The sequence below is a fragment of the Nocardia transvalensis genome (genome assembly GCF_015477765.1).
GTDB lineage: Bacteria > Actinomycetota > Actinomycetes > Mycobacteriales > Mycobacteriaceae > Nocardia > Nocardia transvalensis_A.
In genome coordinates, this window is sequence record NZ_JADLQQ010000011.1 from 1 (window position 1) to 230,686 (window position 230,686).

Sequence of the window (230,686 nt, forward strand, 5' to 3'; positions counted from 1 at the left end):
TCCCTTGGCTCCGGCGGCCCCACATCCCTTGGCTCCGGCGGCCCCACATCCCTTGGCTCCGGCGGCCCCACATCCCTTGGCTCCGGCGGCCCCACATCCCTTGGCTCCGGCGGCCCCACATCCCTTGGCTCCGGCGGCCCCACATCCCTTGACGCGGCCCCCCAGGGCCGCGTCAAGGGTTGTAGTCATGGGATGATCTGTCGACAATTGACGGCTATGCCCGATCCTCTCCCTATCCCCTTCGGCCGGTGAGGCTGCTTGCGGACGTTGCTCCGCTGCGTCATACGGAATTCCGGAGGCTCTGGACGACGAACATCGTCACCGTTGTCGGTGCGCAATTGTCGGTGGTCGCCGTCCCGCAGCAGATCTTCGAGATCACCCGCAGTTCCGGATATGTGGGGCTGGCCGGGCTGTTCGGGCTGGTGCCGCTGGTGGTGTTCGGCCTGTGGGGTGGTGCGCTGGCCGATGTGATGGATCGGCGCAAGCTGCTGCTGATCACCAGTTCCGGCACCGGCCTGACCGCCCTGGCGTTCTGGGCGCAGGCCGCGGCGGGAGTGAACAACGTGTGGATCGTGTTCGCGCTGTTCGCGATTCAGCAGGCGTTCTTCGCCGTCAACCAGCCCACCCGCAGCGCCATCATTCCCCGGCTGCTGCCCGGCCACCTGCTTCCGGCCGCGAACTCGCTCAATTCCACGGTCATGCAGTTCGGCGCCATCGCGGGACCGGTCCTGGCCGGAACGCTGATCCCGGTCGCCGGTCTGTCCACGCTGTATCTCCTGGACGCCGTCGCCCTGCTGACCACGCTGTGGGCGCTGTGGCGGCTGCCGCCGGTCCCGCCCACGGGTGCGGCCCGCCGCGCCGGATTGCGCACGGTCGTCGAGGGTTTCGCCTATCTGGCCACCCAGCGCATCCTGCTGGCCTCGTTCGCCGTCGACATCATCGCGATGGTGTTCGGCATGCCGCGCGCCCTGTTCCCGCAGATCGCCCACGAGACCTTCGGCGACCCGATGGGCGGTGGCCGCGCGCTCGGCCTGCTGTTCGCCGCGATCTCGGCGGGCGCGGTGGTCGGCGGCATCTGCTCGGGCTGGCTGAGCCACGTGCGACGGCAGGGCCGGGCGGTCGTGATCTGCATCGTGCTGTGGGGCCTCGCGATGGTCGGATTCGGACTGGCCGTCGGCGTCACCGGCCATCAGCTGGGCCTGGGCGCGGGCCTGTGGATCGCGCTCGGATGTCTGGCCTTCGGCGGCGCGGTGGACATGTTCTCCGCCGCCCTGCGGACCACCATGCTGCAGCAGGTGGCGACCGACGAGATGCGCGGCCGGCTGCAGGGCGTATTCATCGTGGTCGTGGCGGGCGGCCCGCGCATCGGTGATGTTGCCCACGGTTTCGCCGCCGCGGCCCTGGGTACAGCTGTGGCATCGGCGGGCGGTGGCGTGCTCGTGGTGATCGGAGTCGTGATCGCCGCGGCCGTGTTCCCGGCGTTCGTGCGCTACCGGGTACCGCGGGTTCACGCCCAGATTCCGGTGTCTTGACGGTCGCGGCGCTAATACCACGCAGACCCCATCGCGCTCACCTCGTACGCAGGTGACTGTGAGGTAGGTAAGACAGACCCTCACTCATCGGCCCGGCCAGCCAGCGGCTAGCGTTGACAGCAGGCGCATCGGACGCCGACCGCGCTCGATGCCTATGGTTCTAGCCTGAGAGGGATCCTTCCGTGCCCGCTGAGAACATCATCAACGTCGACGACGACGCCAAGCCGGTACTGTCCTACCCTGGCGGCGAGTACGCCATGACGATCGCCAAGGCCGCCGAGGGTAACGACGGGATCGAACTGGGCAAGCTGCTGGCCAGCACCGGATACGTCACCTACGACCCGGGTTTCACGAACACCGCCCCCACCAAGTCGGCGATCACCTATATCGACGGCGAGGCCGGCATCCTGCGCTACCGCGGCTATCCGATCGAGCAGTTGGCCGCCAAGTCGACCTTCATCGAGGTCAGCTACCTGCTGATCTACGGCGAGCTGCCGACCCAGCAGCAGCTCGACGACTTCACCAACCGCATCCGCCGCCACACCCTGCTGCACGAGGACCTCAAGCGCTTCTTCGACGGGTTCCCGCGCAACGCCCACCCGATGCCGGTGCTGTCGTCCGCCGTGAACGCCCTGTCCGCCTACTACCAGGACTCGTTGGACCCGCGCGACCCGGAGCAGGTCGAACTGTCCACCATCCGGCTGCTGGCCAAGCTACCGACCATCGCGGCCTACTCCTACAAGAAGTCGGTCGGCCAGCCGTTCCTCTACCCGGACAACTCGCTGTCGCTGGTGGAGAACTTCCTGCGGATGACCTTCGGCTTCCCGGCCGAACCCTACGAGGTCGACCCCGAGGTCGCGGCCGCCCTGGACATGCTGCTGATCCTGCACGCCGACCACGAGCAGAACTGCTCCACCTCGACCGTGCGCCTGGTCGGCTCGTCGGACGCCAACCTGTTCACCTCGGTGTCCGGCGGCATCAACGCCCTGTGGGGCCCGCTGCACGGCGGCGCCAACCAGGCCGTGCTGGAGATGCTCGACGGCATCAAGGAGTCCGGCAGCGATGTCAAGGAGTTCATCCGCAAGGTCAAGAACAAGGAAGACGGGGTGAAGCTGATGGGCTTCGGTCACCGCGTCTACCGCAACTACGACCCCCGCGCCACCATCGTCAAGAAGACCGCCGACCAGATCCTCGGCAAGCTCGGCGTGGAGGACCCGCTACTCGACATCGCCAAGCAGCTCGAAGAGGTCGCCCTGTCCGACGACTACTTCATCGAGCGCCGCCTCTACCCGAACGTCGACTTCTACACCGGCGTCATCTACCGCGCCATGGGCTTCCCGACCCGCATGTTCACCGTCCTGTTCGCCATGGGCCGCCTCCCCGGCTGGATCGCCCACTGGCGCGAACTGCACCGCGAACCCCTCAAGATCGGCCGCCCCCGCCAGATCTACACCGGCTACGGCGAACGCAACTACGCGGACATCGACGGCCGCTGAATCCCTTCCTTCGAACCCGCTTCCGCTGCGCCGGAAGCGGGTTCGTCGTATGTGTCGGCGGATGTGTCGGCGGCTCTCAATCCTTCCTGGCCCCTTCCCGCTCCATCCGCTCCCGGATTGCCCTCACCGATCTGCGTCTCGGTATGCGCTGAGGCCAGAACGTCGCTATTGCGAAGACGGCCAGCGGGATACCGATCACGATGAACAAGCCGACAGGCCAACCGAACAGACTCATGATGCCGCCGCGGTGGTCGGGCGGTCCGTCTGCGCGTCCGCGTCACCACTGTGACCGAAGAGCTCGAGGTACACGCCTCGTTCATCCTCGGCATCGGATTCGTCGGCGTCCAATTCGAGAACCCCGCCGTCGAACGCGAAAAGCCTTGCATACCTGCACATATCTCGACCCCTCTCCGTAGGTGGTGAGCAGCTCGGGATCGGGAGCCATGCGGTCTGACCGAAGGACAGGGTGGCGTGGGTGTGCATCGAACCCGAACCGGCCCTTCGGGGAGCTTCGACCGATCCCGAGCGCCACCTATGACGGTAGAAGGCAGACCAGACAAGGATCCAGAGGTTTGCGCGAGCTTGCGAGTTGGGCGTTGTTCTGCCCAAATACCACGTTAAGGGCGCCATCATGAGAGATGTGTGACGAATGCTCACGCACATCTATCGGAAGGAATGATCATGTGGTTGCGGCTCTTGGGTGAAGGTGGCTCACCGTCGAACGGGTGCCCCGCGCTGTACGAGACCGGCCGAGATACGTACGTAGTGCGGGGGTGGCGGACCGACGTCTCCGGCACAGTCGAAATCCCCCATCTGCTACTCGGTTTAGTCCCGCCGGATATGTTCATCGGATCGGCATTGACTGATACGGGGCGCGGTACGTTCACCGTGAGCGGCGAGCCGGTTACCGACCCGGCAGCGTTGGCGCAGATGGGTCTACCGGCGCACGAGGCCGGTGTGGAGGTACCGAAGATGGAGAGGACGTTCTACGGTGCAGTTGTTGCGGAGTGACGCACTCGACAAGGTGATCCACGACTGCCGACGCGAAGCGTTTCATCTGGAGCTGCAGGACGAATACGGCACTTCCGAGGGAATCGAACCGTTTCGCAATTGGCTGGAAGGAGGACGGGACGAAGATTATGGATGGCTACGTAGCTGGCTGGATCTTGTCTCCGACATGACGATGCACGGTGCGACGATGCGCCGTGCTCGGGTGGTGACCGTCCCGCACACCGACTACACCCAGTGGTTACTGGAAGTATCACGGCAGAACATTGCGGCTGGAGAGGAGATCCGGTACATCCCACGAGATCGAGTCGACCCGAATCGACTGACCACTGATGATTGGTGGCTCCTGGACGACAGAACGGTAGCATTCACAGCGTTCGAGCCGGACGGTCGGCTGGGAGGCGGCGCGGTCACGAATGACCCGCGAATTGTGGCGTACTGCCGGGAGGTTCGCGATTACGTGTGGAAGGCTGCTATTCCCTATGCCGAATACACGGCACACCGTACACAGTGACTCGCGCGATACACGAAGCACGGGAAGCTCTCGGGGCACGGCTTCGAGAGCTTCGCCGCGATGCCGGATTGACCGGACGCAAACTGGCGGAACTCGCTGGGTGGCATGAGTCGAAAACCAGCAAGATCGAATATGGCAAGCAGACGCCTTCGGAGGCTGATCTTCGGATATGGTGCAGGCACACCGAAAGCCTTGACCAACTGCCGGATCTGATCGCCTCGCTGCGGAACATCGAGGCCGCATACATGGAGTTCCGGCGGGTTCTCGGTACCGGCACCCGTCGGCGCCAGCGTATGTTGGTGAAAACGGAGGGCGAGACCAAGCTGATTCGCTGGTACGAGCCATACGTAGTACCCGGACTTCTCCAGACTCCGGAATACATCGAATGGATCCTCGCCAAGGTGATCGGATTCTACGGGGTCCCGAACGATCTGGACGAAGGCGTAGCAGCTCGAATCGAACGTCAGAAGGTGCTCTACCAAGGAGACCATCGTTTTTCATTCCTGATCGCCGAACAGGTGCTACGGACAACGGCCAAGGACGACTCGGTCATGGTCGGACAACTCGATCGACTCCTCACCGTCATGTCACTGCCGCGCGTGCTGCTCGGAGTTGTTCCCGAGCGGGCAACCTACGAGGCTCCTGCCATCAACGGATTCGTTGTTTATGACAACCGGCTGGTTGATGTAGAGACCGTGAGCGCCGAGCTGTCGATCACTCAACCGCGCGAAATCGCACTCTATGAGCGAATGTTCGCTGTACTGACCGAACAAGCGGTTCACGGTGAGGCGGCTCGCAATCTGATCAAGGCCGAGTTGGACAGGCGGCGGCGGAGGGGACGGGACTGAACCGGCGACTACTCCCGTGGGAGGAGGGAGGGCTGGGATTTCGTTCGGTCGAAGGAAGTGGGTGGGGTGGTCTGCGGGCCACACTGCTGGCATGAGAATTGGAAAGTTCAGGGGGAGGCTGTTTTTCGTTGCGGCGCTAGCTGTTGGGACGGTCGTGTCGGGTGGGAACGCGCAGGCCATGACGAACGGGAGTCCGGTAAACGATCCTGCTGTCGCGCCCTGGGTAGCCACCCTTGCGCCGCTGGGGGATGACGAGTTGTTTCTGACCGCCACGTGTGGAGGTGCGCTAGTGGCGCCCGATCGGGTTGTCACGGCCGCGCACTGCGTCGACCAGATGGATCCCAGTCTGCTGCGGGTGCATATCAATGCGCGGCTGCTGTCTCGAGACCCGGGGATCGTTCGGGGGGTACGGGGGATTTCGGCGCTGCCAGGCTACGAGATACTGCCGACTCCGGCGACGCCGGGCAGTGCTGAGAACGGCAGTGCGCGGGACGATCTCGCCGTCATCGTCCTCGACGCACCCGTCGACAACGTTGCGGTGCTGCCGATCGCGGACCACCGGCCGGAACCGGGCCAGCCCGTGACTTTTTACGCACACGGAAATACCGGTAAGGAAGTCGCCTTCGACGATCCCGAATATCGCAGCGACGTGCTGCACGGCGGTGACCTGCAGGTGATCTCGCATTCGGACTGCGCTGCGGCCACGCCCGCGACCGTCGACGAGAATTCGGTGGTGTGCGCGCAAGATTTCTCCGACTCGCCGGTGACCGGGTGCTGGCGAGACAGCGGTAGCCCCATGGTGTCCTACACCGACGGTGAACCACGGCTGGTGGGGCTGTTCAGTTTCGGCGGCGAGACCGCCGACAAACAATGCGGCGAGCCCGCACCGCTGGCACTGGCCGATCCCACCGCGTTCCGAGATTGGATTTACGGACCACTCCCCGACCGCGAGCCGTATCCTGCGAACCGCCCCGCGGTCACCCGTGACGATCGATCGCTGCACTGCGAGGCGCCCGCATGGGATTCCGAGCACGGCGGACAGCCGTCGGAGGTGAGTTTCGAATGGGCAACCCGCAAATACTTCGCCGACGTGATCCCCGTGCTGACGCCGATACCCGGCGCGACCACACCGACCCTCTCCCTCGCCGATACGAGCGAACTGCCGAGTGACGATGTCGTCTGCGTCGTCAGCGCGAGCAACCGCGGCGGCAGCATTCAGGTCTGGTCCGACGGCGTCCGGATCGGGTGACGCGATGCCGACTCTGCTCCGGCGCGCACCGTGGACCGACCGCATTCTGGGCATCGTGGCACTGCTGTTCGCCTGCCTCGCATGGCTTCTCGCGATCGCCGAATCGGACGGCCAGCGGCTGTCCTATACGAGTTTCGCGGTGCTGTCCACGGGCGTGGCGCTGCTGGTTTTCGTGCGGCGGATCTGGGTTGTCCCCGCCTTTCTCGGCACCTATGCCCTATTCGCCGGTATGGCGCTGACAACCGCGCTGTCCTCGGTCTACCTGAGTATCCAGCCAATCCTGCTGTTCGCGCCGATCTCTCTGATGGCGGTCACGGAATACGCACGCTCATGGTGGTGGGGTCCGATCGCGTTCATCGTGGGAATCGTCGGCAGCTTCGGCAGCCCTGCCACCCGCGCGGAGTCGTTCTCGTGGTCGATCAAGTACCACATTCTCGTGCTGGCGGCCGCCTACCTGTGGGCGAGCCGACGCCGCGCGGTGCGGAAGGCCCATGAGCGCGCTCTCGCGGCGGCACGGGCGAACGAACGCGCATTGATCGCGGCCGAATTGCACGATGTCCTCGGCCACACGCTGGCGGCGGTGCGGGCTCAGGCCGGCGCCGGGCTGGTGGTGGCCGAGCGTCGCGGTGAATCGACGGCCGACGTGCTGCGCACCGTGGCCGAGATATCCAAGGAGGCACTCGGCGATATCCGTCATCTCGTCGGACTACTGCGCGACGGCCACGAGCCCGCCACCTCCGCCGACTCGTTCACCGACTTGCGAGACACGGTCCGCCGGGCTCGCGCGGCAGGAATCACCGTCGTCGACAACCTACCCTCCGACGACACGCTGACCGGCTGGCAGCGCCACTGGCCCGCCCCCACACGGCTGGCCGTGCTTCGGGTCGTACGGGAGGGGGTGACGAATGTCATCAAACATGGTGGCCCCCAGTCACATATGACGGTGACGGTGCGCGAGGAAGGCGGGCTCTGCCGCATCGTGGTCGAGAACGAGGGGACGGTGCCACACCATTTCGACCGCGGCAGCGGACTGACCGGCCTGCGGGAACGCATGTCCTCGGTGGGCGGCACCCTCGACGTCGTCGCGACGGACAAGGGCGTGCGGCTGCAAGCGCAACTGCCGATACCGGCTCAGAGCTACCGAACCAGTCCCGCCGCATGAGCGAACACGACCAGCGCCACCCGATCGCGGCACTCGAGTTTGGTGAGCAGATTACGCACGTGCGTCTTCACCGTGGTCTCGGCGATGCAGAGTTGTTCGGCCACTTCGGCGTTGGTCCGCCCGACGCCGATCAGCCCGAGCACATCCATCTCCCGCGGGCTCAACCGGGCCAGCGCCTGCGGGGCCCGGCCGCCCTGCGGTGACGGCACCTCGGTCGTCCGCCCCTGCCGATACGCGTCGAACAAATGCGTTGTCGCAGTGGGCGAGATGACCGCACCCCCGGCATGCACGGCCCGAATCGCCGCCACCAACTCCCCCGGCTCACAATCCTTCAGCAGAAACCCGGCCGCCCCGGCGGCCACCGCGTCCACGACATAGGAATCCACATTGAAGGTGGTCAGCACGATCACCCGGGGCCGCGGCCCGGCCCGGGTGATCCGCTCGGTCGTGGCCACACCGTCCATCCCCGGCATCCGGATATCGAGCAACAGCACATCGACCGGATGAACCCGGCACACCTCCACCGCATCTCGCCCGTTCCGCCCACCCGGAAGCACCCGAATATCCGGCTCCTCGGCCAGCAACAACTCGAACGCCGAGGCAACCAACGGCTGATCATCGACCACAGCCACGTTGATCGCAGTCATACCGGAACCCTAAGCCACGCCCAGAACCCGACAGCGCGTACGACCTGGGTTGTCGTTCGTCGGGAGGACGACCGGCGACGGTGAATCTCGCAGGATCGATGCATGGCCGAGATGATCGCCACCCACAACCTGACCAAGACATACGGTGACAAGACAGCCGTCGACGGCCTGAATCTGCGTGTACCGGAAGGCTCCGTCTACGGCTTCCTGGGACCCAATGGTTCGGGAAAGTCGACGACCATGAAAATGCTGTTGTCGTTGATCAAGCCCGCAGCAGGCGAGATTTTCATCGCCGGGCGCCCGATGCAGCGCGCGACGCGTCGTGATCTATTGGGCGACATCGGATCACTCATCGAAGCACCGCCCGGGTACGGGCACCTCACCGGCCGCGAGAACATGCGTCTGGTGCAGCGGCAGTTGGGTCTCGACGGCGCTCAGGTCGAACGGGCGGTCTGCACGATGCGCCTGCAGGACCATCTCGACAAGCGGGTACGCAATTACTCGCTGGGCATGAAGCAGCGGCTGGGCATCGCGATGGCGCTGGCGCGCGAGCCGCGACTGCTCATACTCGACGAGCCGACCAACGGTCTCGATCCTGCCGGTATCGAAGAAATTCGAGGTCTGCTCCGACGACTGGCCGACAACGGGCTCACGGTAATGGTCTCCAGCCATCTACTCGATGAGGTCGACCGCACGGCGGACATGCTCGGCATTCTTGCCAACGGTCGATTGCTGTTCCAGGGCACGCGAAATGAGCTGCTCACTCGATCCACGCCCGATGTCCTGATCGAAACGTCCGATCCGGAGCGCGCAGCCACCCTCACGGCTCCCCGGCATCCGACACGCGTAGGCGGCGCCGTCGTGCGCCTGTCCGGACTAGACCATATTGCGACCGCCGGTGTGGTGTCTCTCCTCGTTCACGAAGGCCTGGATGTCTACGGCGTTCGCCGCGAGTCACAGTCACTCGAAGATGTGTTCATGGACCTGACCCGGGGGCAGGGACTGTGATCGGCCGTGCCGTGGCGAACGAATTCGCCAAGATGCGTCACCTGCATGTGGTGCCGATCGCGATCGTGCTGGTGGTCGGAGTCGTAGGGCTGTCCAGCATCGAACTGACCTCAGCGGATTTCGCCGACTCGGTGAGAGATCCTTCCGGGCTGCCCTGGCACCGGCTGCTGGTCGGTATGACATTCGCCGTGCCGCTGGCCACGCCCATTCTGCTGGCCGTGCTGGCCAGCCGGCAGGTGGATATCGAGCACCAGGGCAACGGATGGTTGTGGTCCCACACCTCCGGTCTCACCCCTGGATATCTGTGTCGAGTCAAGTTCGTGGCTACCGGTGCCGTGCTCGTGGCGGCCACTCTGGTAGCAAGTTGCCTGATGGTCGCCATCGGCAGGCTGGCTGGTATCACCGCGGCATTTCCCGCCGGGCAGTGGCTCGGCTACACCGCCTCGATCGTGGTGGTGAACCTCGTATTGCTGGCCCTCCATCTGCTGCTGTCGGCATGGCTCGAAAACCAGTTGGTCGCAATGGGTATCGGGGTGGTGGGCGTGTTTCTGGCCGTGGTCAGCTCCGGAGCGCCCCCATGGCTGGCGCACCTTTCGCCTTGGGGCTACTACTCACTCGCCGCGCCCGTCGATTACCGCGACGGCGGCCTCGTCTCATTGACCCCGGCCCACCTCAGCGTGGTCGCTCTCGGACTCGCCGGAGCCGTTGTATTCACGATCATCACCCGCCGGTTCGACCGCCAGGAGGCCTGATCCCATGGGTTCCATTCGAGCAGAGTTGCTCAAGCTGAAGCGATCCCTGAGTTGGGCCGTGGTGATGCTGCTGCCGCTGCTCGCCGTCATCACGGGCGTAGTGAATACCGTCGTGTCCGGCCGACAGCTCGAGGATGGCTGGCACACCCTGTGGCTGCGGGCCGCGGTCTTCTACGGATTGTTCCCGCTGTCCATCGGAATCGCGGTGATGGCCTCACTCGTGTGGCGGGTCGAACATCGCGGCGGCAACTGGAATTCGCTGATGAGCGGTCCGGTCTCGAGCATGCACGTGGTGATCGGCAAAGTGACCGTCGTAGCCATGTTGGCGGCGGCGATGCAAGTGGTACTGCTGGCGACAGTCGTAGCGGCGGGAAAGCTCGTCTTCGACCTGCCCGGAATGCTTCCGGCACGATATTTCGTCATCAGCATCGTCATCATGCTGGCTTGCCTACCGGTGGCGGCCCTCCAGTCCGGATTGTCGATGCTCATGCGCTCTTTCGCCGCTCCTGTCGCCGTGGTGCTACCAGGAGCAGCCACGTCGGTCCTGCTGCTCACGGCGCGCCTCGACGCGGTACTGGTGGTGCCCTACGCCGTGGTCACCCGGGCCACTCAAATGGGCACCGGCACCTTCGCCGACAGCGGAGTCGTGACCATCGGTGGCGTCGCGACCGTCGTGGCTGTCGCGGTGGTTCTCACCGTAGTTGTCACCGTAGGAGCTGCCCGCATCTTGGATCGTCTCGATATCAGCTAGCGGCGTCCGGCCCGGACAATGAATTCGGCCGGAATCTTGTCCGGACCGGGCATCCTCCCCGCGCATTTGACCCGGCACTTTCGCCGTAATTCGTTCCGCTGGCAGCACTTCGGGTAGCCCGCTATGTCCTTATGATCCCGTCCACAGGCCGATAACATCTCTCGCGTGGGGCAAAGCGGATCATTCTTGGTTGTATTGCCGGATAGTGAAAGAGCGGCACCAGTGGCAGCGCAATTAGCCGGCGCTGTCGACATCACCCTCTCCCACTCCTCCGGGCGCCCATGGCTTCTCGCGCGAACCAACACCGGCCGGTTGGTAACGCACAATCGCGGTAATCTCCATATAGCGCTGGCGGGTGCAACATCGGCGACGTCGTCCGATCTCGAACAAGTTGGTAAATCAGTCAGGACACCCGGAGATCTGGCCGCGGTCTCTCGCCGGATCCCGGGGAGCTATTGCGTACTCGGCTCTGCCGATGGAATCGTCTATGCGGCCGGCCCCGCCATGGAGACTCGCAAAATCTTCTACGCAAGCATCAATGGCGTCTGCATAGCCGCCGACCGCGCCGATGTACTCGCGGAGCTGGGCGGGTTCGGCATCGACGCCGCCACACTGGCGCTGCGGCTGGTCAGGGCACTCCCCTATCCGTGCGGGGAAATCCCATTGTGGCGACAGGTCGAGTCGGTCGCCGGCGGGGACTATGTCACTATCCAGCGCGACGGCGTCAGCGTAAGCCGTCGTAGGTGGTGGCATCGCCCGGAACAGACAATGTCGCGAGCCGAAGGCGCCGAGGGTCTCCGCCACGCGATACAGCAGGCAGTCCGCTCGCGAGTGATTGCCGGAGAACCGATGGCGTGCGATTTGTCCGGCGGGTTGGACTCCACCCCATTGTGCTTTTTCGCCGCGCAGGAGCCAGGCGGAGTACTCGCCAGAACCCTGTACAACGACGATCCGGGCGGACGTGAAGATCTCGACTGGGCACTGCGCGCGTTGAAGAGTATGCCCGGTGTTCATACGCACATCACGTTCTCGACCGACGAAATGCCCGACTTCTACGAAGGGCTTGCCAATGTGCGGGTTCGCTTCGACGAGCCAACTCGGGCAGCCACTGCGGGTCCCAGGATTCAACAGCTGCTCACAGACGATGGCGCTCGCGGAATAAGGACTCATATCAACGGTCTGGGCGGTGACCACCTCCTGCGTGGGCTCCGAGGCTGGGAACACACCCTGATGCGCAGCCGCCCTCTGCTGGCTTGGCGCAGGGCCCGGGCGGAAGACGTACCCGGCGGAGTCGGACCGCTCACGACCTTGTCACGACTGTTGGATCGCCGTTCGTATAGCCAATGGTTCCGCGATACGTTGCACAACTCGATCAATGGAGTCCAACCACCGAGAGCACCTCGCACCAACGACTGGTCGGCACCACTCGGACTTCCGCCGTGGCTGACCGATGAGGCACGTGCGGCGGTGGTGCGGAAATTGCGCGACATCGCCGATCGCGCAGAACCTCTGGCTGCCGACCTTGCGGGACACCTCGATGTCTTCACCCTCCGAGACGCGGGCAGGCTCATTCGCAGTACCGGTCAGATAGGTCATCCCCTCGGCGTTGCCTACGAGGCTCCCCTCGTCGACGACCACGTGGTCGAAATCGCGTTGGCAGTTCGCCGTGAAGAACGCGATTCACCGCTGGAGTGGAAGCCATTGATGAAGGCGGCCATGAAAGACCTGCTGCCGGATGATTTTTTGCGACGTACCAGCAAAGTCGGCGGTGCACCACAATCCGTCCGCGGCTACGCCGCACACTACGACAGCCTCATGGCATTGTGCGAGGAATCCGGTCTCTCCGCATCGGGCCTGATTGATATGAAGCGCCTCTCCGAAGCCACGAAGCCGGATTCGAAATCGACTCCTTCGGATCATATTCACGAAACCATCGATGCCGCGATATTTCTGCGAAACTCGGAGAACCTAGTTCTTTCTCCAGCCTGACACCACGTCCGCAGTTCCGCCGAAGGAGAGCAATGAAACAGAACGATCAGACGGGTGCGACCCGATTCTCCCGAGCAAGCACAGAGTACGGCGACGTGGTACTCGACGAGAAGAAGGGGAAGTACTGGCATCTGAACGAAACCGCGACACTTGTCCTGACCATATTCCAGCAAGGCGGCAATCATGAGAGCGCTGTTTCGAAGCTGGTAGCAGAATACAACGTCGATGCGGCAACCGCACAGGTGGATGTGACCGTACTGTACGACCAGCTGCAAAAGGTGGGGCTGATATGAGCGTCATACTGCCCGATACCCCGACGAAGGTGAGCCTGCCCGTCAGGGCGCAGATACACTTCTTCGTGACGCTATCTCGAATTCTGAGCAGGATGCCTCCTGCACGCCTACGATCTCTGCTCGCGCAGCTGTCGACCGGTGCGCGCCCGGCCACCTACAGCGAATCGAAACGGGCGCGCGACGTGGTGCTGACGGCGAGCGCGCGTTGTCGGGGACAGTCGGCATGCCTGGTCAGGTCATTAACGATCGTGCTGCTGTGCCGGACCAGAGGAATCTGGCCCACCTGGTGCGTTGGGGTACTCGCCGCCCCGCCCTTTACCGCTCACGCCTGGGTCGAAGCAGACGGCGAAATTGTCGACGAACCGATGCGCAGCACCGATTTTCGGAAGTTCTTCTCCATACCCGCCAGACCGAAGACGATTTCGAACAAAGAAGGGAGGTGAGAGTGATGACGAAGATCTACGAGACTCCGGCCATCGTCGAGTTGGGCGAGTTCCACGCCGAGACCGGTTACGGGATCGGCGGCGTGGCCGAGGGCTGGAATCCCATTGCCGACCATAACTAGAAGCCCCACACAACGCCGAGACAAACACAAGGAGGTGAACCAATGACCAAGACCTACGAGGCTCCGGCCATCGTCGAGCTCGGTGACTTCCACCAGGAGACCGGCGAATTCATAGGCCCGCACCAGGAGCAGATCCTTCCCTTCGAGGACCACTCCAACGAAGGGTGATTCCGGGCGCGCTGTGGGGTGGGCACGTTACGCCCCACAGCGCGCTGGCGCCGATCAGAAGAGACGAAAACCATGATTCATAGCACACCCGCCCTGGAAACCAGTGGATTGTGGATGCGATACGGTTCGACAGACGTGCTCAAAGGTGTGGATCTACGTGTCGAGCCAGGCGAGGTTCTGGCTTTGTTGGGTCCCAATGGTGCCGGCAAGACGACCATGATTGAGATCCTGGCCGGATTTCGCAGGCGCTCGGCGGGACAGGTCAGGGTGCTGGGGATGGACCCGGACGACGGCGGCGAGCACTGGCGAGCCCGTATCGGTATCGTCCTGCAGTCGTGGGGAGATCACCGGCGGTGGCGGGTGCGCGACCTGCTCGAGAATATCGGCCGCTTTTACGAGCCATACGCCGGCGCAGACCGGAAGCGGCCGTATGACACGGATATGCTTCTAGCTCGAGTTGGCCTTACCGAACAGGCTTCGAAGGTCATCTCGAAACTGTCCGGCGGGCAGCGCCGGCGACTCGATGTCGCTATCGGACTGGTAGGAAATCCCGAGTTGTTGTTTCTCGACGAGCCCACCATGGGATTCGACCCACAGGCCCGCCTAGACTTTCATACTCTAATACAAAAATTGTCCCGGAACGACGGAACCAGCATCGTTCTGACCACCCATGATCTCCAGGAAGCCGAAAAACTTGCGCAAAAGATCGCCATATTGATATCGGGTCGGATCGTGGCTTACGGTTCCGCACGGGAGTTGTCAGTGAAGTTCCCGAAGAAGGCAAATATCCGGTTCACACTGAATGGCGAACAGCACAGCTACGACGTGGTCGACACTACAGACTTTGTCAAGAAACTTCTGAACCGACACGGAGCATCGGTTTCGGCGCTCGAGGTCCGCTCGGCCAGTCTGGAAGACACGTACCTGGGTATGGTGGGGGACTTCGAGTCCGCGAGGAACATCCGTCGCGACGAACTGGTTCCGGGAGATACCCGCTGATGCATGAGCGGATAGTTGCAGTGCAGGCGGGATTTTCGCGAGGCCGAATCGAGCTTCGACAGAATCTCCCCATGGTGTTCAATTACATATTCTTTCCTACCTTGGCACTGGTGGTGATGTACATCGTGCGAGATTCCGTTATTTCGGGAACACGCTTCTCCATCGGCGCATACGCGATACCGGGGATTCTGGCGATGAACGTCCTCTTCACTGGTTTGATGGGACTAGCCACAGGTCTCTTGCTCGAACGCGAGGACGGGACTCTATTGCGGGCCAAGGCCACCCCGAACGGCGTGCTGGGATACCTTGTCGGAAAAGTGACCTGTCAGGCGGCGATGGCGCTGACTACGTTGTTCGCGGTGTTGATCGTAGCGGCGGCGCTTTTCGATGGGTTGCACATGACCAACCCCATGGAACTGCTTCGGTTCATCTGGATTGTGCCCTTGGGACTGGCAGCGACCTTGCCCTTCGGTGCGGTACTAGGATCGATCCTTCCGAATCCACGGCAGCTGAGCTTCGTTTCTCTGTTCCTCATGGGGCTGACATCGGTTTCCGGAGTGTTCTACCCACTGGGGTTGCAACCGCTATGGATGCAGATCGTCGGTCAGGCGTTTCCGCTGTACTGGCTCGGCCTGGGTATGAGATCGGCGATGTTGCCAGACGAGATGGTAGTAGCGGAAATCGGCCAGACGTGGTGGTCAGTGGAAACCGTTGTGGTGTTGGGGTTGTGGAGCCTGCTGGGAGCGGTTGTCGCCTTGAGAGTGCTCCGTCGAGCCGCGAGACGCGAATCGGGTACGAGGCTGCGGAGTATGATCACCTGAGCAGCCCAGCACGGGCGCGCACGGTCCAGGGGAGGCGGGTGCAAGGCTGTCATGAACAGGGGAACAAGTTCTCGGCTGCGCAGGCACCCTCGTGTTGTCGACAGCGCCGTGGCGGCAGCAGCTTTCCTATTGACCATCCCGGTAGATATTGCCTATATACCTCGCGATTTACATCCTGCAGTCGGCGTCCTGATTGCCATCGGGCTCTGCGTACCATATGTCTTCCGGCGAGACGCTCCGTTTGCAGCATTCGGAGTCATGGCGGTCGTCTCCGGAATTCAGTTGGGAGTGGGCGTCATCCCGCTACCGGTGAACGCAATGTTGCTCCTCGGTCTATATAACGTCGCCTCGCGGTGCGACACTACGCGATCCGTGGTGGCGACGGCCGTGGTTGTGCTCGGTACTGTACTTGCGGCGGTCAGATGGGGAAGCGGACCCTCGTCGTCGGTTGCCTTCACGGCGATGATGGTGATCGTTCCGGCTGTCTCCGTGTGGGTTTGGGGGCGCGCGGTGGGGATCCGGCGGAGGTATGTGGAGGGTCTGCGTGAGCGGGCGGCGCAGCTCGAGCGGGAGCGGGAGCGGGAGGCGCGGTTGGCGGCTGCTGCGGAGCGGGCTCGGATCGCCAGGGAGATTCATGACATTGTGTCGCACAGTCTGAACGTGGTTGTTGTGCTGGCCGAGGGGGCTACGGCCTGTCTGCGTAACGATCCCGACCGTGCCGAGAAGGCTCTGCGGACTGCCACCGAGACCGGGCGCGGTGCCATGAACGAGATGCGGCGCATGTTGGGCGTTCTCCGTGTCGGGAGCGAGGATTCGCACGCTCCCCAACCCGGTGTCAGGCAGCTGGAGAAATTGATCCAGGAGACTCGCGCTGCCGGTTTACCTGTCGAACTCGGCGTTCAGGGGATGATCAAGGAGTTGCCCGCAGGCATCGATCTCGCGGCATACCGGATCGTTCAGGAGGCCCTCACCAACGCACGAAAGCATGCCGGTCCCACCGTTTCCCAAGTGCGGGTGGACCTGAAGTACGACGACGGAGAACTCGAGGTCCGCGTATGCGACGACGGCGAGGGATTGCGAAGGGGCGCAGGGGATCTCCCTGGTAGTGGGTACGGGTTGATCGGCATACACGAGCGCGTCTCCGCCTATGGCGGTTCAGCGTCAGCCGGTCCCCGCGCGGCCGGCGGTTTCGAGGTCGTCGCCACGTTGCCGATCGGAGACGGAGCATGACCATACGGGTGCTGCTGGTCGATGATCAGGAGCTGATTCGGGTCGGTTTTCGCATGATCCTCGATTCCCAGCAGGACATGGAAGTCGTCGGTGAGGCCAGCGATGGCCTCGACGCTTTGGAACAATTGAAAACCCTCACGGTCGATGTCGTTCTCATGGACGTCAGGATGGAGCCGATGGACGGCGTGGAGGCGACCCGGCGGATCTGTCGCAGCGGGGGCCCGCGGGTGGTCGTCCTGACCACATTCGACCTCGACGAATATGCGTACCAGGCTCTCGAGGCCGGTGCGAGCGGGTTTCTCCTCAAGAACGCACCGTTGGCCGAGATCACGTCGGCCATCCGTTATGTGCATTCCGGTGACGCGGTCGTTGCCCCCAGCACTACGAAGCGGTTGTTGGCGAGGTTCGTCCACAAGCCGGACGACTCGTCTCGGCCGGTACCCGGCATTCTCGGCGAACTCACGCCGCGCGAGCGCGAGGTCTTGGCCATGCTGGCGGATGGCTTGTCGAATGGGGAGATTGCGGAGAGGTTGTTCGTGGCCGAGACCACGGTCAAGACGCACGTGGGACGCATCCTGACGAAGCTCGGCCTGCGGGACAGGGTGCAGGCTGTGGTGTTCGCCTATAAGGCCGGGCTGATCTGAGATCGAGGGTGAGGGAACGGAAACGGCCTCGCCGGCGTCTAAGTCCCTAGAGAGATAACCGACCGGTCATCTTGGGCCGGTCTGCGAATCGGGGGCAACATATGAAGCTGGCAACCGGTAGTGGGATCGAGCGTGGAACTGGCTGTGCGCGGCACGAGTTCGCGCGCAGGCTTGCTGCGTTGCATCGGGCCGCGGGGGCGCCGTCGTTGCGGAATGTCGCCATGCTGGCGCAGCAGCGGGGGGCGATCGGTGAGGGGCAGGGGCGGTCGGCGCTGGCCAGTGCGCAGCGGGTCAGCGATTGGATGAGTGGGCGCAACGTCCCGGCGCGGTTCGAATCGCTGCTTCCGGTGTTGCAGGTGCTGGCCGCGCGGGCGCGGCGGCGGGCGGGAACACCCGGCGAGACATTGGATCTGCGGGCCTGGCGCGCATTGTGGCTGGCCGCGCGCAGCGCTCCGGCGGCCTTGCCCGAGACGATCGCGCGGCCGCCGTATCCGGATGCCGACGGGGGTTACGGCGACCACGAACCCGTCTTGTTCGGGCGGCGCCGCCAGGTCGTCTGCCTGCTGGAGATGATTCGGAAATCGGCCGATCCGGACCGGGCCGCCGACGTCATCGTCCTCACCGGAGCGTCCGGGGTCGGGAAGACCGCACTGCTGCGGGGCGGTGTGGTGCCTGCGCTGAACGCCGAGGCCGGGCGGTGGGCCGTCACGGTCGTCGCGCTCGGTCGCGACCCGCTGCGCGCGTTGCAGAAAATTACTGACGAGACAACCGATTCCGGTGGTTCCGAGCGCCTACTGCTGATCGTCGACCAGTTCGAGCAACTGTTCCGGCCCGAGGTCGATGCGGCGGATCGGGAGACATTCCTGCTGGGCCTCAAACGCCTGTCGGCGATCGGCTCGGTCCTGGTCTCGGTGCGCTGCACCCACCTGGTCGACTGTTCGCGATACTCCTGGCTGGCAAATGCCGTGCAGCACAACGGCTTCAGGCTGAATCCGATGCGGCGCCAGGAATTGGTCTCGGCCATTGCCGGGCCGCCGCGCAGCCGCGGCGTGACCGTCGACCCCGGGGTGGTCGAACTGATCGTCACGGCACTCGACATGAGCCGGCCCACGCTCACCAGATCCGCCGCCGAGGCCGGAGCCTTACCCGTACTGGCGGCCACGATGCGATCGTTGTGGACCCACCACAGCGGAAGCCGGCTCGATGTGGCCGGGTATCGCCGGGTCGGCGGCGTCGCCGGGGTGGTCACCCGGCTGGCCGAGCAGACCTGGGAGGGGTTGCGGGCGGGCGAGCAGGTCGATGCCCGGCGGCTGCTGCTGGCCCTGCTCACCGTGCACCGCGACGGCACCGTCGTCCGGCGCCGCCTCACCCTCGCCGATCTCGAACGCATCGCGGCGCGACCCGGTGCCGATCTGTTCGAGCGTCTGGTGAGTGCGCGGCTGATCACCGTGGAATCCCGGCATGCCTGTCTCGCCCACGACAGCCTGCTCGAATGGGATCGGCTGCGCGGCTGGGTGGCCGAGCACCGAGAGTTGCTGATCTGGCGCGACCGCATCGAAGCCGACGCCGCCGAATGGGAAACCGCCGACCGAGACCCCGGTCTGCTCTATCGCAGTATCCGGCTGACCACCGCGATCCACCATGCGGATCCCGCACTGAGCCCACTCGCCACCGAATTCCTGCGCGCCTGCGCCCGCGCCGAATTGGGAGCACAGTCGGCCGACTCGTGGCCCGGCAAGGATTACCAGGACGTGAGTTGAAAGCCACCCGGGTCGCAACCGGGCAATCGGGCCCGCGTCCAGGAGACTGGACGGGTGGTCGAGCACGCGTCAACCTCCGATTCGGGGGCCTCGAACCCCGGCGCCGGCGGTCCGGGATCCGATCGCATGCCGCGCTGGCTGCCGCGGGCGTTGCTGCTGGCGTTCGGATTCCTGGCCGTCTACCAGATCGGCGACTGGGCCTTCCACAAGCTGTTCGGGCTGATCACGATGATGCTAGTCGCCTTCTTCATCTCCCTGGCGATGGAGCCCGCGGTCGACATACTGACCAGACGACGGTTCCCGCGCGGGCTGGCCACCGGCATGGTGTTCGTGCTGTTGTTCGCCGCCGTGGCCGGATTCTTCGCCGCCTTGGCGACGCTGCTGGTGGAGACGGTGAGCGATCTGCTGAACCAACTGCCCGACCTGCTCAATCAGCTGGTCGACTGGGTCAACAACACCTTCCACCAGCACTTCACCATCGATCAGTTGCGCGATCGACTGCTGCACGACTCCAACATCATCAACAACTATGCCCAGACCGCGGCAAACAACGTCTGGGGCGTGTCCAGCACGATCCTGGGCGGGGTGGCCCAGTTCCTGACCATCGCGCTGTTCAGCATCTATCTCACCGCCGACGGTCCCAAGCTGCGACGCACACTCTGCTCGCTGCTGCCGCCGCGGCGACAGGACACCGTCCTGCACGCATGGGATCTGGCCATCGACAAGACCGGCGGCTACCTGTACTCCCGCGCGCTGCTCGCGGTGATCTCCGCGGTCACCCACGCCATCTTCCTGGCGATTCTCGACCTGCCCAATGCGATCGCGCTGGGCGTGTGGTTCGGTGTGGTCGCCTCCTTCGTGCCGACCATCGGCACCTACCTCGCGAGTGTGCTGCCGATTCTGGTGGCGCTCACCGTCGAGCCGATCGACGCGGTGTGGTTGGTCATCTTCGTGGTGCTCTACCAGTGGTTCCAGGACTATCTGCTGCAGCCGCGCATCACCGCGCGCACGGTCGACGTGAACGCCGCCGTCGCACTGCTGGCGGTACTGGCCGGCGCGGCGGCGCTCGGTGCGGTCGGAGCGCTGCTCGCGATTCCGGCCACCGCGACCGCGCAGGCGTTCCTGAGCGAATACGTGCCGCGCTACGCGGTGGCCGAGGATCCACGGATCGAGCGCACCGCGCCGAAGCGGGAGCGGCGGGCCATGCGCCGCCAACGCTCCGAGCGCCAACGGTCCGAGCGCGATTCCGAGCGCGATTCGCAGTGACGGCAAGCCGCCGTTAAGCCCCCACCAAGGCCCAGGCGGCATCGTCTGTAGCCGCGGGACGAGTTCCCGCGATCCACACCGGACTCGACCTGGCTCGGCGGGGAGGTCAGGTCGAGTCGGCCGTGGCGGCGGGCCCGAATCCGGGAGCGGGGCACCACTATTCGCAACGAGGCGGATACGACAGCGGCGTCCGGTGCCCTTCCGCACTCCGCCGCCACGGCCGATCGGCGGCGCAACGACGCTGTCGAGGTGACAGCCGAAATTGCCATGCGCCGAACCGGCCGTCCGTGCGAAGGTCGACAGTATGGCGCTCCCATCCGGAATCACCTTGCGACCGGCTACCGCGGCGGACGAGCCCGCGCTCGAGTTGCTGCTGGCGAACGCATTCGGCGGATCCCCGCGGGTGGACCCGGTCCTGGCCGCGCAGCGGCTGCAGGTCTTCCCGACCGAGCGGGCCCTCGTCGCGGTCGACGGCGAGCGGATCGTCGGCCACGTCAAGGACCGGGTGATGACGCTGACGGTGCCGGGCGAGCGGACCGTCGAGGCCTGCGGTATCGCCGGAGTGGCGGTGCTGCCGACCCATCGCCGCCGCGGCATCCTGCGCGCGATGTACACCGAACAGCACCGGCGCACCGAGGAGGCCGGGCTGCCGCTGACCATCTTCACCGCCAGCGAGGCCACCATCTACGGGCGTTTCGGGTACGGCCCGGCCGTGCTCGAGAACCGGGTGAAGATCGACCGCCGCTTCGCCGAATTCCGGCCCACCACACCGGATCCCGGCGGCGTCGAGTTGACACCGCTGGACACCGCACTGCCGCTGCTGCCGGACATCTACGACCGATGGCGGCGGCGCACCCCGGGCGCCCAGACCCGCCCCGCGGCGGCCTGGCAGACCAAACTGGCCGACTATCGCGGTGCCGACGGCCTGTTCGCGCTGGTCCATCCGGACGGCTACGCGCTCTACCGATTCGTGCGCCCCGACCACGGGCTCCATGCCGAGGTGGTGGAACTGCGGGCGGTCACCGACGAGGCCCACTGCGCGCTGTGGCGGGCCGTGCTCGGCCTGGATCTGGTCACCATCGTCGAGGCCACGATCAGCAGCGACGATCCGCTGCCCTATCTGATCACCGATCCGCGAGCGGTCCGTACCGTCGGACGCTCAGACGGTCTGTGGGCGCGGCTGATGGACGTGCCCGCCGCGCTGTCGGCGCGCGGCTATCAGCACGATCTGGACATCGTCCTCGCGGTGACCGATCCGTTCCGGGACGCGGGAGGCGACTTCGCCCTGCGCATCCGCGACGGCGTCGCCGACTGCGAGCCGACCACCCGGCCCGCTGATATCGAACTGGGTATCGACGTGCTGGCGAGCATGTACCTGGGCGCCCACCGCGCGCAGGCGTTCGCGGCGGCGAACCGGCTGCGGGCCAAGGACTCCGAACACCTGCGCAATCTGGACCTCGCCTTCTCGAGCGAACGCGAGGCCGTGCTGGGCTGGTTCTTCTGAGCGTCGGCCGTCGAGTGTGAGCCGCGGCTCGTCGACGCGGCTCGGCGGCCCTGGCATGCTGGTGACTGTGACGCTCATCCGGTTGATCCTGAACGTGCTGTGGCTGGTGTTCGCCGGGTTCTGGATGGCGGTCGGCTACGCCGTGGCGGGGCTGATCTGCTGCGTGCTCATCATCACCATCCCGTTCGGCATCGCGTCGTTCCGGATCGCGGCGTATGTCCTGTGGCCGTTCGGGCGGGAGGTGGTGGCACGACCGGACGCGGGAATGCCGTCACTGGTCGGCAATGTCATCTGGTTTCTGGTGGCGGGCTGGTGGTTGGCGCTGGGCCACCTGTTCACCAGCATCCCGCTGTTCGTTTCGATTGTCGGAATTCCGTTCGGATGGGCCAATCTGAAGCTCATCCCGGTATCGCTGATGCCGCTGGGTCGTGAAATCGTGCCCAGCGACCGGGCTTTCGGCCGCTGAAGCGCTACTCCGACTGATCCACAATCTGTTTCATGATCGCCACCGCCTCGCGCAGCACCTGCAGCTGATCGGGTCGCAGCACCGACAGCTGTTCGGTCATCCAGGCCTCGCGCGCGTTGTTCTCGTCCTGAATCAGGGCGCGACCGGCGTCCGACAGCGAGACGATGATCTGGCGGCCGTCGGTGGGATGCGGTTTGCGTTCCACCAGTTGCAGTTCCGACAGTGAGGCGATCACCCTGGTCATCGACGGCGGCTGGACCCGTTCCTTCGCCGCCAGGGCGCCGGGCGTCATGGCCCCTTCCCGATTCAGGGTCGCCAGAGCCGACAATTGCGTCAGCGAAATCTGAGCGTCGGCGCGGCGGCCCCGCAGATGCCGCGTCAAACGCACCACCGCCAGGGAGAGGTCGGCGGCCAGCGCGCGAAGGTCGGAAGGCGTTGTCACAGAGGCAAACGATACGGGACACGCCACGTGGGAGACGGCCGTTCCCGCCGCTAAGGTTGACATCGTGACGCAGAACGTGCCCGAGATTCCGCCGCGCCTGACCGATCCGCGCCCGGTGCTGGCGGTGGGGGTCGTGCTGTGGGCCATCGCGACGGTCGTGGTGTGGGTGACCGAAAGGTGGGCAGACGCACGACCGATCTGCCTGATGGGGCTGGTGGTCGGGCTGCTCGCCTACATCATCTTCGCCATCCAGCGGCGCGGCGCCCGCCGTGGCGACAAGGGCGCCCAGAAAGGGCTCGAGCAAGGGCTGTGAGGCGATTCGTCCCATCGTTGGTCGGCCGTCCACGGTGACTTTTACGGCCCGCGAATTGACTGTTCGCGTCCTTGCCGCTTAACTGCGTTGGGTGTCCTCCCGATTGAGCGTCGAAGAAAGACGAGCCCACCTTATCGAGGCGGCCATCGGCCTTGCCGAAAAAAAGGGTGTAGCCGGGGTTACCACGCGCGATGTGGCTCAGGCAGCCGGTGTTTCGCTCGGTGTGGTGCACTACTGTTTCGAAAACAAGGACGCGCTGATGACCGAACTGGTCAAGGCGCTGTCGATGGAATTACGCGATTCCGTGGAGACCAACGAAACGGTCTGGCAGGACGTCGGAAGTGGAAAAGATTCGCTTCAAAATTTGGTGCGGGCAAGCCTGGAACTGCTGTGGTTGAACATCGAAGCCACGCCCGAACGGCAGCTGCTCACCTACGAAACCACGACCTACGCGTTGCGCGAAAGTGAACAGACCCCAGCGAAACTCGCGATCGCGCGCGAGCAGTACACGTTCAACGACTCCACGGTCGCCGATGTCCTCGAGCACGCCCGCGATGCCACCGGCACGCAGTGGCGCGTGCCCGTCCAGACGCTGAGCCGTTTCACGCTCAATGTCATCGACGGAATCGTCTTGCGCTGGCTCGTCGACAACGACAGCGCCGCCGTCCGCAACCAGCTGGACGTCTTGGCCGAAATGATCGCTACGTACGCGAAGTAGGTTGCGCCTGAACATGTGTCGTGGAGCCCTCCCGCCACCACGGCACCTCCACCGTCGCCTCGTAGGCTCCGGTGAGGCTCACCCGTAGGCGTTCGTGCAGGACGAGATCGCCGTCGAGCGGGGGCAGTCCGAACTGCAGGCGCAGCAGGACGCCGAGAGGTTCGGCCGCCCAGGTGGTCGGCTCACCCTCGCCGAGCACCTCGGCGGTGACCGCATCGGTCACCACGGGCAGGTCGAGCAGGGTGGCCAGGGCGGGCGCGGTGTCGATATCGCCGACCACCAACCGGTCCGGCGGTATCGCCAGGCCGTACCAGGGGCGGTCCAGAACCAGCGCGTCGGCGGGATCGATCACCGCACCCGACAGGGCGCGCACCCGCTCGGGCGGGGGAAGCTCGTCGAGGTCCAAGCGGTCCACGGCCGCGGCGAGGCGCCGGTGAGTCTGCGAGATCGACTCCGGTGCCGGGGTTTTCGCCGGATCGGCCAGCGCGTCGAGCAGTGCCGCGGCCAACGGCTGGGTGACCACGTCCGGATCGGCCAACACGGCGTGCATTGCCTCGAGGTCGGTGGCGGAGAATCCGGCCAATTCCGGCAGCAGACCGGCGAAGACGGAGTCGGCGGGCGCACGGAACAGGCCGAGCGGCTGACCGTCGATGCGCGCGTGGCGGCGCAGCCACCAGCTCGTGTAGCCATCGCGGTCGGCGAGCAGGCGTCGGGTCGCGGGTTCGGACAGCAGCAGCCGCAACGCCTCCGGCCACGCGGCCTCGTCCACCAGATCCAGATCCCGCACGGCGGCCAGCTCAGGCGGATCCTCCGGCAGGCCCGACCACCAGCGTTCCTCGTCGTCGAGATGGTGATCCGGTCCGGTCGGATCGCTTTCGGTGACGAGGCTGAACCCCCAGCCGACACCGACGGCGCGCAGGGCTCGAGCGCCGTAGCGGTCGACGAGGGTGGTATCGACGGTGCCGAACGGTGAATCGGAGACCAGCACCCGGGCCAGCGGGGCATCCGGCAGCAGCAGTTCGTCGGCGGCGCGGACATCGCCGGTGTCGTCGGGCAATTCGAGCAGACCCAGCCAGGGCGGCAGTGCGGTGGTCTCGGGCAGGCGGGCGGCCAGGCGCAACACCGCGTCGACGGTGTCCGGTGCGGCCGGGTCGAGCTCCAGTTCCGCCTGCAGGGCCGGGTCGCCGAGCAGATCCTCGACCGTGGCGGGCCGGGCGCCGAGGCGACCCAGCAGTGGGTGCGCGGCCTCCGGGTGGACCAGACGCGCCCAGCGCACCGGCACCGGATCCTCGAGATGGTCGTCGAGGACGACCGTGCGCGGGCCGGTGACCAGGCGTCCGTCGGCCAGCGGCACCGCCAGTGCGCCCAACTCCTCCACGGCCAGCGGATCGGTGACGAACGGCTCCAGGGCGTCGTACAGCGAATACCACCACTGCGGCGGGCGTTCCAGGCTTGCCGAGAGTTCGGCAATCCGGGCCAATCCGATGCGGTGGACGTCGAGCACGGCCAGCAGGTCGGCGGCCGCGCGGCCGGACAGATCCGGGATCACCAGGGGGCCCAGCAGATCGGCGAGCAGTTCGGCCAGTTCCTCGGTGACGCCGGGGAATACGCTGCTGTGCTGCGGGGCGGCGTCGTCCCCGTCCACCACCGGCAGCCACGGGTGGCCGCGCAGCTCGGCCAGCAGCGCCTCGCGCAACAGGCTGTCGGCCTCGCTGCGGGCGAAGCCGGGCGCGGGGACCAGCACCAGGCGGTCACGGGGCGGCAGGGCGCGGGCGAAATCGGCATAGCCCTGGGCCAATTCGGCGACCCGGGCGCCGGGTAGCAGGCGGCGACGATCCGGTTGCATCGCGATATCGGCGATGAGCAGGGCGGGTAGCGACAGCTCCTCGTCGGAGCGGGTGGGTGCGCGCAGGACGTCGGGATGGGCGGGTACCGCTCGCCCGTCCCGGATCGGCAGCAGCCAGCGGGACCTCGCCGTGGTGAACTGCCACCAGACGCGTTCCTCTGCACCAGGACCGATCAGTCGCAGTTCCTGAAGTCCCTGCCGCCCGTGCGGCGGGGAAATCGGGTCGGACTGCGATAAGGAAGCGAGTTCGGTTGTTACGCTGGTGATCTCGTCTTCGCCGATCCGGATGGTCTGTAGGGCGGGAAGTTCCAGTAGTAGGTCGACGGCCTCCGCATGCATGGTGGCTATGAGGGCCGGGGCGTCGATGTTCTCGCGTAGCTGGAGCACGATCTCGGTGTCGAAACCGTCGGCAGGTTCGGTGGCGATCGGCCATGCCAGGCGTAGCGCCGGTGGTGTGAAGTCGGTGGCTGTCTCCGGGATGCGGATATTGCTGTCGCGCAGCGCTTCCCGGGTCCTGTTTCGGGAGAACGACAGCGAGCCGGTGCGGGAGCGGAATTCGATCTCGTCGGCGACGGACAGGACGGCGGTGAAACCGACGCCGAACCGGCCGACGGTGGAACCCCTGTCGGACTTCCCGGAGGCACGCAGGGCCGTCAGGGCATGCACCCCCGCAATATCCAGTGGTACACCGGTATTGGCCACATGCAGGGAACGTTCGGTCAGCCACACCGCCACCCGGCCGGGCACTCGCGCCTTGGCCGCGGCATCGGCCGCATTCTGCGCCAGCTCGGTCAGCACCCGATCGCGGTAGCCGGCGCGCACCAGATCGGATTCGGTGGCGGCGTCTTCGCGCAGCCGCGTCGGCGAATCCCGCCACGCCGCCAGCACCCCGGCGCGCAGCTCCGCCGTCGCGAACGGATCCTCCCGCTCCACGGCGGCGCTCACGTCCCCGCCGTTCAGTTCGGTTCCGATGCCCCGGACTCCCCGTGCTTCACCCGCACCGCCGACACGGCCCACGCATCGCTGTAATGCGCCCCGGCCTCCGGCTCTGCCTCGGAGACCCCGCGGTCGTCCGCGTCCTCGCCGGAGGCCGAATCGCTCGAAACCGTCTCGGCAGCGGCCGCATCCGATTCGGCCGAATCATCCCCGGCCGCCTCGGGCCTCACGACCACCTCACTGCCGTGCTCGGCCTCGGTGGTCACGCCTTCGCTGCCACCGTCCGCCGGTTCCGCGGCCTCGACCGACCCCGCGGTCTCGATCGGTGACCGACCGGACACGGTGTTCCCCGGCACGGTCTCGCCCGCCGTACCCGGCACGGCATCGGCGTCGGGATCCCGCGAATCGCCCACCTGCTCGGCCGCATCCGACTCGTTTGCCTCAGCGGTCTCGACGGTCTCACCGTGCGCATCGGACACCGAGGAACTCGCTCCCGAATCAACGGCCGCGGCGGATTCCGATGCATCGGCGGCCTGCTCCTCGGACTGCTCGGAAGCCACCTCGGCAACGGGCGCCCCAACACCCGAAACCTCCTGCGAGGCAGTATCGATGGCCGTCCCGTCTCGCTCGGCCTCGCCCGCCACCACGGTTTCAGCCGCAGCCTCCCCACTCTCCGCCGCCTGGTCACTGGCCGAGCCCACAGGCGACTCCGAACCAGAAGCAACGGCATCCGAATCGTCGGCCAACGCAGCACTCACCGAACCGGCAGGCGACTCCGACTCACGAGCAACAGCTTCCGACCCCTCGGCGGCGGGCTCGCCCACCTCCGCGGGCGTTTCGGCCGTAGCTGCTCCACTCTCCACCGCCTCGTCGGCCACCGCAGCGCTCACCGATCCGGCAGGCGACTCCGATTCACGAGCAACGGCTTCCGATCCTTCGGCGGCATTCTCGCCTGCCACTGCGGTGGTTTCGGCCGCAGTCGCCCCGCTCTCCACCGCCTCGTCGGCCACCGCAGCACTCTCCGATCCGGCAGGCGACTCCGATTCACGAGCAACGGCTTCCGATCCTTCGGCGGCATCCTTGCCTGCCACCGCGGGGGTTTCGGCCGCAGTCGCCTGGCTCTCCACCGCTTCGTCGGCCTCCGCGGCGCTCACCGAGTCCGCAGGCGAGTCCGAATCGGGAGCAGCGGTCTTCGGCTCGTCGGTGGTGGGCTCGGTTGCCGTCGCTGTCGTTTCGGTTGCGGCGGGCTCGGGCTCGGTTGGCGGGTTGTCGGCCTCCGGGTGGGGTTTGCGGAGGTCGGTGGTGGGGATCAGTTCGACGGCGGCGTCGTCGTAGGCCTCGTAGATGGGGGAGCCGCCGCCGGTGGGGACCACGGTGTCGGAGTGGGCGCCGCAGCCGTATTCGACGTGGACGACGTGGCCGTCGGCGCCCATGGCGTTGGCGCAGACGCCGAAGGCGGCGCGCAGGGAGCCGGCGAGCGGGACGAAGAAGCCGCAGACGCCGCAGGTCGAGGGGGCGGCGCGGGCCATATCGGTGTCGGGTCCGTATTCGGCGTACCAGCGTTCGGCGGCCTCCACGCGGCCCTCGCGGCTGAGCACCTGCGGGCGGCCCAGGCCGATCTCCTCGGCGACCTCGTCGACCACGGGGTCGCCGGTCATCAGGTAGCCGGGCACCAGCCGCGGATCGTCGGGCGCGGGCGCCAGCAGATCGCCGGGCGCGAGATCGCCGGGCCGGATCCGCCGCTCCCACGGCACGAATTCGGGGGCCACCAGGGCATCGGGGCCCGGCAGCAATGCCGACTCGCTGACCGTCGCGTACTCGGCCTCCGGCGGCGCCGCCACCACGACCGCCCACTGCCAGCCGCGATAGCCGGGCAGGGTGGCCTCGAAGTGGTGGGTGGCCGCGCAGTCGTCCTCGGCGGTCACCCCCAGATGGTCGCCCACGCCGCTCGGCTGCAACTCCAGGAGCGCACGGCGGGCCAGGTCGACCGCCTCCGCCAGGATCGGTCGCACGCCGGACTCCGAAACAGAAACTGCGCTCACGCCCTACATTTTGCCGTATGAAGCGCAAACGCCGTGCGTGGGCTGCGGCAGCACTGATCTTGCTGGCGACAGTCGCCTCCGCAACGGCGTCGGGCTGCGGCGACGCCGACGACACACCCCGGTGGCGGGTCGAGGTGGTGGCCACCCGGCCCCACGATCGCACCGCCTTCACCGAGGGACTCGAGGTCGACGGCACCGTCCTGTACGAGAGCACCGGCCTGGAGGGCCGATCCCACCTGCGCGCGACCGACCTCACCACCGGCGCCCAACTGGCCCGCGCCGACCTGCCCGAGCAGTATTTCGGCGAGGGCATCACCAAGGCGGGCGACACCGTGTGGCAGCTCACCTGGAAAGAGGGGGTGGCCTTCGCCCGCGACCCCCACACCCTCGCCGAACGCGGCCGTGCCCACTACGACGGCGAGGGGTGGGGCCTGTGCACCCGGCGCGGCCGCATCGTGATGAGCAACGGCACGTCCACCCTCACCTTCCGCGACCCGGCCACCTTCGCCGTGACCGGTTCGATCCGGCTCACCAGCCATCGCGGCGCTCGCCTCAACGAACTCGACTGCGCCGCAGACGGTTCGGTCTATGCCAATGTCTGGCCGACCGACCGCATCCTGCGCATCGACCCGGACAGCGGCACGGTGCTGGCCGAAATCGACGCCGACGGCCTGTTGACTCCGCCCGAGCGCATCGGGACCGACGTCCTCAACGGCATCGCCCAACTGCCCGGCACCGATCGCTTCCTGCTCACGGGCAAGTACTGGCCGACGATGTTCGAGGTCCGCTTCGTCGGGGCATAACAGCAGTGCGGGGATCACAGACCCCGCCTGCACCCACACTCCTGCACTGTGCGAGAGAATCGACATCGTGACTGCCTCCCGTGAGCCCTCCGGAACCGATCGTGGTCGGTGGGACGGCGAGGAGTACCCGGTCACCCCGCGGCATCCCGGCTACGACCGATATCCGCCGCCGAACTCCGCCGCGCTGCCGCGCCGCAGTCCCGAACCGGATGTTCCCGAATTCGTGACGCGGCGGCTGTCGGGCGGCGAACCACCGCCGTCCCTGCCGCCGACCACACCGGAGCCGGAACAGCCCGAACCCCCGGCCGACACCGCCGAAATCACCGGTCGCCAACGCGTCCCGCGCAAGCTCACGGTGACCAGGGTGGTGGCGATGCGCAGTATCGAACTCACCGAGAAGGGGTACCGGACCTTCCAGCGGGCGGCCAGGGCCGACGGCGCAGGCGAGTCCGGGCTGACCGCGCTGGTCTACGCGACGATGGCCAATTTCGCGGTCGACGCCGCCCTCGGTGTCGCCTTGGCCAATACGCTGTTCTTCGCCAGCGCCACCGCCGAATCGAAATCGAAGGTGGCGCTGTATCTGCTGATCACGATCGCCCCGTTCGCGGTGATCGCCCCGCTGATCGGCCCGCTGCTGGATCGCCTGCAGCGCGGGCGAAGGCTGGCGCTGGCCAGTTCGTTCGCCGCCCGCGTGGTGGTCGCGCTCTTGCTGATCTTCAATATGGACAGTTGGGCGTTGTACCCACTGGCGCTGTGCATGATGATCCTCAGCAAGTCGTTCGCGGTGCTGAAGAGCGCGGTGACACCCAGAGTGCTGCCGCCCGGCATCGATCTGGTCAGAACGAATTCCAGACTCACGGTGTTCGGTCTGGTCGGCGGCACGCTCGGAGCGGGTGCCGTGGCCGCCGGGGTGGCCGCGGTGGCCGGGTCGCCGGGGGCGTTGATCTTCCTCGCGCTGATCGCTGCCGCCGGGGCCTATCTGAGCCTGAAGATCCCGTCCTGGGTCGAGGTCACCGAGGGTGAGGTACCGGCCACCCTGGGCTATCACGGCAGCGACGCCCGCACCGAGGTGCTGGACGAGGCCGCGGTCAAGCCCGGTCGTCGGCGCCAGCCGCTGGGCCGGTCGGTCGTGACCGGTTTGTGGGGCAACAGCGCCATCCGGGTGCTGACCGGGTTCCTGACCTTCTATGTCGCCTTCGTCGCCAAGTCGACCGAGCACCGACCTGTGCAGCAGGCGGCGATGCTGGGCGTGGTGGGCGCGGCGGCGGCGGTCGGCAACTTCGCCGGTAACGCCACCGGCGCCCGCATGAAGCTGGGCCGCCCGGCGCTGATCGTGGTGATCTGCACCGCGGCCTGTACGGCGGTCGCGCTGTTCGCGACCTTCGCCGACAACCTGCTGGGTGCGGCCGTGGCGGCGCTGGTCGCGGCCGGAGCCAGCGCGCTGGCCAAGGTGTCGCTGGATGCCTCCATTCAGGACGATCTGCCGCCGGAGTCGATCGCGTCCGGATTCGGCCGGTCGGAGACGGTGCTGCAGCTGTCGTGGGTGATCGGCGGCGCGGGCGGGGTGCTGCTGCCGACCGTGTACTGGGAAGGGTTCGCGGTGGTCACCGGCGTGCTGGCGGTCGGATTGATCCAGACCGTGGTGAGCTACCGTGGTCATTCGCTGCTGCCCGGGCTGGGCGGCAACCGCCCGCAGCATGTGCAGCAGGAAGTGCCCGGCGCCCGACCGAGCGATCAGGATCCGGGCTTCGGTGACCCGACCCGACAAGCGACAGGAAACCCGCCGCAGTGACCAACTCCAGGACCCGCATCGTCGTCGCGCTGGCCTTGGCCGGTGTGCTCGTCGTGATCGCCGCCGTCGCCGGCATCGTGGCCGTGGCGGTGCACCGCGCGAATACGCCGGATCCGGAGATCACCGCCTATGCGCACGGGAAGGCCGTGACGGTCCCGCCGTATCGGTACTGCACGGTGACCCAGTCCGGCGATACCGGACAGCTCGGATTGGACTGCCGGGAAAGCGAACTCACCATCGCCCTCGACACACCGCCGGGCTATCCCGTGCAGCTGTCGCTGCCCCCGAAGATCGCCGACGCGCCGTGGATCATGCGGCTGGAATACGTGCACCCCGACGGCAGCGAAGCCACCCACCTGGCGACCTACCGTGACTACCCCGACGGAACGCTGGCGGTGACGGTCGACTCGCGCCCCGAACCCGATCTCCGCCTGGTCGGCATCGAGCTGCAACTGGTGGTCCCGGTCCGCGACGAGGCAGGCAACGAGGGCTTCGCCCCCTACCAGGCCTGGTCCATCAAGACGGCTTGAGTTCCCGGCGAAAAGCACGCCGGGAAAAGGAAAGTGGGCGCGCCGGGAAAAGGAAAGTGGGCGCGCCGGGAACGGGAGGGATTACCCACCAGGCCCGGCGCGCCCGAAAATGATTCCCCGGCATGCTCTTCGCCGGGGGGACGTCAGTGGTCGAGTTCGCGGGCGACCCCGCGGACCACCTCGGCGATGCGCTGCGCGGTCTTGCGGTCGGGATACTTGCCCTTGCGCAGGTCCGGCTGCACCTTCGCCTCCAGCAGGTTGATCATGTCCTCGATCATCCCGTGCAGGTCGTCGGGGGTCTTGCGGGGATGGGCGGGAGTTTCCTTGCGTGCCTGGGAACCTCGCACCGAGGGCAGCGGCTCCAGCAGCTTCAGGCTCAGCGCCTGCGGCCCGCGGCGGCCCGCAGCCATCCCGAATTCGACTCGTTGCCCGGGCTTCAGCGCCTCGACACCCTTGGGCAACGCGGACGACCGAACATAGACGTCCTCGCCCTCATCCTGGGAAAGGAAGCCGAAGCCCTTTTCGACGTCGTACCACTTCACCTTGCCGGTCGGCACTGCGCTCACCCGTTCGTCATCGATGCCCGGACCTCCCGGGCACAACCATGGATCCCGGACGTACCCGGAACCTTTACTGCTTGCGAAAAGAACGCGCCCCACAGAGGTATGCAGGACGCGACACCCCGAGTCTACCCCGGTGGCGATCCCCCGAGCACACCAGTTTTACGGTGCAGTAATGCCCGAATCCGCCCCCAACCGCCCGCCCCGCCGCTCCGGTGACCCACTGCTGTTCGTGGCCCTGGGCTTGTTCGCGGTCGGCCTGCTCGCCATCGTCGCCATATTCGCGACGCCCCTCGTGACCGACGGCAGGCCCGCCCTGTGGCTGTACCTGGTGGCGATGGTGGCGACCCCGCTGGGACTGCTGCTCGCGGTGGCCTTCGCGCTCTGGTCCGGACGCCGGACACGGTGATCAACAATCATTTGCCCAGTTCGTTATCCGACCATGCATGTGATCTTCGTCACATAACGAAGGGATAACGAGGGGGTCACGGCCCGTGCTCGTTCGTGACACGCCGCATCCACCTGCACAGACGCCCCTCCGGAAGCCGTTGCGCCAGACAGTGACCCGCTCATACACGCCGGTTACCAAATGGTGATTTTTCGCGGCGATCGTCGTACGGTCTAACGCAGCCGGGAGCAGTCCCGGAACCACCGGCCCGCCGCACCGAGCCTCGCCCCGCGGGTACGGACCCCGACGGAAGCAGGGGCGAGGGCGGGGAACCCAAGTCCCCACGCAGGGAGCGGGAAAGGTCGCAAGACCGATCCCTTGGGGTGAAGTCCCGGGCAACCGGGACCGGACGGCCTCTCAGTCCGAACCCGACAGCTCACCTCGCAGGTGCGTACGAGAGGAAGACACCCGATATGAGTGGACGCCATCGCAAGCCGACCAGTACCGGCCGCACCGTCGCCAAGGTCGCCGTCTCGACAGCGATCATGGGTGGCGCGGGTGTGGCTCTCGCCGGACATGCCGCCGCGGCTCCCGACTCCGATTGGGACAAGCTCGCGCAGTGTGAGTCCGGTGGTAACTGGGCCATCAACACGGGCAACGGTTACCAGGGCGGAGTGCAGTTCTCGCAGAGCACCTGGGCCTCCCACGGCGGTACCGAATACGCCCCTTCGGCCAACCAGGCCACCCGCGAACAGCAGATCGCGGTCGCCGAGCGCGTGCTCGCGACCCAGGGCTGGGGCGCCTGGCCGTCCTGCTCGTCTCGCCTCGGGCTGAGCAGCGCGCCGACCGAGCGCAGCGCACCCGCCCCCGCCACCCAGACCCCTCGCTGGAACCCGGGCCCGCAGGCCGGTGCCGCGCCGCAGGTCCAGGCCGACAGCACCCAGGAAGTGTTCCAGGCCGTGGACAAGGCCGTCGCCGCCGCGCAGTCGCAGGGCGTGCAGCTGCCGAAGGAGGCGCTCGACGCCTACAACGCCTTCAAGTCCAGCGGCGCCAAGCTCGATCCCTCGATCGTCAACTTCTACGAGGCGAACAAGAACGTCCTGCCCAACTGATCGTCCTTCTCTCCGCAGAAGTAAGGCCCCCACACCCGAAGGGTGCGGGGGCCTTATCCGTCGTGTCAGCGGTTGATGACCGTGTGCGGGTGCACGTAGGGCACCTCTTCCGCCGGCACCGGAAACTCGGTGTCCTCGCCGTAGGGCGACAGGCCACCGGAACGAGTCGACGAGAGCTCGGTGACCGCATGGTCGCCGTTGGCCAGCTTCGGCCAGCCGTTGTCGACGTAGGGTTTCTTCGATTTGTTCACCACGGCCTCATTCTGGCACGCCGGCAATCGCACGGCGCGATAGGTAGGCCACAGTCGGGCGCCCTTTTATCGTCCGCCGTAGGCTGGACGGGATGACCACGACCGACGACGCCACCCGGGCCGGGGACGACCGTCCCGCAGGGCAATCCGCCGGTGCCGGAGCGGCCGAAACCACCCTCGCCGACTGGCTCACCACCCGTTCCGACGACGAGCTGGTGACGCTGCTGGAGTTGCGGCCGGATCTGGCGGTCCCGCTGCCCGGATCGATGGCCGTGCTGGCCGCGCGCGCCGAACAGCGGGCCTCGGTCCTGCGCGCCACCGACGAGCTGGACACCCTCGACTTCGCGGTCATCGAAACCCTGGCCGTACACGGCGCGACCTTCCCCGGCCGACGGGCCACCCCGCTGCCGCGCCGACGATTGCACGAGCTGCTCGAGGACCGGGTGCCCACCGCCGCCGTCGACGCGGCCGTGGACCGGCTCACCGCCCGTGCCCTGGCGTGGGGCGAGGACGAGCTGTTCCTCGCCGCGGCGGCCAAGGACGCCCTGCCGTGGCCGCTGGGCAGCATCACCGAGATCCCCGATGCCCTCACCGAACCGGAAATCGTCGCCGCCCTGGCCGAAATCGGTTCCACCGAACGGGCACTGCTGGACAAGCTGGCCACCACCGGCCCGCGCGGGCGCACCCGCGACGCGGCACCCGGCACCTCGCCGGATCGTCCCGTCCAGCGGCTGCTGGCCCGGCGGCTGCTGAACTGGGTCGACGAGGAGACCGTCGAACTGCCGCCCTCGGTGGGCCAGGTGCTGCGCCGCGAACCGGTCACCGATCCGCATGCCCTGGTGCCCCCGCGGCCGGATCCGCAGCGCCACACCGCCACCGACGTCAACGCCGTCGCGGCGGGCGAAGTGGGCGAGCTGCTGCGGCACTGCACCGACATTCTCGAGGTGCTGGGCCAGTCGCCCGCTCCGGCGCTGCGCTCGGGCGGGCTGGGCGTGCGCGAGCTGCGCCGCATCGCCAAGCAGACCGGCATCGATGAGTCGCGAGTGGGGCTGCTCGTCGAGGTACTGGCGGCGGCGCGGCTGCTGGACAAGGGAATTCCCGAACCGCCGCCGGAGGCCGATACCGTCGACGACTTCTGGGCGCCCACCGGATCCACCGACGGCTGGCGGGAGGGCCCGCCCGCGCGACGCTGGACGGTGCTCGCGCACGCCTGGCTGGAACTGGACCGCTTCCCGTGGATGATCGGCCTGCGCGACGCCAACGACAAACCCCTGGCCGCACTGTCGATGGAACTGCGGAATATGCATGCCACCCGCGACCGCCGTGCCGTGCTGGCTCTGCTGGCGGAGTATCCGACCGGCACCGCGCTCTCCCCCGCCGATATCGCGCGCATCCTGGCCTGGCGGCAACCCCGCTGGCGCAGGCACTTTCGCACCGATGCGGTGGAGCAGACGCTGGCGGAGGCGGCCGCGCTCGGCCTCGTCGGCCGCGGCGCCCTCACCTCCGCGGGGCGCGCACTGTTGCACGACGGCGTTTCCGCGTCCGACGGCGAAACTCGCGGCTCCGAGACGAATCTCGGCAATGCCGAGGCCGAAATGGAGGCGGCGCTGCCGGAGCCGGTCGATCACGTACTCCTGCAAGCCGATCTGACCGTGATCGCCCCCGGCCCGCTGGTTCCAGAGCTGCAGAGCCGCATCGCCTTGGTCGCCGATATCGAATCCGCCGGGGCGGCAACGGTTTACCGCATCGGCGAGGCGTCGGTGCGGCGCGCCCTGGACGCCGGGCTGACGGCCGCGGAACTGCATCAGCTGTTCACCGCGCACTCGCGCACCCCGGTTCCGCAGTCGCTGACCTATCTGATCGACGATGTCGCCCGGCGGCACGGGCGGCTGCGCGCCGGGATGGCGCAGTCGTTCGTGCGCAGCGAGGATCCGGCGCTGTTGGCCGAGGTGCTGACCGCTCCGGTCGCCGACCGGCTGGCCCTGCGCGCGGTCGCCCCGACCGTCGCCATCTCGCAGGCCTCGCTCGGCGAGGTGCTCGACCAGCTGCGGGCCTCGGGATTCGCGCCCGCCGGGGAGGATTCCTCCGGCGCGATCGTCGACCTGCGTCCGCGCGGTGCCCGTATTCCGGCGCGTCCGAATGCCCGGCAGGCGTGGCGGCCCACCCCGCCCAGCACCGAGCAGTTGCGGCTGCTGGTCTCCGAGTTGCGGGCCGGGGAGAAGGCGGCGCGGGCACGTCCGGGGCAGGCGGTGCGGTCCGACGGAACCCGCACCGGCACCGCGGCCACCATGGCGCTGCTGCAGTTGGCCGTGCGCGTGCGCCGCCCGGTGCATATCGGCTACGTCGATGCGCAGGGCGTCGCCACCCAGCGCATTGTCGAACCCTTGAAGCTGGCCGGTGGTCAGCTCGACGCATTGGATCCGGTCACCGGGGCCGTCCGGCACTTCACGCTGCACCGCATCGCGTCGGTTGCCTTGGTGGATCAGTGATTCCGGCCAAGAGCGGGCCGGAAACAGAGAAGGGCCTGCCCGTGCTTTTCGCCGGGACCTTCAGGCACGGGGGTTCGCGAAACAGAAGGTGAGCTTGGGCTCGGAGAGGGTCAGGAAGGTCCCGCTCGGGTCGCAGAGGCCTTGATCGCTGGTGCCATCGATACGACGTACCACTCGGACGGTGGCCTCGGCGGAGGCGCAGTCGGCGTGGCTGAATCCGGTCACGGAATCTCGGCGATAGCAGTTGTCCTGCTCGAGATTCGGTGCCAGGCACAGGAAGGCGAGGGTCCGGCCGCCCCGGGTCTCCTCGTAGGAGGAGTACTCGGGGCCGCAGTCCCGCTTCCGGTCCGATGTCGACATCACGGTGTACACGGCCGCGCCGGACGAGCAGTCGACCGGCTCGGCCGCGAGGGTCGACGATTCCCGGCCGACGTCGATGCAGTCACCGACCTCGGCGCGAGCCGTATCGGACTTACCGGCGTCGGTGACGGCCGAACAGCCGGCAACCGTCGTGGCGGCCGCCAGCACGCCGATGAAAGCCCTTCCGGCCCAACCGTTCACGGGGATCAGAAATGCGTACCCCGGAGGGCCCACAGAGCCCACAGACTGTGCTGGACGATGCTCGGCACGAGGGTGTTCAAGAGCTGAATTCCGAGGTAGTTCACAAGCAACCTTTCGCAATTCTGGACGACCGTCCAGGCGTACATCGTGATCTCTGTCGGTATCGTCCGTCCGATCGTTACGCTCTGCAACATGAGGCTCGAAGAGGTCACCCAGCAGCTCTACGGGCTCGATCCCGCGGAGTTCATAGCGGCACGAGATGAGCAGGTCAAGGCGGCCCGCGCCGCCGGAGACAAGGAGTCGGCCACAGCGATCGGCAAGCTGCGCAAACCGACGGTCGCGGCCTGGGCGGTGAACCTGCTGGCCCGCGAGGCGGCCGAGGAGGTGGGCGCGCTGCTCGATCTGGGCGCCGCCCTGCAGGACGCCCAGCGCCGCCTGTCCGGCGACCAGCTGCGCGCCCTCACCACTCAGCGTCAGCAAGTGGTCAATGCCTTGTCGCACAAGGCCGCCCAGCTAGCCTCCGAGCGCGGCCGCGAACTCGGCGAGCCGGTGCTGCGCGAGGTGGGCCAGACGCTGCACGCCGCGTTGGCCGATCCCGATGTGGCCCAACAGGTTCGCGACGGCGTCCTCACCACCGCGGCCAACTACGAGGGTTTCGGCCCGGCGGGCCCGGCCCTGTCGGCCGTGCCGGAGCCGACCACCCGCCGCGAACCGAAGTCCGAACCGAAGCCGAAGCCCGACCGCGCGGCCGCGGCCCGCCAGGAACTCGACGACGCCCTGGAAGCCCTCGAAACCGCCCGCGAGGCAAAGGACTCCGCCCAATCGGACCTGGACCGCCACACCCAGGAGGTCGCCGAACTCGACTCCCGCATCGCCGAACTCCGCGCCGAACTCGACCGTACCGAGGACCGCCGCCGCTTCGCCGCCGCCGCGGAACGCTCCGCTCAGGAGGCCCTGCACAAGGCCGAGCGCCAGCTCGACCGAGTCCAGCGCTGGGTGGACAAGGCCCGTTCCCGCCTTCCGGAGCAGTGACCGGCCGATCAGAGGCGCAGCGAGCCGGGGTAGAGGTATTCGTCCGCCGGTACCGTCCCATGGTCCAGCCAGGCCGCGAAGAAGCCGGTCAGGTCGATTCCGGTTCGCGACTGCACGAACTGGCGGAACTCCGGCATGGAGGCATGGCCGTACGCGCGGGATTGCACGAAATCGCGGGTGGCGCCGAAGAATACGTCGTCGCCGATCAGTCGGCGCAGGGCGTGCAGGAACAGCGGGCCGCGGTAGTACACGCTGGTGAACTCGTCACCTGCGCCGGGATTCTGCAATGGGATCTGCCAGAATTCAGCATCGTCACGGTATTTCGCGACGGTCTCGCGGTACATCGCGTCGACGTCGGTGCCCTCCGTTCGTTCCGGCCACAGGTAGTCGGCGGTGTAGCTGGCGAAGCATTCGTTCAGGCAGATGTCCGACCACTGCTTCACCGACATCGAGTCGCCCCACCACTGGTGAGCGTTTTCGTGGACCACGGTATCGAGGTCGGTCCACGGAGCGTAGATCGGCCGGGTCTGAGTCTCCAGGGAGAACTTCAGATCGGTGTCCACATAGATGCCGCCGGCGCTCTCGAACGGGTAAGGGCCGTAGAGGGATTCGAGGAAGTCCAACACCTCGGGCAGACGCTGCTCGAGGGCCTTGTCCTTGGCGGCCTCGGGGGCGAAGGCACTGATCAACGGGGTGCCGTTGGCGCGGCGCTGTTCGAGGTAGTCGAAGTGATCGATGGCGACGGTGGTCAGATACCCCAGCGTCGGATGCTTCGACGCCCATTCGACGGTGCGGTTGGGCCCGTCGACGTCGTCAAGCACCTTCACGCCGTTCGAGACCACCTGCCACTCTTGGGGAACCGTGACGTGCAGATCGAAAGTCGCCTTGTCCGAGACGGTGTCGTTGAGCGGATACCAGGTGGTGGCCGAATGCGGTTCTCCCGCGGCGAAAGCCCCGCCGCTGGGTGAGTACGTCCAGCCTTCGCCCTGGCTGTCCGCTGCGATGCCCGCATACTCGACGGTCACCGTGAACGGCAGGCCGGGCAGCACCGGCAGCGCGGGGGTGACGCTCACCTTGTGCGCACCATGACGAACGAATCCGGCGGGAAGATTGTTCACCGTCACCTTCTGCACATCCGGTCCGGCGAAATCGAGATCGAACATGCGCAGGGCCTGCGTCGCCACCGCATTCAGTCGCGCGGTCCCGGCCAGATGATGGCTGGGCGGATCGTAAGTGATGGCCACGTCGTAGTGCTCGACCTGATAGCCGCCGTTGCCGTCGTCGGGATAGTAGGGGTCACCCAGACCCGAGGAGCCGACGAACGGATCGGCGAACGGCTGAGCCTGCGCGGGCAGGGCGACAGCGCCCGTGACGAGCACGGCGGCAACCAAGCCACGCGACCAGGTGCGAATACTCATGCGACGAGCCACCCCTTCCGGCGTCCGAACCAGGGCCGATGCTAACCCGGACATAACGCCCGGGCGGTGGCGGCTCGCCCGTCAGGAATTGTTGCCGGAGATGGCCACGCTCGCTCCGAGGCCGATGATCATCAGCCCACCGGCCCCGCCGACGGCCTCCAACCGCCGCGGCGACCGCGCGAACCAGTCGCGGGCGGTCCCGGCCAGCAGCCCCCACGCGCTGTCGGATACCAGCGCCATGGCCAGGAAGGTCCAGCCCAGGATCAGCAGCTGCACGGTCACCGCACCGTGCGCGGGCTCGATGAACTGAGGGAGGACCGCCGAGAAGAAGATGATCGCCTTCGGATTGCTCACCCCGACGATGAAGCCCTGCCGGAACACCCGCCGATGCTGGGCCGGGTCGGGGCGGGAATCCAGTGCCGACCGCAGCGACCGCCGCTCCCGGATGGCCTGCAGACCGATGTACATCAGATAGAGCGCACCGCCGAATTTGACGATGGTCAGCGCCGTCGACGAGGCCGCCACCAGCGCACCCAGTCCGGCCGCGACCAGGGTCAGCACCACCGAAACACCGAGACAGTGCCCGAGCACCGACACCAGCGCCGCCCGCTTACCGTCGGTGAGCGCGCGACCGATGGTGAACAGGACGCCGGGGCCCGGGATAACGATGATGATCGTCGCGGCCACCAGGAACGCCAGAAAGTCTGTGGCGGATATCACCGAATCAGTCTACGAGCGGTTCGATCTCGGACCGCCCCCGCAAAAGTCGGGGCTAGCCTCGCAGTCCCTCCGGCAACTGCTGCGGATCCAGCAGCAGCCGTTTGGAATCGGATCGCAGCACCTTCGAGGCCAGGGTCAGATTGTCGGCCAGCAGCTTCCATTCCCCCTCGCTGATGGCGGCGCGTGCGCGCTCGATCACGCTCGCGTCCTGCGTCCCCCAGGCGATCGGCATCGCGGTGACCGACTGGCGCAGGCCTCCCACCGAGGTCGGCGCCCGGTCGGCACGCACGGTGACCGACGGCACCTGCTCCCCCGGCCAGCTCTTGTGCCCGGGCAGCGCCCGCACCACCCGGGTGATCAGCGCATAGCGCGGATCGGCGCCCGGCTTGGCGAGGTTCACCAGCGCCAGCAGGGTCACCCCCTTCGGATGTTTGTCCGACACCACCGCCGGAACCAGCTCACCCTCGGCGTACAGCTTCTCGATGCGCGAGCGGTACGGCGTCCACAGCGCCACGAACAACGCGGTGATCGTGCCCAGGGCGAACGCGACGGCCATCAGGAACGAGTACGGATGGTTCAACCAGATCAGGCCCGCGGTGCCCAGCCCGAGCACGCTCGCCGCGACGAGGGCCAGCAAGCGCAGCCGCCGGATGTCGGCGACGACTTCGTTCACCGCCCGGGCATGCGCGCGGTCCACCGCGAATTCGAAGCGTCGCACGTCTCATTCCTAACACGTTTGTGGAGGCAATTCCTCCATTTACCCGATCGTCGGCCCGAGCAGGTCATCCGCATCGGTGATGCGATAGGCATACCCCTGCTCGGCGAGGAAACGCTGCCGGTGTGCGGCGTATTCGGCGTCCAGGGTGTCACGGGCGACGACGGAATAGAAGTGTGCTTGGCCGCCATCGTGTTTGGGCCGCAGCAGCCGGCCCAAGCGCTGTGCCTCCTCCTGACGCGACCCGAAGGTTCCCGAAACCTGGACCGCCACAGACGCTTCCGGCAGATCGATGGAGAAGTTGGCGACCTTGCTCACCACCAGGACCGGGATCTCACCGCGGCGGAAGGCGTCGAACAGCTCCTCGCGCTCCTTGGTCCGGGTCGAACCCTGGATGATCGGCGCGTTCAGATGCTCGCCCAACTCGTCGAGCTGGTCCAGATAGGCGCCGATCACCAGGCATTGGGAATCCTTGTGCCGGGCCAGGATCGACTCCACCACCGGCAGTTTGGTGCGGGCCGTGGAGCACAGCTTGTAGCGCTCGTCCGGTTCGGCGGTGGCGTAGGTCATGCGCTCGGCATCGGTGAGGGTCACCCGCACCTCGATGCAGTCGGCCGGGGCGATCCAGCCCTGCGCCTCGATGTCCTTCCACGGGGCGTCGTAGCGCTTCGGGCCGATCAGCGAGAACACGTCGCCCTCGCGGCCGTCCTCGCGCACCAGCGTCGCGGTCAGGCCCAGGCGGCGACGCGACTGCAGATCCGCGGTCATCCGGAAGACCGGGGCGGGCAGCAGATGCACCTCGTCGTAGATGACCAGGCCCCAATCCCGGCTGTCGAACAGTTCCAGATGCCGGTACTCGCCCTTGGTCTTGCGCGTGATCACCTGGTAGGTCGCGATGGTGACCGGGCGGATCTCCTTGCGCTCGCCGGAGTACTCGCCGATCTCGTCTTCGGTCAGCGACGTGCGCGCCAGCAGCTCGCGCTTCCACTGCCGGCCGGCGACGGTATTGGTGACCAGGATCAGCGTGGTCGCCTGTGCCTTGGCCATGGCCGCGGCGCCGACCATCGTCTTGCCCGCGCCACACGGCAGCACCACCACACCCGAACCACCGGCCCAGAACGAGTCGGTCGCCATCTCCTGGTAGTCGCGCAGATGCCATTCGTGGGTGGTGAAGTCCAGCTCGATCGGATGGGCCTCGCCGTCGACATAGCCCGCCAGGTCCTCGGCCGGCCAGCCGATCTTGAGCAGCATCTGCTTGATCCGGCCGCGCTCCGACGGGTGCACCACCACCGTGTCGTCGTCGATGCGCGCGCCCAGCATCGGCTGAATCTTCTTGTGCCGCAACACCTCTTCCAGCACGGCCCGATCCAGGCTGACCAGCACCAGCCCGTGCGCGGGATGTTTGACCAGTTGCAGGCGGCCATAGCGGGCCATGGTGTCGACGATGTCGACCAGCAGCGGCTGCGGCACCGCATACCGCGAGTAGGTGACCAGCGCATCGACCACCTGCTCGGCATCGTGCCCCGCCGCCCGCGCATTCCACAGCGCCAGCGGCGTCACCCGATACGTATGCACATGCTCGGGCGCCCGTTCCAACTCCGCGAACGGCGCAATGGCCTGCCGCGCCCCATCCGCCTGCTCATGCTCGACCTCGAGCAGCAGCGTCTTGTCACTTTGGACGATGAGCGGTCCGTCGGTCACGGCACCTCCTCCAGGTTGCGGGCCGCTGTCCATTGTTCCCGACGCCACCGACAGGCACCGTGTGAGCTGCGTCGTTGTTCGCTGCGAGCAGAGCCTACGAGGCGGATCGGCAGGTCAGAGGCCGGGGGGCCAGGTGGCCGGGCCGGGTGGGTCGGTGGCCAGGCGGGAGGCTATCCAGCAGTCGCGGCGGATGCCGCGCTGGAGGTTGCCCAGGCGCAGCAGGCCCTCGTAGTGGAAGCCGGCGCGGCGGGCCACGGCGGCGGAGGCGTGGTTGCCCACGATGGCGCGCCATTCGATGCGGATCAGGGCCAGGCCGTCGGGGCGGAAGCCGAAATCGCAGACGAGCCGCGTCGCGCGGGTCGCCAGGCCGCGGCCGCGGGCCTGCGAACTCACCCAGTAGCCGATTTCGGCGGCGGTGGGGTCGTCCTTGTCCCTCGACGACAGACCGACCATGCCGACGGCCGGACCGTCCTCGGCCGTGCGCACCGCCCAGGTCGGGCTGCGCCCGGCCCAGCCGACGACCACGAATTCGGCCATGAACATGTCGAACTGTTCGCGGTGATAGGGCACCGGGATCGTGGTCCATTCTCCGATGGAGGGCTCCTGACAGCACTCGATGATGCGGTCGGCGTCGGCCTCGGTCGGCCGCGACAGCCACACCGTGCCGTCGGTCAGCGCGCAGGAGTCCATGCGCGCCATGTTGTCACGGGGACTCCCGGTCGACCCAGCCGTTTTCCGGCGACCGTAGAATCCGGACAATGGTTGCCGCTCTGCTCGCCGATCTGTTCGAATCTCATCGGGCGCACCTGTTGTCGGTCGCCTATCGGCTGACCGGCAGCGTCACCGATGCCGAGGATGCGGTGCAGGAGAGCTGGCTGCGGCTGGCGACCGCCCGGCAGTCGGAGATCGAGGATCTGCGGGCCTGGCTGACCACGGTGGTGAGCCGGATCTGCCTGGACCGGTTGCGCAGTGCCGCGTCCCGGCGGGAAAGCTATGTCGGGCAATGGCTCCCGGAGCCGGTGGTGTCGGCCCGGACGCCGTCGAGCATGCCGGATCCGCTGGAGGCCGTGGTCCGCAAACAGGATTTCCGGCTCGCCGCGCTGGTGGTCCTGGACACCCTGACCCCACCGCAGCGGGTGGCGTTCGTGCTGCACGACGGATTCGGGGTGCCGTTCGACGAGATCGCCGAGATCCTCGGCGTCTCGGCCGAGGCGGCGCGGCAGTCGGCCGCCCGGGCCCGCAAGGCGGTGGCGCGCACCCCCGAACCGGCTCGCCACGAGGAGCATCTCGCCGCGGTGCAGCGCTTGATGGACGCGATGGCCACCGGCAGTGTCGAGGCCATCGTGGCCGCCCTGCACCCGGATGCCGTCTTCGTCTCCGACGCCGGTGGCACGACCCGCACCGTGCTCAACACCGTGGTGGGCGCCGAGCGCATCGGCCGCCTGGTGGTGGGCCTGCTGAACAAGTACCGCATGGACCTGTCCGAGCCCGGCGCCCTCGAGTACGAATTCGTCAGCGTGAACGGGGAACTCGGCCTGCTACTGCACGAGCGCGCGCCGCGCGACGGCGTCCCGGGGTCGCCCGCCCGCATCCTCGGATTCACCGTCCGCGACGGAGCGGTCTGGGCCGCTTACGATCTGGTGAATCCGGCGAAGCTGCGGGGCGTGCGGGTTCCGTACTGACGCCTACCCGCCGACCTTGCCGGACATGTCGTACTGCTGATACAGCTGCGCGGCATTCTCCTTGGTCACCTGCGTGGTGGGCAGGATCTGCTTCTTTTCCACCGGCTGTTTGCGCAGCAGCTTGACCAGCGTGTCGACCGCCTGTTCGGCGCAGGTCGGATAGACGAAGGTGGTCAGCAGCTGGCCGTTCTGGACCGCCCGGATACCGCCGGTCGGAATGGCCAGCCCGTCGATGCCGATGATCTGGATCGTCCCGGCCCTGCCCGCACCCTGAATGGCCAGGTGGGCGCCGAGGGCCATATCGTCGTTGTGGGCGTATACCAGGTCGATCGCGGTCCCCTTCGACAGCCACTGCTGCATGATCGCGGTGGCATTCGCCTTGAGCCACTTGGCTTCCTGCTGCTCGACGATGGTGATGTTGCGGCCGGCGATGGCGTCCCGGAAGCCCTGGGCCCGATCGATCTGGGGCTGCGAGGACAGGATGCCGCGCAGCTCGACGACATTGCCGCCGTTCGGAAGCGCCGCCACCGCCGCCTCACCCGCGAGCTTTCCGATGGTGTAGTTGTCACCGCCGATGAAGGCGGAATAGCAGTCGGTGTTGACCGTGCGATCCAGGATGATGACCGGGATGCCCGCGGCGCACGCCTGCTGCACCGCCGCCGTCAGCGGCGCGGGCTCGTTGGGCGAGACGATCAGCGCATCGACCTTCTGCTGCACGAAGTTCTGCACCTGGCTCACCTGGGTGGCGCTGTCCTGATGCGCATCGGTGATCGGCAGCAGCTTCAGGTCCGGGTGCTGTTTGGCGTAGTACTGCAGCTGCAGATTCAGTTGCGCCCGATAGGGTTCGGCATTGTTGGACTGGGAGTACCCGACGACGAACTGTTTACCGTCTCCGTCGGGACTCGGCGGATTGGCCGCACAGGCGGACCCGAGCACGGCCGCGGCGCACAACGCTGTCGCGGTAAGGGTGAAACGACGAAGTATCGACATTACTTGCTCCTGAACGAGATTCGGGCCAGCGGCTCGACGAGCCGGCGGAAGAATTCGGGTTGCTGCAGCACCACGGCGACCACCACGATCAGGCCCTTGATGATCAGCTGCGCGTTGGTGCTGACCGCGTTGAGCCCCAGGACGTTGTCGAGCAGCGTGAGAATCAGCGCGCCGACGAAGGTGCCGGTGATGGCGCCCCGCCCACCGGCCAGGCTGGCGCCGCCGATCACCGCGGCGGCAATGGCATCCAACTCGTATCCGGTGCCCGCCAAGGGATCCGCGGACGCGCTGTAGGCGGCATCGATCGAACCGGCGAACCCGGCGAGCATGCCGGACAGGGTGAACACCGCCACCACTACCAGCGTGACATTGACGCCGGACAGCCTTGCCGCCGTGGGGTTCCCGCCCACCGCGTAGATGTGCCTGCCGAACCGCGTCTTGGTCAGTATGAGTTGGAAGACGATACAGACCACGATGAAGGCCAGCACCGGATAGGCGATCCCGGCGGTGCCGACCAGCGGCAGCCACGTCCCCTGGAACAGGGTGTGTCCGGGGGTGCCGAGCAGCGCGAATTGTTCGGCGCGCGGCGTCAGCTGCCCGCTCTCGTCCAGGACCGCCGTGCCGACGGCGACATTGTCGGAGATCTGCCGGTCGATGCCGCGCACGATCGACAGCATGGCCAGCGTCATGACGAACGACTGGATCCGCAGCACCGTGGTGCCCAGGCCGTTGCACAGGCCGAAGAAGGCCCCCACCGCCGCGCAGGCCGGAACGATCAGCCAGGGACTCAGATCCTGATGTACCAGCAGCATCGCCGCCGTCATCGAGCCGATGCCCAGGATCGATCCCACCGACAGATCGATGCCCGCGGTCAGGATGACCAGGGTGACGCCCACGGCGAGGATGCCGCGCGAGGAGAACGCCGCGATGGCATTGGTGAGATTGGCCTGATTCCAGAAGTACTGGCCCTTGGTGGCGATGCCGACGGCGATCACCAGGAGCAGGCCGATATAGCCTTGGGTGGCACCGAGATACGGCAGCAATCGGCTCAGGCGGGTGCGTATCCCCGCGGGTACGGCTTCGTCGGTCATGGTCCGTCCTGGAGATCTGCCGCGGGGGTGGGTCGAGTGGTGGCGGCCCGTGCCATCGCCGCCGCGAGAATCGCTTCCTGTTCGAATGGAGCGCCACGGGCCGGATCGCGATGGAATTCACCGGTGATCCGCCCCTCGCACAGCACCAGAATGCGGTCGCACATGCCGATCAGCTCGGGTAGTTCCGACGACACCGCGACGATCGCGGCACCGGCCTCGGCCAACCGATCCATCAGGGCATGGATCTCCGCCTTGGCGCCGACGTCGATCCCGCGGGTCGGCTCGTCCACGAGCAAGACCGACGGACGAGTGAGCAGGCATTTGGCCAGGACCACCTTCTGCTGGTTCCCGCCCGAGAGGGTCCCGACCGCAGTCGACAGAGACGCGGCCTTCACCCGCAGATCGGTCAGCTGCTGCGCAACCTCGGTGCGTTCCCGGCGCGCATCCACCGTCCGCCACGGCCGCAGGAAACGGCGCAGCGCCGCCAGGGAGGCATTGAACCGAACAGTGTTGTCCAGCACCAGACTCTGCGCCTTGCGATCCTCGGCAACCAGTGCGAGGCCGCGGGTGATGGCGTGGCGCGGGCTGTGCGGCCGATAGGGTCGCCCGTTCAGCTCGATCGTGCCGGTCACGCCGGGACCGGCACCGTAGAGCGCCTCGAGGGCCTCGCTGCGCCCGGCGCCCATCAGACCGGCCAATCCGACGATCTCTCCGGCCGACACCTCGAACGAAATATCCTGCAGCGCGACGGCATCGCTCCCGGTCGGCGGCATGGTCGACAACCCGTCCACCCGCAGGCGGGTCCGACCGCCCGAATGTTGTTCGGGCCGACGTATATACAGCTCACCGAGCGGGCGGCCCACCATGAGCTGGATGAGTTCACCGCGAGCGGTCGATTTCATCGGGCGCTGTCCCACCCGTGCCCCATCGCGCAGCACCATCACCGTCTCGGCGATCTGCGCCAGTTCCTCGATGCGATGCGAGATGTAGACCACGCCTACCCCTCGGGCGCTGAGCGTGCGGATCACGGTGAACAGCCGCTGCGCCTCGGATTCGGTGAGTGCGGAGGTCGGCTCGTCCATCACCAGCACCTTCAGCCGGTGGTTGAGCGCCTTGGCGACCTCGATGAGCTGCTGTTCGGCCAACCGGCACAACCGCACCGGCCGCCGCGGCGGCAACCGCAGACCGACCCGGGCCAGCAGCTCGCGGGTCCGGGCATCCATGGCCTTGCGATCCAGGGTGCCGCGCGCGGTGCGTAACTCCTGGCCCAGGAACAGGTTGTCCGCGATGGACAGCTCCGGCACCAGGTTCAGTTCCTGATGAATCATCGCGACACCGTGCCGCGCGGCATCCTTGGGTGAGCGCAGATGCACTGCGCTGCCGTCGATCTCGATGTTGCCGTCGTCGGGCGGGAACACCCCGGCGAGAATGTTCATCAGCGTGGACTTGCCCGCGCCGTTCTCGCCGAGCAGCGCCAGCACCTCACCGCGGCGCAGTGTCAGGTCTACCCCTCGTAAGGCCTGAACACCCGGAAAGCCCTTGGTGATACCGCTCATGGTGAGCAGCACCGTGCGTTCCTCGGTCTCGGTGCCGGTCATCTCTTCCTCGCAAAGCCGCTGTGGTGCAGTCCCTTCCGTCAGGCGGCGTCGCCGAAGCCGTCGTAGTCGATATCGAGTAGCTCACAGACCGCCCGCAGCTCGGCCACGTGTTCACCGGGAATCGCGTGAATGTGGTTGGCGCCGAAGCGACTCAGGAATTCACCGGCATCGACGCGCAGCCGCGCGAAGGCGTGCGGCCACTCGAAGGTCGACATCCGCATCATGGCCTCGTTGGTGGCGGCGTCGTAGGTCTCGAATTCGCCGCGCATCACCTGCATGCGGTAGCGGCCGTCGAGGCGGGTCAGCCGGGCCAGCGTGAACGAACCCGGTGCGGCCAGGTGATGGACCGACGCGCCGCCCGCGGGGAAGAAGAACACCTCCGGATAGAAGTGGGTCCTGGCCAGGTTCTCCAGCGGGTCGTCGGACCGCGCGGCGAACCAGGTGGCGTGCTGGCCGGAATTACACAGATCCCAGACGTCCCGGTCGGCGTGATAATGCCGGACGTCGGCGAACAGGACCGGGGTTCCGGACAGGCCCTTGAGCAACTGCATGGTCAGCGCCGCATCCATATCGGATTCGGTGGCGGTGACGTGGGTGGGTTTGGGGCCCTCCCAGTCGTAGGGGTCGTTGAGGAATGCCTCGGCGATATCCATCGTGGCGAAGTGGGTGGTCAGCTCCGGCTGGCCCTTGATTCCGGAGAAGTCCAGATGCCAGTCGTCGATGAGTTCGCGCATCGCGTAGTAGGAGCGGAGCTGGCGCTCGAGCAGGTCGGGCGTGAGGCTCTTGCCGTCGTAGTGGACGCCCGCCGCGTTCTTCTCCAGCCACTCCCGCGCCAGCGTGACCCGCCCGGCGTCGACGAGTTCGCTGCGCCGCACGATCTCCCACTGGTCGATCTCCTCGACGTCCACGCCGAAGGTGCGCATCCACTGATCGGTATCGGCCACCGCCGTGTACATGCCCATCGGGCGTCCGCCGATCCGTCCGAATGTCGAGCCGCGCAACGCCTGTGTGGCCGCGGCCGCACGCACCCGGGTGAGCACGCGGTCGCGGGTCTCGGGGTCGTTGATATCGCCCCACGCCCGGGTGTGGCGGCGGCCGATCTGGTCCAGCGCGCCGCCCGCCGCGAGCATGCCGACCATGCCGGGCTGCACCGGATCCAGCCCGCCGAACAGCAGCAGCGGACCCGGGGTGGCCTCGGCCGCGAGCATGGTGAAGTGCGGGAAAGCCCAGACGGCGTAATGGAATACGGTCAGATCCACTCGGTGGTCGGCGAGGCGGCGAGCGGCGGAGGTGGCCAGCTGATTGGTCCAGACGATGTCGCCGACGACCACCTCGTGCCCGGCGTCGCGCAGGGCGGCGGCCAGCGCCGCGGCGCCCTCGGAGATGAATTCGGTGATGTCGCGGTGGACGTAGTCGCGTCCGTCGGACATGGACAGCAGCCCGATGCGAGCCATGGCGGCCTCCTCGTCCCAGCGGGTTTTCTCCCCGTGTGACGTCGATCTCAGAAATCGATTTCCGATACCATAGGTTCGCACAGACCAGCCGGTCGATGCGGGGTTTCGACGGATACTGGCAGTATCGACGACAGCGGTGAGGAATCGTTTTCTCGAGGCCCGGACAGAAGGCGGTGGTGGATGGCGGTGACGATCCGCGATGTCGCGGCGCTGGCCGGTGTCTCGCCCGCCACCGTGTCCAGAGTGCTGAACGGCGACCCTCGGGTTGCGCCGGAGCTGCGCGAGCAGGTGCGCGCCGCCGTCGCCAAACTGGGCTATCGGCCCAACAGTCAGGCCAGGTCGCTGCGCACCCGGGCCACCAAGGTGCTCGGCCTCATCATCGCCGATATCCAGAATCCCTTCTTCACCGCGCTCGCCCGCGGGGTCGAGGACGCCGCCAGCGAGCACGACTACTCGGTGGTGCTGGCCAATTCCGATGAAAGCCTGGACAAGGAGCTGCGGTATCTGGAGGTCGCGGCGGCGGAACGGATGGCGGGGGTCATCCTGTCCCCGTCGTCGACCAACGCCAGCCGCATCGACACCCTCACCGATCGTGGCATTCCGGTGGTCGCCATCGACCGGCGGCTGCGCTGGGCCGAGGTCGACAGCGTCACGGTGAACAACCAGAAGGCGGCCAAGGAGGCTGTCGATCATTTGATCGCCGCGGGGGCCCGGCGCATCGCGATGATCACCGGTCCTGTCGACGCGTCGACGGCCACCAGCCGGCTCGCCGGGTATCGGGCGGCCCTGCGCGAGGCCGGTCTCGACCCGGATCCGGCCCTCGAGGTGCGCGGCGACTATCGCATCGAGGGTGGTCGCGCGGCCGCGCGCGCTCTGCTCGCCCTGCCCGAGCGTCCGGACGGGCTGTTCGTCGGCAACAACCTGATGATGGTCGGCACCCTCGACGCCCTGGGCCAGGCCGGGGTGAGCTTCCCGAACGATCTGCTGCTGGCCGGTTTCGACGAGATGAGCTGGGCCGGTTTCGCCCCGCCCATCACCCTGGTCGAACAGCCCAGCTACGACATCGGCCGCCGCGCCACCGAACTGCTGCTGCGCCGCATCTCCGGCGAGGAGTTCCCGCCCCAGCGCGTCGTCCTGTCCGCCCACCTCCGCATCCGCGCAAGCACCCGCCGACCCGCCGTCGCCTGAGCCCAGTCCCATCCGGTCCCCAGCGATCCCTCACGGTCGGTCCCCGCGATCCCTCTCGTTCCCCCGCGTCAGCGGGGGCGGGCTACCGTGTCACCATGCAGCAGACGCCGACCGTTGCCCGCTTGCGGCCCTTCGCTTCGACGATCTTCGCCGAGATGACCGAGCTCGCCGTCCGCCACGGCGCGGTCAACCTCGGACAGGGTTTTCCGGACACCGACGGGCCCGCGGCCATGCTCGAGGTGGCCAGGCAGGCGATCGCCGACGGATTCAACCAGTACCCGCCCGGGCGGGGCGTGCCCGCGCTGCGGCGGGCCATCGCCGCGGACCGGGCGCGGCGCTACGGCACCCAGTACGACCCGGACAGCCAGGTGCTGGTGACGGTCGGTGCCACCGAGGCGATCGCCGCCTCCATCCTCGGGCTCGTCGAACCGGGCCAGGAGGTGGTGCTGATCGAACCGTATTACGACTCGTACGCGGCCGCCGTCGCGTTGGCGGGGACCACCCGGCGCACGGCGCGGTTGGTGCCCGACGGCGACGGGTTCGCCCTCGATCTGGACAGCCTGCGGGCCGCGATCGGGCCGAAAACCCGGATGCTGCTGTTGAATTCGCCGCACAATCCGACCGGCACGGTGCTGGGACGCGCCGATCTGCAGGCCGTCGCCGACCTCGCGCAGCAGCACGATCTGCTGGTCGTGGCCGACGAGGTGTACGAGCACCTCACCTTCGACGGGCACGAGCACATCAGCATCGCGACGCTGCCGGGGATGTTCGACCGCACCGTCGTGATATCCAGTGCCGCCAAGACTTTCAGCGTGACGGGGTGGAAGATCGGCTGGGCGTGCGGTCCGGCGCCGCTGATCGACGGGGTGATCGCGGCCAAGCAGTTCCTGACCTTCGTCGGCGGCGGGCCGTTCCAGCCGGCCGTGGCGCACGCCCTCGAACACGAGCAGCAGTGGGTGGCTGCGCTGCGGGACAGCCTGGCCGACAAGCGGATCCGGCTGTCGCAGGCGCTGGCCGACGCCGGTTTCGGCGTGAAGCGCAGCGACGGAACCTATTTCGTCTGCGCCGACATCGCCGGTCTCACCCCGGGCGACGCCCTGGCCTTCTGCCGCGAACTGCCCGAACGCCTGGGTGTGGTGGCCGTCCCGCTCAGCGTCTTCGCCGACGACAAGACCTCCTGGAATCGCCTGGTGCGCTTCGCCTTCTGCAAACAGGACAACACCCTCAAGGAGGCCATCCGCCGCCTCCACACCGCCCACCCGGTCCGTTCGACCCCCTAGTACGCCGCGCGGGAGCTAGGCCGGGCGGGCGCGGTCGGTGGCGAGCATGATCGCCACGCCGCCCAGCAGGGTTCCGGTGATCCAGCGCTGGGCGCGCACCCACTGCGGCCGTCCGCCCAGAAAGGCGGCGAACGCTCCCGCGCCGAGCACGATCAGCCCGTTCACGGCCAGCGCGACGGCGATCTGCACTGCGCCCAGGCCGAGACTCTGCAGCCACACGCGGCCGTGCGCGGGGTCCACGAACTGCGGGATGAGCGCCATGTACATGATCGCGATCTTCGGATTGAGCAGATTGGTGACCAGCCCCATGGCGAACAGTCGCCGCACCGAATCCGTGGGCAGCCGGGTGGGCGCGAATGCCGAAACCCCGCCCGGCCGCAACGTCTTCCACGCCAACCAGAGCAGATACGCCGCCCCGGCCAGCTTCATCGTCATATACAACCCCGGCACCACCGCGAAAACAGCGGTAATCCCCGCCGTCGCCGCAGCCAGATAAACCAGAAACCCCACCGCCACCCCCGCCAACGACACAAACCCGGCCCGCCGCCCCTGCGATACCGTCCGCGACACCAGATACATCATGTTGGGCCCCGGCGTCACCACCAGCCCCAACGCCGCCAGCCCAACCCCCACCACAGCACCGATCTCGATCATTCCCCCATGCTCACCCGCCCCTCCCCACCTGTCGCGATCCACTTCCCACCCAGTGGCCCTCCCATCAACAGCCGTCCCGAGTCACCGTCAGAGACCCCTGCCCCGGCGCTGGCGCGCCGGGGCAGGGAAACCAGAAGCCCACCGCGATAAGGGAAACCAAACGCCACCACGGCAATGACCAGAAACCCACCCGCAAAGACCCCAGACACCCACCCCAGCAAAGGACCCAGACACCGACTGCAACAAGGGAACCAGAGGCCGACCACGGCAGAATCAGAGGACGCGCCGGGCCGGGAACCAGAGGAGAAGCGCCTCCCGTACCCCAGCCAGAAGCGACCTCGGGTTCCCCAGTCGGAAGCGGCCTCTCGGTCCCCAGCCCGAAGCGCCCACTGGTTCCCCAACCCGAAGCGGCCTCCCGTTCCCCAGCCCGAAGCGCCCACTGGTTCCCCAACCCGAAACGGCCTCCCGTTCCCCAGCCCGAAGCGCCCACTGGTTCCCCAACCCGAAACGGCCTCCCGTTCCCCAGCCCGAAGCGCCCACTGGTTCCCCAACCCGAAGCGGCCTCCCGTTCCGGAAGCGGCCTCCCGTTCCACAGCCAGAAGCGGCCTCCCGTTCGACAGCCAGAAGCGGCCTCTCGCTCCACAGCCAGAAGCGGCCTCCCGCTCCACAGCCGGAAGCGGCCACTGGTTCCCCAGCCCGAAGCGGCCTCTGGCTTCCTGCCAGAAGCGATCACTGGTTCCCCTGCCTCGGCGCGCCAGCGCCGGGGCAGGGGTTAGCGGCGGCGGTGGGCTATGGCGGTGGCCAGGTGGTTCAGTTGGGTTTCGGTGGTGGGCCAGTCCAGGCAGGCGTCGGTGATGGATTGGCCGTAGACGAGGTCGGCGGAGCGGCCGAGGGTGAGGTCTTGGCGGCCCGCTACCAGGAAGCTTTCCATCATGATGCCGACGACGCCGGGCTCCGCGGCGGCCAGCCGCTCGGCGATGTCGGCCACCACGTCGGCCTGCTTGTTGTGGTCCTTGTTGCTGTTGCCGTGACTGGCGTCCACCACGACCCGCTGGGGCAGCGCGGCCTTCTCCAGCCGGATGCAGGCGTCGGCGACCGATGCGGCATCGTAATTGGGGCCGGTGCTGCCGCCCCGCAGAATCACGTGACAGTCCGGGTTGCCGGCCGTGCGGATCAGCGCGGCACGCCCATCCAGATCGGTGCCGGGGAAGACATGACTCGCCGCGGCCGCACGCACCCCGTCGACGGCCACTTGCACGTCTCCATCGGTGCCGTTCTTGATGCCGACCGGCATCGACAGCGCGCTCGACAACTGCCGGTGCACCTGGCTGGCCGCGGTCCGCGCGCCGATCGCACCGTAGGAGACCAGATCGGCGATGTACTGCGGGGTGATCGGGTCGAGGAATTCACAGGCCACCGGCAAGCCGAGCGCGGTGATGTCGGCCAGCAGCCGCCGCCCCAGACGCAGGCCGGTGTTCACATCGAAGCTTCCGTCCAGGTGCGGGTCGTTGATCAGGCCCTTCCACCCGAGCGTGGTGCGCGGCTTCTCGAAGTACACCCGCATCACCACGTGCAGGTGATCGGCCAGCTCGGCGGCCTTGACCGCGAGCCGGCGAGCGTAGTCGAGGGCGGCGTCGGGATCGTGCACCGAGCACGGGCCGACGATCACCATCAGGCGGTCGTCGTCACCGTTCAGCACATCGACGGTGGCTCGGCGACCGGCACGCACGGTTTCGGCCAGCGCGTCATCGATCGGGAAGGCCCGGCGCACGTCCGCGGGCGACAGCAGGGGGCTGATGCTCAGGGTGCGCTGATCGTCGAGGTCGGCGGCACTCGCGTCGACGGATGTCATCGTGTGGGTTCCTTTTCTCAAACCGACCCACCGAGACTGGATTCCCCGCAAGCCGGTTTGCTATCCGGCACGGGGTGGGGAGAAGGTCAGCGCGGTTCACCGACCGGCCCACCCAGGGCCGGCTTGATAAACCAGAAATACGCGCGCTGCACGAGGGCGACTGTACCAGGTACATCTGCCCGATTCGGAGAGCATCCTCCGTGATTCGGCAGACACTCGCTACAGTCGCCCTCGTCCACGACCCCACTCAGTCGAACATGCCCACCTCGTAGCTACCCGCAGGGGTGCGGGCAATCACATTCAGGCGGTTGTAGGTATTGATCAGGGCGATCGCACAGATCAGGGCGGAGATCTGGTCGTCGTTGTAGTGCTTGCGCACCTGCTCCCAGGTCTCGTCGCTGACTCCGTGGTGGGCATCGGCAATGCGGGTGCCCTCCTCGGTCAGGGCCAGCGCCGCCCGCTCGGCCTCGGTGAACACGGTCGCCTCGCGCCAGGCGGCGACGAGGTTGAGCCGCACCGAGGTCTCGCCGGCGGCCGCGGCGTCCTTGGTGTGCATATCGGTGCAGAAGCCGCAGCCGTTGATCTGGCTGGCGCGGATCTTGACCAGTTCGTACGTGGACTTGGGCAGCGGGGACTGCTCGATCGTCAGCCCCGCATTGCCGATGCGCTTGACGAACTTGGCAGCAATGTCGCTGGCGAACAGGTTGAATCGGGGTTCCATGACTGCGTCCTCAGGTGTCTCGAGCCGCATCACTCGCGGCGTCCGTACACAAAGAGGACGAGGGCGGCGGAGGAAGTGTGACAACGCCGGATTGTGACCTGCGCCACCGCGGATCCACGGCGCCGGGCCGCAGGTGTCGGCCTAGGTCTGACGGCGCACGAACGGGTAGCTGACCTTGGTCAGCTGCTCCGACAGTTCCCACAGGCGACGAGCGGTGACCTCATCGCGCGAGGCCGACGACGAACCGCAGCGCACCGGATACCCGCGCAGCCCGCGCCAGCCGGACGGGCCGTAGAACGCGCCGGGTTCCACGTCGGCGACCGACGCCGCGTACAGCGTTGGCAGCGCGCCCATTTCGGCGCTCTGCGCCAGCACACGGTTACCGAACGCCATGATCGTGTCGATGAACGATTCGGTATGCGACTGCAGTTCGGTGGCGGCGTAGCCCGGGTGGGCGGCAACCGAGATCTTCGACAAGCCCGCCGCGGTCAGCCGCCGCTGCAGCTCGTAGGCGAACATCAGATTGGCCAGCTTGGCCTGGCCGTAAGCCTGCCAGCGGTCGTAGCGGCGCCGCTCCCAGTTCAGATCGCCCAGGTCGATCTTGCCGATCACATGGGCACCGCTGGACACCGTCACGATGCGGTCGGAGATCTTGTCGAGCAGCAGGCCCGTGAGTGCGAAATGCCCGAAATGGTTTGTGCCGATCTGCATCTCGAAACCATCGGCGGTGCGGCGCAGCGGCACGGCCATCACGCCGGCATTGTTGATCAGCACGTCGGCGCGGTCGACGGAGTCGGCGAACTCGTGGACCGACGACAGGTCGGCCAGGTCGAGGCGGCGCACCACCGCCCGCTCGCCGATCGAATTCGCGACCGCCCGCGCCTTCACCTCGTCGCGGCACGCCATGATCACTCGCGCACCCGCCGCGACCAGCGATCGCGTTGTCGCCGCGCCGATCCCGCTATTGGCGCCGGTGACGATGACCGTGCGGCCGCTCTGATCGGGGATGCCGGAAGTGTCCCATCGGTTCACTTCCAAGAGTCTAGAGGTGCCGCAGGGCTACGTCTTCCGGCTCGACATCTACATCCGACCGACCAGTACTTGCCAGCTGTTTGCGACAGATTCAGAGACGGCCCGCGCGCGGCGTGTCCACGCGTCGATCCACCGGATGCCATCACCGCCGACGTACCGTCCGAGAGTATGGACACGATCATCTTTGCGGGTTTGCTCGCGGTTGTGGTGCTGCTGTATCAGCAACGTTCGCGACGCTGGGTGCTGGCCGGGTGGTGGATCGTGCTCGCCCTGACGCTCGTGCTGCTGCGCCACCACATCACCAGCGGCCTCGGCCTGGGACTGACGTGGTGAGCGCCATGACCGAACAGACCACCGCGCAATGGAGTTCGCGGCTCGGGCAGCTGCAGTATTGGCTCGCCGTCGTCTTCATCGTCGGGTGGTGCGGTGTCGTCTGCGGCGGACTCGGCGATCAGTTCATCGCCTGGGATTATCCGTGTCCGCTGTGCCTGGTGCAGCGCATGTTCATGCTGCTGGCGGCGATCGGCGGTGCCTACATCGTGCGCAAGGGTATGTCCGGCTTCATTGCGCCCCGCGATTACGCGACGGGGTGGGGGTTGGCCATAGTCGCCTGTGTGGCAGGGGGTTTCACCTCCTGGCGACAGACCATGCTGCACATCCTGCCCGGCGATCCGGGATACGGCGGACCGGTGCTGGGCCTGCACCTGTATGTCTGGGCGTGGATCCTGTTCGTCGCCGCGATCGCGACGATCGGCGTGGTCACCTGTTTCGCGAAAGAAACCGCGGCCCAGGTTATTCCGGACAAGCCGCACCGGATCGTCGGGATGCTCGCCATCGGATTCCTCGCCCTGGTGATCGGAATCAACTTGGTGGCGGTGTTTCTGGAAGAAGGGTTCCACTGGTTCCTGCCCGACGATCCGTCGCGCTACCAGTTCTTCTACGACGTACACATTTTGGGGTGAGGGAGATCCCGTCGTCTCGGCCCCAGGGGGCCGAGACGACGGGACTGTGAGGGGCCTACGGCCGACGACGGGGGCGGGCGGACCTGCCGTGGGGTGATTGAAGTCGCGGGTCCGACCGAGACGACGGGAGTTGTGGGTTGACGGGGTCTGGGCCCGGGTTGTCAGGCCTGGGCCAGGACTTCCTCGTCGGTCATGGCGGCGACCTCCATGTAGAGGCGGGCGACCGTGTCGAGGCGGTCGGGGGTGCCGTTGGCGGCTTCGCGGGTCGAGAGGCGTTGGGCCAGGCCCGCGATGGTTCGCGTGGCGAACAGGTCGGCTACCACGGTGTCGGGGGCGTCCAGCCACTCGCGGATGCGGGCGATGACGGTGGTGGCGAGTACCGAGTCGCCGCCGAGGGCGAAGAAATCGTCGTGGACGCCGACGCGATCGGTGCCCAGGACACCGGAGACGATGTCCACGAGCGCGGCTTCCAGATCCGTGCTCGGGGCGTTGTCCTGGGCCTCGGCGGCACCGGACCGCAGGGCCGCCAGCACCGCGCGCCGGTCCAGTTTCCCGTTGGCGGTCAACGGCATCGGGTCCAGGATCTCTAGCCGCGTGGGAACCATGTAGGCGGGCAACAGCTCTGCGGCCGTGGCCAGCACGTTCTCGGCCGAATCGACCGTTCCCGACACGGCCGCGACGAGTTTCGGAGCGCCGCCGTCCAGCACCGCGGCCACCGCGTGGCGGACACCGAATGCCCGGCGCAGCGCGCTCTCCACCTCGCCCAATTCCACGCGATACCCGCGGATCTGGACTTGGTGATCGGCACGGCCGAGGAATTCGATGGTGCCGTCGGGCCAGTACCGAGCCATATCACCGGTCTTGTACCAGCGCAGGCCGTCGAAGTCGACGAAGCGCTGGGCCGTGCGCTCCGGATCGTTGCGGTAGCCCGCGGCCACATTCGCGCCACCGACCCACAGCTCGCCCGGAACCCAGTCCGGACAGTCCCGCCCGGCGGGAGATACGATGCGGCACCGCACATTTCGCAGCGGCACACCGAACGGAACGCTCGTCCAGTCCGCCGGGGGATCGGACACCTCGCAGATCGTGTTGTGGATCGAGGTCTCGGTCGCACCGCCCAGGCCGGAGAACCGGCAGCCGGGCACCTGCCGCGCCAGCCGCCGCGCCAGCTCCGCACCCACCCAGTCCCCGCCCAGGGTGACCGCGCGCAGTGAATCGCCCAGCCGGTCGCCGCCGATCTCCAGAATCATGTCGAGCATGCTCGGCACACAGTTGAGGATCGAAACCCGATGCTGCCGCAGCAATTCCACCCAGCTGGTGGCCTCCGCGCGCTGCCGCGCATCGACCGCGACCAGCGAACCACCCACCGAGAACATGCCGAAGATGTCGTACACCGAGGCATCGAATTCCAAGGCCGACAGCGCGAGTACGCGATCGGCACCGCCCACATCGAACCAGTCGTTGACCGCATCGATGGTGTTCATCGCGCCGCGGTGCGGGACATCGACGCCCTTGGGCACACCGGTCGACCCGGAAGTGAAGATCACGTAGGCGATCTGCTCGGTAGCCGGGATGACAGCCTGCGCCAACGGCTTCGGATACTCACGGGCGTCCTCCAGCGCCAGGCACGGCACGGCCGGATCGCCCATTTCGGCGCCCGCGACACTCAGCGCCGCGGAAACCTCTGCGGTGCACAGGATCTCGGTCCGCCGCGCCACCGGCTGGTCGAAACCGATAGGCACATAGGCCGCCCCGGCCGCGAGCACGCCCAGCACGGCCACGATCTGCTCGCGTCCCTTGGGCAACTGCACGGCCACCGCATCGCCGGGGCGCACCCCGCTCGCCTGCAATGCCCCGGCCACGGCGAGGGCCTGTCGGGCCAGGTCACCGTAGGTCCAGGCACCGGCCTCGGCACCGAGACCCCACACCACCGCGACGTCATCGGGAGCGGTCGCGGCGTGGTCGAAGAACCCCTGATGCAGGCAGCGGCCGCTGACCGGTCCGTCGGTCGCGTTGACGCGGGCCCGCACCAATGCCTGCTCGACGGGCAGCCGCACCGCGGCCTCTGCCGACCAGCCCGCCTCATCGGCCAGGCGCCCGATCGCCGCGGTGTAGCAGGCGAACATGGCGTCGATCATGCCCTCCGGGAATGCGTCCCGGCGCACGTCCCAGTTGAGCAGCAGACCGCCGCGCACCTCGGTGACCTGGGCGTCGAGCAGGACCTGGGGCCCTTGCGAGATGATCCACGCCGGCTCGCCGAAGGTCTCGGTGACACGGTCGGCGAACAGTTCACCGAGATTGAGCGCACTGGTGTAGACCACCGGCGCCAGCACCGGTTCGCCACGAAACCGGCTCAGGTCGCGCAGCACGTCCAGCCCGGGATAGGCCGCGTGTGCACCGCTTTCGTGCATGGCGCGCTGCAGGCTCGCGGCCCGCTCGGTGACCGTCATGTTCTCGGTGACGTCGACCTCCAGCATGATCGAGGAGGTGAAATCGCCGATGATGCGGTCGATGTCGGGATGCACCGGTTCCCGGTGGAACAACGGCACATTCAGCAGGAAACGAGGCTGCGCCGACCAGCCGCCGATGGTCTCGGCGAAGACCGCCGCCAGCGCCATGGCCGGTGTCACGCCGCGCCGATGCGCCGCCGCGAGCAGCCGCTCCTTCGCCTCGGGAGCCAGCCAGTGGTTGTAGCGCACGGTGCGATGCGGCTCGGCCCGGCGGCCCGCGGGCACGGTCGGAAGTTCCGGCGCACCGGGGAGTTCCGGCAAGCGCTCCTGCCACCACTGCCGATCACGCTCGCGCGCAACGGAATCCCCCTGGCGTTCGGTCAGGTAACGCCGATAGCTGTAGTCCGGCCGCGGCAGCCGCGCACCGTGGTACAGCTCGGCGAGATCGGAGGTCAGCACGCGGTAGCTCATCGCGTCGCCGGCCAGCATGTCGACGTCCAGGTGCAGTCGGCTGCGCTCGTCGTCGAGCAGGGTGAGGGTGATGTCGATGACCTGGCCGTCCTCGATGGCCAGCCGCTGATGGGTCTTGGTGTCGCGCAACTGCTCCAGCGTCGCCTCGACCGTCTCGGGATCGCGACCACGCAGGTCGACGACGGAGAACACCGGGCGTCCGGGTTCTGGCAGAGTCTGCTGAGTGCCGTCCGGGAGGAATCGGGTGCGCAACATCGGATGCAGGGCCACCAGCTCGGCGACCGCCCGCTCCAAGCGCGCGGGATCGGTTGCGCCGCCGTCGAATTCGACGTAGAGGTGGGCGGCGACGCCGCCGAGTTCCTGCTCGTCCGAACGCCCGATCCAGTAGGCGTGCTGCATGGTGGCCAGGGGGAACGGCTCGTCCGCAGCCGGATCGGCGGTGCTCGCCGCCGGGGCGTCCCTGGTCGGCGCGGCCTGCGAACCGCCGAGCAGTTCGAACCAGGAATCGACGCTCGGGGCGGCCGCGAGCTGAGCGAAGTTGACGTCGATGCCACGCTTGCGCCAGCCTCCGGCCAATTTCATCGTGCGGATCGAGTCCAGGCCCAGCTGGATGAGATCGTCGTGATCCGCGATGTCGGACGCGGTGACGCCGAGCTGCTCGGCGATCGCGGCACGGATCTCGTCCCGATCGATGCTGCCCTGCTGCTGTCCTGACTCCATGTCCGCTGTCACTCCTTGTTCCGGCCGATCGGCCACAGCGTAACCTACTGAGATAGGGTTGCCTAACCTACCTAAGGTGACCCTGATAACTGCCGTGTGAACCGTGAGGCCAGACCCGTGACATCGACATCTCCCGTCCAGGACCATCGCGAGGGCTTCGTCTCGTTCCCCGCCGACGTCGCCGAGTCCTACCGTGCCGCCGGATATTGGGTGGGCCGATCTCTCGGGGAGCTGTTGCGGGAGGCCGCCCGGCAGTGGCCGGAGCGGCCGGCGCTGCACGAGGCGAACGGAAGCCGGACGTATGCGCAGCTCGACGGCGACGCCGATCGGCTGGCCCATGGGTTCCTGGCACTCGGTATCGCGCCCGGCGATCGCGTCGTGGTGCAGTTGCCGAATGTGCCCGCGTTCGTGCCGCTGCTGTTCGGGCTGCTGCGGGCCGGGGTGATTCCGGTGCTCGCGCTGCCCGCCCATCGGCGCGCCGAAATCGAACATTTGGCCGAATTGTCCGGGGCGGTGGCCTATCTCATTGCCGATCAGGTCGGTGCCTTCGACTATCGGGAGCTTGCGGCGGAGGTTCTGGAGCGGGTCGGCTCGCTGCGGCAGGTGTTCGTGCTGGGCGAGCCGGGGCCGTTCATCGGCGTGGATTCGATTCCGCGCGAGGGTGGTTCACTGCCGGAGATCGATCCGAGCGATATCGCGGTGATGCTGGTCTCGGGCGGTACGACCGGATTGCCGAAGCTGATCGCCCGCACGCACGACGACTACGCCTATAACGCGCAGGCCAGTGCCGAAGTCTGCGAACTCGGCCCGGACGACGTGTATCTCGCGACTCTGCCTGCCGCGCACAACTTCCCGCTCGCCTGCCCGGGCATTCTCGGCACCGTTGCGACCGGAGGATCGATCGCCCTCGTCGATGATCCGAGTCCGGAGAACGCCTTCGCCGCCGTCGAACGACACCGGGTGACGGTCACCGCCATGGTCCCGCCGCTGGCCCAGCTCTGGTGTGCGGCCACCGAATGGGAGGAGGCCGACCTGTCCTCGTTGCGGCTGGTCCAGGTCGGTGGCGCCAAACTGGCTGAAGTGAATGCCCGGCAGGTGGAGCCCGCGCTGGGGGCCCGGCTGCAGCAGGTGTTCGGGATGGCCGAGGGGTTGCTCAACTACACCCGCCTCGACGATTCCGACGACCTGATCTGCGGCACCCAGGGACGTCCGCTGTCACCCGCCGACGAGATTCGCATCGTCGATGGCGAAGGCAACGACGTGGCGCCCGGCGAAGAGGGTGAGCTGCTGACCCGCGGTCCGTACACCATCCGTGGCTATTACCGTGCGCCGGAACACAATTCCCGTGCGTTCACCCCGGACGGCTACTACCGCAGCGGGGATCTGGTGCGCCGCCTGCCCAGCGGGCACCTGATCGTCTCGGGACGCATCAAGGACGTGATCAACCGGGGCGGCGAGAACGTCTCCTGCGACGAACTCGAGGAGCACCTGCTCGCCCACCCCGCCGTCCGCCACGCCGCCGCCGTCGGCCTCCCCGATCCGGCCCTGGGCGAAAAGGTCTGCGCCGTCCTGGTAGTCGACGGCCCCATGCCAGCCCTCGCCGAAATCAAAACCTTCCTCACCGCGCGAGGCCTGGCCACCTACAAACTCCCCGACATCCTCCGCCAGGCCGACCACCTCCCCCTCACGGCCGTCGGCAAGATCGACAAGAAGGTCTTGCGCACCAGTTTGTGAAAACCCCGCACGCAACGCGCCAGGGCGCGTTGCGTGCGGGGATGCGAAACCGACCACTCCTACGGGGATGCGAAACCGACCACGCCTACGGGGACGCGAAACCGACCACGCCTGCGAGGACTCGAAACCGACCACGCGTGTGGGGATGCGGAACTGACCACTCATGCGGGGATGCGGAACCGGCCGCACGTGCGGGGATGCGGAACCCGGCCGCACGTGCGGGGATACGGACCCGGCCACGCATGCGGGGCTTTAGAGCCGGTGGCGGGTCCAGGGATTCGAAGCGGCGCGGGTGCACGGAGTGGAACCTGGCCGCACGTGCGCACTCTGTCATCTGCGCTTGGGCACCCTCGTCACCCGGCGTGCCTAGCCGCTCGTCACCCCGGCGTGCTCGACGGTTTGTCACCCCGGCGGGCGTTTGGCCGGGTCAGGCCTCGACTACGTAGGGGGCGATGCTGGTGAGTTTTTCGCAGGTTTCTTCGAATTCGCGGTCGGGGCGGGATTGGGCGACTATGCCGGCGCCTGCGCGGAGCCAGGCGCCCTCGGTGGTTTGGTAGACCGCGCGGAGGACCAGGGTGGCTTCCATGGCGCCGGTTGGGGAGATCGTCACCACGGCACCGGAGTACAGACCGCGGGGGTCGTGGTCGAGGCGGAAGACCGCGTCGACGCCGGAGGATTTGGGGATTCCCGAGGCGGTGACCGATGGGAACAGGATTTCCAGGGCGTCCCATGGGCTGCGGGTGGCGGCCAGGCGGCCGCGGACTGTGGAGGCGAGGTGCTGCACGCTGCCGCGCTCGCGGACCGCCATGAAGTCCGATACCGCCGCGGTGCCCGGCTCGGCGACCGCGGAGATCTCGGCGAAGGAGGTCTGCACCGAGATCGCGTGCTCCACGATCTCCTTGGGGTCGGCGACGAGGTCTGCCCGCGCCGCCTGGTCGGCATCGTCACCGCGGCCGAAAGCCCGTGTACCCGCCAGCGGTTCGGTGGTCACCACGCGGCCCTCGTCCACGGCGACCACCAGCTCCGGGCTGAAGCCGGCGGCCTCGAGACCGCCCAGCCGCAGCAGGAACGACCGCGCCGGGGTGTTGTAGGCCCGCCCGAGCCGATAGGTGGCCGGAACATCGACGACGAACGGCAGATCGACCTTCCGCGACAGGATCACCTTCTGATAGCGCCCGCTGCGGATCTCACCGACCGCCTCGGCCACCCGATCCCGGTAAGCCGTGGGATCGATGCTGATGTCGGCCGGACGCGGCTGCGGCAGTGCGGTGTCCTGTGCGGCGGCGATGATCTCGTGGATCTCACCGGCCTCGTGCAGGGTCGAGCCCGAGATCCGCACCCCGGTTGCGCCGATGTGCACCTCGATGCGCGGAACCATCAGATGCGCCAGCGCCGTTCGGGGACCCAGATGCGCGGTGGCGTCCAGCGCCCAGGCGCAGAACTCGAATCCGATCCAGCCGTAGGCGTGCCGTCCGTTGAGCGGCAGCTCGGCCAGCGCCCGGTCGATCACACCGGCCGGACTCCCCTCCCAGGGGCCCGCCGTGGTGCTGCCGTGCCAATCCACCCGTAGCTCGTGGGCGTCCAATTCGACGCTGCCGATAGGATCGGCCGCGAACACCCACTCACCCGGCCGCTCGTACACCACGTACTCGCCGAACCGATCGGCGGCCGCAAGCGCGGAAACCGCTGCGACGGGGTCGATTCCGCAGGCCGCGGTGAATGTCGCCCCCGGACCGTCCCCATACCCGATTCGCACCCGCTCGTCCGTGGTCGACACCATTCCTCCAAGGTTATGCTTACCTAACTCTGGGAGGTAAGGCTAGCATTACCTCTATTCGCTGTGCGTGTGCCGACGAGCACATCTGCCAGGGGTGGGTAATCCCGGCAAAAAGCACACCGGGAAATGAGGGGGTGGCACACCGGGAAATGAGGGGTGGCACGCCGGGAATTAGGAGGGGAGGCGTCGCTCTGGCGAACCTCCTGCGGGAAACCTGCCGTCCGGGCTTCAATGGGGAAGCGTCACCTGATGGAGGGTTTCATGATCGAGCACCGTGCCGATGTTGCCGCGGCGAGCACTCCGGACGCCGCGCCGCGGTCGGTTGTGGCGCTGGTGGACGCCTCCTCTCCGGTGGAGCGGGAATTGGTCGGCGGGTGGCTGGCCGAGGGCGGGATCGCCGCGGAGTACGGGGTGGACGTGCCGGTCACTCAGCTCGATCTCGATGCCGAAGCGGTGGCCGAGCGGCTGGTCGGGCGGCACGACGATCCACTCGTGGTGCCGGTGCGTGTGGTGTGGTTGCCACCCGAGCGAGACGGGGTGCGCCGCACCACCTTTGCCGATCTGGTCACCCTCAGCAATCCCCGCAAACCCCATCCGCTGATGCAGCGCCGGCTGGTCGCCAAGGCTCCGGACCGCCACCTCGTCCTCACCGGCCAGCCCGCGCGCCTGAGCGAGCTGCGCGCGAACAACCCGAATGTCGCGGGCAGCGTCGAACCGTTCGCGCGCGCCGTCGTCCGGGCCGGGATCGTCGCCCTGGAACGTGCCGAACGCGCCGTCATCGGCGACCGCTACAAGGTGCCGCGGCTGGTCGCCGAGGAGATCCTCGACTCCCCCGAATTCCTGCGCCGCCTCGACGCCATCGCCGCCCATATCGGCACCAACTCCCATGAGGTGTACCGCCGCGCGGAGAAGGCGCTGCGGGAATTGGTTGCGGCACAGAGCCGTCTGGTCTCCGACCTGTTCACCCAGGCCATGCGGCCGGTGCACGCCTCGACCTGGAAACTGGACTGCGACCCGTCCGGCCTGGCCGGGCTGCGCCGCCTCAACCGCCGCTATCCGCTGGTCTTCCTGCCCTCACACCGGTCCTACGTGGATGCGTTCGTGCTCGGAGACGTGCTGGCCCGCAACGACTTTCCCCCTAATCACGTGATCGGCGGGGCGAATCTGCGGTTCTGGCCGATGGGACCGATAGCCCGGCGCACCGGAACCGTCTTCATCCGCCGCAGTTTCGGCGACGACGAGGTGTACAAGGCGGTCGTCGAGGAGTACTTCGCCTATCTGCTGGCCAAACGATTCAACCTGGAGTGGTACTTCGAGGGCGGCCGCACCCGCACCGGAAAACTGCGCCCGCCGCGCTACGGCCTGCTGAACTACCTTGCGGCGGCGATCCGTTCGCGCCGCGTCGACGATGTGATGCTGGTGCCGGTATCGATCACCTACGAGCGACTCAACGAGTTGGGTGCGATCGCCACCGAACAGGTCGGCGGCGCCAAGAAGCCCGAGGGTCTGACCTGGCTGGCGCGTTATATTCGCAGCCAACAACATTCGGCGGGCCACGTGTATGTGCGCTTCGGCGAACCGCTCTCGGCGCGGGAACGACTGTCCGCACACGGCGATCCGCTGCTTCCCGACCCCGGTCCGGCCCAGCCACTGCCACCGGACGTCGACGAACAGGAGCGAAAAGCGATCCAGCGGTTGGCCTTCGAGGTCGCGGTCGGCATCAATAGGGTTACGCCCATCACCGTCAACGCCCTGGTCACCTTGGCATTGCTCGGCGTGCACGAGCGCGCGTTGACCCTCGGCGAGGTGCGGGCGGTCCTGCTGCCGGTGCTCGGCTACATCGAACGCCGCGAGCTGCCCAGCGGCGAACTCGCGGTGCTGCGCGACGATCAGGGCCTCGCGGTGGTGCTCGAACAGCTGTCGCTGGCGAAGGTCGTGACGGTCTATCGGGGTGGCCTGGAACCGGTCTACTCGATCGAGCCGGGCGCGCATCTGGAGGCCGCGTTCTACCGCAACAGCGCGGTGCACTGGTTCGTCGATCGCGCGATTCTCGAACTGGCCATCCTCACCGCGGTGGAGGCGCCGGAGGGCGACCAGCTGCGTGTCGGATGGGATGCCGCCTTCCGGCTGCGGGATTTGCTCAAGTTCGAATTCTTCTTTCCCGAACGCGCCGAGTTCGCCACTCAGTTGACCCGGGAAATGCTGCTGGTGGACCGGGATTGGCATCGCCGCACCGCCGACGGCACACTCGGCGCGGACCTGCTGGCCGAACTCGCCGGTTCCGGCTTCATCATGGCCCACCGCGTGCTGCGCTCGTTCTTCGACGCCCAGTTGGTGGTGGCCGAACGGCTGGCCGACCACGATGCCGGCGCACCGCCGGACCACAAGCAGTTCATCGACGAATGCCTGGCCGTCGGCAGGCAGATGCTGCTGCAGCAGCGGCTGCACAGCCCCGAATCGGTGTCCTCCGAACTGTTCTCCGGCGCACTGAAACTCGCCGACAATCACGGCCTGCTCAGGCCCGACGGCACCGACCTGTCGGCCCGCCGCCGGGCCTTCGCCGATGAGCTGCGCGCGATCGGGGCGCGGATCTCGCGGGCGGCCACCCTCGATCCGTCCCATCGGGCGGAGGTGTTATGAGCGTGCCGTGCGGGCCGGTGGGGGCGATCACCGAGGACGAGGCGGTCGCCGCCGTCCGCTCCGGCCCGCCGGGTCCCCACATCGCGGCGGTCTTCGATTTCGGCGGCACCGTGGTCCACGGCTTCACACCGCCGTCGGGCCCGCGGAGATTCCTGCTGCGCCGAGACCCTCGGCGCGCCCTCGCCGACAGCCTGCTGTCCAGCATCCGCGGTGCCCGCGGCGAGGGGGAGTACGAACGGTTCCTGCAGCGCACCATGCACACCTGGGCCGGTCGTACGGAGTCCGAACTCACCGAACTCGGCGAGGACCTGTTCCGCCACACCATCTACGGCCATCTGTATCCGGAGGCGTGGCGGCTGATCCGCGCCCATGAGGGCGCCGGGCACACGATTGTTCTGGCCACCTGCCTGACCCGTTTCCAAGTGCTGCCCGCCGCCAGGGAATTGGGTGTCGAGCATGTGCTCTGTACGCCGATGGCGGTGCAGGACGGGGTGCTCACCGGTCATGTCGACGGAAAACCGCTGTGGCGCACCGGCAAGGCCGAGGCGGTCCGCCGATTCGCCCGTGCGCATGGTCTCGATCTACCGAACAGCTACGCCTATGCCGACGCCGCGCCCGATCTGCCGCTGCTGGAGCTGGTCGGCCGTCCCACGGCGGTCAATCCGGATCCGCGCACGGCGATCGAGGCCACCGAACGCAATTGGCCGGTGCTGGCCTTCCGGCCGCGTCAGCCCGCGCGGCTGCGCGATGTCGCCCGCACCGCGGCCGGTTTCGCCGGGCTGCTCGGCGGGGCCGCGGCCGGGGTGGCCGCGAAATCCGGTACGCGCGATCAGCGGCGCATGGCCGATTCGATGATCACCGTCGCCGCCGGTGCCACCCTGCGCGCGACAGGCGTTCGGCTGCGGGTCGTCGGCGCCGAGTACGCCCGCTCCCCACGCCCGGCCGTGTTCATCTTCAATCATCAGAGCCAGTTCGACATGGTGGTACTGGCGGAGGTGCTGGGTGCGGGTTTCACCGGAATCGTCAAGAAGGAGGTCACCGGCAATCCGATCTTCGGGCCGCTGATGCGCTTCGCGGGGGCGACCTTCATCGACCGTTCCGATACCGCCGGTGCGAAGGCGGCCCTGGCTCCGGTCGTGGAGACGCTGCGGGGTGGTCTGTCGATCGTCATCGCGCCGGAGGGAACGCGCTCGCTGACGCCGCGCGTGGGGCGGTTCAAGAAGGGTGCGTTTCACATCGCCAGGCAGGCTGGGGTGCCGATCATCCCGGTGGTGATCCGCAATGCGGGCGAAATAGCCTGGCGCAATTCGGCAATCGTGCGCAAAGGAGTCGTCGATGTGGCGGTGCTGCCGCCGATCGATGTGGGCGGCTGGGATCCGCGGGCGATGGACGCGGAGATCGAGCGGGTGCGGCAGCTGTTCGTCGACACGCTGCTCGACTGGCCCGCCCCGGCCGCCGATGCCGCGCTGACCTCGTGACCTACAGCTGTCGGCCGAACAGCAGCTTCCACGGCATGAGGGCCGACTCGAGCTGCACCCTCAGGCTCATCTTGGAGGCGCCCTTGGTGCGCTCCTCGAACCGGATCGGGACCTCGGCGATGGTGAAGCCCTTCTTGATGGTCCGGTAGTTCATCTCGACCTGGAAGGAGTAACCGTTGCTGCGGATGGCGGCGACGTCGATCGCGCGCAACGTGTCGGCCTTCCATGCCTTGAAGCCGGCGGTGGCGTCCTTGACGCCCAGGCGCAGGATCAGGTTGACGTAGAAGTTGGCCCAGGCCGACAGGGCCTTGCGGTACCACTTCCACTCCGCGGCGGTCGAACCGCCCTCGACATAGCGGGAGCCGAGCACCACACCCGCGCCGGAGTTCTCGAGCTTGTCGAGCATGGCCGGGATGACCTCGGCCGGATGGGACAGGTCGGCGTCCATCTGGATGACGACGTCGGCGCCCTCGTCGAGGGCCTTGGTGATACCGGCGACGTAGGCGCGCCCGAGCCCGTCCTTCTCGGTGCGGTGCAGCACACCCACCGCATTCGGCAGTTCGGCGGCGAGCTTGTCGGCGACCTCGCCGGTGCCGTCCGGCGAGTTGTCGTCGACGACCAGCACGTGCAGGTCGGCGACCGGTAGCGCGGTCAGCCGCTCCACCGCCACCGGCAGGTTCTCCCGCTCGTTGTAGGTCGGCACCACCACGGTCACCTTCACAAGTCGCCCTCCCGCTCGAATGCGCGCGCTATCACTGCTGCACAGACGGTAGCTGATTCACCTTTGGAAATGCTGAGCCGGTCCAGCTCAGTCGCTGTCGCTCCAGCTCCGATCCCTGGCATCCTCGCGCGCATTGCGTTCCCGCGCGATGTCCAGGGCCCGCTCCGCGGTAGCCCGGTCGGGATAAGGCCCCATCCGGTCGGCAAACCAACACCGTTTCCCCTGCTCGGCCCGATGATGCTTCAAGCAGTAGTACCACCCGTTGTCCGACTCACCCATGTGATCATGCTCCCACCCCCACCGGCCTCTGTCACCGCCACCAGCTAACTTCCCTCAACCCCCACATCCGTGAATGTTTTGAAACGAATCCCTCGCAACGAATCACACAATTCCCAAACGGAACCAATCTTTCCCCCCATGTGATTTCACCCCACCCCGCCCCCATCGATCGCCAATCGCTATCGGAATGACGGAGATCACCGATTCACCGAAGCACTTAGCTTAGCCTTCCATGCCCGATATCCGAAGCCCCCCACCGTTTCCCCACCCAAAACCCGCACCCGCCCCCGATTACAGATACCCGTCAGCAAAAACCCCTACTACCCCCACCCCCAGGGATCCCACCGTCCACGAGAGAAGATCCCGGCCAAAGCACGCCGGGATGACGAGATTGACTGCCGGATGACGAGATTGGCATGCCGACGACGAGTTTGCCGCACCGGATGAAGAGATTGCCCACGAATCCCAAGAACCCACACAACCAGCCAAAACACAACCAAAGATCAAAGGAAGGCCCCACGAAAGCGCAACCACTGGAAGGGGGGTCCAGGGGGGCGAAGCCCCCTTGGGATGGGGGTGTGGGGGGCGCGCCCCCCACATATCACCCTCGAACAAGGCAAAGGCTCTCCCTGAGCAGGGGAGAGCCTGAGAGGGTGGCCAAGGCCGGGATCGAACCGGCGACCTTCCGCTTTTCAGGCGGACGCTCGTACCAACTGAGCTACCTGGCCGGGGCACCCGAACCGAATGCCTAAGCATAACTTGCGACCCTGACGGGACTCGAACCCGCGACCTCCGCCGTGACAGGGCGGCGCGCTAACCAACTGCGCCACAGGGCCTTGCTCTGCTCCAACGGTGTTGCCACCGTACCCCCTACGGGATTCGAACCCGCGCTACCGCCTTGAAAGGGCGGCGTCCTAGGCCGCTAGACGAAGGGGGCCCGCCGGATGTCTCCGGTCCGTTTCTCAACGGCTTCCGTTGGGAGCCCGGATAGCTTATGACAGCCCGAGCGGGATTCCCAAATCGGCTGGTCAGAGGCCCAACTGCGACCTGGACAGCCGATCACACACCGAGATCCTCCATCCGCGCGGACGCCCGCCAGCCGCTGTGCCGGAACTCGTCGAGCCACTCGGGGGTGGCCATGGACTCGACGATGACCTCGAGCGCCTCGGTGAATCGGGTCCGCAGATCGGACCCGCCACCGAGCAGGTCGATGATGTAGCGCTGCCCGGCCAGGGCGGCGGTGAGGGTGCGCGTGAACCGGTCCGGGTCGGCGTCGGGCCGCAGCTGCTTCTGCTCGATGGCCCGCACGGCCAGCAGCCGGGTCGACCTGCCCAGGATGCGCCCGCCGCCGGCCTGGACGTCCCGATAGAACTCCGGCTCGATGACGAGCCGGAATTCGGCCTGGATGATGATGTCGTTCTCGAGTCGCAGCGCGACCTCGTCGACCATCCCGTGCAGGACGTCCAGCGGCCCGAGATCGGTTCGAGCGAGCCACCTTTCGGTGGTCGCCCGGTACCGTTCGACGGCGGCGTCCAGTACCGCGCGTGCCAGGTCCTCCTTCGAGTCGAAGTGGAAGTACATCGCCCCCTTGGTGGCGCGCGATCCTTCCAATATGCGGTTCAGCGATGCCGCGGCATAGCCGCTCTTCCCGAATTCAACGGCGGCGGACCTGATGATCGCCGCACGTGTCCGGCGGGCCCGCTCTTGCTGCCGTGCCATGCTCGAAACGCCTCCGAAGCTACTTGCCGCCGGAGGACCCCCCATTGAGAACGGTCCTCGACGCGAAGTTATGAGATTTTCAATTACTTCAACTCGGGCTATCGCCCGGTTTTCAGACTTTGGGTACGAAAAATCGCGAGAAACTAGAAGCACACCAGGTGGTATAGTTTTCGACGCCCGGGTGCGCTGCAGGGGGTGCGCACCCGGGCGTTTTCTTCGTCTCGGATCAGCCTCCTGCGACGCGGTCTCCAGGGCATCGCGAACGGCCAGACCGGTCGCGACACGTTCGGGCACATCAACCATAGGCCGAATCCCATCTCGCCGGGGTACTCCCGGTTCTTGCGGAATTCACCAAGCGGTCACCGTACCTCGAAACGGCGCGCGACGTGCGGCGTACCGGCAAGTCAGTTCGCTGGATTGCCTTTCGTCCCTTATGGCAAATACTCCGCTACCGTTTGGGTGATTGGCGCCTTTCGCGAATTCCGCCGCGCCCCAGGACCGTTCACGGCCGGCCCGGCACTCCCCTGCCGCCCGGCCGCCGACCCCGTCCACCCACCCGCCCGGGCGCCGGCTCCCGGGTCGCTTCTCCGCCACTGCCAAACCTCCGATACCAATCGTGTTGCCACGCACCACGATTGGAAGATGTTTACATATTTCCGCTGTGAAACAAATTGGGAACCAAAGCGATTGCCCCCGGCTTCGGTCCGCCGCCGCGGGCACCCTGCTGCTTGCGGACGTATCGTCGGGCCGCCCGCACACGTATCACCCAAGTGCCATGGCGCGCCGAAGTTCCGGGCCGAGGCATACCGGGAGCCCGTGCGTCAGGGGATGCCGAGGCCTGGGCGGCGGGCCCGGCAAGACGCGGCACCGAGCCGGCGATGGTTGCCGGTCGCCGCGGGCCTACCAGGGCAAACGACCGCATCCCGAGAGACGAACGGATACCGGTTACCACTTGTGCGCGACGCACACTAGACTTGCCCACCGCGCCCCTATAGCTCAGTTGGTAGAGCTACGGACTTTTAATCCGCAGGTCCCAGGTTCGAGCCCTGGTGGGGGCACCCGTCACGTCGGGCCGGAGCGAGCAGTCGTTCCGGCCCGACGGCGTTACAGGCACAGCCTGGCAAATCCCGCTCCCCGGCGTCGACGGGATCGCTTACTGTGGGGCTCGACCGGTAGTTACCGGCTCACTCACGAGAGAGGCGGAGCTATGACTTCCTTCGATGACCTGCTCTCCCAAGTCCCGATCGGGCAGATCGCCACGAAGCTCGGCGTCGACGAGGCGACCGCGCAGAGCGTGGTGTCCAAGGCCCTGCCGGTGTTGCTCGGCGGGCTCCAGGCAAAAACCGGCAACCCCGCGCAGGAACAGAAGCTGCAGGGTCTGGTCGATCAGAATCAGGACGAGAATCTGCTCGCCGGTGGGGTCGACATCGATCAGGTCGACGTGAACACCGGCGAGCGAATCGTCGACGACGTCTTCGGCTCCGACAAGAACACCGTCATCAATGCCCTGGGCGCGACCGGTGACTCGGGCGGCAACGATCTGGTCGCCAAGGTGCTGCCGATCCTGGCCCCGATCGTGCTGGCGTATCTCGGCAAGCAGATGGGCGGCCAGGGCGGCGCGGCCGAACAGACCGGGGGTGGCAACGGAGCGCTCGCGGAGATCCTCGGCGGCCTGCTCGGCGGCGCCGCCGGTGGTAAGAGCGGCGGCCTGGGCGGTGCGCTCTCCGACGCGCTGGGCAAGAACGCCGGGGGCGTGCTGGGCAACGTGCTGGGTGGTTTGCTGAAGGGCAAGCGCTGAGAGCTCGATCACCTCGAGACACCTCTCGATTCGCGTCATGCAAACCGCCCGCCGCCCTTGCCGCGGGCGGTTTTTCAAGCCGCGGCTAACACCTCGGCGCGCAGGACGATAGTTACCGAGCGGCGGATGACACGCTTACACTCGGAAGTATCGGGAATGCGCCGACTAGGCCGTATGAGTTCGATCACGGACACTGTTAAGTCACTCTGATGCGTTTCGCATCACACCTACGGTGTCGTAAGGTATGAGGCCGCGACGGCACGACCTCAGGGGGTCGACGAGCAAGACGCACGACAACATCGAAGGGCGCACTTTATGGCAAGGGATCTGACTCAACTCGAACTGCTGACGGAGTTGGAGCCGGTTGCCGAGGAGAACGTCAACCGCCACCTCACGCTGGCAAAAGATTGGAATCCGCACGACTACGTGCCGTGGGACGATGGCCGCAACTTCGCGGCGCTCGGGGGCGTCGACTGGGATCCTTCACAGTCGAAGCTGAGTGAGGTCGCCAAGGCGGCCATGATCACCAACCTGCTCACCGAGGACAATCTGCCCTCCTACCACCGCGAGATCGCCGAGAACTTCTCTCAGGACGGCGCCTGGGGAACGTGGGTGGGCCGCTGGACCGCGGAAGAGAACCGCCACGGCATCGTCATGCGCGACTACCTGGTGGTGACCCGCGGCGTGGATCCTGTCGCCCTGGAAGAGGCGCGCATGGTGCACATGACCAACGGCTTCGCGTCGCCGGTCGATCAGCTGCCCGAGGGGCAGGCCGGATTCCTGTACTCGGTCGCGTACGTGACCTTCCAGGAGTTGGCCACCCGCGTCAGCCACCGCAACACCGGCAAGGTCTGCGACGACCCGATCGCCGACCGCATGCTGCAGCGCGTCGCCGCCGACGAGAACCTGCACATGATCTTCTACCGCAACATGTGCGGTGCGGCCCTGGATCTGGTGCCCGACCAGGCCATCGAGGCGATCGACCTGATCCTCGAGAACTTCCAGATGCCCGGCGCCGGAATGCCCAACTTCCGCCGCAACGGCGTGCTCATGGCCAAGCACGGCATCTACGACCTGCGCCAGCACCTGGAAGAGGTGGTGCAGCCGGTACTGAAGAAGTGGCGCATCTTCGAACGCGACGACTTCACCGCCCGTGGCGAGCAGACCCGCGAGCGCCTCGGCCTGTATCTGGAAAAGCTGAGCAAGGACGTGGTGAAGTTCGAGGAGCAGCGCGACCGCATGCTCGCCCGCGAGGCCGCCAAGCGCGAACGCGAACTGGCCGGCAGCGCCGCCCGCTGACGCCACCACCCCACCCCGCGTGACGCCCGCGCCCCGGCGCCACGCCGCCCCTTCAGATACTCGTCGCACCCCGCGGACCGGTGTCACCCGCCGCGGGGTGCGACGTCACCGTGCCCCGCGGGCCCGGCATCGCCGATCCACAGATCTGCCGTCATCCAACCCGCAGATCCCGGCATCGCTCGACCGCGGGTTTCGGCATTGCTCGACCCACAGGTCCCGGCATCGCTCAACTCGCACATCCCGGCATCGCTCGGCCCGCACAATCCCGACGTGCTGTTGGCCGGGACCTCCCCCGGGCGTGATCCGGGGCACTTCGGCTCGGATGGGAAACTGGGAATCATGACCGTGGCGCTCGAGACCGAGAACGACTTGCGGATCGGCCCCTATCCGGTCGATCCGCCGGTTGTGCTCGCACCGATGGCCGGGATCACCAATGTGGCGTTCCGGACGCTGTGCCGGGAGTTCGGCAGTGCCACCTCGATCTATGTGTGCGAGATGATCACCGCCCGGGCGGTGGTGGAGCGCAACGAGAAGACGCTGCACATGATGTCGTTCGGCCCGGACGAGCATCCCCGGTCGATGCAGCTGTACGGCGTGGACCCGGCCACCATCGGTGAGGCCGTGCGGATCATCGTCGGCGAGGGCTGGGCCGATCACGTCGATCTGAACCTGGGCTGCCCGGTCCCGAAGGTGACCCGGCTCGGTGGCGGGGCCGCGCTGCCGTACAAGCGGCGGCTGTTCGAGGCGATCGTGCGCGCGATGGTGAGCGCCGCCGAGCCCGCGGGCGTGCCGGTCACGGTGAAGTTCCGCATCGGCATCGACGACGACCACATCACCTACCTGGATGCCGGACGCATCGCGGAGGCCGAGGGAGCCGCGGCGGTGGCCCTGCATGCCCGCACCGCGGCGCAGCGGTATTCCGGGGAGGCCGACTGGTCGGCGATCGCCCGGCTCAAGGAGGCGGTCACCACCATTCCGGTGCTGGGCAACGGCGATATCTTCAGCGCCGACGATGCCGTGCGCATGATGGCCGAAACCGGTTGCGACGGTGTGGTGGTCGGCCGCGGCTGCCTCGGCCGTCCGTGGCTGTTCGCCGAACTGCAGGCCGCACTGCGCGGCGAACCGGTGCCGGCGGGCCCGAATCTGGGCCGCGTGAGCGAGATCCTGTACCGCCACGCCGCCCTGCTGGCCGACCATTTCGGCGAGGACAAGGGCATGCGTGATCTGCGCAAGCACATGGCCTGGTACCTGATGGGCTTCCCGGTGGGCGCCGAGCTGCGCCGCCGCTTCGCCACCGTCTCCACCCTCACCGAACTTCAGGACCTCATCGCCCAACTGGACCCCACCGCGCCCTTCCCGAAGGACGCCGAGGGCCCGCGCGGCCGCCAGGGCTCCCCCGGCAAGGTCAGCCTTCCCCACGGCTGGCTCGACGACCCCGAGGACGCGACCGTCCCCTGCGCCGCCGACGTGATGCACTCGGGCGGCTGATCGTCGGCCGTCGACAGCACGCCCGTTTTGGGACGGGATGGGTAGCTTGCGCCGTGTCCGGTGGCCGATCGTGGCTCAATCGTTATCATGGCGGAGGCCGGTGATCATGTTGTAGCAGCAAGTGGTCGCGGCGCCGGGTCGATTCACAGGGTTCGGCCTGCGGTGAAGAGTGAAGTGAGGTTCGTTGGTGGGTGACGACGATCGGCACGGGCAGCCGCCCGAGCCCGGAGGTCGCGTCCCCTGGGAGCGCTACTCCACAGGCGACCCTGCCCACGAGGCCGACCACTCCGGACGCCGCAACCGCTACGCCGACGAATCCCCGTCCGCCGAACCGCTCACGGTCCACGATCTCGTCCAGAAGGTCGACAACGAGCGAACCCGCCACCACGGCTCCAGCGGCCGCCACGGCGCTCACGCCGACCCCGTCCCCCCCGGTGTCGCCGACATGCCGACCGACACCGCCCTCCCGATAAACCCCACCCCCTCCCGCGCCCCCGCCGCCGACGACGCGCGCACACCCTTCCGCACGCCCTCTACCGACAACTCCCCCAACGCCTTCCGCGCACCGACCGCAGACGACTCCGGCGGCCCCTCGCGCGCCCCCGTTCCCGACAGTGCCTACGGCACGCGCGCGCACGCCGCCGACAACACCGTCGCAGGCTTGCGCGGACCGGCCGAGGACGACACACGACGTCCCTCCCGCGCCCCCGGCGCTGACGATGCCCGCCGAGCATCTCGTGCACCGGCCACGGGCGACGATGGCGGGCCTACGCGCGCACCGGCTTCCGGGGCCTCGCGAGCACCTGCTTCCGGTGAGGCTCCTACTGCCTTCCATGCACCGGCGGGTGATGACACTCGCGGCGGTCGGCAGGCGCCTCCGTCTGGCAAGGGGGCCAAGGGGTTTCGGGCGGCTGCGGGCGATGAGGCGCCCACGGCTCTGTATGCGCCTGCGGACGTCGAGACGGACCCGGAGGGTGCGTCGGCCATTGCCGATCATGTGACCGATGTCCTTCCCGCTCCGGATGTCGACGAGACTTCGGGGCGGCGGCGGTCGGCGAAACCGGAAGCCGTTGGGAAGCAGCAGTTGTCGCGGCTGGCGGCGAATCGGCAGCGGCGGGTTCGGCGGTTGCGGCTGATTTCGCGCAGTGCGACCGCGGCGTGCGCGGTGCTGACACTCGTGCTGACGGGGGCGGGGTGGAATTACCTGCGCGCCACCGATCATGGGTTCAATCGGGTGGCCGCGGTGGACGAGAACTCCGCCGATATCGTGAATCCGGGCGGGCAGCTCGGTGATGAGAACTTCCTGATCATCGGCAACGACACCCGGGCGGGCGCGGACGGCCAACTGGGCGCGGGCACCACCGACGACGCCGAGGGGGCGCGTGCGGACACCGTCATGCTGGTGAACATCCCGGAGAACCGGCAGCGGGTGGTCGTGGTCTCCTTCCCCCGCGACCTGGACATCTCCCGCCCCTCCTGCGAGGGCTGGGACAACGAGAACCGCCGCTACACCGGCACCACGTTCCCGGCGGCCATGGGCGACAAGCTCAATGCCGTCTACGCCCTCGGCGGCCCCAAATGCCTGACCGCGGTGATCACCAAGCTGTCCGGCCTGAAGATCAATCACTTCATCGGCTTGGACTTCAGCGGATTCCAGTCGATGGTGGACACCGTCGGCGGCGTCGAGGTCTGCACCAGCAAGCCACTTGTCGACGAGGAACTCGGCACCATCCTGCCCACGCCGGGCAAGCAGACCATCAACGGAACCACCGCGCTGGACTATGTGCGAGCCCGCCACGTGCAGGGTGAATTCCGCAGCGACTACGACCGCATCAACCGCCAGCAGCGCTTCATGTCATCGCTGCTGCGCAGTGCGCTGTCGAACAAGACGCTGTTCGATCCGGGCAAGATGAACGCCTTCATCAACGCCTTCACCGGACACGCGCTGATGGACAACGTCAAAACCAACGACCTGCTCACCCTGGGCCGTTCACTGCAGAAGGTGGACGCGGGTGCGATCACGTTCCTGACCGTGCCCACCGCCGGAACCACCTCCTACGGCAACGAGATTCCGCGCGAACAGGACATCAAGGCGATCTTCACCGCGGTCATCGACGACCAGCCGCTGCCCGGTGAGAAGAAGCCGGTCGCACCGCCCACCACCACCGCACCGCCCGCACCCCGTCAGCTGACCGCGGTCGACCCGAGCACGGTCTCGGTGCAGGTGTCCAACGGCTCCGGGATGACCGGGGTGGCGGCCACGGCCGCAAACAAGCTGTCCAATCAGGGTTTTCAGATCTACAACGTCGGAAACTACGCGGGCGGAAACATTTCCACCACCAAGGTGCGCTATGCGGCGGGCCACGAGGCCGAGGCGGCGACGGTGGCCTCCGCGATTCCGGGCGCGACACTGGAGGCCGCCTCGGGTCTCGGCAGCATCGTCGAGGTCGCCCTGGGCGCCGATTACACGGGCACGATCCGCACGCCGGTGGCCTTCGGCAGCACACTTCCGGCGGTGCCCACGACCACCGGCGGTGCACCGGAGACCCCTGTCACACTGCCGTCGGACCTCGAGCACGTCAACGCCGCCGACGACCTGTGCAAGTAACCGGCGCTCACCTGCGTCGATGTGGCTAGCCACGGGCAACACCAGTGGTTCACCCACCGTTCGTGACTTGGTCAGCGCCGGGAACTAATGTTTGGTTTCATGCGTGTCATCTACAACGAACAAATGGTCGACCTCGCCAATCTGCTGGGTGAGATGGTCGGCCTGGCGGGCTCCGCCATGGAGCGGGCGACCCAGTCGCTGCTGCAGGCCGATCTGACGCTGGCCGAGCAGGTGATCAGCGAGTACGACCGGATCGCCGAGATGAACACGCTGGCCGAGGAAAAGGCGTTCGCCCTGCTGGCGCTGCAGGCTCCGGTGGCCGGTGATCTGCGGCAGGTGGTCAGCGCGATCCAGATCGTCGGCGATGTGAACCGGATGGGCGCACTGGCCCTGCATGTGGCGAAGGTCGCGCGGCGGCGGCATCCGAATCACGCTCTGCCCGAAGCGGTCAACGGTTACTTCGCCGAGATGGGTCGCATCGCGGTGAATATGGGTGCGGCGGCCAGGGAGGTGCTCGAGACCCGCGATCCCGAGCGGGCCGCGCAACTCAACCAGGACGACGAGGCGATGGACGATCTGCATCGCCATCTGTTCACCCTGCTGATGGACCGGGAATGGAAGTACGGCGTAGCGGCCGCCGTGGACGTCACGCTGCTCGGCCGCTACTACGAACGTTTCGCCGACCACGCGGTGGAGATCGGCCGCCGGGTGGTGTTCCTGGTGACCGGCGTGCTGCCCCCGGACGAGGACGCGGAAACCGAGAAGATCTAGGGCGCGTCCGCGTTCGCCTCGTCTCGCCAGCCGAGCAGCACCGAATTTCCGTGTTCGGGTTTCCAGGGCAGCAGGAACGCGACCGCGACGGTGCAGACCAGCAGGGCTCCGACCGCGACGTAGGAGGCGAACTGGGCGCCCTCGAGGGCGGCTGCCTTCATGGCGTGGATGAGGTCCGCCTTGGGCTTGGCCAGGAACGGGGTGACCGGAGTCTTGATGATCTCGATGACGCTGATCGGGGTGTCGCGGGCGATGCTCTTCTGGTCGGGGTTCATGATCGCGTTCGGGATGGCGTCGATGCGCGAGCCGACTCGGTTGCTGTAGACCGAGGTCATGATCGAACCGAGGACCGCGACGCCGAGCGCGCCGCCGACCTCACGGGTGGTGTCGTTGACCGCCGATCCCGCACCCGCCGCCGCGAGCGGGACCGAACCCATGATCGATTCGGTGGCCGGTCCCTGCACGACGCCGAATCCGATGCCCAACAGCACCATCGAGACGACAACCGGTCCCAGATAAGGCGTTTCGACCTTCACCTGTCCCGCGATGTACATGCCGGCCGCCAGGAGCAGCAGACCGCCGATCATCGTCGCGGTGGTGCCGATGCGCTGCGCCACCAGCGTCGCGATGGGCGCGCCGAATCCGACCGCGGCGGCGAACGGCAGGGAGTGGATGCCGAATTCCAGTGCGCTGTACTCCTTCACGCCCTGGAAGTACTGGGTGATGAGGAACAGGAATCCGAAGGCGCAGAAATACGACACCGTGATCGCCACCGAGGGCACCGAGAACCGGCGGATGCGGAACAGCCGCACATCCAGCACCGGCGATTCCACCCGCAGCTCCCACGCCACATAGGCCACCAGCAACACCAGCGAGACGGCGTAGCCGGCCAGGCTGCGACCGGCCAGCCAGCCGTGCTTGGGCGCATCGATGATCGTCCACACCAGGGTGGTCACCGCGACGAGAGACAGCACGATCCCGACGACGTCGAGGCGGCCCGTGTGCTCGGCGCGCGACTCCGGCACCACCCACAGCACGGCCACGATCGCGATCAGAGCGATCGGCACGTTGATCCAGAACACCGCGTGCCAGCTGAAGTATTCGAGCAGCCACCCGCCGGTGATCGGTCCGATGGCCACTGCGATACCGGCCATCGCCGTCCACAGCGCGATGGCCGCGGCTCGGCCGCGGGCCTCGGGAAACAGATTGATGATCAGTGCGAGCGTGGCCGGGAAGACCGCCGCGGCGAAGACGCCCATCCCCGCCCGCGCGGCGATCACCTGACCGAGGCCGGTCGACAGCGCCCCCGCGCCCGACATGACCGCCACACCGGCCAGGCCGATGATCATGACCCGTCGGCGCCCGAAGCGGTCGCCCAGATGTCCCAGTGCCAGCAGCAGCCCGGAGAAGGCCAGCGTGAAGGCGTCCACGATCCACTGCAGCCCACTCATTCGCGCCTGCAACTGCACAGCGATCGATGGCAGCGCCACATTGACCAACGTGTTGTCCAGCACGACAAGCAATTCCGCGAGACAGATCGCGAGCAGAGCGATGATCCGCATCCGCATCGCGACCGGCATACGCTGCTCGGATCGCAGGCTCACCGTTGATACCGCCATCCGCCGCCTCCTGACTATAACGATCGGTGTAGTTGCCTGAGACCGTATCTGTTACGTCAGGTTGCATACAACCGCCCACGGTATGAGATGGCGTAGCTAACAGCGGGCGTTATGAGTGACGTCACCCACATCCTGTAGGAAAGGAAGTGGGGCACCGAGTCCCGGCATGCTTTCGGCCGGGACCTCCGGCTTATCCGAAGCGGCCGGAGATGTAGTCCTCGGTCTCCTTGCGGGAGGGGTTGGAGAAGATCTTCTCCGTCTCGTCGATCTCGACGAGCTTGCCGGGCTTGCCCTGGGCCTCGAGGTTGAAGAAGGCCGTCTGATCGCTCACGCGGGCGGCCTGCTGCATGTTGTGGGTGACGATGACGATGGTGAATTCCTTCTTCAGCTCCGAGATCAGATCCTCGATCGCGAGCGTGGAGATGGGGTCCAGCGCCGAACAGGGCTCGTCCATCAGCAGCACATCCGGCGACACCGCGATGGCGCGGGCGATGCACAGCCGCTGCTGCTGACCGCCGGACAGGCCACCACCGGGCTTGTCGAGGCGGTCCTTCACCTCGTTCCACAGGTTCGCACCGCGCAGCGACCGCTCGGCGACCTCGTCGAGCTCCTTCTTGTTGCGCACCCCCTGCAGCTTCAGCCCCGCCACCACGTTGTCGCGAATGGACATGGTGGGGAACGGGTTCGGCCGCTGGAACACCATGCCGATGGTGCGCCGCACACCCACCGGGTCCACGGTGGACCCGTAGATGTCCTCGCCGTCCAGCAGCACCGCACCCTCGACCCGCGCACCCGGAGTCACCTCATGCATCCGGTTGAGCGAGCGCAGCACCGTGGACTTACCGCACCCCGAGGGACCGATGAAGGCGGTGACGCTGCGGGGCAGCACGGTCAGCGACACATCGGCGACGGCGTGGAACTTGCCGTAGTAGATATTGAGGTCCTTGACGTCGAACCGCTTGGCCATGTCGATATTCCGTTCGCTTCTATCGGTTCCGCGTGAGCAGCTTGTTGACGACCGCGGCTCCGAGATACAGCAGCGCGATCATGAGAATCAGCGTCAGCGACGCACCCCACACCCGCATCCGGCCCGCGGGCTCCGGGTTGGCCAGCTCCTGGTAGATCAGCAGCGGCAGCGACGCCATATTGCCGTTGAAGATATCGAAGTTGATCGACTTCGAGTAGCCGACCAGCACCAGCACCGGGGCGGTCTCACCCATCACGCGGGCCAGCGCCAGCAGCATGCCGCTGATCATCCCCGGCAGTGCGGTCGGCACGACGACCCGCATGATGGTCTTCCACTTCGGGATTCCCAAAGCGTAAGAGGCCTCGCGCAATTCGTCGGGCACGAGCTTGAGCATCTCCTCGGTGCTGCGCACCACCACCGGCAACATCAGCAGCACCAATGCCAGCGATACCGCGAACGAACTCTGGGGAAAGCCGAAGGTGGCGATCCAGAACGCGAAGACGAACAGCGCCGCGACGATCGAGGGCACACCGGCCAGGATGTCGACCATGAAGGTGGTGGTCTTGGCCAGCCGGCCGCGGCCGTATTCGACCAGGTAGATGGCGGCCATGATGCCCAGCGGCACCGCGATCACGGCCGCGACGGCCGACTGCACGATGGTGCCGTAGATCGCGTGGTAGACACCGCCGGAGAACTGGTCGGGCAGCACGCCGCGCTGCGAGTAGGTCCACCAGCCGCTGTGGATGACGGCGCGAAAACCCTTGTTGAGCACCAGGATCAGCACCCAGCCGAGCGGAATCAACGCGATCGCGAAGCACAGCCACATGACTCCGGTGGCGAGGCCGTTGCGAATCTTGCGGCCCGCGCTGACCTGACGGAACGCCGGCGCCTTGACCGGACGATCGAGCGTCGTGGTGGCCATCAGCCGTTCACCTTCCCTCCGGCAGCGATCCGGGCCAGCGCGTTGACCACGAAGGTCAGCACGAACAGCACGAAACCGGCCGCGATATAGGCGCCGGTGGGCAGCGCCTGACTGAATTCCGAAGCGGCCGAGGCGATCTTGGACGCGAAGGTGTAGCCGCCGTCGAACAGTGACAGGTGCCCCGCCTGGGCCGAGGTCCGCAGCACCACCAACACGGCGATGGTCTCACCGAGTGCGCGGCCGAGTCCGAGCATGGAACCGGCGATCACACCGCTGCGGCCGTAGGGCAGCACCGTCATCCGCACCACCTCCCATTTGGTGGCGCCGAGCGCCTGCGCGGCCTCGATGTGGGTGCGCGGTGTGAGATGGAATACCTCGCGCGCGACCGAGGTGATGATCGGCAGGATCATCACCGCGAGCACGACGCCCGCCGTGAAGATCGTGCCGCCACCGCCGATCGAGACGTTGCCGGACTTGAACAGGAAGAACCAGCCCAGGTTCTCGTTCAGGAACCGCTGGAACGGCTCGAGCTTCTGGGCCAGCACCAGATAGCCCCACAGACCGAACACGATCGAAGGCACCGCCGCGAGGAGATCCACCAGGATCGAGAACGGCCGCGCCAGCACCTCCGGTGCGTACTGCGTCAGGAACAACGCGATTCCGACGCCGATCGGCACCGCGATCACCAGCGCGAACACCGAACTCAGCACCGTGACCGTGAACAGGTCCCGGATGCCGAACTGCAGGTGGTCGGCATCGGAGGTGCTGAAATCGGTGCTGGTGAAGAAGTTCGCCTCGTTCGCGCGGATCGAGGGCACCGCCCGGATCAACAGGAACAGCGCGATGAGCGCGATGGCGGCGACGATGGTCGCGCCCGCCGCGGTGGCCAGCGAGCGGAAGATCCATTCCGCACTCTTGTTGTGGCCCTTGCTGCCGCGGCTGCTACGAGCCGGTTCGGTGCTGGTTTCGCTCGGCATGGAGGCAGTATCTCCGCCCCTCCGCGGGCCGGTGGAGTCCGACCGACCCGCGGGAGTGACTTCGTCGTGAACGGTCATGGGTCGTTTCCGCGATCAGGAAATGGCGTTGATCGCGGTGGTCAGCTTGGTCTTGAACGCATCCGGAATCGGCACGTATCCGGCCTCGTCGAGACCCTTCTGACCGTTGTTGATCGCCGAGGTCAGGAACGCCTTGACCGCCTTGGCGGTGTCGGCGTCGCCGTACTTGGAGCAGACGATCTCGTAGGTCGGCAGGATGATCGGGTAGGCGCCCGGATCGGACGGCTTGTAGAACGAGCTGGTGTCGATGACCAGATCGTTGCCCTCCCCCACGATCTTCGCGGTGGCGATCGCCTTACCGGCGGACTCGACGTTCAGCTGGACCGGCTTGGCGGCACCCTCGGTGAGGATGTGCGCGACCGACAGGTTCTGCGCCTTGGCGAACGACCACTCGTTGTAGGTGATCGAACCCTTGGTGTTCTTGATCGCGGCCGAGGTGCCCTCGTTGCCCTTGGCGCCCTCACCGACACCACCGGCGAACGACTTGCCCGCGCCCTTACCCCACGCGCCGTTGGAGGCGGCATCCAGGTACTTCTGGAAGTTGTCGGTGGTGCCGGACTCGTCGCTGCGGAAGATCACGCGGATGTCCTGGTCCGGCAGCTTGCCGGCGATGGCAGTGTTCAGCTGCTGAATCTCCGGAGCGTTCCACTTGGTGATCTGGCCGCTGAAGATCTTGGCCAGGGTCGGGCCGTCGAGCGCGAGATCGGTGACGCCATCGATGTTGTAGGTGACGGCGATCGGGCCGAAAACGGTCGGGAGGTTCCATGCCGGGGAGTTGCCGCAGCGCGTAGCGGCCTTCTCCGGCTCGCCCTTCTTCGGGTCCAGCGGGGAGTCCGAACCACCGAAATCGGTCTGACGGCCGATGAATTCGTTCACGCCGGCACCGGAGCCGCTCGAGGTGTAGTCCAGCGAGTGGCCGTCACAGTTCGCCTCGTAGGCCGCGACGAAACGATCCATGGCGTTCTTCTGCGCCGACGAACCGCTGGCCTTCAGCGCCTTCTTGCCTCCGCAATCGACGTCGACCTTGGCGGCGGGCGCACCGTTCGTGGCGGCGGGGTCGTCGCCGCCACAGGCGGACAGGGTCAGGGCTGCGCTAGCGGCCAGCACGCCGACCATGGCGCTACTGCGCTTGAGATTCACCTATTCCTCCGGGAATCGCGTTGTACACGCCCGATCCCTCAACGACCGGACGGGTGCTGTGGTGGGCCGGTTCGCGGAGAACTTGCACACCAGGCAGCGGAAAGCCGCCCACAAGTAACCTAGGTTCGGCCGGTTGACAGTTGGACCTGGGTAAGTGAACGGAAGGTGAACAACCCGGCGCGATTCTGTCCGCTATGTGTGACATTTGCCCCAAAGTTACTGCTGTGCCGCGCCGGGGTTACTCACAACCATCGCCCGGCTGGCCGGGTGGTGTTAGGGAGTGGCGTAGGCCACGTCGACGTATGCGGGTTCGAAGCCCAGCCGGGTGTAGGTGTGCACGGCGGCGGAGTTGTCGGCCTCGGTGTAGAGCAGCACCTCGCTCAGGCTGCGATGGCGCAGGTAATGCAGGCCCGCGAGGGTGAGCAACCGGCCCAGTCCCCGGCCCTGCGCGGCGGGATCGATGGCGACGACGTAGACCTCGCCGACCGGCGGCTGTTCGTCCTCGTGCACCTTCGTCCAGTGGAAGCCGAGAATGCGGGAGGGGTCGGCGGCATCGGTCGCAATGAACAGGCCCTTGGGATCGAACCAGGACGAGTCGCGGCGCGCCGCGATCTCGGTTTCGCTCCAGCCGCCCTGTTCGGGATGCCAGGCGAAGGCGGCGTTGTTGACCCGGAGCAGTTCCGCGTCGTCCTCGGGTCCGGTGTAGGTGCGCAGGACGATGTCCGCGGGCACCTCCAGCTCGGGTAGCTCCGGCGTTGCCAGTGAGCGTCGCATCTGCCAGAGTTCGCGCGCCACCGTCAGGCCCAGCCGGCCGGCCACCGCCCGCGCGGGGGCCAGATTGCCGTGTGCCCAGACCCGCGCGCCCGGACCGCCCGCGTTCAGTGCGGCGGCGACCAGTGCGGCGCCGACACCGCGGCCGCGGGCGCGGGGATCCACCACGGCTTCCGCCATGGCGGGGTGTTCGCCGTGGGCGGCAACGAGATTCGCATACCCGGCGACCGCGCCGTCGCGCTCGATCAGCAGATGCCGGGCCGGGCTCGGCGTGGTCAGCGACAGGACGGCCTGTTCGGAGATGGGCGCGACACCGTCGGCGGCCGTGGCCCGGTCGATCAGTTCGGCGATCTCGGCGGCGAGGTCGGCGGGGACGTCGTCGGTCCAACCGGTCGATGGCTGCGTCACGACAGCGTTCCGTTGGCCGGGGTCAACTGCGAATCGTCGGTGCCTTCGGCGCCGCCCTCGTCGTCGGGAAAGGGGGTGACCGACTCGCCCTTGCCGGCCGAACGGGCCGGGCGCACCGCCTTGTATCCGACATTGCGCACGGTGCCGATCAGCGATTCGTATTCGCTGCCGAGCTTGGCGCGCAAACGCCGCACGTGCACGTCGACGGTGCGGGTGCCGCCGAAGAAGTCGTAGCCCCACACCTCCTGCAGCAGCTGGGCCCGGGTGAAGACCCGGCCCGCATGCTGGGCGAGGTATTTGAGCAGCTCGAACTCCTTGTAGGTGAGGTCGAGCGGGCGACCGCGCAGCCGGGCGGTGTAGGTGCCCTCGTCGATCACCAGCTCGCCGAGGGTGATCTTGCCGCTGTTCTCCGGGCTGGCGGCGCCGCCGTTGCGGGCCACCAGCAGACGCAGCCGGGCATCCAGTTCCGCGGGCCCGGTGCCGGGCAGCAGGATGTCGTCCAGACCCCAGTCCGCATTCACCGCCACCAGGCCGCCCTCGGTGAGCACGGCCACGACCGGCACCGACGATCCGGTACTGCCGAGCAATCGGCACAGGCCGCGCGCGGCGGCGAGATCGGTTCGCGCATCGACCAGGGCCACATCCGCGGTCCCGGCCTCGAGCAGCGAGGCGACCTCGGTGGGCGCGGGTCGCACGTTATGCGGCAGCAACGACAGCGACGGCAGCACCGACTCCGGATTCGGGTCGGAGGTCAGCAGGAGCAGCTCCACCAGCTCTCCTCCCAATCTGGCATGTCCGCGGCAACCTCGGTGTCTTTCGCGTTTCCATGCTCGTTCGCACAGGTAATCCGTGCCTACATTAGCGCGTTCGAGCCAGTGACCACGCAATCCGGGCAACCGACGCACCTCCCGACCCTGCATCCGGCGCCGGGGAGCCGGATGCAGGGAACCAAGGGGGCTGGCGCCGGATGCAGCAAAGTGGGCTCACGTCCGGCGCCAGCGTCCACCGGTTCCCTGCATCCGGCGCGCCAGCGGCGGATGCAGGGTCGATCCGCACTCTGTACCAACAGATATCGTGCGTATATGCGTTGTTCACCCGGAACCGAGGCCGATCCTGATGCGTAAGGTCATTGTCGGGCTGCTGTTGGTGGTGGGGCTTGCGGTGGTTGCCGACTTCACTGCGGCGGCCTATTCGGAGTACCGGGTGTCGCGGGCGCTGCGGGCCGGGGGTGAGCTCAGTGCCGATCCCGAGGTGACCATCCACGGGTTTCCCTTCGTGGCGCAGGCGTGGCGCGGGGACTATCGCAATGTCGAGATCCGGGCGCGGGTCAATCGTCCCGACATTCCGGGTGAGATCCTGGCCGAGGCGACGCTCAGCGGTGTCCACCTGCCCAGCCGAAATCTGATCGACGCCAAGATGCAGACGGTTCCGGTGAATCAGGTGAAGGGGCGCATGATCATCGACTCGATCGAACTCGGCCGCCTGATGAACATCCCCAACCTGTCGCTGGTCGGACCGCCCGCGGACAAGTCCGACGGCACCGGCGGTTCGGGTGGCACGGGAATGACCACCCAGGGCAATACCTATCTGCTGTCCGGCACCATCATGGTGAGCCCGGAGACGCGCAGCACCGCACGCGTGAGCGTCAAGGTGAACCTGCTGCTCGACGGCGACCAGGTGCGTATCGTGGCCACCGATATCTATCGTGGGGAAGGGGACGCCACCACCACGGCGGCCGCATACGAGCAAGACTTGGACAAGACCGCGATCCTGGCGCGATTCAGCCGCACCATCGACACCAAAGACCTGCCGTTCGGGGTGCATCCGACGAAGGTGCAAGCGATCGGCGGAGACATCATCGTCGAAGGCGAGGGCGAGGACATGACGATCGAAATGGACAGGTTTGCCCGACCATGACGCAAATCACGATTCTGGTCCTGGTGCTATTGGCCGCGCTGGCGGTGGGCGTGTGGGTCCGCCGACGCGAGGGCCGGCTTCGCACCACCTCGCAGCGGACCGCCATGACCGGTCACAGCAACCGCACCGAGTTGCTGGCCACCGTCGGCGTGCGGGGCGAAGTGCCTGCGGTCGTGCACTTCTCGGCCGAGTGGTGCGGCCCGTGTGATGCCGTGCGCCGGGTCGTGGCCGGGGTGGTCGCCGATCTCGCCGACACCCCGCAGCCCCCGCTGGACGTCGAGGTCGATATCGACGCCGAACCCGCACTGGCCCGCGAACTGAACGTGCTGTCGCTGCCGACGACCTTCGTTTTCGATGCCCGCGGCCGGGAACGATTCCGCATCTCGGGGGTGCCGAAAGCCGCTGACCTGCGCAGCGCCCTGAGCCCCCTGACCATGCCCGAAGCCGCTTAGTGACTCTGGTTACGAACCCCGGGTCCAATTCCCGTGCCGAAGCGGGTAAACTCCTTCTCGTGCAAACCCGCCGAGAGCTGATGCTCACCCGACGCCGCACAGTCGATCTGTGCCGCCTCGGCGGTTGTTGCTGCCTGTGCATCTAGCCGGGCGGCCTTTCGCACCCTTCTGACGCCGTCCGGTTCTTCCCACCGCGTGAGCGATCTCACCGATCCCCCGGTGATCTGCCATATCTTTGACAGCTAGACCAAAGCAGCGCAGGAGTACCCGATGTCAGAGCACATCCCTACCCCCAACTCCCAACCCGCACAGCGCATTCCGGCCGGACAGGTCGATGTTCGCGGGCCTCGTTTCGCGGCCTGGATCACGACCGGCGTCCTCGTTCTGGTCCTGGTCGCCGCCATCTTCTCCACTCCGGTGGCCGCCGTGCTGATCGGCCTGCAGACCATCGTGTTCGCGCTCGGCGCCCTCAACGGACCCCGCCGCAGCCCGTACGGCTGGCTCTACGCCACGTTCGTCGCACCCCGCATCGGACCGGCCCCCGAAACCGAACCTGTCGCGCCCGTGCGGTTCGCGCAGCTGGTCGGTTTCGTGTTCGCGGCGATCAGCTTCGTGGGCTTCGCCTTCGGCGCCACCGTCGTCGGCACCATCTTCGCCGCGTTCGCGCTGTTCGCGGCCTTCCTCAACGCCGCCTTCGGCATCTGCCTGGGCTGCAAGCTCTATCCCCTCGCCCAGCGGTTGATTCCGAAATCGGCCGCTCCGACCAACTCCCCCACCTAGCCCCGGCAAGTCACATCTGAAAGGAACAACATGGCTCGCTCCGATGTCCTGGTCTCCGCTGACTGGGTCGAAGAGAACCTCAACACCCCCGGCGTCGTGATCGTCGAGGTCGACGAGGACACCTCCGCCTACGACACGGGACATATCGAGGGTGCCGTCAAGCTCGACTGGAAGAAGGACCTGCAGGACGCGGTTCGGCGTGACTTCGTCAATCGTGAGCAGTTCTCGGATCTGCTGTCGGCCCGCGGTATCTCCAACGACGACACGGTGATCCTGTACGGCGGCAACAACAACTGGTTCGCCGCCTACGCCTACTGGTACTTCCGGCTCTACGGCCACCAGAACGTCAAGCTGCTCGACGGTGGCCGCAAGAAGTGGGAGCTGGACGGCCGCCCGCTGTCGAAAGAGGCCGTGAACCGCCCGGCGACCCAGTACAAGGCCGCCGAGCAGGACCTGTCCATCCGGGCGTTCCGCGACGAGGTCATCAACGCCATCGGCACCAAGAACCTGGTCGACGTGCGGTCGCCCGACGAGTTCTCCGGCAAGATCCTCGCCCCGGCCCACCTCCCGCAGGAGCAGAGCCAGCGTCCCGGCCACATCCCCGGCGCCATCAACGTCCCGTGGAGCAAGGCCGCGAACGAGGACGGCACCTTCAAGTCCGACGAGGAGCTGAAGGACCTCTACGCCGAGGCCGGCCTGAACGGCGACAAGGAGACCATCGCCTACTGCCGCATCGGCGAGCGGTCCTCGCACACCTGGTTCGTGCTGCGGGAACTGCTGGGCCACCAGAACGTCAAGAACTACGACGGGAGCTGGACCGAATACGGCTCCCTCGTCGGTGCACCGATCGAGTTGGGAGCGTGATACAGATGTGCGCAGCACCTACCCAGGGCCAGACCCTGCCCGCCAATGTCGATGTCGAGAAGGAGACCGTGCTGACCGGGCGCGTCCTCGACGGCGACGGCAACCCCGTCGGTGGCGCGTTCGTGCGGCTGCTGGACTCCAGCGACGAATTCACCGCCGAGGTGGTCGCCTCCGGCACCGGTGACTTCCGCTTCTTCGCCGCTCCGGGTGACTGGACCATCCGGGCGCTGTCGTCGGCCGGCAACGGTTCGGCGCAGGTGAAGCCGGAGGGCGCCGGAATCCACACCGTGGACGTCACCGTCGCCAAGTAAGAGCGAAATGGCCCCGGGCAAAAGCGGCCCGGGGCCATTTTCATATCCCGCAGGCCCCTATGCCCCGGAGCGCCGCAAGCCCCATGCCCCGGGGCGCCGCAAGCCCCCATGCCCCGGAGCGCTTTTCCTCCGGGGCCTTCGTTAGACTTCGATACGTGGTCCTTGCCTTCGAGATTCTGCTGGTTCTCGTCTCCGTACTGATCGCCTGGTTCGGTCTGTACGTCCTCTACCGGCTGTTCACCGAGTCGTGAGCGAGCCGGCGGGCGAGAACGTGGACAACGCAGCGACGAACGGGACGACGCAACAGTCGGCCGCTCGTCGAGACAACGGTGCCCGCAGCGAGGCTGCCGCGCGCCGTGGTAGTGGCGACCAGGCCGTCGCCGATGCCGCCGAGCGCGCGAAATCCACTGGTGCCCGCAATATTCCGCAGCTTCCGGGGCTGCCGCTGCCCGAGGACACCGCCAATCTGCGCCAGGGCCCGGACCTCAGTTCTTCCATGCTCGCCCTGCTGCCGCTGGTCGGCGTGTGGCGCGGCGAGGGCGAGGGCAACGATCCCGAACGCGGCGACTATCACTTCGGCCAGCAGATCGTCGTCTCCCACGACGGCGGCGACTACCTGTCCTGGGAGTCGCGGTCCTGGGTGATCGAGACCGACGGCAGCTACGGCGGCCCCGACCTGCGCGAGACGGGCTTCTGGCGGGTCGGTATCGACGGCGACGACGAGGTCATCGAGCTGCTGCTCACCCACAGCTCCGGCATCGTCGAACTGTTCTACGGCCAAGCCCTGACCCAGTCCTCCTGGGAGCTGGCGACCGACGTGGTGATCCGCAGCCAGTCCGGAGCGGTGGTCGGCGGCGCGAAACGTCTCTACGGCATCGTCGAAGGCGGCGACCTCGGCTATGTCGAGGAGCGCGTAAAAGCGGACGGGGCGCTCGAGCCGCGCCTGTCGGCCCGCCTGCAGCGCTACATCGGCTAACGCACCGGATTGCTGGTACCGACGGCGGTCAGGTCGATGTCGACCTCGAACGGGTCCAGCAGGTACAGCCGGTCGCGGAAGATGCCCGACGGCGCATAGCGATCCGAGCCCGGCATCAGCTCGAAGGTGTGGACGACGGCATCGGCGTGGCTGCGTTCGATCCGCCAGTAGTGCGGGATTCCGGCCTTCGCGTATTTCGCCGGTTTGGTGTCGCGGTCGCGGTCCTCGGAATCGGGTGAGACCGCCTCGACGATCACCATCACGTCCTCGGCGTGGTAGTAGCTGGTCGGCTCGTCCCGCAGATACGCCTCCTCGGTGACCACGACGACATCGGGCACCGGCATCTGGCGCTCCCCGAGCCGCACCGCCATACTCCAGTCCGCACGCAGGTGCTCGGGCGCCTGACTATCCAGTTCCTCCTCGAACAGAGTCACCACCCGGCTGTGCCACTTATCCTGCGGCGCAACGAAAATCAGGCTGCCGTCGATCAACTCGGTCCGCTTGGGCAACCCCCGCAACCGAAGAAAGTGCTCAACCGTGAACCCACCCGCAGGCGGAATCAACCACTGCGGCACCTCCAGACTCGTCATAGCCCGACTGTATCGGCCTGAACCGCATCGCTTCGGAGACTTCGGAAACGCGGCCGCAGATTTCGGGAGCACATGGGTAACTCGTCGGGAACGCCCGAAATCCAGCCCGCTCCGAACGCAGGACCTACGACCAACCCGAGCGGCACCCAACTAGTACGGCCTGAAGCACGGGGAGGCGGAAATGGTACAGCCCCCGAGTCGTACCGCGGAGGCCAAGTCCTCACGCGGTCCCGGTTGGACAAACCGGGGACTCGGGGGCCGGGTGGCTGCCTGGGATTAGCTCGGCGCTCGCGCGAACGAGAATCCGTCTGCAGCGGTGGCGCTCAGCTGGCAGCCACCTCACGTGTCCTCGAATTACTCATTCTTCGAACCACCTCCTTTCCCGTGTACAGACGAACTTAGTCGGCGTCCGAAAGGTCGGCAACGGAATTTCTCCGAGGGCGCAATCGCAGGTCAGGGCCGGTTGGCGGGGACCGCCGAGCGGATCGCGGCCCGGCCCCGGGCGTCGACGTGCACGACGGTGTCGGCGCGGTGGTCGGACGGGAGCTGGTGGGTCACGACCACGACGGTACGGTCGGGGGAGACCAGACCGCTGTGTTCATCGAGCAGGGCACGCAGCAGGTCGGCACCCGCCGCGGACTCCAGATGTTCGGTGGGCTCGTCGAGCAGGAGCACCCGGGCCGGCGAGATCAGCGCACGGGCCAGCAGGATGCGGCGGCGCTGTCCACCCGACACCGCGGCGGCACCGCCGACCAAGTCGGTGTTCACGCCGTCGGGCGCGCTGTCCAGCCATTCGCCCGAACCGACCGCGCGCAGGGCGGTTTCGGCTTCCGCCTCGGTCAGTTCCGGGCGCGCGACACGCAGATTCTCCAGCACCGTGGTGCCGAACAGGTGCGCATCCTCGGCGAAGAAGGTGATTCCGTCGCGCGGACGGTCGAACAGCCCCGCCCAGGCCATGAGCAATGTCGTCTTGCCCGCTCCGCTCGGCCCGACGACCGCGATCCGCTTCCCCGGGGGCAACTCGGGGAGATCGCGCAGCAATCGGCGGCGGAGATGCCACGCCTCGGCGGCCTCGTCGATCGAGTCCTTCCGTGTCGGGGCGACCGCATCGAGTGCGGTGATCCGGTGGAGCGCCGCGCGGGCCTTCGTCATGGCTTGCGCCGCGGCGGGGAGCACTCCCACCGCCTCGAAGGCCGACAGCGGCAGCAGCACCAGCACGGCCAATGCCATGGGCGTGATGCCGCCCGGCGAGGCGGGCTGCAGGGCCGCCGCCGGGGCGTCGGACCCGCTGCCGTACAGCAGGATTCCGATGAGCAGCGCGCCCAGCACGCTGGCACCGATCGACAGGGGTGTGGCGGCGGCCGCCCAGGCGCTGTGCGAGGCCGCCCGATCCTCGGCGGCGACGGCACGGCGACCGGCGGCCGCAGCGGTGGCCAGGGAATCGTCGAGTCGCCCGGCCACCCGCAGTTCGGCGGCGTGGTCGAGCACGGTGACCGCGGCCGCGGTGAATTCGGCACGATCCGCACGCACCGCCAGCTCCGCCTCGCGGGCCGCGCGCGCCGACAGCCACGGCGCGAAGATCCCCGCCACGGCCAACGCCAGGGCGAGCACCAGCGCCGCAACCGGCGAGATGGTGGCCAGCAAACCGACCGCGGCGAGGGACAACACGGCGGCCACCGCGACCGGCACCAGCGCACGAACCACCACGGCCCCGAGATCATCGATATCGCTGCCGATCCGGGTGAGCAGATCCCCGCGCCGCAACCGCGTCGGATCCGAGGCATCCGCCCGCCGCCCGGTCCAGATGTCGGCCCGCGCCAAGGCGGCGTACACCCCGGCGCGTGCCGTCGTCATCGCCCGCAGCGCCACATCATGAGTCGCCAACCGCTCCACATACCGGAACACCCCCCGCGAAATCCCCAGCGCCCGAACGGCAACCACGGCCACCGTGAGATCCAGTACCGGCGGCATCTGCCACGCCCGCGCAATCAACCACGCAGCCAACCCCGCCAGCCCCAACCCACTCCCCAACGCCACAACCCCCCAACACACCGAAACCACCACCCGCCACGGCGAAAGCTCCAACACCCCCCACATCCGCCGAAAGTCCACCAACGCCGCCTTCACTGCCCCCACCTCCGACCCACCCCCGCGCCTCCGGCGCGGGGAGACGAGCAAACCCAGCCTGCACGGGGAGACAGGCAAACCCGCCCGGCGCAGGGAGACGAACAGACCCACCCAGCACGAGGAGACGAACACGCCCGCCCAGCACAAGGAGACGAACACGCCCGCCCAGCACAAGGAGACGAACACGCCCGCCCAGCACAAGGAGACGAACACGCCCGCCCAGCACAGGGAGACGAACACACGCGACTCGCACGGGGAGACGAGCACTCCCGACCGGCTGGGGTACGTGACCTCCACCAGATGCGATGGGCGCCAGCGCCTCCACTTGGTCCCCGCACAGGGCGTCGGCGCCCCATCAGTTCCCTGCACCCGGCGCCCCAGCGCCGGGTGCGGGGATCGAGCTGCACTCTGTGCCAGCAGATGAGGAAAGCGGAGACGGTGGGGAATGAGGAAGGCCGACCCGCGCTCGACGAAGCGGATGCCAGGCCGGGGCTGAGGGGGTGCGCCGTTGGCGGGATGGGAGGAATTTGTTGTCTCATCGCTGCCCCATCGCTATCGGATCGATGTGCGGTGCATGAGATTCGGAGGTGGGGAGGGCGGAGGGGACGGTGATTATGCGGTCCGCTATGGCGAGGATCGATGGGCGGTGGGCTATGACGACGACGGTGGAGCCGGTGCGGGCTCGGGCGGCGAGGGCGGCGAGGACGGTGGCTTCGGTGGTGTCGTCGAGGTGGGCGGTGGGTTCGTCGAGGAGGAGGATGGGGCGGGGGGTGGCCAGGACGCGGGTCAGGGCCAGGCGTTGGCGTTGGCCGAGGGACAGGCCGAGGCCGCCGGTGCCGACGACGGTGTCCCAGCGGGCGGGGAGTTCGTCGAGGACGGTTTCGAAACCTGTTGCCGCGCAGGCGGCTTCCACATCGATCGGAGCGTGGGCCGGGTCGTCGGCGTGGGGTTCGGGGTGCGCGCCGAACAGTTCGAGATTCTCGCGGAGCGTGCCGGGCAGCAGCACCGGGCGCTGTGGGAGCCAGGCCAGTCGCGACCACCACCACTCGGGGTCGAGATCGGGGACCGCGATTCCGTCCACGGTCACGCTGCCGCTGTCGGGGGCGATGAGCCCCAGAATTGCCTGCAGGGCAGTGGATTTACCGCAGCCGTTGAAACCGGTGAGAACCGTGACAGCACCGGGGCGCAGGGTCGCCGACAGCCCGGCAGGCGCCCCGCCGCCGCGGGAGAGCACGGTGAGATCGCGAATCTCTATGACACCGTGGAAGTTCTCGACGCCGTGCGTCCCGGTAGCGGCTTCGCGCCGCTCCTCCTCCGGTTCGAGAACCGCGAAAGCCTTCTCGGCGGCGGCCATTCCGTCCTGCGCCGCATGGAACCGCTCCCCCACCGCACGCAGCGGCAGATAGACCTCCGGCGCCAGAATCAGCCCCAGCAGCCCGGCGTACAGGCTCATATGCCCGAACACCAGCCGCATGCCGATCGACACGGCCACCAGCGCCACACACAGAGTGGCCAGCATCTCCAGCACCATCGACGACAGGAATGCCACGCGCAACGCCGCCATCGTGCGCCGATGCAGGGATTCGCCGAGCTCCCGGACCCGATGCCGCATCGTCGGCGCCGAATCATCGTCCACCGCACCGGTTTCGCGGCCCAGCGCGCGCAGCGTCGGCATTCCCGCGAACAGATCCAGCAGCTGATCGGACAGCCGCGTGGTGGCCTCCAGCGTCGCCGCCGCACGCCCTTGCGTCATCAGCCCGATCAACACCATGAACACCGGAATCAACGGCAGCGTCACCAGAATGATCAGGCCCGCGGTGAGGTCGTGAATCGCGATGACAGCCAATACGATCGGCGGCACCAGCACCGCCAGCAGCAGCGCCGGAAGGTATCCGGTCAGATAGGCGCGCAACCCGCTCAACCCGTTACCGACCACCACGGCCAGCTCGGTGCGCCGCGCCTCGAGCTCCCGTGGTGGCAGCCCGGCCCCGGCGGCCAGCACCGCCGTTTCGAGTTCCGACACCACCTGCGCCCCGGCCCGGTGCGCGAGCCGCGACTGCCACCACGTCGCCACCGTCCGACAGGCCACCGCGATTGCGAACACCGTGAGCGCACCGGCCCAGGCGCCGATACTGCGCCGCCCCGGATCGGTGATGACCCCCGCCAGGACCCGCGCCAATGCCAGCGCCGCGACCATGATGCATCCGGTGATCACCACCGAAAGCGCAACGCTGACAACGAGGTAACGGCGTGCCGAACGGGCATACCGCCACAGGCGCGGGTCGACCGGTCGAGCCATGATCAGTTCCCGGCCGACTCCGACGCACCGGAAGCGGCTGCGGCGAACGGCAATCCGGTCGGCGCCGGGATCTGATCGACGGTGATCCGCTTGCGGAACACCCAGTAGGTCCAGCCCTGATAGAGCAGCACGATCGGCACCAGCGCCGCCGCCACCCAGCTCATCACGACCAGCGTGTAGTGCGTGGACGAGGCGCTGACCGTCGCATGCCCGTCGACGATGCGCCCATCGACGGTCAGGCCGTAGGCCGCATCGATGGTGGAGGGCAGCACGTACGGGAACAGCGCACCGAACAACAGCGCGATCGCCGAGACCACGGTGATCGCGGTGCCGGTGAACGCCCAGCCGTCCCGGCTGCGGAACACCGCCGCGGCGGCGAGGAGCAGCCCGGCCACCGCCAGTGCCAGCAGTGCCCATGTCCAGCCCTTGCCGTAGGCCAGCTGGGTCCACAGTCCGAAGCCCGCCACCACGATCGCCGTGGGAGCCAACAGGATCCGCGCGATCCGCTCCGCCGCGTCGCGCACCTCGCCGCCGGTCTTCAATCCGATGAACACCGCGCCGTGCAGGGCGAACAACAACGTGGTCGCCAGCGCACCCAGCAGGGCGTAGGGCGTCAGCAGATCCAGCAGATTGCCGTCGATGTGCTTGCGCTCGTTCAGCTTCACCCCGTGCACGATGTTGGCGAATGCGAGTCCCCACGCGAGGGCGGGCACCCAGGAACCGAACGTGATGGCGCCGTCACACCACAACCGCCAGCGCGGATCGTTGATCTTGCCGCGATATTCGATGGCGACGGCCCGCACGATCAACGCCACCAGAATCAGCAGCAGCGCCAGATAGAACCCGGAGAACAAACTCGCGTACCACTCCGGAAAGGCCGCGAACATCGCGCCGCCGCCGGTGATCAGCCACACCTCGTTACCGTCCCAGACCGGCCCGATGGTGTTGAGGACCGCGCGCTTTCGGTTCTCGTTGTTCCGGCCGATGATCGGCATCAGCATGCCGACGCCGAAGTCGAAGCCCTCCAGCAGGAAATAGCCGGTGAACAGCACCCCGATCAGTACGAACCAGAATTCCGGCAGACTCATCCCCGCACTCCTCAGTAGGCGAACGACAGTTTCTCGACGGCGGCACCGTCCGAGTCCGCGGACTCGTCGTGCGGAGCTGCCTCCTCCGGGCCCGCGATCACGTATCGGCGCATGAGGTAGAACCACACGACCGCCAACGCCCCGTACAGCAGCGTGAACACGATCAGCGAGAACAGCACCTGGCCCGCGGTGTTACCGGATACGCCCTGCTGCACCGTCATTCGGATGTTCGGATCCCCGGTCGGATTGGGCGCGACAACCCACGGCTGACGCCCCATCTCGGTGAACACCCAGCCCGCGCTGTTGCCCAGGAACGGTGTCGGGATGGCGATCAGGCTCAACCAGGAGAACCATCGCTGTCCGGGCACCCGGCCGCGCCTGGTCACCCAGAACCCGATCAGGGCGATCGCCGCCGAACCGGCCGCCCAGCCGATCATCGCCCGGAAGGTCCAGTAGGTGACGAACAGATTCGGCCGGTAGTCGCCGACTCCGTACTTCTCGTTGTAGCTGACCTGCAGGTCCTTGACGCCGTCCAGCTTCACGTCGCTGAACTTGCCCTCCGCCAGCCATGACAGCACGCCGGGTACCTCGATGACGTGGGTAACGCTGTCGCAGTTGTTGTGGGTGCCGACGGTCAGGACCGAGAACTCGGGATCGACCTCGGTGTGGCACAGCGATTCCGCCGAGGCCATCTTCATGGGCTGCTGTTTGAACATCAGCTTGCCCTGCACATCGCCGGTGTAGACCAGCGCCACACCCGCCAGGACGATCACCCACAGACCCATCCGGGCGGCGGGCCGCCAGATGGTGCGGGCCTGCTCCACGTCGCCGCGCCGGACATTGCGCACCATCCACCAGCCCGCCACGCCGGCGACGAAAGTGCCTGCGGTGAGGAACGACCCGGCCACCACGTGCGGGAACGCGGCCAGTGCGGTGTTGTTGGTGAGCAGTGCCCAGATGCTGTGCAGCTCGGCGCGGTGGGTCTGCGGGTTGTAACTGGCGCCCACCGGATGCTGCATGAACGAGTTCGCGGCGATGATGAAGTACGCCGAGGCGTTCACTCCGATCGCCACCAGCCAGATCGTCGCCAGGTGCACCACTTTGGGCAGGCGTGTCCAGCCGAAGATCCACAGTCCGAGGAAGGTGGACTCCATGAAGAAGGCGACCAGGCCCTCCATGGCCAGCGGCGCACCGAATACGTCGCCGACGAAGCGGGAGTAGTCGCTCCAGTTCATGCCGAACTGGAACTCCTGCACGATGCCGGTGACCACACCCATGGCGAAGTTGATCAGGAACAACTTGCCGAAGAACTTGGTCAGCCGATACCACCGCTCGTTGCCGGTGATCACCCAGGCGGTCTGCAGACCCGCCACCAGCGGCGCGAGGCCGATGGTGAGCGGCACGAATATGAAGTGATAGACCGTGGTGATACCGAACTGCCAACGCGAGACGTCGACGACGTCCATCCAGCCTCCTGCCGCTCTACGACACTCTGTAGTAAAGGCTATGCCGGATGGCCCGTCGAACAACGAGTCTTACGTCACGACACACCGAACCTTTTTGCTACGCAATAGCTACCCGCCGGACTACGTCCAGTCGGACAGACTCCACTTGCGTGTGATCCCCCGCTCGACCATCTCGGTGATCTCCTCGGCACAGTCCGGCGGCGACATCTTCAAACCGTCGAGCGAGGCCACCCGCGCCGCCAGCGTCACACTCGACAGCAGCCAGACGCTGTCGGCGGTGATGACATCCGCGGTGAAGAACGATTCGTAGCGACAATCCCAGCCGGCCTTCTCGGCCTCGGCGAACAGTGCGCGCTGGGTGATGCCGGGCAGCACGCCGTTACGGGCGGGCGGGGTGATCAACTGCTTGTCACGCTGGATCACCACGGTGGATCGCGGGCCTTCCAGGACCCGGTGTTCGGTGCTGGTGAAGATGACATCGTCGGCGTCCATCCGCTCGGCGAACCGCAACGCCGCCATATTCGTCGCATACGACAATGTCTTGGCGCCCAATAGCAGCCAGGGCGCATTCGGCGCGAGATCGATGGAGATTCCGCGCGACAGCGTGATCACCGAAATACCCTCGGTGCGCGCCTTGCTCACTCGTTCGGGCACCGGCAGCACCAGAACGAATGCGGTGGAGCCGGATTCAGCGCCCTCACGGCCGCGGGTCAGCACCAGGCGCAGCAACCCCTCGCGCTCGCTCCCCCATTCCTTGGCGGCGGCCTCCACGGTGTGACGCCACCGCCCCAGATCGGGTTCGGGTAGATCCAACGCCTCGGCCGACCGACGCAGCCGGGCCAGATGCAATTCGATCGCACACGCTTTGCCGTCGCGCACCAGCACCGTTTCGAAGACACCGTCGCCGCGCAGCACCCCGATGTCGTCCGCATTGATCAACGGCTCTTCCGGATCCCGGACCACGCCGTCGAGTGTCACCAGAACTCGATCCACCATGCGAGGAAGCCTAGGCGAACAGACCGCGTTACGAGGGGGTACCGAACTCGCGGTATATAACCGTCGACCAAAGCCTGAGACCTGCTCGCCGAGATCCACACCAGGCTGAATAACAGTTAAGCATTGACAGTGATGCACATCACAATGCTCAGGTTTTGCCATCCCACTCGGAGCCCGAAAATCGGCCGGACGCCGCGGCTCATCGACACCACCTATTGTGGAAAGCGTGTCCGTGGTTCCTGCGCCCAGCCCATTACTCACTTCTCCGGGGGCCGTGGCGGGCCTGCCCGAAACTCCCGACGCCGCGGTGGCATGGCATTACGGCGATCCGTTCGGCGAACAACGGGCCGCGGCACAGCGCGTGGCGATCATCGATCGTTCCCATCGGTTCGTGTTCACCATCACCGGCGGCGAGCGACTGACCTGGCTGCACACCATCTCCAGCCAGCACATCGCCGGACTGCGCGACGGAGATTCGGCGGAAAATCTGGATCTGGATCTCAACGGCCGGATCCTGCATCATTTTGTGCTCACCGATCTCGGCGGCCGGTTGTGGATCGACACCGAGGGCGAGCGCGGCCAGGCCCTGCTGGAATATCTGCAGAAGATGGTGTTCTGGGCCGATGCGAAACCGGAGGCCGCGACCGACCATGCGGTGCTGAGCCTGCTGGGCCCGCGGGTGCGCGAACTGACCGAAACGCTGGGTGTGGCGGAGCTTCCGGAGGTCAATCGGGCCGCGGCCCTGCCGGGTGGCGGATTCCTGCGCCGGATGCCCTGGCCCACAGCCGATTCCTTCGACCTGATCGTTCCGCGGGCCGACCTCACCGACTGGTGGGCGCGGCTGACCGCCGCCGGGGCGGAGCCGGCCGGTCTGTGGGCGTTCGAGGCGCTGCGGGTGGCGGCGCTGCGGCCCCGGATCGGGGTGGACACCGACGATCGGACCATCCCGCACGAGGCCCACTGGATCGGCGGCCCCTCCGAGTACGGTGCCGTCCATCTGGACAAGGGCTGCTACCGCGGGCAGGAGACCGTGGCCCGGGTGCACAACCTCGGCAAGCCGCCGCGGCGGCTGGTGCTGCTGCATCTGGACGGTTCGGCCGACGCGCGCCCGGCCACCGGCGATCCGGTCACCGCGGGCGGTCGCACCGTCGGCCGGCTCGGGACCATCGTCGACCACTTCGAACTGGGCCCGATCGCCCTGGCTCTGCTGAAGCGAGCGGTGCCGGTGGACACGGCCCTGGAAGCCGGTCCGATGGCCGCATCCATCGACCCCGATTCCGTCCCCGCCGACGATCAGCCCCAGCCGGGGCGGGCCGCGGTCGACCGGCTGCGCGGGCGATGAACAGGGCGATAGGTGATATCGGGCGGGTGCTCGCGGTGTGCGTCGTGCACGCCGAGTTGGAGCTGCCGTCGAAGGTCAGCCGGGTCGGACGTACGGCCATCGACAAGCGTCCGGTTCCGGACCGGGTGCGGGTGCGGGCCCTGGGCCTCGAGGGCGACCACGTCTGCAATACGAAAGATCACGGCGGCGTGCATCAGGCCGTCTACGCCTACGCCGAGGAGGATGCCCGGCGCTGGGGCGCGGAGTTGGCGCGCGAACTGCCACCGGGCTGGTTCGGCGAGAATCTGCGCATTCGCGGCCTGCCGGTCAGCGATTTGGTGATCGGCGAGCGCTGGTCGGTGGGCGACACCCTGCTGGAGGTGTCCGCGCCGCGGGTGCCGTGCGCCACCTTCGGCCACTGGAGCGGAGAACAGCGCTGGGTCAAGCGATTCACGCTGCGGGCCGACACCGGTGCCTATTTCAGGGTGCTGACCGAGGGCACGATCGGCGCGGGCGACGAGGTGCGTGTCGAGCACATCCCCGACCACGGGGTGACGGTCCGCGACCTGTTCACCGGCTCCGATCCGGCCCGCCTGGACCTGCTGCTCGCCGCCGAACCGACCATCTCCGACGACGTCCGCATGCAGATCGCCCGCCACACCCGCCGCACCGCCCGGGTCCGGGCATGAGCCGAACCCGACCCGCGGCCCCCGGACCGGTACTTTTCTCGTCGAATCGAATGAACGAGGAAAGCGAGGCGTGGGTGGCATGAGTGTGGAACTGGTCGAGGTGGTGCGGTCCGGATTCCGCGAATGCGTGCACCGGGGCTCGCTGGTGATCCTCGATTCCGACGGCGAACCGGACGTGGCGCTCGGTGAGGTGCATCTGCCGATCTTCCCGCGGTCGACCAATAAGCCGATGCAGGCGATCACCCTGCTGCGCAACGGTTTCGAACCGGTGGACGACGCCGAGCTGGCGATCACCACCGCCTCGCACTACGGCGAGCCCGAGCACGTCGCGCTGGTGCAGCGGCTGCTGGATCGGTTCGGTTTCGACGAACAGCAGCTGGAATGCCCACCGGACCTGCCGTTCGAGGAGCGGGCGCGGGCCGCGGCGCTGGCCGGCCGGGAGCGCGCCGAGGCCGCCCGCCGGATCTACATGAACTGCTCGGGAAAGCATGCCGCCATGCTGGCGACCTGCGCGATCAACGGCTGGCCCACCAAGGGCTACCTGGAAGCGGCGCACCCGATGCAGCAGGCGGTGACCGCCACCATCGCCGAGATCACCGGTGAGCCGGAGACGGATCTGGGCATCGATGGGTGCGGCCTACCCATCGTGCCGGTGTCGCTGGTGAATCTTGCACGCGCATATGCGACATTCGCGACGACCGCGCCCGATGCCCCCGAGCGCCGGGTGGCCGATTCGATCCGGGCACATCCTCGAGTGATTTCGGGCACGGATGCGCCCGACCTGCTCACCATGCGGGCCACCCCGGGACTGGTATGCAAAATCGGCGCCGACGGCGTGCATGCCGGGGCGCTGCCGGACGGCCGGGCCTTCGCGTACAAGATCGACGACGGCCACGACCGCGCTCGAATGCCCCTGACCCAGGCGATTCTCCAGCGGATGGGGGTCGAATGGACCGACGCACACGCGGAATTGGCGGCCCCGCCGGTGCTCGGAGGCGGTGCGCGAGTGGGTGTGATCCGGGCTATTCCGGGCGCATTCTGATCGTCGTGGACGGGAGGCGACAACCGGGCAAACTCGACCGGTTCCCGAGTCATCCCCCACTCCTGGAAGCGCGACCGCCGGACACACGCTAAAGTGTCTGTCAGGAAGAGTATTAATTCGAACGGGGCCGCCAAACCACCCCAGGCCGCCCCGCAGTGACGCGAGGGGGTCAGCCATGGGCCGTGGCCGGGCTAAGGCAAAGCAGACCAAGGTCGCGCGCCAGCTCAAGTACAGCTCGCCGACGACCGACTTCGCGAGCCTTCAGCGCGAGCTGTCGGGACACTCCCACGACTCGCATCGGAGTGGTGTGCTTTCCGACGAGCACGACGCGGACGGGTCGCGCTGGGAAGAAGACGACTACAACGACGACTGGCGCCGCTGACTCGGATCGACGCGTGAAGGGGGAGGCCGGAGGAGGCCTCCCCCTTCGCACGTCGGTACGACGTCCGGTCCCCGTCGGCGGAGGTCCCGCCACCCCGCTGCAGGCTCGCACCGCACCGGTGTCCGGCCACCAGGCCGCGACACCGGTGCGTTTGTGCTACCTGTGGCCGGATAGCAGTGTCACGGATTCTGCTGTCCGTGAACGGTTCCCGGGGCTATAGACGAGTTCGCCCCCGGCATGCGCGGGGCAACCCGCTCGTGCCGGGGGCGAATGGCTGTGCGTCAGAAGCGGGGATGCTCACCGACGAGGCTCACGCGGGCGGCGTCGGGGTCCTTCGCCTTCTTCACCGTGCCCAGCGTCCAGCACTCGATGTGGCGGGCGGTCAGCACGGCCAGGGCACGGTCGGAGTCCTCGGGCGCGACCACGGCGACCATGCCGACGCCCATATTGAAGGTCTTCTCCATCTCGACGCGCTCCACCCGGCCGCGCTGGGCGATCATCTTGAACACCGGCGCCGGGTTCCAGGTGCCGCGGTCGAGTTCGGCGACCAGTCCGGCGGGCAGCACTCGCGCCAGGTTGTTGGCCAGACCGCCGCCGGTGACGTGCGCGAAGGTGCGCACATCGGTCTCGGCGACCAGGGCCAGGCAGTCCTTGGCATAGATCTTGGTGGGCTCGAGCAGTTCCTCACCGAGGGTGCGGCCGAACTCCTCGACGTGCCCGGACAGCGACATGCGGTCGATCTCCAGCAGCACCTTGCGGGCCAGGCTGTAGCCGTTGGAGTGCAGGCCCGACGAACCCATGGCGATCACCACGTCGCCGGGGCGCACGCGGTCCGGACCGAGCACGGCATCGGCCTCCACGACGCCGACGCCGGTGGCCGAGATGTCGTAGTCGTCCGGGCCCATCAGTCCCGGATGTTCGGCCGTCTCCCCGCCCAGCAGTGCGCATCCCGCCTGTACGCAGCCCTCCGCGATGCCGGCCACGATATCGGCGACCCGCTCGGGCACGACCTTGCCCACCGCGATGTAATCCTGCAGGAACAGCGGTTCGGCGCCGCACACCACCAGATCGTCGACGACCATGGCGACCAGATCCAGGCCGACGGTGTCGTGCTTGTCCATCGCCTGTGCGACAGCGATCTTGGTGCCGACCCCGTCGGTCGAGGCGGCCAGCAGCGGCTCCCGATAGCCACCCTTGAGCGCGAACAACCCGGCGAAGCCGCCGAGCCCACCCTGCACCTCGGGTCGGCTGGCCTTGCGGGCCAGGGGCGCGAACAGCTCGACTGCGCGGTCGCCGGCCTCGATATCCACACCGGCCGCGGCGTACGAGGCGCCACCAACCGGGCTGTCCACACCGGCACCACTCGGGGTCTGCTCAGTCATTTTCGGGGAAAGCTCCAAACCGAATCGGCGGATAGATGCCTGATCACGCTACCGGAGACGGATAACGAGACTGCACCGGTATGGGGCAGTCCTTTAGGTGGACCTTCACTTCAGCGGGGCTGTCCGCGTCGAGTCCCCTTCCCGGACCGTTGACATACATACTGTATGTATGTGAGTCTGGGGCATCACATCTTCATCCCCGGGAGGGACGGCATGGGAATCAGCAGCGCACTCGGTCCGGCCAAGCAGGTCGATCTGCCCGGCGGCCGCATCAACTATCACGAGACCGGCTCCGGCGCACCGGTGGTCTTCGTGCACGGCCTGCTCGTCAATGCGGATCTGTGGCGCAAGGTGGTGCCGGGCGTCGCCGCCGCCGGTCACCGGTGCATCGCCCCCGACCTGCCGTTCGGGGCACATTCGATCCCGGTGCCGAACGCCGACCTGTCCCCGACCGGAGCGGCCGACCTGATCGCGGCCTTCCTGCAGCGCCTCGACCTGCACGACGTGACGCTGGTGGCCAACGACACCGGCGGCGGGATCGTCCAGGTCCTGCTGACCCGTGACAGGTCCCGCATCGGCCGGGTGGTGTTCACCAACTGCGATGCCTACGAGGCGTTCTTCCCCATGCCGTTCACGCCGCTGCCCCGATTGGCCGCGATTCCGGGATCGGTGCGGGCCATGACGCAACTGCTGCGGTTGCCCGTCGTGCAGCGCTCGCCGATCGGCTTCGGATTGGTGACCAAGCGCCCCATCGCGCCGGGGATCCTCGACTCCTACCTGGGGCCCAGCCGCCGGTCGGCGGACGTTCGCGCGGATCTGCGGCGCTTCGTGCGCGGGGTGCACAAGCGGTACACCCTGGCCGCGGCGCAGCAGTTCCACACCCTCGATCTTCCGATCCTGCTGGCGTGGGGGCGTGAGGACAAGGCGTTCAAGCTGTCGTTCGCCGAGCGGCTGGCGGGTGATCTGCCCGACGCGACCCTGCGGGTGATCGACGATTCCTACACCTTCGTCTCCGAGGATCAGCCGGAGTTGCTCACCGAGTTGATCGTGGAGTTCACTCGGCTGCATGCCGCGACGTAGTCAGGAGGATCGTTCCCGTACCACCCGGGCCGCGCTCGAGCAGGCGGGTCGCCGGTTGTTCGCCGAGCGCGGCTACGCAGGGGTGTCGGCCGAGGAGATCGTGACCGCGGCCGGGGTCACCCGCGGCGCCCTGCATCACCACTACGGCGACAAGCGCGGACTGTTCGTGGCCGTCCTGGAACAACTCGAGGTCGACAACACCGCCGAAATCACCCGTGCCATGGCGGAACTGCCCGATCCCACCGACGTGCTCGCCGCGATGACCACGGGCCTGCGCGCCTTCCTGGATCTGTGCCGCCGCGGCGAGACCGTCCGCATCGCGATGTCCGACGGCCCGGCGGTGCTCGGCTGGCAGGACTGGCGGGAGATGGAGAGCCGCCACGGCCTGGGCCTCATCACCACTCTGCTGGAACGGGCGGAGCAGGCCGGTCTGATCGCCGAGGCACCGGTCCGCGTGCTGGCCCAATTGATCCTGAGCGCCATCACCGAGGCGGGCATGATCATCGCGCACTCCGACGACCCCGAGACCGCCGCCCTGCAGGCCGAACAGTCCCTCCTGCTCCTGATCAGCGGAATCCTCCGCCCGCCTGGCTGATCTCGCGCCGGCAGAGTGCACCAGCGTTCAAGACCACGAGAGCGGTTGCCCCGCACACTCTCCCGCATGCGTTTCGAGACCAAGATCGCCATTGCCGTTCGTGACGACCTGGCAGGCTGGCAGAAGCTCAATGTCACCGCATTTCTCGCCTCGGGCATCGCACACGCCACCGACGACATCATGGGCAAGCCCTACGAGGACGGCGCGGGACGCGAATACCTGTCCCTGTTCCGCGAACCGGTGCTGATCTTCGCGGCCGATGCGACCCGGCTGGCCACCGTCCACGAGCGGGCCCTGCGCCGCGAACTGGCCACCGCCGTCTACACCGCGGACATGTTCACCACCGACAACGACGACGACAACCGCGCCGCGGTCCGCGCCGCCGACCCCGACCACCTGAACCTCGTCGGCCTCGCGATCTACGGCCCTCGCAACGGCGTCGACCGGACGGTGAAGGGATTGACGTTGCATCCGTGAGCGATCCCGGCGAACACCCGGTCGACGGCGTCCGGCACCGGCCGTCGGGCCGGGTGTTCCCGGAAACCGGTTGTGCCGGGCACACCGGGGACTTCGTTCGGGGCGAAGTCCCCAGCGGCACAACCGGTTCGGCTCCGCCGCCTGGCTGGCGGCGGAAGTGTGGTCGAGAAGTGGCCGGTCGACCAGATCTCGGGCCGCGGGTGGTGGCCGCCCGGCCGGCTGCCGTCCGGTATCGGCATCCGGCCGGGCGCCACCGCGGTAAGGGTTGCGTGGCAGGCGCAACCCGGTGCGGTCTACTCGCTGTGATCGGTGGCGAACATCGCCGCCGTCGCCGCGCGACGGCGCCGCTGCTCGACCGGGTCGGGCACCGGGACGGCCGCCACGAGCCGCTGCGTGTACTCCTGGGTGGGATTGCGCAGGATCTCGTCGCGGGTGCCCTGTTCGACCACGGCACCGTTGCGCAGCACCGCGATCCGATTGGCCAGCTGATCGACCACCGCCAGGTCGTGACTGATGAACAGGCACGCCCACCCGCACTCACGCTGCAGCTCGGCGAACAACTCCAGCACCGTCGCCTGCACCGAAACGTCCAGGGCGCTGGTGGGTTCGTCCGCGATCAGCAGGTCCGGGTCGAGGATCAGCGCCCGGGCCAGGCTCGCGCGCTGACGCTGTCCACCCGAGAGTTCGTGCGGATAGCGGTTTTCGGTGCCCGCGGGCAGCTGGACGTCGTCCAGCAGCCGCCGCACCCGCGACCGCATGGCCTCACCGTTGGCGGCGCGATGCACCAGCAGCGGTTCGGCCACGCACTGTCCCACGGTGAGCCGTGGATTCAGCGAGGTCGCCGGATCCTGGAACACGAATCCGAGCCGCTTGCGCATCGGCCGCAGCTGCCGCTCCGACAGCCCGGTCAACTCCTGCCCGTGCACCCGGATCACACCGCCGGAGGGCCGCTGCAGCGCCGCCACGCACCGGCCGATCGTGGTCTTCCCCGAGCCGGATTCCCCGACCAGGCCGAGGGTTTCGCCGCGGCCGAGGGTCAGACTCACATCATCGACCGCCCGGAAGGCCGGGCGACCGAGCGCGCCCGGAAATTCCACCACGAGATCGATGACCTCGAGGACGGTCTCCGTAACCGCTGCCTCGGCCACCTCACCCACCGGTCGCTCAGCCGGGATCGCGGAGATCCCGGTCTCCGGTTGCGGCGCGACCGGGGACACCGGACCCGAGGTCGGCTTCAGACCCGCGCCCAGATGCGGCACCGCGGCCAGCAGATCCCGGGTGTACTGCTCTGTGGGATGCGCGAAAAGCTCATCCACCGGCGCGGTTTCGACCACGCGGCCCGACCGCATCACCACCACCCGATCGGCGAGGTCGGCGACCACGCCCATGTTGTGGGTGATGAGCACGATCGCACTGCCCAGCCGGTCCCGCAGATCCCGCAGCAGTTCCAGGATCTCGGCCTGCACGGTGACATCCAGCGCCGTGGTCGGCTCGTCGGCGATGATCACCTTCGGCTCGCACGCGATGGCGATGGCGATCATGACGCGCTGTTTCTGCCCGCCCGACAGCTGATGCGGGTAGTAGTCGACCCGATGCTCCGGATCGGGCAGCCCGACCGTGCGCAGCAGTTCGATCGCCCGCTCCTTGGCCTCCTTGCGGCCCATCGTGGAATGCGCGCGCAGCGCCTCCATGATCTGGAAGCCGACGGTGAACAGCGGATCCAGGGCGGCGCCCGGCTCCTGGAAGATCATCGAGATCTCGCCGCCGCGCACCGCGGTGAGCTGCTTCTCGGTCATCGAGGTGATCTTCTCGGCCCCGACCGTCACCAGGCCGCGCACCTGCGCGGTCTCGGGTAGCAGGCCCAGCGCCGTGCGCGAACTCACCGATTTCCCCGAGCCCGATTCGCCGACGATGGCCAGCACCTCACCCGGGAACACCTCGTAGGAGACATCCCGGACGGCGTCGACCGCACCGGCATCGGTGGCGAAGGTGACAGACAGCGATCGAATCGACAGCGCAGCGTGTGATGGGGACTTCTCGTCGGACACAGTGGGCTCCGAGGACACAGCGGATTCAGACATCGGTGCGCTCCTCGGCGGCCGGTGCGGAAGCGTTCACCGCGCGGCGGGTGCGCAGCAGCGGATTGAGCACCTCGTTGAGGCTCTCGCCCACCAGGGTCATGCCGAGCACCACCAGCACGATGGCCACACCGGGAAAGATGCCGGTCCACCAGATGCCGTTGGACACGTCGGCCAGCGCCTTGTTCAGGTCGTAACCCCACTCCGAGGCCTGGGTGGGCTCGATGCCGTAACCCAGGAAGCCGAGTGCGGCCAGCGTCAGGATGGCCTCCGAGCCGTTGAGCGTGATGATCACCGGCAGCGACTGGGTGACGTTGGGGAAGATGTGCCGGAACAGGATTCGCCCGACCGGCGCACCCGTCACCCGGGCCGCATCGACGTACGGCTCGGTCTTCACCGCGATCGTCGCGTTGCGCACCACCCGGAAGTACTGCGGCACGAAGATCACCGTGATCGCCACGGCCGCCGACAGCACGCCGCCGAAGCTCGACGACTGACCACCGGCCACGACGATCGACACCACGATCGCCAGCAGCAGCGTCGGGAACGCGTACATGGCATCCATGAACAGCGTCAGCACCCGGTCCACCCAGCGCCCGACATATCCGGACACCAAGCCCAGGGGCACGCCGACCACCAGCGACAGCACCAGCGATATCGCGATGACCCACAACGCGGTTCGTGCCCCGTACACCACGCGGGAGAACACGTCCTCGCCGCGCACCGAGGTGCCGAACCAGTGCTGCGCCGACGGCGCCTGCTGCCGCACGAAATCGACGCCGTTCTCCGAGATCTGGGCGAAGCCGTAGGGCGCGATGAGCGGTGCGAACAGCGCCACGATCACGAACATCCCGATCAGGGCGAGGCCGAAGATCAGCGTCGCCCGCTGCAGTCCCGAGGTCATCCGGAACAGCCGCAGCCCGGGCAGGCCGCGGCGCGGCACGGTCGGCACGAGGGCCGGTTCGGCCGCGATCAGCTCAGCAGGTGCAGCCATCAGAACCTCACCCTCGGATCGATCAGCGCCACGACGATGTCGACCAGGAAGCTCATCACCGCCACCATCAGCGCCAGGAACGCGACGATGCCCTGTACCGCAACGAAATCGCGCGCCTGCAGATACTGCGCGAGCTGATAGCCGAGACCCTTCCATTCGAAGGTGATCTCGGTGAGCACCGCACCACCCAGCATCATGGCGATCTGCATGCCCATCACCGTGACGATCGGAATCATGGCGTTGCGGAAGGCATGTCGGCCCACCACGACCCGCTCGGACAACCCACGCGCCCGCGCGGCATCGACGAAATCACTGCGCAGCGTCTGGATGAGGTTGATCCGCACCAGCCGCAGGAACACACCCGCGGTCAGCAGCCCCAGCGCGATGGCCGGAAGCACCGCGTGCTCGAGGACATCGAGCAGATATCCGGTGTCGCCGTACAGGATCGCGTCGATCACCAGGATATTGGTCTTCGGCGAGACGTTCTGCAGCGCCAATTCCGCTCTGGTACTTGCCCGTCCGGCCACCGGCAACCAGCCCAGCTGCACGGCGAACACCAGCTTGAGCAGCAGACCGACGAAGAACACCGGCGCCGCGTAGACCAGGATGCCGAACAGGCGCAGCCCCACGTCGGCGGCCTTGTCGCGTCGCCGGGCCGCATATCGGCCCAGCGGCACGCCGACGAGGAAGGCGACGATCAGCGCCCAGAACACCAATTCCAGGGTCGCCGCGCCATAGCTCGCGATGATCTCGCCGATCGCCCGATTGTCCTGGGAGCGACCGAAATCCCCGCGCAGCAGGCCGGTGATGTAGTCCCAGTACTGGGTCAGGATCGGCCGGTTGAAACCGGCCGCCTCCTTGCGCGCCTCGATCTGATCCGGTGGCAGCCGCCCGCCCAGCGCGGCACTGATCGGGTCACCCACGACCCGCATCAGGAAGAAGACGACGGTCACCAGGATCCATGCCGTCGGCACGACCAGCAACAGCCGTATTCCGAGGTAGCGCAGCAGCACTCCGTAGCGGGATCCGCTGCGCGACGTCTTTCGGGGAGCAGGAGCGGGGGCGGTGGGCTCCTGCTCGGCGATTACGCCCGTCACTTGCTCAGCACGCCGTAGCGGAACTTGGTCGACGGGTCGAGGGTCGAATCGAGACCCTTGACGTCCCTGGTCGAGACCGCGATCGACTTACCGGCCAGCAGCGGCAGGGTCGGCATGTGGTTCGCGGCCAGATCCCGCTGGAGCTGTTGGAGCTTGGCGATCCGCTTGTCCCGATCGGGCTCGGTCACCTCGGACACCAGTTGCGCGGTGATGTTCGGATCCTCGAAGTGGTTCTGCAGGAAGTTGTTCGGCCCGAAGAACGGGGTCAGGTAGTTGTCCGGATCCGGATAGTCCGGGAACCAGCCCAGCTGATACAGCGGGTAGCCGTCGCGCGCGCGCTCCTTCTGATAGGTCACCCACTCGGTGGCCTGCAGGTTGATCCGGAACAGGCCGGTCGCCTCGAGCTGACTCTTGACCGCCGCGTACTCCTCCGAGCTCGACGGGCCATAGTGGTCGGGGTTGTACTGCAGGTTGATCTGCACCGGCGTCGCCACCCCGGCATCGGCGAGGAACTTGGCCGCCTGCTCCTTGTTCGGCTTGGTGCCGTAGAGGTCCTTGAACGGTTCGATCGCGCTCGGGAAGCCCTGCGGCACAAACGAGTACGCCGGTGAGAAGGTGCCCTTGTAGACCTCGCGCGAGAGCGCGTCGCGGTCGATGGAGGACGCCATCGCCTTGCGGATGGCCAACTTCTGCGCCGGGTTGTCGCCGGGCATGGTGTTGAAGTTGAAGACGATGTAGCGCAGCTCGCCACCCGGGCCCTCGTGCACCGACACCTTGTCGCTCTTGCGCAGCGACTCCATATCGGTCGGGGTCAGGCTGCGGTAGGCGACGTCGATATTGCCGTTCTGGATGTCCAGCTTGAGGTTCTCGCTGGAGGCGTAGTACCGCGCCGAGACGGTGCTCATCTTCGGTTTGCCGAGGATGCCCTTGTAGTCGGTGTTCTCCTTGTACTGAACGAGTTTGTTCTTGTCGTAACTCGAGATGATGTACGGGCCGGAGAACGGCTTGGCCGCCACGATCGCGCCCTCGTCCATGAGCTTGTCGGCCGGGAACACCTTCTCGTCGACGAGCACACCGGCCTGGGTTGCCAGGACCGCCGGGAAGGTCTGGTCGTTGGCGTTCTTGAGGGTGAACGCGACAGTGGTGTCGTTGACGGCCTCGGTCTTGTCCAGGTGACCGAGCAGTGCGGCCGGGCCGTTCGGATCGTTGATCCGCAGCATCCGGTCGAAAGAGAACTTGACGCTGTGGGCCGTCAGCGGGTTGCCGTTGGCGAACTTCAGCCCCTGCTTGAGGGTGCAGGTGTAGACCGTCGGCGAGGTGAACTCGCACTTCTCGGCCGCGTCCGGCCGCGGGGTGGTCTCACCCGGGGCGTAGTTCAGCACGTGCTGATAGATCTGGGTCTCGGGGACGTAGGAACCCTGGTCGTAGGCGGCCGCCGGATCCAACGAGAAGATCTTGTCGGTGGTGCCGATGACCAACTCGTCGGCACTACCGCCGCCGCCGGTCCGCCCGGACCCGCATCCCGCTACGGCGAGCAGCGCCAGGCCTGCCATCCCCACTGCCGCAAGGCCTTTGACTCGACCCGACCGGGTCGCCGACCCCTCTGTCGAAAACCGCATTACTGTCCCAACTTCTCGCATCGCAGCGCACCCTCCCTGGATCACAGGTCGGGTGTGGCCGCGGTGAACTTCGGTATGGCGGGGACAGTACCGCCAGTCCGTTGCGAATATGTTGCGTTTCGCAACAATTATTTTCGAGCTACCTCAAAAAACTTCTGCGCGGCGATGTTCTCGCAGGAAAACGTTCAGGGGCGGCTGAGTGCGCTCGCGTTCGCGTTGTCGCTCAACAACTCCGACTCCGACTTGCCGCCGAGGAGCCCCTCGAGCACATTCTTACCGATGGCGGCCTCGGTCGGAAGCGGAATCGGATACTTGCCGTCGAAACAGGCGGCGCACAACCGCGAGGCGGGCTGCTCGGTGGCCGCGATCATGCCGTCGAGGGAGATGTAGCCGAGGGTGTCGGCACCGATGGAGCGGCGCACGTTCTCGACCATCGCGTCGAACGAGCCGTCCTCGCCGTCGGGCCCGGCCCCGTTGGCGATCAGCTCCGCCCGCGAGGCGAAGTCGATGCCGTAGAAGCACGGCCACTTCACCGGCGGCGAGGCGATGCGGACGTGGATCTCCAGCGCACCGGCCTCGCGCAGCATGCGGATCAGCGCGCGCTGGGTGTTGCCGCGCACGATCGAGTCGTCGACGACGATCAGCCGCTTGCCGCGGATGACCTCGCGCAGCGGATTGAGCTTGAGCCGGATGCCCAGCTGCCGGATGGTCTGGCTGGGCTGGATGAAGGTGCGGCCCACATAGGCGTTCTTCATCAGGCCCTGGCCGTAGGGCACGCCCGAACCCTGGGCGTAGCCGACCGCGGCGGGGGTGCCCGATTCGGGAACCGGGATCACCAGATCGGCCTCGACCGGATGCTCGGCGGCCAGTCGGCGGCCGATCTCCACCCGGGTCGCATGCACCGAACGGCCCGAGATGGTGCTGTCGGGACGGGCCAGATAGACGTATTCGAAGACGCAGCCCTTGGGCTCCGGATTGGCGAAGCGCAGCGACCGCACCCCGTCCGCGTCGATCGCCAGCAATTCGCCGGGCTCGATCTCCCGGACGAACGAGGCGCCGACGATATCGAGTGCTGCGGTTTCGCTGGCAACCACCCAGCCACGGTCGAGGCGGCCCAGGCACAGCGGCCGCACCCCGTGCGGATCGCGCGCGGCGTAGAGGGTGTGCTCGTCCATGAAGGTCAGGCAGAAGGCACCCCGCAACTGGGGCAGCAACTCCATCGCGGCCTGCTCGATGCTCTTGTCGGTGGCGGCGTGGGCCAGCAGCGCGGTCATCACATCGGAATCCGACGTGGCCGCGATCGACCCGCCGGGCAGGCGCGTGCTGATCAGCCCGAGCTCGCGGGCGCGGGCGGCCAAATCGGCGGTGTTGACCAGATTTCCGTTGTGCCCCAAGGCGATCCCGGTGCCGACCGCGGTGGTGCGGAAGATCGGCTGGGCGTTCTCCCAGGTGGTCGATCCGGTGGTGGAATAGCGGCAGTGGCCGACGGCGACATGGCCGGGCATGGCGGCCAGCGTCTGCTCGTCGAAGACCTGGCTCACCAGCCCCAGATCCTTGAACACCAGCACCTGAGCACCGTCGGCGACGGCGATGCCGGCCGCCTCCTGGCCGCGGTGCTGCAGTGCGTACAGACCGTAATAGGTGAGCTTGGCCACATCCTCGCCCGGGGCCCAGACGCCGAACACACCGCACTCTTCGCGCGGCGGATTCTCGTCCTGGTCCGGGGTCCCGGCGGGTGTGGCGAGGGACCCGGTTACCAGCAGGTTCGGGGTGTCGACCGACAGATCGGCGTTGGTCACCGTTTGCTCCCTGTTCGGCGGGCGGGGGGCATTGATCATTCTACGGGTCGTTCGGGCGAAACCTCCGGCGGGATCTCCCGGGTGACAGGGTGTTTGCTGCTACCGTACGGCCGTGGCGACTACCGAGAGTGCGGAATCCGGTCCTACCCCCCGGCGCCTGGCCCCGATCCGGTGGGTTTTCCCGATCGTCGTGGTGACGTTGCTCGCGTCGCTGCTGGGCGTCATGTACCTGGACTACGTCGTCGATCCGGAGAAGAACCTGCACAACTTCCCGGTCGCGCTGGTCAACCAGGACGTCGGCGAGACGATGGGTGCGCCCGGGCAGGAAAAGCACGTCAACTTCGGTGATCAGGTCGTCGACGGGCTGGCCGAGGCGGTGCCGGCCGACAAGATCGATCTGCGGGTCCTGGGGCTCAACGAGGCCCAGCTGCAGATGCAGTCGGCCCAGGTCTACGGCACCATCATCATTCCGGGTGACTTCTCCAAACGACTCGGCAATCTGGGCATCGGCAGCGTGGTGGCCGGGGATATCGAGCGGCCGATCATCACCCTGCAGACCAATCCCCGCACCGGCGCCTTCGCCACTGCGATCCTGCAGAAATTCGGCCAGCAGGCGTTGACCCAGGTCGACGCCCAGGTCGGCAAGCAGCTGACCGAGCAGGTCCATGCCCAGCTGAAGCCGCCGCCGGGCGGGCCGCCCGCGCCCGAGCTGTCCGGGGCCACCCGGATCACCCTCGAGCATCCGCTGAACATCGTGACCGAGCAGTACCGGCCGCTGCCGGGCGGTTCCGGTGAGGGTTTGACCGCGTTCTTCTACAGCCTGCTGCTCCTGCTGGTCGGCATGGTCGGGGCGATGATCATCCATCAGCTGATCGACTCGGCGCTGGGCTATCTGCCGACCGAGTGGGGGCCTTGGTACGTGCATTTCCCGGCGACGCCGATCTCGCGGGTGCGGACGCTGTTGATCAAGTGGTCGGCGGTGGCGACCATGGCCGCGATCGTCTCGGCGGCGTTCCTGGGGATCGGGAAGGCGCTGGGGATGCCGATCGATAAGCCGCTGTCGTTGTTCCTGTACGGGTTCCTGGTGATCACCGCCGTCGGGTTCACCTGTACGTCGGTGCTCGCGGCGATCGGCACGGCCGGGTTGATCGTCAACCTGATCGTGTTCATCATCCTGGGCCTGCCGTCCTCGGGTGGCACGGTGCCGATCGAGGCGACCCCGAAGTACTTCGGCTGGCTGGCCAATTTCGAGCCGATGCACCAGGTGTTCCTCGGCACCCGCGCCATCCTCTACTTCAACGGCAACGGCGCGGCCGGACTCGGCCGCGGGGTCTGGATGGCGGTGCTGGGGCTGGCCATCGGCGTGGTACTCGGCCTGGGGATCACGCGCTTCTACGACCGCAAGGGGCTGGAGCGCAAGCCCGCGGCGAAGGCTTGACGACGCTGCCGGTCACAACCGCACGACCGGCAGCCAATGGGCCAGCTCCCCGGCCCGGATACCGGAGGCGCTGACCGCGCCGGAAGCCACGGCGGCCTCGAAGTCGAGCAGGCCGGTCGCCAGCAGCAGCCAGGTCCGCGCATCGGTCTCCACCACATTCGGCGGCGTGCCCCGGGTATGCCGTGGTCCCTCGATGCACTGCACCGCCACGAACGGCGGCACCCGCAGCTCCACCGAGGCCCCGGGCGCCTGGGCCGCCAACGTCCGCGCACTCCCCCGCACCGCCGCCCCCAACTCCGCCCGCCCCGGCGCGCCCGCACTCTCATCGCGCAACCAATCGCTCACCGCGGTAATCGCATTCCGCAGCTCACCGGGATCCACAGCCGACCGTCGTGCCACTCTGCCGAGATTAGCGGGCGTTCGACGCCCCGAGACGCACGGCCAGTCGAGGCGCAATCGCGCCGCCCTCGTTCAGGGCGAGGTGGAGTAGGGCCGGGGCGAGGGTGCTGTCGGTGTGGCGGCGCAGCCAGCCGAGGACCAGGCCGCCTGCGGTGGTGACGGCCACGGCCGTCGGCACGCTGTCGCCGACGGAGCGGGCGGGGTGGATGTGCCAGAGACCGAAGGTAGCCGCGGCGAGCCAGCGGCCGAGCGGACCGGTGGTTTCGTCGAGCAGGGGGTCCAAGGTGGCGCGGAAGATCAGTTCCTCGCTGTAGACGGTGCCCACGGGGATGTGGAGTGCCAGCCACTCGGCGAGCGGGACTTCCGGTGCGCGGTCGGTGAATTCGGCCAGGCGGGCGCGGGTGGCCGGGATGGCCAGGGCCGCGGCATATCCCGTGAGCACCACCGCCGACGTGGCTGCGCCCCAGCGCAATCCGCGGGCCGAGCAGATGTTCGGGCGGGCGCGGCATGCGGCGGCATAGGCGGTGGCGAAGGCGGCGGTGGCGGCGGTGCGCCCGCGCACGCCGAATCGCAGGCGCGGGAGCACGTAGTTGTTCCACAGCAGCGGAACGCCGAGGGCGGCAAGGGAGCGGGTGACGATGCGTGGGTTCACTTGGTGGCGCGTTCGTAGACTTCGGACAGTTCCAGCTGAGTGCGGATGGCCTCCACCTTCTGGGGGGTCAGATCCGGGGGCGGTAGCACCGCGCACCAGCCGTCCAGTACCAGGGTGCCGTAATTGTGGCCGTGCCCGTCACTGACGCTCTGCGCATTGGTCAGATCCGCGGCCACCTGCCAGAACGTCACGAACGGCCACCAGCGCATCTGGGTGGACACATCGGCGCCGCGGGGTTCGGACAACCAATCCGGTTGGGAGAAGATCAGATCCGGGGACCACCACACGATGGGGTCGGAGGCATGCTGCAGATAGGCGATGCGCGGCTGCCGCCACTCCGGGGAGGGCTTACTCAAATCCTTGGCCTCGGAGGCGAATCGGACCACGAGCCCATCGGCGTAGAGCGGTTCCACCTCGCGGGTGCCGGGATCGCGCCGGGACACGAACTGCTCCCACAGGCGATTCGAATTCGGTGGCCCCACCCACAGAGCCCCGTCCACCTTCGCCCGCAGATCCGCCAGCCCGTCGAAGGCCGACTCCGAGCCCTGCGAGCCCAGGCTCTCCCCGTAGACCAGCAATTTCGGCCGAGCCTCCGGCGGCCGCCGCGACCAGGCCTCGTAGACGGCATCGAACATCTTCTGCCCGGCGGCCTTCACCTTCTGCCGGTCCGCCAGGAACGACAGCACACTCGGCAGATAGGAGTACTGGGACGCCACGATCGCGGTATCGCCGTGGTAGAGGTACTCGATGGCATCGGCGGACATGGAATTGACCCAGCCCGTGCCGGTGGTGGTGACCACGACGAGCACCTTGCGATCGAAGGCGTGGGTGCGCTCCAGCTCGGCTACCGCCAGCTCCTCCTGTGTCATACCGTTTTTCGCCGACTCCAGGCCCGCGTACACCCGAATCGGTTCGCGCGCGGGAGCTCCCGACACGGCACCGATACGGAACGCATCCGGTCCGTGCGAGACGAACCAGCGGCCCTCCGACCCCAGCGTCTCCCACGCGGCCAATGAGCCGGGGCTACCGGACCGTTCGGCCTTGTCCGGCTGCACCGCAAACGGCGTCATCTTGTCGTTGCGCACGCTGAACGCCGAATTGGCCACCGCGAAGAACGCCCGGGTCGCCACGCCGTTGAACAGCGTCACCACCAGCACCACCAGCAGGATCGCCCCCGCGGTCGGCGCAAACTGCGACGGTATCCGCACCCAGCGGCTCAGCAATCGGGCCAGCAACCGCACCGTCTCCCGCACGGTCCTGTACGCGGCAACGGCGATCGCGCCGACGGCCAGGCTCAGTGCGCCGGTGCGCAGGTACGCCGCCCGGGTGGTGCCCTCCATATCCATCAGCGCGTAGATCTGCCGCTGCCAGTCCGCCGACAGCACCAGCATGTAGATCGCGGCCAGCACGCACCCGATCAGGATGGTCGCCTTCAGCGCATACCGCAGCCGTAGCGACAGTGGCCGCAGCCGCAGCTTGGGTCGCACCCACTTGCGGAACGCCCACTCGAGGATGCAGCCGACGCCGTAGCCGAGCGCGGCGTTGCCACCGCTGATCGCCCCCTGGAACAGCCAGTCACGCGGCAGCAGCGACGGTGTCACCGACCAGGCGAAGAACACCGTGGCCACCACCAACCCGACATAGTTGAGCCCGATGACATCCGCTTCGACCCGCCGCAATACCGGGGCGAACCGCCGAGCGGCGACGCCGCCGCGCGAGCGCAGCGTCGTCAGAGCCTCGGCGGTATCGAGCACCCGTCAAGTATGGCGGTCGGGTACCGATAAACGGGCATCTCGCCACACGTGAGCATCGCAACTCGACGCTCGGGAGACGACCGGTCCGGACGGTATTCGCGGCGCGTGCGCTCGGGTACTTTCGGCTGATGAGGGCCCCGGACCAACGCCGAATCCGCCCCGGAGCGCGGGTCGGATCGGGCACACTCTCACGGTATGGGGACACCGACTTCACGGTCGCGGAATACGACGGCATTCCTCGTGCAGGCCGCGATCGCGTTCGGAATCAGTTTTGTCGCAACCGGCATCGGGATCGTCTATCTGCCGCTGGACATGTGGCAGCGCGGCTTCCTGTTGATAGCGGTGCTGTTCCTGGTGAGCAGCACCTTCACCCTCGCCAAGGTGGTGCGGGATCAGCACGAGGCGGCGCGGGTGCATCAACGGATCGACGAGGCGCGCGTGGAAAAGCTCATGGCCGAGCACGATCCGTTCAAGGTCACTTGAACAGCTTCGGCAGCGTCCCTTCATAGGCCTCGCGCAACTCGGCCAGGGTGACCGAGAACTGGCCCTGCACCTCGACCGAATCCGCGCCCTGGTCGACCACGCCGATGCGAACCCACGGGAGCCGGCGGGCCGTGCACATTTTGGTGAATCGCGTCTCCTCCGAGCGCGGCACCGCGACCAGCACGCGACCGGCCGATTCGGAGAACAGCATCACGAACGGGTCGGCATCCTCGGGAAGCAGGATGCGGCAACCGGTCTCACCGGCCAGCGCCGACTCCACGACCGCCTGCGCCAGTCCGCCCTCGGACAGATCGTGGGCGGCGCTGATCATCCCGTCGCGCGAACCGGCGGTCAGGACCTCGGCGAGCAACTGCTCCCGCGCCAGATCCACCTCGGGCGGCACGCCGCCGAGATGGTCGTGTTCGACCTGGGCCCAGATCGACCCGCCGAACTCGTCGCGGGTATCGCCGAGCAGGATCAGCGTCTCGCCCGGTTCGGTGCCGAATCCGGTCGGAATGCGGCGGTGCACATCGTCGATGACGCCGAGCACGCCGACCACCGGGGTGGGCAGGATGGCGGTCTGCCCGGTCTGGTTGTAGAAGCTCACATTGCCGCCGGTGACCGGAATGCCCAGCGCCGCACAGCCGTCGGCGAGACCGCGTACGGCCTGCTGGAACTGCCACATCACGCCCGGATCCTCCGGGGAGCCGAAGTTGAGGCAGTTGGTGACGGCCTTCGGGGTCGCGCCCGTGGTGGCCACATTGCGGAAGGCCTCGGCCAGCGCCAGCTGCGCACCGGCGTACGGATCGAGCTTCGTGTAGCGGCCGGAGGCGTCGGTGGCCAGCGCGATGCCGCGGCCCGACTCCTCATCGATGCGCACCACACCGGCGTCGGCGTGCTCGGCGAGCACCGTATTGCCGCGCACGTAGCGGTCGTACTGTTCGACGATCCAGCGGCGGCTGCACAGCTGCGGGCTGGAGATCATCTTCAGCAGCGTGGCGCGCAGTTCGTCGGCGGTCTTCGGGCGGGCCAGCCGGTCCGGGGCATCGGCGATGAGCGCATCCTGCTCGTCGGGGCGCCGCACCGGCCGCTCGTAGACCGGGCCCTCGTGGGCGACCGTGCGCGGCGGCACGTCGACCACGGTCTCGCCGTGCCAGGTGACCACGAGCCGGTCGCCGTCGGTGACCTCGCCGATCACGGTGGCCAGCACATCCCACTTCTTGCACACCGCCATGAACGCCTCGACGTTCTCCGGCGCCACCACCGCGCACATGCGCTCCTGCGATTCGCTGGACAGGATCTCGGCGGGGGTCATGTTCGCCGCCCGCAGCGGCACCTTGTCCAGCTCGACCCGCATACCGCCGTCACCGGCCGCGGCGAGTTCGGACGTGGCACAGGACAACCCGGCGCCGCCGAGGTCCTGGATGCCGACCACCAGTCCCGCGTGGTACAGCTCGAGACAGCATTCGATGAGCACCTTCTCCGCGAACGGGTCGCCCACCTGCACACTCGGCAACTTCTTGCGGCCGGTGCCCGATTCGTCGCCGGAGAAGGTGTCCGAGGCCAGCACCGACACGCCGCCGATACCGTCGAGACCGGTGCGCGCGCCGAACAGGATGATCTTGTTGCCGGTGCCGGAGGCGAACGCCAGATGCAGATCCTCCACCCGCATCACGCCCGCGCACAGCGCATTGACCAGCGGGTTGCCCTGGTAGGACGCGTCGAAGACGGTCTCGCCACCCACATTCGGCAGACCCAGCGAATTGCCGTAGCCCCCGACGCCGCGCACCACGCCGTCGACCACGCGGCGGGTGTCGGGGTGCTCGGCGGCACCGAAGCGCAGCTGGTCCATCACCGCGATCGGCCGCGCACCCATGGCCATGATGTCGCGCACGATGCCGCCCACACCGGTCGCCGCGCCCTGGTACGGCTCCACGTACGACGGGTGGTTGTGGCTTTCCACCTTGAAGGTGACCGCCCAGCCGTCGCCGATGTCGACCACGCCCGCGTTCTCGCCGATCCCGGCCAGCATGGACTGGCGCATCTCGTCGGTGGTGGTCTGCCCGAAGTAGCGCAGATGCACCTTCGAGGACTTGTAGGAGCAGTGCTCGCTCCACATCACCGAGTACATCGCCAGCTCGGCGTCGGTGGGCCGGCGGTCGAGGATCTCCCTGATGCGGGCGTATTCGTCGTCCTTGAGGCCGAGTTCCTTGTACGGCTGGGGGGTGTCGGGAGTTGCTGCGGCGGCGCTGACGGTGTCGACGTGGGCGGTCACAGGCGCAGTCTAATGTGTGCCAAACCGGGCCCTACCAGCGAGCTACGCCCTACCGGATACGCTGAGCCGGTGAACGATCGATCCAGGGTCGCGGATCCGGACGAATTGCCCGTGACCACTTCAGCAGGGCAGTCCACCGCGAGTCTGGCGGCCCGACAACGGCGATTGTTGCTGAGCGCGATCGCACTGTTCGCCGTGTCCGCGATCGTGTCCTTGGTCACCAAGCAGTGGCACGGCTACATCGATCTGCAGGTGTACCGCAACGGTGCCCGGGTCTGGCTCGACGGCGGTGACCTCTACGGTCCGATGCCGAAGGTGTACGGGATCGGACTGCCGTTCACCTATCCCCCACTGGCCGCGCTGTTCTTCGCGCCGCTGGCGCTGCTGCCGCTGCACTGGGCCGAATGGCTGGTGCTGGCCACCTCGATCGCGAGCCTGGGCGTCACGCTGTGGGTCGTGCTGTCGCGGTTGCGGCCGACGCTGGATCGAACCACCAAGTGGGCGCTGGTGATCGGCGCGGTCGCCGTGCTGGGACTGTCGGAGCCGATCCGGCAGACCTACAACTTCGGGCAGATCAACCTGGTGCTGATGGCGGCCGTCACGCTGGATGCGCTGGTGCGCAAGCCGTTCTGGCCGCGCGGCATGCTCATCGGCATCGCCGTGTCGGTGAAGCTGATACCGGCCGGTTATCTGCTGTTCTTCCTGCTCTGCCTGGATTGGCGCGCGCTGCTGCGCCGCGACCGGAAGGTGTTGCGCAGCGAGGACTTCAGGGCGATCGGCACGCTGGTGGCCTCGGCGATCGGGGCGGTCACGCTGGGATTCGTGCTGTTCCCGCACGATTCGTCCGACTACTGGTTCCACACCCTGCTCGACACCGGCCGCATCGGGCCGCCGGAGTTCGCGGGCAACCAGTCGCTGAAGGGTTTCGCCTTCCGCCTCGGCGTCGCCGATTCCACCGCGACCCTGATCTGGCTCGGGCTCTCGGTCGTCACCATCGCCCTGGCGGCGGTGTGGATGAAGCGGCTGATCGATGACGGACGCAAGGCGGCCGCGCTGATGGTCAACGCGGCCGCGATCCTGCTGGTCTCGCCGGTGTCGTGGTCGCACCACTGGGTGTGGATCGCCCCGGCGCTGGCGGTGGTCGCCGATGCGATCGCGCGGGGGCACCGCAGCAGGCCGTTGCTGCTGGCCGTCGGTGCCGTCACGCTGATGTTCATGGTCGGCCCGCAGTGGCTGCTCCCGCACCACCAGGACCGGGAACTGCAGTGGTCGTGGTGGCAGCAGGTGATCGGCAGCAGCTACGTACTGGTCACCTTCGCCATCCTGGCCATCGCCGTCTTCGCCTACCGCCCAGCGGGCGTAAGGAACGCGGTCAGCGCCGCCGAATAGGACCACACGTCCGAGGCGCCCATCACCTCGCGGGCCGAATGCATGGCCAGCTGCGGCGCGCCGATGTCCACGGTCGGCATGCCGGTGCGGGCGGCGGTCATCGGGCCGATGGTCGAACCGCACGGCAGATCCGCGCGGTGCACATACCGCTGCAGCGGCACCTCCGCCTCCGCGCAGGCCAGGGCGAACGCCGCCGCCCCGACCGCATCGGTGGCGTAGCGCAGATTCTGATTCACCTTCAGCACCGGACCGCCGTTGATCCGGATCCGGTGCGCGGGCTCGTGGCGCTCGGGATAGTTCGGGTGGGTGGCATGGGCCATATCGCCCGAGGCGCAGACCGAACCCGCCAGCGCCGCAAGGTATTCCGAGCGTCCGCCGCCGCGCGCCAGCACGATCCGCTCCAGCACCGAGGGCAGCAGATCCGACTGCGCGCCGCGATCGGACTGGCTGCCGACCTCCTCGTGATCGAAGATCGCCAGCACCGGGGTGGCGGCCCCGGGCCGATCGGCGGCGGCCAGGAAGGCGTGCAGGCCCGCATAGCAGGTGGCCTGGTTGTCGAGCCGGGGCGCGCTCACCAGATCGCGATCGCGGCCGACGAGCCGGCTCGGGGTCAGGTCGTGGGTCATGAGCTCGAAGCCCAGGACGTCGCCCAGCGCGACACCGGCGTGCTCGGCGACGTAGGCGAGGAACGAGCGCGGGTGATCGCCGACGCCCCAGACGGCGTTGACGTGCCGCTGCGGGTCCAGGGTCACCCCGCGGCGGTCCTCGGACAGGTGGATGGCCAGCTGTGGCACCCGCAGGAGCGGTTCGTCGATGCGAACCAGCCGCTCCTGCGCGACGTCGCCGACGCGCACGGTCAGCCGCCCGGACAGGCCGAGTTCGCGGTCCAGCCAGGAGTTGAGCCAGGCGCCGCCGTAGGGTTCCAGGGCGACCAGCTGCCAGCCCGCCACGGCCAGATCCGGATTCTGCTTGACCCGCAGATTCGGGCTGTCGGTGTGGGCGCCGACCACCCGGAACCAGCCCGCGGGATCGGCCGTCTCCTCGGTGGCGGCCCACGCCACCAGGGAACCGCCGCGCACCACGAAATATCGGCCCACCCCACCGGCGGTCCACGGCCGCGCCTCGGGAAGTTCGGTGAAGCCCTGCGCCGCCAATTCGGTTGCGACGGTGTGCACGACATGGAACGGGGAGGGCGAGGCGTCGACGAAGGCACACAGCCCGGACGCCGTCGCGGTGGTCGAGACCGGCATACGGGGCATCCTAGACACCGCTGATCTCGTGCACTTTCTCCTGCGCCTTCACGGCGTCGGTCACCCAGGTGCGATAGAAGTCCAGCGGGCATTCGGCCAGCCCGCGCACCCCCACACCCACCTTGCCGAGTCCGGTCGCGCCGCGGTGCAGCAGGCTGTGCAGCGGATTGCGGGCCGGTTCGTAGCGCCGCGCGTCGCGCAGCGAGCGGATCGACAGCCCCGCGATGCGCAGTTCGTTCGCCTCGGCACCGCACTCGCCGAGCAGCCTGCCGTCCCAGCCGACGAGTGCCGAACGGCCGCAGTAGGAGTGCACACCGTCGAATCCGGTCGCCCCGGCCGCGGCCACGTAGACGTTGTTGGCCCACGCCATCGTCTTGGCCATGCCGACCTGCTGTTCGGCGTCGCAGGCGCGCAACGCCTGACAGCGCACCACCAGTTCGGCGCCCTTCATCGCGCAGTCGCGCCACAGTTCGGGATAGTTGCCGTCCTCGCCCAGCAGGATCGACACCTGCAGGCCCTTGGGACCGTCGCTGACATAGGTGGCCGCACCGGGCCAGGACAGTTCGCCCTCCGCGGCCGGGGCGATCTTGCGGTAGCGCTGCACGATCTCGCCCTGGTCGTCGATCAGGACGGCGGTGTTGTAGGGGGGTCGCAGTGGATGCTGTTCGTGGCATTCACCGCCGAGCGGGAAGACCCCCCACACCCGGTTGCGCCGGCAGGCCGCGGCGAAAACCTCGGTCTCGGCGCCGGGTATCGCCATCGCGGTGGAGTACAGCTCGGTTTCGTCGTACATCACACCGGTCGTCGAGAATTCCGGCAGCACAATGAGATCGAGTTCGGGATGTCCGGTTTTCAGGCCGTCGACAAGATGTCCGATGCGATAGCAGTGGGCGAGTACTTCGGCACGAGAGTGCAGTCGAGGCATGGGATGATTGACGACGGCAACGGTTACCGTATCCGGATTCGACGCACCCGATTCGCACCTCATGCTCACTCCTCACCGATAGCCCCCAGCTCTTCCATTCGGAAAAATAGCTCAGGTCTATATTTGCCTTGCGGCAAGGAATGAGCAACCCGCCCGGAGGCCGGAATCAGTCCGCGACGGGCATTTCCGCCACGAGCTCCAGCAGGCGCAGCAGGTCGGTGTGGTTGCGGGCGCCGATGCGCTTGCGCAGATCCTCCTCCGCCCGCCGCTCCTCGGCACGCACGGAATCCACCAGCTCGGCGCCCCGCTTGGTCAGCCCGATCAGGATGCGACGCCGATCGTCCTCGGCGGCGATCCGGAAGATCAGGCCGCGCTCGGCCAAGGCGTCCGCATGCCGAGTCGCCGACGACGGCGGCAGCTGCGAACGCGCAGCAAGTTCACTCATGGTGATACCCGCCTGGTCGGACAGATTCGACAGCATCGACCATTGGTCGGCCGACAGTTGCCTGGCGCACAAGGCAGCGTCGAGGTGACGCAGCCAACTGCGCTCGGCGGCTCGCAGAGCTCCATGCAACGTGGAAAATCCGCTTACAATGGTCGACATATTTTTCCCGCCCATCATTTTCGCTCGGACAAGAAGAGGGTACCGAATGTTCCCGTTCAGCGAGAGTCCGGACGACGTGATCGAGGTCCTGAACATCGTCCCACTCCAGGGACCCGCGGGAATTGTGGCCCCCTCCTGCGAGGCGGCAATTGCGCTGGCGGTCGAAGAAATCAACGGTGGCGCAGGAATTCTCGGGCGCGAGGTGCGCGTGACGACCATCGACGGGGGCCGTGCGCCGCACGAGGTGGCCCGGGAGGTTTCGGCCCTGCTGGCGACCGGAATGGTGGACGCGATCACCGGCTGGCACATCTCGGCGGTGCGCCGGGCGGTGGCCCGTGCCGCCGACGGGCGGGTCCCCTACCTGTTCGCGACCACGCACGAGGATCTGCCCAACGAGCCCCCGGGTGTGCTGATGATCGGCGAGAACCCGGCCGGACACATCCTGCCCGCGATGGGGTGGCTCGAACGCGAGTTCGGGGTGCGCCGGTGGGCCATCGTCGGCAACGACTACATCTGGCCGATGGCAACCGGGAAGGCCGTGCGCACGTCCCATCAGGGCGCCATCGTGATGGAGAAGTACTTCCCGCTCGGGACCGAGGACTTCGGCGAATTCCTCGGCGATCCGCGGCTGGACCGGGCCGACGGCATCGTGCTGCTGCTGGTCGGCACCGACGCCGTGCGGTTCAATCAGCAGTTCGCCCGGACCGGCCGCTCCGAGCGGCAGGTGCGGGTCAGCCCGGGTATCGATGAGGGCGTGCTGCTCGCGGCCGGTCCCGAGGCCAACGACAACCTCTACATTGTGTCCAGCTTCTTCCCGGACGACCGCTCCAACGATCCGGACCGGATGGCGCGCTACCACCGCCTGCACGGCCGCTTCGCGCCCCAGCTCACCTACTTCGGCAACACCAGCTACGAGGCCATGTACACGCTGCAGTCGGTCGCGCAGAGCTGCGGCACGCTCGACGTGCCCCGCATCCAGGCCGCGCTCGACGAGGGCCTGGTGCTGGAGACCCCGTCGGGCGGGCGCGCCTTCCAGGGCAATCACTCCGTCCAGTTCACCGCCAACATCGCCCGCGCCGAGGGCGTGGACCTGCGGATAGTGGACAGCGTCCGCTGAGTGGACTACGCCGAGACGAGCGTATCGACCACCGACAGGAACATGCCCAGGCCGTCGTCGCTCGGGCCGGTCAGCGGCTCGGTGGCGTGCTCCGGATGCGGCATCAGGCCGACGATGCGGCGGTCGGCCGAGCAGATTCCGGCGATATCGCGCTGCGAGCCATTCGGGTTCTCACCGGCGTAGCGGAACACCACGCGGCCCTCGCCCTCGAGTTCGTCGAGGACCTCCGCCGAGGCCTGGTAGCGGCCCTCGGCATTCTTGACCGGGATGAGGATCTGGGCGCCGGGCTCGTAGCGGGAGGTCCAGGCGGTATCGGTCCGCTCCACCCGCAGCCATTCGTCGCGGCAGATGAAATGCAGCCCTTCGTTGCGCGTGAGGGCGCCCGGTAGCAGCCCGGCCTCGCACAGCACCTGGAAGCCGTTGCAGATGCCCAGCACGGGCATGCCCTTACCGGCGGCCTCGACCACCTTGCCCATCACGGGAGCGAAGCGGGCGATGGCGCCGGCACGCAGATAGTCGCCGTAGGAGAAGCCACCGGGCACGATCACCGCGTCCACACCCTTGAGGTCGGCGTCGGCGTGCCACAGGCTCACCGCCTCGGCACCGGCCAGCCGCACCGCGCGGGCGGCGTCGACATCGTCGAGGGTGCCGGGAAACGTGATGACGCCGATGCGGGCAGTCACAGCCGCACCACTTTCCAGTCCTCGATCACCGTATTGGCCAGCAGGGCCTCGGCGATCTTCTCCAGTTCCGCGTCGCTCACACTGTCGTCCACGTCGAGTTCGAATCGCTTGCCCTGCCGCACATCCGAGACACCCGGGAAGCCCAGACGCCCGAGTGCACCGACAATGGCCTGACCCTGCGGATCCAGGATCTCGGCCTTGGGCATCACCTCGACCACGACTCGTGCCACGCGTTGCTCCTCAGCTGAGTGGGGGGATTACCTGATCAGCGTAGTTGGGGCCCGTCGCCCCCGGCGAGCCGGGGCATGATGAGAGTGGAATGAATACAGTGAAGTCATGCGCATAGCCCACTTCGGACATTCCTGCGTTCTCGTCGAGTTGCACGGCACCAAGATCCTGTTCGATCCGGGCAACTTCTCGCACGGTTTCGAGGGCATCGACGGACTCGACGCCATTGCCGTCACCCATCAGCATCCCGATCACATCGACCCGAACCGGATCGAGGCGCTGGTCGAGAAGAACCCGAACGCCCGGCTGCTGTGCGATCCGCAGACCGCCCGACTGCGCGGCGAGCCTTGGGAGCCCGTGCACGCCGGCAATGTGCTCACCGTGGGCGGGGTGCAGATCACCGGCGGCGGTGGCAGGCATGCCGTCATCCATCCCGAGCTGCCGGTGGTCGACAACACCGTATTCCAGCTGGGCACCGCGGACGATCCGGCGCAGTTCGTCCACCCCGGCGACTCCCTGTGGGTGCCGCCGGTGTCGGTCGGCGTCCTGGCGGTGCCCGCTGTCGCACCGTGGATGAAGATCAGCGAGGCCGTCGACTACCTGCGCGCCGTCGCGCCCCGCACGGCCTTCCCGATCCATTACGGGATCATCGCCGACCAGGCCCAGGGCATCTATTTCGGCCGCCTGACCGAAATGCGCCCGGCGGACACCGAATTCAAGGTCATCGAGCCGGAAGATCACGCGGAGTTCTGATTCCGGGTGGCCCTGTCATTCCGGCCCTAGGGGCCGGAATGACAGGGAATGGAGCGAGGCACCGCTCCGCAAGTTTCGATATGCGGTCCTTCACGTCCCGCGCGCGATCCTTCGTGTCCCGGTGGGCTTCTGGATGGGCCTATTTGGTGTAGGTGGTCAGGAACAGGGCTTCGGCGAGGGACATGTGCTCGATCTCGGTCGGGGAGACGCTTTCGTTGGGGGCGTGGATGAGGCAGGTGGGTTCCTCGACGCCCATGAGCATGATCTCGGCGTCCGGGTAGGTCTCGGCGAAGACGTTGCACAGCGGGATGGAACCGCCCTGGCCCTGGGTGGTCGCCTCGCGGCCGTAGGACGCGCGGAACGCCGCCTCCATGGCCTTGCGGGCGGGACCGCTGGTGCCCGAGCGGAATGCCGAACCGATGCTCTCGGATTCCACCGTCACGCGGGCGTGCCAGGGGGTGTTCGATTCCAGGTGCGCCATCAACGCCTTCAGGGCGTGGTCCGGATCGATCCCGGGCGGAATGCGCAGGTTCAGTCGCGCCCGCGCCTTGGGCTGTACGGCCGCCGAGGAGCCCACCACCGGCGGCACATCCATTCCCAGCACCGTGAGAGCCGGTCGCGCCCACACCATGTCGGAGACGGTGCCGTCGCCGAGCAGGTCCACACCGTCGAGCACCCCGGCGTCGGCGCGGAACTGATCGGCGGGATATTGCACGCCGTCCCACTTCTGATCGGCGGGCAGGCCCGCGATGGTGGTGTTGCCCTGCTCGTCCCGCAGGGTCGCCAGCACGTGAATCAGCGCGGCCAGGGCGTCGGGTGCCGGACCGCCGAACATCCCCGAATGCATCGGCCCGGCCAGGGTTTCGACGGTCACCACCACATTCACGGTGCCGCGCAGGGTCTGGGTGAAGGTCGGCACGCCGAGGGCGAAGTTGCCGCAGTCGCCGATCACCAGCGCATCGGCACGCAACAGGTCGGCGTTGTTCGGCACGAACGCCTCCAGCCCACCGCTGCCCTGCTCCTCCGAGCCCTCCGCGACCAGCGTGATACCGACCGGGAACTCCTTGCCGCCCAGGGTTTCCCGCAGCGCACGCAGCGCCGTCAGGTGCATGACGATATTGCCCTTGCAGTCCGCGGCCCCGCGCCCGTACCAGCGGCCGTCCTTCTCGGTGAGCTGCCAGACGGGGGTATGCCAGGCGGCGTCGTCCAACGGCGGCTGTACGTCGTAGTGGCAGTACAGCAGGACCGTCGGCGCACCGGGCGGCGCCGGATGTCGGGCGATGACCGCCATACTGCCGTCGGGTGTTTCGTGCAGGCCCGCGTCGGTGAGTCCGACCGCGGTGAAGGCATCGAGCACCCACTGGGCGGCTCGGTGGCACTCCTCCACCGGGAACTGCCGCGGGTCGTAGACGGACTTGTACGAAACCAGTTCGGTCAGATCGGCTTTCGCCTGTGGCATCAGCGAGCGCACCTGCTCGCGCAGCGCCTGCGTACGGGAATCATCGGTCATATCGGCTCATTTCGTCGTCTCGCCCAGCTTCAACTTGTCGACCTGCCGAAGGTAGGCGGACAGGTTGTCCGGGCAATAGGTTTCGATCGCTGGTTCCGTACCCATGATCACATCGCTGTCGGCGATCACCGGCCGACTGCCGGGGCCGCTGTAGCTGAGGAAGTTGTTGACGATCAGCACCAGGCTCGCCACACCGGTCCATGCCGACAGCAGGTGTGCGCCGTCCATCGGCGCGGCCCGCAGGCTCGCCACCGAACTGGTGGTCATCAGGGCCAGCGTCACCCAGGAGATATACCTGGTCGTCATTGCCGCTCCTCCCACCCATCGAGATCTTTCGTTAACGATCCGCAACCTGGCCGGGTCAGAACGTCCCCCGCGCTGCACACGTCCCCCTCGACGGTTGCCACCGCGAAGCCGAACCGGCCGGGATCGACCGGAGGCAAGATCGGGAATGTAGTCGGCGACCCTCCCCTCGCAGATGTGTTTTGATCGTGGACATCACGCCGTCTATGAGATGCTGATAGTCCATGAAGTGAAGTGTAAACGTTCAGCATCACCGTATAACTGGTCGAATACGTAAGTAGCACAACCAGTTTCGAGGTTCATGGAACTGGCGAATGTCTGTGCGGCAAATGATTGCTGCGAGAGCACGCCAAGGAGGCACACGATGCCCGAGAACCGCGAATGCGACGACCTGTTCGCCATGCCCCAGCTGGAATCGGGTGCGCCGAAGACAGGATTCCCCCACCCCGAGATCCTGCCGCAGGTCGCCTATCAGATCGTCCACGACGAATTGCTGCTCGACGGGGTGTCCCGGATGAACCTGGCCACCTTCTGCACCACCTGGGTCGACGACCAGGCCCGGCGGCTGATGAACGAGTCCATCGACAAGAACATCGTCGACAAGGACGAATATCCCCAGACCGCCGAGCTGGAGCGGCGCTGTGTGCGGATGCTCGCCGACCTGTGGAACTCGCCCGATCCGGCCACCACCCGGGGTACATCGACCACCGGCTCGAGCGAGGCCGCCATGCTCGGCGGACTGGCCGCGAAGTTCCGCTGGCGGCGGCGCGGCGGCACCGGCATCCCGAATTTCGTCTGCGGCCCCGTGCAGGTGTGCTGGGAGAAGTTCGCCCGCTACTTCGATGTGGAGATCCGGCAGATACCGCTGCGCGGCGACCGGTTCACCATGCATCCCGACGACCTCGCCGACCACTGCGACGAGAACACCGTGATGGTGGTGCCGACCTTCGGTCAGACCTTCACCGGACTGTTCGAGGATGTCGCGGGCATCAGCCAGGCCCTCGACGACCTGCAGGCGAAGACCGGGCTGGACATCCCGATCCATGTGGACGCGGCCAGTGGCGGCTTTCTCGCGCCCTTCACCGCGCCGGAACTGGTGTGGGATTTCCGGCTGCCGCGGGTGAAGTCGATCAACGCCTCCGGCCACAAGACCGGCCTGGCCCCGCTGGGCGCCGGCTGGGCGATCTGGCGCGAGTCCGCCGATCTGCCGGACGAGCTGGTGTTCAACGTCGACTATCTCGGCGGCAATATGGCCACCTTCAACCTCAACTTCTCCCGGCCGGGCGGACAGGTCGTCACCTCCTACTACGAATTCATCCGGCTCGGCCGGGTCGGGTACGACCGGGTGCAGTCCGCGACATACTCGGTGGCCGAGCATCTGGCCGCCGGAATCGAGAAGCTCGGGCCGTTCGAGATCATCCACGACGGCGATCCGCTGCGCGGCATCGCGGCGGTGTCGTGGAAGCTGACCGGGGACCGGACGTTCAACCTCTACGACCTGTCCGATCGCCTGCGCACCCGCGGCTGGCTGGTCGCGGCCTATCCGCTGCCGCGCGAGCGCCAGGACGAGACGATCATGCGGGTGCTGGTCCGCCACGGCTTCAGCCGCGACATGGCCGATCTGCTGCTCGCCGATATGGAGCGCGCGCTCGGCCAATTGGACAAACATCCGCCCAGCAGCTCGCTCACCCGCGAGGAGTCCGGCGGATTCGCCCATAACGCCACCGCCGCGGTGTCGACCGAGCAATTGCGGCGACACCGGCGGGAGGTGCCGAAATGACTTCGACCGACAAGCCCCAGTGCCGATCGCTCCCAACCTGATCGCCGGATCGACGTCACCGTAGAGCGCGGGCGGCGGTGGCGGCGATGGTGGCCGCTACGGCGCTCAGGGCCGGGGAATCCAGGCGCCACTGCTGCCAGTAGAGGGGGACGTCGATGTGCAGGCGGGGGTCGAGGGCGGCCAGGTGGTCGTAGCGGGGGTCGGCGGAGACCTGCAGGTCCGGAAGCATGCCCCAGCCGAGGCCCAGGCGGACCGCTTGGGCGAAACCGGCGGAGGACGGGATGTAGTGGCGCGGAGGGTCGAGGGGGCGGCGGGCGCGGCGGCGCATCAGACGGTCCTGGAGTTCGTCGTTGCGGTCGAAGATCACCACCGGGGCGGCGGCGAAGGCGCGGGCCGTGGCCCCCTCGGGGAACCAGGTGCGGAGGAATTGCGGCGTGGCCATCGGGCGATAGCGCATGGCGCCCAACCGCTCCACCTTGCAGCCCTGCACCGGCTGGGCGGTGGCGGTGATGGCCGCCATGACCGTTCCGTCGCGCAGCAGGCGCGTGGTGTGTCCCTCGTCCTCGCGGTGGATCTCGAAACATACCCCCGCGGGGCCGCTACCCAGGGCGGGCATCACCCAGGTCTCCAGCGAATCGGCGTTGACCGCCAAGGGAATTCGAACCGGACGGGACGGCGGCTCCGATTCCTCTCCCGCAGAGCCTAGTTCGCGCACGGTATCACCGGTGAGCAGTTCGATCTGCCGGGCCAGCCGCAAGACCGCCAGCCCGGATTCGGTGGGCCGCACCGGTTTCGTGCGCTGCACGAGAATGCGGCCGACAGCGGCCTCGAGCGCCTTGATCCGCTGGCTGACCGCCGACGGGGTGACCCGCAGGCGCCGCGCCGCCGCCTCGAAGGTGCCCTCGGCGACGGCCGCATCGAGGGCGCGCAGCTGATCGAGCTGGAGATCCATATTAAGAAACTGTAATGATGCTTGAAAATCTTTAGCTTGTCTGGCCCTGCTGGCGACCATAGCGTCGAGGAATGTGAATGCTTCCTCGGCCGCGCTGGCGGCCCTGTCGGGTCTGGGATTCGGACTGTCGCTGATCGTGGCGATCGGCGCGCAGAATGCGTTCGTGCTGCGCCAGGGAATCCGCGGCGAGCACGTACTCGTCGTGGTCGGCGTGTGTGCGATCTCCGATGTGGTGCTGATCGCCGCCGGAGTGGGCGGCTTCGGCGCGGTCGTGACCTCGGCGCCGGTGGTCCTCACGGTGACCCGGTACGCGGGCGCGGCATTCCTGATCGGCTATGCGGCCCTGGCGCTGCGGCGCGCCCTGTCCGCCGAAGCCCTCACCGCCGCCCCGTCGGACGCCTCGATGGCGGTGGGCGCGACCTTCCTCACCTGCCTGGCCCTGACCTGGCTCAACCCCCACGTCTACCTGGACACTCTGATCCTGCTCGGCTCCTACGCCAGCACCTATGCCCAGCCCGACCGCTGGTTCCTCGCCGCCGGCGCCATGCTCGCCAGCATCCTGTGGTTCACCGCCCTCGGCTACGGCGCCCGCCTGCTCACCCCGCTGTTCGCCCACCGCACCGCCTGGCGCATCCTCGACTCCGCCATCGCCGCGATCATGCTCACCCTCGCCCTGATCCTGCTCCTGAAGTAGCGGCCGCCTCGGCCGCGGGGTCAGGCGGCACGTGCGGAAACGAAGGACTCCCAGCGATACACCGCCGGAACGGCCTCGTGGAACAAAGCCAGGTCGATGGCGTCCAATACGGCCTGGCGGGGGCCGGAGCGGGCGAGCTGGGCCGCGGAGATCGCCAGGCGGAGCAGGCCGCCGCGGCGGGCGGTGCGGGCGGCGCTCATCACCAGGGCGTGACACCACCACGGTTCGCTGCGGAAGCCTTCGCCGATGCCGTGCACCCAGGACCGCTGCGACGTGCCGCGCTCCAGGTCGTAAACCGCGGTGAGCCCGAGCGCCAGCCGGAAACCCACATCGGGCAGCGCCGCCATCGCCCCCTCGGAGGCATTCCAGCGCGGCGCGGCGAACAGCCGGGTGCGCAGCCCCACCTGTTCCATCACTCGATCGGCGGCGGTCAGCCGAAGGCGCGCCTCGTGTTTGGGCAGCGCCGCGAATTCGGCCCGGCGCCGCTTGGTGGCGGCCTGGTCGTAGCCGTGCAGCACGATGGCGTCACCGAGCTCCCGCCGCTCGCGCAACCACTCCTGGGTCGCCGGATCCTCGGCGAGCCGGTATCCACCCTTCAACCGCGGCGCCACCAGCAGCGACAACGGGACGGCACGCCGATCCATCTCCGCGGCGAAGGCCATCGCCGCATCGCGGGTGGCGTCCCGGATGCCGGACACCGAGACGATCAGTTCTGCGCGCATGCGAACCCCCTGCTCGTGCTGGTCGGGCGAACCTGTGCGGTTCATACCCCACTGTGGGGGCAGCAGGTGACCACCTCGTGCTCAGCGGGTGACGGCGCGACGAACACTCGCGCCGGATCCCGGGGCTAGGCGTCGGCCAGTCCCACCGTGTCGAGCACCCAGGCGTATTCGAACGCCACCTCCCGCCACTTCTCGTAGCGGCCGCTGACGCCGCCGTGGCCGGCGCTCATCTCGGTCTTCAGCAGTAGCTGAGAATCACCGATCTTGGTGGCGCGCAGCTTGGCGACCCACTTGGCCGGTTCGACGTACAGCACACGGGTGTCGTTGAGGCTGGTGATCGCCAAGATCGCCGGATACCGCTGTGCCGTGACGTTCTCGTAGGGTGAGTACGCCTTCATGTACTCGTAGACCTGCTTGTCCGCCAGCGGATTTCCCCACTCGTCCCATTCGATGACCGTCAACGGCAGCGACGGATCCAGGATCGAGGTGAGCGGATCGACGAACGGCACATTGGCGAGGATTCCGGTGAACAGCTCCGGCGCCAGATTGGCGACGGCGCCCACCAGCAGCCCACCGGCACTCCCGCCGTCGGCGATCATCCGGTCCGGTGCGGTGACGCCGGTATCGACGAGATGGCGTGCGCAGGAGACGAAGTCGGTGAAGGTGTTCTTCTTGGTGAGCGTCTTGCCGTTCTCGTACCAGAGCCGTCCCATCTCACCGCCGCCGCGCACGTGCGCGACCGCGAACACCATGCCGCGGTCCAGCAGCGATAGCCGCGACACCGAGAATCCCGGGTCGATGCTCGCCTCGTAGGAGCCGTACCCGTACAGCAGCAACGGTTTCGGAGCGGTGGGCAGACCCTTTCGCTGCACGATCGAGATCGGCACCCGGGTGCCGTCCTCGGCCACCGCCCAATCCCGGTGCTGCTCATAGTCGTTCGGATCGTAGCCGCCGAGCACCGGCTGTTCCTTGCGCAGAATCAACTCGCCGGTGGCGGGCACATAGTCGAACACCTGCATCGGAGTGATGAAGGAGGTCAACCCGATTCGCAGTGTCGGCTGCGACCATTCCGGATTGGACCCCACACCCGCGGAGAACAACTCGAGCCCGAACTCGAGCTCCTTCAGCTCCCCGTACCCCTCGGAGGTCAACGGCCACACGGCGACTCGCGGCAGGGCCGCGCGCCGATACGACAGCACCAGATGGTCGGCGAAGCAGTCGATATCCTCGAGCCGCACGTCGTCGCGATGCGGGATGAGGATGCTCATATTCGCCGGATCGTCGGCGGGCGCCTCGGCGAGGACGAAGTTCTCCGCCTTCACCCCGTCCACGACGTCGTTGTGCAGGATGAGGAACCGATCCTGCCCGCCGATGACGGCATGTTCGGCCGCGTACTCGACGCCCTCGCGCCGCGGCAGCAGCACCCGGAATTCACCCTCGGGATCATCGGATTCGAGCACCCACGCCTCGCTGGTGATCTTCGAACCCACCCAGATCATCAGATACCGCTCCGAGCGGCTGGCGCCGATGCTCACCCAGTAGCGCTCGTCCGGCTCGTGGAAGACCTTGACGTCCTGCTCCTGCGACGTCCCCAGCCGGTGCCGCCACACGGTGTCGGGCCGCCAGGACTCGTCGACGGTCTGATAGAAGATATGCGTGCCGTCCAGCGACCAGGTCGCCCCCGGCGCGGTGCCGGGAACCTCGTCGCCGAGCAGCTCACCGGTCCGCAGATCCTTCACCCGCAGCACGTATCGCTCGTCGCCGACGGTGTCCATCGAATAGGCCAGCAGGTTGCCGTCGTGGCTGATCGAGAATGCGCCCAGCGCGAAGAAATCGTGGCCCTCGGCGAGGATGTTGCTGTCCAGCAGGATCTGCTCGCCCGCGATATCGGCGTCGGCCTCCAGCCGCGGCGGTGTCCAGTCGTCGGGATCGGCGATCGGGCAGCGGCAGTGCACCCCGTACTGCTTGCCCTCGAAGCTGCGTGAGTAGTACCAGTAGTCGCCCATGCGGGCGGGCACCGAGAGGTCGGTCTCGAGAGTGCGCGATTTGATCTCGTCGAAAATCTTGTCCCGCAGGGGCTGCAGATGGGCGGTCTGGGTCTCGGTGTAGGCGTTCTCCGCCTCCAGATAGGAGATGACCTCGGGGTCGTCCTTGTCGCGCAACCATTCGTACTCGTCGACGAAGGTGTCGCCGTGATGCACGCGTTCGGTGGGCACCCGTTTGGCGGTCGGCGGGTCGACCGCGGCCGACCGTGATACCGATGCGGCGTCGTCGGCGTTCGGGATCGTTCCGGTACCAGTGTCGAGAGCCATGGGCTCCACCGTAACCGTGCCCGTGCCACGGATGCGGTGGGGACCCGGCAAGAATTCCGCCGGGTATGGACACCCGGTGGGTCGCCGCCGGTTATGACAGCCCGGTGGAGCGGTTGGCGGTCCGGCCTAAATCGCGGCCGTTGTTGCGCGGAACTCGGCGGGAGTCCATGAGGAAATACAGGGCCGCCTTGCGGCGGGCGCATTGGTCGGTGGGGCAGCTGCGGTGGATGTGCAAGATGTTGTGAGCCTGCTCGACGGTGAGGTGCCGGGGCACCACCGCGCAACTGTCGAAGACGGGTGCCATGCGGTGCTCCATCCTTGTCGTGCGTTCGGTGTGGCGGGGCGCACATTTTCCGGAGTCTGCGTCCGGTCGACCCGCGAGGTCCGGTCGACGCCGTATATCTGCCACAGTGGGATGGGTTTCCGATTCGGTTGCCGGATAAACCAGGAGAATTGTCGCGATCGCGAGGTAAATACCACACCGCGACACCGATGACATGTCCATCACCGTCGCCACCTGCAGGGGAGACTGCCCGGCCCCGCGGGAGGGTCGCCGATACGGGTACGCCGGCTCACACTCGGCGCCATCGGCACATGTCGCTCCCCCCGAGTGGGGGGTGGATGGCGCAGGCCACAGTCGTTGCGCGGCGTCCGCGGGCCGGGCCGGCCTCCGGCCGCGATTCGGGCGCGCGAAAAACTCGGAGCCACGCCCCGGCGGGCATCGGGAAAAGCACTGCTTCGCACTTTTCACAATGTTCGGGAAAACAATGCGAAGCGAGCGATCCGGTGGATTTTCGCGAGGGCCGGAAAAATCCGGGGAGTTTCGGCCCGAGCGCCGACGTGCCGGTCCCCCACCGAGATCCGCACGGGCGCCGGGGATCCCGGAAGACGGCCGCGAGACCCCTGGCTCACCGACTACTGTTCACGTCCAAACACAACCGCACAGGAGCAGATGTGGAACAGAAGAACCGCGAGATCAACCCCGACGCAGTGTGGCACCGCAGCAGCGACGGCACCGGCGGAGTCGAGGTGGCATTCCTGGCAAGCGGCAATATCGGCCTCCGCGACGCGAAGAATCCCGACGGTCCCACCCTCATCTTCACCCCCGCGGAGTGGGCGGCCTTCGTGGCCGGCGCCAAGGACGGGGAGTTCAACCGCCCGCAGTCGTGACCGGAGCGGGGGGACCGGGGCGGGCTCGGATCACGTGTCCGGTTCGGCGCGCTGCAGTGCACCTCGGATCGACCCCGCCAGATAGTCCAGATCGGCGCGGGCCGGTGTGGTCGGCCGCCCGCGCAGCCCGAACCCGTCCCCCGGCGTGCGCGGGATGACATGCAGGTGGACGTGGAACACCTCCTGCCCCGCCGTCACACCGTCGGCGAGAAAGAAGTTCACCCCGTCGCAGCCCACCTCCGAGGCCCGCAGCGCCGCCGCCAACCGCTGCCCCACCTGAAACAGCCTGCCCCCGATCTCCGGATCGAGTTCGGCCAGGCTGCGCGCCGGAACTTTCGGGATCACCAGCAGATGTCCCGGCGTCATCGGCCGAATATCCATGAACGCCACAATGTCTTCGTCCTCGTACACCTTCGACGAAGGAGCCCGACCGGCGACGATATCCGAGAAGATCGTGTACGGATTCATGTCCCGCAGCCTACGGGCCACCCGTCGGCGGCCCCGAAATCGCTTGTACGCCGCGCTTGCTACCCAGTAGCCTGTCCTCCAGCTTCCGGCCGGAAGAAGCGGACCGGGTCCGAGCCGATGCTCGGCGCCCGGCTCCGCGTCCAAAAAGCCGGGCCCGCTACAGAATCGGCGACGGCGTGTAGCTCGCCGCCTCGGGATTGGCGTCGACCAACTTCTGCACCTGGGCGATGACATCGGCCACCTGTGCCTCGGCCGCGCCGATGAAGACCGACTTGTCGGCCAGGGCGGCGTCGAGGTCGGCCCGGGTCAGCGGCAGGCGGTCGTCGGCGGCCAGGCGATCCAGCAGATCGGGCTCGCGGCCCTGTTCGCGCATGGCCAGGGCGACGGCGACGGCGTGCTCCTTGATCACCTCGTGCGCGGTTTCGCGGCCCACACCGGCGCGCACGGCGGCCATCAGGATGCGGGTGGTGGCCAGGAACGGCAGGTACCTGTTGAGTTCGCGCTCGATCACCGCCGGATACGCGCCGAATTCGAGCAGCACCGTCAGGAAGGTCTCCATCATGCCGTCGATGGCGAAGAAGGCGTCCGGCAGCGCGACCCGGCGCACCACCGAACAGAACACATCGCCCTCGTTCCATTGCGCCCCGGCCAGTTCCGCGGCCATCGAGGCATAACCCCGCAGCACCACCTGCAGACCGTTGACCCGCTCACACGAGCGGGTGTTCATCTTGTGCGGCATCGCCGAGCTGCCGACCTGGCCGGGCTGAAAGCCCTCGGTCACCAGTTCGTGCCCGGCCATCAGCCGCACGGTGTGCGCGAAAGACGAAGGGCCCGCGCCGATCTGGACCAGTGTGGAGATCACGTCGTGATCCAGCGACCGCGGATACACCTGGCCGACGCTGGTCAGGACGTTCGCAAAACCCAAGTGGCGGGCCACCTTCTGCTCCAATTGCGCCAACTTCGACGAATTGCCGCCGAGCAGATCGAGCATGTCCTGTGCGGTGCCCATCGGGCCCTTGATGCCGCGCAACGGGTATCGATCGATCAGCTCCTGCAGCCGGGTCAGCGCGATCAGCAGTTCGTCTGCGGCGGAGGCGAATCGCTTACCCAGCGTGGTGGCCTGTGCGGCCACGTTGTGGGAACGGCCCGCCATCACCAGCGTCCGATACTCCGCGGCCCGCTCGGCCAGCCGCGCGGCCACGGCCACGCCGTGCGCGTAGACGTGCTCGAGCGACAGCCGGATCTGCAGTTGCTCCACGTTCTCGGTGAGATCGCGGCTGGTCATGCCCTTGTGGATGTGCTCGTGCCCGGCCAGCGCATTGAACTCCTCGATGCGCGCCTTCACATCGTGGCGGGTGACCCGCTCGCGCTCGGCGATCGAGGCGAGGTCGACCCGGTCGATCACCCGCTCGTAGTCCTCGACGACCCCCGGCGGCACGTCGACACCGAGTTCGGCCTGTGCCCGCAACACCTCCAACCACAACCGGCGCTCGAGCACGATCTTGTTCTCGGGCGACCACAGCTGCACCAGCTGGGGACTCGCATACCGGGTGGCCAGGACGTTCGGGACAAGACTCACGAGCAGCCAGTTTAGTGGGCGGCGTGCCTGCCCCCGCCGTCGGAGGTGAAGCCGACCTGCCGCATCGCACCCGTCTCCGGGCCGGACAGGCGCACCGGCGGTGCGATCACGTCGATCAGTTCGAGCAGGGCCCCGCGCGCCACCCGGCGCGGCTGCGGGTCCTGTTCGGTGAGCGCCGCCACGACGGCGCCGTCCACGACCGCCACCAACCGCCGCAGCTGTTCGGTCCGCACCACCCGATCGGACCGGCGCAGCACGTCGGCCAGCAGCTCGTCGAGCTGGGCGCGTAGTCGTAGCTGCACGTCCCGTAGCTCCGGGTGGCGGGCCGAGGCCACCGACCGCTCGTAGCGCGCGATCAGCCGGCCACGCTCGTCGTGACCGTCGGTGCCGACCAGCAGGTCCAGGATCAGGTCGACGGTCGCCTCGGCGCCGCGGCGGCGGTGGGTCACCTCGCCCACCCTCCGGCGCATCGCCTCCAGCTCGGCGTTGCCGCTGAACTCGACCGCGCGCGCGATCAGATCCTCCAGCGACTCGAAGTAATAGGTCGTCGACGCCAGCGGCAGATCCGCGCGCGTGGCCACCGAGCGGTGGCGGACGGCGTCGAATCCACCTTCGAGCAGCAACTCGGCGGCAGCCGCAACCAGGGCCTGGCGACGCCGTTCGCCTTTCGGGGTCGTCGCGGTGATCACCGTGTCATCGTGCCAGTCATCATCGGTTCATCCGTGCCAAATCGGTGCGATCTGACGAGAAATCAGTTCGCGTGGGCAAACAATCGGTGCGGTGTTGAAATCACAACAACAGTTTTTCTACCGCATTCCGGCGCGCTGGGTGGGCGAGTACGGAAAGTCTTTGCGAGACAGTCCCGGTCACTCGGCGAGATAGCGGCCCAGCCGGGCCAGCGCCTCCTCGATGTCGGCGGTAGCACCGGCGAAGGAGATGCGGACCGTATGGTTCCCGTTGCGGGTGTCGAAGTCGACGCCGGGTGCCAGGGCCACACCGGTGTGTGCCAACAGGTCCGCGCACCAGCCGGTCGAATTATTGGTCAAATGACCGATATCGGCATAGGCGTAGAATGCGCCGTCGGCGGGCGCCAGATCGGTGATCCCCAATTTGGGCAGACCCTCGAGCAGCAGCGCGCGGTTTTCGGTGTAGCGGCGGACATGGCCGTCCAACTCGGCCCGGGCCTCGGCGCCGAAGGCATGCACGGCGGCGTACTGGGAGATGGCCGGCGGGCAGATCGTCATATTGGACGCCAGCCGCTGCAGCGCCGGGCGCAGACCGGCCGGTGCCAGCATCCAGCCCAGGCGCCAGCCGGTCATGGAGAAGTACTTCGACACCGAGCCGATCACCACGGCCTCGCGAGAGGTCTCCCAGGCCGAGGAGGTCGGTTCGGTATCGGTATCCGAATAGACGATGCCGTGGTAGATCTCGTCGGAGATCAGCAGCGTCCCGTGCTCGTCGCACCAGCGGGCCAGCGCGGCCAGTTCGGCGGGGGCGATCATGGTGCCGGTCGGGTTGGCCGGGCTGGCGACGATCAATCCGGCGGGCGGCTCGGGCAGGGCATCGAGCATGGCGACGGTGGGCTGGAAGCGGGCCTCCGGGCCGCAGTCGAGTTCGATCACCTCGCAGCCCAGGGCGGCGAGGGTGTTGCGATAGGCCGGATAGCCGGGCCGGGCCACCACGACCGTGTCGCCCGGATCGAAGGCGGCCAGGAAGGTGAGGGTGAACGCGCCGGACGAACCGGTCGTCACCACCACATCGTCCGCGTCCACCTCGATGCCGTAGGTTCGGCGGTGATGGTCGGCGATGGTCTCGCGCAACGGCAGGATGCCGAAAGTCTCGGTGTAGCCGAGCAATTCGGCGTCCAGCGCGGCCTTGGTCGCCCGCAGCACCGGGGCCGGAGCGGGGGTGGACGGTTGCCCGGCGGCCAGCACCAGCACATCGCCGTGGGTGCGGGCACGCTCGGCGGCCGCCTTCCAGACATCCATGACGTAGAAGGTCGGAACGTCCGACCGACGGGATTCACTGCGCACCCCGACGACGGTAGAGCACTCGAAGCCGATGGCGGCCGGGTATTCGGCTGTCTCGCTTTCCTGAGATGAGGCTGAGTTGTGCGGAGGCCGCCTGCCACTTGGGCAATTGTCCTGTTATCGTCGGCAGAATGCCTGACCAGGCACGCCGCGCGAGGTCGTACGAGGGGGGTTGGACGGTGATCCGACCCGACTGGCGTACCGCGCTGCGGAGGGACGACCCCTCCGCGTGGCAGCGGGCACGCAGTTCGGGTCGGCAGGCTCGGCGCGCCGCGCAGCGGGCCTGGTCGACGGCGCTCGAGTTCGCCCGGGCGGTCGGGCGCATCGACTGGCGTGCGCAGGTGCGCCGCGACTGGCGGGCCGAGGCGCGCGAGCAGTGGCCGCGGCTGCGCATCTGGCTGATTGGGCACCGGGTGCTGGTGGCGGGCGTGGCCGCGGTGGCCGTATTCGCCGCCGCCGATACCACCGCACCCCGGCAGACGGCGCTGGATCTCGCGCCGGGCAGCAGCCAGCGGGTGCCGGTGGCCTATCCGCTGCAGGTGAAGGCGACGACGGAATCCAGTAAGCGCTACTTGAACGCCATCAACAACGGCGAACGCATTCGCGAATCACAGGTGGTGGCCGCGGCGGCCCGCGCGACCCTGGAACGCGCCAAGGCCGAGGCCGCCGCGGCGGCCGCCGGTGATCCGCAGCCGTGGCTGAACGGCACCGTCACCACGCTGCCCGGCGGCATCCTGCCCGGGATCGGCGGCTTCGTGCTGCCCGCCCGCGGCGTCTTCACCTCCGGCTTCGGACAGCGTTGGGGCACTTTCCATTTCGGTATCGATATCGCCGCGCCCATCGGCTCCCCCATCTACGCGGTGACCGACGGCACCGTCATCGACGCCGGCCCCGCCCAGGGCTTCGGCCTGTGGGTCCGTATCCGCCACGACGACGGCACCATCTCCGTCTACGGCCATATGTACGACTTCTCGGTCTCGGTCGGCGAACGCGTCCGCGCGGGCCAGCAGATCGCCCGCGTCGGCAACCGGGGCGACTCCACCGGCCCCCACCTGCACTTCGAAATCCTCGTCGGCGGCCACCACGTCGACCCCACCCCATGGCTGGCCATGCACGGCCTGAAGTTCGGGTAGTGGGTGACCTTTCGGTCAGACGCGGGCGGGGATGGAGATGCGGTCTTCGACGGCGGCGAGGGCGATGTCGGTGCGGTAGTGGCTGCCGGGGAGTTTGATCCTGGCGATGCGGTCGTAGGCGCGGGTGCGGGCCTCGGTGAGGTCGGCGCCGGTGGCCACCACGTTGAGGACGCGGCCGCCCGCGGACAGCAGGGCGCCGTCGTCGCGCAGGGACGTACCGGCATGCAGGACTTCGGTATTCGCCTCGGTGGCGTCGGCACCGGAGATCACGTCGCCGGTGCGGGGGCGGGCCGGGTAGTTCTCGGCGGCCAGCACGACGGTGAGGGCCGAACCGTCCTTCCAGCGCGGGGGTTCGGCCTGGGCCAGGGTGCCCGTGGCCGTCGCATGCAGCAGGGCGCCGAGCGGGCTGTCGAGCAGCGCCAGCACCGCCTGGGTCTCCGGATCGCCGAAGCGGCAATTGAATTCGACCACCGCGGGCCCCGCCTGGCCGATCGCCAAACCGGCGTACAGCAGGCCGGAGAACGGAACTCCACGCCGAACCATCTCCGCCGCAACGGGTTTCACGACCTCGTCGACGATCTCGGCAACGGTGTCGCCGGGCAGCCAGGGCAGCGGGGTGTAGGCGCCCATGCCGCCGGTGTTGGGGCCGGTGTCGCCGTCACCGACGCGCTTGTGATCCTGGGCGGGCAGCAGCGGTACCACCGTCTCGCCGTCGACCAGACAGAACAGCGACACCTCGGGCCCGTCGAGGAACGATTCCAGCAGCACCGGATGGCCCTGTTCGAGCAGTTCGGCGCCGTGATCGCGGGCCGCGGACCGGTCGGCGGTCACCACCACGCCCTTACCGGCGGCGAGTCCGTCGTCCTTGACCACCCAGGTGGGGCCGAAGCGGTCCAGGGCGGCATCGAGTTCGCCCGGGTGATCGACGACCTCGCTGTGCGCGGTGCGCACCCCGGCGGCAGCCATCACGTCCTTGGCGAACGCCTTCGATCCCTCGATGCGGGCCGCGGCGGCCGACGGGCCGAAGCAGGCGATCCCCGCCGCGCGCACGGCATCGGCGATTCCGAGGACCAGCGGCACCTCGGGCCCGATCACCACCAGATCGACCCCGAGTTCGCGTGCCAGGCCCACCACCGCCTCGGCGCTGCACGGATCGACCGGCCGCACCTGGGCATGCTGGGCGATGCCCGGGTTACCGGGAGCGGCGCAGATCGCGCTCACCCCGGGATCGCGCCGCAGGGCCTCGACGAGGGCGTGTTCACGGGCTCCGGAACCGATGACGAGTACGCGCACGCACGACAGCTTAGGTGACGTGCCGAATCGCCTCCGCGGGTATCGACAGGACAACCGCATGCCCGCCGGACCGGCCATCGCCGCATGGTGCCCGCGGGCAGGTGCGGCGCGTAATCTCCGAGGCATGGCTTCTGTGTTCAGCGCGATCATTGCCGGTCAGTTGCCGGGTCGGTTCGTGTGGGAGGACGACGAGTTCGTCGCCTTCCTGACGATCAACCCGATCACCCAGGGGCATACGCTCGTCGTGCCCCGCAAGGAGATCGATCAGTGGCAGGACATCGATTCGGACACCTTCGCGCGGCTGACCGGGGTAGCCCAGAAGATCGGCCAGGCGGTGCGCGCGGCCTGGGAGGCCCCGCGCGCGGGCCTGCTCATCGCGGGCCTCGAGGTGCCGCACCTGCACGTGCACGTCTTCCCCGCCTTCGAACTCGGCGACTTCAACATCTCCCAGGCCGACCCCGACCCGAGCAAGGAATCCCTGGACGAGGCCCAGGCCAAGATCAAGCAGGCCCTGCGCGACCTCGGCTACGGGGCCAACGTCCCCGACTGACTTCGTCAGCGGGGAAGCGAAAGCCGGGCCAGCGGGGAAGCGAAAGCCGGGCCAGTGGGGTGGCGCTCGGGAGAGCCGGTCAGTGGGTGCGGGGGAGGCGGACGGTGAAGGTGGTGCCCTTGCCGGGGGTGCTGGCTACCGTGACGGTGCCGCCGTGGGCTGCGACCAGGGCTTGGACGATGGACAGGCCGAGGCCGGTGCCGCCGCTGTCGCGGCTGCGCGAGGTGTCGGTGCGGTAGAAGCGTTCGAAGATGCGCTCGGCCTGGTCCGGCGGCAGTCCGGGTCCGGTGTCGGCGACCTCCAGCCGGACCTCGTGCTCGGCCGGGGTCAGCCGCACCGTCACCGCGGCGCTCGGCGGGGTGTGGATGAGCGCGTTGTTGATCAGGTTGGCCAGCACCTGCCGCAGCCGCGCCTCGTCGCCGAGGATCTCCACAGTGCCGCTGCCGGGCCTGATTTCGAGATCGATCGGCCGTTCGGGTCCGTCCGGGCGCTGGGCGGCGTCGACGGCACGCGCATTGTGCACCGCATCGCTGGCCAGAGCGAGCAGATCGACAGGGCGCTGCTCCACCGGCCGCTGCGCATCGAGTCGTGCCAGCATGAGCAGGTCCTCCACCAGCAGGCTCATCCGGTTCGACTCGCGTTCGATGCGATCCATGAACAGCTCCGGATCCGCCAGCGCCCCTTGCCGATACAGCTCCGCGAAGCCCTTGATGGTCGTGAGCGGGGTGCGCAGTTCGTGGCTGGCATCGGCGACGAAGCGGCGCATGTTCGCCTCCGACCGTCGGGCGGCCTCCTCCGACGCCTCGGTCGTGGCGAAGGCCTGCTGAATCTGGGAGAGCATGCCGTTCAACGATTGTGACAACCGGTCGACCTCGGTATTGCTGCCCTGCACCGGAACTCGTCGATTCAGATCACCGCCCGCGATGGCGGCGGCGGTCTTCTCCACATCCCGCAGCGGCCGCAGGCTGCGCCGAATCACCAACTGCGCCACCACGGCCAGTGCGATCAGCACGAAACCGCCGACCACAACTTCCAGTCCGATCAACCGGTCGACGATTCGCTCGGTCTCGCTCAGTCGCTGCGCCGCCACCACCGTGGTGCCTCGCGGGGACACGATTCGGACGGCACGCCAATGCAGCCCCGGATCGCCCACCGAGCCAACAGTTCTCGGACGCCGCCCGAGGTCGGGCGGAATATCGGGGATGACGGTCCGGTCGGGGAAGTCGACCCGCGGCGGGTCACCGGCCGAATCTTGAACCGTCACATAGAAAAGGTTCAACCGGTCGAACGGCGCTCGCGGAGGTGGCCGCGTCGGATCGGCCGCACCGTGCGCGATCTGGACGATCTGCTTGTCCACACTGTCGAGCACGACCCGGTGCATCGCCGAGGTCACCGCGATTCCGGACACCAGCAGCCCCAGCGCCGCCAGGGACACCAGCGCGACGACCAGCGTTACGCGCAACGGCACCGAGGCGAGGCGACGCGAGAGGATGCTCATCTCGCCGAGGACTTGCTCCGACTCGGCGCGCGCATCACGTATCCGACCCCGCGCAGCGTGTGGATCAGCCGGTCCGGCCCGGTGTCGACCTTCTTCCGCAGATAGGACACATACGTCTCGACCACGCCGACCTCACCCCCGAAGTCGTAGCGCCAGACGTGATCGAGGATGCGCGGTTTGCTCAGCACGGTGCCCGCATTGACCATGAAGTACCGCAGCAGGGTGAATTCCGTGGGCGACAGCGAAACCGGTTCGCCCGCCTTCCACACCTCATGGGTGTCGTCGTCCAATTCGATGTCCTCGAAGGTGATCCGCGAGGACTTGCGCTCCTCGATCGCGTGACCGGAGCGGCGCAGAATCACCCGCAACCGCGCCACCACCTCCTCCAGGCTGAAGGGTTTGGTCACGTAGTCGTCGGCACCGAGCGTGAGCCCGTTGACCTTGTCCTCCACCTCGTCCCGCGCGGTGAGAAACAGCACCGGCGCGTCCACCCCGTCGGCCCGCAACCGCCGCAGCAACCCGAACCCGTCCATCCCGGGCATCATCACGTCGACGATCAGCGCATCCGGCCGAAACACCTTGGCCTTGTCCAACCCCTCGGCCCCATTGGACGCGGTCGCCACCTCGAACCCCTGATATCGCAGGCTCACCGACAGCAGCTCGACGATCATCGGCTCATCGTCGACCACCAACACCCGCGCCTCGGGCGTCCGCCCAGCAGCCCCACCGTTCATACCGCTCATGGTCCACTCCCAGCGAATGAGCCCGCTGAGGCTTCGCTGGGAGTTTCCTGGGAACCGGAGGTGGGATCGGTGAGAAGCCCCCGGGCCGGATCACTCGGCGGCGACCTCGACGATCGCCTCCAGCAGATCGGTCAAGGTTCGGTGGTCGGTGGTCGGAGACATGAGGGAGGCGCGTAGGTAGGGAGTGCCCGCGAGCTGGAAGGAGGAGAGGTAGAAGCGGCCGTCTTGGATCAACCGGGAACGGAGTTCGAGTTGGCGGTCTCCCCAGGGTTCGTAGCGGAAGCAGAGGATGTTGCTCTGGGGCCGGTACGGGGCGGTGAAGTCGGGGCGGTCCTGGATGAGTGTCCACAGATGAGTGGCCAGGTCGTACTGGCGCTCGACGTAGGAGCGCAGCGAGGCCTGCCCGCGGTAGGCCAGGGTCAGCAGGATCTTGAGGCCGAGCGGAGCCTTGGAGGTCTCGAAGGTGAACTGCCCCGGGTCCACGTCCTCGCTCTCCGGGCGGTAGAGATAGCTGGCGTCCTGTTTGAACAGGGTGTCGAGATAACGCTTCTCGCGGAACAACACTCCGGTGCACAGCGCCGACGTCCGGAGCATCTTGTGCCCGTCCCACACGGTCGAATCCGCGCGCTCGATCCCGGCCAGCCGGCCGCGAAGCCGGGGCGATATCAGCGCGGCCGCACCGTGCGCACCGTCGAGATGGAACCACAGGTCGTTGCGCTCGCAGAACTCCGCCACCTCGGCGACCGGGTCGTACAGGCCCGTCCCGGTGGCGCAGCCGTTGGCCACCACCGCGATCGGACGGCGACCCTGTGCGCGCACCGCGGCAAGCGCCGGTGCCAGCCCCGCCGGATCGATGCGGCCCAGTTCATCGGTGGGAAGCGGATGGACCCCTCGCTCCCCCAGCCCCATCACCGCGGCCGCCTTCCGCACGGAATAGTGGCTGGTCGCCGGGGCGAGCACGACGAGGTCACCGGGGTTGCCGTCCCGCCACGCGGTGGCGTCGGCGTGCGAGCGGGCGGCGAGCAGCGCGGTCAGGTTGCCCAGCGATCCGCCATTGGTCATGGCCCCGGTACCGGTCTCGGCCCAACCGAGGTGATCCAGCATCCAGCGGCACACCGCCCGGTCGACGGCCGCGGCAGCCGGGGCGAGTTCGTAGACCAGCGGGATGTTGTTGGTCACCGCCTGCAGGAGATCGGCGACCACGCCGGGGGTGTCGGAGGGTGCGATCTGATGCGCCATGTACCCCGGGTGATGGTGACTGGCCGAGAGGTCGCTGTACGTGGTGACGAAAGACAGCAACTCGGGCAGGGTCATACCCCCTTCCTCGACCCAGCGGCGCAGCTCGAGTCGTTTGGAGACCCACTCGATATCGGCCGCGGAGACGACATCACCCGATCCCGTGCGGACGGATTCGATATGGGTGGCGAGGGTCTCGAGGACCGCCGTCCCGACCTCTCTCATATCGTCGACAATGTCGACAGGGGACATGTTGGATCCTCTCTCGAGAACTGTCTTCAGCTTGCGGCCGCATTTGCGGGGTCGCGGTCACCGTCGATGTTCCGCAGCATGATCCGGTCGATATCGACGTCGGGCACCCGGAAGTCGTGGACCAGAAACTCTTCCATCAGCAGAACGCTGAGCAGGTGCACGTAGGCGTGACCGAACTCGTGCGGCCCCCGCGGCTGTTTCGTCACCCGTTCCACGAGCCTGTTCACCCCCTCGGGTACCAGGAAACCGGCCCGGCGAACGGTGAACGGGCTCAAAACCGCCGCCACCCAGTCGTCGCCGTCGGGCAGCAGCGCCTGCACACCCGGCACCCGCATCCCGAATTTCGGCCGGTCGACAATCTCCGGCGGCAGGACATCGGCATACGCCTCCCGCAGGATGTGCTTCTCGCGAGTCCCGTTCAGCTTCCACTCGATCGGCAACGCGGCGGCGTATTCGACGACGCCCGGGTCCATGAAGGGGTATCGGCCTTCGACGCCGAAACCCGTTCCGGCCCGGTCGCCCAGGCAGGTCATGCCATATCCGATCAGGAAGGTCTGCATGTCCAGCAGCATCGACCGGTCGATGGCGGGGCGCCGATCGAAATCGGGGAAATCGGTGCGCAGCCGGCGCAGCATCACGGCATGGTCGTCATCGATGCCACCCGCCGCATCGATGAGCTCGTCCACGGGTTCGGATTCGAAACGCCGCAAATGCGCGCCGAGTGAGAAATCGAGGTTCGGTCGGTCCGCGTAGAACCGGACGATGGCGGCGGCCGTCATGCCGTCGCTGTAGCGCATGTCGTTGAGCGCCGGCTCCAGTTCTTCGACCGCACCGGCGAAGGACCCCCGAGCCAAGCAGCGTTCGACAATCGCCGCCTCTTTGGCCGCGTCGTATCCGGCGAAGAGCTCGTCCGCGCCCTCGCCACCGAGCATGATTCGCACGCCGGACAGCCCCACTTGTTCGGCAAGAATCCCGTAGGCCACCGGAGCCGTGAAATGCAACGGCTGTTCGCATTGCCGGACGACATGCGGGAACCGCTCACGAACCTGAGCAGCCGAAACCGGTACCCGCGTATGCCGACTGCCCAGCCGCGACACCATGGCCCGCTGATAGGGCGACTCGTCCACGGGACCGCCCTCGACGTCGATGGAGAACGTGGTGAGCGGCTCGTCGACCAGATCGTTCATGATCGAAGCGATGACCGCCGAGTCGATGCCACCGCTGATGTAGGTGCACAAAGGGTAATCCGCGCGCAGGCGCAGCCGGATCGACTCGCGCAGGACCTCCCGGAGCCCGGCCTTCGCCTCCTCGAAGGAGCTCGGCGCAGGAGCGGCGGACTGTCGTGCGATGCCGTGGTAGTACTTCGACAGCTCGGCACGACCGTTGTGGACGGTCAGTATGTGCCCCGGCGGAATAGCCTCGATGCCCGCGAAGCAGGTTTCACCCGGGACCGGGCTCCAGTACCGCATCGCGCGCCGAACCTTTTCCGGCGCAAGCTCACGAGGCACCTGCGGAAACGCGAACAGCCCCTTGATCTCGGAAGCGAAGAAGTACGTGCCGTCTCGCTCCGTGTAGAGCATCGGACGCTCCCCGAAGCGATCGCGACCGAGGATCAGCTTGCCCTCCCACCTGTCGTAGAAGGCGAAGCCGAACTGGCCGTTCAATCGCAACAGTGCATCCGTCCCCCAATAGGCGAGCGAATGCAGCAATACTTCGGTATCGGAGTTGGTCTGAAAGCGAATTCCCTTGCTCTCCAGCTCACTTCGGAGCTCGATGTAATTGAACACCTCACCGTTGAAACCGGCGACGTACCGGTTGTCCGGCGTCACCATGGGCTGCTTGCCGAGCCTCGGGTCGATGACCGAGAGCCGGACCGTGCCCAGTGTGAAGGCGTCGCTGTCGAAGATCCCCACCTCGTCGGGGCCGCGGTGCGCGATGGCGCGGATGCCGCGCCGCACCAGATCCAGCCTTCGGTCCTTCCGCAATCCGCTGCCGATGAATCCAACCACTCCGCACACGAATACGTCTCCTATTCCTCGCGATCGGTTTGCGGATTACCGCCTGCTACACCGAATCCAGATACCGAGACCGCTCCCATTCGGACACTTCCCGCTGACTGGCCGCGGCTTCACTCCATGCCACTCGGCACAGGTTCTCGACGGTCGCCGCACCCAGCGCCCGCCTGGCGAACTCGCTCTCGCCGAACAGCGTCGCCGCCTGCCAAATATTCGTCGGCAACGGCGAATACTCCTGCGACACATAGGCATCCGCGGCAGGCGGTGCGGGCTTCAAGTCTTCGGTGACCCCCGCCAGGCCGGAGCTGAGCTGAGCGGCGGCGAGCAGGTAGGGATTGGCGTCGGCGGCGGCGACTCGGCTCTCCACCCGGGCGCCGTGGGCATTGTGGGCCAGCACGCGCACCGCGACGCATCTGTTGTCCCATCCCCAGGACAGATTCGTCGGCGCGAACGAGTGGTCCATGACCCGCTTGTAGCCATTGGGCGTGGGGACCGCCACGAGGTGCAGTTCCGCGGCATACCTCAGTAAACCGGCCACGTAATTGCGGCCGATATCGCTGAGCCCACGCGCATTCGCGTCCCAGAAGGCGTTGTCCCTGTCCGTCCGCCACATGCTCTGATGGATGTGCAGCCCGCTCCCGGACAGGTCGCCGAACGGCTTGGCCATGAAGGTCGCCCGATATCCGTGCCGCTGCGCCAGCTGCTTGACGGCGTAGCGGAAGAAGAGCAGTCCGTCGGCCGCGGTGACCGGGTCCGACGGGGTGAGGTTGATCTCGACCTGACCCGGCGCATATTCGGCGCCGCAGGCCTCGACCTCGACATCGGCGCTGAGCAGCGTCGTGCAGACCTCGTCGAGAAACGGCTCCAGATAGGCATTGTCGTGCAGGCTGTACACCGGGTTTCGATCGGTGCGAGATCGCAGCGACTCCCCGTCGAGTGCGTAGAACTCCGTCTCCATCGCGATGTAGGGAGAAAGGCCGGCCTGTTCGAGCTCGGCCACCGCTCGGCGCAGAACCTCGCGCGGTGCTGCCGCCACGAGGCGACCGGCCCCGTCGACGACATCGCAGAAGACCAGCGCGGTCCGCGCCTTCCAGGGAACGAGCCGCAACGTCTCCACATCAGGGCGCAGAAAAATATCCGGATATCCGTTGGCCCAGCTGTAATCATCGGTCTCGATGACATCCATCCGGTAATCCCACGCCAAGACCGCCGACGACATTCCGACCGCATCCGAGAGCCCGTTGGTCAGGAAAGTTTGAACAGGAATTCGCTTACCGCGAATGGCGCCGGTCATATCCGGGGTGGCAAGCTCGACCATCGTGATCGAATGCTGTTTCAGGAATTGCTCCGCGGCTTCCATACTCCATCCTCTCACCCCCACCGACGCGACCTGCACCGATCACACCTGGCCCGGCGTGCCCCTATATCTGATCTGGTGACCGATCGCGGGAACTCCTCGCTCCAGCGCTTTCGACAGCGGGCTCGAAACCACTTGGCGCGCACCACATCCCACCGCCCGCCGCGGCGTCCTGCCGTCGTCATCGCGCACCAGCAGATTCTGTCAGAAACCCCGATGAACCAACATCCCCGAAGTGGGGGGTTGACAGTCATCAATCAGCGAAGTTCACTCGAAAAGCCCTGATCTTAAATAAGATAGACGGGAAGCGACGACCGTGACCAGAACCTCGCCCCCTGTCGATTCCGTGACCGAGCCGATGCGAGCGCCGGGGCCGACCGGCCTGGATGCCCTCCGCACGATGGCCGGAATTCGCCGCGATCCTTGCACGACATTTCAGAACCTCGTCGAGCGTTATGGTGACGTCGTCCGCGTGGACATCTCGGGGCAACCATTCTTCGTGGTGAACGATCCCGAACTCGTCGAAGACGTGTTCGTCGCCCGACAGAGCAACTACGTCAAGACCCTCAATGTCAAGGTGGCGGCCATGGCCCTGGGCAACGGGCTGCTGACCAACGACGGTGAGTCCTGGGCCCGCCAGCGCCGCCTGATGCAGCCGTTGTTCGCCCGGCGCCAACTGGATCGGTTCGCCGAACACATGATCACCGCGGGAGAGCGCACGCTGACCCGCTGGGACGCGCGGCCCGACGGGGACCGACTCGACGTCTCCGCGGCGATGAACGCGCTGACGCTCGACGTGACCGGCCAGGCGCTGTTCGGCTGCGACCTGTCCGCCGACGCCGCCCCTGTGCACGAGGCGCTCGTCGAGATCCTGCGCGGCGTCGGCAAGGCGATGACCTCGCTGGTGACGTGGTTGCCAGCCCGGCTTCCCGGCGTTTCCCCGGACCTGGCACTGCGGCTTCAGGCACCGCGCTGGCGCAGGCTGGACGCGGCGGTCGCCGTACTGGACGACGTTGTCGCCCGGCTCATCCGGGAACGGCAGCAAGACTCCCGGGACGACAGGCGCGACCTGCTCGGGCTGCTCCTGGGTGCACGTGACGAGGCGGGGGAACCGGCGATGAACCCCCGCCAAGTCCGGGACGAGCTCGTGACCTTTCTGCTCGTCGGGCACGACACCACGGCCTACTCACTGGCGTGGACGCTGCTGCTGCTGTCCCACCATCCCGAGGCCCGGGAGCGGCTCGTCGCCGAGATCGACGAGGTGCTCGGCGACCGCTGCCCGACGCCTGCCGACATCGACCGGCTGACGTGGACCCAGGCCGTCATCGAGGAGTCGATGCGGCTGTATCCGCCCTCCTGGCTCATCGAACGACAGGCCGCGGCCGACGACGTCCTGGGCGGCTATGCCATACCCGCCGGGGCGACCGTGTACGTCGCGTCCTATCTGCTCCACCACGATCCGAAGTCCTGGCCCAACCCCGAAGGTTTCGATCCCCGGCGGTTCCTGCCCGAGAACAGGCAATTCATCTATCCGTCGGCCGGTGACGGGAGCCCACCGGCTCGCCCGCGCTATGCCTATCTCCCCTTCGGCGCGGGCCAGCGCCAATGCATCGGATTGGGTTTCGCCCGGGTCCAGGCCAAGCTCATCCTCGCCATGCTCACCCAGCGCTACACCTTCGACCTCGCGCCCGGCACCCAGATCTTCCCCGAGCCCACCTTGACCCTCCGCCCGCGCGACGGCCTCCCGATGATCATGCGCCGCAGAAAGTGAAAATCCCCGCCGCGAACGCGACGGGGACCATGGAGCCCCCTGTCAGGATTGAACTGACGACCGCTCGCTTACAAGGCGAGTGCTCTACCACTGAGCTAAGGAGGCGAAAACGGTGCCCATCATAACCGGGGGCACCGGCCGGGCGGAAAAGCCGGAGTTCAGCCAGGGCTGAGGCGGCAGGGTGGATCGCAGCGGCTGTATGACGCTCGTCATGGCATCACACAGCCGCTGAATCGCCCGGTCCCGCGCAGTATCGGATGTACCGCGGGTCAGGACTGGGCGGCCTGCCGGGCCGCGTCGTCGGCGGCCATCGCATCACGCAGGCTCTTCGGCCGCATATCGGTCCAGTTCTTCTCGACGTATTCGACGCAGGCAGCGCGGCTGTCCTCGCCGAACACCACCCGCCATCCGGCCGGGACCTCGGCGAAAGCCGGCCACAGGGAATGCTGCTCCTCGTCGTTGACCAGGACGAAGAAGCGGCCGTCCTCGTCGTCGAAGGGGTTGGTGCTCATTTCACCTCACTGGATACTGGCGCTGTGTTCGGAACCGCTGGGGCGGAACCCCCCGAGCGATGTTTCGACCCTAGCAAGGTCGACGTTACGAGTTGGTGGTTACCTCGAGCCGGCGAAGAAATCGAGCAGCACCTTGTTGACCGCCTCCGGCCGTTCCAGGTAGCCGTAGTGCCCCGCGTCCGGGATCTCCTGGTAGCGCGCGCCCGGAATCGACTCGGCGACCTCGCGGGCCAGATACGGCGGGATCATCCGGTCGTCGGCGAAGCCGACGGCCAGGCAGGGCACCTTGATGGCCCGATACGCCTGCAGCCGGTTGAAGTCGTGATCCATCCGCCGCTGGGCGCGGATGCCGGGGGTGACCGTGCCGCCGGTGAACTCGAACAGATCCAGCCAGTCGCGGGCGGCATGCGGGTCGGCCATCGTGGCCGGGGACAGGTTCAGCACCGCGTTGATCGCCGCCTCGTACTTCGGCGGCAGCTTCACCCCGGTGTCGTCGAGCTCGTGTTCGCCCTGCGACAGCGTCTTCTGGAACTGATCCAGCCGCCCGTGCCCGGCCATGAAGACCGCTTTACGCACCAGATCGGGACGGGCGAGCGCCAGTTCCTGTGCGATCCGGGCCCCCATCGAGGTTCCGGCGACCAACGCCGGGCCCTCGTCGAGGTACTCGATCAGGCCCGCCGTATCGGCCACCATGTCATCGATGTGGATGCCCGCGGCGGCCTCGTAGGACGGCGCGATGCCGCGATTGTCGAAGGTGCACACCCGATACCCGGCGGCCACCAGCGCCGGCACCTGATGCAGCTCCCACACCCGTCCCGGGCTGCCGGTTCCCATGATCAGCACGACCAGCGGCGCGGCGCCCTTGGTGTCGGTGCCCTTGGCCTTGTCACCCTTCACCTGATAGTTCAGCGCGATTCCGTTCACCGTGGCCAACGGCATAATGCTGGGTCCCTTCCTGCGACATTAGACTCCTTCCACGGTATAGCGTCGGGGGATGTGAGCGTTTCCCCGGTGCCGTGTGGGTATTGCGGTTAGGGCGCGGTCGACACCGAGGCAACGGCCCCGGCGAGCACGCCCGATACCATTGACTTCGCGTAACCGTGACAAAACACCCGAGCCGAGAGGACACGATGATGGCCGCGAAGGGCGCCAACGACATCGCGGACGACGACCTGGAGCCGCTGGCCGACGAGACCGCCCGGCAAGCCCAGCGCGTGGTGGCCGCCTACGCCGCGGATGCGGACGAATGCCGCATGCTGCTGTCGATGCTCGGTATCGGTCCCAGCAACCGAGGCGACTGACGGAGTCGATCTTCCCCACCACACACTTCGGCGACCGGAGGATCCAGCAGTGGACCAGATGAGCGAATCCGACTCCGCACCGCGCCACTACGACGTCAGCGGCGCGGGCTCCGGCTTCGTGGTCGTCGCCAACCGACTACCGGTCGATCTGGAGCGACTACCCGACGGCTCCACGCGGTGGAAGCGCAGCCCCGGCGGGCTGGTGACCGCGCTGGAGCCGGTCCTGCGCAACAACAACGGGGCCTGGGTCGGCTGGGCCGGGGTGCCCGACGTCGACCTGGACCCGATCACCGAGGACGGGCTGGAGCTGTACCCGGTGCCGCTGTCGACGGAGGAGGTGACCGAGTACTACGAGGGCTTCTCCAACGGCACGCTGTGGCCGCTGTACCACGATGTGATCGTCCGGCCCGAGTACCACCGGGAGTGGTGGGCCGCCTACGTCAACGTCAATCGGCGCTTCGCCGAGTACACCGCCAAGGTGGCCGCCGAGGGCGCCACCGTCTGGGTGCAGGACTACCAGCTGCAGCTGGTGCCGAAGATGCTGCGCATGCTGCGCCCGGATCTGACCATCGGCTTCTTCCTGCACATCCCGTTCCCCCCGGTGGAGCTGTTCATGCAGCTGCCGTGGCGGACCGAGATCGTGGAGGGCCTGCTGGGTGCGGATCTGATCGGATTCCACCTGCCCGGCGGCGCCCAGAACTTCCTGTATCTGGCGAGAAGGCTTGCCGGACAGCCGACTTCGCGCGGCAATGTCGGCGTACGGTCGAAACTCGGTGTGGTGCAGGTGGGTTTCCGCACCGTGCGGGTGGGCGCGTTCCCGATCTCCATCAATTCCGCCGAATTGGACGAGCTTTCGCGCCGACGGTCGGTCCGCGACCGCGCCGCCCAGATCCGTTCGGAGCTGGGCAATCCCAAGAACATCCTGCTGGGCGTCGACCGCTTGGACTACACCAAGGGCATCGATATCCGCCTGGCCGCCCTGGAGGAGATGCTGCAGGAGGGCCGCATCGATCCGTCCGAGACGACGATGGTGCAGCTGGCCACGCCCAGCCGCGAACGGGTGGAAAGCTACATCCAGATGCGCAGCGATATAGAGCGCCAGGTCGGCCGCATCAACGGCGAATTCGCCCGCGTCGGTTTCCCGGTCGTGCACTATCTGCACCGGCCCATCCCCCGCGACGAACTGCTCGCCTTCTTCGTCGCCGCCGACGCCATGCTGGTCACCCCGCTGCGCGACGGCATGAACCTGGTCGCCAAGGAGTACGTGGCCTGCCACAGCGGCCTCAACGGCGCCCTGGTCCTCAGCGAATTCACCGGCGCCGCAGCCGAATTGCGCCAGGCCTACCTGTGCAATCCGCACGACCTGGACAGCGTCAAGGACGCCATCACCCACGCCATCACCGACGATCCGGACACCCGCCGCCGCCGCATGCGCGCCCTGCGCCGCCAGGTTCTCACCCACGACGTGGACCGCTGGGCCCGGGCCTTCCTCGATGCGCTGGCGCAGGACCGAGTCGCCGGCAGCGCCCTGCTCAGCGACGACGACGTGGATCCCGGGGCGCGCTGACCACAGTCGGTGTTCCGAGGCGAGCGTCGCCTCCGACCCGATCTCCGACAACGAAAACTATTGCCGGGCAGACGTTCTCGGCCTTCTGGCCACGCTACCCGGGCCACGGTCCTGGCATCCGCCGACGTCGGCGGAGCTGCGCGCCGCTCCCCGACCTCGGATTCCGCCGCACCGACCACCCTGTCCGCCTCGGAACACCGTGACCCGAAGGTATGGGCGGACTCTTAACGGCGGCAGGGCGATCGGCTTAAGGAATCGGCGCAATCAGATCGGAGTCACCTGGGAGACCAGCCAGTGGCCGTCGTCCTTGTCCAGGATCACCCGGACCCGGCTCGGGGTCACCGTGCCCTGGGGAGAATCCTTGCTCGTGGTGATCTGGTTCAGGTACAGCAGCACGACCGCGTGGGAGCGGTCGGCCGACACCACACCGCTGGCCTGGGTGTTGGCCTGAACGTTGAGTTCCTTCTCCTTGGCGCCCTTGACGATGACCTCGTCGACCAGCTTCAGATAGTCCTTGCGGAAGTCGGGGGTGAGATTGTCGCCGACCTTGGGCAGTTCGGTGTCGACGGTGTGGAAGTCATAGCTGAACATGGCCTGGACGGTGCGGCGGGCGGCGGCGACGGAATCGGCGCGGGCCTGTTCTGCCTGCCGGTCCGACCAGACCCGATAGCCGGTGAGGCTGCCCACGACGGCGGCTGTCACGAAAAATACTGCCGCGCAAGCGATCACGATGGCCCGAAGGTGCTTTCTCATGGCACGAACTCCACTCGTGAGGCGGTCAGCTTCCCGTCGTCACCGTGGGTCACCGTGATCCGGAAGCGGTAGTACCGCTGTTGCGGGTCGGCCGCGGCCGCATTGGTCAGCGTCTGTTTGGCGGCCACCAGCACTTGCGCGGAGTAGTCGTCCTCGCTCTCGAGCCCCGCCTCGATGATCTCTCCGCTGGCCCTCACCTTGGCCTGCTGCACGACCTGCGCGTAGGCGTCCTTGCGCGAGGCGTACTCCTCCTTCAACTGGCCCGAGGCGACGGCGAGCACTCGATCGATGTCCTGCTGCGCGGTGTCGTCCTTGATGGTGGTGAGGTTGAGCACCGCCTGCTTCGCGGTCTGGACGTAATCGGCGCGGCGCGCATCGAGTTCCTGCGCGTGCCGCTCGTGATAGACGTAGAAACCCCCGGAACCGAGCAGCAGCAGCGCCGACAGCACCGCGATCGTCGCGGCGGTCCAGCCGAGCCACCCCAGCTTGCGCGCCGATTCGGGCTGCTCGCCCGGCCCGGCGGATTCGCTTGCCGACTCCCCGCTTTCGACCGGCACATCGAGCTTCACCGTGGCTGCGGCCGATTCGACCGCATCGGTAGCCACCGCGGCGTCCGGCTCCTCGACGGCATCGGCCGTCGTGGGGGCGGCATTGCGCTCCACGATCGTCACTTCGGTCGGGTTGTCCGCCGGAGGCCCTGCCGAGCGCATCGCCCGCCGCCGGGTGCGCGATGCGTTCTGCACAGCCTTGGATTCACTCATCGTTGTTGCTCCTCGAGCATCGCCTGCCAGCTCGACGGTACCGTGCCCGAACCGCCGGAACCGACATCACCCTGTCGGTATGTGCGCCCGTCGGGCCCCAGGAACGTCCCGCTGCCGGGATCGTACTGCCTGTTCACGGCCGCCGGATGGGTCTCGGCCGGAGGTGCGGCGGCGGGTTCGCCCGACGGCGCGACCGGCTGCGGCGGCCCGATCCACGGATTGTTCCCCTCCGGAACGTAGCCCCGCGGATCGCGGCACAGTTCCGGTGTCGGCGCCCGTTTGCCCGGCACATCCTGACACGGGAAGTTACGAATACCGCGCACCGATGTGCTCGAGTCCTGGGGGATCTTGCAGTACAGCTCCGGTGTGTCGGGGATGCTGAAGTCGGCCGGCGAACGCCGCTGCTCCGGCGGCAGGAAGCCGGTGATACAGCCCGGCGGGTCGTTGAGCCCGAGCGCAAAATCCACCACGGCACCGTATTTGGCCGGTCCGCGCATGGCGGTGAGCAGGGCCGCGACCAACGGGGGGAATACGACGAGGATCTGTTCCAGCCCGGCGTGATAGGTGACACCGACCTGCCCGACGCTGACCAGGTTCGACAGCAGCAGCGGCAGGGTCGGTTCCAGATCCTGGAAGGTGGAGCTCACCTTCTGCGCCGCCGAGGGGGTCCGTTCGATCAGCTGCCCCAGCGCCGGATCGTGCTGGCGCAGTTGGTCGGTCACGGTCGCCAGATCCCGGGTCCACGATCGGATCGCCGCATCGGACTGGTTCTGGGTGTCCAGCAGCGGCCCGATCTTCTCCAGCAGGTCCTTGGTCTGACCGGTATTCGCCTTGGCCTCCTGCACCAGCAGCGACGCGGAGTCGAGGAACTTCTGCAGATCCGGGCCCGCGCCGTTGAAGGCGACGAACGCATCGTCGATGACCTGCTTCAACTTGGTGTCGGCAACGGTCGACAGCAGCCGATCCGCCTGGTCGAGCATGGCGCCGACATCCTGCGGAAGTTTGGTGCGCTGCACCGGAATCACCGAGCCGTCGGCCAGGTTGCCCCCGCGCGGGGACGGCACGGGCACCAGATCGACGTACTGCTCACCCACAGCGGACACGCTCTTGACATAGGCGTCCACATCGGAGGGCACCTTGTACTTGCTGTCGATGGACAGCTTCGCGTCCACCCCGTCGGGGGTGAGCCGGACATTTTCGACCTTGCCGATATTCGTTCCGCGGTAAGCGACGTTCGCGGTCGGATACAGCCCGCCGGTTGCGCTCAGCTTCACGGTCACCTCGTAGCGGCCGATGCCGAACATCGCCGGGAGATGAATGTAGGTCGCGGACATGACCACCAGGCCGACCAGCGTCAGCACCGAGAAGATGATCAGCTGGGTCCGGACGAACTTGGTGAGCTTCATCGTCCCGGACCTCCTTGCGGCCCTATCGGCACGGTCACCCCGGGAATCGCCGGCAGACCCGGAATCGGCGGCAGCCCCGGAATACTCGGCGTCGGCGGGGGCGGCTGCAGCGGGCCCTGCACGGGATCGCCCTTCTCCCCGGCGGTTCCGGCGAAGGTGCCCAATGCGGCCTCGACACCGTACTTGGCCTGCACACCGCCGAACCGGCCGCCCAGCGGCGTACCGGTGAGGAAGTTCGAGTCCAGCCGGGAACTGGTGACGTCGTAGGTGACGAACAGGTTCATGTAGTCACCGTGGATGGCCTTGTTGATGCCCTTGATCGGGAAGGGGAAGGTGAGCAGGATCTGCAGCGAATTCGCCAATCGATCACCGGTGTCGGCCAACGATTGCAGCGTGGGCCACAGATTGGCCAGATTCGCCTTCAGGTTGTCACCGCCCTCGGCGATCACCCGCTGCACGACCTCGCTCAGATCGCCCAGTGCCGTAATGGTTTTGGTGATGTTCTCGCGGCGGTCGGCGAGCACGGTCAGCGCCGGGTGGATCTTCGTGATGGCCTCGGTCACCCGGTCCTTCTGCTGCGCCAGCTGACCGGCGAACCGGTCCAGCCCGCCCATGGCGGCGACGATATCGGCGGTCTGCTGGTCCAGAGTGGTTGTCAGCTGCGTCAATTGGGGCAACAGGTCGCGAATGGCGTCCTGACGCCCGGTGAAGGTCGCATTCAACTCGCGAGTGATGGTCTCCAACTGGGAAATTCCGCCGCCATTGAGCACCACCGACAGTGACGAGAGTGTCTGCTCGGTGGTCGGGAAGGCCCCGGCCCGGTCCAGGGGTATGAGGTCGCCGTTCTTCAAGCGGCCCTGCGGCTCCACCCCGGGGGGCGCGCCCAGCTCGACGTGGTTACTGCCCAGCAGGCTGGTCTGCCCGATCCGGGCGATCGCGTTGGCGGGCAGCTTCACATCCTTGTCGAGGCTGACCGTGACCAGGGCGTGCCAATTCTCCACCTCGATACCGGTCACCGAGCCGACGGTCACATCGTCGACCTTCACCGGTGAATTACGAGTCAGGGTGGTGACATTCGGCATCTGAATACGCACCTGCCACGAGCCCTCCCCCGTCCCGGCCGCACCGGGCATCGGCAGTGAGTTCAGGCCGTCCCATTGACATCCGGTGACGCCCAACAGCACTGCCAACCCGACGGCCACGGCCGCGATCCGTCTGCGCCCCATCATCGCCCTCCTCCCGGAACCGCAAGCCCGGCAAGACCGTTCGGCACGCTGACGGGAGCACCATTACCGGCTCGTTCGGCGAGCTCCGGCGTGCTGTAGACGAGCTGGTTCGGGAACACCGTCTGATTCGACGCCGGATTCACCAGCAGCGGCGGGTAGTTCATCATCAACGAGTTGAGAACCGGCGCGAGATACTGCTTGCACAGGGCGGCGGATTTGTCGGACTGCTTGGCCGGGTCGTCGATGGCTTCGACGGCACCGCACAGGAAGGCGACCGGATTGGCGAAATTGGTGCCGACGAGGGAACCGGCCAGCGAGCCCTGGGCGGGCTTGTAGATCTGGTAGAAGTTCACCAGGCCCGTCGGCCCCGCATGCAGCACCCGTTCCAGCTCCGGGCGTTTATCGGCCAGCACCTGGGTCACGTCGGTGAGTCGCTGGACCCCCTCGGTCAGCGCCCCGCCGCGCGCGTCCAGGAATCGTTTGACATCGGCGATCGCGGAATCCAGATTGTCCAGTCCCGCACCGAGATCCGACGACACCCCGGCCAGCACCGAGGACACCGAGGCCAGCCGCCCGCCGAACTGCACGATCTGGTCGTTGCTCTTGGACAGGACGTCCACGAATTGCTGCAGGTTACGGATGGTTCCGAACAGGTCGGTCCGCCCGTCGGACAGGGTGTTGAGCGTGTGCGACAGCTCCCGCAGCGTATCGCGCAGCGATTGGGCGTTGCCGTCGCCGAGATTGTTCGCGGCGGTGTCGACGAACCTGCCGAACGAGCCCTGCTTATCCTCGCCGACCGGACCCAGCGCCTGCGACAGCTTGGTCAGTTCGGCCTTGATGTCATCCCATTCCACCGGGACGGCCGTGTGTTCGATCGGGATCTCGCCGTTGTCGTGCATCTTCGGCCCGCCGGTGTAGGCGGGCGCCAGCTGGACGAAGCGCGCCGACACCAGGGAGGGCGAGATGGTAATGGCGCGGGCGTCGGCAGGGATGTCGATGCCGCGATCGACCGTCATCGTCACCTTCACCCGGTCCTTGCCGGGTTCGATCGAGTCGATCCGGCCGACCTTGACCCCGAGCACCTTCACCTCGTCGCCGGCGTAGAGACCGGTGGTGGACGGGAAATACGCGGTGATGTGGGTCTTTCCGATATTGGTGACCGCACCGTAGACGATCCACCCCGCCAGGGCGACCACCAAACCGGCGGCGATGTACCGCGCCCAGCGCGGCACTCCGGCGATCCTGCGTACTGCGTTCATCGCGGCGGCTCCTCTACCGCGGGATTGGTCGTCGGCAGGCCGAAGCTGTCCTGCAATTGCTCCGGCAGGCGCTCCGGCCACACCAGCGCATCGACCAGCGTCCGCAACGGAATGCTCTCGACATTGGACAGATATGCCTGGAAGTACGGGCCGCTGCCGACCTGTTCACCCAGCGCCGCCGCGTAGGGCCCGAGCCGCTCCAGCGCCTTGCCCAGATTGTCCTTGTTGCGCTGCAGCAGTTGCAGCACCGAATTCAGCTTGTCCAGTGCGGGTTTCAGCTGTGCCTCGTTGTCGTTGACGAACCCGGTCAACTGCTGGGCCAGCCCGTTGACGTACACGATCAGCTGACTCAGCGCCGTGCGCCGTGCATTCAGCTCCCCGAGCAGATCGTTGCCGTCGGTCAGCAGCGCATTGATCTGGTTGGCCCGCTCGGAGAGCACCTTGGTGACGTTCTGGGCGTGGCCGAGCAGGTCGGTGAGCGCCTTGTCCCGCGCGTTGAGGCTGCGCGAGAGCTGAGTGACGCCGTCGAGGGCCGACCGCAGCGGCGCCGGGGTGTCGGCGAAGGTCTGCGAGAGCGTGTCGAGGGTCTTGTTGACCTGGTCCAGGTCCAGGCCCTGGACGGTCTTGGTGAGATCGCCGAGTGCGTCGTTGAGCGAATACGGAGAAGTGGTGCGCTCCAACGGGATCGGATCGTTGCGCCGGATGACGCCGTCCCCTTGTGGCACCACCTCGAGCGTCTTGCGACCCAGGATGGTGTTGGTCTTGATGGCGGCGGTGGTCCGGCGCCCCAGCACGATCGACTCGGCGAGGCTGAAGCGCACCAGCACCTTGGCGCCGTCCAGGCGCACCTCGTCGACCCGGCCGGACCGCACCCCCGCGACCTGGACCGGATCGCCCACGACCAGCCCGCCCGCATCGGCGAAGTAGGCGCTGAACTCGGCACCGCTCTTGATGAACGGCAACCGATCGAATTGCAGGGCCGACAACGAGATCGCGACGGCCACGACGAGGCCGACGATGCCGACCGATACCAACTTCGGACCGTTCACGAGGCCGCACACCTTCCGGTCGTCTGGTTGCCCTTGAGGTGCACTTCCATGGGCTTACCGTCGGGGCCGTCGGCGAGCATCAGAACGCCACAGACGTACATATTGAGAAACGATCCATAGGAACCGATCCGGACCAGCTTCTTGTAGGTATCCGGCAACTGCTGCAGGATCCAGTCGATATCGCCCGACTTGTCGTCGAGGTTCTGCGACAGCCGACCCAGCTGGGCGAAGTCCTCCTTGAGATCGGGCCGGGCCTGCCTCAGCAGATCGGTCAGATCACCGGTGGCACCGGCGAGATGCGGAAGCGCCGCCCCGATCGGGTCCTTATCCGCCGCCAATCCGCTGACCAGTCGTTGTAGCTCGGTGAGTGTGGTGTCGAATTCCCGGCCGCGGTCATCGATGGTGGACAGCACGGTCTTCAGGTTCTCGATCACGCTGCCGATCAGGGCATCTCGATCGGCCAGGGTCTTGGTGAACGAACCGGAACTGTTCAGCAGCTGCACCAGCGCACCGCCCTGCCCTTGGAAGACCTGCAGCAGCGCACCGGTCAGGTCGTTCACCTGGGCCGGGTCCAGACCGCGCAGCAGCGGCTTGAAACCACCGAGCAGCAGGTCCAGATCCAGTGCGGGCTTGGTCTTGTCGGTGCCGATGGTGCCGCCCTTCGGGAGGGTCGTGGCGGTGCCGGGCCCCTCCAGCAACTCCATGTACCGATCGCCGACGAGGTTCTCGTAGCGGATGGCCGCGCGGGTACTGGCGTAGAGCTTGTACTCGGTGTCGACCTCGAAATCGACGTGGGCGAGATGGTCCTTGCCGACGTAGACCCGTTTCACGGCCCCGACCGGTACCCCCGCGATGCGGACCTTCGAGCCGGGCAGCATGCCCGAGGAGTTGGTGAACACCGCGTGGTATCCGGTCTCGCGGGAGAACCGCATCTGACTGAAAATCACGCCGAGCAGGGCGAGCACGAGCACCATGACCAGCGTGAAGATCGACAGCTTCACGGTCGAGGCGTGCGGTTTGATCCTCATGGGTTGGGCACCCCCGGCAGTCCGGCGAACATCAGCTGGAACACCCTGGGCCCGTTGAGATGTGCCTGCAACTCCGGCGTCCACACCTCACCCTGGGAGGTGTCGGTGACCAGATAGTTGGCGTGGCTGCCCGGCACCCGGTCCTTGATGCCCTCGCAGTGTGGTCCACCGGTGGCGTTCACCTTGGGCAGGTCCTGCGGATATTTGTAGGGCTCGCCGCCCGGCATGAAACCCGCGTTCAGCAGCACGCCGGAACCGCTGCTGCCGCCGAAGACCTCGTCCATCTCCTGCAGCCGCGAGCCGAGTCCCTCGACCACGCAGTTCAGCGCCGACCGGTACTCGTAGAGCAGAGAGGTCGTGGGCCGCAGCAGATCCAGCGCGGTCACCAGCGGCTGTTCGTTGTAGGTGAGGATCGGCCGGGTGGTGTCGGCCAGGCCGATGAGGTTCACCAGCATGGCGTCGAAATTGTGTTCCTGCGCCACGATCGTCGCGCTGGTCGTCGTCGCGTTGTCGGTGGTACGCAACAGATCCGGCACCGTATCGGCGTACAGGTTCGTCACCCCCACCGAGGTCTGCAGATCGCGCTGCAGATCCGGCAGGCTCGGATTGATATCGCGCAGATACTGATCCGTGTCGGCGAGCAGCTGCCCGATCTTCTCTCCCCGGCCCTGCAGCGCGGTGCCCAGCGCCGTCAGGGTCGCGTTCAACTTCTCCGGGGCGATCTTCGCCAGCACATCGGACAGGTGCTGGAACAGGGTGTTGAACTCGACGGTCACCGATTGCGCATTCACCGTCACGCCGGGGCTGAGATGCTGCTTCGAGGGGCGGGCGGGAACGACGAAGTTCACGTACTTGGCGCCGAATACCGTGGTGGAGCGGATATCCACGCCCACATTCGCCGGGAGCATCTTCAGCTGTTCCGGATCGACCGCCAACCGCAGCCGGGCATTGTCGCCGGTGTAGGAAATCGACTTCACCCGGCCGATCTCCACGCCGCGCAGCTTGACCTTGGCATCGGGGTCCAGCACCAGGCCCGCGCGGGGAGCATCGATATAGAGGACCTCGGTCGATTTGAACCCGCCCGCGAACATCGTCAGCGCGACCGCGACGACCGCGGCCAGGCTCAGCACCATTGCCAATCCGGCCAGCTTGACGCCCCACCCAGCGCCGAAAATCCTCCCGGCGCCGTCCTTTTCGACCAGTGTGTTTGCCGCCATACCGCCTACCCGGAGAGATGGAAATTGCCGGAGGTGCCGTAGATGGCCAGCGAGACCAGCAGGGTCACGGTCACCACCGCGACCAGTGAGGCACGCACCGCATTGCCCACCGCCACGCCGACACCGACCGGGCCGCCGGTGGCGTGGTAGCCGTAGTACGTGTGGATCATCATGACCGCCAGGGCCATGAAGATCGCCTGCACGAACGACCAGAGGATGTCACTGGGAATCAGGAACGTCGAGAAGTAGTGGTCGTAGACGCCCGCCGACTGCCCGTAGATCACCACCGTCGCGAACCGGCTGGCCACGAACGAGGCGATCACCGCCAGCGCGTACAGCGGCACGATCGCGATCATGCCGGCCAGCACCCGGGTGCCGACCAGGAACGGGACCGGCCGGATCGCCATCGACTCGAGCGCGTCGATCTCCTCGGCCACCCGCATCGCGCCCAGCTGCGCGGTCGAGCCGGCGCCGATGGTGGCGGCCAGGCCGATGCCGGAGATCACCGGCGCGGCGATGCGGACGTTGATGAACGCCGCGAAGAAGCCGGTCAGTGCCTCCACACCGATATTGCCCAGCGAGCTGTAACCCTGCACCGCGATGGTGCCGCCGGCGAACAGGGTCAGAAAGCCCACGATCACCACGGTGCCGCCGATCACCGCCAGCGCCCCGGTGCCCATGCTGATCTCCGCGATCAGCCGGATCGTCTCGGTGCGATAGTGGGTCAGCGCACGAGGCACCGACGCCAGTGACTGTGCGTAGAAAAGGGCATGTCTTCCGACATTGTCGAGCGAGTCGGACATCCGGCGCACGCGTCGAACAGTACGCGGGAACCGGGATTCGATCACGAAAGCCATACCGTCACCGAGCCGTGAACTTGATCCCAACGGCGGTGACTACGACATTGACCACGAACAGGGCCATGAAGGAGAACACCACCGTCTGATTGACCGCATCGCCGACGCTCTTCGGTCCGCCCCGCACGTTCAGCCCCAGGTAGCAGGCCATCAACCCGGCTACCAGACCGAACAGGGTGGCCTTGACCTCGGAGATGACCAGCTCCGGCAGATGCGTCAGCAGCGTGATGCCGTTCACGAACGAGCCGGGGTTGACCCCCTGCAGGAAGACCGAGAACAGGAAGCCGCCGACGATGCCGATCGTGCACACCAGGCCGTTGAGCAGGGCGGCGACGAACATCGAGGCGAGCACCCGCGGTACCACCAGCCGCTGTATCGGGTCGATGCCCAGCACCCGCATGGCGTCGATCTCCTCGCGGATGGTGCGGGCGCCCAGATCCGCGCAGATGGCGGTGGCACCGGCACCGGCGACGATCAGCACGGTCACGATCGGCCCGACCTGCGTCACCGCGCCGAACGCCGCGCCCGCGCCGGACAGGTCCGCCGCGCCGATCTCGCGCAGCAGAATATTGAGCGTGAAGCTCACCAGGACGGTGAAGGGGATGGCGACCAGCAGGGTCGGAATGATCGAAACGCGGGCGACGAACCAGGACTGGTCGATGAATTCGCGTCGTTGAAAGGGAGGCCGAACGGCGGCGCGTGCGGTGGCAGCGGTGAGTTCGAAGAACCCGCCGACCGCTCGCAACGGCACGGCAAGAACCTCGTTCATCCGCGATCCTCCTTGCCTGCCTTACGGTACAGCCTGCGACGGCGGACCTCGCGAAGCCCCACCCGCCGGAAAGATTAGAACACGTTCACCACGGTCGACATAGGCACTTTGACTATTTTTGAACTGCTCTTTTCTTCCGGAACTCGCACCGGAAGATAGAACGTGTTCATAGCGCATGCGAATCGCCTTTGTGAGGCAACGCACATACCGACCCCCATGTCTACCAACTGCTGGACCACTGATCAACCGATAGTCGCAGCCAGTGGACTCGGGACGCGACTCAACCCAGATCGTGCAGCGAGGATGCGGAAAACGTACGCCCGGACGGGCGTTCGGCGAAGTAGTCGCCCAGCGTGTCGGCCAGCTCGGCCGGTGACCACTCGGCGCCGTCGGCGTCGAAGCGCCGCTCGACCTCCGGCGCGGCCATCAGCGCGACCATCGGTCCGTAGACCACGAAGACCTGTCCGCTGATCGCCTCGGCGGCCGGTGCGGCCAGATACGCGACCAATCGCGCGACATGATCGGGCGAGAGCGGGTCGGGGCCGTCCTGGGGCGCGGCCGAGAACACCTTCTCGGTCATGGCCGTGCGCGCCCGGGGGCAGATGGCGTTGGCGCGCACGCCGTAGCGGGCCAGGCTACGCGCGGCCGACAGCGTCAGCGCGGTGATCCCGGCCTTGGCCGCCGCATAGTTCGGCTGGCCCTCCGGACCGAGCAGACCCGCCTCCGAGGAGGTGTTGATCAGCCGCCCATACACCGGGCCGCCCGACTGCTTGGACCTACCGCGCCAGTAGGCGGCGGCATTGCGGGAGAGCAGGAAGTGCCCGCGCAGATGGACCGCGATGACCGCATCCCAGTCCTCGTCGGACAGATTGAAAAGCATCCGGTCCCGGACGATTCCGGCGTTGTTCACGACGATGTCGACCCCGCCGAACGCCTCGTCGGCGGTCCGGATCAGGGCATCGGCCGTGGCGCGCTCGGCCACGCTGCCCGCGACGAATTCGGCCTTCGCGCCGAGCGCCCGGATGTCGGCCAGCGTCGCCGCGACCGTCTCGTTGTCGGCCAGGTCGTTGACGACCACCGCGGCGCCGGCACGAGCCAGCGCGAGCGCCTCGGCCCGCCCCAGCCCGGCACCGGCTCCGGTCACAATCGCCACTCGACCGGACAGACTCAGTTCGTTATCGCCCACGCCGCGACTCTAGAACGTGTTTCAGTTCACTGGCAAGAGCCGGTTCACTCGAGCCGCAGCGCCGCCTTGGGACATTGCGCGACGGCGGTCTGCACATCGTCCAGCCGATCCGCGGGCACCTCGGACACCGCGAGGTGCAGCTGATCCTCGTCGTCGAGTTCAAAGACGTCCGGGGCGATTCCGACACAGATTCCGTTCGCCTCGCACTGGTCGAAATCCACACTGAGCTTCATCGATGACTCCTTTGCCGCAGGTATCGCGAGACTAACAAGGCCCCACCGGCCGCCGCGACGGAAACGGCCGGATTCCAGTCCCATACTGGAACATGTTTCACTCGGTATGCAATGATCGGGACAACCGCCCGGCCCATGTCGGCTGGCTATCGAACAAAGTAAGAGGTAAGCGCGATGCGGATTGCCTATACCCCGCAACAGGAGCAGCTGCGGGCCGAGCTGCGCGAGTATTTCGCCAGGCTGATCACCCCCGAGCGCCGGGAGGCCCTGAGCGCGCAGACCGGGGAGTACGGCCACGGGAACGTCTACCGCGAAATCGTGCAGGAGATGGGGCGCGACGGCTGGCTCGCACTGGGCTGGCCGACGGAGTACGGCGGGCAGGACCGGCCGATGCTCGATCAGCTGATCTTCACCGACGAGGCGGCCGTCGCCGGGGCACCGGTGCCGTTCCTGACCATCAACTCGGTGGCGCCGACGATCATGCACTACGGCACGGAGGAGCAGAAGAAGTTCTTCCTGCCCAAGATCGCGGCCGGGGAGCTGCACTTCTCCATCGGCTATTCGGAACCGGGCGCGGGAACCGACCTCGCATCGCTGCGCACCACCGCGGTCCGTGACGGCGACGAGTGGATCATCAACGGCCAGAAGATGTGGACCAGCCTGATCCAGTACGCCGACTACGTCTGGCTGGCCGCGCGCACCGATCCGAATGCCAAGAAGCACAAGGGCATCAGCATGTTCATCGTGCCGACGACGGCCGAGGGATTCTCCTGGACGCCGGTGCACACCATGGCCGGGCCGGATACCAGTGCCACCTACTACCAGGATGTGCGGGTGCCCGCGTCGGCGATGGTCGGACCGGAGAACGGCGGCTGGGCGCTGGTCACCAATCAGCTCAACCACGAGCGGGTGGCGCTCACCTCGGCGGCTCCGCTGCAGTTGGCGCTGGCGCAGACGATCGACTGGGCCCGCGACAGCAAGGATTCCAACGGCGCCCGGGTGATCGACAGCGAATGGGTGCGCATCAATCTGGCTCGGGTGCACGCCAAGGTGGAGTATCTGAAGCTGCTCAACTGGGAGATCGCCGCCCGCGCCGATGGCGGTAGCGATGCCTCGCCGCGGCCGTGGGACGCTTCGACCTGCAAGGTGCTGGGCACCGAACTGGCCACCGAGGCCTATCGGCTGCTGATGGAGGTGCTGGGGCCGCAGGCCTATCTGCGCCAGGACTCGCCGGGTGCCGCGCTGCGCGGGCGGCTCGAGCGCATGCATCGCGCCTGCCTGATCCTGACCTTCGGCGGCGGCACCAACGAGGTGCAGCGCGACATCATCGCCATGACCGCCCTGAAGCAACCCGCCGCCGCGCGCTGACCGAAAGCCGAGTATCAACCATGGATTTCACCGCAACCGAAGCGCAGCAGGATCTGGCCCGCCTGACCGGCGAGGTGTGCGAGAAGCTGGTCACCCCGGACCGGCTGCGCGAACTCGACAGGGCCGAGGTCCGCTTCGACGAACCGCTGTGGCGGTCACTGGCCGAAACCGGCGTCCTGGCGGCCACTTTGCCGGAGAGCGTGGGCGGCAGCGACCTGAGCGTGCTCGAGCAGACGGCGATCCTGCGCGAGCTGGGCAAGTCCGTGGCGGCCGTCCCCTACCTGTGGTCGATCGTGCTGGGCGCGGGTGCGCTGGCGGAGTTCGGCTCGGCGGCGCAGCGCGAGCTCGCCGCGAAAGCCGGTGCGGGCGAAGCCATTCTGACCGTGGCGCTATCCGAGGAACGCAACTGGGAACCCGCGCATCCCACCACGACGGCCACCGACGACGGCAATAGCTGGAAGCTGGTCGGGGCGAAGACGATCGTGCCGTTCGCCGCACAGGCCGACCGAATCCTGGTGCCCGCCACGGCCTCCGGCTCGCCCGCGGTATTCCTGATCGATCCGTCCCACCCCAGTGTTCGCGTATCACCGCAGCAGGTGGTCGACCGCGCCCCGGACGGCGAACTCGAATTCGACCGCACCCCAGCGGAATTGATGGGCACGATCGAATCCGGCACCGAGATTCTGGACTGGCTGCTGCAGCGCGGCTGGCTGGGCCTGGCGGCGCAGCAGCTCGGCACCCTGGAGCGCGCCCTCGACCTGGTCGCCGAATATGGCCGCGAGCGTGAACAATTCGGCCGCAAGATCGGCGGCTTCCAGGCCGTGGCCCAGCGACTGGCCGATGGCTACATCGATCTGCAGGGCCTGCGCCTAGCGGTCACCCAGGCCGCGTGGCGCCTGTCGGAGGGCCTGCCCGCCGCCCAGCAGACCCACACCGCCAAGTTCTGGGCCGCCGAGGCCGGCCATCACATCGCCCACACCGTCGTCCACGTCCACGGCGGCGTAGGCATCGACCGCGACCACATAGTCCACAACTACTTCACCGCAGCCAAACACAACGAATTCGCCCTCGGCACCGCCACCGACCATCTCCGATCCCTGGGCACCCTCCTGGCCGACACCCACTGACCACCCGCTCGCCGATGAGGTTCGAGGGCGTCAACCCTCGAACCTCATCAGTCTCTGCGCAATGGCAGGAACATCGAGAGAACCCTCCCAGACATCGAAGACGAAGCGTTCTGCCTCGTCGACATCGAATGCCGCATCCAGACGGTGGCCGTTCAGATGTAAGAAGACCCAGGTGGCATACCAGGCGAGGCGCTTGTTGCCGTCTACCAGCCCATGGTTTCGGGCGATAGATTCCATCAGGGCAGCGGCCTTCTGCCACACATCCGGATAGGCATCCTGGCCGAAGACGCTGGCCTGCGGGCGGGCGAGCGCGGAGTCGAGTAGACCGTAGTCCCTGACCTCCGGAGTACCGAGTCGCTCTGCAAGATTGAGCAGTTCTTGCAGAGTCAGGTACTGCATCAGGCCAATCTCCGATTCAGCTCCTCACTGACTCGTAGCACATGTTCGGCCGCCTCGTTGAACAGGCGGGACCGCTCGTTGATCGCGGTGATGACGGCATCGTGCACGAACGATTGCATGCTTACCCCCTCGGCTTCGGCACGCTCACGCAAGGCCTTCAGCTCTTCCTCGGTGAACCTGACGTTGAGACCTGCCATGACGTAATGGTACCGCATGGTACCACTCAGTGTGGGATGTGGTCAGCGCTTCAGGGGTTCGGAGCGGGTGAGGATCTCGTCGACGGTTTGGTCGACCGTGAGATCGGAAGAGTCGAGCCATAATCCGATTTTCGGGGTTTCCGTGCGCAGGGAGGTGTCGAGGTCGGTGACGGTGAAGGTGCCGTAGGCGGTTTTGGTGCGGCCTGCCTCGCGGCGCTCGACGGCCTCGGGGCGGGGTGCGAGCACCACGACGTAGAGCGGGTCGGTGCGGATCTGGTCGATCGTGTACGGCAGCAGGTGGGCCAGGATCGTGTCCTGCAGGACGGCCGTGAAGCCCTCGGCCGCGTAGCCGTCGGCCACCTGAGCCGCCAACCGGTGCCGAAGCCGCAGTTGTGCCCAGGCTTCCGGGCTCGGGTCCGGCGACATCTCGTCCGCGCCGCCGACGACGAAACGCCGGAACATGTCCCCGCGGACATGGGCCGAACGCGGCAGGCGCTCGGCCAGCGCCTGGGCAACGGTCGATTTCCCGGCAGCTTGAATGCCGGTAATCAGGTACACACCCGCTTCCGAATCGGACATGGGCCCGACCGTATCCGCAGCCGTAGGGTGCGCGCCTCTCATTTTCGATGAGTTTCGGATGGCCGATTCGTCGGTATTGAAGTACATGTACCGACAGCGCAGGCGAGAGGACCGACATGGTCAGCAAGATGATCTTCGTCAACCTACCCGTGGACGATCTGGAGCGGTCCAGGAACTTCTACGAGGCGCTGGGCTGGAAGGTGAATCAGGACTTCACCGACGACAATGCCGCCTGCGTGGTCGTCGACGACAACATCTGCCTGATGCTGCTGGTGAAGCCGTTCTTCGAAACCTTCACCGAGCGACCCATCGCCGACTCGAGCGTCGCCACCGGATCCATCTACGCGCTGTCACTGCGCAGCGCCGAGGAGGTAGACGAGCTCACCGCCGCGGCCGTACGGGCGGGCGGGCGCGAGGTGTTCAACGAGGACAAGCGGGCCCAGGAGGCCGCGGTCGGCATGCACGGGCGCGCCTTCCGCGACCCGGACGGCCATCATTGGGAACCGTTCTGGATGGGCCATTGAGCTTGTCATCCCGTCGTTCCGGCATGCTTTTGGCCGGAATCCCGCAATTCGGGCGGCAGGCCGAACAGCGGGAACAGGCGGTCGGTGTCGAGGAAGAAGTTCAGGCCGGAGATCCGGTCGCCGTCCAGCTCCAGCACGGTGATCGACCAGGGGGTGAACACGCCGGGCTCGCCGCTGGGCTTGTACTGGCCGAAGGCGGGCAGGCCGTTGGCGCCCTCCAGCGGAATCATGCGAGAGCCGCGGCAGGCCGACGGGCCCGGGGACAGCATGAACTTTGCCACGTTGTCCGGACCGGAGACCCACAGCTCGATCGGCGGCATGGACAGCGCCACATCCTGCTTCAGCAGCGCGGTGAGCGCATCCATGTCGTAGGACTCGAAGGCCTGCACGAAACCCTCGACGAGTTTGCGCTGCCGCTCGTCGGATTCGTCAAAGGACCCCGAGTCGGTGGGCTGCACCTTCGACATGGTGGCGCGGGCCCGCTGCAGGGCGCTGTTCACCGAGGCCGGCGACATCGTCAACATGTCGGCCGTCTCGTTGGCCGAGAACCGCAGCACCTCGCGCATGATGAGGATCGCGCGCTGGGTGGCCGGGAGATGCTGCACCGCGGCCACGAAGGCCAGCCGCAACGAATCCTTGGCGCTGGCGTGCTCGGCCGGGTCGGCGCCGAAGGCCATCCCGTTGGGAATCGGCTCGATCCACACATAGTCGGGTTGCGGCGGCGGCAGCGGGCCGTCGGGACTGGACGGACCCGACAGGTCCATCGGCCGGGCCCGCCGCTGGGGCCCGTCCAGCATGTCCAGGCAGACATTCGTGGCGATCTTGTACAGCCACGAGCGCAGGCTGGCCCTGCCTTCGAAGGAGTCGTAGGCCTTCCAGGCCCGGGTGAACGTCTCCTGCACGGCGTCCTCGGCCTCGAACGAGGACCCCAACATCCGGTAGGCGTAAGCGCACAGCTCCCGCCGGTACCCCTCGAACTGCTGCAGCACCTCATCCACGCTGCCGGCGGAACTGCCCGACTTGCTCATGCCACACACTGTGGCACAGGGCACCGACAAGAAACAGCCCGAAAACGAGTCCCTACCAGCTGGAACCTTCTTTCGGTTCCCGGCATGCTTTCGGCCGGGATCTACTTCGTCGCAGGAGCCGGGGCATCGTCGTCGGCGGGGCGGGATTCGGCGTGGGCGTGGGCCCACTTGTAGTCCGGCTTACCGGCCGGGGAGCGCTTGATCTCGTCCACGTACCAGAGGCTGCGCGGCATCTTGTAGGACGAGATCTCCTGGGTCAGCACCGGACGCAATTCCTCGAGGGTGGGCCGGCTGTCGCCGCGGCACTGCACTACCGCGGCCACCCGCTGGCCCCAGCGCTCGTCCGGAATGCCGATGACCAAGGCGTCGAATATCTCCGGGTGACACTTCAGGGCGCCCTCGACCTCCTCCGGGTGGATCTTCTCGCCGCCGCTGTTGATGCTCACCGACCCGCGGCCGAGCATGGTGACGGTCCCGTCCTCCTCGACCCGGGCGTAGTCGCCGGGGATGGAATACCGAATCCCGTTGAACTCCTTGAAGGTTGCCGCCGTCTTGACCGGGTCGTTGTAGTAGCCCAGCGGGATGTGGCCCTTGCGGGCGAGGAACCCGATTCGGCCCGAACCCGGCTCGACCGGCTTGCCGTCCTCGTCGAGCACCTCGGTGGATTTGTCGATCTTCACCCGCGGCCCGCCGGTGTGCGTCGACCCCTTGGTGGCCACGGACAGCCCGCCGAAACCGGTCTCGGAGGCTCCGATCGAATCGGTGATCATCGTATTCGGCAGCAGTTCGATGAACTGATCCTTCAGTGTGGGCGAGAACAGCGCGGCACTGCTGGCCATGCTCCACAGCGACGAATGCCGGTACGGCTCGCCGGTCTCCGGATTTCCCGCCAGCAGCGCATCCAGCATCGGCCGGGCCATCGCGTCGCCGGTGATGAAGATCAGGTTCACCTCGTGCCGGTCGATCGCCCGCCACACGCCGTGCGCGCTGAACTCCGGCAGCATGACGGCCTTACCGCCGTCGAACAGGCTGTGGAACGTCGCGGTCAGCGAGCCGCCGTGGATCAGCGGCGGGATCGGATAGCGCACCAGCTGCGCGTTGTCGGCTCCGGCCCGGGCCTGCTGCCACTCGTCCTGAACGTACTCGCCGGTGAAGAAGTTGATGCCGCCGCCGAGCACGCGCCACCAGTCCTCCTGGCGCCACATGACGCCTTTGGGCATCCCGGTGGTGCCGCCGGTGTAGATCATGAGGATGTCGTCGGGTGAACGCTCGCCGAAGTCCCGCTCGCCCGACGAAGCCGCCAGTGCCGCTTCGTATTCCACCGAATCCGGCGCGGTGGGCACCTGTCCGGCGGTATCGTCGTCCACCACGATCACTGTTTTCAGCGCCGGAGTCTGCGGGCGCACAGCGGACACCCTGTCGGTGTAGCGGCGCTCGTGAATCAGCGCGACCATATCCGAATTGTCGAAAATGTATTGCAACTCGTTCTCGACATATCGGAAGTTCACGTTGATCATTACTGCCCGCGCTTTGAAGATGCCCACCATGGCCTCGACGGCCTCGATGGTGTTGCGCGAGTAGACGCCGACCTTGTCACCCGGCTGCACACCCTGTTCCCGCAGGTAGTGCGCGAGTCGATTGGCCCGATCCTCCAGCTCGGCATAGGTCACCGAGCGAGTGTCGTCGACCAGGGCGACGCGGTCCGGCACGAGGTCGATGGTGTGTTCGACAAGGTCCGCTATGTTGTAACTCACAGGTCAAAAATAGAACGTGTTCTTGTACCTGACAAGACTCAATTTACGCCGTTTACGATTCCCATCAGCCGAACATAACCGTTGACATGAGGGAGCGTGCAGGAAATGCCGAAATGCCCGCCCGGGCAAGCCCGGGCGGGCAACGAGGAGGGGCCCCGCGGGCTACGAGGAGGGGCCCTGCGGGCTACGAGGAGGGGACCCCTGAGGGCAACGAGGAGGCTTGCGCGGGCAGACGTGACCTCCGGTCCGCTAGGCAGTCACATACCGGTCCCGCAGCTTGCGCTTGTAGAGCTTGCCGTTGGGATCGCGGGGTAGTTCGTCGAGGTAGTCGATGCTCTTGGGGAGCTTGTATTTCGCCAACCGCGTCGCCGCGAACTCCAGCAGCTCGCGGGTGAGTTCGTCATCCCCCTCGACGCCCTCGGCGGGCTGGACGACGGCCTTGACCTCCTGCCCCCAATCCGGGTGCGGGATACCGAAGACCGCGACGTCGGCGACCTTGGAATGGGTGATCAACTCCCCTTCGATCTCGGCCGGGTAGATGTTCACCCCGCCGGACAGGATCAGATCGGAGCGGCGATCGCACAGGTACAGGTACCCGTCCTCATCCATGTACCCGATGTCGCCCACGGTGAACAGATCCCCGACCCGGGCGTCCTCGGTCTTGGCCTTGTCCTTGTGGTATTCGAAGTTGGACCCGCCCATCTTCATGTAGACCTGGCCGATCTCGCCGGGCGGCAACTCTTTTCCGTCCTCGCCCAGCACCTTGACCACCGCGTACGGCCACGCCTTGCCCACCGATCCCGGCTTGCGCAGCCACTCCGCCCCGGTGATGGAGGTGCCGCCGCCCTCGGTGGCGGCGTAGTACTCGGTGACCACCGGCCCCCACCACTCGAGCATCCTGCGCTTGGTCTCCTGCGGGCACGGCGCCGCGCCGTGGATCATGCACCGCAGCGAGGACACATCGTATTTCGCGCGCACCTGCTCCGGCAGCGCCAGTAACCGGTGGAACTGGGTCGGCACCATATGACTGTGGGTGACGCGATGCCTGTCGATCAGTCGCAGCATCTCCTCCGGATCCCACTTGTCCATCAGAACGACCTTGTGGCCCAACTGAATCGATATGGAGGCGAAGTTCAACACGGCCGTGTGATACAGCGGAGAACCACAGATGTGCACATGGTCGTCGAACGGCTTCAGGCCGAACAGGCCGAAGAAGCCGGTCGCCTGCGGTCCCACCACATCCGGATCGGCGCCGGTGAGCGGACGGCGAACCCCCTTGGGGCGCCCGGTGGTTCCCGACGTGTACAGCATCGGCGCACCGACGGTGCGGATATCGGGACGTCCGGCCTCACCCGCACCCAGTTCGCCCAGGGGTTGAAAGTCATCCACATCTCCCACCGAATACCGGGCTCCCGCAGGCATATTCGCCTCGTCGGCGGCGATCCGTGCGGCTTCGGCGAAACGTTCGTCGGCGATGAACACCTTGGCCTCGCTGTCGCCCAGGATATAGGCGACCTCCGGGCCGGTGAGATGCCAGTTCACCGCGACGATGTACAGCCCGGCCTCATAGGCGGCGAAGTACACTCCCAGCGCCTGGGCGCAGTTGTGCACCATGGACACCAGGACATCGCCGGGCTGTAATCCCTTGGCCTGCAGGCCTCGTGCGAATCTGTCGGCCTGCTCGGCCAGCTCTCGGTAGCTGATCTCCCGCCCCGACGGATCGACGACCGCGATCCGTTCGGGTTCGGTGGCGGCGATATTCCACAGTCCCAACTGTTGCGTCGGCTCCATCGAAGTCACCCCTCGAATCTAGAACGTGTTCTACATCTGAACAAGGGGGGCGAGCCGACGCAACTGCTCCACCGAACGCGCGGACACGAGCAGCATGCCGACCCCCGCCTTCTCCCACACCTGCAATTGGGACCGCACCTGCGCCTCGTCGCCGATGATCGCGGTGTCGAGAATCAGTTCGTCGGGCACGACGGCCGCCGCCTCGGCCTTGCGGCCGGACCGGAACAGCGCCGTGATCTCGTCGACCTCACGGCCGTAGCCCATTCGCCGGTACACCTGGGCGTGGAAGTTCAGCTCCTCCGCACCCATCCCGCCGATGTAGAGGGCCATCACCTGCTTCATCCGGTCGATCTCGGTGCGGGGATCGTCGGTGATGACCACCTGGCAGCTCGCGGCGATCTCGAAGTCGGCCCGCGAACGCCGGGCACCCGGCCGCGCGAAACCCTCGTCCAGCCATTCGTCGTACATTCCGGCCAGCCGCGGGGTGTAGTAGATCGCCAGCCAGCCGTCGGCGATCTCGGCGGTCAGGGCCACGTTCTTCGGCCCCTCGGCACCCAGCCAGATCGGGATATCCGCACGTAGCGGGTGGGTGATGGACTTGAGTGGCTTGCCGAGCCCGGTCGCTCCCGGCCCTCGATACGGCAGCGGATAGTGCGGCCCGTCGCTGACCACCGGCGCCTGCCGGGCCAACACCCGGCGAACGATGTCGACATACTCCCGGGTGCGCTGCAACGGTTTGGCGAACGGCTGCCCGTACCAGCCCTCGACCACCTGCGGTCCCGAGACGCCCAGCCCGAGAACGGCCCGCCCGCCGCTGAGATGATCCAGCGTCAGCGCCGCCATCGCGGTCGCGGTGGGCGTGCGCGCCGAGAGTTGAACCACCGAGGTGCCCAGCCGCACCCGGCGCGTGGACGAGCCCCACCAGGCCAGCGGCGTGAATGCGTCAGACCCCCACGATTCGGCGGTGAACACGGCGTCGAACCCCAGATCCTCGGCCGCCACCACCAACTCCGCGGCATGCGGCGGCGGGCTCGCGCCCCAATATCCGAGCTGTAATCCGAAGCGCATTCCATCGTCCTTCCGCCGGGACTTCCCTTGCCACCAGAATAAGAACCTGTTCTACTCGATATCGTGACTCAGGGGAACACCATGACCGGCACAATCGCGAAAGGGAGCGGGCCGGAATCGGACGCCGCACCCGACGTGCTCGCCGCGGAACTGCGCATGAAGTTCGACTACACCCGCTCGGTCGGACCGACCATCGGGCGCTTCCTGACGGGGTTGCGCGCCGGGCGGATCGTCGGCGTCCGCGGCTCGGACGGGCGGGTGCTGGTGCCGCCGGCCGAATACGATCCGCGGACGTCCGAACCACTCACCGAATTCGTCGACGTGGCCGACGTGGGCACCGTCCAGACCTGGTCGTGGGTGCGAGATCCGTTGCCGGGCCAGCCCTTCGACCGGCCGTTCGCGTGGGCCTTGATCCGACTCGACGGCGCCGACACCGGCCTGTTGCACGCGGTCGACGTCGCCTCCCCCGACGAAATACACACCGGCATGCGGGTCCGGGCCCGCTGGGCGGCCGAGCGCAACGGCCGCATCCACGACATCGCCTGCTTCGAGCCCGGCGAAACCTCCACCGCCCCAGCGCAATCCGAACCGGGTGAACCGGTGACCGGCATCGTCACCCCGATCGATCTGCGCTACAAGCACACCGCGGCACCACAGGAGACGGTATTCCTGCGGGCAATCGCCGAGGGCCGCCTGCTGGGCGCCCGTGCCGCCGACGGCAAGGTCTACTTCCCGCCGCGCGGCGCCGATCCGCGCACAGGCGAACCGACCGAGGACTACGTCGACCTGGCCGACACCGGCATCGTCACCACCTTCTGCATCGTCAACGTGCCGTTCCAGGGCCAGCGCATCAAGCCGCCCTATGTGGCCGCCTACATCCTGCTCGACGGCACCGACATCCCGTTCCTGCACCTGGTGCTCGGCTGCGACGCCAGCGAGGTGCGCATGGGCATGCGGGTCGAGGCCGTGTGGAAGCCGCGCGAGGAGTGGACCCACGAGGGGCTGGACAACCTCTCGCACTTCGAGCCCACCGGCGAGCCCGACGCCGACTACGAGACCTTCGCGCACCACCTGTAGAGAGGCGCTATTACCTTGAGCGACAACGCAACCGATATCGCGGTGGTCGGCTTCGCGCACGCACCGCACGTCCCCGAGACCTACGGCACCACCAATGGTGTCGAGATGCTGAAGCCCTGCTTCAACGCCCTGTACGACAAGTTGGGCATCTCGGTGTCCGATATCGACTTCTGGTGCTCCGGATCCTCGGACTACCTTGCCGGACGCGCCTTTTCGTTCATCTCCGCGATCGATTCGATCGGCGCCGTGCCGCCGATCAACGAATCGCACGTGGAGATGGATGCGGCATGGGCGCTGTACGAGGCGTGGGTGAAACTGCGCTCCGGACAGGCGAAGACGGCGCTGGTGTACGGCTTCGGCAAGGCCTCGGCGGGCACGCTGCGGCAGGTGCTGACCCTGCAGACCGACCCCTATCTGGTCGCTCCCCTGTGGCCCGATGCGGTCTCGATCGCGGGGTTACAGGCACGGGCGGGCCTGGACGCGGGAGCGTGGAGCGAACGAGATATGGCCGCCGTCACCGCCACCGACGACGCGGATATCGAAAAACGCTTGGCGGCACCGTATGTCGCCGACCCGCTGCGCGACCACGATATCGCTCCGATCACTGACGGTGCGGCGGCGATCGTGCTGGCGGTCGGTGATCGGGCGCGCGAGCTGTGCGAGCGTCCGGCATGGCTGACCGGTATGGCCCATCGCATCGATACCCCGGTGCTCGGCGCCCGGGATCTGACCATCTCCCCCTCCACCGCCGCGGCGGCCAAGGCCGTCACCGGTGGGGATGCCGGCGGCTTCGATATCGCCGAACTCCACGCCCAGTACAGCCACGAGCAGTTGATTTTGAAGCAGGCCATCGGGCTGAACGGCAAGACCCGCATCAATCCGTCGGGCGGCCCGCTGGCGGGCAATCCGATGTTCGCCGCCGGTCTCGAACGCATCGGCTTCGCCGCGACCGAGATCATGAACGGCAATGCCGAGCGGGCGTTGGCGCATGCGTCGAGTGGGCCTGCGCTGCAACAGAATCTGGTGGCCACATTGGAGGCACGATGAGCGACAATCGCGCAGCGGCTCATCGGGCCGACCGGGTGCGGGTGTCCCGCAAGACACAGGAGGGACGATGACCAACCTTGCCGCGGTGCTCGGCACCGGACAAACCCATCACGTGACGAAACGAACCGATGTGTCGATGGCCGGGATGTGCCGTGAGGCAATCGATCGCGCCCTCGACGATGCGCAGCTCACGATGGCCGATATCGATGCAGTTGTCGTGGGTAAGGCGCCGGACCTGTTCGAGGGGTCCATGATGCCGGAGCTGTTTCTCGCCGATGCCCTGGGCGCCACCGGGAAACCGCTGCTGCGCGTGCACACCGCCGGTTCGGTCGGCGGTTCCACCGGCGTCGTCGCGGCCAACCAGGTCCAGGCCGGCGTGCACGGCAAGGTGCTCGCGGTGGCGTGGGAGAAACAGTCGGAATCCAATGCCATGTGGGCGCTGTCGAATCCGGTGCCGTTCACCAAGCCGGTGGGCGCGGGCGCGGGTGGCTACTTCGCCCCGCATGTGCGCGCCTACATCCGCCGCGCCAACGCTCCCCTGCACATCGGTGCCATGGTCGCGGTGAAGGATCGCCGCAACGGCGCCAAGAACCCGCTGGCCCATCTGCAGCAGGCCGATATCACCATGGAATCGGTGCTGGCCTCGCAAATGCTGTGGGACCCGATCCGTTTCGACGAGACCTGCCCGTCCTCCGACGGCGCCTGCGCCCTCGTGCTCGGTGACGAGGATTCGGCGAAGGCCGCAGAAGCCTCGGGCCGCAAGGTCGCCTGGGTGCACGGCACCGCGATGCGCACCGAGCCGCTGGCCTACGCCGGGCGCGACCAGGTCAGCCCGCGGGCGGGACGCGATGCGGCCGCCGCCCTGTGGCAGCAGGCCGGGATCACCAATCCGCTCGAGGAGATCGACGCCGCCGAGATCTACGTCCCGTTCTCCTGGTTCGAGCCGATGTGGCTGGAGAACCTGGGCTTCATGCCCGAGGGCGAGGGCTGGAAGCTGACCGACGCCCGGGAGACCGAGATCGGCGGGAAGCTGCCGGTCAACCCGTCCGGCGGTGTGCTGAGCTCGAATCCGATCGGCGCGTCCGGCCTGATCCGGTTCGCCGAGGCCGCCAAGCAGGTGATGGGCCGGGCCGGTGCCTATCAGGTCGACGGCGCTCGCAAGGCGTTCGGACACGCATACGGCGGTGGCTCCCAGTACTTCTCGATGTGGGTGGTGGGCAGCGAACGACCGTAGATTCGATCGATTCCACACGGAATCGATTGAGCGGCCGTGGAATTCGAATGTCCTGGCGTGGCGCCCGATCGTCGTCGAGTACAGGTCGCGAAGCAATTCATCGGCGGTATTGATGCAAAATTCAAGGACATTTGCAAAACCATCAGCAAACTCATCCAGCCCGCACAGTTCCTCTCCCGGGAGTACCCCATGACCACCACCACCGACCATCCGGCACGGATCGCCGGGCGCGCCTCACAGGCCGCCGTGCGAGCGCGCGACAAACAGGCATGGGTGGAGCTGTTCGCCGCCGACGGGATCGTCGAGGATCCGATCGGACCGTCGGTCTTCGACCCCGAGGGCCGCGGGCATCGCGGACGGGAGGCCATCGCGGCCTTCTGGGACAGGGCGATCGCACCGACCGAATCGATCGAGTTCCTGTTCGACGACTCGTTCGCCTGCGGTAACGAGGTGGCCTTCACCGGCCGCATCCGCACGCACATGGGCGGCCATGTGATCGACGCCGAAGGCGTTTTCACCTACCGAGTCGACGAGACGGGCAAGATCGCGGCCCTGCGCGCGTTCTGGGAGACCGAGCGGGCGATGGGGACCTTGACGAAGGCCTGAAAGCCCGAAGGGCGGACACCCGATCGGGTGTCCGCCCTTCGGCCGGACCCTACCCCTTGGTTCGATAGTCGACCGGGAACTCCTTGATGCCGTTGAGCCAGCCCGAGCGCAGGCGCTTGGGGTCGCCGAGCTTGGTGATGTCGGGCAGGTGGTCGGCGATGGCGTTGAAGATCAGATCGATCTCCAGGCGGGCCAGATTCGCGCCGATGCAGAAGTGCGCCCCGGTGCCGCCGAAGGCCAGGTGCGGGTTGGGATCGCGCAATATGTCGAATCGGTACGGGTTTTCGAACACGTCCTCGTCGAAGTTGGCCGCGCGGTAGACCATCACCACCCGCTGCCCCTTCCTGATAGGGACCCCGCCGACCTCGACGTCCTCGAGCGCGGTGCGCTGGAACGAACTCACCGGCGTGGCCCAGCGGATGATCTCGTCGGCCGCGGTCGCGGGGCGTTCCCGCTTGTACAGCTCCCACTGGTCCGGATTGTCCAGGAACGCGATCATGCCGTGGCTGATGGCATTTCGGGTTGTCTCGTTGCCGGCCACCGCGAGCAGGATCACGAAGAAGCCGAACTCCTCCGAGGTCAGCGACTCGCCATCGATATCGGCATTGACCAACTCCGTCACGATGTCCTGGGCCGGGCTGGCCTTGCGCGCCTCGGCCATCTGGTAGGCGTAACCGAGGATCTCCATCGAGGAGGCCAGCGGGTCGACATCGATCTCCGGATCGTCGTAGCCGGTCATCTCGTTGGACCAGCGGAACAGCTTCATCCGGTCCTCCTGCGGCACCCCGATCAACTCGGCGATCGCCTGCAGCGGCAGCTCACAGGCCACCTGGGCGACGAAGTCGCCGGACCCCTCCGCCGCGGCGGCCTCGACGATCGAGCGGGCCCGCGCCGACAGCTCCGCGCGCAGCCCGTTGATGGCGCGCGGGGTGAACCCCTTGGAGATCAGCTTGCGCAGTTTGGTGTGCTCGGGCGCGTCCTTGTTGAGCAGCACGAAGCGCTGCATCTCGATGTTCTCGCGCTCGATGTCGTCGTTGAACCGCGGGATGGCGGTGTTCTCGAAGTTGGAGAACACATCGCTGCGCCGGGAGATCTCCTTCACATCGGCGTGCCTGGTGACCACCCAGAACCCGTCGTCGTGGAAGCCGCCCACCTCCGGTGACTTGGCATTCCACCAGATCGGCGCGGTCCGCCGCAGCTCCGCGAGCTCTTCGGCCGGAACCCGCTGGGCCCACATCTCCGGATCGGTCACGTCGAACCCCTCCGGCAGATTCGGGGCATTGCGAGTATCTACCACCAGCTGTCTCCTTCGACCAACTGAAACACGTTCTACCTTCATTGCAACATAGGTGGTATCTCTAGTAAAGAAGCCAAATTTGGCAAAGGACGCATCCAAAGAACTTGTTGCAGTTTTGTGCGGAAGGAACACCCATGGGCACACCCGTCATCGTCGAGGCCGCTCGCACCCCGATCGGGAAGCGGGGAGGGTGGCTGGCCGGTCTGCACGCCGCCGAGATCCTCGGGGCCGCCCAGCGCGGCGTGCTCGAGCGGGCCCACCTCGATCCCGCGCTCGTCGAGCAGGTCATCGGCGGCTGCGTGACCCAGGCCGGTGAGCAGTCCAACAACGTCACCCGCACCGCCTGGCTGCATTCGGGACTGCCGTGGCAGGCGGGCGCCACCACGATCGACGCCCAATGCGGTTCGGCTCAGCAGGCCAATCACCTGATCGCCGGGCTCATCGCGGCCGGTGCCATCGAGGTCGGCATCGCCTGCGGCGTGGAGGCGATGAGCCATGTGCCGCTGGGTTCGAATGTGGGCGAGAACGCGGGGCCCCGTCGTCCGGCCAGCTGGGATATCGACATGCCCAACCAGTTCGAGGCGGCGGAGCGAATCGCCAAGCGGCGCGGGATCACCCGCGACGACGTCGACGAATTCGGTGAGCGCTCACAGCGTCTGGCCGCGCAGGCCTGGGCGCAGGGACGGTTCGAGCGCGAGGTGCTCACCGTCACCGCGCCGCAGGTGGACAAACAGGGCAACCTCACCGGCGAAAAGCTCGACGTCAACCGCGATCAGGGCCTGCGCGAGACCACCCGCGAGGGCCTGGCGAAGCTGAAGCCGGTGCTCGAGGGTGGTATCCACACCGCCGGGACGTCCTCGCAGATCTCCGACGGCGCGGCCGCGGTGCTGCTGATGGACGAGCAGGCCGCCGTCCGCGCGGGCCTGCGCCCGCGCGCCCGCATCATCACCCAGTGCCTGGTCGGCTCGGAGCCGGAGTTCCACCTCGACGGTCCGGTGCAGGCGACCACCCGGCTGCTGGAGCGGTCGGGCATGAGCATGTCCGATATCGACCTGTTCGAGATCAATGAGGCTTTCGCGTCGGTGCCGCTGTCGTGGGCCTCGGTGCATCGGCCGGATCTGGACAGGGTGAACGTCAACGGGGGCGCCATCGCGCTCGGCCACCCCGTCGGCAGCACCGGATCGCGGCTCATCACAACGGCTTTGCACGAACTGGAACGTTCGGACAAGTCGGTCGCGATGGTCCTCATGTGCGCCGGTGGCGCACTTGCGACCGGCTCGATCATCGAACGGGTCTAGAACATCGGCCTTTTCGAGCGAGGTTGAACGTTCATCCTGGAAGCCGTAGAACGTGGCGTACGCCACACAAAGTACGGTACAGACAGGAAGATGAGACGTCAGCTATCTTACGGTTACCGAAGACCCGTCGTGCAAGACCCTTGCGACGGGCCAGAACCGGTCTCCGCCAGCGGTTCCCAACAACCGCTGCGGTGGCCCGCAAACGCCGCGGCCATCATCGGTCTTCGAACCGGGCGCCTGGAAGCTTCAAGGAAATCACGAATCAGGCGTAGGTTTTCAGTTACTTAGCCGCTAATATCAATGATACGTATCCGAGATAACGACTGTTAGTACAGCGAAGGGAATTGGGCGGCTCACAATGGCTGATTTCGCGGCGCGGCTGAACAAGCTGTTCGAAACCGTGCATCCCCCGGGGCGTAAGCCGCACACCAACGCGGAGGTCGCTGCTGCATTGACAGCAGCCGGGCATCCGATCTCGAAACCGTACCTCTCGCAGTTGCGGTCGGGACAACGGACCAACCCGTCCGACGAGACGGTGGCTGCGCTGGCGAAGTTCTTCAAGGTCAAACCGGACTACTTCTTCAACGACATCTATGCCGCCAAGATCGACCACGATCTGGAGCTTCTGTCGCAGTTGCAGGGCTATGGGCTACGTCGGCTGTCGAGTAGGGCCTTCGACCTCTCCGAAGAGTCGCAGAACCTCCTGACCTCGATGGCCGAGAAACTGCGGGCCAGCGAGGGTCTACCCGAGATTCCACCGGACGGCACGGAATAAGAAGTCCCACAAGGCAACACAGTGCGGTGGTCTCGGAGCCGCACTGTGTTTGTTTTGGGGTTGAGACCGAAGCGCAGCCCGCTTCGGTCTCAGCCATGCCCGGGCACACACCCCTAGTGTGATCTTCGACTCGATACCGAGCGGTTGGGCGAATCTCCGGCGTCTTGTGAACCCGGCGAAAAACATGCCGGGGTAAGGGTGCGGACACACGCCGGTGCGCATGCGGGGTGCAGGCCCCTAGCGCGCCGATGCGGGCTCGGTAGTCGACCGCGCCCAGGCCCGGCCGCCGCGTCTGGGTGCAAGCCCGCTGCGCGCGGAATCAGAAGCCTCCGATGAGACACTCCACCGCGCAGGTCTGGCGCTAGGGCGGTTTCGCATGCCGGTGCACGGCCGGGCGACCGGTCGCACAGGGGCGGTAGGTACGCGGTGCGGTTAGCGGCCCTGGGGAGCGGCTTGGCGGTCGGGTGTGGTGTCGAAGGCTCGGGCTATGGCTTGGACCCAGCCGCGGGGGCTCAGGCCCTCGGGGGGTGCGATCCAGCGGGCATCGACGATGACGTCGCCGAGCGGGTTGCGGGCCCAGCGGGCGACCTGTTCGGCCCGGTCGGTCACGGCGGACGGGGGTGGGCCGGCGGCCGCCAGCTCCACCCCGCCGCCGGACTGCAGATACAGCGCGTCCATGATCTGCGCCACGTGGTCGGAAGCCTTCAGCTGGGTGGTGGAACCGGTCTGGTCGTGCGCCACCACTTCCGGGAAGCGCTTGATCATGGTCCGGTGCAGGGTCCTGATCTGTCGCAGCAGCAGGCGGGCCCGTGCCCACAGCTCGATCACGATCCAGACCGCGCCGACGGCGATCAGCAGGCTCGCCACCTGCCAGGCGGGCCAGAACCAGCCGGGCTCCCCCGGCCGGGCCTGCTCTCGGCCGGAGGCGAGACGACGGAGGGACAGCGCGGCCAGCACGCCGACCAGGATGGTTCCCGAGGTGTAGAGCGCAATGCCGCGCCCCAGCGCGGTCCAGTCCAGATTGCGCAGGCCGGTGACCGCGATGAACACGCAGCCGAGCAGCGTCGCCGCCCAGCCGAAGATGATCGACCAGGCCAGGGTGACGGCGATGGCGATCAGGCCGGCGGCATAGATCAGCAGCGCGATCTGCCGCAGGTTGCGCCGCGACACCACCGGCCAGGCGGCCGCGGCCACCACCGAGGTGGCCACGGCGAACAACAGCCAGGCCGCGACCATCGCTCTGTCGCCGAGGTGTTGGCCCCGAATCCCGCGGGGCGCGAGGTGGTCCAGCGCCACCCCCACCTCGGGAATGGATACCGTCGCCGCCGCGGCCACGGCCGCGACCGCCACCACGATCGCGACCCGCGCCGTGGTGGCGGGCTTCACCAGCACGCGCCCGACACGCGCACCGGCCGCCACCCACACCAGCAGGGCCGTCAACCAGAAGGTCATGCCGCGTCCTTCCCGGTCATCCCAGTGCCTCATCGAATCGAAGGACCGAGACGCCTGCGCCCCGGTTGTTGAACACGCGCAGTCGGGTCATCAGCATGCTGGCAAAGGTCTCGGCCTCCCATTCGCACTGTTCGTCCTCGCCGTCGTCGACGATCTGCTGGTGCGCCCGCTGGCTCAGCATGTAGGCGATCAGATCGTCGGTGGCCTCGAGCGTCACGTCCGCGGCGGGTTCGCCCGGGTGGTCGAAGATGATGTGCCCGAGTTCGTGGGCGAGGGTGTGGTCGCGGCTGGGCAGGGCGGAGGCCAGCACGATCACATCCTTCTCCGGATAGCTGCGGCGCTGACCGCACACCCCCGGGCCGAGATGCGCACTGGCGATCTCGATAGGGCGGCGGCGCTCGGCCGAGATGGCCTGCACCACCTCGTCGAGGGTGGTGGCGTCGAAGTCGGCGGCCACCGCGCACACGGCGTCGACGGCGGCCGCGACCCGACGATAGGAACGGCTACTCTGCGCGCGACTCTCGGTCATCGGTTACCCCCTCATGCCCTCGGTCCGAAGAACTCCGCACGCGCGGCATCGATGCGCGCCTGCGCTGCCGAGGCGCTCTGGAAGCTGACCGCACCGGATCCGGCCGCCGCCAGCGCCATGGCCGCCAGGCCACCGATCACCGTGAGCACTTTCACCGGGGGAAGCGGACTGTCGTCCGAGGTCGGCCGCACGTTCGGGCTCGGCTGGGCCTGCACGGGCGGCGCCGGGGCCGGGGCGGGCGGCGGCGGAGGAGGTGGTGGTGGAGGAGGTGGCGGCGCTGCAGCCGGGATGGGCGCAACGACTGCCGGGGGCGCGGGCACCGCGGGAGCCGGCGGCACGGGCACGGGCGGAACGACCGGCGGCGGTGCGGGCGTGACCGGCGGCGGCACCGGAACCGGTTGCAGAAGCAGCAGGAGCAGCAGAGGCGAGAGCACCGCCGCCGAACCGACGGCCGCCGAACCGGTTGCCGCCGAACCGGTCGCGGCCGACCCGATACCCGCGGAACCCACTGCGGCGGAACCTGTTCCGAACAAGGTGGCCAGGGCCGAGCCGGTGGCCGAGCCCGTTCCGGCCAGGGCGGCCGAACCGGTGCCGAACAGCACGGCCAACGCGGAACCGGCCGCCGAGCCGGTACCCGCCAATGCGGATCCGGTTGCGGAACCTGTGCCCGCGAGAGCGGAACCCGTTGCAGCACCGGCAGATCCGACCGCGCCCGAGCCAGTGGCCAGTCCGGCCGAACCCGCACCGGCGGCGGCCGATCCGGTACCGGCGAGTGCCGATCCGGTCGTCGCACCGGCGGAACCCACTGCGGCAGAGCCGGTTCCACCGAGGGCGGAGCCCGTCGCGGCACAGGCCGAACCGACGGCCGCGGAGCCCGCCGCCGCCGAACCGGTGGCGGCCGATCCGAGCGCCGCCGACCCGGAGCCGAGCAATCCGGCCGAACCGGGATCGAGGATGGACGCCAAGCCCGCGAATCCGGCACCCGCGGCCGCGGGCGTCGATTGCGCGGAACCCGATCCGTCGGACGACGGTGCGGAAACCTGATCCGGCTGTTCCTCCGAGCCGACTCGGCCCGGTATGGCCAGCGGAGCGCCGTCGTCGGGGTCGCTGGGGGCGCACCGCGGGCACGGACCGTTGGGTTGAGCCTGCGCGGCGAGGGGCCCCAGCAGCCCGCAGCCGCCGACTATCCCGGCTGCTGCCACTACGCGCGCTATGCGACCTACGGTCATGCGCTAAGCCTTCCCCTCATCCATCTACAGCGCAGATCTTCAACCCCGGTCGCTAGAAATCCGGGACTTTAGCGGATGCCGATCATCATAACTGCCAATTGTTTGCCCGCGCAGGTCGATCTTGTGAGCCGCCCCACTTTCGCCGGGCGACATGAATCACAGGAACGGTGCCGATCGGTTTGCGAAGAGCGCACCGGAAGCGAGGTGGCGCCGCATCGTGCGCAGCGCTGGGCAGGCGTCGCATCGGCTCCGGTTATCGCTGCTCGCACAGGGTTATTCGTTGCCGAGAGGCGATCGGATCGCCGCCGCGAGGGGAAGGGTGCGGCACCTTGCGCGATCCGGTCGGCGCGAGTCCGGAGCCGCCTCGATCAGCCCCCGTATACGGGCTCCGGCGGCGTCGCCTTGGCAATCAATTCGCGCACCACGGGACCCAGCTCAGCGGGCTCCCACCGCGCGCCTCGATCCACGGCCACCCCGTGCCGCCAGCCGTCGGCCAGGGCCACCTTGCCACCCTCCACCTCGAACATCCGGCCGGTCACCCCGGCCGAATCCGCACTGCCCAGCCACACCACCAGCGGCGAAACGTTCTCCGGGGCCATGGCGTCGAAGCCGTCCTCCGGCCTGGCCATCATGTCCGCGAAAACGGTCTCGGTCATGCGGGTGCGGGCGGCGGGGGCGATGGCGTTCACGGTCACGCCGTAGCGCGCGAACTCCGCGGCGGCCGTGAGGGTCAGCCCCGCGATACCGGCCTTGGCGGCCGCATAGTTGCCCTGTCCGACGCTGCCCTGCAGGCCCGCGCCGGAGCTGGTGTTGACGATGCGGGCATCGACCGGGCGACCGGCCTTGGCCTGCCCACGCCAATAGGCGGCGGCGTGACGCATGGTGGCGAAGTGGCCCTTGAGATGGACGCGGATGACCGCATCCCACTCCTCCTCGGCCAGGTTGACCAGCATGCGGTCGCGCACGATGCCCGCATTGTTCACCAGGACGTCCAGTCCGCCGAAGGTGTCGACGGCCTGCTGGATCAGCCGCTGCGCACCGGCCCAGTCGGCGACATCGTCGCCGTTGACCACGGCCTTGCCGCCCAACTCCAGGATCTCCTCGACGACCTGGGCCGCCGGGGAATCGCTGCGGCCGACGCCATCCAGTTCGGCACCCAGATCGTTGACCACCACATCGGCACCGGCCGCGGCGAAGGCCAGCGCGTGGGCGCGGCCGATACCGCGGCCCGCCCCGGTCACGATGACGGTCCGCCCGGCGCAGATCTTGTCAGCCATGTTCTCTCATTTCGGTTGTGCTGCAGGGGTTTCGTTCGCGGTCGCCGCCGCCAGGAAGGCGGGGCGCTCACCACCGCCGTGCACCGTCAACGAGGCGCCGCTGACATAGGCGGCCAGCGGGGATGCCAGGAACGCGGCGACCCGGCCGATGTCCTCGGGCACCGCCAGGCGACCCAGCGGAACCGTCGCGGCCACGGCGGCCACGCCCGCCTCGTCGCCGTAGTGCAGATGACTGCTCTCGGTGTGCACCAGGCCCACCACGACCGAGTTCACCCGCACCTTCGGCGCCCACTCCACCGCCAGCGACCCGACCAGGCTGTCCAGACCCGCCTTCGCCGCACCGTAGGCCGCGGTGCCCGGTGAGGGACGGTGACCGCTGACGCTGGAGATCATCACGATCGACCCACCACCGGGCTGGGTCTGCATCACCGCATTGGCGGCCTGCGAAACCAGCAGCGGCGCGAGCAGGTTCAATTCGACGATCTTGCTGTGAAAGTTGCGGCTGGCGGCGTCGGCCAGCGCGAACGGCGCGCCACCGGCGTTGTTGATCACGTGGTCCAGCCGGCCGTGGCGCCGCACTATCGCGTCGATCAGACCCCCGACGGCCTCCCCGTCGCGCACATCGCAGGCCAGGAATTCGGCCGTGCGCCCGGAACTCTCGACGGGGACGTCGGCCGGGCGGCGCGCGCAGGTCACCACGGTCGCACCGGCATCCAGGAAGACGCTGCTGATACCGGCCCCGACACCCCGCACCCCGCCGGTGACCAGAACGACGGCCCCGGAGAGGTCCACTTCGATTGTCACCGTGCTAACCTACCAAGCACTTGCTTGTTTTGCCAACGAATGGACATGCGATGGGGATCAACCGTCACACCGAGAGCGCGGGCATCGAAGTCGTCACGATCGACTACCCGCCGGTCAACGCCCTGCCCACCGCCGGATGGTTCGCCGTGGCCGACGCGGTCCGCGGGGCCGGGCGCGATCCCGAGACCAAGGTGGTGGTGCTGCGGGCGGAGGGGCGCGGCTTCAATGCGGGCGTGGATATCAAAGAGATCCAGCGCAATTCGGGGCACCAGACGCTGATCGACGCCAACCACGGCTGCTACGAGGCATTTTCGGCGGTATACGAGTGTGCGGTGCCGGTGATCGCTGTTGTGCACGGGTTCTGCCTCGGCGGCGGGATCGGGCTGGTGGGCAATGCCGATGTCGTCGTCGCCTCCGATGATGCGACCTTCGGCCTGCCGGAGGTCGAGCGCGGAGCGTTGGGGGCGGCCACCCATCTGGCCCGGCTGGTGCCGCAGCATCTGATGCGGGCGCTGTTCTACACCGCGAGCACGGTCACCGCGCAACAGCTGTATCACTTCGGCTCGGTGTACCGGGTGGTGCCGCGGGCCGAATTGGACTCGGCCGCTTTGGAAGTCGCCAAGAACATCGCCGCCAAAGACGGCCGGGTGATCCGGGCGGCCAAGCGGGCCCTGAACGGCATCGATCTCCAGGACGTGCATCGCAGCTACCGGTTCGAGCAGGGCTTCACCTTCGAACTGAATCTGGCGGGGGTGTCCGACGAGATCCGGGCCCGCTTCGACGAGGACCTGGCGGCCAAACGGGAGGGCAAGTGAGCGTGCAGGACCTGGCAGCTGGGCGGAAGGCAAGTGAGCATGCGTGATAAGCGAATGACCCTGGACGAGGTGGTCGGCGAGCTGCGCAGCGGCATGACGATCGGCATCGGCGGGTGGGGGTCGCGGCGTAAGCCGATGGCGCTGGTGCGGGCGCTGCTGCGCTCGGAGGTCACCGATCTGACCGTGGTCGCCTACGGCGGTCCGGATCTGGGGTTGCTGTGTTCGGCGGGCAAGGTGCGCAAGGCATACTACGGATTCGTTTCGCTCGATTCGGCGCCGTTCTACGATCCGTGGTTCGCCAAGGCACGCACCGACGGTGCGATCGTGGCCCGCGAAATGGACGAGGGCATGGTCAAGTGCGGGCTGCAGGCCGCGGCCGCACGGCTGCCGTTCCTGCCGATCCGGGCCGGACTCGGTTCGGACGTGCCGAACTTCTGGGACGGTGAGCTGCGCACCGTCGAGTCCCCATACCCGGACGCCGAGGGGCGGGTCGAGACGCTGATCGCCATGCCCGCACTGACTTTGGACGCCGCCTTCGTGCACCTGGACCTGGGTGACAGGCACGGCAATGCCGCCTACACCGGCGTCGATCCCTACATGGACGATCTGTTCTGCCTGGCCGCCGAGCGCCGGTACCTGTCGGTGGATCGACTGGTCGATACCGACGAATTGGTGAAAGCCGTTCCGCAGCAGGCGATCATCCTCAACCGGATGATGGTCGACGGCGTGGTGGAGGTTCCGGGCGGCGCTCATTTCACGTTCTCCGGCAGCTACGGCCGTGACGAGAAGTTCCAGCGCTACTACGTGGAGGCGGCCGCCGATCCCGAGGCGTGGGCGGCGTTCGAGGCCCGCTATCTGAATGTCTCCGAGGACGACTATCAGGCCGCCGTCCGGGAATTCGCCGCACAGCACAGTGAGGATCGCCGATGACCGAGACCACCATCGCCACCCGAGCCGAGGTCTGCGCGGTCGCCTGCGCCGAAATCTTCCGGGGCGCCGGGGAAATCATGGCCAGCCCGATGTCGCCGATTCCGACCATCGGGGCGCGGCTGGCACGGCTGACGTTCGAGCCGGATCTGCTGATCTCCGACGGCGAGGCGTTGTTCCTGGCCGAGGTGCCCGCGCTGGGAGCGAAAGCACCTGTGGAGGGCTGGATTCCATTCGGCAAGGTCTTCGATGTGGTGGCCTCCGGTCGCCGCCACGTCGTCATGGGCGCCAATCAGCTCGATCGCCACGGCAATCAGAACCTGTCGGCGTTCGGGGCGCTACAGCGGCCGAAGCGCCAGATGTTCGGCGTGCGTGGCGCGCCCGGCAATACGATCAATCACGCGACCAGCTATTTCGTGCCCCGGCACACCAAACGGGTGTTCTGCGACCGGGTCGATATCGTGTGCGGAATCGGTTACGACAAGGTCGATCCCGGCAATCCGGCCTATCGCTTCCATCATCTGCACCGGGTCGTGAGCAATCTGGGTGTCTTCGATTTCGGCGGACCGGGCCATACGCTGCAGGCATTGTCGCTGCATCCGGGCGTCACTGCGGACGAGGTCGCCGAGAACACCTCGTTCGAGGTCGCTGGTCTGGAGACGACGCAGACCACCCGGTGGCCTACCGGGGAGGAGCTGCGCCTCATCCGTACGGCCTTGGATCCCAAGGGAATTCGAGACAGGGAGGTCGCGGCGTGACCGCGCGGCTGCGTACGGCGCTCACCGAGCTGGTCGGGATCGAGCATCCGATCGTGCAGACGGGTATGGGCTGGGTGGCCGGGCCGCGGCTGGTGGCCGCCACGGCCAATGCCGGCGGCCTGGGCATTCTGGCCTCGGCCACCATGACCTACCAGGAGCTCGAGGCCGCGATCGCCAAGACCAAGGCCCATACCGACAAGCCGTTCGGCGTGAACATCCGCGCCGACGCCACGGACGCCCCCGAACGGATCGAGCTGCTGATCCGGGAGCGGGTGCGGGTGGCGTCGTTCGCGTTGGCGCCGAAGAAGGAGCTCATCGCCCGGCTCAAAGACGCCGGGGTGGTGGTGATTCCATCGATCGGTGCGGCCAAACATGCGGTGAAGGTGGCGTCGTGGGGTGCCGACGCGGTCATCGTGCAGGGCGGTGAGGGGGGCGGGCACACCGGTCCGGTGGCCACGACGCTGCTGCTGCCCTCGGTGCTGGATGCCGTCGACATTCCCGTGGTCGCGGCCGGTGGCTTCTTCGACGGACGCGGACTTGCGGCGGCGCTGGCCTACGGGGCGGCGGGTGTCGCGATGGGCACGCGGTTCCTGTTGACTCGGGAAAGTACGGTGCCGGATGCGGTCAAGCAGGAGTATCTGCGCCGCGGCCTGCAGGACACCGTGGTGTCGCTGAAGGTCGACGGCATGCCGCATCGGGTGCTGAACACCGAACTCGTTGAACGCCTGGAACATTCGGGCCGCTGGCGCGGGCTCGCCACCGCGGTCGCCAATGCCGCCAGGTTCAAGAGCATGACGGGCATGAGGTGGTCCACGATGGTTCGCGACGGCCTGGCCATGCGAAAAACCAAGGACCTCACCTGGTCTCAGGTCATCATGGCCGCCAACACCCCGATGTTGTTGAAGGCGGGCCTGGTCGAGGGCAACACCCAGGCGGGCGTCCTGGCCGCGGGCCAGGTCACCGGGATCATCGCCGATCTTCCCACGGTCCAACAGCTCATCGACCGCATAGTCGACGACGCCGTCACCCGAATCGATGCCCTCGCCGCGTTGCGCCCCGGCGCGGAGGTGACCCCCGGCTCCTCAGCGTGACCGCACCTGCTCCGCGACGAAGAACCGCGTCAGCTCGCGGATCACCGCCTGCGGCTGTTCTTCGGGGAGGTAGTGCCCGCTGCCCTCGATCATCACGACACGCACGTCGGTTCCCTTGTCCGCCATCTGTTCTCGCAGCTGCGAATAGGAGGACTCGCCCGCCAGGGTCAGGATCGGCAGGGTGACCGGCCGATACGTCGCGAGGTCCGCGACGTCTTGCCGGAAGGTCTGGTACCAGCGGTTGCCCGCCCGGATGGCGTCGGCGGAGTCGTAGGCGTGGGCATAGACGTTGCGTGCCTGGTCATCGACCGCGGCCTGGTCGACCAGCATGTGGCCGTAGAGCCAATCGATGACGAGCCGGAAGCGGTCGGCGAGCAACCGCTCGGGAAGTTCGCGTAGTTGATTGAAGGCGAACCACCATGGGTAGCCGCCCTTTCCGTGCACGAGAGCCTCGGCCTGGTCATCGGTGGCCGGAAGCATGGGGATGCGCAGCCACGACTCGACGGGCACCCCCAGATCCATGGTGATCAGGCGACGCACCGAGCGAGGGAAGGTGGCCGCCAGATGGTAGGCCACCCCGGCGCCGATGTCGTGACCGGCGACAAATGCGGACTCGTGGCCGAGGTGCCCGATCAGTTCGTGGATGTCGCGAGCCATCGTCTTCTTGTCGTAGCCGGTCTCCGGCTTGTCCGACCCGCCCATACCGCGCAGATCGACTGCTGTCACACGGAAATCGCGGGCGAGCACCGGAAGTATCTTGCGGAACTGCCACCAGGTCTGCGGCCAACCGCCGAGCAGAATCAGCGGCTCGCCCGTGCCGCCGGTGACATGGTGCAGGCGAATGCCGTTCACGTCGGCGTACGCGCTGGTGAACTCCCCGTCCAGGGAGGCCGCCAGTTCGGTGTCGGTGGGGACGGTAGCCGTAGTCATGAATCCTCTTTCTTTAACGAACGGTCCAGAAAATAGGCAGCACGGAGCGCCGAAGGGGATGTGGCATCGGTCAGGCGAGGAGGGAGAGCGCCTGGTCGATCGCATCGTCGAGCAGGCGTTCCCGCAGCGGAGTCTTCCCCACCACGCGAATCCCCTGCAGCAGCGTCACCAGGAAGCGGGCGAGTGCGGCCGGGTCCCGATCGGCCGACAACTCGCCTTGGGCGCGAGCGCGCAGCAGAGCGCTGGTCAGAACGGTTTCCAGCGTATCCAGACCGCCCGCAACGACCCGCGCGGCCGCATCGTCGCCGGGGAGTTCCACGGCAGTGTTCGTGATCAGGCAACCCTTACGATCACTGTCCGCCAATGCCGTTCGCGCGTACCCCCGCACGAAATCGCGCACGGCCTCCAGGGGGGCGTCGGGAGTGGACAGACGCTCGAGCGACGCCTGGCGAGCATCGTCGGCATACTGCTCAACCGCCTTCAAGTACAGCTCACGCTTACCCCCGAAGGCACCGTAGATACTCCCCCGACCGAGCCCGAGGTGATCGACCAGATCCTGCATCGAGGTCGCCTCATACCCCTTGCGCCAGAACAGCTCCATCGCCGCCCGCAACGCAACCTCCGGATCGAACTCCTTGGCCCTGCCCATGCCGTCAGCCTACATGTACTGGACCGAACGTTCAAAAATATCTCCGGTGCTCAACTCCTAGAGGGGAGTGATCTCCACCCGGTTGTCGTGGAAGACCGCGCCGCCTGCGAAGTCCGCGTCTCGTTCGGGGATGGTGGCGTTGGCTGTGGAGCCGCCGGAGAATTTGGCCCAGCGGCCCTTCGTGGTGGCGGCTACGCCGGGGCGGACGGTGGTGGAGACTTCGGCTGTGGCCTCGAAACTGCCGCGGGTGTTCGAGACGAGGACCGGTGTGCCATCGGTGATTCCGCGGGTGGCGGCGTCGTCGGGGTGGATGGTTACGGTCGATTCGCCTGCGCGGCGGCGTAGTTCGGGGTTGGAGCCGAAGGTGGTGTTCAGGAAGTGGTGGGAGGCGGCAGAGATGAGGATCAGGCCGGGGCCCTCGTCGGCGGGTGGGGTGTAGGTGGGTAGCGGGTCGTGGCCTGCGGCGGCCGCGCGTTCGGAGACGAAGTGCAGCTTGTCGGAGGGGACCGGGCCGGGGTCGATCTTCAGGAAACCGTCGGCGCGCAGGCGGTCGAGGTCGTAGCCCTTCAGCAGCTGGCGGGCCAGGCCCTCGTCCGAATCGTAGAGCGACGGTTCGGTCAGACCCATTCGGTGGGCGAGGCGGCGGAAAGTCTCGGTGGTGGACAGGCATTCACCCGGGGGCGGCACCGCGGGCTCGTTCCACACCAGGTACAGATGGCCGTAGCCGGCGATCACGTCCAGATGCTCCGGCTGCATGGTGGCGGGGAGGACGATATCGGCGTAGTCGGCGGTGTCGGTCGGAAAGTGTTCCAGCACAACGGCGAACAGGTCCTCGCGCGACAGGCCCTCGATTACCTTGCGCTGCTGCGGGTTCGAGCCCACCGGGTTGGCCGCGATCACGAACAAGGCTTTGACCGGGGGATCGTCCACCTCGAGCAGGCCCTCGCCGAGCCGGGTCATCGACAGGGTGCGCACCGGATGCGGCAGCAGGTCCCAGCGCACCAGCTCCGGTACCCCGAGCTCGAAGTGCCCGGACGTCGAATAGTGCAGTCCCCCACCGGGAATCGCCCAGTCGCCGGTCACTCCCGGCAAGCAGCTCAGCACGCGCAGGGCCATCCCGCCGCCCGCATGCCGCTGGATACCCTGCGACGCGCGGATCGCCGTCGGCCGGGTGCGGGCGATCCGCTCCCCGAGGGCCACGATCCTCTCCCGCGGCAATCCGGTGATCTCGGCGACCCGATCCGGCGTGTATTCCGCTAGGCGACTATGGAATTCCGGCCAGCCGACGGTTCGGTGCGCAAGGAATTCGTCGTCCTGCGCGCCCATCGAGACGATGACGTTCATCAAGCCCAGCGCCAGTGCCGCATCCGTCCCGGGCAGCGGCGCCAAGTGCTCGTCGCACCGTTCGGCCGTGCGCGTGCGGACCGGATCGATCGCGACCAGGTAGGCGCCGCTGTCCTGGATGAACTTCCACAGGTGATGACCGGAGCTGAGCGGATTGGTACCCCACAGCAGAATCAGCTTCGATCGCGCGAAATCTTCCGGATCCATCCCGCCCGAGGTGCCGAGGGTGTACTTCAGCCCGGCGGTGCCCGCGACCGAGCAGATCGTCGGATCGTGCAGCGACGCCCCGAGCACATTGAAAAACCGCCGCCCCGAAAGCCCTTCCAGCCCTTGGATATATCCGAGGCTTCCGGTCCCGTGGAACGGCCAGACGGCCTCCCCGCCGTACTCGTCGACGATCCCGGTCAACCGCTCGGCGATCTCGTCGAGCGCCTCGTCCCAGCCGATCCGCTCGAACCGCCCCTCCCCTTTGCGCCCGACCCGCCGCATCGGATACCGGATGCGGTCCGGCGCATGCACCTGCTCCAAGTACCGGTTCACTTTCACGCAGAGCGCGCCCCGCGTGACCGGATGCTCCTTGTTCCCCCGCAGCCCGACCGCCACCCCGTCCTCCACGGTCACCACCCAGGAGCACGCATCGGGGCAGTCGAGCGGGCACGCACCCAGAACCTTCACATCTCGATCGTAGAGGGGTCACGACGGCCGGGCATACCGAGCGGTCTGCAGAGCGCCCCGGGACCGTCAGCTCACGCGCTCGATGATGGTGACGTTGGCGGTGCCGCCGCCCTCGCAGATGGTGAGCAGGCCGTAGCGGCCGTCGACTCGTTCGAGTTCGTTGAGGAGGGTGGCGAACAGCTTCGCGCCGGTGGCGCCCAGCGGGTGGCCGAGGGCGATCGCGCCGCCGTTGACGTTGACCTTGTCCGGGTCGGCGCCGGTTTCCTTCAACCAGGCCAGGACGACCGAGGCGAAGGCCTCGTTGATCTCGATGACGTCGAAGTCGTGGATCGACAATCCGGTCTTGGCCAGCGCCCACTTGGTGGCGGAGATGGGGGCGGTGAGCATGTAGATCGGGTCGGCGCCGCGGGCGCTCACGTGATGGATGCGGGCGCGCGGGGTCAGGCCGTACTCCTGCACCGCCCAGTCGGAGGCGAGCAGGGACGCGCTCGCACCGTCGGAGATCTGGCTCGCGACCGCGGCGGTCAGCGGGCTGCCGTCGCCGAGGGGTTTGAGCGAGGCCATCTTCTCCAGGCTGGTTTCGCGCGGGCCCTCATCGATCCAGAAGTCGCCGACGGGCACGATCTCGCGGTCGAAGACGCCCTCGGCGATCGCCTTGCGTGCGCGTTCGTGGCTGCGCAGCGCCCAGAGCTCCATATCCTCCCGGCTGATGCCCCACTTCTCGGCGATCAACTGGGCGCCGCGGAACTGCGATACCTCGCCGGTGCCGTAGCGATGGTCCCAGCCCCGTGAGCCGACGAAGGGGGATTCGAAGCCGTACTCCTTACCGGCCAGCATCGCCGCCGAGATCGGGATGGCGCTCATGTTCTGCACACCGCCCGCGACGATCACCTCGGCGGTGCCGCTCATGATGGCCTGCGCGCCGAAATTGATGGCCTGCTGGCTCGATCCGCACTGCCGGTCCACGGTGACACCCGGGACCTCCTCCGGATAACCGGCCGCCAGCCAGGCCGTGCGCGCGATATTGCCCGCCTGCGGGCCGATGGCATCGACGCAGCCGAAGATGACGTCGTCGACCTGGACCGGGTCGATCGGGTTGCGCGACAACAGCCCCTGCAGCGCGGCCGCGCCCAGATCGGCCGGGTGTACACCGGACAGCGCCCCGCCGCGCTTGCCGACCGGGGTGCGCACGGCGTCGATCACGTACGCCTCCCGCAACGGGCTGTACTGACGGCGGGTGGACGGAGCGGACATGGTGAAACTCCTAGGGGGACTTCGCTTCCGGGGTCGTGAGCCCGTCGAGCACGATGGTGAGGTACTGCTTGGCGAGATTGTCCACGGTGATGCGGCCGCCCGGCCGGTACCAGCGCACGGCCACCCACACGGTGTCGCGCAGGAATCGGAAGGCCAGCTCGAGGTCGAGTTCGGGGCGGAAGCTGCCGTCCTCGACGCCCCGGGTGAGCACGTTGTGCCACAGCTCGCGGAACTCCCGGTTGTACTCCGCGATATAGGCGAAACGCGGTGTAGCGCTGAGCCTTTTGGCCTCGGCCTGATAGATCGCCACGGCCGAATGCCAGCGATCGAAGGATTCGTAGGACGCGATCACCAACGCCTCCAACGTATCCCGCGCCGACAGCCCCGAGCCGACGATCTCGCGATAGTGGCCGAACAGATCGTCCAGGAAGCCGCGCAGGATCTCGTCCACCATCGACTCCTTGGAATCGAAGTGGTGATAGAGGCTGCCGGATAGAATCCCGGCCGCATCGGCGATATCGCGGACCGTGGTGGCACGCAGCCCACGCTCGGCGAACAGCCCGGCCGCAAGGGCGAGAAGCTCGTTACGACGTGCGGATTTGGATGCGTCGGGTGCGGTCACCCGCTCATAATACAACCAAGCATTTGCTTGGTCCAAGGTGGGCGAAAAGCACGCCGGACGGACGACAAGGAACCCACGCGGACGGACGTCGAGACGTCGCCGGGGCTCAGCGCACCGAATAGCGCAGGGGAGAGCAGACGGACAGGTCGGCGAGTAGGCGGTCGCAGATGACCACCGGGGAGATTCCCGCTCGGGCCATGCGGGCGACGAGCGCCAAACGTCGCTCGCAGCTGTCCCATTCGACGGTCAGTGGGCCGCGGCCGGGGCCGGCGTCCACGGTCGCCATGGCGCGGGGTGGGCCGCCAGGGGTGGGTTCCTCGCTGATCTTGAGGATCATGCCGCGCTGCCAGGCTCGGTAGGTTTCCATATCGGCGCCGACCACCAATTTGTCGGTGGCCGCACACAGTCCCTCGGCAATGCCGTCGGCGAAGGCGACGCGGTCGAAACTGAACTTGCGGCAGCGGCGCACCACCTCGAGCAGATCGGCGCGCACCTCGCGCAGCAGCGCGGTCTGTTTGCGGCGCCGCCGGACGTCCTCGGATTCGACGGCGCCGGGCTCGCGCACCATGCCGATCCGCTGAGCGCGCTCGCGGTCGCGGGCCATGTCGTGGCGCAGCGCGCCCCGGGGATCGCGAGCCACATCGGACTCGTCCACGGCATGCTCCTCCAGAATCTGCGCCGCCCGCATGGCCGTCGCGCATTCGGAGGAATGGTCGAGCAGTTCGGCGCCGAACGTCAGCGCGGCCAATACGATGCTGTCCAGCCGTCGACGAGCCAGTACCACCTCGCGCACCAGCTCGAGTTCCAGTTCTTCGTTGTCTTCCTGACGGCGGTCCAGACCCATAGGTCGTGGTCCCTTCGAAATTTCGGGGAACCGGCCTACCTCAGGATTGCACAACTCCGCGTGGTCGGCGCCACCGAATTTCGGCCGGGAGACCGCCCGGCATCAGGCCCGCTGGCTGCTGACCGACACCACCTCGCCCGTCATATAGGACGTGTAATCGCTGGCGAGCACGGCAATTGTGGCCGCCACCTCCCAGGGCTCGGCGGCGCGCCCGAACGCCTCACCGGCGGCGAGCCGATCCAGCAGTTCGGCCGAGGTGACCTTGTCGAGGAACGGATGACGAGCGATGCTGGGCGCCACCGCATTGATGCGTACACCCAGCGCGGCGGCCTCGACGGCGCTGCAGCGGGTCAACGCCATCACACCGGCCTTGGCCGCGGCGTAGTGCGCCTGACCGTGCTGGGCTCGCCACCCGAGCACGCTGGCATTGTTGACGATCACACCGCCGTGCCCCGCGTCGCGGAAGTAGTTCAGTGCCGCCCGCGTGCAGCGGAAGGTGCCGGTGAGGGTGATGTCGAGGACGCGGTCCCACTGCTCGTCGGTCATATCGACAACCGGTGTCTCCCCGCCCAACCCGGCGTTGTTGACCATGATGTCGATGCGGCCCATCCGCTCGGCGGCCGCGCGCACCAGGTCGTCGACCTGCTCGGTACTGGTCACGTCGCACACCACCGCCGCCACCCGGCGCTGCGGGTGAGCTGCGGCCAGTTCCTCCTCGGTCTGCTTCAAACGCCGCTCGTGCCAATCGGAGACGACCACGTCGGCGCCCTCGTCGAGCATGCGGCGGGCGGTGGCCGAGCCGATGCCGGTGCCCGCCGCCGCGGTGATCACCGCAACCCGGCCGGTGAGCAGCCCGTGACCGGAGATCGGCTGCGGCGGAACGGAAAGATCTGTCACGGATGGTCCTCCCTATCGAGCCTCACGCGGCAGACCGAGCACGCGTTCGGAGATGATGTTGCGCTGCACCTCGTTGGAGCCGCCGTAGATGGTGTCGGCGCGGCTGAACAGGAACAGCCGCTGCCATTCGTTCAGATCGCCCGGCATGGCGATCAGGCCCGGCGCACCCAGGACATCCATGGCCAGCTCACCCAGGCCGCGATGCCAGTTGGCCCACAACAGCTTCGAGACCGACGCCTGCCCGGCCGCGGTGCGGGCGTCGACGTCGGCGTGCGCCGAGGCCAGCGTGCGCAGCGCGTGGGCGCGCAGCACCCGCAGACCCACCCAGGCCTGATCGAATCGGTCGGCGATCACCGGGTTCTCCAGCGCGCCGTTGTCCCTCGCGACCGCCTCCAGATTCGCCAGCTCGCGCGCGAAGCGTATCTGCTGGCCGACGGTGGAGATGCCGCGTTCGAAGGTCAGGGTGCCCATGGCCACCCGCCACCCGTCACCCGGCGCGCCGACCACGAGATCGGCTGCGGTGCGGGCGTTGTCGAAGAACACCTCGTTGAATTCGGCCGTGCCGGTCAGCTGCACGATCGGGCGGACCTCGATACCGGGCTGCTTCATCGGGATGAGCAGGTACGACAGCCCGTGGTGGCGGCGCGAGCCGGGTTCGGTGCGGCACAGGGCGAAACACCAATCGGCCAGGTGCGCCAGCGACGTCCAGATCTTCTGCCCGTTCACGACCCACTCGTCGCCATCGCGCCGGGCCGTGGTGGTGACGGCCGCCAGATCCGATCCGGCGCCCGGTTCCGAATACCCTTGGCACCACAGCTCGGTGACCGCTCGGATGCCGGGCAGGAACCGCTGCTTCTGCTCCTCGGTGCCGAATGCGAGCAGGGTCGGTCCGCACAGCTCCTCCCCCACATGCGAGACCCGGCTCGGCGCATTCGCCTTCGCATATTCCTCGTGGAAGATCACCTGCTGGCGCAGGGTCGCCGCCCGGCCGCCGTACCGTTTCGGCCAGCCCAGGCAGGTCCAGCCGGCCGCGGCGAGGTGGCGATCCCACTCCAACCGTTCGTCGAAGGCCTCGTGCTCGCGCCCCGGCCCGCCCAGGCCGCGCAGCTCCCGGAACCGCCCGTTCAAATTCTCGGACAGCCATTCCCGCACGTCGGCGCGGAAGCGGGCATCATCCGTGGTGTCGGTGCCGGTGGCCGAATCCGGGGTCTGGATCACACTCACTCCGGTAGAGTAACCTACCAAGCACTTGCTTGTTGACCGATCGAGGACGACCGTGACGACCCCTGTCCAGACCATCCCGCTCGCCTTGCACGAGGCGGCGCGCAGCCACCGCGACGGGATCGCGATAGACGACGGTGACGTGCGCCTGAACTGGCCGGAACTGCTCGACGCGGTGCGGCGGACCGCCGGGGCGCTACTCGCGCGCGGGGTCGAGCGGGGCGATCGGGTCGCGATCTGGGCGCCCAATACCTGGCACTGGGTGGTGGCCGCGCTGGCCGCGCAGTACGCGGGGGCGGCGCTGGTGCCGCTGAACACCCGCTATGTCGCCGATGAGGCGGTGGATGTGCTCGAGCGGGTGCAGGCGAAGGCGCTGTTCGTCGTCGGGCCGTTCCTGGGCCGGGACCGGCTGGCCGAGTTGCATTCGGCGGCACCGGAGTTGGCGATCGAGACCGTCGTTGTCATTCCGGGTGATTCCACGTCCGGGGCTTCCGATGCGGCGATCGAATGGGGGGAGCTCGACCGGATCGCCGAAGCGGTGCCACCGGACCGGGTGGTGGAGCGAGCGGAATCGATTGGGCCGGAGGATATCTCCGACATCCTGTTCACCTCGGGGACCACCGGGCGGAGCAAAGGGACGCTGGTTGCGCATCGGCAGGCGTTGGCTGTGGTCCGGGCCTGGGTCGAGCGGTCCACGCTCCACAGTGCCGATCGGTATTTGGTGATTCCGCCGTTCTTCCACAACTTCGGTTACAAGGCGGCCATTCTCGCGTGCCTGGTCACCGGCGCGACCATCGTGCCGCAGGCGACCTTCGACGTGCCCGAGACCATGCGGCTCGTGCAGGAGCGGCGGATCACCGTGCTGACCGGTCCGCCGACGATCTACCAGAGCATCCTCGATCACCCGAGGCGCGGCGAATTCGATCTGAGCACGCTGCGGGTCGCGGTCACCGGCGCGGCGACCGTCCCGGTGGTGCTGATCGAACGGATGCGCAGCGAACTGAAATTCGATGTCGTCGTGACCGCCTACGGGCTGTCCGAATCGGCGGGATTCGGAACCATGTGCCGACCCGACGACGACCCGGAAACGATCGCGAACACCTCCGGCGAGGCCATCGCCGGATTCGAGATCAGGATCGGCGACAGCGGCGAGGTGCTGCTGCGCGGGCCGAATGTGATGCTCGGCTATCTCGACGATCCGGAGAACACCGCCGCAACCATCGATGCCGAGGGCTGGCTGCACACCGGGGATGTCGGAATCCTCGACGAACGCGGTTATCTGAAGATCACCGACCGGCTCAAGGACATGTATATCAGCGGCGGCTTCAACGTCTATCCGGCCGAGGTGGAACAGGTCCTGGCCCGGCTCGACGGTGTCGCCGAATCGGCGGTGGTGGGAGTGCCGGACGAGCGGCTGGGTGAGGTCGGCAAGGCCTACATCGTGCGCAAACGCGGCGCCGACCTGACCGAGCAGCAGGTGCTCGCGCACGCCAAGCAGACCTTGGCGAATTTCAAGGTGCCGCGCTACGTGGAGTTTCGCGACCAGCTGCCCTACAGCGCCGCCGGAAAAGTGCTCAAACGGCAATTACGTGAGGAGAATTCGTGAGTACCGATCCGATTCCCGACGAGGGCGAGGTCGTCACCTACGAGCGGCGCGGACCGGTCGCGATCGTCACGATGAATCGGCCGCAGTATCGCAATGCGCAGAATTCGGTGATGACCTACGCCCTCGACGCCGCCTTCACGCGTGCCGTCGAGGATGCCGAGATCAAGGTGATCGTGCTGGCGGGCAACGGCAAACATTTCAGCGCCGGGCACGATATCGGCACCCCGGGCCGCGATCACCATGTGCATTACGAGAACAAGGCGGCACTGTGGTGGGACCACGTCGACCGGCCGGGCGGCGATCAGCGCTTCGCCCGGGAGCTCGAGGTGTATCTGGGAATGTGCCGCAGGTGGCGGGAGATTCCGAAGCCGACCATCGCCATGGTGCAGGGGGCATGCATCGCCGGGGCGCTGATGCTGGCGTGGGTGTGCGATCTGATCGTCGCCTCCGAGGACGCATTCTTCTCCGATCCGGTTGTGCGGATGGGTATTCCGGGTGTCGAATACTTCGCCCATCCGTGGGTGCTGGGTCCCCGGCGCGCCAAGGAGATCCTGTTCACCGGTGACCGCTTCACGGCCGCACAGGCTTACGAATGGGGCATGGTCAATCGGGTGGTGCCGCGCGACGAGCTGGAGTCGCACACGCTGGAGTTGGCCGAAAAGGTTTCGGCCATGCCGCAATTCGGATTGGCGCTGACCAAGAAGGCGGTCAACCAGTGCGAGGACCTGATGGGGATGCGCGCGGGCATGGATTCGGTGTTCGGGCTCCATCATTTCGCGCACGCCCACAATGCCGAGGTGGGCGCCGATTCGCTGGGCGGCATGGATGCCCGCTCGATGAAGGCGAGCGCGGCGAACGCACAGACCGGAGCGAAGTAGATGGATCTCGAATTCGATGCCACCACAGAGCGATTCCGGCTCGAGGTTCGCGAGTTCCTGCGGTCCACCGTGCCCGCGGCACCGCTGCCGTCGATGGATACGAAGGCGGGTTTCGACGCACACCGCGCGTGGGAGCACACGCTGGCCGAGGCCCGGCTGTCGGTGGTGTCGTGGCCCGAACAGTACGGCGGCCGCGATGCCTCGCTGCTGGAATGGGTGCTGTTCGAGGAGGAGTACTACGCGGCCGGTGCGCCCGGCCGCGTCAGCCAGAACGGCATCTTCCTTTTGGCCCCCACCCTTTTCGAACACGGCACACCGGAACAGTTGGCACGGATCCTGCCGCGCATGGCCCGCGGCGACGACATCTGGGCGCAGGCCTGGTCGGAACCCGAGGCCGGAAGCGATCTGGCCGGTATCCGTTCGACCGCGCGCCGTGCCACCGGCGGCTGGATTCTCAACGGGCAGAAGACCTGGAGCTCGCGGGCCTCGTTCGCGGACTGGGCCTTCGGCCTGTTCCGCAGCGACCCGGACGCCGAACGGCACCGCGGGCTCACCTACGTGATGTTCCCGCTGACGGCCGACGGCGTGACCGTGCGCCCGATCCCGCAGCTCGACGGTGAGCCGGGATTCGCGGAGATCTTCCTGGACGACGTCTTCGTCCCCGACCGCGACGTGATCGGGGAACCAAACGACGGCTGGCGGGTGGCCATGAGCACCTCCAGCAATGAACGCGGCCTGTCGCTGCGCAGCCCGGGCCGGTTCAACGCCACCGCGCAGCGGCTGATCGACCTGTGGCGCACCGCCGCCGATCCGGCCGATACCGCGATGCGCAATCGAGTGGTGGACGCCTGGATCGGCGCGCAGGCCTACCGGCTCAACACCTTCGCCACCGTCACCAGGTTGACCGAGGGCGGCAAGCTCGGCGCGGAATCCTCGGTGAACAAGGTGTTCTGGTCGGAACTCGATATCGCCATGCACGAAACCGCCCTCGATCTGCTGGGTGCGGCCGCCGAACGGTCCGGAGTTTGGACCGACGGTTACCTGTTCTCGCTGGCGGGCCCGATCTACGCGGGCACCAACGAGATTCAGCGCAACATCATCGCCGAACGCCTGCTCGGCCTGCCCCGGTGAGGGTGCACCCATTCGGAATGGATTGTCGATGAGATTTGCATTAGCTCCCGAACAGCGCGACTTCGCGGGCAGCCTGCGCAAGATGTGTGACGCCGCGGGTACGCCGGGGATCATCCGGTCCTGGGCCACCGGCGATCACCGCGGTGGCCGCGCCTTGATCCGTCAGCTCGCCGGTGCGGGAGCGCTGGGGCTGGGGATCGCCGAAGAATACGGCGGCATGGGCGCGCAGCCGATCGATCTGGTGGTGGCCGTGCAGGAACTGGGCCGGGCGGCGGTGCCGGGCCCGGTGGTGGAGACCGCCGCCGTGATTCCCGCACTGCTGCAGGCACTTCCGGATTCGGCGCCGGCCCGGCGCTGGCTGGGCGCCTTCGGCGAGGGCACCGCCCTGGGCACGATCGCCCTGGCGCCCGACGCACCCGCGCTCGATGCCGATAGCGCCGAGGTGATCCTGCTCGCCGACGGCGATCGGCTGTACACCGCGCACCGTGCCGAGCGCATCGGCTCGGTGGATCGGGCGCGGCGGCTGTTCGCGGTGGTCGCGGACGATCTTGTGGCCGAGGGGGATTCGGTACGGTCGGCGGTAGACGCGGCCTTCGACGCCGGTGCCCTGGCCACCGCGGGCCAACTGCTGGGCGCGGGCCGGGCGCTGCTGGACACCAGCGTCGCCTATGTCAAACAGCGTCATCAGTTCGGCCAGCCGATCGGCCGGTACCAGGCGATCAAGCACCAGCTGGCCGACGTGCTCATCGGCCTCGACCTGGCCGAGCCGCTGCTGTTCCGTGCCGCGCTGAGCATGACCTCCCCGGACCGTGCCCGCGACGTCTCGGCCGCCAAACTCGCCTGCACCGAGGCCGCCTACCGGGCCGCACGGACCGCACTGCAGGTACACGGTGCCATCGGCTACACCGCCGAATACGACCTGTCGCTCTGGCTCACCAAGGTCACCGCGCTCCGCAGCGCCTGGGGCACAGCCGATTTCCACCGTGCCCGGGTGGCCGAGGCCCTGCGCCGGACCGGAGTTGTCCGATGACCGGTGCGGGAGAACTGCGGGAGCTCGCCGATACCGTGCGGGCCGTTGTGACCAAGCACGGCGATCGGGCCGTGCTGCGGGGGGCCGTCGACAGCGAGCTCGGATACGACGAACGGCTGTGGAAGCTGCTGTGTGAGCAGGTCGGTGTCGCCGCGCTGGCGGTTCCCGAGGAGTACGGCGGCGTCGGGGCGGGACCGGCGGCGGCGCTGGTCGTGGTCGAGGAGTTGGGCCGGACCCTGCACAATCCGCCGATGCTGGGCTCGGCGGTCCTCGGCGTGCAGGCAGTGTTGCTGTCGGGCGACGCGGATGCCTGTGCGCGGTTGCTGCCGGAGGTCGCGGAGGGCACTCGCACCCTGGCCGTGTGCTGGGCGGGCCGCAGCGGCTGGGACAGGCCGGGCGTCCGGGTGGCGGACGGGAAGCTGGTGGGCACCGCGCATTACGTGCTCGATGGGGCGACGGCGGACACCTTGATCGTGGTGACCGACGACGGCCTGTACGAAATCGACGCCGCCGCGGCCGAAGTCACGCGCGCCGTGGCACCCACCATGGATCCGACCCGGCGGCTCACCGATGTCGTCTTCGCCGGCACACCCGCCCGCCGGCTCGGTGGCGATGTCGAGGCCGTGGCCCGGCTGCGCGAGATCGCCTGGGCCGCCGTGGCCGCCGAACAGGTCGGAGCCGCCGACCAATGCCTGCAGATGACGGTCGACTACACCAAGTCCCGCGTGCAGTTCGGCCGCCCGATCGGGAGCTTCCAGGCGCTCAAGCATCGGATGGCGGATATGTACGTGCTGGTCGAATCCGCGCGCTCGGTGGCCTACACCGCCATTGCCGGGCTGGACGAGGCCGCCGAAAACCCGTCCGCAGCATTGGATCTCGCCGCCGCGCGCATACATTGCTCGCAGACCTTCAGCACCGTCGTGAGCGAGATGGTGCAGATGCACGGCGGTATCGCCATCACGTGGGAGCACGAGGCACACCTGTACTTCAAGCGTGCCCACGCAGACGCGCAGCTGTTCGGGGCTCCGGCGCGACCATTGGCTCGACCGGCGTGACCTACGTCACTACCCGTAGGTAGTTAGCGTGCCTAAGCTAATGGGAGTGTGCCGATCGGCGCCATCGATCGGCCGGTTCCGGCGACTCCAGCGTCGTGGTCGTCGAGTCGGCGTCGGCGGGACGCGATGGCTTCGACCCGCGCCCCGCCGCGCTCCGGCACCGTTCACGGCCGTCAGTGCTGCAGTATCTGCACCTCACGCACCGGTGGCGTCCTCCCGAACTTCGCCCGCAGCGGATATGCGGCCGCCACCACCAGCAGGCTGACGGTCGAGGCGATCAGCTGGGGCCGCAGCGACGACATCACCGCCTCCGAGATCAGCACGACCACCAGCACCACGATCACCAGCCAGCTCAGATACGGGTATCCCCACATCCGGTAGGTGAGCGCGGCGGGATCCTCGCGCCGCAGCCGGGCGCGCAACCGCAGCTGCGAGAACATGATCGACAGATAGATGAAGGCCAGCAGCACGCCGATGGAGTTCACCAGGAAGGTGAACACCCGGTCCGGGGATACATAGGACGCCACCACCGCACACCAGGCCGCGACCGTGCCCATCAGGACCGCCCGGGCCGGAACGCCGCGGCGATTGACCTTCACCAGTCCCGCCGGGGCATCGCCGTCGCGGGTGAGCACGTAGAGCATGCGCGAGGACACATAGATCGCCGAGTTCAGCACCGACAGCACGGCGGTCAGGATGACCACCTGCATGATGGTGCCCGCCGCGGGCACGCCCATCGTGTCCAGCGCGCTGACGAACGGACTGGTGAGCACCTTCGCGTCGTCCCACGGCAGGATGGTCACCACCAGGAAGATCGAGGCCACGTAGAACAGGCCGACCCGCCACAGCACATTGCTGGTGGCCCGGGCCACCGCCTTACCGGGCTCGGCACTCTCGGCGGCGGCCAGCGTGACGATCTCGGTACCACCGAAGGCGAAGATCACCACGACGATCGCCGACAGCACGCCGCCGACACCGTTGGGCACGAATCCACCGTGGGCGGTCAGATTGTCCAGTCCGCCATGGGCGTCCGGCCACATCCCGAGCACGTAGAGCACGCCCAGGATCAGGAACACCACGATCGCGGCCACCTTGATGGAGGCGAACCAGAACTCGAATTCGCCGAACGAGCCCACCGACACCAGATTGACCGCGGTCATGACCAGCAGCAGCGCGGCCGACAGCAGCCACGGCGGCAGATCGATCCAGTGCCCCAGAATGGCCGCGCCCGCGGTCGCCTCGGCACCGACCAGCACGACGTACAGATACCAGTACAGCCAGCCCACGGTGAATCCGGCGAAGGGCCCCAACGCCATTCGCGCATATTCGGCCAGCGAACCGGCCACCGGGCGGGCCACCACCATTTCGCCGAGCGCGCGCAGCACGCACAGCACCAGCACCCCCGCCACCGCGTAGGACACGACCGCCGCCGGGCCGGCGGTCTCGATCACCGAACCGCTGCCCACGAACAGGCCGGCGCCGACCGCGCCCCCGATCGCGAGCATCGTCATGTGCCGACGGCGCAGACCGGTGCGCAGACCCTCGCGCACGGCGCCGCTCGTCTTCGTCATGGAGTTACCTTCTGTTCGCCCGGATGTTGTGTTTACAGCGTATCGAGGCCCTCGACCATGGAGAAAACCCAGGTAGCGGGCCAAAAATCCCACCCGTCGGCGGCGCGGTGAATTCGGGCGACCCCCTTGGAAGTTCACGACTCGGGAGTACCGTCGGGAGGTATGACCGAAACGAATCGGGGGCGGGTGCGGACCGAGCCCAGCCCGAAACGGGTGCGGACCTATGTCGAGGGTCGCCTGGTGGCCGACACCACGGCGCCGTTGCTGGTGTGGGAGAACCCCCACTACCCGACCTACTACGTGCCGGTCGCGGATCTGCGGGTCAAGTTGGAGCCCAGCGGCTCCACCCGCCATTCGCCCAGCCGCGGCGAGGGCGTCCAGTACGACGTGGTCGTCGACGGCATCACCAGATCCGGTGCGGCCCTGCGCTATCCGGACTCGCCGATTCCCGAGCTGCGCGAGCACGTGCGGCTGGACTGGGACCTGATGGACGAGTGGTTCGAGGAGGACGAACCGATCTACGTCCATCCGCGCGACCCCTACACCCGGGTGGACGTGCTGGTCAGCTCGCGGCACGTGCGGGTGGCGATCGGCGGCCAGACCGTCGCCGAATCCCGGGCGCCGCACATCCTGTACGAGACGGGGCTGCCGCCGCGGTACTACCTCCCGATGACCGATGTCCGGATGGACCTGCTGACCCCGTCCCAGACCCGCACCCGCTGCCCCTACAAGGGCACGGCCGAATACTTCAACGTGCGCATCGGCGACGCCGAGTATCCGGACCTGGTCTGGCTCTACCGCACTCCCCTGCCGGAAAGCCAGAAGGTCGCGGGCCTGGTCTGCTTCTACAACGAGAAGGTCGACCTCTCCATCGACGGCGAACCCCAGCAGCGCCCGAAAACCCCGTTCACCTGATCCGGGATCGGCGTAGCATACCTCGCGCAACCGCAGATTTGATACGCTCATGTATCCGATCTTCCGAGGAGAGGACTGGGTCATGGCGACGTCCACCGAGGCCGGTCAGCCGACTGCTCGCGGCGTGCGCATCAGCAAGCGACGGGCCGAGACGCGCCAGCGGCTGCTGGACGCGGCCTTCGACGCCTTCGCCGCCGAGGGGTTCGGACGCTGCACGGTGGAGCAGATCTGTGAGCGGGCCGGATATACGCGCGGGGCGTTCTACTCGAACTTCACCTCGCTCGAGGAACTGTTCCTGGCCATGTGGGAACAGCGGTCCCAGCGCATGCTGCACGAGGTGACCGCGGTGCTCGAACAGAACGCCTCCGCCGCCACGGTCCCCGACCTGCGGGCCGGGGTCGCTCGGGTGCTGCAGGCGGTGCCGTTGGACGACAAGTGGTTTCGCATCACCTACGAGTTCACCGCGCACGCCCTGCGCAACCCCGCGCTGCGCCGGACCGTCGCGGCCCGCGAGGACGCGATCATCTCGGCGCTGCTGCCGGTTGTCGAGACCACGCTGAAACTGGTGGGGCGCACCGTCCCCGACCCCGCGGCCCTGGGCCGCGCACTCGTCGCCGTGCACGACGGCACCGCCACCCAATGCCTGCTGGAACCCGACAGCGCCACCGCCCGGGAACAGCGCATCGACCTGTTCACCCGCGTCGTGCTGGCCTACAGCGAACCGCGCGGCTGACGATCGAGGAGTAATTCATGACCCCGCCACGCACCGCCCTCGTCACGGGCGCGTCCTCCGGCATCGGCGCCGCGACCGCCGCGGCCCTTGTCGCGCGCGGCTTCCGCGTCATCGGGACCAGCCGCAAACCCGAGTCGATGGCCGACTCCGCGCGCGTGGCGGGCGTGGAGTACCGGGCACTCGACCTCACCGATCCCGCCGCGACCGACGCCTTCGCCGACGACCTGGGCGAGATCGACGTGCTGATCAACAATGCGGGCGAGAGCCAGGCCGGGCCGGTGGAAGAGCTGCCCATAGACGCGATCGAGCGATTGTTCCAGGTCAACGTCTTCGGGCCGGTGCGGCTGGCGCAGGCGGTCCTGCCGGGGATGCGGGCTCGCGGTCGTGGCCACATCATCATGGTCGGTTCGATGCTGGCCAGCTTCCCGCTCGCCTACCGATCCTCCTATGTGGCAACGAAAGCCGCGACCAAGGGGTTCGCCGACGCCATGCGGCGCGAAGTATCGCCGTTCGGGATCGCGGTCACCACCGTGGAACCCGGCTCGATCAATACGGGGATCAGCACTCGGCGCACCACCTACATCGGCGCGGACTCGCCCTACCGAACCGAATTCGACACGGTGATCGCGGGCCTGGAACGCAATGAGGCGAAAGGGATTTCGGCCGAGCAGGTGGCCGATACCATCGTGAAGGTCATCGAGTCGCCGAAGCCGTTCCGCGCCGTCGGCAGCGGGGCGCCGCTGGTGTTCGCGCTGCGGCGGCTGCTGCCCAGCAGCGTCATGGCCCGGCTGGTGGCCGCCATGCACGGTTTGAAGTAACCGAAGGGAGTCCCATGAGTGAGCGGCCCGCGCTGGCGGCGGCACTGGATCTGCAACCGCACCCCGAGGGGGGCTGGTACCGCGAAACCTGGCGCAGCCCGGTGGAATTCGAGCCCGAGGGGTACGACGGCGCACGCTCGGCCGCCACCGCCATCTACTTCCTGCTGCTGCCCGGGGAGAAGTCCGCACCACATACCGTCCGCTCCGACGAGCTGTGGCTGTGGCATCGCGGCGGCCCGCTGGCCCTGAACATCAACGGCGAGGAGATCATCCTCGGCCCGGACGTGGAACACGGCCAGCTGCTGCAGGCCGTGGTCCCCGGCGGCGTCAGCCAGTGGGCCCACCCGGCGGGCGACGAGTACGTCCTGGTCAGCTGCATCGTCTCGCCAGGCTTCGATTTCGCAGATTTCCGCATGGACTGACCTCAGATCCGGGGGCATGGAAAATACCGTCGTTTAGGACGTGCAACCTCCCTATAAGGTGGGCCCGCAGGCTCACAGCGAAGGGAAAAGCATTGTCTATCAAGCGAATTACGGTCGGAGCGATTGCCGCGGGCGCGGCGGCGGTGGCGATCGCGGCCGGACCGGCGGCGGCGCAGATCACCCTGGAGCCCGCCGCATCCGACCAGGCCGCGCAGTCGGCACAGTCGGTCGGAAGCCCGATTCCCGGCACCGGTTCGTTCCAAGGCATTCCCACCGGGTCGTTCGGCCTGCTCTGCACACCGCTTCCCAGCGGCCTGTACGTGTGCTAGCGAGAGGAAACACCATGTCCATCAAGCGTTTTGCCATTGGATTCGCGGCCTTCGGCGCACTGGCCCTGACCGCCGGGCCCGCGACGGCCTCGGTCCCGCTGGAACCGGCCGCCTCCGATCCGGTCGCTTCGGCGGCCCAGCCGGTCGGGAACACCGGCACCGGTTCCGCCGACACTCTGGCTTGTCTGCTGCGCACATTGAGCGGCGGCATCGCGGTCCCCTGCCGATAGAGCAGGTCCGCCGAGCGGATCACTCCCCGACGGGGAGGATGCCCTCCTGGGTGGCGTGGTCGATGGTGCGGTCGAGATTCGGACAGGAATCGGGTCGGCCGGGACCGCCGCCCAGCTCCTCGAAGACGGGGCAGTGGGCGGCCGGATCGACCGTCCACTGCACCGACTTCTGATGTGAGCTGGCCTTGCGGACCAGTACCCGGGTGCCGCAGCTCGCGCACGACAGCGGCGTCATCCCGTCCTCGAGGTAGCGCTGTTTGTCGACGACCGTCTGGGCGCGCACCTGCGCGAGCCGCTCGGGACGATCCGCGAAATCGGGTGCCTTCGCCCACTTGGTCATCAGGCGCTCGCCTCCTGCTTGGCGTCCTGTTCGGCCTTGCGCCGCAGATTCTCGGCGACCTCGGCCTCCCACGCCTCGTTCGCCTTGGTGGTGTCGACCTCGAATTCGAAGCGCTGCACCGACTTCGGGTCGACATCGGCGACGTCGACGTAGAACTGGTCGTACCACCGGCGCAGCTGATAGACCGGCCCGTCCTCCTCGCACAGCAGCGGATTGTCGATCTTGGACTTGTGTTTCCAGATCTCCACGTCCTGCAGGAAGCCGACGCTGATGCCCTCGGTCATCTTCTTGGCCAGTTTGTCGGCGGCCTCGTCGCCGACGCCCGTGGGCTTCTGCAGGGAGATTCCCCACTGCAGCACGAACGAGTCCTGCGTCACCGGGTAGTGGCAGTTGATCAGGACGCTCTTGACCTCGAACCCGCCGTAGAAGTTGTGCAGCGGGTTGATCATGTAGGACGGCCCGTAATAGGCGGCCACGGACTTCAACAGCGAGTCACCGTACTGCGAGCCCATGCCGATATCGGGACGGCTCTTCGTCTCCAGGTACTGGGTGGCGATATGGCCCTCGAAGACGTTCTTGAAGAACGTCGGATACGCGAAGTGGATGTAGAAGAAGTGGGCCATGTCGACCACGTTGTCGATGATCTCGCGGCAGTTGGCGCCCTCGATCAGCATCGAATTCCAGGTCCACTCGGTCCACTCGCTGTTGAGCGTCTCGCTCGGATTGCCGTCGGCGTCGGTGTAGGCACCCTCGATATACGGGATGGTCACCTCGTCCGGCGGCTGATTGCCCTCGAAGTCGTGCCACACGAACAGCTGTCCGTTGCGCTCCAGCGTGGTCCACGAGCGGGTGCGCGCCAGCGGCGGCACTCGGCGCGCGTAGGGAATCGAGGTGCAGCGGCCGTTGCCGCCCCACCGCCAGTCGTGGAACGGGCAGGCCACCGAGTCGCCCTTGATCTCGCCCATGCTCAAGTCACCGCCCAGGTGCCGGCAGTAGGCGTCGAGCACCTTGAGGTCCCCCCTGCTGTCGGCCCACACGACGAGCTTGGTGCCGAACGCCTGCACGGCGTGCGGTTTGCCGTCTCGGAACGGTGCGGCCAGTCCCAGGCAATGCCAGCCCCGCGCGTACCGGCTGGGCGTCGACCCGACATCGATCTCACGGATCTTCCCGCCGCGCGCTGGTGCGGTTTCTGCCATCGTGATCCCTCCTCTGGAAGTACTAGAACACGTTACAAAATTGTCCGACTCGGCGCCAGCTATTGCCTTGACTACCAGGCAAGGGAGAGACAGAGAGTCACTCACTCATCCTCGGATACCCGTTCTCGACAGGAATAAGAACCTGTTCTAGTCTCAGTGTCAGTATCAGATTAGGTACCCGGTCCGATTCGACCAGGCAGGAGCAGTCCCCGAGATGACGCAAGAAGTAACAGAGCGGGTCGAAGCGCTGTTGCCGATGCTGCGCGAACGCGCGCAGGAGGCAGAGGACCTGCGGCGCATCCCCGACGAGACGATGAAGGCGCTGCAGGCGACCGGGTTCTTCCGGCTCGTGCAGCCGCGTCAGTGGGGCGGTCACGCCGCCGATCCGGTCGTCTTCTACGACACCGTCCGCAAGATCGCCAGTGCATGCGGTTCCACGGGCTGGGTGGCAGGCATCATCGGCATCCACAACTGGCATCTGGCGCTGTTCGACCAGCGGGCGCAGGAGGAGGTCTGGGGCGAGGACACCGAGGTAAGGATCTCGTCCTCGTACGCACCGATGGGTGCGGGCGTGGTGACCGAGGGCGGGTACCTCGTCAACGGCTCGTGGAACTGGTCGTCGGGCTGCGATCACGCCGACTGGACCTTCGTCGGCGGTCCGGTGATCAAGGACGGCAAGCCGGTCGACTTCGGCAGCTTCCTGATTCCGCGCACCGAGTACCGCATCGACGACGTGTGGAATGTGGTGGGCCTGCGGGGCACCGGTTCCAACACACTGGTCGTGCAGGACGTCTTCGTGCCGCGGCACCGGTTCCTGTCCTACAAGACGATGAACGAGCTGAAATCGCCCGGCCTGCAACAGAACACCGACCCGGTGTACAAGATGCCCTGGGGCACCATCCATCCCACCACCATCTCCTCCCCGATCGTCGGCATGGCCTACGGCGCACTGGAGGCGCACATCGACCACCAGGGCGGGCGCATCCGTGCCGCCTTCGCCGGCGAGAAGTCCAAGGACGACCCGTTCACCAAGGTGCGCATCGCCGAGGCGGCCAGCGATATCGATGCCGCATGGCGTCAGCTGTCGGGCAATGTCGCCGATGAATACGCATGTCTGATGGCGGGCAAGGAGATACCGTTCGATCTGCGAGTGCGGGCACGCCGCGATCAGGTACGGGCGACCGGTCGCGCCATCGCGTCGATCGACAAGCTGTTCGAGAGCTCGGGCGCCACCGCCTTGGCGAACGGGACTCCGCTGCAACGGTTCTGGCGCGATGCCCATGCCGGGCGAGTCCATGCCGCCAACGATCCCGAGCGCGCCTACGCGATGTACGGCACGCACGCGTTCGGACTGCCGGTAACCGACGGGATGGTGTAAATGACCTCCACCGCTGAACTGACCTTCGAATCGACCTCCCGCTACGCCCAGGTGCGGCCGGATCTGAAGCTGCACTATCACGAGGCGGGCGTGGGCAACGGCCCGACGATCGTGCTGCTGCACGGCGGCGGGCCGGGCGCGTCGTCCTGGTCCAACTTCGCCCGCAACATCCCCGTGCTGGCGCAGAATTTCCATGTGCTGGCCGTGGATCAGCCCGGGTTCGGGTTGTCCGACAAGCCGACCGAGCATCCGCAGTATTTCGTGCACAGCTCGTCGGCGCTGAAGGACCTGCTCGACACCCTGCAGATCACCGATCGCGTGCACCTGCTGGGGAATTCGCTCGGCGGCGGCACCACCGTGCGGTTCGCCCTCGACTATCCCGATCGGGCGGGCAAGCTCGTGCTGATGGGTCCGGGCGGCTTGAGCACGAACCTGTTCGCGCCCGACCCCACCGAGGGCGTGAAGGCGCTGGCGCAGTTCAATATGGAGCCGACCCGGGAGAATATGGAGAAGTTCCTGCGGATCATGGTCTTCGACCAGTCGCTGGTCACCGAGGAGCTGATCGAGGAACGGTTCGGCTATGCCAGCACCCCGGAATCGCTGGCCGCCATGCGCGCCATGGGAAAGTCGTTCGCGGGACCGGATTTCGACAAGGGCATGCTCTGGCGCGACGGCTTCAAACTACGCCAGCCGGTGCTCATGATCTGGGGCCGCGAGGACCGGGTGAACCCGCTCGACGGGGCGCTGGTGGCCCTGAAGACGATCCCCCGCGCGCAGCTGCATGTGTTCGGCGGCTGCGGGCACTGGGCTCAGCTGGAGAAGTTCGACGAATTCAACCGGCTGGCCACCGATTTCCTGTTGCCTGCACCGGCATCCACGTTCACTTCGACGAAGGAGAAGTGATGAGTATTCGAGCGCTGGGATATATGCGCATCGAGGCCACCGATGTCGCGGCGTGGCGGGAGTACGGGCTGAAGGTACTCGGCATGATGGAGGGCGACGGGCCCGACAAAAATGCCCTGTACCTGCGCATGGACGAGTTTCCTGCGCGCCTGGTCATCGTGCCGGGTGAGACCGACCGGCTGCAGGCGTCGGGCTGGGAGGTCGCCGACGCCGCCGCGCTGCAGCGGCTTCGGGAGCGGCTGTCGAATGCGGGGGTGCCCTTCAAGGAAGGCACCAAGGAGGAGATCGCCGACCGTCGCGTCCAGGAGTTGATCCGATTCGAGGACACGGACGGCAATGTGCTCGAGGCCTTCCACGGTTCGCAGTACGTCGCCCGGCGCTTCGTCAGTCCCTACGGGCACAAGTTCGTCACCGCCGAGCAGGGTCTGGGCCATGTGGTGCTGACCTGTACGGACGACGCGGCGGCACAGCACTTCTACCAGGACGTGCTCGGTTTCCGGCTGCGTGACTCGATGCGGCTGCCCCCGCAGTTGGTCGGTCGCCCCGCCGACGGCGAGCCCGCGTGGCTGCGGTTCTACGGGTGCAACCCGCGCCATCACGCGCTGGCGTTCCTGCCGCTGCCGAATCCGACCGGCATCGTGCATCTGATGGTCGAGGTGGAGAACTCCGACGACGTCGGTCTGTGCCTGGACCGCGCGCTGCGGCGCAAGGTGAAGATGTCGGCCACCCTCGGACGGCACATCAACGACAAGATGCTGTCGTTCTATATGAAGACGCCCGGCGGCTTCGATATCGAATTCGGCTGTGAGGGACTGGAAGTCGAGGACGAGTCGTGGATCGCCCGCGAATCGACCGCGGTCAGCCTGTGGGGCCACGACTTCAGCATCCAGTACCGGCAGCAGTGACGACAGGGGTGAACGACATGACGGCGGACGGTGCCATCGATCCGCGGCAGTTCCGGAATGTGCTGGGGCAGTTCTGCACCGGCGTCACCGTGATCACGACACTCGATACCGCCGGTGCGCCTATCGGTTTCGCCTGTCAGTCGTTCGCCGCCCTGTCCCTGGACCCTCCGCTGGTGCTGTTCTGCCCCACCAAGGGCTCGCGCACCTGGACGGCCATCGAGCAGGCGGGGCGTTTCTGCGTGAACGTCCTCGCCGAGGAACAGCGCCAGGTATGCGCCCGCTTCGGATCCCGCGAACCCGACAAATTCGCGGGAACCTCGTGGCGCACTTCGGACCTGGAGCTTCCGCTCCTGGACGATGCGCTGGCCACGATCCAGTGCACTGTGGCCAGTGTCGTCGACGGCGGCGATCACCATATCGTGATCGGCCGGGTGCTGGCCCTGTCGGAGTCCACCGACTCCGGCAGGCCGCTGTTGTTCTACCGCGGCCAGTACACCGCCATCGAGCCGGAGAAGACCACGCCCGCCCCCTGGCGTGCGGACCTGGAGCATTTCCTCACCACCACCACACTGGACACCTGGCTGTAACGGGGGTGGATTACCGACCGGGCCCGGCTACCCTGGCGGCAATGACCACATCCGTTCTCGACACAGAATGGGAGCGGCACCGGTCCGCGGTCTTCGGGGTGGCGTACCGGCTGCTCGGCGGTGTCGCCGATGCCGAGGACATCGTTCAGGACGTGTGGTTACAGGCGTCGGCCGCCGACCTGTCGGCCGTGCGCGATCTGCGTGCCTGGCTGGTCACGGTGGCCGCCCGGCTGTCCTACAACGTGCTCTCCTCGGCCCGGGCCCGGCGGGAGCGCTACGTCGGGCCATGGCTGCCGGAACCGCTGCTGACCGGCCCCGATATCGCCGATTCCCTGCTGATGGACGAGTCGGTGCAGACCGCGATGCTGGTGGTGATGGACGAACTCGAACCCGCCGAGCGGGTCGCATTCGTCCTCCACGACGTCTTCTCGATTCCGTTCGCGGAGATCGCCGATCTGCTGGTGCGGTCCCAGCCCGCAACCCGCCAGCTCGCCTCGCGGGCACGCCGCAAACTCGCCGCGGTCAGCGAGCGACCGCGATCCTCGCGGGAGGAGCAACAGCGGGTGCTGACGGCCTTCCGGTTGGCCGCCCGCGCCGGTGATCTGGAAGGTCTGGTGCGAGTGCTGGATCCGGATGTCGTGTATGTCAGCGATGGCGGCGGCAGGGTGTCCGCGGCCCGCATTCCGGTCCGCGGTGCCGACCGCGTGGCGAAGATCCTCGCCCGGGTGGCCCGGCAACCCGCGCTCTCCATCGAGCCGGTCGAGATCGGCGGCGGGCCCGCCCTCGCGGTCTATCGGGCCGGTGCGCTGTGGTCGATCGACTCGCTGGAGATCGTCGGCGGCCGTATCACATCCATCTGGCGCGTGGTGAATCCGGAAAAACTTCGGCATCTCGGTCACAACTGAGCGCGCCGTCTTGTCTCCCTGTCGACCGAGTCGATGAGAGGAGATATGAGATGCCCCGGATTGTCATCGTCGGCGGCGGCTTCGCCGGAGTCTGGAGTGCGGCGGGCGCGGCTCGGGTACGCAGCGCTGCCCACCTGGCCGAGGCCGACATGTCCATCACCGTGATTGCGCCGAACGATCGCCTGGTCTTGCGGCCGAGACTGTACGAGCCGGAACCGCATCGGGCAACGGTGGCGTTGCGCCGCGTTTTCGAGCCGATCGGGGTTGAGCATCGTCGTGCCCGCGTGCTCGAGATCGATGTCGAAAACCACCGTGTCGCCCTCGATTCCGGCACGACCGTCGACTACGACCGGTTGGTGCTGGCGGCCGGGAGCCAGCTGGTTCGGCCGGCATTCCCTGGTGCGGAACAGCTCTTCGATGTCGATACGCTCGACGGGGCCAATCGTCTAGCCGGCCGTCTTCGCGGACTGAAGTCGTTCACCGCAGTGGTCGTCGGTGCCGGTTTCACCGGCCTCGAGATCGCCACCGAGCTGGCCGGTCGCGGCCGCGTGGTCCTGGTGGAACGCAGTGAGGTGGTGGGTCCGGAACTCGGGCCGGGACCGCGTCCGGCGATCGAGGAGGCGCTCGAGGAGGTCGGCGTGCAGCGACGGCTGGGCACCACGGTGACCGCCATCGAGGACGGCAAGGTCGTTCTCCCCGACGGCACCCGCATTGCCGCCGATGCGGTTGTCTGGACCGCCGGGTTGCGCGCCAACCCGCTCACCGCACAGATCCCCGGCCCGCGCGACGGGCTCGGGCGGTTGAGCGTCGGACCGGATCTCAACGCAGGCAACGACATCTTCGTCGCGGGCGACACGGCCGCGGCCCCTGCCGACGACGCTCACACGACGCTGCAGAGCTGCCAGCACGCCACGCCACTCGGTAAGACCGCAGGCCACAATGCCGCGGCCGACCTGCTGGGAATGCCGCCGATCGACTTCACTCCCGCGCCGTATGTCACCGATATCGACCTCGGCGCGGCCGGTGCCATCCTGACCCGCGGGTGGGACCGCCAGGTCGAGTCGACCGGAACCGACGGTAAAAGGCTCAAGAAGTGGATCATGAACCGGATTCACCCACCGGTCGACAACGCCACCGAGATCCTCACAGCGGCGTCGCGCATCTACAACCCGGTGCCGACCGCCGCCGAAATCCCCCCTCATGCCGCATAGCCCTGCGCGGGCCGGGCCGAATCAGTCGTGCGGCTGGAATCGTTGCAGTGCCGCGGTCAGCACTCGCAGGCGGTCGTCGAGGAATCGCGGCATCTCGTTCTCGAGGGCATGCAGCACGTCGAGGGCCGGATCTGCGCACGCCCAGAAGCGCAGTTTGGCCTCCAGCCGGTGGTCGAGTTCTGTTCCGCGACAGCGCTGTACTCGGCGGACGAACTCCGGGTCGGTCTCCGGATACAGGTAGCACAGGTCGTAATCGGGGTCGCCGATCTCCACGTCGCCAAAATCGATCAGGCCGCTGATCCGGTCGCCCGTGACGAGTAGATGATCCAGGCTCACATCCGCGTGGATCAACGATGGCGAATAGTCGAAGTTGGCGTCCTCGCCGAGGTATTCCTCCCAAGCGCCCAGCAGCGCCTTCGCCGCGGCGGGTGCCAGCAGTGGAATGACCTCGGCCCGAACCGATTCCAGGTCTTCGGTGAAATCCTCTCGCAGGTCCCGGGTTTCGATGCCCAGTGCGGACGCGCGGGTCACCGGGAACGAGTGCACGCCATCGATGATCTTCGCGATGAGCTCGGCCGTCGACGGGAGCGTGAGCAGCCCCCGCTCGTACCACTGCTCCGGCGACAACGACTCCCCCGGCACGATCGGGTACACGCAGAATTCCCCGGGCCCCAACGGATTCGGAGCCGTGAACAGGAAGCGGGGAATCGGAACCGGCAGCAGACCCGCCAGCTCGGGCAGCAACGCGGCCTCGCGCCCGATCCCCTCCGCCCCGTACGACCCCTGCGGCAGCCGCAGCACATAGGCCCCCTCCGGCCGCTCGAGCAGCAACGCCACGCTTTCCATGCCCGCACCGAGCAGGCGCAGGTCACCGTCGGCCAGCTCCGGGCGCGGCGAGGCCGTCAGCGCACCCCTCGCCCGATTCTCCCAGTCCCCCGGCAACTCGACATCCGCACTCATGTCCACGCTCGACATCGTATGGGCGATCGGTAATCCGCTGATCTGCTATCGATTCGGTGCCCCCAGCCCTGTCCCGCGAAGGCGCTTTGTGCGTCTCATAAGTAGTCCGCAAGGCCGGGCGGTTTCACTACGTCCGCGGGGCAGGAAATCCTCGTGCGGTCACTTCGATCGGCGGCAATGGGAAGGGCACCTCGATGAGCACGACATGGGACAACCACAGTCCGACCAGCGAACAGTTCATGGCGCCGGGCTGGTATATCGACCCGGCCGATACTCAGGTGAAACGCCGCTGGGACGGCTACGGCTGGACCGCCGACGCGATGCCTGTGCCGCCGCAGCCTGCGCATAGGGAGCGGAGTGACCTGACGGACGCTGCCGCCCGCACCGCGAGAAACCTCTGGGCGCGCAACCCCGCGTCACTGCTCGCGCTGGCTGTCTGCGCTTTGTACCTCGTGGTCGACAACTACACGAATGTCGTGATGCTCGGGCTGATCCCGATCTCGCTGTCGATCCAGGCGATCAGAAGCCGCGAACCTCTGTGCATTTCCGCCGTAGCCGCCACGATCATCGCCATTGCGGCGCCGTTCGTCCTGTTCCACTGATCGGTCACGCCGATCACGCCCACCTGTCAGGCGGTGACCGTCTGCTGTTCGCGTTGGAGTTCCAAGGCGATGTCGATGAGCTGGTCCTCCTGGCCTCCGACCAAGTTGCGCTTTCCGGCGCGGACCAGCATCTCCGCCGCCGAGACGCCGTAGCGTTCGGCTTGGCGTTCGGCATGTTTGAGGAAGCTGGAGTAGACGCCGGCGTAACCCATCATGAGCGACTGGCGGTCCAGGAGGCATTCCTGGGGCATGGCGGGGCGGACGACGTCCTCGGCGGCGTCGGCTATCGCGAAGAAGTCGACGCCGGTCTTGATGCCGAGCTTGTCGCAGACGGCGATCAGGGCCTCGACGGGTGTGTTGCCCGCGCCCGCGCCGAACCGCCGTGCACTGCCGTCGATCTGGGTGGCCCCGGCGCGGATGGCGAAGATGGAGTTGGCGCAGCCGAGGTCGAGGTTCTCGTGGCCGTGGAAGCCGACCTGGGCGTCGTTGCCGAGTTCGGCGACGATGGCCGAGACGCGGTCCGAGACCTGTTCCAGCACAAGGGCTCCCGCGGAATCGACCACGTACACGCACTGACATCCGGCGTCGGCCATGATGCGCGCTTGCTCGGCCAGCACCTCCGGCGGCTGGGTGTGCGACATCATCAGGAAGCCAACGGTTTCCAGCCCGAGCTCGCGGGCCAGGCCGAAGTGCTGGATCGAGACATCGGCCTCGGTGCAGTGCGTGGCAATGCGCACGATCGAGGCACCGTTGTCCTGAGAGATCTTGATGTCTTCCTTCACGCCCACGCCGGGCAGCATGAGCACCGCGATCTTGGCCTGCTTGGCCGTCTCGGCGGCGATCGTGATCAGTTCCTGCTCAGGGGTTTTGGAGAATCCGTAGTTGAACGAGGAGCCGCCCAGGCCGTCGCCGTGGGTCACCTCGATCACCGGCACGCCCGCGCCGTCGAGCGCGGCGACGATATCGCGCACCTCGGTGGCGGTGAACTGGTGGCGCTTGTGATGCGACCCGTCGCGCAGCGAGGTGTCGGTGACGCGGATATCGAGGTCTGCTGAGTAAGGCATGTCGGTCCCTTCTATACCCGTGCCGAGACGATCTGGTCCGCGATGACCTCACCGACCCGGGTGGCGGCCGCGGTCATGATGTCGAGATTGCCCGCATACGGCGGTAGGAAGTCGCCCGCACCCTCGACCTCCACGAAGACCGAGACCTTCGCCAGCCCACCGGAAACCACCGAGGGCTCGTCGAACTGCGGCTCGTTCAGCAGCCGGTAGCCGGGCACATACTGCTGGATGTCGGCGACCATGCGATGGATCGAGTCGCTGATCGCCGCGGTGTCGGCATCCTCCGGAATCGCGCAGAAGATGGTGTCGCGCATGATCATCGGCGGCTCGGCCGGATTCAGGATGATGATCGCCTTGCCCCGCTGGGCACCGCCGATGGTCTCCACCCCGCGGCTGGTGGTCTTGGTGAACTCGTCGATATTGGCCCGCGTGCCCGGACCCGCCGACACCGAGGACACCGACGCCACGATCTCGGCATACGGCACCTCGACGACCCGCGATACCGCCGCGACGATCGGAATCGTCGCCTGCCCACCGCAGGTGATCATGTTGACGTTCGGCGCCTCCAGATGTGCGCCCAGATTCACCGGCGGCACCACGGCCGGGCCGACCGCGGCCGGGGTCAGGTCCACCGCGCGGATCCCGGCCTCGGCGTACTTCGGGGCGGCCTCGCGATGGACATAGGCGGAGGTGGCCTCGAAGACCAGCTCCGGCAGCTCCGACTGCGCCAGCAGCCGGTCCACGCCCTCGTGCGAGGTTTCCAGCCCCAGCCCGGCGGCGCGCTTCAATCCCTCACTGGCGGGATCGATTCCGATCATCCACCGGGGCTCCACCTTGTCCGAGCGCAGCAGCTTGTACAGCAGGTCGGTACTGATATTGCCGGAGCCGACGATGGCGGCCGCGACCTTTCCATTGGCAGGCACTCAGGTCTCCTCAGCTGAATTGCAAACGAACAGAACCGAGTCCGGCGAACTCGGCGTGGAAGGCATCGCCCGGCCGGGCGTCGATGGCGCGCGTGCAGGAACCGGGCAGCACGATGTCGCCCGCCTTCAGCCGCACCCCGAAGGAGGCGACCTTGCGGGCCAGCCACGCCACCGCGATCGTCGGATCGCCGAGCACGGCGTCGCTGCGTCCCTCGGCCACCATCTCGCCGTTTCGAGTCAGCCGAGCGTCGATGTTCCTGATATCCAACAGCTCCGGGCGCACCCGCTCCGATCCGAGCACCCACCCCGCCGAGGACGCGTTGTCGGCGATGGTGTCGCACAGCGCGATATTCCAGTCCTTGATGCGGGAGTCGATGAGTTCGATGGCGGGGGCATAGGCGACCGTCGCGGCGAGCACATCCTCCTCGGTGCACTCGGCGCCCGGCAGATCCGCACCGAGCACGAAGCCGACCTCCACCTCCACCCGCGGGTACAGATACCGCGAGGTGTCGACCGGAACGTCGGAGAACACCTGCATCTCGGCGAGCAGATGCCCGTAGTCGGGTTCGTCCACACCCATCATCTGCTGCATCGCCTTCGACGACAGCCCGACCTTGTGACCGACCACCGTCGCCCCGCCGTCGACGCGGCGGCGGATGTTGATCAGCTGGATCTCATAGGCATCGACCACGTCGATCTCGGGGTGCCGGGCGACCAGCGGGTCGACCGGCACTCGCTCACGTTCGGCGGCCGCGAGCTCCGCGGCCAGTTCGCTCCGTACCGCGTCGGACAGCACGCTTGTTTCCTTCCCACTGGGGCCCGGTTGGCGGTTGAGACAGAAACTGAAACGAGTTTTCCTGCATGTTCTCGTTCCAGGAGTCCCATCTGCCAGATCAATATAGACCGAAGCTGGACCGATTCTATAACGTGTTCTACATGACTGATCGGGAATACGATGTGGTGGTGGTCGGCAGTGGCGCCGCCGGGATGACCGCCGCCCTCACCGCCGCGCACCACGGCCTGCGCGCGGTCGTCATCGAGAAGGCCGCGCACTACGGCGGGTCGACCGCCCGCAGCGGCGGTGGTGTGTGGATCCCGGGCAACAAGGCGCTGCTCGCCTCGGGTCGGCCCGACGATCGCGAAGAGGCGCGGACCTACCTGTACAACATCATCGGTGACGTCGTGCCCAAGGAGCGGATCGATACCTACATCGATCGCGGCGCGGAAGCCCTCGGCTTCGTTCTCGATCACACCCCGCTGAAGTTGCAGTGGGTGCCGGGCTATCCGGACTATTACCCGGAGGCTCCCGGTGGCCAGCCCCAGGGCCGGTCCTGCGAGCCGAAACCGTTCGACGCCATGGTTCTCGGCGAGGAGCGGTTCAACCTCGAGCCGCCGTATGCGAAGGCTCCCTTGAACGTCGTGACCACCCAGGCCGATTTCGTCCGCGTCAGCCTCATCCGTCGACATCCGAAGGGCGTGATGCGCGCACTGCGGATCGGAGCACGCACCTATTGGGCCAAGTTCACCCGCAAACATCTGGTGGGCATGGGGCAGGCGGTCATCGCGCCGATGCGCAAGGGCCTGCTGGACGCGGCCGTCCCGCTGCTGCTGAATACGCCGATGACCGGGCTGCTCGTCGAGGACGGTCGAGTCGCCGGCGTCGAGGCCACGCACGAGGGCGAGACAGTGAACTTCCGCGCCCGCTACGGGGTGGTGCTGGGTGCGGGCGGTTTCGACCACAACGCCGATATGCGGCACAAGTATCAGCGCGAACCGATCGGCACGGAGTGGACCACCGGCGCGAAGGCCAATACCGGCGACGCGATCCGCGCGGGTATGGAACTCGGCGCGGCCGTGGATTTCATGGAGGACGCCTGGTGGGGTCCGACCGTGCTCAAGGGCGATGGGCGGCCGTGGTTCTGCCTGGCAGAGCGCAATCTGCCCGGCAGCCTGATCGTCGATATGCAGGGCGAGCGGTTCTTCAACGAATCGCTCCCCTATGTCGAGGCGGTGCACAGGATGTACGGCGGTGAATACGGACAGGGCGATGGCCCGGGCGAACACGTACCGGCCTGGCTGGTATTCGATCAGCGCTACCGCAATCGCTACATCTACGCCGGATTGCAGCCGGGACAGCGCATTCCGAAGCGCTGGATGGAGAACGACAACATCGTGCAGGCCCCGACGCTGGCCGAGCTGGCCCTGCGCATCGGTGTGCCGGAACAGAATCTGGCCGACACCGTGCAGCGGTTCAACAAGTTCGCCGAGACCGGTGTCGACGAAGACTTCGGCCGCGGTGACAGCGCCTATGACCGCTACTACGGCGACCCGACCGTCAAGCCGAATCCGTGCCTGGCCGCGCTGGTGCAGGGCCCCTATTACGCCGCCAAGATGTTCCCCGGCGATCTGGGTACCAAGGGCGGCCTGGTCACCGATACCGCGGGACGGGTGCTGCGCGAGGACGGCACGGTCATCGACGGCCTGTACGCGGCCGGGAACACCTCCGCGCCGGTCATGGGCCACACCTACGCCGGTCCCGGCGCGACCATCGGTCCCGCGATCACGTTCGGCTATCTGGCGGTGCTGGATATCGTCGCCCGGGCGCAGCGGCCGGTGACCAGCGAGGCGAGCAAGTAGGAGGACACTGATGCCGATCGACCCGAAAGTCGCCCTGGGAGCAGCGCTTCCGGGCCTGGAGTTCGCGTGGACACCCTCGGACGTGCAGCTGTACCACCTCGGCCTGGGCGCGGGTGCGCGCTCGACCGATCCGGACGAGCTGCGCTATCTCGACGACCGGGATCCGCAGGTACTGCCGACGTTTGCGACCGTGGCGCCGACGCTGCGGGCGACCGAGCCGCCGCGGGTGAGTTTTCCGGGGGTGGAGATCGATCTGGCGAAGGTGGTGCACGCCCGCCAGGAGGTCGTGGTGCACCGGCCGATTCCGGCCGCCGGGAAGGCGTCGAGCAGCGGCCGCATCAGCGAGATCTGGGACAAGGGCTCGGCCGCGGTGATCGTGCAGGAGACCACGGCCACCGGCTCGGACGGGGAGCCGCTGTGGACGGCGCGCTCATCCATCTTCGCCAAGGGCGAGGGCGGTTTCGGCGGCGAGCGAGGTCCCAGCACCAGGAACGAACTGCCGGACCGGGCACCGGATTTCGACGTGATCACGCCGACGCTGCCGCAGCAGGCGCTGCTGTATCGACTGTGCGGTGACCGCAATCCGCTGCATTCGGATCCCGAATTCGCCCGTGCCGCGGGTTTTCCCAACCCGATCCTGCACGGGCTGTGCACCTACGGGGTGGTCTGCAAGACGGCCGTCGACACCGTGCTGGGCTCGAATTCGAGTCGGGTCACAGGTTTCGCGGCGCGTTTTGCGGGTGTTCTCTACCCAGGGGAAACAATTCGCTCGCGCATGTGGTTGGAAGGAAGCGAACTCACCATCGTCGCCACCGTGGTGGAACGGGAGGACGCCCCGGTACTCGGCGACGTGACACTGACCTTCTCCTCCTGACCGCCCAGCCCCGTCGCCCCGGCGCCGGAGAGTACCCGCCGGGGCGGCGGTCCACCACCCCGGCCAAAAGCGTGCCGGGGAACGAGTGGTCGGCGTGCCGGGGAACGAGTGGTCGGCAGGCCGGGGCCCAGGGCGGCATGCCGGAATATTTCAGTGCTCCGGGAAGCCCGTCGAGAACAGGACGGCGATGGCTAGGGAACAGACGACGGCTACGACCGGGATAATCCACATGCCATAGATACTACCGATAGTAGTATTACAGGGTGTCGTCGGGCGTGCGAGCGGGGGTCAGGCCCTGGACGACGAGCGCGTACAGCAGGACCACCAGGATCGGGGCGGCCAGCGGCACCCATGCCAACTGGACGGGAACCAGCGTCGCTACCACGGCGGCAGCGGCGAAGGCCAGCGCACCCGTCACCGAGGGCAGGGTGGTCGGCACGACGCCGCGGGGAGCCTGCACGGTGGCGGTGTTGAGCAGGTAGGTCGTGGCCACCACGCCCGCGGCGGCCGCCGCCAGTGCGCCGGTGTCATCCCAGGCAATGGCCGCCAGTGCGGTCAGCGCGGCGCCCACCGCGCAGATGCGCAACCGCCAGCCCGCGACCACCAGGACGAAGGTGGGGATCGCGGCCCACGGCAGGACGACAGCCACCGCCACCGTCAGCAGCAGCCCGGACAGGACGGCGAGGAATCTGGTCATCGCTTCACCCGCACGAGCCGGCGATGCTGCGGGAGCAACCGCATGATCTGGTCCAGCCGCGTCCCCTCCGGCCACGCCACGATATCGACGCCGACCGTTCCCATGTCCCGGTACATCGCGGTCCGTTCCAGCTGCCACATGCGCGCCAGGGTGGGTTCGAGATCCTCGCGAAAAGGCGTGCCGCGCAGGACATCCACGACCACCACCACGTGCCCGCGCTTGCGCAGATCGATCAGCGCCAGCGCGAACTGGGTGTCCAGCAGGGTGGAGAACGCCACGACGATCGCGCCCAGCGGCACCGCCGCGTGCGGGGCCAGGGTGCCGGAGGTGGGAATGTGTTCATCACCCACATCGAGCACGGTGTCGACGATGCGATAGAACTGCCGCCGGCCGATATCGGGCCGCAGCCAGCGCGGCGCGCGGCCCAGACAGACGACCGCGGTGCGATCCCCGGCCTGCAGCGCCGACTGTGCCACCTGTGCCGCACCGCGCACCGACAGCTCCAGCGAGTCCGACGCCGGTCCCGGCGCCTGCAGCGAGGTGTCCACCAGCACAACCACATCGGCGGCCCGGTTGGTCAGCCGCTCGGTGACGTAGAGCCGGCCGCGGCGCGCGCTCACCGGCCAGTTCACGGTGCGCAGCTGATCGCCCGGCGCGTAGGCGCGGATATCGGCGTATTCGACGCCCGGACCGTGACGGCGAGTCAGATGGGTGCCGATGCGTTCGGGAAGTTCGGTGCGCGGCAACCGCATCCGCTGCGGATCGGTGACCGGATACACGTACACCTCACCGGCGGGCAGGGATACCGACGCCACCGCCAAACCGGCCGGACTCAGCGCCGTGACCCGCACGCGGATCGGATAGCGCCCCCAGCGCCCCGTCGACATCACCAGCCGCAGACCCGCCGGTGCCGCACCGGAATCCACCGATTCCTCCACCCGCGCCTCGAGCCCGTGCGCCTGCTCCGGCTTGCAACGCAGCAGCGCATGCCCCTCCTCGACGAAGGCCGCGACATTCAGCACCACTTCCTCGGATTCGAAGCAGCGCACCACCCCC

Annotated in this window: 217 protein-coding genes, 5 tRNA genes, 1 pseudogene and 1 riboswitch (1 of these 224 cut by a window edge); of the genes and pseudogenes, 106 read left to right on the forward strand and 117 right to left on the reverse strand. The window is 67.4% G+C overall.

Annotation, left to right across the window (positions count from 1 at the left end; all coding sequences use genetic code 11):
* The coding region (locus IU452_RS38530) for a hypothetical protein (protein ID WP_228818956.1) at positions 1-189 on the reverse strand (189 nt) is incomplete at its 3' end.
* 59 nt (positions 190-248) lie between these two features.
* Between IU452_RS38530 and IU452_RS28885 the strand changes: the two genes are divergently transcribed.
* The 7 genes from IU452_RS28885 to IU452_RS28915 all read left to right on the forward strand — a co-directional run bounded on the left by IU452_RS28885 (position 249) and on the right by IU452_RS28915 (position 7,809).
* Positions 249-1,532, forward strand: coding sequence for an MFS transporter (locus IU452_RS28885; RefSeq protein WP_195112365.1), 1,284 nt, complete (start codon positions 249-251; stop codon positions 1,530-1,532).
* A gap of 182 nt (positions 1,533-1,714) precedes the next feature.
* A complete protein-coding gene (locus IU452_RS28890) occupies positions 1,715-3,028 on the forward strand; it encodes a citrate synthase (protein WP_195112366.1) in 1,314 nt (437 codons plus the stop codon).
* Between the two features lie 681 nt (positions 3,029-3,709).
* Positions 3,710-4,039 carry a hypothetical protein gene (locus tag IU452_RS28895; RefSeq protein ID WP_195112367.1) on the forward strand — a complete coding sequence of 110 codons (330 nt, stop codon included), beginning with the start codon at positions 3,710-3,712 and terminating at the stop codon, positions 4,037-4,039.
* The gene (locus IU452_RS28900) at positions 4,020-4,550 is read left to right on the forward strand and encodes a DUF6879 family protein (RefSeq protein WP_195112368.1); all 531 of its coding nucleotides are present in this window, start codon (positions 4,020-4,022) and stop codon (positions 4,548-4,550) included. Before IU452_RS28895 ends, IU452_RS28900 begins: the two co-directional genes overlap by 20 nt.
* A complete protein-coding gene (locus IU452_RS28905; protein WP_195112369.1) occupies positions 4,547-5,398 on the forward strand; it encodes a helix-turn-helix domain-containing protein in 852 nt (283 codons plus the stop codon). Before IU452_RS28900 ends, IU452_RS28905 begins: the two co-directional genes overlap by 4 nt.
* A 178-nt stretch (positions 5,399-5,576) precedes the next feature.
* The gene (locus IU452_RS28910; protein ID WP_228818958.1) at positions 5,577-6,647 is read left to right on the forward strand and encodes a S1 family peptidase; all 1,071 of its coding nucleotides are present in this window, start codon (positions 5,577-5,579) and stop codon (positions 6,645-6,647) included.
* 4 nt (positions 6,648-6,651) lie between these two features.
* Positions 6,652-7,809 (forward strand): sensor histidine kinase, encoded by a 1,158-nt coding sequence (locus IU452_RS28915; protein ID WP_195112371.1) that lies wholly within the window; start codon positions 6,652-6,654, stop codon positions 7,807-7,809.
* On the opposite strand, the gene IU452_RS28920 is transcribed toward IU452_RS28915, so the two are convergent.
* Positions 7,785-8,456, reverse strand: coding sequence for a response regulator (locus tag IU452_RS28920; protein ID WP_195112372.1), 672 nt, complete (start codon positions 8,454-8,456; stop codon positions 7,785-7,787). The two genes, IU452_RS28915 and IU452_RS28920, sit on opposite strands and share 25 nt — an antisense overlap.
* Before the next feature lie 102 nt (positions 8,457-8,558).
* On the opposite strand from IU452_RS28920, the gene IU452_RS28925 reads away from it, so the two are divergent.
* The 16 genes from IU452_RS28925 to IU452_RS29000 all read left to right on the forward strand — a co-directional run bounded on the left by IU452_RS28925 (position 8,559) and on the right by IU452_RS29000 (position 22,672).
* Positions 8,559-9,464: an ABC transporter ATP-binding protein gene (locus tag IU452_RS28925; protein WP_195112373.1), complete on the forward strand. Its 906-nt coding sequence runs from the start codon at positions 8,559-8,561 to the stop codon at positions 9,462-9,464.
* Positions 9,461-10,216 carry an ABC transporter permease gene (locus IU452_RS28930; protein ID WP_195112374.1) on the forward strand — a complete coding sequence of 252 codons (756 nt, stop codon included), beginning with the start codon at positions 9,461-9,463 and terminating at the stop codon, positions 10,214-10,216. Before IU452_RS28925 ends, IU452_RS28930 begins: the two co-directional genes overlap by 4 nt.
* A 4-nt stretch (positions 10,217-10,220) precedes the next feature.
* Positions 10,221-10,967: an ABC transporter permease gene (locus tag IU452_RS28935; RefSeq protein WP_195112375.1), complete on the forward strand. Its 747-nt coding sequence runs from the start codon at positions 10,221-10,223 to the stop codon at positions 10,965-10,967.
* 222 nt (positions 10,968-11,189) lie between these two features.
* A complete protein-coding gene (locus IU452_RS38535; RefSeq protein ID WP_195112376.1) occupies positions 11,190-12,956 on the forward strand; it encodes an asparagine synthase-related protein in 1,767 nt (588 codons plus the stop codon).
* A 32-nt stretch (positions 12,957-12,988) separates the two neighbouring features.
* Positions 12,989-13,249, forward strand: coding sequence for a lasso peptide biosynthesis PqqD family chaperone (locus IU452_RS28945; protein WP_195112377.1), 261 nt, complete (start codon positions 12,989-12,991; stop codon positions 13,247-13,249).
* Positions 13,246-13,692 (forward strand): lasso peptide biosynthesis B2 protein, encoded by a 447-nt coding sequence (locus IU452_RS28950; RefSeq protein ID WP_195112378.1) that lies wholly within the window; start codon positions 13,246-13,248, stop codon positions 13,690-13,692. Before IU452_RS28945 ends, IU452_RS28950 begins: the two co-directional genes overlap by 4 nt.
* 5 nt (positions 13,693-13,697) lie before the next feature.
* Entirely contained in the window at positions 13,698-13,814 is a 117-nt protein-coding gene (locus IU452_RS28955; RefSeq protein WP_195112379.1) for a keywimysin-related RiPP, read from the forward strand.
* A 42-nt stretch (positions 13,815-13,856) separates the two neighbouring features.
* On the forward strand, positions 13,857-13,982 hold the full coding sequence (locus tag IU452_RS28960; RefSeq protein WP_195112380.1) for a keywimysin-related RiPP: 126 nt from the start codon (positions 13,857-13,859) through the stop codon (positions 13,980-13,982).
* Positions 13,983-14,096: 114 nt separating this feature from the next.
* Positions 14,097-14,981 (forward strand): ABC transporter ATP-binding protein, encoded by an 885-nt coding sequence (locus IU452_RS28965; RefSeq protein ID WP_228818959.1) that lies wholly within the window; start codon positions 14,097-14,099, stop codon positions 14,979-14,981.
* A 71-nt stretch (positions 14,982-15,052) separates the two neighbouring features.
* Positions 15,053-15,802: an ABC transporter permease gene (locus tag IU452_RS28970; protein ID WP_228818960.1), complete on the forward strand. Its 750-nt coding sequence runs from the start codon at positions 15,053-15,055 to the stop codon at positions 15,800-15,802.
* A gap of 258 nt (positions 15,803-16,060) precedes the next feature.
* On the forward strand, positions 16,061-17,032 hold the full coding sequence (locus IU452_RS28975; RefSeq protein WP_195112383.1) for a sensor histidine kinase: 972 nt from the start codon (positions 16,061-16,063) through the stop codon (positions 17,030-17,032).
* The gene (locus IU452_RS28980; RefSeq protein ID WP_195112384.1) at positions 17,029-17,676 is read left to right on the forward strand and encodes a response regulator transcription factor; all 648 of its coding nucleotides are present in this window, start codon (positions 17,029-17,031) and stop codon (positions 17,674-17,676) included. The genes IU452_RS28975 and IU452_RS28980 overlap by 4 nt, the downstream gene beginning before the upstream one ends.
* Before the next feature lie 179 nt (positions 17,677-17,855).
* Positions 17,856-19,436, forward strand: a complete 1,581-nt coding sequence (locus IU452_RS28985) for an ATP-binding protein (RefSeq protein ID WP_195112385.1) — start codon at positions 17,856-17,858, stop codon at positions 19,434-19,436.
* Positions 19,437-19,562: 126 nt separating this feature from the next.
* The gene (locus tag IU452_RS28990; RefSeq protein ID WP_195112386.1) at positions 19,563-20,702 is read left to right on the forward strand and encodes an AI-2E family transporter; all 1,140 of its coding nucleotides are present in this window, start codon (positions 19,563-19,565) and stop codon (positions 20,700-20,702) included.
* Between the two features lie 304 nt (positions 20,703-21,006).
* Positions 21,007-22,206 (forward strand): GNAT family N-acetyltransferase, encoded by a 1,200-nt coding sequence (locus tag IU452_RS28995; protein WP_195112387.1) that lies wholly within the window; start codon positions 21,007-21,009, stop codon positions 22,204-22,206.
* A gap of 76 nt (positions 22,207-22,282) precedes the next feature.
* Entirely contained in the window at positions 22,283-22,672 is a 390-nt protein-coding gene (locus IU452_RS29000; RefSeq protein ID WP_324192900.1) for a YccF domain-containing protein, read from the forward strand.
* Positions 22,673-22,676: 4 nt separating this feature from the next.
* Here IU452_RS29000 and IU452_RS29005 read toward each other — a convergent pair whose 3' ends face one another.
* Positions 22,677-23,114 carry a MarR family transcriptional regulator gene (locus IU452_RS29005; RefSeq protein ID WP_324192879.1) on the reverse strand — a complete coding sequence of 146 codons (438 nt, stop codon included), beginning with the start codon at positions 23,112-23,114 and terminating at the stop codon, positions 22,677-22,679.
* Positions 23,115-23,178: 64 nt separating this feature from the next.
* On the opposite strand from IU452_RS29005, the gene IU452_RS29010 reads away from it, so the two are divergent.
* Together IU452_RS29010 and IU452_RS29015 are read left to right on the forward strand one after the other, a co-directional pair.
* Entirely contained in the window at positions 23,179-23,427 is a 249-nt protein-coding gene (locus tag IU452_RS29010) for a DUF2530 domain-containing protein (RefSeq protein WP_195112390.1), read from the forward strand.
* Positions 23,428-23,530: 103 nt separating this feature from the next.
* A complete protein-coding gene (locus IU452_RS29015; protein ID WP_228818962.1) occupies positions 23,531-24,145 on the forward strand; it encodes a TetR/AcrR family transcriptional regulator in 615 nt (204 codons plus the stop codon).
* Here IU452_RS29015 and IU452_RS29020 read toward each other — a convergent pair.
* Entirely contained in the window at positions 24,129-26,936 is a 2,808-nt protein-coding gene (locus IU452_RS29020; RefSeq protein ID WP_324192880.1) for a sacsin N-terminal ATP-binding-like domain-containing protein, read from the reverse strand. The genes IU452_RS29015 and IU452_RS29020 overlap by 17 nt on opposite strands.
* A gap of 1,193 nt (positions 26,937-28,129) precedes the next feature.
* Positions 28,130-28,969, reverse strand: a pseudogene (locus tag IU452_RS38540) (DUF3027 domain-containing protein); the annotation flags it as partial.
* Positions 28,970-28,986: 17 nt separating this feature from the next.
* On the opposite strand from IU452_RS38540, the gene IU452_RS29030 reads away from it, so the two are divergent.
* The 3 genes from IU452_RS29030 (at position 28,987) to IU452_RS29040 (ending at position 32,094) form a co-directional block, all read left to right on the forward strand.
* A complete protein-coding gene (locus IU452_RS29030) occupies positions 28,987-29,772 on the forward strand; it encodes a glutaminyl-peptide cyclotransferase (protein WP_195112391.1) in 786 nt (261 codons plus the stop codon).
* A gap of 67 nt (positions 29,773-29,839) precedes the next feature.
* Positions 29,840-31,564: an MFS transporter gene (locus IU452_RS29035; RefSeq protein ID WP_195112392.1), complete on the forward strand. Its 1,725-nt coding sequence runs from the start codon at positions 29,840-29,842 to the stop codon at positions 31,562-31,564.
* The gene (locus IU452_RS29040; protein WP_195112393.1) at positions 31,561-32,094 is read left to right on the forward strand and encodes a DUF2771 domain-containing protein; all 534 of its coding nucleotides are present in this window, start codon (positions 31,561-31,563) and stop codon (positions 32,092-32,094) included. Before IU452_RS29035 ends, IU452_RS29040 begins: the two co-directional genes overlap by 4 nt.
* Positions 32,095-32,237: 143 nt before the next feature.
* On the opposite strand, the gene IU452_RS29045 is transcribed toward IU452_RS29040, so the two are convergent.
* A complete protein-coding gene (locus IU452_RS29045; protein ID WP_195112588.1) occupies positions 32,238-32,651 on the reverse strand; it encodes a cold-shock protein in 414 nt (137 codons plus the stop codon).
* 178 nt (positions 32,652-32,829) lie between these two features.
* On the opposite strand from IU452_RS29045, the gene IU452_RS29050 reads away from it, so the two are divergent.
* Both IU452_RS29050 and IU452_RS29055 read left to right on the forward strand, forming a co-directional pair.
* On the forward strand, positions 32,830-33,063 hold the full coding sequence (locus IU452_RS29050; protein ID WP_195112394.1) for a hypothetical protein: 234 nt from the start codon (positions 32,830-32,832) through the stop codon (positions 33,061-33,063).
* A 274-nt stretch (positions 33,064-33,337) separates the two neighbouring features.
* Positions 33,338-33,507, forward strand: a riboswitch (cyclic di-AMP (ydaO/yuaA leader).
* Positions 33,508-33,515: 8 nt separating this feature from the next.
* On the forward strand, positions 33,516-34,154 hold the full coding sequence (locus tag IU452_RS29055; RefSeq protein ID WP_195112395.1) for a resuscitation-promoting factor Rpf1 domain-containing protein: 639 nt from the start codon (positions 33,516-33,518) through the stop codon (positions 34,152-34,154).
* A gap of 65 nt (positions 34,155-34,219) precedes the next feature.
* Here the strand turns inward: IU452_RS29055 and IU452_RS29060 are convergent, their stop codons facing one another.
* Positions 34,220-34,408 (reverse strand): hypothetical protein, encoded by a 189-nt coding sequence (locus tag IU452_RS29060; protein ID WP_195112396.1) that lies wholly within the window; start codon positions 34,406-34,408, stop codon positions 34,220-34,222.
* A gap of 89 nt (positions 34,409-34,497) precedes the next feature.
* Between IU452_RS29060 and IU452_RS29065 the strand changes: the two genes are divergently transcribed.
* Complete coding sequence (locus tag IU452_RS29065; protein WP_195112397.1) at positions 34,498-36,894, forward strand: helicase-associated domain-containing protein; 2,397 nt, start codon at positions 34,498-34,500, stop codon at positions 36,892-36,894.
* Positions 36,895-36,954: 60 nt separating this feature from the next.
* On the opposite strand, the gene IU452_RS29070 is transcribed toward IU452_RS29065, so the two are convergent.
* Positions 36,955-37,455 (reverse strand): LppU/SCO3897 family protein, encoded by a 501-nt coding sequence (locus IU452_RS29070; protein ID WP_324192881.1) that lies wholly within the window; start codon positions 37,453-37,455, stop codon positions 36,955-36,957.
* Between the two features lie 192 nt (positions 37,456-37,647).
* Here IU452_RS29070 and IU452_RS29075 point away from each other — a divergent pair, with 192 nt between their 5' ends.
* Positions 37,648-38,487, forward strand: coding sequence for a hypothetical protein (locus tag IU452_RS29075; protein ID WP_195112398.1), 840 nt, complete (start codon positions 37,648-37,650; stop codon positions 38,485-38,487).
* Between the two features lie 8 nt (positions 38,488-38,495).
* Here the strand turns inward: IU452_RS29075 and IU452_RS29080 are convergent, their stop codons facing one another.
* The 5 genes from IU452_RS29080 to IU452_RS29100 all read right to left on the reverse strand — a co-directional run bounded on the left by IU452_RS29080 (position 38,496) and on the right by IU452_RS29100 (position 43,740).
* Complete coding sequence (locus IU452_RS29080) at positions 38,496-39,905, reverse strand: M1 family metallopeptidase (RefSeq protein WP_195112399.1); 1,410 nt, start codon at positions 39,903-39,905, stop codon at positions 38,496-38,498.
* Positions 39,906-39,986: 81 nt separating this feature from the next.
* Positions 39,987-40,625 carry a LysE family translocator gene (locus IU452_RS29085; RefSeq protein ID WP_195112400.1) on the reverse strand — a complete coding sequence of 213 codons (639 nt, stop codon included), beginning with the start codon at positions 40,623-40,625 and terminating at the stop codon, positions 39,987-39,989.
* Between the two features lie 52 nt (positions 40,626-40,677).
* Positions 40,678-41,343, reverse strand: a complete 666-nt coding sequence (locus tag IU452_RS29090) for a DUF3239 domain-containing protein (RefSeq protein ID WP_195112401.1) — start codon at positions 41,341-41,343, stop codon at positions 40,678-40,680.
* 39 nt (positions 41,344-41,382) lie between these two features.
* Positions 41,383-43,041, reverse strand: coding sequence for a DNA repair helicase XPB (locus IU452_RS29095; RefSeq protein ID WP_195112402.1), 1,659 nt, complete (start codon positions 43,039-43,041; stop codon positions 41,383-41,385).
* 114 nt (positions 43,042-43,155) lie between these two features.
* Entirely contained in the window at positions 43,156-43,740 is a 585-nt protein-coding gene (locus IU452_RS29100) for a GNAT family N-acetyltransferase (protein ID WP_416382380.1), read from the reverse strand.
* Positions 43,741-43,799: 59 nt separating this feature from the next.
* On the opposite strand from IU452_RS29100, the gene sigJ (IU452_RS29105) reads away from it, so the two are divergent.
* The gene (gene sigJ / locus IU452_RS29105) at positions 43,800-44,723 is read left to right on the forward strand and encodes an RNA polymerase sigma factor SigJ (protein WP_195112403.1); all 924 of its coding nucleotides are present in this window, start codon (positions 43,800-43,802) and stop codon (positions 44,721-44,723) included.
* A gap of 3 nt (positions 44,724-44,726) precedes the next feature.
* Here sigJ (IU452_RS29105) and IU452_RS29110 read toward each other — a convergent pair whose 3' ends face one another.
* Genes IU452_RS29110 through IU452_RS29125 form a run of 4 tightly spaced genes read right to left on the reverse strand, consistent with a single transcriptional unit; the run spans position 44,727 to position 49,856 of the window.
* A complete protein-coding gene (locus IU452_RS29110) occupies positions 44,727-45,713 on the reverse strand; it encodes a substrate-binding domain-containing protein (protein WP_195112404.1) in 987 nt (328 codons plus the stop codon).
* Positions 45,713-46,804 carry an ABC transporter permease gene (locus IU452_RS29115; protein ID WP_195112405.1) on the reverse strand — a complete coding sequence of 364 codons (1,092 nt, stop codon included), beginning with the start codon at positions 46,802-46,804 and terminating at the stop codon, positions 45,713-45,715. Before IU452_RS29115 ends, IU452_RS29110 begins: the two co-directional genes overlap by 1 nt.
* Positions 46,801-48,402: a sugar ABC transporter ATP-binding protein gene (locus tag IU452_RS29120; RefSeq protein WP_195112406.1), complete on the reverse strand. Its 1,602-nt coding sequence runs from the start codon at positions 48,400-48,402 to the stop codon at positions 46,801-46,803. The genes IU452_RS29115 and IU452_RS29120 overlap by 4 nt, the downstream gene beginning before the upstream one ends.
* 38 nt (positions 48,403-48,440) lie before the next feature.
* Complete coding sequence (locus IU452_RS29125) at positions 48,441-49,856, reverse strand: L-fucose/L-arabinose isomerase family protein (protein WP_195112407.1); 1,416 nt, start codon at positions 49,854-49,856, stop codon at positions 48,441-48,443.
* 180 nt (positions 49,857-50,036) lie between these two features.
* Between IU452_RS29125 and IU452_RS29130 the strand changes: the two genes are divergently transcribed.
* Positions 50,037-51,044, forward strand: a complete 1,008-nt coding sequence (locus IU452_RS29130; protein WP_195112408.1) for a LacI family DNA-binding transcriptional regulator — start codon at positions 50,037-50,039, stop codon at positions 51,042-51,044.
* 95 nt (positions 51,045-51,139) lie between these two features.
* Positions 51,140-52,324 (forward strand): pyridoxal phosphate-dependent aminotransferase, encoded by a 1,185-nt coding sequence (locus IU452_RS29135; RefSeq protein WP_195112409.1) that lies wholly within the window; start codon positions 51,140-51,142, stop codon positions 52,322-52,324.
* Between the two features lie 15 nt (positions 52,325-52,339).
* On the opposite strand, the gene IU452_RS29140 is transcribed toward IU452_RS29135, so the two are convergent.
* From IU452_RS29140 to IU452_RS29155, 4 genes are all read right to left on the reverse strand, one after another.
* Positions 52,340-52,978, reverse strand: a complete 639-nt coding sequence (locus IU452_RS29140) for a LysE family translocator (protein ID WP_195112410.1) — start codon at positions 52,976-52,978, stop codon at positions 52,340-52,342.
* Between the two features lie 772 nt (positions 52,979-53,750).
* Positions 53,751-54,830, reverse strand: coding sequence for a 3-deoxy-7-phosphoheptulonate synthase (locus tag IU452_RS29145; protein WP_195112411.1), 1,080 nt, complete (start codon positions 54,828-54,830; stop codon positions 53,751-53,753).
* 247 nt (positions 54,831-55,077) lie between these two features.
* On the reverse strand, positions 55,078-55,551 hold the full coding sequence (locus tag IU452_RS29150; protein WP_195112412.1) for a carboxymuconolactone decarboxylase family protein: 474 nt from the start codon (positions 55,549-55,551) through the stop codon (positions 55,078-55,080).
* A 141-nt stretch (positions 55,552-55,692) separates the two neighbouring features.
* Positions 55,693-56,583 carry an oxidoreductase gene (locus IU452_RS29155; RefSeq protein ID WP_195112413.1) on the reverse strand — a complete coding sequence of 297 codons (891 nt, stop codon included), beginning with the start codon at positions 56,581-56,583 and terminating at the stop codon, positions 55,693-55,695.
* A 168-nt stretch (positions 56,584-56,751) separates the two neighbouring features.
* On the opposite strand from IU452_RS29155, the gene IU452_RS29160 reads away from it, so the two are divergent.
* Complete coding sequence (locus tag IU452_RS29160; RefSeq protein WP_195112414.1) at positions 56,752-56,916, forward strand: DUF5993 family protein; 165 nt, start codon at positions 56,752-56,754, stop codon at positions 56,914-56,916.
* Positions 56,917-56,921: 5 nt separating this feature from the next.
* Positions 56,922-57,545 (forward strand): disulfide bond formation protein B, encoded by a 624-nt coding sequence (locus tag IU452_RS29165; RefSeq protein ID WP_195112415.1) that lies wholly within the window; start codon positions 56,922-56,924, stop codon positions 57,543-57,545.
* 161 nt (positions 57,546-57,706) lie between these two features.
* On the opposite strand, the gene IU452_RS29170 is transcribed toward IU452_RS29165, so the two are convergent.
* On the reverse strand, positions 57,707-61,186 hold the full coding sequence (locus IU452_RS29170) for a non-ribosomal peptide synthetase (RefSeq protein WP_195112416.1): 3,480 nt from the start codon (positions 61,184-61,186) through the stop codon (positions 57,707-57,709).
* A 117-nt stretch (positions 61,187-61,303) separates the two neighbouring features.
* On the opposite strand from IU452_RS29170, the gene IU452_RS29175 reads away from it, so the two are divergent.
* A complete protein-coding gene (locus IU452_RS29175; RefSeq protein ID WP_195112417.1) occupies positions 61,304-62,920 on the forward strand; it encodes a (2,3-dihydroxybenzoyl)adenylate synthase in 1,617 nt (538 codons plus the stop codon).
* 427 nt (positions 62,921-63,347) lie between these two features.
* Here IU452_RS29175 and IU452_RS29180 read toward each other — a convergent pair whose 3' ends face one another.
* On the reverse strand, positions 63,348-64,700 hold the full coding sequence (locus IU452_RS29180; RefSeq protein ID WP_195112418.1) for a salicylate synthase: 1,353 nt from the start codon (positions 64,698-64,700) through the stop codon (positions 63,348-63,350).
* A 258-nt stretch (positions 64,701-64,958) separates the two neighbouring features.
* Here IU452_RS29180 and IU452_RS29185 point away from each other — a divergent pair, with 258 nt between their 5' ends.
* On the forward strand, positions 64,959-67,337 hold the full coding sequence (locus IU452_RS29185; RefSeq protein ID WP_195112419.1) for a glycerol-3-phosphate 1-O-acyltransferase: 2,379 nt from the start codon (positions 64,959-64,961) through the stop codon (positions 67,335-67,337).
* Positions 67,334-68,815, forward strand: coding sequence for an HAD-IB family hydrolase (locus IU452_RS29190; protein WP_195112420.1), 1,482 nt, complete (start codon positions 67,334-67,336; stop codon positions 68,813-68,815). Before IU452_RS29185 ends, IU452_RS29190 begins: the two co-directional genes overlap by 4 nt.
* Position 68,816: 1 nt before the next feature.
* Here the strand turns inward: IU452_RS29190 and IU452_RS29195 are convergent, their stop codons facing one another.
* The 5 genes from IU452_RS29195 to IU452_RS29215 all read right to left on the reverse strand — a co-directional run bounded on the left by IU452_RS29195 (position 68,817) and on the right by IU452_RS29215 (position 71,534).
* A complete protein-coding gene (locus IU452_RS29195; RefSeq protein WP_195112591.1) occupies positions 68,817-69,518 on the reverse strand; it encodes a polyprenol monophosphomannose synthase in 702 nt (233 codons plus the stop codon).
* Positions 69,519-70,469: 951 nt separating this feature from the next.
* Positions 70,470-70,543: transfer RNA gene (locus IU452_RS29200), tRNA-Phe, on the reverse strand.
* Between the two features lie 34 nt (positions 70,544-70,577).
* Positions 70,578-70,651: transfer RNA gene (locus IU452_RS29205), tRNA-Asp, on the reverse strand.
* Positions 70,652-70,679: 28 nt separating this feature from the next.
* Positions 70,680-70,752 (reverse strand) — tRNA-Glu (locus tag IU452_RS29210).
* A 122-nt stretch (positions 70,753-70,874) separates the two neighbouring features.
* Positions 70,875-71,534, reverse strand: coding sequence for a TetR/AcrR family transcriptional regulator (locus IU452_RS29215; protein WP_195112421.1), 660 nt, complete (start codon positions 71,532-71,534; stop codon positions 70,875-70,877).
* Between the two features lie 985 nt (positions 71,535-72,519).
* Between IU452_RS29215 and IU452_RS29220 the strand changes: the two genes are divergently transcribed.
* From IU452_RS29220 to phoU, 6 genes are all read left to right on the forward strand, one after another.
* Positions 72,520-72,592, forward strand: a tRNA-Lys gene (locus tag IU452_RS29220).
* A gap of 149 nt (positions 72,593-72,741) precedes the next feature.
* Positions 72,742-73,332, forward strand: a complete 591-nt coding sequence (locus tag IU452_RS29225; protein WP_195112422.1) for a DUF937 domain-containing protein — start codon at positions 72,742-72,744, stop codon at positions 73,330-73,332.
* A 315-nt stretch (positions 73,333-73,647) separates the two neighbouring features.
* Positions 73,648-74,631, forward strand: a complete 984-nt coding sequence (locus IU452_RS29230; protein WP_195112423.1) for an acyl-ACP desaturase — start codon at positions 73,648-73,650, stop codon at positions 74,629-74,631.
* Positions 74,632-74,970: 339 nt separating this feature from the next.
* The gene (gene dusB / locus IU452_RS29235) at positions 74,971-76,119 is read left to right on the forward strand and encodes a tRNA dihydrouridine synthase DusB (protein WP_195112592.1); all 1,149 of its coding nucleotides are present in this window, start codon (positions 74,971-74,973) and stop codon (positions 76,117-76,119) included.
* Positions 76,120-76,306: 187 nt separating this feature from the next.
* Entirely contained in the window at positions 76,307-78,727 is a 2,421-nt protein-coding gene (locus IU452_RS29240) for an LCP family protein (protein ID WP_324192882.1), read from the forward strand.
* Positions 78,728-78,826: 99 nt separating this feature from the next.
* The gene (gene phoU, locus IU452_RS29245; RefSeq protein ID WP_195112424.1) at positions 78,827-79,498 is read left to right on the forward strand and encodes a phosphate signaling complex protein PhoU; all 672 of its coding nucleotides are present in this window, start codon (positions 78,827-78,829) and stop codon (positions 79,496-79,498) included.
* Here the strand turns inward: phoU and IU452_RS29250 are convergent.
* From IU452_RS29250 to IU452_RS29280, 7 genes are all read right to left on the reverse strand, one after another.
* Positions 79,495-81,117: an MFS transporter gene (locus IU452_RS29250; RefSeq protein WP_416382381.1), complete on the reverse strand. Its 1,623-nt coding sequence runs from the start codon at positions 81,115-81,117 to the stop codon at positions 79,495-79,497. The genes phoU and IU452_RS29250 overlap by 4 nt on opposite strands.
* Before the next feature lie 190 nt (positions 81,118-81,307).
* Positions 81,308-82,084, reverse strand: a complete 777-nt coding sequence (gene pstB, locus IU452_RS29255) for a phosphate ABC transporter ATP-binding protein PstB (RefSeq protein WP_195112425.1) — start codon at positions 82,082-82,084, stop codon at positions 81,308-81,310.
* 19 nt (positions 82,085-82,103) lie between these two features.
* Positions 82,104-83,006 carry a phosphate ABC transporter permease PstA gene (gene pstA, locus IU452_RS29260; protein ID WP_195112426.1) on the reverse strand — a complete coding sequence of 301 codons (903 nt, stop codon included), beginning with the start codon at positions 83,004-83,006 and terminating at the stop codon, positions 82,104-82,106.
* Complete coding sequence (pstC, locus tag IU452_RS29265) at positions 83,006-83,983, reverse strand: phosphate ABC transporter permease subunit PstC (RefSeq protein WP_195112427.1); 978 nt, start codon at positions 83,981-83,983, stop codon at positions 83,006-83,008. Before pstC ends, pstA begins: the two co-directional genes overlap by 1 nt.
* Positions 83,984-84,076: 93 nt before the next feature.
* On the reverse strand, positions 84,077-85,201 hold the full coding sequence (gene pstS, locus IU452_RS29270) for a phosphate ABC transporter substrate-binding protein PstS (RefSeq protein WP_195112428.1): 1,125 nt from the start codon (positions 85,199-85,201) through the stop codon (positions 84,077-84,079).
* A gap of 273 nt (positions 85,202-85,474) precedes the next feature.
* The gene (gene mshD / locus IU452_RS29275; protein WP_195112429.1) at positions 85,475-86,380 is read right to left on the reverse strand and encodes a mycothiol synthase; all 906 of its coding nucleotides are present in this window, start codon (positions 86,378-86,380) and stop codon (positions 85,475-85,477) included.
* Entirely contained in the window at positions 86,377-87,150 is a 774-nt protein-coding gene (locus IU452_RS29280; protein ID WP_195112430.1) for a winged helix-turn-helix transcriptional regulator, read from the reverse strand. The genes mshD and IU452_RS29280 overlap by 4 nt, the downstream gene beginning before the upstream one ends.
* Before the next feature lie 346 nt (positions 87,151-87,496).
* Between IU452_RS29280 and IU452_RS29285 the strand changes: the two genes are divergently transcribed.
* The 6 genes from IU452_RS29285 (at position 87,497) to IU452_RS29310 (ending at position 91,680) form a co-directional block, all read left to right on the forward strand.
* Entirely contained in the window at positions 87,497-88,297 is an 801-nt protein-coding gene (locus IU452_RS29285; protein WP_195112431.1) for an LmeA family phospholipid-binding protein, read from the forward strand.
* The gene (locus IU452_RS29290) at positions 88,294-88,749 is read left to right on the forward strand and encodes a thioredoxin family protein (protein WP_195112432.1); all 456 of its coding nucleotides are present in this window, start codon (positions 88,294-88,296) and stop codon (positions 88,747-88,749) included. The genes IU452_RS29285 and IU452_RS29290 overlap by 4 nt, the downstream gene beginning before the upstream one ends.
* A 270-nt stretch (positions 88,750-89,019) precedes the next feature.
* Positions 89,020-89,529: a DUF4395 domain-containing protein gene (locus IU452_RS29295; RefSeq protein WP_195112433.1), complete on the forward strand. Its 510-nt coding sequence runs from the start codon at positions 89,020-89,022 to the stop codon at positions 89,527-89,529.
* A gap of 30 nt (positions 89,530-89,559) precedes the next feature.
* Positions 89,560-90,393: a sulfurtransferase gene (locus IU452_RS29300; RefSeq protein WP_195112434.1), complete on the forward strand. Its 834-nt coding sequence runs from the start codon at positions 89,560-89,562 to the stop codon at positions 90,391-90,393.
* A gap of 5 nt (positions 90,394-90,398) precedes the next feature.
* A complete protein-coding gene (locus IU452_RS29305) occupies positions 90,399-90,704 on the forward strand; it encodes a DUF1416 domain-containing protein (RefSeq protein ID WP_195112435.1) in 306 nt (101 codons plus the stop codon).
* A gap of 247 nt (positions 90,705-90,951) precedes the next feature.
* Positions 90,952-91,680, forward strand: coding sequence for an FABP family protein (locus IU452_RS29310; RefSeq protein ID WP_416382382.1), 729 nt, complete (start codon positions 90,952-90,954; stop codon positions 91,678-91,680).
* Here the strand turns inward: IU452_RS29310 and IU452_RS29315 are convergent.
* The 6 genes from IU452_RS29315 to IU452_RS29340 form a co-directional block, all read right to left on the reverse strand.
* Positions 91,677-92,270, reverse strand: coding sequence for a Uma2 family endonuclease (locus IU452_RS29315; RefSeq protein WP_195112436.1), 594 nt, complete (start codon positions 92,268-92,270; stop codon positions 91,677-91,679). The two genes, IU452_RS29310 and IU452_RS29315, sit on opposite strands and share 4 nt — an antisense overlap.
* Before the next feature lie 453 nt (positions 92,271-92,723).
* Complete coding sequence (cydC, locus tag IU452_RS29320; protein ID WP_195112596.1) at positions 92,724-94,367, reverse strand: thiol reductant ABC exporter subunit CydC; 1,644 nt, start codon at positions 94,365-94,367, stop codon at positions 92,724-92,726.
* A gap of 565 nt (positions 94,368-94,932) precedes the next feature.
* Positions 94,933-96,696, reverse strand: coding sequence for a thiol reductant ABC exporter subunit CydD (cydD, locus tag IU452_RS29325; protein WP_195112437.1), 1,764 nt, complete (start codon positions 96,694-96,696; stop codon positions 94,933-94,935).
* Between the two features lie 2 nt (positions 96,697-96,698).
* Entirely contained in the window at positions 96,699-97,784 is a 1,086-nt protein-coding gene (cydB, locus tag IU452_RS29330; RefSeq protein ID WP_195112438.1) for a cytochrome d ubiquinol oxidase subunit II, read from the reverse strand.
* An 11-nt stretch (positions 97,785-97,795) separates the two neighbouring features.
* A complete protein-coding gene (locus IU452_RS29335) occupies positions 97,796-99,250 on the reverse strand; it encodes a cytochrome ubiquinol oxidase subunit I (protein ID WP_195112439.1) in 1,455 nt (484 codons plus the stop codon).
* A gap of 120 nt (positions 99,251-99,370) precedes the next feature.
* Positions 99,371-100,246: an aminodeoxychorismate lyase gene (locus IU452_RS29340; protein ID WP_195112440.1), complete on the reverse strand. Its 876-nt coding sequence runs from the start codon at positions 100,244-100,246 to the stop codon at positions 99,371-99,373.
* Between the two features lie 226 nt (positions 100,247-100,472).
* On the opposite strand from IU452_RS29340, the gene IU452_RS29345 reads away from it, so the two are divergent.
* From IU452_RS29345 to IU452_RS29360, 4 genes are all read left to right on the forward strand, one after another.
* Positions 100,473-101,588: a YgfZ/GcvT domain-containing protein gene (locus IU452_RS29345; RefSeq protein ID WP_416382383.1), complete on the forward strand. Its 1,116-nt coding sequence runs from the start codon at positions 100,473-100,475 to the stop codon at positions 101,586-101,588.
* A complete protein-coding gene (locus IU452_RS29350) occupies positions 101,585-102,256 on the forward strand; it encodes an MOSC domain-containing protein (RefSeq protein ID WP_195112441.1) in 672 nt (223 codons plus the stop codon). The genes IU452_RS29345 and IU452_RS29350 overlap by 4 nt, the downstream gene beginning before the upstream one ends.
* 79 nt (positions 102,257-102,335) lie before the next feature.
* Positions 102,336-103,298, forward strand: a complete 963-nt coding sequence (locus IU452_RS29355) for an asparaginase (protein WP_195112442.1) — start codon at positions 102,336-102,338, stop codon at positions 103,296-103,298.
* Positions 103,299-103,473: 175 nt separating this feature from the next.
* Positions 103,474-103,680, forward strand: a complete 207-nt coding sequence (locus IU452_RS29360) for a DUF3073 domain-containing protein (RefSeq protein ID WP_195112443.1) — start codon at positions 103,474-103,476, stop codon at positions 103,678-103,680.
* Between the two features lie 281 nt (positions 103,681-103,961).
* On the opposite strand, the gene purM is transcribed toward IU452_RS29360, so the two are convergent.
* Positions 103,962-105,062, reverse strand: coding sequence for a phosphoribosylformylglycinamidine cyclo-ligase (gene purM, locus IU452_RS29365; RefSeq protein WP_195112444.1), 1,101 nt, complete (start codon positions 105,060-105,062; stop codon positions 103,962-103,964).
* 171 nt (positions 105,063-105,233) lie between these two features.
* On the opposite strand from purM, the gene IU452_RS29370 reads away from it, so the two are divergent.
* The 4 genes from IU452_RS29370 (at position 105,234) to IU452_RS29385 (ending at position 107,520) form a co-directional block, all read left to right on the forward strand.
* A complete protein-coding gene (locus tag IU452_RS29370; RefSeq protein ID WP_324192883.1) occupies positions 105,234-106,142 on the forward strand; it encodes an alpha/beta hydrolase in 909 nt (302 codons plus the stop codon).
* Positions 106,129-106,737, forward strand: coding sequence for a TetR/AcrR family transcriptional regulator (locus IU452_RS29375; RefSeq protein WP_195112445.1), 609 nt, complete (start codon positions 106,129-106,131; stop codon positions 106,735-106,737). Before IU452_RS29370 ends, IU452_RS29375 begins: the two co-directional genes overlap by 14 nt.
* A 66-nt stretch (positions 106,738-106,803) precedes the next feature.
* Positions 106,804-107,214: a DUF2000 domain-containing protein gene (locus tag IU452_RS29380; RefSeq protein WP_195112446.1), complete on the forward strand. Its 411-nt coding sequence runs from the start codon at positions 106,804-106,806 to the stop codon at positions 107,212-107,214.
* A 159-nt stretch (positions 107,215-107,373) separates the two neighbouring features.
* Positions 107,374-107,520 carry a hypothetical protein gene (locus tag IU452_RS29385; RefSeq protein WP_195112447.1) on the forward strand — a complete coding sequence of 49 codons (147 nt, stop codon included), beginning with the start codon at positions 107,374-107,376 and terminating at the stop codon, positions 107,518-107,520.
* Here the strand turns inward: IU452_RS29385 and IU452_RS29390 are convergent.
* The 5 genes from IU452_RS29390 to purF all read right to left on the reverse strand — a co-directional run bounded on the left by IU452_RS29390 (position 107,508) and on the right by purF (position 114,801).
* Positions 107,508-109,295, reverse strand: a complete 1,788-nt coding sequence (locus IU452_RS29390; protein WP_195112448.1) for an ABC transporter ATP-binding protein — start codon at positions 109,293-109,295, stop codon at positions 107,508-107,510. The genes IU452_RS29385 and IU452_RS29390 overlap by 13 nt on opposite strands.
* Positions 109,288-110,286, reverse strand: coding sequence for an ABC transporter permease (locus IU452_RS29395; RefSeq protein WP_195112449.1), 999 nt, complete (start codon positions 110,284-110,286; stop codon positions 109,288-109,290). The genes IU452_RS29390 and IU452_RS29395 overlap by 8 nt, the downstream gene beginning before the upstream one ends.
* On the reverse strand, positions 110,286-111,299 hold the full coding sequence (locus tag IU452_RS29400; protein WP_324192903.1) for an ABC transporter permease: 1,014 nt from the start codon (positions 111,297-111,299) through the stop codon (positions 110,286-110,288). Before IU452_RS29400 ends, IU452_RS29395 begins: the two co-directional genes overlap by 1 nt.
* Before the next feature lie 80 nt (positions 111,300-111,379).
* Positions 111,380-112,936 (reverse strand): ABC transporter substrate-binding protein, encoded by a 1,557-nt coding sequence (locus IU452_RS29405; RefSeq protein ID WP_195112600.1) that lies wholly within the window; start codon positions 112,934-112,936, stop codon positions 111,380-111,382.
* Positions 112,937-113,187: 251 nt separating this feature from the next.
* Positions 113,188-114,801, reverse strand: coding sequence for an amidophosphoribosyltransferase (gene purF / locus IU452_RS29410; protein ID WP_195112450.1), 1,614 nt, complete (start codon positions 114,799-114,801; stop codon positions 113,188-113,190).
* Between the two features lie 112 nt (positions 114,802-114,913).
* On the opposite strand from purF, the gene IU452_RS29415 reads away from it, so the two are divergent.
* Positions 114,914-116,239: a YhgE/Pip domain-containing protein gene (locus IU452_RS29415; protein ID WP_416382384.1), complete on the forward strand. Its 1,326-nt coding sequence runs from the start codon at positions 114,914-114,916 to the stop codon at positions 116,237-116,239.
* A 12-nt stretch (positions 116,240-116,251) separates the two neighbouring features.
* On the opposite strand, the gene IU452_RS29420 is transcribed toward IU452_RS29415, so the two are convergent.
* The 3 genes from IU452_RS29420 to IU452_RS29430 are packed head-to-tail and all read right to left on the reverse strand — an operon-like array spanning position 116,252 to position 119,044.
* Positions 116,252-116,638 carry a sterol carrier family protein gene (locus tag IU452_RS29420; RefSeq protein WP_195112451.1) on the reverse strand — a complete coding sequence of 129 codons (387 nt, stop codon included), beginning with the start codon at positions 116,636-116,638 and terminating at the stop codon, positions 116,252-116,254.
* Positions 116,639-116,648: 10 nt separating this feature from the next.
* Positions 116,649-117,290, reverse strand: coding sequence for a CPBP family intramembrane glutamic endopeptidase (locus IU452_RS29425; RefSeq protein ID WP_195112452.1), 642 nt, complete (start codon positions 117,288-117,290; stop codon positions 116,649-116,651).
* Entirely contained in the window at positions 117,287-119,044 is a 1,758-nt protein-coding gene (locus tag IU452_RS29430) for an alpha/beta hydrolase (RefSeq protein WP_195112453.1), read from the reverse strand. Before IU452_RS29430 ends, IU452_RS29425 begins: the two co-directional genes overlap by 4 nt.
* A gap of 195 nt (positions 119,045-119,239) precedes the next feature.
* Between IU452_RS29430 and IU452_RS29435 the strand changes: the two genes are divergently transcribed.
* Complete coding sequence (locus IU452_RS29435) at positions 119,240-119,527, forward strand: YiaA/YiaB family inner membrane protein (RefSeq protein ID WP_195112454.1); 288 nt, start codon at positions 119,240-119,242, stop codon at positions 119,525-119,527.
* On the opposite strand, the gene purL is transcribed toward IU452_RS29435, so the two are convergent.
* A complete protein-coding gene (purL, locus tag IU452_RS29440) occupies positions 119,520-121,802 on the reverse strand; it encodes a phosphoribosylformylglycinamidine synthase subunit PurL (protein WP_195112455.1) in 2,283 nt (760 codons plus the stop codon). The two genes, IU452_RS29435 and purL, sit on opposite strands and share 8 nt — an antisense overlap.
* A gap of 69 nt (positions 121,803-121,871) precedes the next feature.
* Here purL and IU452_RS29445 point away from each other — a divergent pair, with 69 nt between their 5' ends.
* Positions 121,872-123,191 carry a glycosyltransferase 87 family protein gene (locus IU452_RS29445; protein ID WP_324192884.1) on the forward strand — a complete coding sequence of 440 codons (1,320 nt, stop codon included), beginning with the start codon at positions 121,872-121,874 and terminating at the stop codon, positions 123,189-123,191.
* Here IU452_RS29445 and IU452_RS29450 read toward each other — a convergent pair.
* From IU452_RS29450 to IU452_RS29460, 3 genes are all read right to left on the reverse strand, one after another.
* A complete protein-coding gene (locus IU452_RS29450; RefSeq protein WP_195112457.1) occupies positions 123,146-124,441 on the reverse strand; it encodes a M18 family aminopeptidase in 1,296 nt (431 codons plus the stop codon). The genes IU452_RS29445 and IU452_RS29450 overlap by 46 nt on opposite strands.
* Positions 124,442-124,451: 10 nt before the next feature.
* Complete coding sequence (locus tag IU452_RS29455) at positions 124,452-125,429, reverse strand: aliphatic amidase (RefSeq protein WP_195112458.1); 978 nt, start codon at positions 125,427-125,429, stop codon at positions 124,452-124,454.
* Between the two features lie 103 nt (positions 125,430-125,532).
* Complete coding sequence (locus IU452_RS29460) at positions 125,533-125,940, reverse strand: MarR family winged helix-turn-helix transcriptional regulator (protein ID WP_228818964.1); 408 nt, start codon at positions 125,938-125,940, stop codon at positions 125,533-125,535.
* A gap of 76 nt (positions 125,941-126,016) precedes the next feature.
* Between IU452_RS29460 and IU452_RS29465 the strand changes: the two genes are divergently transcribed.
* Positions 126,017-127,087, forward strand: coding sequence for a substrate-binding domain-containing protein (locus IU452_RS29465; RefSeq protein WP_195112460.1), 1,071 nt, complete (start codon positions 126,017-126,019; stop codon positions 127,085-127,087).
* A 5-nt stretch (positions 127,088-127,092) separates the two neighbouring features.
* Here IU452_RS29465 and purQ read toward each other — a convergent pair whose 3' ends face one another.
* Positions 127,093-127,770, reverse strand: a complete 678-nt coding sequence (gene purQ, locus IU452_RS29470) for a phosphoribosylformylglycinamidine synthase subunit PurQ (protein ID WP_195112461.1) — start codon at positions 127,768-127,770, stop codon at positions 127,093-127,095.
* Positions 127,767-128,000, reverse strand: coding sequence for a phosphoribosylformylglycinamidine synthase subunit PurS (gene purS / locus IU452_RS29475; protein ID WP_195112462.1), 234 nt, complete (start codon positions 127,998-128,000; stop codon positions 127,767-127,769). The genes purQ and purS overlap by 4 nt, the downstream gene beginning before the upstream one ends.
* Positions 128,001-128,106: 106 nt before the next feature.
* Here purS and IU452_RS29480 point away from each other — a divergent pair, with 106 nt between their 5' ends.
* Positions 128,107-128,751, forward strand: coding sequence for an MBL fold metallo-hydrolase (locus IU452_RS29480; RefSeq protein WP_195112463.1), 645 nt, complete (start codon positions 128,107-128,109; stop codon positions 128,749-128,751).
* Between the two features lie 139 nt (positions 128,752-128,890).
* Here the strand turns inward: IU452_RS29480 and IU452_RS29485 are convergent, their stop codons facing one another.
* Both IU452_RS29485 and IU452_RS29490 read right to left on the reverse strand, forming a co-directional pair.
* The gene (locus tag IU452_RS29485) at positions 128,891-130,261 is read right to left on the reverse strand and encodes a dipeptidase (protein ID WP_195112464.1); all 1,371 of its coding nucleotides are present in this window, start codon (positions 130,259-130,261) and stop codon (positions 128,891-128,893) included.
* Positions 130,262-130,267: 6 nt separating this feature from the next.
* Complete coding sequence (locus IU452_RS29490; protein WP_195112618.1) at positions 130,268-130,567, reverse strand: hypothetical protein; 300 nt, start codon at positions 130,565-130,567, stop codon at positions 130,268-130,270.
* 361 nt (positions 130,568-130,928) lie between these two features.
* Between IU452_RS29490 and IU452_RS29495 the strand changes: the two genes are divergently transcribed.
* Positions 130,929-132,344 (forward strand): glutamate decarboxylase, encoded by a 1,416-nt coding sequence (locus tag IU452_RS29495; RefSeq protein ID WP_195112465.1) that lies wholly within the window; start codon positions 130,929-130,931, stop codon positions 132,342-132,344.
* Between the two features lie 55 nt (positions 132,345-132,399).
* Here the strand turns inward: IU452_RS29495 and IU452_RS29500 are convergent, their stop codons facing one another.
* Positions 132,400-133,296, reverse strand: coding sequence for a LysR family transcriptional regulator ArgP (locus tag IU452_RS29500; RefSeq protein ID WP_195112466.1), 897 nt, complete (start codon positions 133,294-133,296; stop codon positions 132,400-132,402).
* Between the two features lie 73 nt (positions 133,297-133,369).
* On the opposite strand from IU452_RS29500, the gene IU452_RS29505 reads away from it, so the two are divergent.
* Positions 133,370-133,990 (forward strand): LysE/ArgO family amino acid transporter, encoded by a 621-nt coding sequence (locus IU452_RS29505; RefSeq protein WP_324192885.1) that lies wholly within the window; start codon positions 133,370-133,372, stop codon positions 133,988-133,990.
* 20 nt (positions 133,991-134,010) lie between these two features.
* Here IU452_RS29505 and IU452_RS29510 read toward each other — a convergent pair whose 3' ends face one another.
* From IU452_RS29510 to IU452_RS29520, 3 genes are all read right to left on the reverse strand, one after another.
* Positions 134,011-134,712: a DUF2334 domain-containing protein gene (locus IU452_RS29510; protein ID WP_195112467.1), complete on the reverse strand. Its 702-nt coding sequence runs from the start codon at positions 134,710-134,712 to the stop codon at positions 134,011-134,013.
* A gap of 125 nt (positions 134,713-134,837) precedes the next feature.
* The gene (locus IU452_RS29515; protein WP_195112468.1) at positions 134,838-137,024 is read right to left on the reverse strand and encodes a S9 family peptidase; all 2,187 of its coding nucleotides are present in this window, start codon (positions 137,022-137,024) and stop codon (positions 134,838-134,840) included.
* Positions 137,025-137,115: 91 nt separating this feature from the next.
* On the reverse strand, positions 137,116-137,328 hold the full coding sequence (locus IU452_RS29520) for a hypothetical protein (RefSeq protein ID WP_195112469.1): 213 nt from the start codon (positions 137,326-137,328) through the stop codon (positions 137,116-137,118).
* A 650-nt stretch (positions 137,329-137,978) separates the two neighbouring features.
* Between IU452_RS29520 and IU452_RS38550 the strand changes: the two genes are divergently transcribed.
* On the forward strand, positions 137,979-138,194 hold the full coding sequence (locus tag IU452_RS38550; protein ID WP_324192886.1) for a DUF397 domain-containing protein: 216 nt from the start codon (positions 137,979-137,981) through the stop codon (positions 138,192-138,194).
* A 30-nt stretch (positions 138,195-138,224) separates the two neighbouring features.
* Here the strand turns inward: IU452_RS38550 and IU452_RS29530 are convergent, their stop codons facing one another.
* The 4 genes from IU452_RS29530 to IU452_RS29545 form a co-directional block, all read right to left on the reverse strand.
* Positions 138,225-138,662: an HIT family protein gene (locus IU452_RS29530; protein ID WP_195112471.1), complete on the reverse strand. Its 438-nt coding sequence runs from the start codon at positions 138,660-138,662 to the stop codon at positions 138,225-138,227.
* Positions 138,663-138,819: 157 nt separating this feature from the next.
* Positions 138,820-140,241, reverse strand: a complete 1,422-nt coding sequence (gene purB, locus IU452_RS29535; RefSeq protein WP_195112472.1) for an adenylosuccinate lyase — start codon at positions 140,239-140,241, stop codon at positions 138,820-138,822.
* An 11-nt stretch (positions 140,242-140,252) separates the two neighbouring features.
* Positions 140,253-140,930 (reverse strand): TetR family transcriptional regulator, encoded by a 678-nt coding sequence (locus IU452_RS29540; protein ID WP_324192887.1) that lies wholly within the window; start codon positions 140,928-140,930, stop codon positions 140,253-140,255.
* Positions 140,931-141,107: 177 nt separating this feature from the next.
* The gene (locus IU452_RS29545) at positions 141,108-142,274 is read right to left on the reverse strand and encodes a pyridoxal phosphate-dependent aminotransferase (RefSeq protein ID WP_195112473.1); all 1,167 of its coding nucleotides are present in this window, start codon (positions 142,272-142,274) and stop codon (positions 141,108-141,110) included.
* Between the two features lie 176 nt (positions 142,275-142,450).
* On the opposite strand from IU452_RS29545, the gene IU452_RS29550 reads away from it, so the two are divergent.
* Positions 142,451-143,404, forward strand: coding sequence for a M23 family metallopeptidase (locus tag IU452_RS29550; RefSeq protein WP_324192888.1), 954 nt, complete (start codon positions 142,451-142,453; stop codon positions 143,402-143,404).
* A gap of 15 nt (positions 143,405-143,419) precedes the next feature.
* On the opposite strand, the gene purD is transcribed toward IU452_RS29550, so the two are convergent.
* Entirely contained in the window at positions 143,420-144,697 is a 1,278-nt protein-coding gene (gene purD, locus IU452_RS29555) for a phosphoribosylamine--glycine ligase (RefSeq protein WP_195112475.1), read from the reverse strand.
* A 124-nt stretch (positions 144,698-144,821) separates the two neighbouring features.
* Here purD and IU452_RS29560 point away from each other — a divergent pair, with 124 nt between their 5' ends.
* Positions 144,822-145,247, forward strand: a complete 426-nt coding sequence (locus IU452_RS29560) for an HIT family protein (protein ID WP_195112476.1) — start codon at positions 144,822-144,824, stop codon at positions 145,245-145,247.
* Between the two features lie 79 nt (positions 145,248-145,326).
* Here the strand turns inward: IU452_RS29560 and IU452_RS29565 are convergent, their stop codons facing one another.
* The 5 genes from IU452_RS29565 to IU452_RS29585 form a co-directional block, all read right to left on the reverse strand.
* Positions 145,327-146,715, reverse strand: a complete 1,389-nt coding sequence (locus IU452_RS29565) for a sensor histidine kinase (protein ID WP_324192889.1) — start codon at positions 146,713-146,715, stop codon at positions 145,327-145,329.
* A 26-nt stretch (positions 146,716-146,741) separates the two neighbouring features.
* Positions 146,742-147,488 (reverse strand): response regulator transcription factor, encoded by a 747-nt coding sequence (locus tag IU452_RS29570; RefSeq protein ID WP_195112478.1) that lies wholly within the window; start codon positions 147,486-147,488, stop codon positions 146,742-146,744.
* Between the two features lie 90 nt (positions 147,489-147,578).
* Positions 147,579-148,976, reverse strand: a complete 1,398-nt coding sequence (locus IU452_RS29575; protein ID WP_195112479.1) for a pyridoxal phosphate-dependent decarboxylase family protein — start codon at positions 148,974-148,976, stop codon at positions 147,579-147,581.
* A gap of 26 nt (positions 148,977-149,002) precedes the next feature.
* Positions 149,003-150,994 carry an asparagine synthase (glutamine-hydrolyzing) gene (gene asnB, locus IU452_RS29580; protein ID WP_195112480.1) on the reverse strand — a complete coding sequence of 664 codons (1,992 nt, stop codon included), beginning with the start codon at positions 150,992-150,994 and terminating at the stop codon, positions 149,003-149,005.
* A 46-nt stretch (positions 150,995-151,040) separates the two neighbouring features.
* Positions 151,041-152,351: a glutamine synthetase family protein gene (locus tag IU452_RS29585; RefSeq protein ID WP_195112481.1), complete on the reverse strand. Its 1,311-nt coding sequence runs from the start codon at positions 152,349-152,351 to the stop codon at positions 151,041-151,043.
* A 343-nt stretch (positions 152,352-152,694) separates the two neighbouring features.
* Between IU452_RS29585 and IU452_RS29590 the strand changes: the two genes are divergently transcribed.
* Positions 152,695-154,119: a cytochrome P450 gene (locus IU452_RS29590; protein ID WP_195112482.1), complete on the forward strand. Its 1,425-nt coding sequence runs from the start codon at positions 152,695-152,697 to the stop codon at positions 154,117-154,119.
* 30 nt (positions 154,120-154,149) lie between these two features.
* On the opposite strand, the gene IU452_RS29595 is transcribed toward IU452_RS29590, so the two are convergent.
* The 3 genes from IU452_RS29595 to IU452_RS29605 form a co-directional block, all read right to left on the reverse strand.
* Positions 154,150-154,224: transfer RNA gene (locus IU452_RS29595), tRNA-Thr, on the reverse strand.
* Positions 154,225-154,388: 164 nt separating this feature from the next.
* On the reverse strand, positions 154,389-154,631 hold the full coding sequence (locus tag IU452_RS29600; protein ID WP_019931522.1) for an MbtH family protein: 243 nt from the start codon (positions 154,629-154,631) through the stop codon (positions 154,389-154,391).
* A gap of 99 nt (positions 154,632-154,730) precedes the next feature.
* A complete protein-coding gene (locus IU452_RS29605; protein WP_195112483.1) occupies positions 154,731-155,570 on the reverse strand; it encodes an alpha/beta fold hydrolase in 840 nt (279 codons plus the stop codon).
* 194 nt (positions 155,571-155,764) lie between these two features.
* Between IU452_RS29605 and IU452_RS29610 the strand changes: the two genes are divergently transcribed.
* Positions 155,765-155,932 carry a hypothetical protein gene (locus IU452_RS29610; RefSeq protein ID WP_195112484.1) on the forward strand — a complete coding sequence of 56 codons (168 nt, stop codon included), beginning with the start codon at positions 155,765-155,767 and terminating at the stop codon, positions 155,930-155,932.
* Between the two features lie 58 nt (positions 155,933-155,990).
* On the forward strand, positions 155,991-157,499 hold the full coding sequence (locus tag IU452_RS29615; protein ID WP_195112603.1) for an alpha,alpha-trehalose-phosphate synthase (UDP-forming): 1,509 nt from the start codon (positions 155,991-155,993) through the stop codon (positions 157,497-157,499).
* Between the two features lie 264 nt (positions 157,500-157,763).
* On the opposite strand, the gene IU452_RS29620 is transcribed toward IU452_RS29615, so the two are convergent.
* The 12 genes from IU452_RS29620 to IU452_RS29675 form a co-directional block, all read right to left on the reverse strand.
* The gene (locus tag IU452_RS29620) at positions 157,764-158,252 is read right to left on the reverse strand and encodes a h domain protein (protein WP_195112485.1); all 489 of its coding nucleotides are present in this window, start codon (positions 158,250-158,252) and stop codon (positions 157,764-157,766) included.
* Positions 158,249-159,013 carry a hypothetical protein gene (locus IU452_RS29625; protein WP_195112486.1) on the reverse strand — a complete coding sequence of 255 codons (765 nt, stop codon included), beginning with the start codon at positions 159,011-159,013 and terminating at the stop codon, positions 158,249-158,251. The genes IU452_RS29620 and IU452_RS29625 overlap by 4 nt, the downstream gene beginning before the upstream one ends.
* The gene (locus IU452_RS29630) at positions 159,010-160,419 is read right to left on the reverse strand and encodes an MCE family protein (protein WP_195112487.1); all 1,410 of its coding nucleotides are present in this window, start codon (positions 160,417-160,419) and stop codon (positions 159,010-159,012) included. The genes IU452_RS29625 and IU452_RS29630 overlap by 4 nt, the downstream gene beginning before the upstream one ends.
* Complete coding sequence (locus IU452_RS29635) at positions 160,416-161,648, reverse strand: MCE family protein (protein ID WP_416382385.1); 1,233 nt, start codon at positions 161,646-161,648, stop codon at positions 160,416-160,418. Before IU452_RS29635 ends, IU452_RS29630 begins: the two co-directional genes overlap by 4 nt.
* The gene (locus IU452_RS29640; protein WP_195112489.1) at positions 161,645-162,904 is read right to left on the reverse strand and encodes an MCE family protein; all 1,260 of its coding nucleotides are present in this window, start codon (positions 162,902-162,904) and stop codon (positions 161,645-161,647) included. The genes IU452_RS29635 and IU452_RS29640 overlap by 4 nt, the downstream gene beginning before the upstream one ends.
* Positions 162,901-163,953 carry an MCE family protein gene (locus IU452_RS29645; RefSeq protein ID WP_324192890.1) on the reverse strand — a complete coding sequence of 351 codons (1,053 nt, stop codon included), beginning with the start codon at positions 163,951-163,953 and terminating at the stop codon, positions 162,901-162,903. The genes IU452_RS29640 and IU452_RS29645 overlap by 4 nt, the downstream gene beginning before the upstream one ends.
* On the reverse strand, positions 163,950-164,981 hold the full coding sequence (locus tag IU452_RS29650; RefSeq protein ID WP_228818965.1) for an MCE family protein: 1,032 nt from the start codon (positions 164,979-164,981) through the stop codon (positions 163,950-163,952). Before IU452_RS29650 ends, IU452_RS29645 begins: the two co-directional genes overlap by 4 nt.
* Positions 164,978-166,198 carry an MCE family protein gene (locus tag IU452_RS29655; protein ID WP_195112491.1) on the reverse strand — a complete coding sequence of 407 codons (1,221 nt, stop codon included), beginning with the start codon at positions 166,196-166,198 and terminating at the stop codon, positions 164,978-164,980. Before IU452_RS29655 ends, IU452_RS29650 begins: the two co-directional genes overlap by 4 nt.
* Positions 166,199-166,203: 5 nt before the next feature.
* Complete coding sequence (locus IU452_RS29660) at positions 166,204-167,055, reverse strand: MlaE family ABC transporter permease (RefSeq protein WP_195112492.1); 852 nt, start codon at positions 167,053-167,055, stop codon at positions 166,204-166,206.
* Between the two features lie 4 nt (positions 167,056-167,059).
* Positions 167,060-167,824 carry an MlaE family ABC transporter permease gene (locus tag IU452_RS29665; RefSeq protein WP_195112493.1) on the reverse strand — a complete coding sequence of 255 codons (765 nt, stop codon included), beginning with the start codon at positions 167,822-167,824 and terminating at the stop codon, positions 167,060-167,062.
* A 280-nt stretch (positions 167,825-168,104) separates the two neighbouring features.
* Entirely contained in the window at positions 168,105-169,010 is a 906-nt protein-coding gene (locus tag IU452_RS29670) for a 3-oxoacyl-ACP reductase (protein ID WP_195112494.1), read from the reverse strand.
* 44 nt (positions 169,011-169,054) lie between these two features.
* Complete coding sequence (locus IU452_RS29675; RefSeq protein WP_195112495.1) at positions 169,055-169,243, reverse strand: ferredoxin; 189 nt, start codon at positions 169,241-169,243, stop codon at positions 169,055-169,057.
* Between the two features lie 174 nt (positions 169,244-169,417).
* Between IU452_RS29675 and IU452_RS29680 the strand changes: the two genes are divergently transcribed.
* Complete coding sequence (locus IU452_RS29680; RefSeq protein ID WP_195112496.1) at positions 169,418-170,611, forward strand: acyl-CoA dehydrogenase family protein; 1,194 nt, start codon at positions 169,418-169,420, stop codon at positions 170,609-170,611.
* Positions 170,612-170,631: 20 nt separating this feature from the next.
* Positions 170,632-171,738: an acyl-CoA dehydrogenase family protein gene (locus tag IU452_RS29685; RefSeq protein WP_195112497.1), complete on the forward strand. Its 1,107-nt coding sequence runs from the start codon at positions 170,632-170,634 to the stop codon at positions 171,736-171,738.
* 30 nt (positions 171,739-171,768) lie between these two features.
* Here IU452_RS29685 and IU452_RS29690 read toward each other — a convergent pair whose 3' ends face one another.
* From IU452_RS29690 to IU452_RS29700, 3 genes are read right to left on the reverse strand one after another with little or no spacing between them, the layout of a single operon-like run.
* Positions 171,769-172,140, reverse strand: coding sequence for a type II toxin-antitoxin system death-on-curing family toxin (locus tag IU452_RS29690; protein ID WP_416382388.1), 372 nt, complete (start codon positions 172,138-172,140; stop codon positions 171,769-171,771).
* Positions 172,137-172,334 carry a plasmid mobilization protein gene (locus IU452_RS29695; protein WP_195112499.1) on the reverse strand — a complete coding sequence of 66 codons (198 nt, stop codon included), beginning with the start codon at positions 172,332-172,334 and terminating at the stop codon, positions 172,137-172,139. Before IU452_RS29695 ends, IU452_RS29690 begins: the two co-directional genes overlap by 4 nt.
* Before the next feature lie 42 nt (positions 172,335-172,376).
* Positions 172,377-172,913 (reverse strand): AAA family ATPase, encoded by a 537-nt coding sequence (locus tag IU452_RS29700; protein ID WP_195112500.1) that lies wholly within the window; start codon positions 172,911-172,913, stop codon positions 172,377-172,379.
* Positions 172,914-173,029: 116 nt separating this feature from the next.
* On the opposite strand from IU452_RS29700, the gene IU452_RS29705 reads away from it, so the two are divergent.
* Positions 173,030-173,437, forward strand: a complete 408-nt coding sequence (locus tag IU452_RS29705; protein ID WP_195112501.1) for a VOC family protein — start codon at positions 173,030-173,032, stop codon at positions 173,435-173,437.
* A 5-nt stretch (positions 173,438-173,442) separates the two neighbouring features.
* Here the strand turns inward: IU452_RS29705 and IU452_RS29710 are convergent, their stop codons facing one another.
* The 4 genes from IU452_RS29710 to IU452_RS29725 form a co-directional block, all read right to left on the reverse strand.
* Positions 173,443-174,465 (reverse strand): sigma-70 family RNA polymerase sigma factor, encoded by a 1,023-nt coding sequence (locus tag IU452_RS29710; protein WP_195112502.1) that lies wholly within the window; start codon positions 174,463-174,465, stop codon positions 173,443-173,445.
* 101 nt (positions 174,466-174,566) lie between these two features.
* Positions 174,567-176,219, reverse strand: a complete 1,653-nt coding sequence (locus IU452_RS29715; protein WP_195112503.1) for an acyl-CoA synthetase — start codon at positions 176,217-176,219, stop codon at positions 174,567-174,569.
* Between the two features lie 249 nt (positions 176,220-176,468).
* Positions 176,469-178,010 carry an acyl-CoA synthetase gene (locus IU452_RS29720; RefSeq protein ID WP_195112605.1) on the reverse strand — a complete coding sequence of 514 codons (1,542 nt, stop codon included), beginning with the start codon at positions 178,008-178,010 and terminating at the stop codon, positions 176,469-176,471.
* A 30-nt stretch (positions 178,011-178,040) separates the two neighbouring features.
* Positions 178,041-179,078, reverse strand: a complete 1,038-nt coding sequence (locus IU452_RS29725) for an LLM class F420-dependent oxidoreductase (protein WP_195112504.1) — start codon at positions 179,076-179,078, stop codon at positions 178,041-178,043.
* Positions 179,079-179,159: 81 nt separating this feature from the next.
* Here IU452_RS29725 and IU452_RS29730 point away from each other — a divergent pair, with 81 nt between their 5' ends.
* The 4 genes from IU452_RS29730 (at position 179,160) to IU452_RS29745 (ending at position 183,042) form a co-directional block, all read left to right on the forward strand.
* Positions 179,160-180,155, forward strand: coding sequence for a Zn-ribbon domain-containing OB-fold protein (locus IU452_RS29730; protein WP_195112505.1), 996 nt, complete (start codon positions 179,160-179,162; stop codon positions 180,153-180,155).
* Between the two features lie 15 nt (positions 180,156-180,170).
* Positions 180,171-181,202 (forward strand): thiolase domain-containing protein, encoded by a 1,032-nt coding sequence (locus IU452_RS29735; RefSeq protein WP_195112506.1) that lies wholly within the window; start codon positions 180,171-180,173, stop codon positions 181,200-181,202.
* A 67-nt stretch (positions 181,203-181,269) separates the two neighbouring features.
* Positions 181,270-182,436, forward strand: coding sequence for a thiolase domain-containing protein (locus IU452_RS29740; RefSeq protein WP_195112507.1), 1,167 nt, complete (start codon positions 181,270-181,272; stop codon positions 182,434-182,436).
* Between the two features lie 189 nt (positions 182,437-182,625).
* On the forward strand, positions 182,626-183,042 hold the full coding sequence (locus IU452_RS29745) for a nuclear transport factor 2 family protein (RefSeq protein ID WP_195112508.1): 417 nt from the start codon (positions 182,626-182,628) through the stop codon (positions 183,040-183,042).
* Between the two features lie 49 nt (positions 183,043-183,091).
* Here IU452_RS29745 and IU452_RS29750 read toward each other — a convergent pair whose 3' ends face one another.
* Positions 183,092-184,279, reverse strand: a complete 1,188-nt coding sequence (locus tag IU452_RS29750) for a cytochrome P450 (protein WP_228819008.1) — start codon at positions 184,277-184,279, stop codon at positions 183,092-183,094.
* 194 nt (positions 184,280-184,473) lie between these two features.
* Between IU452_RS29750 and IU452_RS29755 the strand changes: the two genes are divergently transcribed.
* Both IU452_RS29755 and IU452_RS29760 read left to right on the forward strand, forming a co-directional pair.
* Entirely contained in the window at positions 184,474-185,637 is a 1,164-nt protein-coding gene (locus IU452_RS29755) for a steroid 3-ketoacyl-CoA thiolase (RefSeq protein WP_195112510.1), read from the forward strand.
* A gap of 358 nt (positions 185,638-185,995) precedes the next feature.
* Positions 185,996-186,412: a helix-turn-helix domain-containing protein gene (locus tag IU452_RS29760; protein WP_062508866.1), complete on the forward strand. Its 417-nt coding sequence runs from the start codon at positions 185,996-185,998 to the stop codon at positions 186,410-186,412.
* 432 nt (positions 186,413-186,844) lie between these two features.
* Here IU452_RS29760 and IU452_RS29765 read toward each other — a convergent pair whose 3' ends face one another.
* From IU452_RS29765 to IU452_RS29785, 5 genes are all read right to left on the reverse strand, one after another.
* Positions 186,845-187,864 (reverse strand): hypothetical protein, encoded by a 1,020-nt coding sequence (locus IU452_RS29765; protein WP_195112511.1) that lies wholly within the window; start codon positions 187,862-187,864, stop codon positions 186,845-186,847.
* 16 nt (positions 187,865-187,880) lie between these two features.
* Positions 187,881-188,393, reverse strand: a complete 513-nt coding sequence (locus tag IU452_RS29770) for an ImmA/IrrE family metallo-endopeptidase (protein WP_195112512.1) — start codon at positions 188,391-188,393, stop codon at positions 187,881-187,883.
* A gap of 11 nt (positions 188,394-188,404) precedes the next feature.
* On the reverse strand, positions 188,405-189,622 hold the full coding sequence (locus IU452_RS29775) for a hypothetical protein (RefSeq protein WP_195112513.1): 1,218 nt from the start codon (positions 189,620-189,622) through the stop codon (positions 188,405-188,407).
* Positions 189,623-189,990: 368 nt separating this feature from the next.
* Positions 189,991-190,899, reverse strand: a complete 909-nt coding sequence (locus IU452_RS29780; protein WP_195112514.1) for an SDR family oxidoreductase — start codon at positions 190,897-190,899, stop codon at positions 189,991-189,993.
* 6 nt (positions 190,900-190,905) lie between these two features.
* Entirely contained in the window at positions 190,906-191,703 is a 798-nt protein-coding gene (locus IU452_RS29785; RefSeq protein ID WP_416382386.1) for an SDR family oxidoreductase, read from the reverse strand.
* A gap of 50 nt (positions 191,704-191,753) precedes the next feature.
* Between IU452_RS29785 and IU452_RS29790 the strand changes: the two genes are divergently transcribed.
* Genes IU452_RS29790 through IU452_RS29805 form a run of 4 tightly spaced genes read left to right on the forward strand, consistent with a single transcriptional unit; the run spans position 191,754 to position 195,294 of the window.
* Positions 191,754-192,518 (forward strand): enoyl-CoA hydratase family protein, encoded by a 765-nt coding sequence (locus tag IU452_RS29790; protein ID WP_195112515.1) that lies wholly within the window; start codon positions 191,754-191,756, stop codon positions 192,516-192,518.
* A 39-nt stretch (positions 192,519-192,557) separates the two neighbouring features.
* A complete protein-coding gene (locus IU452_RS29795; protein WP_195112516.1) occupies positions 192,558-193,448 on the forward strand; it encodes a CoA transferase subunit A in 891 nt (296 codons plus the stop codon).
* Complete coding sequence (locus tag IU452_RS29800; protein ID WP_195112517.1) at positions 193,445-194,203, forward strand: CoA-transferase subunit beta; 759 nt, start codon at positions 193,445-193,447, stop codon at positions 194,201-194,203. Before IU452_RS29795 ends, IU452_RS29800 begins: the two co-directional genes overlap by 4 nt.
* Complete coding sequence (locus tag IU452_RS29805) at positions 194,200-195,294, forward strand: NAD(P)H-dependent flavin oxidoreductase (protein ID WP_195112518.1); 1,095 nt, start codon at positions 194,200-194,202, stop codon at positions 195,292-195,294. Before IU452_RS29800 ends, IU452_RS29805 begins: the two co-directional genes overlap by 4 nt.
* Here the strand turns inward: IU452_RS29805 and IU452_RS29810 are convergent.
* The 8 genes from IU452_RS29810 to IU452_RS29845 all read right to left on the reverse strand — a co-directional run bounded on the left by IU452_RS29810 (position 195,286) and on the right by IU452_RS29845 (position 203,733).
* A complete protein-coding gene (locus tag IU452_RS29810) occupies positions 195,286-196,224 on the reverse strand; it encodes an alpha/beta fold hydrolase (RefSeq protein WP_195112519.1) in 939 nt (312 codons plus the stop codon). The two genes, IU452_RS29805 and IU452_RS29810, sit on opposite strands and share 9 nt — an antisense overlap.
* A 70-nt stretch (positions 196,225-196,294) precedes the next feature.
* Positions 196,295-196,873, reverse strand: coding sequence for a TetR/AcrR family transcriptional regulator (locus IU452_RS29815; RefSeq protein WP_195112520.1), 579 nt, complete (start codon positions 196,871-196,873; stop codon positions 196,295-196,297).
* Between the two features lie 57 nt (positions 196,874-196,930).
* Positions 196,931-198,892 carry a molybdopterin-containing oxidoreductase family protein gene (locus tag IU452_RS29820; RefSeq protein WP_195112521.1) on the reverse strand — a complete coding sequence of 654 codons (1,962 nt, stop codon included), beginning with the start codon at positions 198,890-198,892 and terminating at the stop codon, positions 196,931-196,933.
* A 66-nt stretch (positions 198,893-198,958) separates the two neighbouring features.
* A complete protein-coding gene (locus IU452_RS29825) occupies positions 198,959-200,110 on the reverse strand; it encodes an acetyl-CoA C-acetyltransferase (RefSeq protein WP_195112607.1) in 1,152 nt (383 codons plus the stop codon).
* A 46-nt stretch (positions 200,111-200,156) separates the two neighbouring features.
* Positions 200,157-200,768: a TetR/AcrR family transcriptional regulator gene (locus IU452_RS29830; RefSeq protein WP_195112522.1), complete on the reverse strand. Its 612-nt coding sequence runs from the start codon at positions 200,766-200,768 to the stop codon at positions 200,157-200,159.
* 106 nt (positions 200,769-200,874) lie between these two features.
* Positions 200,875-201,612, reverse strand: a complete 738-nt coding sequence (locus tag IU452_RS29835; protein WP_195112523.1) for a hypothetical protein — start codon at positions 201,610-201,612, stop codon at positions 200,875-200,877.
* Positions 201,613-201,714: 102 nt separating this feature from the next.
* Positions 201,715-202,509: an SDR family oxidoreductase gene (locus IU452_RS29840; RefSeq protein WP_195112524.1), complete on the reverse strand. Its 795-nt coding sequence runs from the start codon at positions 202,507-202,509 to the stop codon at positions 201,715-201,717.
* A 12-nt stretch (positions 202,510-202,521) separates the two neighbouring features.
* Complete coding sequence (locus tag IU452_RS29845; protein WP_324192891.1) at positions 202,522-203,733, reverse strand: acyl-CoA dehydrogenase family protein; 1,212 nt, start codon at positions 203,731-203,733, stop codon at positions 202,522-202,524.
* 52 nt (positions 203,734-203,785) lie between these two features.
* On the opposite strand from IU452_RS29845, the gene IU452_RS29850 reads away from it, so the two are divergent.
* The 5 genes from IU452_RS29850 to IU452_RS29870 are packed head-to-tail and all read left to right on the forward strand — an operon-like array spanning position 203,786 to position 209,430.
* Positions 203,786-205,336: a FadD3 family acyl-CoA ligase gene (locus IU452_RS29850; protein ID WP_195112526.1), complete on the forward strand. Its 1,551-nt coding sequence runs from the start codon at positions 203,786-203,788 to the stop codon at positions 205,334-205,336.
* Positions 205,333-206,214, forward strand: coding sequence for an enoyl-CoA hydratase (locus IU452_RS29855; protein WP_324192893.1), 882 nt, complete (start codon positions 205,333-205,335; stop codon positions 206,212-206,214). The genes IU452_RS29850 and IU452_RS29855 overlap by 4 nt, the downstream gene beginning before the upstream one ends.
* Positions 206,215-207,345: an acyl-CoA dehydrogenase family protein gene (locus tag IU452_RS29860; protein ID WP_195112527.1), complete on the forward strand. Its 1,131-nt coding sequence runs from the start codon at positions 206,215-206,217 to the stop codon at positions 207,343-207,345. It abuts the gene before it with no gap.
* A 28-nt stretch (positions 207,346-207,373) separates the two neighbouring features.
* On the forward strand, positions 207,374-208,375 hold the full coding sequence (locus IU452_RS29865) for an acyl-CoA dehydrogenase family protein (protein ID WP_195112528.1): 1,002 nt from the start codon (positions 207,374-207,376) through the stop codon (positions 208,373-208,375).
* Entirely contained in the window at positions 208,372-209,430 is a 1,059-nt protein-coding gene (locus IU452_RS29870; RefSeq protein WP_195112529.1) for an acyl-CoA dehydrogenase family protein, read from the forward strand. Before IU452_RS29865 ends, IU452_RS29870 begins: the two co-directional genes overlap by 4 nt.
* A 173-nt stretch (positions 209,431-209,603) precedes the next feature.
* On the opposite strand, the gene IU452_RS29875 is transcribed toward IU452_RS29870, so the two are convergent.
* A complete protein-coding gene (locus IU452_RS29875; protein ID WP_195112530.1) occupies positions 209,604-211,001 on the reverse strand; it encodes an amino acid permease in 1,398 nt (465 codons plus the stop codon).
* Positions 211,002-211,163: 162 nt separating this feature from the next.
* Here IU452_RS29875 and IU452_RS29880 point away from each other — a divergent pair, with 162 nt between their 5' ends.
* From IU452_RS29880 to IU452_RS29905, 6 genes are all read left to right on the forward strand, one after another.
* Positions 211,164-211,916, forward strand: coding sequence for a DUF427 domain-containing protein (locus tag IU452_RS29880; protein WP_195112531.1), 753 nt, complete (start codon positions 211,164-211,166; stop codon positions 211,914-211,916).
* A gap of 82 nt (positions 211,917-211,998) precedes the next feature.
* Positions 211,999-212,649, forward strand: a complete 651-nt coding sequence (locus IU452_RS29885; RefSeq protein WP_195112532.1) for a TetR/AcrR family transcriptional regulator — start codon at positions 211,999-212,001, stop codon at positions 212,647-212,649.
* Between the two features lie 17 nt (positions 212,650-212,666).
* Positions 212,667-213,467 (forward strand): SDR family oxidoreductase, encoded by an 801-nt coding sequence (locus tag IU452_RS29890; protein WP_195112533.1) that lies wholly within the window; start codon positions 212,667-212,669, stop codon positions 213,465-213,467.
* A 14-nt stretch (positions 213,468-213,481) separates the two neighbouring features.
* The gene (locus tag IU452_RS29895; RefSeq protein WP_195112534.1) at positions 213,482-213,889 is read left to right on the forward strand and encodes a cupin domain-containing protein; all 408 of its coding nucleotides are present in this window, start codon (positions 213,482-213,484) and stop codon (positions 213,887-213,889) included.
* A 92-nt stretch (positions 213,890-213,981) separates the two neighbouring features.
* The gene (locus tag IU452_RS29900) at positions 213,982-214,218 is read left to right on the forward strand and encodes a hypothetical protein (protein WP_195112535.1); all 237 of its coding nucleotides are present in this window, start codon (positions 213,982-213,984) and stop codon (positions 214,216-214,218) included.
* Between the two features lie 14 nt (positions 214,219-214,232).
* On the forward strand, positions 214,233-214,448 hold the full coding sequence (locus IU452_RS29905; protein ID WP_195112536.1) for a hypothetical protein: 216 nt from the start codon (positions 214,233-214,235) through the stop codon (positions 214,446-214,448).
* A 19-nt stretch (positions 214,449-214,467) separates the two neighbouring features.
* Here IU452_RS29905 and IU452_RS29910 read toward each other — a convergent pair whose 3' ends face one another.
* Together IU452_RS29910 and IU452_RS29915 are read right to left on the reverse strand one after the other, a co-directional pair.
* Positions 214,468-214,788 carry a hypothetical protein gene (locus IU452_RS29910; RefSeq protein ID WP_195112537.1) on the reverse strand — a complete coding sequence of 107 codons (321 nt, stop codon included), beginning with the start codon at positions 214,786-214,788 and terminating at the stop codon, positions 214,468-214,470.
* On the reverse strand, positions 214,788-215,984 hold the full coding sequence (locus tag IU452_RS29915; RefSeq protein WP_195112538.1) for a Rieske 2Fe-2S domain-containing protein: 1,197 nt from the start codon (positions 215,982-215,984) through the stop codon (positions 214,788-214,790). The genes IU452_RS29910 and IU452_RS29915 overlap by 1 nt, the downstream gene beginning before the upstream one ends.
* A 214-nt stretch (positions 215,985-216,198) precedes the next feature.
* Between IU452_RS29915 and hsaA the strand changes: the two genes are divergently transcribed.
* Genes hsaA through IU452_RS29945 form a run of 6 tightly spaced genes read left to right on the forward strand, consistent with a single transcriptional unit; the run spans position 216,199 to position 221,873 of the window.
* Complete coding sequence (hsaA, locus tag IU452_RS29920; protein WP_195112539.1) at positions 216,199-217,362, forward strand: 3-hydroxy-9,10-secoandrosta-1,3,5(10)-triene-9,17-dione monooxygenase oxygenase subunit; 1,164 nt, start codon at positions 216,199-216,201, stop codon at positions 217,360-217,362.
* Positions 217,363-218,265: a 4,5:9,10-diseco-3-hydroxy-5,9,17-trioxoandrosta-1(10),2-diene-4-oate hydrolase gene (hsaD, locus tag IU452_RS29925; protein WP_195112540.1), complete on the forward strand. Its 903-nt coding sequence runs from the start codon at positions 217,363-217,365 to the stop codon at positions 218,263-218,265.
* Complete coding sequence (gene hsaC, locus IU452_RS29930) at positions 218,262-219,170, forward strand: iron-dependent extradiol dioxygenase HsaC (protein ID WP_324192894.1); 909 nt, start codon at positions 218,262-218,264, stop codon at positions 219,168-219,170. The genes hsaD and hsaC overlap by 4 nt, the downstream gene beginning before the upstream one ends.
* Before the next feature lie 17 nt (positions 219,171-219,187).
* Positions 219,188-219,757 carry a 3-hydroxy-9,10-secoandrosta-1,3,5(10)-triene-9,17-dione monooxygenase reductase subunit gene (hsaB, locus tag IU452_RS29935; protein ID WP_195112542.1) on the forward strand — a complete coding sequence of 190 codons (570 nt, stop codon included), beginning with the start codon at positions 219,188-219,190 and terminating at the stop codon, positions 219,755-219,757.
* Positions 219,758-219,798: 41 nt separating this feature from the next.
* Positions 219,799-220,662 (forward strand): RNA polymerase sigma factor SigJ, encoded by an 864-nt coding sequence (gene sigJ / locus IU452_RS29940; RefSeq protein WP_195112543.1) that lies wholly within the window; start codon positions 219,799-219,801, stop codon positions 220,660-220,662.
* A 50-nt stretch (positions 220,663-220,712) separates the two neighbouring features.
* Positions 220,713-221,873 (forward strand): NAD(P)/FAD-dependent oxidoreductase, encoded by a 1,161-nt coding sequence (locus tag IU452_RS29945; RefSeq protein ID WP_195112544.1) that lies wholly within the window; start codon positions 220,713-220,715, stop codon positions 221,871-221,873.
* A 21-nt stretch (positions 221,874-221,894) separates the two neighbouring features.
* On the opposite strand, the gene IU452_RS29950 is transcribed toward IU452_RS29945, so the two are convergent.
* Positions 221,895-222,833, reverse strand: a complete 939-nt coding sequence (locus tag IU452_RS29950) for a phosphotransferase family protein (protein ID WP_228819015.1) — start codon at positions 222,831-222,833, stop codon at positions 221,895-221,897.
* A gap of 194 nt (positions 222,834-223,027) precedes the next feature.
* Here IU452_RS29950 and IU452_RS29955 point away from each other — a divergent pair, with 194 nt between their 5' ends.
* Positions 223,028-223,435, forward strand: coding sequence for a DUF2510 domain-containing protein (locus tag IU452_RS29955; protein WP_195112546.1), 408 nt, complete (start codon positions 223,028-223,030; stop codon positions 223,433-223,435).
* Positions 223,436-223,461: 26 nt separating this feature from the next.
* Here IU452_RS29955 and dmpG read toward each other — a convergent pair whose 3' ends face one another.
* The 3 genes from dmpG to IU452_RS29970 are packed head-to-tail and all read right to left on the reverse strand — an operon-like array spanning position 223,462 to position 226,218.
* Complete coding sequence (gene dmpG, locus IU452_RS29960; RefSeq protein ID WP_195112547.1) at positions 223,462-224,499, reverse strand: 4-hydroxy-2-oxovalerate aldolase; 1,038 nt, start codon at positions 224,497-224,499, stop codon at positions 223,462-223,464.
* Positions 224,500-224,510: 11 nt separating this feature from the next.
* On the reverse strand, positions 224,511-225,422 hold the full coding sequence (locus tag IU452_RS29965) for an acetaldehyde dehydrogenase (acetylating) (RefSeq protein ID WP_195112548.1): 912 nt from the start codon (positions 225,420-225,422) through the stop codon (positions 224,511-224,513).
* A 10-nt stretch (positions 225,423-225,432) separates the two neighbouring features.
* Positions 225,433-226,218, reverse strand: a complete 786-nt coding sequence (locus IU452_RS29970; protein ID WP_195112549.1) for a 2-keto-4-pentenoate hydratase — start codon at positions 226,216-226,218, stop codon at positions 225,433-225,435.
* Positions 226,219-226,358: 140 nt separating this feature from the next.
* Between IU452_RS29970 and kstD the strand changes: the two genes are divergently transcribed.
* Both kstD and IU452_RS29980 read left to right on the forward strand, forming a co-directional pair.
* Positions 226,359-228,059: a 3-oxosteroid 1-dehydrogenase gene (gene kstD, locus IU452_RS29975; RefSeq protein ID WP_195112550.1), complete on the forward strand. Its 1,701-nt coding sequence runs from the start codon at positions 226,359-226,361 to the stop codon at positions 228,057-228,059.
* A 10-nt stretch (positions 228,060-228,069) separates the two neighbouring features.
* Positions 228,070-228,933: a MaoC/PaaZ C-terminal domain-containing protein gene (locus IU452_RS29980; protein ID WP_195112551.1), complete on the forward strand. Its 864-nt coding sequence runs from the start codon at positions 228,070-228,072 to the stop codon at positions 228,931-228,933.
* Positions 228,934-229,189: 256 nt separating this feature from the next.
* On the opposite strand, the gene IU452_RS29985 is transcribed toward IU452_RS29980, so the two are convergent.
* Together IU452_RS29985 and IU452_RS29990 are read right to left on the reverse strand one after the other, a co-directional pair.
* Positions 229,190-229,630: a hypothetical protein gene (locus IU452_RS29985; RefSeq protein WP_195112552.1), complete on the reverse strand. Its 441-nt coding sequence runs from the start codon at positions 229,628-229,630 to the stop codon at positions 229,190-229,192.
* A protein-coding gene (locus IU452_RS29990; RefSeq protein ID WP_195112553.1) for a DUF58 domain-containing protein crosses the window boundary here: on the reverse strand, positions 229,627-230,686 show its 3' portion. It continues 215 nt past the right edge of the window; the window shows 1,060 of its 1,275 coding nt (coding positions 216-1,275); its start codon lies beyond the right edge, outside the window — the gene reads right to left on this strand; it ends in the stop codon at positions 229,627-229,629. Before IU452_RS29990 ends, IU452_RS29985 begins: the two co-directional genes overlap by 4 nt.

Coding starts and splice junctions, on each gene's coding strand:
- IU452_RS29495 (WP_195112465.1), top strand. CDS start 130,929: ATGCCCGAGAACCGCGAATGCGACGACCTGTTCGCCATGCCCCAGCTG.
- IU452_RS28990 (WP_195112386.1), top strand. CDS start 19,563: ATGCCGCGCTGGCTGCCGCGGGCGTTGCTGCTGGCGTTCGGATTCCTG.
- IU452_RS29380 (WP_195112446.1), top strand. CDS start 106,804: ATGCGTTTCGAGACCAAGATCGCCATTGCCGTTCGTGACGACCTGGCA.
- IU452_RS29135 (WP_195112409.1), top strand. CDS start 51,140: ATGCAGCAGACGCCGACCGTTGCCCGCTTGCGGCCCTTCGCTTCGACG.
- IU452_RS29950 (WP_228819015.1), bottom strand. CDS start 222,833: ATGAGTGCGGATGTCGAGTTGCCGGGGGACTGGGAGAATCGGGCGAGG.
- sigJ (WP_195112403.1), top strand. CDS start 43,800: ATGGTTGCCGCTCTGCTCGCCGATCTGTTCGAATCTCATCGGGCGCAC.
- purM (WP_195112444.1), bottom strand. CDS start 105,062: ATGACTGAGCAGACCCCGAGTGGTGCCGGTGTGGACAGCCCGGTTGGT.
- IU452_RS29810 (WP_195112519.1), bottom strand. CDS start 196,224: ATGACTACGGCTACCGTCCCCACCGACACCGAACTGGCGGCCTCCCTG.
- IU452_RS29530 (WP_195112471.1), bottom strand. CDS start 138,662: ATGAATCCGTACACGATCTTCTCGGATATCGTCGCCGGTCGGGCTCCT.
- IU452_RS29685 (WP_195112497.1), top strand. CDS start 170,632: ATGGATTTCACCGCAACCGAAGCGCAGCAGGATCTGGCCCGCCTGACC.
- IU452_RS28895 (WP_195112367.1), top strand. CDS start 3,710: ATGTGGTTGCGGCTCTTGGGTGAAGGTGGCTCACCGTCGAACGGGTGC.
- IU452_RS29775 (WP_195112513.1), bottom strand. CDS start 189,622: ATGACCGTAGGTCGCATAGCGCGCGTAGTGGCAGCAGCCGGGATAGTC.
- phoU (WP_195112424.1), top strand. CDS start 78,827: ATGCGTGTCATCTACAACGAACAAATGGTCGACCTCGCCAATCTGCTG.
- IU452_RS29985 (WP_195112552.1), bottom strand. CDS start 229,630: ATGACCAGATTCCTCGCCGTCCTGTCCGGGCTGCTGCTGACGGTGGCG.
- IU452_RS29355 (WP_195112442.1), top strand. CDS start 102,336: ATGAGTGTGGAACTGGTCGAGGTGGTGCGGTCCGGATTCCGCGAATGC.
- IU452_RS28910 (WP_228818958.1), top strand. CDS start 5,577: ATGACGAACGGGAGTCCGGTAAACGATCCTGCTGTCGCGCCCTGGGTA.
- IU452_RS28945 (WP_195112377.1), top strand. CDS start 12,989: ATGAAACAGAACGATCAGACGGGTGCGACCCGATTCTCCCGAGCAAGC.
- IU452_RS29405 (WP_195112600.1), bottom strand. CDS start 112,936: ATGGCAGGCCTGGCGCTGCTCGCCGTAGCGGGATGCGGGTCCGGGCGG.
- cydD (WP_195112437.1), bottom strand. CDS start 96,696: ATGGCTCGACCGGTCGACCCGCGCCTGTGGCGGTATGCCCGTTCGGCA.
- IU452_RS29515 (WP_195112468.1), bottom strand. CDS start 137,024: ATGGCTCTCGACACTGGTACCGGAACGATCCCGAACGCCGACGACGCC.
- cydB (WP_195112438.1), bottom strand. CDS start 97,784: ATGAGTCTGCCGGAATTCTGGTTCGTACTGATCGGGGTGCTGTTCACC.
- IU452_RS29490 (WP_195112618.1), bottom strand. CDS start 130,567: ATGACGACCAGGTATATCTCCTGGGTGACGCTGGCCCTGATGACCACC.
- cydC (WP_195112596.1), bottom strand. CDS start 94,367: ATGTGGGGGGTGTTGGAGCTTTCGCCGTGGCGGGTGGTGGTTTCGGTG.
- IU452_RS29675 (WP_195112495.1), bottom strand. CDS start 169,243: ATGAAGCTCAGTGTGGATTTCGACCAGTGCGAGGCGAACGGAATCTGT.
- kstD (WP_195112550.1), top strand. CDS start 226,359: ATGACTGATCGGGAATACGATGTGGTGGTGGTCGGCAGTGGCGCCGCC.
- IU452_RS28955 (WP_195112379.1), top strand. CDS start 13,698: ATGACGAAGATCTACGAGACTCCGGCCATCGTCGAGTTGGGCGAGTTC.
- IU452_RS29625 (WP_195112486.1), bottom strand. CDS start 159,013: ATGAGTGAATCCAAGGCTGTGCAGAACGCATCGCGCACCCGGCGGCGG.
- IU452_RS29915 (WP_195112538.1), bottom strand. CDS start 215,984: ATGGCAGAAACCGCACCAGCGCGCGGCGGGAAGATCCGTGAGATCGAT.
- IU452_RS28995 (WP_195112387.1), top strand. CDS start 21,007: ATGGCGCTCCCATCCGGAATCACCTTGCGACCGGCTACCGCGGCGGAC.
- IU452_RS29130 (WP_195112408.1), top strand. CDS start 50,037: ATGGCGGTGACGATCCGCGATGTCGCGGCGCTGGCCGGTGTCTCGCCC.
- IU452_RS29640 (WP_195112489.1), bottom strand. CDS start 162,904: ATGAACGCAGTACGCAGGATCGCCGGAGTGCCGCGCTGGGCGCGGTAC.
- IU452_RS29285 (WP_195112431.1), top strand. CDS start 87,497: ATGCGTAAGGTCATTGTCGGGCTGCTGTTGGTGGTGGGGCTTGCGGTG.
- IU452_RS29905 (WP_195112536.1), top strand. CDS start 214,233: ATGTCCATCAAGCGTTTTGCCATTGGATTCGCGGCCTTCGGCGCACTG.
- IU452_RS29660 (WP_195112492.1), bottom strand. CDS start 167,055: ATGGCTTTCGTGATCGAATCCCGGTTCCCGCGTACTGTTCGACGCGTG.
- IU452_RS29360 (WP_195112443.1), top strand. CDS start 103,474: ATGGGCCGTGGCCGGGCTAAGGCAAAGCAGACCAAGGTCGCGCGCCAG.
- IU452_RS29945 (WP_195112544.1), top strand. CDS start 220,713: ATGCCCCGGATTGTCATCGTCGGCGGCGGCTTCGCCGGAGTCTGGAGT.
- IU452_RS29710 (WP_195112502.1), bottom strand. CDS start 174,465: ATGAGCAAGTCGGGCAGTTCCGCCGGCAGCGTGGATGAGGTGCTGCAG.
- IU452_RS29560 (WP_195112476.1), top strand. CDS start 144,822: ATGGCTTCTGTGTTCAGCGCGATCATTGCCGGTCAGTTGCCGGGTCGG.
- IU452_RS29250 (WP_416382381.1), bottom strand. CDS start 81,117: ATGGCGGTATCAACGGTGAGCCTGCGATCCGAGCAGCGTATGCCGGTC.
- IU452_RS28920 (WP_195112372.1), bottom strand. CDS start 8,456: ATGACTGCGATCAACGTGGCTGTGGTCGATGATCAGCCGTTGGTTGCC.
- IU452_RS29880 (WP_195112531.1), top strand. CDS start 211,164: ATGACCGAAACGAATCGGGGGCGGGTGCGGACCGAGCCCAGCCCGAAA.
- IU452_RS29450 (WP_195112457.1), bottom strand. CDS start 124,441: ATGCCGGTCTCGACCACCGCGACGGCGTCCGGGCTGTGTGCCTTCGTC.
- IU452_RS29620 (WP_195112485.1), bottom strand. CDS start 158,252: ATGAGAAAGCACCTTCGGGCCATCGTGATCGCTTGCGCGGCAGTATTT.
- IU452_RS29635 (WP_416382385.1), bottom strand. CDS start 161,648: ATGATGGGGCGCAGACGGATCGCGGCCGTGGCCGTCGGGTTGGCAGTG.
- IU452_RS29780 (WP_195112514.1), bottom strand. CDS start 190,899: ATGGCTGACAAGATCTGCGCCGGGCGGACCGTCATCGTGACCGGGGCG.
- IU452_RS29315 (WP_195112436.1), bottom strand. CDS start 92,270: ATGACGAGTCTGGAGGTGCCGCAGTGGTTGATTCCGCCTGCGGGTGGG.
- IU452_RS29150 (WP_195112412.1), bottom strand. CDS start 55,551: ATGGAACCCCGATTCAACCTGTTCGCCAGCGACATTGCTGCCAAGTTC.
- IU452_RS29030 (WP_195112391.1), top strand. CDS start 28,987: ATGAAGCGCAAACGCCGTGCGTGGGCTGCGGCAGCACTGATCTTGCTG.
- IU452_RS29585 (WP_195112481.1), bottom strand. CDS start 152,351: ATGGAAGCCGCGGAGCAATTCCTGAAACAGCATTCGATCACGATGGTC.
- hsaB (WP_195112542.1), top strand. CDS start 219,188: ATGACGGCGGACGGTGCCATCGATCCGCGGCAGTTCCGGAATGTGCTG.
- pstB (WP_195112425.1), bottom strand. CDS start 82,084: ATGGCCAAGCGGTTCGACGTCAAGGACCTCAATATCTACTACGGCAAG.
- IU452_RS29170 (WP_195112416.1), bottom strand. CDS start 61,186: ATGGAGTCAGGACAGCAGCAGGGCAGCATCGATCGGGACGAGATCCGT.
- IU452_RS29375 (WP_195112445.1), top strand. CDS start 106,129: ATGCCGCGACGTAGTCAGGAGGATCGTTCCCGTACCACCCGGGCCGCG.
- IU452_RS29730 (WP_195112505.1), top strand. CDS start 179,160: ATGACCGGCACAATCGCGAAAGGGAGCGGGCCGGAATCGGACGCCGCA.
- IU452_RS29100 (WP_416382380.1), bottom strand. CDS start 43,740: ATGGCGCGCATGGACTCCTGCGCGCTGACCGACGGCACGGTGTGGCTG.
- IU452_RS29145 (WP_195112411.1), bottom strand. CDS start 54,830: ATGACATCCGTCGACGCGAGTGCCGCCGACCTCGACGATCAGCGCACC.
- IU452_RS29570 (WP_195112478.1), bottom strand. CDS start 147,488: ATGAGCGGTATGAACGGTGGGGCTGCTGGGCGGACGCCCGAGGCGCGG.
- IU452_RS29720 (WP_195112605.1), bottom strand. CDS start 178,010: ATGGAGCCGACGCAACAGTTGGGACTGTGGAATATCGCCGCCACCGAA.
- IU452_RS29870 (WP_195112529.1), top strand. CDS start 208,372: ATGACCGGTGCGGGAGAACTGCGGGAGCTCGCCGATACCGTGCGGGCC.
- IU452_RS29980 (WP_195112551.1), top strand. CDS start 228,070: ATGCCGATCGACCCGAAAGTCGCCCTGGGAGCAGCGCTTCCGGGCCTG.
- IU452_RS29520 (WP_195112469.1), bottom strand. CDS start 137,328: ATGGCACCCGTCTTCGACAGTTGCGCGGTGGTGCCCCGGCACCTCACC.
- IU452_RS29790 (WP_195112515.1), top strand. CDS start 191,754: ATGGGGATCAACCGTCACACCGAGAGCGCGGGCATCGAAGTCGTCACG.
- IU452_RS29815 (WP_195112520.1), bottom strand. CDS start 196,873: ATGGGCAGGGCCAAGGAGTTCGATCCGGAGGTTGCGTTGCGGGCGGCG.
- IU452_RS28980 (WP_195112384.1), top strand. CDS start 17,029: ATGACCATACGGGTGCTGCTGGTCGATGATCAGGAGCTGATTCGGGTC.
- IU452_RS29340 (WP_195112440.1), bottom strand. CDS start 100,246: ATGGTGGATCGAGTTCTGGTGACACTCGACGGCGTGGTCCGGGATCCG.
- IU452_RS28975 (WP_195112383.1), top strand. CDS start 16,061: ATGGCGGTCGTCTCCGGAATTCAGTTGGGAGTGGGCGTCATCCCGCTA.
- IU452_RS29610 (WP_195112484.1), top strand. CDS start 155,765: ATGGCCGCGAAGGGCGCCAACGACATCGCGGACGACGACCTGGAGCCG.
- IU452_RS29760 (WP_062508866.1), top strand. CDS start 185,996: ATGGCTGATTTCGCGGCGCGGCTGAACAAGCTGTTCGAAACCGTGCAT.
- IU452_RS29485 (WP_195112464.1), bottom strand. CDS start 130,261: ATGACCGATGATTCCCGTACGCAGGCGCTGCGCGAGCAGGTGCGCTCG.
- hsaD (WP_195112540.1), top strand. CDS start 217,363: ATGACCTCCACCGCTGAACTGACCTTCGAATCGACCTCCCGCTACGCC.
- IU452_RS29750 (WP_228819008.1), bottom strand. CDS start 184,279: ATGTGGGCCCAGCGGGTTCCGGCCGAAGAGCTCGCGGAGCTGCGGCGG.
- IU452_RS29055 (WP_195112395.1), top strand. CDS start 33,516: ATGAGTGGACGCCATCGCAAGCCGACCAGTACCGGCCGCACCGTCGCC.
- IU452_RS29895 (WP_195112534.1), top strand. CDS start 213,482: ATGAGTGAGCGGCCCGCGCTGGCGGCGGCACTGGATCTGCAACCGCAC.
- hsaA (WP_195112539.1), top strand. CDS start 216,199: ATGACGCAAGAAGTAACAGAGCGGGTCGAAGCGCTGTTGCCGATGCTG.
- IU452_RS29080 (WP_195112399.1), bottom strand. CDS start 39,905: ATGAGTATTCGCACCTGGTCGCGTGGCTTGGTTGCCGCCGTGCTCGTC.
- IU452_RS29165 (WP_195112415.1), top strand. CDS start 56,922: ATGACCGAACAGACCACCGCGCAATGGAGTTCGCGGCTCGGGCAGCTG.
- IU452_RS29500 (WP_195112466.1), bottom strand. CDS start 133,296: ATGGATCTCCAGCTCGATCAGCTGCGCGCCCTCGATGCGGCCGTCGCC.
- sigJ (WP_195112543.1), top strand. CDS start 219,799: ATGACCACATCCGTTCTCGACACAGAATGGGAGCGGCACCGGTCCGCG.
- IU452_RS29215 (WP_195112421.1), bottom strand. CDS start 71,534: ATGGCACGGCAGCAAGAGCGGGCCCGCCGGACACGTGCGGCGATCATC.
- IU452_RS29115 (WP_195112405.1), bottom strand. CDS start 46,804: ATGACCGACGAAGCCGTACCCGCGGGGATACGCACCCGCCTGAGCCGA.
- IU452_RS29160 (WP_195112414.1), top strand. CDS start 56,752: ATGGACACGATCATCTTTGCGGGTTTGCTCGCGGTTGTGGTGCTGCTG.
- IU452_RS29875 (WP_195112530.1), bottom strand. CDS start 211,001: ATGACGAAGACGAGCGGCGCCGTGCGCGAGGGTCTGCGCACCGGTCTG.
- IU452_RS28960 (WP_195112380.1), top strand. CDS start 13,857: ATGACCAAGACCTACGAGGCTCCGGCCATCGTCGAGCTCGGTGACTTC.
- IU452_RS29390 (WP_195112448.1), bottom strand. CDS start 109,295: ATGTCTGAATCCGCTGTGTCCTCGGAGCCCACTGTGTCCGACGAGAAG.
- IU452_RS29335 (WP_195112439.1), bottom strand. CDS start 99,250: ATGGACGTCGTCGACGTCTCGCGTTGGCAGTTCGGTATCACCACGGTC.
- IU452_RS29700 (WP_195112500.1), bottom strand. CDS start 172,913: ATGTCCGATTCGGAAGCGGGTGTGTACCTGATTACCGGCATTCAAGCT.
- IU452_RS29795 (WP_195112516.1), top strand. CDS start 192,558: ATGCGTGATAAGCGAATGACCCTGGACGAGGTGGTCGGCGAGCTGCGC.
- IU452_RS29910 (WP_195112537.1), bottom strand. CDS start 214,788: ATGACCAAGTGGGCGAAGGCACCCGATTTCGCGGATCGTCCCGAGCGG.
- IU452_RS29695 (WP_195112499.1), bottom strand. CDS start 172,334: ATGGCAGGTCTCAACGTCAGGTTCACCGAGGAAGAGCTGAAGGCCTTG.
- IU452_RS29075 (WP_195112398.1), top strand. CDS start 37,648: ATGAGGCTCGAAGAGGTCACCCAGCAGCTCTACGGGCTCGATCCCGCG.
- IU452_RS29290 (WP_195112432.1), top strand. CDS start 88,294: ATGACGCAAATCACGATTCTGGTCCTGGTGCTATTGGCCGCGCTGGCG.
- IU452_RS29395 (WP_195112449.1), bottom strand. CDS start 110,286: ATGGCTGCACCTGCTGAGCTGATCGCGGCCGAACCGGCCCTCGTGCCG.
- IU452_RS29705 (WP_195112501.1), top strand. CDS start 173,030: ATGGTCAGCAAGATGATCTTCGTCAACCTACCCGTGGACGATCTGGAG.
- IU452_RS29120 (WP_195112406.1), bottom strand. CDS start 48,402: ATGACCGGCACCGAGACCGAGGAACGCACGGTGCTGCTCACCATGAGC.
- IU452_RS28935 (WP_195112375.1), top strand. CDS start 10,221: ATGGGTTCCATTCGAGCAGAGTTGCTCAAGCTGAAGCGATCCCTGAGT.
- IU452_RS29605 (WP_195112483.1), bottom strand. CDS start 155,570: ATGCCGTTGGCCACGGTGAACGGAATCGCGCTGAACTATCAGGTGAAG.
- IU452_RS29885 (WP_195112532.1), top strand. CDS start 211,999: ATGGCGACGTCCACCGAGGCCGGTCAGCCGACTGCTCGCGGCGTGCGC.
- IU452_RS29615 (WP_195112603.1), top strand. CDS start 155,991: ATGAGCGAATCCGACTCCGCACCGCGCCACTACGACGTCAGCGGCGCG.
- IU452_RS29065 (WP_195112397.1), top strand. CDS start 34,498: ATGACCACGACCGACGACGCCACCCGGGCCGGGGACGACCGTCCCGCA.
- IU452_RS29765 (WP_195112511.1), bottom strand. CDS start 187,864: ATGACCTTCTGGTTGACGGCCCTGCTGGTGTGGGTGGCGGCCGGTGCG.
- IU452_RS29465 (WP_195112460.1), top strand. CDS start 126,017: ATGTTCCCGTTCAGCGAGAGTCCGGACGACGTGATCGAGGTCCTGAAC.
- IU452_RS28925 (WP_195112373.1), top strand. CDS start 8,559: ATGGCCGAGATGATCGCCACCCACAACCTGACCAAGACATACGGTGAC.
- IU452_RS29455 (WP_195112458.1), bottom strand. CDS start 125,429: ATGAGGTGCGAATCGGGTGCGTCGAATCCGGATACGGTAACCGTTGCC.
- IU452_RS28965 (WP_228818959.1), top strand. CDS start 14,097: ATGCGATACGGTTCGACAGACGTGCTCAAAGGTGTGGATCTACGTGTC.
- IU452_RS29745 (WP_195112508.1), top strand. CDS start 182,626: ATGACCACCACCACCGACCATCCGGCACGGATCGCCGGGCGCGCCTCA.
- IU452_RS29190 (WP_195112420.1), top strand. CDS start 67,334: ATGAGCGTGCCGTGCGGGCCGGTGGGGGCGATCACCGAGGACGAGGCG.
- IU452_RS29225 (WP_195112422.1), top strand. CDS start 72,742: ATGACTTCCTTCGATGACCTGCTCTCCCAAGTCCCGATCGGGCAGATC.
- IU452_RS29510 (WP_195112467.1), bottom strand. CDS start 134,712: ATGCGCGCAGAACTGATCGTCTCGGTGTCCGGCATCCGGGACGCCACC.
- IU452_RS29955 (WP_195112546.1), top strand. CDS start 223,028: ATGAGCACGACATGGGACAACCACAGTCCGACCAGCGAACAGTTCATG.
- IU452_RS29655 (WP_195112491.1), bottom strand. CDS start 166,198: ATGGCGGCAAACACACTGGTCGAAAAGGACGGCGCCGGGAGGATTTTC.
- IU452_RS29755 (WP_195112510.1), top strand. CDS start 184,474: ATGGGCACACCCGTCATCGTCGAGGCCGCTCGCACCCCGATCGGGAAG.
- IU452_RS29665 (WP_195112493.1), bottom strand. CDS start 167,824: ATGAACGAGGTTCTTGCCGTGCCGTTGCGAGCGGTCGGCGGGTTCTTC.
- dmpG (WP_195112547.1), bottom strand. CDS start 224,499: ATGCCTTACTCAGCAGACCTCGATATCCGCGTCACCGACACCTCGCTG.
- IU452_RS29835 (WP_195112523.1), bottom strand. CDS start 201,612: ATGGGTCTGGACCGCCGTCAGGAAGACAACGAAGAACTGGAACTCGAG.
- IU452_RS29295 (WP_195112433.1), top strand. CDS start 89,020: ATGTCAGAGCACATCCCTACCCCCAACTCCCAACCCGCACAGCGCATT.
- IU452_RS29725 (WP_195112504.1), bottom strand. CDS start 179,078: ATGCGCTTCGGATTACAGCTCGGATATTGGGGCGCGAGCCCGCCGCCG.
- IU452_RS29305 (WP_195112435.1), top strand. CDS start 90,399: ATGTGCGCAGCACCTACCCAGGGCCAGACCCTGCCCGCCAATGTCGAT.
- IU452_RS28950 (WP_195112378.1), top strand. CDS start 13,246: ATGAGCGTCATACTGCCCGATACCCCGACGAAGGTGAGCCTGCCCGTC.
- IU452_RS28915 (WP_195112371.1), top strand. CDS start 6,652: ATGCCGACTCTGCTCCGGCGCGCACCGTGGACCGACCGCATTCTGGGC.
- IU452_RS28970 (WP_228818960.1), top strand. CDS start 15,053: ATGGTGTTCAATTACATATTCTTTCCTACCTTGGCACTGGTGGTGATG.
- IU452_RS29650 (WP_228818965.1), bottom strand. CDS start 164,981: ATGAGGATCAAACCGCACGCCTCGACCGTGAAGCTGTCGATCTTCACG.
- IU452_RS29600 (WP_019931522.1), bottom strand. CDS start 154,631: ATGAGCACCAACCCCTTCGACGACGAGGACGGCCGCTTCTTCGTCCTG.
- IU452_RS29740 (WP_195112507.1), top strand. CDS start 181,270: ATGACCAACCTTGCCGCGGTGCTCGGCACCGGACAAACCCATCACGTG.
- IU452_RS29140 (WP_195112410.1), bottom strand. CDS start 52,978: ATGATCGAGATCGGTGCTGTGGTGGGGGTTGGGCTGGCGGCGTTGGGG.
- IU452_RS29860 (WP_195112527.1), top strand. CDS start 206,215: ATGGATCTCGAATTCGATGCCACCACAGAGCGATTCCGGCTCGAGGTT.
- IU452_RS29630 (WP_195112487.1), bottom strand. CDS start 160,419: ATGAAGCTCACCAAGTTCGTCCGGACCCAGCTGATCATCTTCTCGGTG.
- IU452_RS29185 (WP_195112419.1), top strand. CDS start 64,959: ATGATCGAGCACCGTGCCGATGTTGCCGCGGCGAGCACTCCGGACGCC.
- IU452_RS29680 (WP_195112496.1), top strand. CDS start 169,418: ATGCGGATTGCCTATACCCCGCAACAGGAGCAGCTGCGGGCCGAGCTG.
- IU452_RS29435 (WP_195112454.1), top strand. CDS start 119,240: ATGGGGACACCGACTTCACGGTCGCGGAATACGACGGCATTCCTCGTG.
- IU452_RS29350 (WP_195112441.1), top strand. CDS start 101,585: ATGAACAGGGCGATAGGTGATATCGGGCGGGTGCTCGCGGTGTGCGTC.
- IU452_RS29800 (WP_195112517.1), top strand. CDS start 193,445: ATGACCGAGACCACCATCGCCACCCGAGCCGAGGTCTGCGCGGTCGCC.
- IU452_RS29865 (WP_195112528.1), top strand. CDS start 207,374: ATGAGATTTGCATTAGCTCCCGAACAGCGCGACTTCGCGGGCAGCCTG.
- IU452_RS29770 (WP_195112512.1), bottom strand. CDS start 188,393: ATGACCGAGAGTCGCGCGCAGAGTAGCCGTTCCTATCGTCGGGTCGCG.
- IU452_RS29575 (WP_195112479.1), bottom strand. CDS start 148,976: ATGTCCCCTGTCGACATTGTCGACGATATGAGAGAGGTCGGGACGGCG.
- IU452_RS29180 (WP_195112418.1), bottom strand. CDS start 64,700: ATGGTGTCGACCACGGACGAGCGGGTGCGAATCGGGTATGGGGACGGT.
- IU452_RS29300 (WP_195112434.1), top strand. CDS start 89,560: ATGGCTCGCTCCGATGTCCTGGTCTCCGCTGACTGGGTCGAAGAGAAC.
- IU452_RS29125 (WP_195112407.1), bottom strand. CDS start 49,856: ATGGCTCGCATCGGGCTGCTGTCCATGTCCGACGGACGCGACTACGTC.
- dusB (WP_195112592.1), top strand. CDS start 74,971: ATGACCGTGGCGCTCGAGACCGAGAACGACTTGCGGATCGGCCCCTAT.
- IU452_RS29230 (WP_195112423.1), top strand. CDS start 73,648: ATGGCAAGGGATCTGACTCAACTCGAACTGCTGACGGAGTTGGAGCCG.
- pstC (WP_195112427.1), bottom strand. CDS start 83,983: ATGCCGAGCGAAACCAGCACCGAACCGGCTCGTAGCAGCCGCGGCAGC.
- pstA (WP_195112426.1), bottom strand. CDS start 83,006: ATGGCCACCACGACGCTCGATCGTCCGGTCAAGGCGCCGGCGTTCCGT.
- IU452_RS29480 (WP_195112463.1), top strand. CDS start 128,107: ATGCGCATAGCCCACTTCGGACATTCCTGCGTTCTCGTCGAGTTGCAC.
- IU452_RS29110 (WP_195112404.1), bottom strand. CDS start 45,713: ATGTCGATACTTCGTCGTTTCACCCTTACCGCGACAGCGTTGTGCGCC.
- IU452_RS29050 (WP_195112394.1), top strand. CDS start 32,830: ATGCCCGAATCCGCCCCCAACCGCCCGCCCCGCCGCTCCGGTGACCCA.
- IU452_RS29890 (WP_195112533.1), top strand. CDS start 212,667: ATGACCCCGCCACGCACCGCCCTCGTCACGGGCGCGTCCTCCGGCATC.